Raw genomic sequence first — 228,075 nt, 5'->3', positions numbered from 1 at the left:
GGCGCTGATACGCATGCCGCTCGACCTCTCGCACGTCGCCGGCTTCATCGCCGTCGTCGGAACGGGGGTGGACGACCTGGTCATCATCGCCGACGAGGTGATGAACCAGGGTGACGTCAGCTCCCAGCGGGTCTTCGAATCGCGGTTCCGCAAGGCCTTCTGGGTCATCGGCGCCGCGGCCGCGACGACGATCATCGCGATGTCGCCGCTGGCGGTGTTGAGCCTCGGCGACCTCCGCGGGTTCGCCATCATCACGATCCTCGGCGTGCTCGTGGGCGTGCTCATCACCCGGCCGGCGTACGGCGAGATCCTCCAGCGCCTGCTGACCGATCGCTAACGCCGCGTCGCTCTTTTCATACGGACTGCCGTCCCGATGGACCGACACAGCCGCCGTCCGGGTCGCGGTTGCGGCGGAAACGAGTTACAGTAACCCGTATCAGGTCCGGACGACGTCGGTCACGCCGACGCTCTCGAGAACCAGCCAGGCGACGAACAGTCCGTACGTCGCCAGCAACAGCCAGGCCTCCCGCTCGGAGAGCACCATCCCGGTTCTGGCGATCGCGAAGAAAACGATCGTCGCGAAGATCAGAAACGCCATCATCGGCACGACGTGCGGGAAGGTAATCGCCAGGCTGCCCGCGACGAGCACGCCCAGCGGTACGGCCACGAGCAGGTCGAAAACGTTGCTCCCCAACACGTTGGCGAGGCTGACCGACGGCCGCCCCGAGCGTGCGGCGGCGACGCTGACGAACGCGTCCGGGATGCTCGAGCCGGCCGCGACGACGGTCATCCCCCACAGGAACGCGGGCGTCCCGAACGCGTCGCCGAGGCCGATCGCGGCCCGGACGAGCCCCTCGACGCCGACGATGATCAACACGAGCCCGAGGCCGAACCACAGCCACGTCCGGGGCTGGACCGTCCCGTCCTCCTCGGCCTCGTGGTCGGCAGTGTCGAGGTACTGGCTGAACACGTAGAGACCGTAGATCCCGAGCGGAAAGACCGCGAGGGGCCGGGTGAACGATCCCTGCAGCGTCGCCCCATCGCTCGGGTTGTAGATGACCGCCATCGAGAAGGTAAGCAGCAGCGTCGCGACCGCGACCATGTAGAACAGCGCCTCCTTGTAGACCAGGTCGCGCCCGGTTTCCATCCCGCCGTCGGACTCGGTCACCAGGGCCGACCCTGCCGGGATGACGAGCAGGTTGAACACCGCGGAGCCGACGATCGCGCCGATCCCGAGCTCGAACTCCCCGTGGAGCAGCGTCGCGACGAGGACGCTGACAAGTTCCGGCATACTCGAGCCGGCGGCGGCGATGATCGCCCCCTGGACGACCGCGGGCACGCCGTAGCCGACGGCCAACTGGTTCGCCGAACTCTCGAGCCACGTGCTCCCTTTCCAGACGACGGCCGTGGCGGCCGCGGCGAGCGCGAGCAGTCCGAGAATCGTAACGACGGACACGCCTGACTTTGTGTCGAGCGCGGATATAAATCGGTCGACAGAAATCGCCGGCCCGGACGGCCTCCCCGCGGAATCGAGGATCAGAACTGCCCGAGATCGGTCTGTCGCGCCTCGGCCAGCAACTCCTCGCAGGTCGACCAGGAACTGCGGGCGAACGGCGGCAACTCGCCGTGTTCCGCGACGTAGTCGGAGAGGAACTCACGGGTGGTCGAATCCCCGGGGTACCCGCTGCCGACGTCGCCGTACTCGTCGGCGATGGCCGCGACGTGGGCGTCGCGTTCGACCTTGGCGACGATGCTCGCCGCGCCGACCAGCGGCGAGTCGTCGTCGGCCCCGTGGCGGGCGTCGACCTCGAGTGTTCCCTCGCCCTCGAACGGGCCACAGGCGTCGGCGACCCGGCGGGCGAACCGATCCGCGTCGGTGTCGCAGGCGTCACAGAGGCCCGCGATCCGGTCGTCCGCCGCGACGTCGGCGAGCGCGTCCTCGATCGCCGCGGCGTGGGCCCGGACCGTCAGCGAGTTCATGTCGGTCTCCGGATCGTCGATCCGCTCGGGGGGCACTTCGGCGACGCCGACCGAGATCCGATCGTCCTCGCGGATCGTTTCGGCGAGTGCGTCCCGTCTGGACGGAGAGAGCCGCTTCGAGTCCGCGATCCCGTCGGGCAGGACGGCCGGCTCCTCGAGGTGGACGGCCGCGGCGAACATCGATCCCAGTGCCGGTCCCTTGCCGGCCTCGTCGACGCCGAAGGGCATACGCGAAGGGGTCGCGGACTCGGGAAATAACGGTTGTGACTCCCGGCCGTCGGTTCGCCCCCGGCCACCCCAACGCATTTGGAACCTCGCTGAAAGGAATGCGCTATGACTGTATCCGACGCGATTCCGCTCGAGGCGTTCTACGATCTCACGCAGATCACCGACCTCGCGATCTCGCCGGAGGGCGACCGGGTTGCGTTCGTCGCGACGGAGTACGAACAGGAAGCCGACGAGGCCGTCAGTTCCCTGTTCGTCGTGCCCGCGGACGGCTCCCGCGAGCCCCACCGGTTGACCGCCGTCGACGGTGCCTCGAGTCCGACCTGGAGCCCGTCGGGGGACAGACTCGCCTTCCTCGCCGACAGGGAGACGGACGTGGAGCGGCGGATCGGCCGGCGGGAGCGAGAGGGTTCGGAGGACGACGTAGACGATTCGACGGAAGGCGACGAAAACGGCGACGACGGGCCGGACCAGCAGGTCTGGTCGTTCGACCTGGCCCGCGGCGGCGACGCCCGACAGGTGACCGACCGCGAGGAGGGCGTCTCGGCGTTCGACTGGGGGCCCGAGGGGGACCGGCTGGTGATCGCCGCCCGGGACCCGACCGAGGACGAGCGGGCCTACCTCGAGGAGGTCCGCGACGGCGGGCCGATCGAGACGACGCGGCTCCAGCACAAGGTCGACGGAACCGGTTGGACGGACGACGTGACGACCTACCTGTTCGTCGTCGATTACGACTCGGGCGAGACCGCACGCCTCGACGACGCCTTCGGCGGCGGTGCGTTCCAGGACATCGCCGGCATGGAACCGCGCTGGGGGCCGACCGGCCGGATCGCGTTCACCTCCTGTCGGCTCGAGCGGCCCGACGATACGCTGGTTCGGGACCTCTATACGATCGCCCCGGACGGCTCCGACCTGCGGCGGCTGACCGACGGCGACCGGCAGTGCTCGCGACCGTCGTGGCGCGAGGACGGGACCCTCGGCTTCGTCGTTCGCGACTCGGAGAACTGGTGTCGACCCGCGGAGGTCCACTACCACGACGGCGAGGAATCGCGGTCGCTGACGGCGAACCTCGATCGGACGGTCGCCTACTGGGGGACCGTCGAGTGGGTCGGCGACGCCGCCTACACCCTCGTCGGCGACGAGGGCCGGACCAGGCTCGTCCGCGCGGAACTGGACGGAACGGTCGAACGCGTCTTCGACGCGCAGGGCGAGGACCGTGCGATCCAGGGCTTCGACGTCGCCGCCGACGGTGAGACGGCGTCGGTCCTGTTCTCGCATCCGAGCGACGGGCTCGACGTCCACGCGGTCGCGGTCGACGACCTGGACCTGACCGCCGACGAGTCTCCAGCGTCGTTGCGGCGGCTCTCCGCAGTCAACGCCGACCTGATCGATTCCCACTCGATGCCCGCGGTGCGCCGCGTCGAGTGGGAGTCCGACGGCTGGACGCTCGAGGGCATCGTCTACTCCGATCCCGACCTCGACCTCGACCTCGAGGACGGCCCCCACCCGCTCGTGGTGGCGATCCACGGCGGCCCGATCTCCTACGACGAATCGGAGTTCAGCTTCGACCATGCGGCGCTGACGAGCCGCGGCTACGTCGTCTTCCGCCCGAACTACCGCGGGGGGATCTCCCGCGGCCGGGAGTTCGCCGAGGTACTGAAGGGGCGGTGGGGAACCGCCGAAGTCGACGACATCGTCGCCGGCGTGGAGTCGCTCGTCGATCGGGGCTGGGTCGACCCCGACCGCGTCTTCGGGTACGGCTTCTCCTACGGTGGAATCGCACAGGGGTATCTCGTCACGCAGACGGACCTGTTCGCCGCCGCCGCGCCCGAACACGGGATCTACGACCTCCGGGCGGAGTTCGGCACGAGCGACTCGCACAACTGGATGGAGGCGGACTTCGGCCTCCCCTGGGAGGACCCAGAGACGTTCGACGAGGGATCGGCGATCCTCGAGGCCGACGGGATCGATACGCCGCTGCTGGTGATGGCCGGCGACGAGGACTGGCGCTGTCCACCCACCCAGTCGGAGCAGTTGTACGTCGCCGCGCGGAAACAGGGCGTCGACGCGAAGCTCGTCGTCTACCCGGACGAACACCACGATATCGGCGATCCGGACCGGGCGATCCACCGGCTCGAGCAGCTCCTCGAGTGGTACGAGACGCACGATCCGGGTCGGGAGGAGGCGGCGGACGCGTAAGCGAGGTCAGTTCCGGTCGCTGCCGTCGTCGTCGCTGTCGTCGTCGCCGTCGCGTGGCTCGTCCAGGAAGTACTCCTCGCGTTCGAACGGCTCGTCCTCGCCCTCGACGCCCGTGACGTCAAGCGCGGTCACCTCGGCGTCGACCCCGAGCGTGCCAGCCAGGCTCGGCTCGGTGCGGCCGTCGTCGCCGCTCACGAACTCCTTGACGTAGAGCCCGCCCTCGCCGTGGAGCCGCACCTCGGCCTCGGTCGACGACCGAAGTTCGCCCTCGAGGTCGTAGACCGTCCGCTCGCGGGTCAGCGCCGCGCGCCGGTGGTCGACCCGCTGGGGCGTCTCCTGTGCGAGGGTCGTCCCGTCGAGTTCCGCGATCGCCTCGTCGAACCGCTTCTCGTCGACCGGCTCGGAGAACTCGACGTCGGCGCGGTAGTGCTTGCTCGCGTCGTGTTCCTTGACGCGTTCGACCATCTCGTAGGTCGCCAGGCGGAGCCCCTCGACCTCGACGCTGCCGTCGGCGGCCTCGTTGATCTTCGCCTCGAGTTCGGCCGGGTCGGGGTCGCGCTCGTGGGGGCGTTTCACCTCGAGGACGAACGGCCGCCCCTCCTCGAGCATGCGGGCGTCGACGTCCTCTCGGCCAGCGCCGTGGAAGGTACCCTCGTCGCCGTCCATGGCCGCGACGACGTGCGGGCGGACCGTCTGTTCGACGCTCGTGTCGTACATGTAGCCCGACCCTCCGCAGTAGTCGCAGGGTTCCTCGCCGTCGTCGCCGAGCTGGATCCCGCTGCCGCCACACTCCCGGCAGGGCCACTCCGTCTGCGGGATATCGCGCTCGAGTTTGCGGTAGCGGCCGTAGACGAACGCGGGGTTGATCTGGACGTCCACCGCGTGGCCGGTCACCGAGCCCGTTTCGAGGGCCTCGCGGGGGTCGAACCCCTCGAGGTCGACCACCGCGAGCACGTCGGGGCGGTCGAAGTCGACCTCGGCGCCCGTCCTGGCGCCGACGCGGCGGCCGACCTCGCGGTTTACCTCCCGCTTGAGCGATTCGCCGACGTCGGGCTCGAGGCCGGCGTCCTCCCGGAGCAGTCGGTCGTTCTCCTCGACCAGCGGCGGGACCTGCGTGCCGACCTGGTAGGTGGCGAAGTCGACGCCCTCGAGCGCCTCGACGACTGCATCGGCGATCGGGTCGAAGGTGCCACAGTACCCCTCACAGACCCAGCAGTCCGTGGGCGGGGTCGGGTCGAAGTCCTCGTCGTCGGCCAGCGCGACCGTCGTTCGCAGTGCGCGACCGCGTTCGGCGTTCGTCAGTCCGAAACTCCTGTCGGCGAACGGGCGGCCGAGACAGGAGTCGCAGACGCCTCCCGTCGCGAGCAGCGCGCGGGCGTCTTCCGTGATCATGTACCGGAATCGGGGGGCCGCGGGTAACACGTTTTCCCTTCCGTTCGTCGCGTCCTCCCTTCTCGCCGCTCGGCTGAGTGCTGTCGCCAGCGTCGGAATCCCGTCGACGCGGTCGACTCCGCTCGAGACCCCCTCGTTTCCTGATCGAAAATCGGCCGAGGGGTCGTCGAACGGCGTTCACTGTTTCCGGAACTTGAAATACGTGGAGTCCTAGCCGTCGGCTATGAACGATTCGCGAGTCGATCGGCGGCGGTTCCTCGCGGCGGCCGGCGCCGGCCTCCTCGGCGCGGTCGCCGGGTGTGCGGAACCGCGAGGGGACGACCCGATCGAAGGCGGTTCCGTCCACGAAATCGACCGAGAGAACGTCGCCGACGGCTCCGCTTACACCGACGTCTACGAGACGATCATCGACTCGGTCACGATGGTCCGAGTGCTCGGGGTCTCCGACCCCATCACCGGCGACGTCGGTCGGGGCCAGGGGTCCGGGTTCCTCTTCGACGAGAACCACGTCGTCACGAACGACCACGTCGTCGCCGGCGGGGAAGACGCCGACCTCCAGTACATCAACGGCGACTGGACGAGCACCCGCCTCGTCGGCACCGACCCCCACAGCGATCTGGCCGTCCTCGAGGTCGATCACGTCCCGGAGTCGGCCTCGCCACTCTCTCTGGCCGAGGAACGTCCCGTCGTCGGCCAGCAGGTACTCGCCGTCGGCAACCCATACGGCCTCGAAGGGACCCTCACCGAGGGGATCGTCAGCGGCGTCAATCGAACCGTAAACCCACCGGGCCGACAGTTCTCCCTGCCGAACGTCGTCCAGACGGACGCCGCCGTCAACCCTGGTAACAGCGGGGGCCCGCTCGTCGATCTCGACGGCGACGTCGTCGGCGTCGTCAACGCGACCGGCGGTGACAACATCGGCTTCGCGATCTCCGCGGCGCTGACCGCACGGGTGGTCCCGTCGCTCATCGAGGACGGCGAGTACCGCCACTCGTTCATGGGGATCGGCCTCACGTCCGTCGACCGAATCATCGCCCAGGAGAACGACCTCGAGAGGGCCACCGGCGTGATGGTGACCGAGGTATTCTCCGGCGAGGCGGCCGAGGGAGTTCTGGAAGGGGCCGACAGCACGGTTCGCCGCAGCGGGGAGCCGATCCCCGTCGGCGGCGACGTGATCCTCGAGATGGACGGCGAACCGATCCCCGACCGACACGCCCTCTCGACGTTCCTGGCGCTCGAGACCAGCCCGGGCGAGACGATCGACCTCCGGCTGTGGCGGGACGGAACCGAGACGACCGAGGAACTGACCCTCGGGTCGCGGTAAGCGGGAACCGGTGGTTCGTCAGTCGAGTACACGTGACTCGTTCGAGGACGAATTCGAGCCTGTGACTGTCTCTCTTTCCAATCACTCACTAACCACTTGCAGGTGGGTCGAAAAGAGTGATTACGCGAGGCGTTCGCCGGTCGCACGAGGTCGCCCGTTCGAGTTATCGGAAACGTACACGTCGGGTCCCGAAGAGTTCTTTTTCGAGGGGGTGAACGGTCGGCGCTGGCTTCGATTCGGCCGCAGTCGTTCCGTTTCGACGGGGTAGCCCGTCGATAACAATAGGTGACTGTCGGGTAGATTCGGCCGGCGCGACCGACCGCCTGTCAACCAATGTCACACGAAAACGACACGAACGCCGATTCCGGCTACGATGCCAGCCCGACCGCCGACGCGAGCGGTGACGACGCACTGCCACGCGGCTCGGGACGGGCGTCGCCCCCTGACACGTCCTCCGCAGGGACCGAGCGCGACGCGGCGCTCGAGGCCGGGTTCGAACTGGACCACGTCACCGTCGAGAACGACAACGCCCCCGACGAGTGCGCCGTCTTCCCCCGGGCGGCGTCGGAAGAGGAACTGATGACAAACTGGATCGCCGCCCACGAGGGCGCGTTCGTCGACCTCGAATCCATGCGATAACGACAGATGCATCTCGGGAGTACCGTCACCACCCTGGGCTTCTGGATCGGCACGCTCCTGCCGATCGCGTACCTGCCGGTCTTTCTGACCGGCATCGATTCCGTCGCTCGACTCTCCCTGTTCCTCGGTCTCCTCACCATCAACGTCGTCGCACTCGTCGTCGGCCACGACTACCCCGCATCCCGGTCGCGGTCAGTGTAGCCGACGCCGGTCCCCTCTTTCGCTTTCTTCGCTCGAGTTCAGTCGTCGCCGGACGGAGACCACACCTGTACCCGCGGCGTCTCGCACCCGTCACAGACGACGGCCGCGTTCCCCTTGTACTCACCGCGCTCGAGGGTGCCGTCCCCCTCGCAATGCGGGCAGGACCGCCCCTCGAGGGTCGCCATGAGTTTTCGTTCGTCGCTATCGACGGCAGCGGTATCGTGCCCGTGATCGACGGGTTCCGTACCCGTCTCGACGGACCCTGAAGACCCAGATTTCGCCATATATCCATTGCATACGCCTCGAGGGGGAAACGTTCTCCCTGGGTATGCAACCCGTCGCCGTCCGTCGGTAGCCATCCCTGCCCCTCCGCGAGTCGAAGCACCTATTCGCTCGAGCGGTAAACATTCGAGGGAACAGGAATGTGGCCCTGGGGACACCTCGCCGTCGCCTACCTGCTCTATGCGGGATACGCACGTCGACGGTTGGATAGCCCGCCGCTTGCGGTCCCCGCTCTCGCGGTCGCCCTCGGCTCACAGTTCCCCGACCTGATCGACAAACCTCTCGCCTGGAGTATCGGCGTGCTTCCCGGCGGTCGGACGCTGACTCACTCGTTGCTGGTCGCCGCGGTCCTGTTGCCGCCCGTCGTCCGACTCGCCGCGCGCCTGCAGCGCCGTGGGGTCGGCGTCGCGTTCGCCGTCGGCTACCTCTCGCATCTCGCCGCCGACGTTCCGCCCGCGGTCCTGACCGGCGAGTTCGCCGGCGCGCGATTCCTCCTCTGGCCGCTGCTCGAGGCCCCGCCGGAGGACCCGGTCGGCGGCCTCCTCGACGCCGTGTTGCACTACTACGAGATGGGGATCTACGAAACGGTCCAGTTCGTCCTGTTGGCCGCGGCTATCTTCGTCTGGTATCGCGACGGGACGCCCGGCCTCGAGTACCCGCGTCGGCTGCTCGCGGGTGCCAGCGAGCGGTGGCGGGCCGAGCGACCCCGGTGAGCGACGGTCGAAGGCCCTGCTCCGGCCGGCCGAGCGGTCGGCCGGAACCGTGGCGGCTATCCCTCGCCTCCGCGTTCCCCCCGTATGCGACAGTTCGTACTCATCGGCCACGAGGTGCCGACCGAGCCCGACTTCTCGCTCGACGACCTCGCCAGCGGCGCGGGTCGACTCGACGCGCTGTGTCGCTCGATCACCGCCGCCTTCGTCACCTCTCACGGGATCCGCGAGGACGTCCGCGTCCACCTGATCGCCCAGGACGAACTCACGATCACCTTCGACGGGAGCGACCTCCGGCGGCTCAACCCCGACGAACGAAGCACCGCCGCGCTCGTCCGCAAGGCCCTCGAGCACCGCGACGAGGCCATCGGCGCGCTCCCCGCGGAGCCGAGCCCCGGGATCGAGGTCTACCGCCGCGGGTTCGCGGAGACGCTCGAGGAGGTCGCCGACGGCGCGGTCGTCCAGTTGCACGAGGACGGGACGCCGATCGTCGACGCGGACGGTGGCGAAGAGGACGGGGCGCCTTCGCTGCTCGAGACCGATCCGGTTTTCGTCCTCTCGGATCACCGGGATTTCACCGCCGAGGAGCGGTCGCTGCTCGAGGAGGCGGTGGATCTGCGGATCCGACTGGGTCCCGAAGTCCTGCACGCCGATCAGGCCGTTACCGTCGTCCACCATTATCTGGATACGGCGGGTTACGAGCGATTCTGATCGCGGCGGAAGGGGTGACGGTATGTGGCAAACTACAATCCGGCGCGGCGACGATAGCTTTCGGAAGCGTTAAACTACCGGGGCCACACCATTCGAACGCGGGCCGGTGGGGTAGCTTGGTATCCTTCGGCCTTCGGGTGGCCGTAACCGCAGTTCGAATCTGCGCCGGCCCATACTACTCCCGCACTTCAAACCGCCGAGCGACGCATAGCGGCGCGAGGCAACTGTAGTGCGGGAGTCGATGACGGCGCGCAGATTCGAGCAGGGAAGTCGCAGCGTCCGAGCGAAGCGAGGACGATCGTCTTCCCATGTTCGACATCTGCGCCGGCCCACTTCTCCCGCATTCCACCCCTCGAGCCACGACCTCGAGGTCGGTCTCTATCCTCGAGCGAGAGTCGTGGTCCCGTCTTGAACACCGCCGACCCGCAGCCTCGAGCGGATCGTGTCGTCGCCGACTAGTTCCACGGGAACCAACAGTTTAGCCAGTTGATCCGTTACACGCACGCATGAAACGGCGGGCGCTTCTGGCGGGGGTCTCGAGCGGGGTGGCCGCCCCCGTCGCCGGGTGCCTCGTAAACGACCAGGGCTGTCTCGGCGAAACCTGGACGGGAGTGGGGTACGACGTCCGTCTCGAGGAAATCGCGTACGACGGTTCGACCGACGAATGGACCGGTAGGTGTTCCCTGAGGGTCGACATCAATTTCGTACGGGGTTCCCGAGACGGCATCACGAACGCCGGCGTCGCGCTGTATTCGGAGGCCGGTCACCGACTCGAACTCGTGTCCCTCGGCGATATGACGTGGGGAAACTTTCCCGCGGAGAACCGGTCGGAGATGGACTGTGGTGGGTACGGGAAGGGGTACTGGACGCGAAGCGGGGAGTTCACGGTCGCGGAACTGCCGTACTACTTCGGTCTCTGGTACAGCGACGTGCGTGCAGGCGTCCCGGAAGGGACGTCGTCGCTGCGGTACACACAGGAACCGTCCTCGAGCCCCGACGCCGTCTCGCCCGACGACTGGGAGCGCGTCGACGCCGACTTCCGCGGGAGCTTCCCGCCGCTGCCCGAGCAACCGCCGACGCTCGGGGACGGGATCGCTACCGCGGAGCGGTCCGACGACGCCCGCCGATGCCGTGACCGCGAGACCGAACTTCGGCTCGAGGAGACGTCCTGTTGCGATCTCACTCTCGTCGGAGGGTACCGGGCGAGCGATCCGGCCGCCGTCCCCGGACTCCGGGCGGCGACCCTCGAGGACCGGGAGACGATGACCCTCGAGATCGGGGTCGGCGACTACCGTCGTCCGCCGGAGCCGACCTGCGACCCGACCTACGTCGAGTATACGGTCGACGTCTCCGTCGAGGAGGAGTTGCCGGACACCGTCGAGGTCGTTCACCTCGACTCGGACGGGGAGGAACTGGACCGGGAAACGGTCTCCACCGACGCGTAGCCGGGGATCGTCGGCGACCGACCTTCGTCGGTGGCTTCGGCAGGGGTTCGGAGGAACGCGAGGCAGAACGCGGCGCCACTTCGTACCGACCTGCGTCTCTCGGTTCGTAGCGGTTCTCGGAGACGGAGGACGAAGCGACGCAGCCAAAAGCCGACCGTGCTCGAGGTCGGCGTTCGCGGCCATCAGATTCCGCTCGAGAGCGGCCACCCTGTCGGAACGGGGGTCACGACATCCCGGCAGACCGACCGCCGATCCTGACTCGACTGGCGTCCAGCATCGTAAGCGAGACCCCCTGACGGACTCCTCACGGGCACCCGACCGTCGTCTCCGGTAGAACCACGTGTCACGAGGCCGTACCGAACCCCATGGCGGAGGGAATTCCGGTGCGGGTCATCACCGGAAGCGAGGGCGGGGAAACCACCATCCGGGTCGAACCCGGTGCCAATCTCCGGGAGTCGTTACTCGAGCACGGTTTGCCGGTCTACGGCACGGTGTCACAGTACGCGAACTGCGGCGGGCGGGGATTGTGTTCGACCTGTACCGTCGAAGTCGATCCCGCGCCGGAGCCGACACACTGGCACGACGCGGCAGCGGTTCGGTTCGGCTATCCCCGGCTCTCGTGTTGTATCACGGTCGAGGGGCCGATGACGGTCAGACTCCTGGACAAGCACGTCTGGGGCCAAGTCCTTCCGCGCCAGGTGGCTCCGGACGAATCCTGATTGGTTCCGCACCGGCGACGCGCCGCTGGGGGTCCGAAATACGCGCTCTACCCTCAGTAACGGACTCGTCCTCGGATGCCGACGGACCGGGGGAATCGCTGCCGAGCCGCTGCTCCGAGGCCCTCCCGAACCGGCTGCCGGAGTCACAGCCCCCAACCGCGCCGAACGGAGCGCGAGCCGAGCAGTATGGGGTGGGGCGTTGTTCGGTGGCCGTCGCGACGAGCGCATCGGTTTCGCCGCCACGAGAACAGAACCGCCAATGCCCCTATCTCCGGGCTCCGGAATTAGTGACGACAACGATACATTGACGGTTCCAACCTTCGAAGGATCGAACCGATGCTAGACATCGCGCTACACACCGGCGGCGAGCATCCCGACCTCTGGTGGGTACTCGTCCCGAGCCTCGTCTCGTTCCTCGCAGGAATCGGTATCGGAACGTTCTCCGAACGGGTCCGCGGCTGGCTCCGTCCGGGCCACGAGCCGTCGAACGACTGAGCGGCCCGGTCCGTCGCTCACCGGTTTCGGGTCGGACGGCGCTTTCGGACCACCCGTCCCACGACGACTGGCCTCGAGTCACCGTTCCGTAACTTCGACTGCAGGGTCCGTCCCCGTTACGCGAACCCGGTAGGAGTCGTACGTAAACTCGAGCGCAAGGTGGTCGCTCGAGCGGCCGTTCTCCTGGGACAGACAGTCGAGGGGCTTGAGTCGACGACTTCGTGCAGCGGCGGGTCCAGTTCGACGGGATCGACGCCCTCTCGGATTGCGATCGCTCGAACGACGGTGATGCTCGGTGACTCCCCGTTCCGCATACCACTCCTCCGACGAAAGCGCATATAACTAGCAGTGGTGAGGCTCTCACGCCGTCGGAGCGTAAAATGAGCGTCGGTGTGGTTCGTAACCTGTTGTCGTCCAAATCATTATCCCCTCTACGGTGGTACGATCGGACGATGTCGGAGGACAACGGGGGACCGACGGACGGAGACGAAGACGTGGGCGAGGAGGACGGGGCCGGGGCGGAATCGGAAACGAACGCAAACGCAAACGCGAACACGGATGCAGACGCCGAACCTTCTCTCGGCCCTTCGTCCGGATCCGAGAGGGCCGACGGCTCCGACGACGCTGCCGATGCCGGCCAAGAGGAAGAGAAGGAAGAGCTGTCGCTTACTCCTGGAGTCGTGTTCGGGTTGCTCGCCAATCGACGCGATCGCTTTCTGTTGTATCTACTGTACGAGCGCGGTGGAACCGTCGCCCTCTCGGAACTCACCACCTATCTCGCCGTCTGGGAGCACGAGACGACCGCCGACCTCCTCACCGCCGAGATGAAACGCCACACGAGAACGTCACTTACGCATGCCAGTCTGCCGAAGCTAGCGGATTACGATCTCATCACGTTCGACCGGGACTCGGGCGCGATCACCCTCACCGAACGCGGCGAACGACTCGAGCCGTACCTCGAGTTCGCCAAAGAACAGGAGGACGAAGACGTCGAGTCGTTTCTGGAGCGGACCACCCGTGGCGGGTGACCGCCACTCGATTGCCGGTCGTCGCCGGGCGTTTCGCGTTCGTCCCCGCCCTCGGTCCTCTTCCGTCTCCCCGTCCGCGCCGCCGTCTCGAGTCAGCTGACACGTCAACCCTAGATATAACTGTTCATGCTTGTGTATTACTACCATGGCTCCCGCGCTCGACGGCCACGACGACCGCGACGACTCCCAGGATCGAGGCTCGAACGGCGCGGATGGGTCGACGCTTCCGGTAGACGCGGTGTTCGACGTGCTTGCGTCCTCGAGGCGGCGTGCGGTGATCGGGCACTTCCTCGAGCGATCGAGCGCGGACGAGGTACCGATCGACGACCTCGTCGATGCCGTCGCTCGGGCGGACGAGTCGAACCGCGACGCCGTCGAAATAGATCTTCGACACCACCATCTGCCCGCGCTGGCCGATTACGGGATCGTCGCGCTCGAGTGGACGAACGACCGGGTTCGCTACCGGGAGTCACCGGCCGTCGAACGGTGTCTCGAGGTGGCCGCGGATTCGCGGTTGGAGTCGACGTAACCGGGGCGCGCGATGGAAGTGGTGGCCGTCGCTCGCCTCTGTGAGCGTTAGTTGTGGTTGCTATCGGGAGACGTCGAAGAGCCAGGGCGGTCGTCGCCGTCTAAAATCTCGACGGCGCCGGGGTCCTCGACGCGGATTCGATGGTTCCGGTAACTGAACTCGACCACAGGAGTGGACCCGACGGCGCGTCCGTTCGCGGCGTCGCAGTCGCAGGGTTCGGTACGAAAGAACGCGTCGAGTGCGTCGGTATCGATCGCAGCGTGCAGCGGCGGCGACAGCTCTACCGGGTCGACGCCTTCGTGGGAGGCAACCGTCCGAACGACGGCCATGCTCGGCGATAGGCCCTGTTCCATATTCCGGCTCCACCGTACTGGTAGAAAAGTGAGGGGGATCATTTTCTGACGTGCGTCAGACGAACGTCAGCCAGACGTCCGACGGAATCGGCGAGGGACGTCGTTCCTGCGCGCCGATACGAATCGGAATGTTAACCCGTCGGCTCTCCTATCTTGGGGTACGAAGATGACATGGCTTCGCGCGCTCGCCGCCGGCGGGCTCTCGGTTGTCTTTCCCGGGGCGGGCCACGCCCTCATCCGGGACTGGACCCGGGCGCTCGTGTTCGCCGGCCTGTATCTCTCGGCGGTCGTGATCTTTCTTCCGACGGAGCAGATCGCCGCGGCGGGATCGATGACCGAGAGTATGGACCTGGTAACCCAGGAGACCGATACGATCGGACAGTTCGCCCTCTCGTTTATCGTCCTGTTCGCGGCGATCGACGCCACGTTCCGGTCGCTCGGATTCCCGCCGGACTCGCCCAGCGCGACCGACGGCCCGACCTGTCCCGAGTGCGGGAAGGAACTCGACGAGGACCTCGAGTTCTGTCACTGGTGTACGACTCGCCTCGAGGCCCCGGAGGACGACGAAGACGAAGCGGTAGGGACCCGGTCGGACTGACCGGGTTACTGGACCGTCAGGCCGTTTTATTTCTCGATTATGCTTTCCTCGACGGCCTCGCCGAAGTGACGGGCCGTATCCTCGTAGTACAACAGGAGTTCGTCGCCGGCCTCGAGGTCGGTGACCGCGGTCCGGCCTTCGCGGGTCGGGACCTTGATCGTCTCGGCGTTCTGGAGTAGCGTCTCGACCCGGTCGCCGTCCCCGGTCTCGAGTGCGATCCGGAACATCGGGCGTTGCTCGATTTTGACGCGGCCGACGATCGCTTCGCGTGTGTGGCCGTCCGTGTCGACGACCTGTACCTCGTCGCCGCTTTGCAGTTCCGAGAGGTATTTCGTGCCGCCGTCGGGGGTGCGAACGTAGGCGTGGACCGCGCCGGCGTTGACCCGGAACGGTCGGGAGGCGACGTACGGCGAGTCTGCGGTCTCGGCGTGGACGAACACCAGCCCGCGGGCCATCGAGCCGACGAGCATCCCTTCGTCGTGCTCGAGGAGGTTGCCCGTGTCGACACAGACGCGGTCGGCGCTGCCGACCCGCTCGACGTCGAGCACCTCGGCGTACTCCAGTTCGAGGGTCTCGCGCTCGGCCTCGTCGCGGACCTCGACGGTCTTGCGGATCTCGTCGGGGTCGTCCGAGTCCAGCAGCACGGAGTCGGCACCGATCTCGAGGGTCTCGAAGGCGGTCTTTGCCTCTTCCGCGCTCGTAACCCCCGCGACGAGGTCGGTCTCCTCGCCGATGCGGGCGATCAGGTTCTCGAGGGGGATGATCGTCCAGTCCTCGCCGACGACGATGGTGTGATCCGCCTCGTCGGCGGCCGTCTCGGCGAACCGCTCGTACTCCTTGCCGAGAATGCGGACGTACGCGCCCCGCTCCTGGTCGCCGTCGCGCCGCAGCGTCGAGAGGTCGGCCGACCCGGAGAAGTCCTCGGGGAGGTCGATGGTGGCGTCACCCTCGCCGTCCTTCCCGACGACGACGGCGTCGGGTTCGGCGTCCGCGTGGGATCCCGCGTCGTCCGTCTCGCTTTCGTCCTCGGCGTCGTCGACGAGCGTCAGGTCACCGTCCGTCCGGAACGCGGCCACGTTGATGTCGCCGAGTTCGCGCACCCGCTCGACGTCGCGTTCGTCGACCAGTACCCAGTCCGCGCCCGCCTCGAGCCCGGCAGTAATCCGCGCCCGGCGGTCGTCCCAGTCGCCGACGTCGTCGTCGGCTTTGATCCAGACAGATCGCGTCATGACTCGAGGGTCGAAGGGAATCGGCTTGAACGTGGCGGATCGGGCAGGACTGCTCGGCGGAGCCGTTCAATTCTGCGACTCGAGGCTCCGTCCCGTCGTTGCTCGTGACTACGATAGTGTCAGTAGTAAGGATAGTAACGATAGTACTGATACTTTCGTAGAAGTACATAATATCCGACGAAGCCTCCGTTCGAGTATGGCTCGCTGCGACTCCGAGAGCGACTCCGGGAGCGATTCCGAGACGAGTCAGAGCAACGCCGCACCGCCGATCGACGACGTCGCCCGTCGCCTCGAGGTCGAGTCCGCGACGGCGGTCGCCCGGGCCGTCCTCGAGGCTGCGGGGGACCGGCCGTTCCGCCGGTTCGGTCGTCCCGCGACGGTCGCGGCTGCCGTCCGGATCGCGAGCCGTCGCACCGAGGGACCGACGGTCGGCCTGGAGCGAATCGTGGCAGTCCTGGCCGTCGATCCCGAACGGGTCGAGCGTGCCGAAGCGCGGCTGACAGCCGCCCTCTCCGAGCCGGCCGATCCGGACGAGATCCGCACGCTCCGTCGCCGGCTCGTCGTCGCTCACGAACTGCTCGCCGCGTGCGAGGCCGGGCGTCGCCGCCCGGAGCTTCCCGGTTCCCGCCTCGCGGACGCCGCGCCCGACCTGCTCGCACGCGTCGACGGGCCCGCAGGCCACTGCGCGGACCTCGAGGGTCTCGAGGGATCGCCGGCCGCCGAACCGCGGCTTCGGGCACACGTCGAGCGCCTCGAGGCCGACCTCGAACTCGCACGGCTGGGAACGACGCTGTACGTACGACTCGAGGGCGACTGTCGCCGCTAACCCCCGTTGACGTCCGGCCCGAACCTGAAGTCGGAACCGCTTTGGCCCTCCTCACTCCACGACGGGGTCGGTCCCCATCCTGCCGTCGTCCTCGAGCTTGTGTTTGAACGCCCGGTAGGCGTTCTCGCCTTGCTCGGTCAGTTCGACGACGCGGCGGCGGCCGACCGACTCCACCGTGACGTACCCGTCGGCGACGAGCGGCTCGAGGACGTGAGTGTCGAGCACGCGGAACGCGCCCTTGTCCTCGCCGTCCCGGTCGTCGGGCGGCTGCCGGTCGGCCATGAACGAGAGTTCGCGGTCTCTGGCGTACTCGATGAGGTCTTTCTTCTTCGGCGGCGCGGTCCGTGCGTCGCTGTAGCCGTCCCAGGCCGACGGCTCTCGGAGGAATTCCATGATCGCTACCTGGTCGGGCGTCGGCGACTCGATCGGGTACGACGGGATTGGTTCGGTGGCCTCGATGCCGAACGAGGCCGGTTCACTCGTCCCGTCGTGGGCGTACGTCGAGGGCTCGACGTAGTAGGCCTGGGCATCGGTCGAGACGTCCATACACGCGATCGTCGCGCCGATCGCCGCGATCGTTCCTGCGCTCGAGACGTTGACGTAGACGCTATCCTCGGCGTGGTTCGACGCGATGGTCGTCACCGCCCCGAGGACGGCGTAGACGTCCGCCAGGTCACACCGACGGGTCCGGACCTCGGGGACGATCCCCTCGAGTTCGGCCCGGAGTTCGTCGTGATAGTCGGCCGAGGGGCTCGAGAGCTGGGTGTCGGCGGTGGGAACGTCGGATCCGTCGCTTTCGTCCGCGCCGTTACCGTCGTGGTCGCCCTCGGTTTTGCCCTCTCCCCCACCCCCACTCCCATCCCCACCCCCTCCCTCGAGGAGATAGACGAGGTCCGCCCGCTGCTCGCGAATCGGCTCGAGGATGCGATCGTACTCGTAGCCGACGGGAACCACGTGGACTCGCTTCAGGACGTCCATACGCCGACAACCGACTCCCATGCAATAACTCCTGACGGTGTCGTACCGATGTCATCCGCGAATTCGTCACGGCTGCACACAACGGCGAAACGTTGAGGGAGCCGACGACCGTACGAGTACGGGAATGGCCGTCTACGACGCGATCTGTTTCGACCTCGATGATACCCTCTGTGAATCCACGCAGGACGACGCGGTGTTGCTCGAGTCGGCGTTCGATCGGACGGGGGTCCCGAAGTTCTGTACGCCCGCGGACCTGCGGGCCGCGATCCCGTCGCTGCCGACGGCCGACACCGATCGGGAGTTCTTCGAGCACCTGTTCGCCGAGGTCGTGAGCCGGAGCGACGTCCACTTCGGCGCTCGCAGTACGGTCGCGTCCCGACTCACGGACGCGTATCTCGAGCTTCGGGATCCCACCGCCGTCCGCTTCCGACCGGGAGCCGAAGCCGCGCTCGAGTACGCCCGGAACCGGGCCAGCGTCGCACTCATCACCAACGGCGGTCGAACGACACAGACGCGAAAGCTGCGAACGCTCGGGATCGAAGACGCCTTCGACGTTCGGGTGTTCACGGAGCCGAGCGCGGGGATCCATCCGAAGCCGAACGCCGAACCGTTCGAGCGCGCCCTCGCCGGAGTCGGGGCGACGCCCGAGGGAGCGATCCACGTGGGCGATTCGCCCCACGCGGACGTCGCAGGCGCGAACGCGATGGGGATCGACTCTGCGTTGCTCGACGTCGGCCGCGATCGGCCGTCCGACCATCGGCCGACGTACGAACTGCCGTCGCTCGAGGCGTTAGAGCGGATCGTCTGATCGGGTCTCGCGGTTTGAACGTCCGGGCCGAACGAGCAGTGAACGAGCCTGACTCAGGGAATCCTCCGCTGTCGCGGCGCGAACTCGCTCGAGCGCCACGCGGCCGCGTCGGGGAGTTCGCCGACGCAGTTGCGACAGTACGCGTAGCCGCGTTCGTTTTCCGTCCCGCAGTCGGGACAGTGGACGACGCCAGCCTCGCGGTCGACGCCGTCTCCGGGGTCATCCGTGTCCGCGCTCGAGTCACCCCCGGCGAGCCGCGTCCCGGTGCGGGCGTACCGATAAAAGGCGTAGACGAGCACGATCTGGAGCGCAAGTGCCGTCGGGTACCAGTAGAGGGACTCTACTGGGGACATACCTACTAGCTGTTCCGATCGAGTAACGTTTAACTGTTCTCCCGGCGGCGGGCGGTAAAATCGGCTTACGGAGCCGGGCCGCGACGGGACGGGGAAGCGAAGATAGGACCTAGTTCCCGGTACCGGCTTCGCCCCCGCTCCCTTCCGGCAGTAGATCCGTGTGGACGACGGCGCGGTACTGTGCGTCGGTTGCGTCGTCGACGCGCTTGAGCAGGGCCGCCGCATCCGGGAACCCCTCGGGGAGGTCGAACGGATCGTCGTCGTCCTCGTCGCGCTGCTTGCAGAGCTTGACGAATGCGCGCAGGTCGTCGTCGATGGCCGAGGTCGCGTACACGACGCCGACGTCGCCCTCGATCTGGTCGTCCCAGCGCTCGAGGACGGGTTCGACGGCCCGGCGGAGCTCGCGCTTGCGCTCGACCAGTTCGGTTGCGTCGAGTTCGCCGTCTAACACCTCGTCGAACACGTCCTGGAGTTCGTCGGTCCGATCCTCGAGGTAGGGGGCGTCGGCCTCGGCCTCGACGAGCCTGTCGAACGCCTCGAGTTCGGCCCGGCGGACGGCGACGGGGTAGACGAACCCGTGGGTGTCCTTCGGGAGCGTGTAGGATTTGGCCTCGACGCCCTGTTCACCGGTCCCCGTCCGTCCCAGCATCAGGTCGAGTATTCCCATACGCGAAACAGGTAGAGTGACGCGAATAAGTGTTCCGCGCCGCGGTCGGCTCGCAGACGCGTACGCCCGCCCTACGGCGTGTAATCCGTCTCGAGTCGATGTGCCCGCGCTCGTGACGGCTCGGTCACCAGTCGTCCCCGAGCGCGGCCCTCGCGCCGCCGTACCCGCCAGCGGTCGTCCACGTACGGCCGCTCTCGACGTGTTCGACCTCGTAACTCCCGCCGCAGGCGCCACAGCGGTACCGGTCCGGTGCTTTCACCGGTTGCGAGGCCCGGTGGCGCTCGGCCCGCCAGTCGCAGTCCCCCTCGAGACACCGGAGGACGTACCGCGGGTCGGCGAACGCCCGACAGTGTCGAGGCGCGTCGACCGTCTCCGCCCGCTCGCGAAACCGCGGTCCGTGGCCGGAGTCGCCGAACCGCTGGAACTCCCAGGCGTGGACGAGTTCGTGGCGGACGACCTCGGCGAACTCCGGCCAGTCGTACCGCTCGTAGGCCCGCCGGGAGAGGACGATGTCGCCACCTCGCGGTCCGGATCCCACCGACACGCGCCAGCCCGCCGCCGCGCCCGGGCCGAGGTCGTCCACTCGAGAGCGGAGCGATCGACCGGAAGGTCGTACGCTTCGCCCTCGACGACCGTCCGGGCGTGGATGCGGGCGCGGGCGACGATCTCGTCCTCGAGGGTGAGGTCGTCGTCGTTGTCGTAGCTGTGGCCGCAGGTCCGGTCGCTCACGCCCACTGGGTCGAAGCGGGCGTCCGAATCCTTTGCGGTTCCCGACGGGGAGCGGTGGCTTCGACCACCGTAGCTCTTTACCGGCGCGGAACGATCCCCCGCTAATGACCGACGAACTCGAGTTGCCCGAACCGGAACCCCTCGAGTCCGCCACGGACCGGCCGCTGTCCCCGTCAGTGCTGGTCCTGCCGGCCGTCGCCGAGCCGCCGATCGACGAGCGTCGGCCGTGGCTCGAGCGCCGGGCTGACCGACTCGAGCGGGCGATATCGGTTCCGGGGTCCGCGACGCCGGTGTACCTCACGACCGACGGGGTCGCGATCACGACGACCGGGATCGGCAAGAGCGACGCGGCGACGACGGTCGCCGCCCTCTTCGCGACGCCGCTACTCGATCTCTCCTCGGCGTACGTCGTCTCGGCCGGGATCGCCGGCGGCGCGCCGGACCGCATCGCACTCGGTTCCGTCGTCCTCGCCGACGCGGTCGTCGACTGGGACCGGAAACACCGGTGGGATCGGGGCGAGGAAACGGAAGGCGAGACGCCACCCATCGAACGCCTGGCGTATCGACCCCGCGACTACGTCCACCGTCTCGAGCCGACACTCGTCGAGACGGCACTGGACGCGGCCCGCGAGGTCGACCTGGGCGACGATCCGGACGTGCTCGCCTACCAGCGGCGGTACCCCGACGCACCGGACGGCGGGCCGACCGTCGACCGCGGGACGACCCTCTGTGGCGACGAGTTCTGGCACGGCCCCCGGTACGCCCGCGAGGCCGCATGGCTCTGCGAGCGCTACGGCGTTGACCCCTACGTAACGACCCAGATGGAAGACGCCGCGACGGCGACTGCCCTCGAGCGGTTCGACGCCGGCAAGCGGTACCTGTCGGTTCGTGCGGTGTCGAACTACGATCGGCCGGCCCCCGGCGAGTCGGTCGCGGAGAGCTTCGACGGGACGGAGGCGACGCTCGCGCTCGCGATCGAAAACGCCGAACGCGTCGGCTCTGCGGTGGTGTCGGAACTGCTCGAGGTCGATCCGCTCGGGATCCGATGAAAAGGGTCGCGGCTCGAGTTCAGGGCCAGTCGTCCCGGACCGGTTCGTCATCCGCCTCGCTCTCGTCGATACGGGTTGCCATGATCCAGTCGGCAGCCTCGGCGGCCTCCTCGACGTCTAGATACTCCCAGTCGACCTCGTCGGCGAGGCGTTCGTCCTCGTCGTCGACGCCGATGTAGACGTAGCGTTCGGTCTCGAACTGGTCTTTGACGCCCTCGAGGCTCTCGGCTTTGCCGCGGGGGCCGGAGAAGAAGTCCTGGCGGATGCGGTTCTTCCGCGTGAAGTTCGTCACGACGTAGGTCGGTTTCTCGGAGACGACGCCGATGTACTCGGTCCACCCTCTGGCGTCTTCGAAGACGTTCTCGGGCGAGGCGAGCTCCTTCAGCGCCTCGAGTTCGAACGCCAGAGTCATGTCCGTGTCGCCGTTCATACTGGACCGAAGGCTCGCACCGGGGAAAACGGCTTCGATACGTCCGGCCCCGCAGGAATTCCCGGGGCTGGCCGTCGGCTTCAGACCCCGTCGACCACGAAGTAGTCGGTGAAGACGATTACCTCCCCTACCTCGAGTTCGGCGTCGGTGACCGGAATCGAGCCGCCGTCCTCGCACAACTCGTAGAACTCCTCGAGAGCGGCGGGCTCGAGCTGGTCGACGTGCCGGACGGTCGCGGTCGGATCGACGGAGTCGACGCGCCGGACCGTCAGCTGCTGGTCGAGGAGGTCGCTGGTCGACAGTTCGCTTGAAGCCATGTACATTGTTACCAAATGGCTGTATTTAGCTTAAAGCTTTCGTCGCCCGGGGCGTCCGGAGCGGGACCGTCCGACGACGAGACGAGACGTCAAGTTGATAGCGCGAGAGTCCGTCGGATAACCTGAACATGCCGTCCGCTCTCGCCGCGACCGCGCTCGAGTCGAGTTCGGTCGTCGGTCCCGACGTGGTCGCGCTCGCACCCGCGACGCTTGCCGGCGTTGGCGTAGGTCTGACGGACGCGCTCGCCTGGATCTCGATCGGCGCGTTCATGATCGCGCTGCTGTGCCAGTGGCGGGGAGCGACCGACCCCGCGCGTCGGATCGGCGCCGTCGCCTGGCTGCTGTTCGGGATCTTCTGGCTGACGATGGTCCCGTACTACTACTACGAGATGCAAAGCCCCCTCCAGACGGTACTGTCGCTGGCCGCCCTCCCACTGTGTGCGTACACGGGCTACCTCCTCGTCGGCGGGCGGGAATCGCTGCTGATACTGACGAAGGCAGTCGCGTTCATGGGGCTGATCTACCTGCCCGCCGAGACGATCCCCGTCTTTCGCACGTGGCTGATCGAGACGACCGCGGCCCAGACCCACTACGGGATGGAACTGCTCGGCTACAGTCCGGGGCTCTCCGAGGGCGCGTACGGCTACGAGAGTCGCTTCGACTTCGATCCGGACGAAACGGTCACCGGGCGAACGACCTACATCATCCTCGCCTGTACCGGCATCGGGAGCATGGCGATCTTCGGCGGACTGGTCGCCGCGGTCTCCGCGCCGCTCAAGCGGAAGGCGACCGCCTTCGCGGCGGCGATCGGGATCATCTGGTTCCTCAACCTCGCGCGCAACGTCTTCATCGGGCTGGCGTCGCCGTGGGGCTGGTTCCAGCAGGACTGGCTCGTCTCGTTCATGACGACCTACATGGGTGCGGAGGCGAGTCGGGTCTCGTTCCTCGTCGCTCACAACTACATCGCCCAGTCGCTGTCCGTGATCGCGCTGGTCGGGATCACCTACCTCGTCGTCAGGATCGTTCCCGAAGTGCTCGCGCCGCTCGAGGAGGTCCTCTATATCCTCTCGGGCAGCGAGTACGACCTCTTCGAGGCCCTCGGGAAAGAGGAGTACCGGCCCGAAGGCGAAGGGGTCGACACCGGACCGACCGCCGACTGACCGGCGACCGAAACCGTGCCCGTGACCGACGACGCACCCGACGTCGACGTTCCGTTCGTCCCGCTCGAGCGGGCCGCCTACGTCCCCGACGCGGACGCGCTGGTTCTGGCCGACCTCCACCTCGGGCGTGCCGCCGCCTCGAACGTCGACGCCCCCATCGACGACGGGACCGACGTTCGGGAGCGGCTCGCGGCTCTCCTCGAGCGTACCGAGCCAGCGACGGTCGTCGTCGCCGGCGACCTGTTGCACTCGTTCGATCGGCTCCCCCGCGGCGTCGAACGGGACGTCGCGGCCCTCGAGTCGGCCGTCGACGACGCCGGCGCAGATCTGGTCGTGACGGCGGGGAACCACGACACGATGCTCGCGGAGGCGTTCGACGGCGAGACGACCCCGACCTACCGGCTGGCGGACGGCGAGACGGCCGTCTGTCACGGTCACGAACCACCCGACGGGGACGCCGCCCGCTACGTCGTCGGCCACGACCACCCGGCGCTGTCGGTCGACGGGCGGAAGCTCCCCTGTTTCCTCTACGGGCCGGACGTCTACGAGGGTGCGGACGTACTCGTGTTGCCGGCATTTACCCGACTCGCCGGCGGCGCAACGGTCAACGGTATGCGCAGTCGGGATTTCCAGTCGCCGCTGGTGACCGACGCCGACGCCTTCCACCCGGCGGTGCGGGACGAGGAACTCGAGGAGACGCTGTGGTTCCCCTCGCTGGGGGAATGTCGGCACCTGCTGTGATACGGTTTACTGCACGTCAGTTCCGGCGCAACCGCGACCCGGGCGGCGGTTGCACCGGCAAATCGTTACAGTAATTGAGTTTCGAGGGATCGGGGAGTCAGGATGCGACGAGCACGACCGCGATCACTGCCAGCACCAGCCCGACGACGTTCGTCGGCGCGAGCGAGGCGTCGAAGTAGAGGACGCCGACGATCGCCGGGACGACGAAGTAGAGGGCTGCGATCGCCGAGACGATCGCTATGTTCCCGCGGGTGAGACCGGCGTAGAAGCTGATCGTTCCGGCCGCGAGGAAGACCCCCGACAGCAGCGCGAACGCGACATCGGTGCGTGCGCCGACGATCGGTCGCCGCGCGGCGAACACGTACCCGCCCGCGACGGCGATACTCGCCACGTACGAGAGAAACACGGCGTTGACCGGGGTGAGCGATCTGGTCGCGACGCCTGCAGCTACCGCCCAGCCACCGAACAGGACCAGCGCGCCCAGCGCGAGGACGATCGAGACGTCGACCATGCCACACTGCTGCCCGTTCGGCCGGAAAAAACCCGCGTTTCGCCGCCTCGAGCCTCCGTCGTCGGTGTCGATCGAGAGCGTTCGAATCCGCCGTCGAGACGGTTGACGGCCGATCTCGAGAGTCGGAACGACCGGGTAGGGAGACCGAACGACCGGGACAGATGCGGCGACCACGACGTCGGCGACCCAACGCCGAAACCGGTGATTGGCGGAGTCGGAAAGAGCGAGGGGGATGAGAGGGGAAGGGAGGGGAGGGGCACACGGTACACTCTCGCCACGTACCGGGACCGTTATCCGGACAGGTCCTCGAGGACGGCCCCGGCCGCCCGCCGGCCGCTCTCCATCGCTCCCTGGATCGACGACCAGCGGGTGTAGTCGCCAGCCAGGTATACCGATCCCTCCGGATCACGGGGCCCCGGCAGTCCCTCGCGGAACCCCGGCGGCTGGTCGAACTGTGCGAACGGCACCCGCGCCGTGTGTACGACCTCGAGGTCGTCGAACGCGCGTTCGGGGTACCACGACCGAAGCGCCTCCAGGGTGCGATCGGCGAGTTCGTCGTCGCGCTCCTCGCGCTCGCCGAGGTAGGTCGCGCTGACGAGCGTCCGGTCGTCGGGCGCGTACTCCGGCGCGACCTCGCTGTGGGGGACGACGTGGTTCGGCCCGTCGTCGTCGACCGCGTTCAACAGGAGGCGCTTTCCCGTCTCGAGTTCCGTCCGGCCGGGAAGCGAGTAGTACTGGGTGACGCAGGCCCGGCCCGCGGTCGGGATCGCCGCGACGCCGGTCAGGTCGCGTGCGCTCGGCGGGTCGGCCGCGACGACGACCGCGTCGGCCCGGTAGTCGCCGTCGTCGGTCGCGACCGTCACGCCGGAATCGTCGGTGCCCACCGAACCCACCTCGACGCCGGTATGGATCGTCGCTCCCTCGCCCACCGCACGGTCTGCCAACTGGGACGGGATCGCCTCCATCCCGGCCGCAGGGACGACCGTCTCGCCCGACGCGAGCGTCCGGAAGGTGTACTCGAAGACCCGACTCGAGGTCGACAGCGACCGGTCGAGGGTGATCCCGCCGTAGAAGGGCCCGACGAAGTTCTCGAGGAACCGCTCGGAGAAGCCGCGGCGCCGCAGGTACTCCGCGATCGACTCGTCGCTCTCGTCGCCGTCCTCGCGCTCGAAGAGGTCGTCGGGGTCGGTCCCCCGCAGCGACAGGGTGAGTCTGGCGACCCGAAGCTTGTCGCCCAGCGAGACGTCCCGGTTGAACAGCGTCGCCGGTAACGCGCCCGGGCTACGAAGCGGGTCGGCCAGCGTCGACCGGTGGTTCGGCCGGGCGATCGTGGCCCCCGGCGCGAACCGGCGCAGGTCCAGCGCCTCGAGGTCGAGTTCCCGCTTCGCGGCGGGATAGCCGGTGAACAGTACCTGGAAGCCGCGATCGAACCGGTAGCCGTCGCGCTCGATCGTGCGGACGCGACCGCCGACCGTCTCCTCGCGCTCGAGTAGCGTTACGTCGGTTCCGCCGCCAGCGAGGTGCCGCGCCGCGACGAGTCCGGCCAGTCCGCCACCGACGACGACGACGCTCGGGGTCGACTCCATGCCCGGTGATTGGAACCGGAGCTACAAAATCGTGGACCAAACGATGCAACCGAACGTCGACCGTTGGGCCCGCCGTCCGGCTTACGCCGATTCGACGTCGATCGACAGGCCAGTCTCGTTGACGACGTTGTCGGTGACCGGACACCGCCGTTCGACGGCGGCGAGCCACTCCTCGAGCCGATCCTCGTCCGCGTCCGATTCGATCGCGACCGAGACCGTAAGCCCCTGGAGGCCGGGACGGGCGTCCGTCTCCTCGCCTCGGTAACTGTCGTAATCGACGTCGCCTTCGATCGTCGCCGTCAGGTCGTCGATCTCGATGCCCATGTCGCGGGCAACCATCGTCCCGGTCGAGTTCAGACAGCCGAGGATCGCTCCCAGGAAGTACTCGACGGGATTGACGTCCTTGCCGACGACGAACTCGGCGTCGCCGGTGTCGATCCGCGTACGTTTCGGGCTGTGTCGCTCGCCGATCAGTTCGTAGGTGGTGAGGTCGTCGTCCGCCATCGTGCTCGACGGGTGGTACCCTCCGCGCTTAAGTCTTGTCCGGTTTCCACTATTCCGGGAAACACAGGAGTTCGTTTCGATCGCTCGAAGGGACGGTGGTCAGTCCGCAGCTTCCGCTTCCGCCGGCGGCAGGACGCTGTCGAGATCGACGTCCCCGGCTCCGGCCCGCAGGCGGTACTCGCCGTCCTCGAGCGCGACGACGTCCTCGTGGCGGAGATGATCGAGGTGCGCGTAGGCTTCGCCGGGGCCGTGGACGATGTGGATCCCCTCGAGGTCGCCGAAGAGGTGGGCGCTGACGGTCCAGGCGTCGGCCGGTCCGTGCTCCTCGAGCACGCCGAGGATCTTCTCGGTGCGCTCGCGATGGTGGTCGAGGATCGTCAGCGCGCGGTCGGTCGGGTCGTCGATCGGGTCGCGGTGGCCGGGCCAGACGCGGTCGTAGTCCCGGTCAGCGATCGTCCGCAGCGTCTCGAGGTACTTCGCGAGCGGGCGGTCGACGCGGACGTCCGCGCCGCCGACGTTGGGGGTGTAGACGGGGAGAACGGCGTCGCCGACGAACGCTTCCGATCCGTCGTCGATCTCGAAACAGCACAGTCCGGCCGCGTGACCCGGCGCGTGGACCGTCTCGAGGCGGCGGCCGCCGACCTCGAGGACGTCGCCGTCCTCGATCGACGTGGCATTGACGGGGTCGCCCCCGATTCCGTCCGCCGCCTCGAGGAAGGCGAGTAGTTCCTCCTTAGGGCCTTCGGGAACGCCCCAGTCCTTGAGGTACTCCCGGCGGCGTCGGTCGAGGGCCTCGAGGGTCTCGGAATCTCCCTCGACGATCGGGGCGTCGGCCTCGTGGACGTACACTGTAGCGTCGCTTTCGGCCTGGATCTCGCCGGCTAACCCGGCGTGATCGGGGTGGAAATGAGTGAGAACGACGTCGTCGACGTCGGCGAACTCGTAGCCGCGTTCGGCCAGTCCGTCACGGAGGTCGGCGCGGACGTCCGGCGTGGCGATTCCGGTGTCGACGAGCGCGAGCGTGTCCTCGCCCGCGAGCACGTAGGCGTTGTTGTGCCCCTCGAACTCGTCGTTGCCCAGCGAAATGCGGTCCATGTCCCAGCCAATCGGCCTGACGATATTAATTCGCCGGGTATCGGAACGGTACGCTGTTAACCGGTGGGCGTGAGAGATCGAACGAAACCGAGTGACGACGGCCCGACCATCGGTCACTGTGCGGGCTCGGCGGTCGACCGGCTTGCGGAATCAGTCGTCGAGTTCCGCCCGCAGTAACTGGTTGACGTCGCCGGGATCGGCGCTGCCGCCGGTCTTTTGCATCACCTGGCCGACCAGGAAGTTGATCGCGCCGTCGTCGCCCGACTCGTAGTCCTCGACCGCGCCGGGGTTCTCGTCGATCGCTTCGACGACCGCCTGCTGGACCTCGTCCTCGTCGGTCTTGCCAAGGCCCTCCTCCTCGACGATCTCGTCCGGCGATTTGCCGTCGTCGAGCATCGACCGCAGGACCGTCTCGCGGGCGTTCTTCGCCGTAATCTCGTCTTCCGCGACGAGTTCGACGAGACGGGTGACTTCCTCGAGTCGGCCCTCCATCTCCGTGATTTCCATGTCGCGGTAGTTGAGTTCGCCCAGCAGGTTGTCCGCGACCCACGTCGCGGCGAGGTCGGGGTCGAACTCGCCCGCGACGTCCTCGTAGAAGTCAGCGACCTGCTTCGTGGACGTGAGTTTGGAGGCGGCCTCCTCGCTCAGGCCGTACTCCGCCTGGAACCGCTCGCGGCGGGCGCGGGGCAGTTCCGGGATCGCGATCTCTTCTTTCCAGCCCGAGACCTGCAGCGGCGGGAGGTCGGCCTCCTCGAAGTAGCGGTAGTCCTTCTCCTCTTCCTTCGAGCGCATCGAGACCGTGATCCCGCGGGACTCGTCCCAGTGGCGGGTCTCCTGCTCGACCGCGCGGCCGCGCTGGATGGCGTTTTTCTGCCGGGTCTCCTCGTAGGCCAGGGCCTTCTGTGCGCCCTTGTGACTCGAGATGTTCTTGACCTCGGTCCGGTTGGCGGCCTCGAGCGCGTCCTCGCCGATCTCCTCGGCGTCGCCCTCGATGTCCTCCGCGGGAATGATCGAGAGGTTAGCGTCGATCCGGAGGCTGCCGTCCCGTTCGGCGTCGAAGACGCCCAGATACTCGAGCACTTCCTCGAGTTCGGCGAGGAAGGCCCGCACCTCGTCGGGGCTGCGGAAGTCCGGCGCGGTGACGACCTCCATCAGCGGCGTGCCGGCGCGGTTGTAGTCGACGAGGGTGTACTCGGCGGTGTCGATGCCGCCCCCGCCGCCGACGTGCTGGAGGCTCCCGGGGTCCTCCTCGAGGTGGGCCCGCTCGATCGTCACGGTGCGGCGGTCGCCCTCGACGGAGATCTCGAGTTCGCCGTCGGCACAGATCGGCTCGTCGTACTGGGTGATCTGGAAGTTCTTCGGGAGGTCGGGGTAGTAGTAGTTCTTCCGGTGGAACCGGGTCTCCTCGGGAATGTCGGCGTCGATCGCCTTGCCGATCTTCACCGCGGCTTCGACCGCGCCCTCGTTGAGCACCGGGAGGGCGCCGGGCAGGCCGAGACAGACGGGACAGACGTTCTCGTTGGGCTCGTCGGTCGGCTCGGTCGAGCAACCACAGAAGATCTTCGTGTCGGTCTCCAGCTGGACGTGGACCTCGAGGCCGATGACGGTCACGAGGTCGCCCTGCTGGACGGTTTGGGCAGTCATTGCAGGGCGATTCGGTCCGGCGGGGGTAAAGCGTAACGGGACGGAGCCGCCAGTCGCGATCGACTCCTCGCTACCGCCAACCCCGTTCCGCCGCTCCGGCCATTGACGCCCGGACGACCGATGCCGCGCCACGATGGTGTCCGAGAGTCGACGGGGACGTCCCGTTCTGTGGGAACTTTGAACTATGTTTATATTTAACGAGTAATGGGTCTGGAGTATGGAGGGGGAAATTCGTCTACTGGTGGTCGGGGCAACCGTGCCGCTGCCGACGAGGGAGGCGCTGTCGGCCCGGGGAATCCGTCCGGTCGACGACGCGATCGTCGAGGGGAACCTCGAGACGGCCGGAAACGAGGAGACCGACTGTGTGCTGGTCGATCCGACTGACGACGACGCGCCGGGGCCGGCGCGACTCGCGGACGCGTTCGACGATCCGGCGATCGTCGCCGTGAGCGACGGCTCGCCCTCGGCGGCGGACCTCGAGACGCCGGTGACGGCGGTCGTTCGCGAGAGCGATCTCCGGAACCGCGGCGCGGTCGTCGCCAACCGGATCCACACTGCGACCGCTGCCACGGACCGGACAACTGGGGGGAGCGACGAGCGGGGCGAGGACTGCGGGCCACTGAAACGCGCGGCGGACGCCCTGAGCGCCGTCCAGACGATCGAAACCGATCCGGACTGCGACGTCACCGGGACGATCGAGCGGATCCTCGAGACCGCCGCCGATCACCTCGAGTACCCGATCGGCTACGTGACGCGGATCGAGAACGGCGTTCAGGAGATCGTCGCCGCAGTCGGGAATCACAGGCACATTCAGGCGGGAGCGACCGATCCGCTCGGCAGGACCTACTGCCGGCGCACGATCGAGGCCGACGAACCGATCGTCCTCGAGAACGCGCCCGAACAGGGGTGGGACGGGGATCCCGCGGTTGAGCGATTCGGCCTCCGGTGTTACGTCGGCGCCCGCGTCGCCGTCGACGACGAGGTCTACGGAACACTCTGTTTCGCTGATGACCGTGCACGGGAGGAACTCGCCGTCGAGATCCAGGGCTCGGTCGTCGAGGCCCTGGCCAGCCGGGTCGGCTACGAACTCGAGCGCGAGCAGTACGAGGCCGAACTCGCCGAACAGCGGGACAACCTCGAGATCCTCAACGAGGTGGTCCGTCACGACATCCGGAACGACCTCCAGCTCGTCCAGGCGTACGCGAAGATGCTCGAGGAGCACGTCGACGCCGAGGGCGCGGAACACCTCGAGATCGTCCGCGAGAGCGCCGAGAACGCGATCGATCTCACGACCACTGCCCGGGACCTCGCGGAGGTCATGCTCCGGACGGACGACGAGAACGAGCGGATACCGCTCGCTACGACGCTCGAGCAACAGCTCTCGGAGATCCGCTCGACGTATCCCGACGCTGCGGTCACGCTCGAACGGTCGCCGCCGTCGGTCGAGGTCATCGGCAACGATATGCTGGGTGCGGTTTTCCGGAACCTCCTGAAAAATGCCGTCCAGCACAACGACAAGGAGGTGCCGACCGTGACCGTCCGGGCGGCGGTCCGTGACGGAGACGCCGAGGTCCGGATCGCCGACAACGGGCCCGGCGTTCCGGATTCCCAGAAGGAGGAGATCTTCGGGAAAGGCGAAAAGGGACTCGAGAGCGAGGGCAGCGGCATCGGGCTCTACCTGGTTCAACAACTCGTCGAGGAGTGTGGCGGCGAGGTTTGGGTCGAGGACAACGATCCCGAAGGAGCCGTCTTCGTCGTTCGGTTGCCGGTCGCGGCGTGAACCGACACGGAGCGGCCGCGACCGGCGGGAAATCGCCGCGTTACTCTCGGGTATCGACCGCGATTGCGACCGCAAGGCGGCAGCAGATCGCCGCGACGACCGCGACGACCGCCCGGCCGCCCAGACCAAATGACGCGCCGGCCAGCGATGCGAGCGTGTTCGTCAGCGAGAACAGGACGACGACGGGCAACACCCAACTGACGGTCAGCAGCCACGATTCGGCCAGCGGGTCGAACCGGCCGCTGCCGGCGCGAAACTCCGCGAGCGCTTCCGGACCCAGCAGCCAGCCAACGATCACGACGAACGCGAACAGGCCGACGGTCAACAGCAGGTCCGCGAGCGTCCCCGAGACGAACTGGAAAATCGGCCCGGCAAGCGCCAGCCCGCTCCCGGTCGCCGCGAGCAGGACCGAGACCAGCAGGGTCGCCCGGCGTCGCGGGACGTCGAAGACGTCGACGAGCGTCGCGACCGGCGTCTCGAGCAGGTTGATCCCGCTGGTCACCGCGGCCAGCAGGACGGTCCCGAAGAAGGCCGTCGCGACGACGGTGCCGCCCGGGAGCGACGCGAACGCAGGGGGGAGCGCGACGAACAACGCGCCCGGGCCGCCCTGCCCCGGGTCGATGCCCTGGGAGAACAACAGCGGAATGACGACAAGCCCGGCGAGAACGCCGATGAAGGTGTTCGAAACCGCGATCACGAGCGTATCCCGCGGGAGCGAGGCGGTCTCATCGAGATAGGAGGCGTAGGTCAGCATCGCCCCGGAGCCGACCGAGAGTGTAAACAGCGCCTGCCCCGCGGCCGGCCCGAGTACGCTCGGAAAGTTGGCGGCGAGGTATTCGGCGTCGAACCTGAGATAGAACGCGTAGCCTGCAGCGGTGTTCGGCTGGGTCGCGGTCCACCCCGCGAGCGCGACCAGCAACACCACGACGGCAGGGAGCATCACTTTCGAGGCGCGTTCGATGCCGCTGCTCACGCCGAAGAAGACGATCGTGGCGACGATGCCGAGAAACAACAGGTGAAAGCCGACCGCCTGGAGGCCGTAACTGGCAGTCCCGAAGTACTGCTGGGGCTGGCCGAAGTACGCCCCGGTCGGCGAGACCAGCGCGTAGTGGAGGATCCAGCCACCGACGACCGAATAAAACGAGAGGATCACGAGCGTCGTGAGGACGTTGAACGTTCCAAGCGCCGACCCCCAGCGGGAGGAGACGAGCGCGCGAAGCGCTCCGATCGGCGTCTGTCGGCCGCGTCGACCGAGGACGAACTCGGCGAGCAGTCCCGGGACGCCGACGCCGACGACGATGAGCAGGTAGACGACGAGAAACGCGCTGCCGCCGTTGCCGGCGGTCAGCCAGGGGAATCGCCAGATATTCCCGAGACCGGCCGCGCTGCCGATCGAGGCGAGAACGAAGCCGACGTTCGAGACCCACGATTCACGAGAGGACATTTATGTACAAGTTCGTACGCAATTGGGGGAACAAGTCGGTGTTGATTCGTTCGCTCGTTCACCCTCGAGAACCGGTCACGTGCCTGACGCGCCTGGGTACGGTCTTTCGCCGGCACGCTCTCGCCGGCCCGCGCGTTCGCGGCTCGTGACGGCGTATCTAATCGTCCGAACGTTCATTAGCGTCCCATCTGAACGGATCGAGCATGGAGCGGTGGCAACGGCGGGCAGTGAGAACGGTCGCCGGAGTCGTGGTGCTTGCCTTTCTCGCGTCGCTGGCGTATCACTACCTCATGGTGGTCGTCGAGGGGCGGTCGCCACGGTATTTGCAGTCGACCCAGGTCGTCGTCGAGACGCTCACTGGAACCGGATACGGCTCCGACTCGCCCTGGGAGTCGACCGTCGGCAACCTCTTCGTCATCGCGATGGATCTGAGCACGTTCCTGATCCTGTTTATCGTCGTACCCTACGTCTTCCAGCCGGTCCTCGAGGAAGCGCTGTCGCCGACGGTGCCCCGCGAAGCGGAAGTCACCGATCACGTCGTCGTCTGTGGCTACACCTCCCGCGGGGAACGGCTCGTCGAGGAGTTCGAGACCCGCGGCGTCGACTACGTCGTCGTCGTGGCGAACCGCGACGAAGTGCTGGAGCTTCAGGAGGCAGGCATCTCCGTAATCCAGGGCGACCCCACATCGGCAGCGGCTCTCGAGCGGGCCCGGGTCGGGGAGGCCGCTTCCGTCGTCGTCGACACCGACGACGAACACGCCGCGAGCGCGGTGCTCGCAGTCAGGGAACACGACGAGTGGATCCGGGTCGTCGTGCTCTGTACCGACCTCTCGCTCGAGCGGCCGATCCGCTACGCCGGGGCCGACGCCGTCATGACGCCGCGGCACCTGCTGGCCCAGCGGATCGCCGAGCGCGTCCAGACGGAGATCAACCCACGGGTGAGCGACGTGACCAGCCTGGGCGAGGACCTGGCGCTCGTCGAGGTAACGATCGCGGAGGACAGCCCGTTCCACGGACAGACCATCGGGGAAACGGGACTGATCGAGAACGGGAGCGTCACCGTCGTCGGCCTGTGGACGGACGGCGAGTTCGTCGCGTCGCCGGCACCGGATACGCCCATCGACGATCAACTGACGATCCTCGTCGCCGGGCCCGAATCGGAACTGAAGGACCTCGAGCGCCGGACGCGAACCGAGGACGGGCGTGACGGTTCGGTGATCGTCGCCGGCTACGGGGAAGTCGGTGGGACGGTCAGCGAACGGTTGCGGGGGTCGGCCGTCGACTGTACGGTCGTCGATCTCGAGGACGACGAGGGCGTCGACGTCGTCGGAAACGCGACCGACGAGGACGTTCTCCGGCGGGCGGGCATCGAAGAGGCGTCGTCGTTCGTGGTCGCGATCGGGGACGACGCCGAGGCGATCCTCTCGGTGCTCGTCGCCCGCGAACTGGCACCGGAACTGGACATCGTCGTGCGGATGAACGATTCGGCGAACGAGGCCAAGGCCCGTCGGGCGGGGGCCGACTACGTGCTCAACCTGCCGGACATCAGCGGCCGCCTGCTCGCCCTCGACGTCCTCCGGGAGGAGATCATCTCCTACGACCGCCAGTTGAAGATCGTCCGCTTCGAGAGTAACCACCTCGTGGGACGCGAACTCCGGGACACGCAGTTGCCGGAGTTGAACTGCACTCTCATCGCGGTCGAACGGTCCGACGGGATCGTCACCGACGTTTCGCCGTCGTTTACGTTCGAGCGCGGGGACAGCCTGCTGCTGGCCGGCGACGACGAAGCCATCGACGAACTCGAGTCCACACTCGCGTGAAGAGACCCCAGTCGTACGGTCCGGCCCCAACATGGTACGCCCACGTTACGACCCAGAAGCACGGTGTTACGCGCCGAAGTGCACTGTTACGCATCGGAGCGCCCGCGAGAACCCGTCAACGGTCTCCCGGCTTTTTGACCTGCGAGGTGGAACTCATAGATGGTGTGTCAAATGGCAACAAGAGACACAAAATCGTACTGGCAACGGTATCGGTCGATTCCGATCGTCTACCGTATCGGTGCGGCGTTCGTCCTCGGCTCCGTCGTCGGGTTGATCGTCGGCGAACCGGTTACCGTACTCGAGCCGCTGGGCGACATCTTCGTCCGGCTGCTCTCCATGATCGTCGTTCCGATCGTCATCTTCACCCTGCTGATGGGGATCAGGCGGATTTCGCCGTCGACGCTCGGGCGCGTCGGCGGGCAGGTGATCGGCCTGTATGCGGTCATGTCGGCGATCGCGGTCGTCATCGGGCTCGCGGCGGCGAACCTGGTGAATCCGGGGACCGGGCTGACCCTTACCGAGGACGTCGAGTTCGAACCGGCGGACACGCCGGACTTTCTCGAGGTCATCGTCGGCATCGTCCCGGAGAACCCGATCGGCGCGATGGCCGAGGGTGACGTCCTCGCGACGATCTTCTTCGTGATCGTCTTCGGACTGGCACTGTTGTTGCTCGAGGAGGAAACCGAGGACGAGACGATCCGGTCGGGCGTCGAGTCGATCTTCGACATCGTCGAGGCTGGGACCGAGGCGCTGTTCAAGATCGTCTGGGGGATCATGGAGTACGGTGTCATCGGCGTCTTCGCCCTGATGGCCGCCGTCTTCGGCCAGGCCGGTATCGACGCGCTCGTCCCCTTCGCGCTGTTGATCGGGACCCTGCTCGGCGCGATCCTGGTCCACATCGGGGTCGTCTACCTCGGCGGGCTCATCATCGGGCTGACCCGCCAGTCCCCGGTAGCCTTCCTCGTCGGCTCGAAGGACGCGATCGTGACGGCCCTCTCGATCCGCTCCTCGAGCGGGACCCTGCCCGTGACGATGGCAAACGCCGACGACAACCTGCGGATCAACGAGGGGGTCTACGGCTTCTCGCTGCCGCTGGGGGCGACGATCAACATGGACGGGACGGCGATGTACCAGGGAGTCGTGGCGGTCTTCGCCGCAAACCTCGTCGGCGTCCAGTTGACGCTCGTCGAGCAGGTGACGGTCGTCCTCATCGCCGTGCTCGCGAGCATCGGGGCCGGCGGCGTCCCGGGGACGGGCCTGATCATGCTGACGCTCGTGCTGACACAACTCGGGCTCCCGCTCGAGGTGGTCGGCTTCGTGGCCGGTGTCGACCCGATCCTCGACCGCCTGCGGACGATGACGAACGTGACCGGCGACCTCGCCGTGACGACGGTCGTCGCGCACTGGAACGACGCGATCGACTTCGATAGCGGATCGTGGGTGGACCCGACCCGCGGCCTCGAGATCGGCGAATCCGTTCCCGGCGGGGACTGATACTGACGACTGGAAGCCATCGCCGGCCCGGTCGCGAACTGGCCTGCGGTCGGGCCGGGAAATCGGTACAGCAGACCGTCTCACCGTTGCCGATCGCGGATCCGGTCGTCCCGTCGTCGCCCCGGCGCTCGCGGGGGCCCCCGACCGGCCGTGATCACGAACGGAACCTACGGTACTTCCCCGGATTCGACGGGTTATTTTCCCATAACTGTAGTATATCACACATACCTCGATCGGTGGTGATCCAATTCGTGTCATTGATTCTTCGAGAACAGATGTCGTAATTCATGATAATACTGACTAATAGTAACGCTTATCAAACGACCGTTGATTGCTCGAGGTATGCCGTTAGGTATCATGGCGACCTACTGGTCGCGCTATCGCTCCGTACCGATCGTCTATCGGATCGGTGTCGCCTTCGTGCTCGGTTCGCTCTTCGGGTTGCTCGTCGGCGAACCCGCGACGGCGCTCGAGCCACTCGGCGACCTCTTCGTCGATCTGTTGAGTATGCTCATTATCCCGATCATCGTGTTCACGCTGTTGATGGGCGCGAGACGGCTCTCACCGAGTAACCTCGGGAAGATCGGTGGACAGGTGGTCGGCCTGTACGCGATCACCTCGGCGCTGGCCGTCTTTATCGGCCTCGCCGTGTCGAACCTGATCAACCCCGGCGAGGGACTCGAGGGCTGGCAGGAGGCCGAGGCAAACTCCGCCGAGGCGCCGTCCGTCCAGGAGGTCCTGCTCGGGATCGTCCCCGAGAACCCGTTCGGCGCGATGGCCGAGGGCGACGTCCTCCCGACGATCTTCTTCGTGATCGTCTTCGGACTCGCGCTCGCGCTCGTTCAGGAAACCGTGGACAGCGAGGACGTCAAAAACGGCGTCGAAACGATCTTCGATATCGTCGAAGCCGGTTCCGAGGCGATGTTCAAGGTCGTCTGGGGCGTCATGGAGTACGGGGTTATCGGCGTCTTCGCGCTGATGGCGACGGTCTTCGGGCAGGCCGGGACCGACGCGATCATCCCCTTCGCGCTGTTGATCCTGACGCTGCTCGTCGCCTCGCTTGCTCACATCGCCCTCGTCCACCTCGTGGGGATCGTCGGACTGTTCGTCGGGCAATCCCCGCGCGGGCTGCTCGTCGGCGGAAAGGACGCGCTCATCACCGCCCTCTCGATTCGCTCCTCGAGCGGAACCTTGCCGGTGACGATGGCAAACGCCGACGACAACCTCCATATCGACGAGAGCGTCTACAGCTTCTCGCTCCCGCTGGGCGCGACGATCAACATGGACGGAACGGCGCTCTACCAGGGTGTCGTGGCTATCTTCGCTGCGAACCTGGTCGGCGTCTCGCTCACTATCGGGGAACAGGTGACGGTGGTCGCGGTCGCCGTACTCGCGTCCATCGGCGCGGCCGGCGTCCCCGGCACGGGGCTGATCATGCTGACGCTCGTGCTGACACAGCTCGGGCTTCCGCTCGAGATCGTCGGCTTCGTCGCCGGCGTCGATCCGATCCTCGACCGCCTGCGGACGATGACGAACATCAGCGGCGACCTCGCGGTGACGACGCTGGTCGCGAAGTGGAACGACGCGGTCGACTTCGACAGCGGGACCTGGGTCCCCTCGAACCGGAACTGAGAACGGGAGACGAACGAAAGCGGTTTCCGGTGTTTTCGGATCGCTACCGTGACTCAGCCAGCGCCTCGGCGACGACCTCGATCGGGGTCGGCGGCTCCTCGATCGCGCCCGGTCGATCCTCGAGTTGGGTGCGACAGGACGCGCCGGGGGCGACCACGCGGTCGCCCTCGCTGTCGTCGACCTGGTCGTACAGCACCTCGCCGATCGCCTTGCTCATCGAGTAGTGTTCGGCCTCGTAGCCGAAGGAGCCGGCCATGCCACAGCACGTCGAATCGAGCGGATCGACGGCGTAGCCGGCCCGGCGGAGGACGCCGACCGCGTGGTGATCCTTCGCGTGAGCTTTCTGGTGGCAGTGGCCGTGGTAGGCGAGGTGGTCCGCCGGCGCGTCGAACGCGAGACGCTCGTCCAGGCGGAACGTGTCGAGGTACTCGCAGACGCCGTAGGTGTGTTCGGCGACCGTCCGGACCTCGTCGTGGTCGAACAGGTCGAGGTAGTCCGACTGGACCATGACCGCGTCGGAGGGCTCGAGCAGGACGACGTCGTAGCCGTCCTCGACGTACGGCAGCAGGTCGTGGACCGTGTCCTCCGCGTTCTCGGCGGCCTTGTCGAGCATCCCCTTCGAGTACGCGGGCCGACCCACGTCGCGGGGGTCGGCGATCTGAACGTGGATCCCTGCGGCCTCGAGCACCTCGAGGGCCGCCTCACCGGCCTCGGGGTACTCGTGGTTGGTGTAGACGTCGGGGACGAGGACGACCCGGCGCTCGGCCTCCCCGGCGGGCACGGCCGGGCTGTGGTCCGCGACGCGCTTCGCGAAGGTGTCGCGCCGGAACGTCGGCAGGTCCCGTTCCCGCGAGATGCCGAGCAGTTTCTCGGCGACGAGGCCGCTTCCGGGGATCGATGTGGCCCAGTTCGAGAGCGGCGCGGTCGCGGACCCGAGTTTCGCCAGCGTCTCGAAGTTGGCGAACATGCGGTCCCGCAGCGAGGTCCCGTTTCGCTTGTGGTGTTCGTAGGTGAGTTCGGCCTTCATCTTGGCCATGTCGACCCCGCTCGGGCAGTCGTGTTTACAGCCCTTGCAGCCGATACAGAGGTCGAGCACTTCCTCGACGAACTCGTCGCTGAACTGTTCCTCGGGATCCAAGTCGCCGCTCATGGCCTGGCGCAGGGCGTTGGCCCGCCCTCGCGTCGAGAGGATCTCCTCGTCCTCCGCGCGGAAGGTCGGACACATCACGCCGCCCGTCGTCGACTGCTCGCCCCGGCAGCCGCCACAGCCGTGACAGAGTTCGGCCATCCCCTGGAACCCGTTGTCGTTGTGCCACTCGAGGTTCGACTCGAAGCCGGCGTCGAACTCGTAGTCGGGACCGAACCGGTGGTTCTCCGTCATGTCGGTCGGGTTCTCCTCGCGGAAGACGACCTGGCCGGGGTTGAGGATCCAGTCGGGGTCGAACGCCGACTTGAACTCCTGGAACGTCTCCCACATCTCGTCGCCGTACAGCTTCCGGTTCCACTGGGTGCGGGCGCGGCCGTCGCCGTGCTCGCCGGAGACGGAGCCGTCGTATTGGACGACGAGGTCGGTCACGTCGTCGGCGATCGACTCCATCGCCTCGAGGCCCGCCTCCGTCTTCGTGTTCACGAGCGGGCGGATGTGGAGCACGCCCGGCCCCGCGTGGGCGTAGAAGCTGGCGTAGGTCTCGTGGTCCTCGAGCACTTCCTGGAAGTCCGCGACGAACTCCCGGAGGTTCGCCGGCGGGATGCCCGTGTCCTCGAGGAACGCGATGTGTTTCTCGTCGGTCGTCCGCGAAAGCAGGATCGGGAGGCCGGACTTGCGCAGCTTCCAGATCTTCGCGCGGCTGTCGGGATCGTAGGCCTCGAGGGCGTCGAACGCCAGGACGTCGGCGTCGGTGATCGTCCGGGCGTCGTCGTCCTCGTCGTCGGCCTCCCCCTCCGGCTCGACGTCCGGACAGCGGTCGGCCAGCAGGTTCGCGACCTTCCGCTTGCCGTCGGCGACGTCGTCGGCGTAGAACTCGACGACGAGGACGGCGGCGGTGCCGTCGGGAAGCATCTCGGTGACCGGCTCGAACTCCGGCGTCTCGCGGGCGAGGTCGATCAACACGTCGTCGATCACCTCGAGGGCTGCAGGGTCGTGTTCGACGATGGGCTCGACGTCGTCCATCGCGTCGAGCACGCTGTCGTAGGCCAGCAGGGCCATGCTCTTCTCCTCGGGGACGGGCTCGAGCGAGACCGTCGCCTCGGTGACGATCGCCAGCGTGCCCTCGCTGCCACAGAGCAGTTTCGCGAGGTTGACCGTGCCGCCCTCGGCGTCGGGTTCGCCGACGCCGCGTTCGGCCCCGCGGGCGTCCTCGACGAGCCAGTCTAAGTTGTAGCCGGAGACGTTGCGCTTGAGGTCGGGGTAGACGTCCTCGACCAGGTCACCTCTCTCCTCGAGGATCCGCGCGACCTCGGCGTAGATCGCCGATTCGAGGTCGTCGCCTTCGGCCAGGTCGGGCAGGTCGTCGACGTCGACCTCGCCGAAGGTAGTGACGGTACCGTCCGCGAGGACGACCTCGACCTCCTCGACGTAGGCGTCGGTCTTCCCGTACTGCAGGGAGTGTGCACCCGTCGAGTTGTTGCCGATCGCGCCGCCCAGCGCGCTCTTGTCACCCCAGGCGGGGTCGGGCGCGAACTTCAGGTCGTGGGGCGCGAGTTCCTCGTTGAGCGACTCGAGGTAGACCCCCGTCTGGGCGGTCGCCAGGCGCTCGTCCGGATCGATCTCGACGACGTCGTCCATGTACGTCGTGAAATCGAGGACGACGGCCTCGTTGACCGTCTGGCCCGCGAGGCTCGTCCCGCCGCCCCGCGGGAGGACGGGAATCTCCCGGTCGGCGCAGTACTCGACGACGCGGGCGACGTCCGCGGTCGACTGCGGGAAGACGACGCCGATCGGCGTCACCTCGTAGATGCTCGCATCGGTCGCGTACAGCTGTCGCGAGTAGGAATCGAAGCGGACGTCGCCGGTGACGCGCCGCTCGAGGTCCGCGAGCAGGTCCGGTCGCTCGACGTTGTCGCTTTGGTAGTCGTAGTTCGCGTTCGGGTCCTCTGCCGGATCTCGGGTCGGTGGTGTGATCGTCATATCAGTCGGATACTGTGTGGTTGGTCGAAGCAGGGGTGAACGTATCGGTGGCGGCCAGTGTTCGTCAGACCACCGCCGGGAACAGGACGTAGACGAAAAGCGTCGTCAGGAGCCCGCCCACGATCAGGTAGTACGCGACCGGGATCAGGTTGAGCCGGACGACGCGGCCGGTCTTCCCGACGAGGCCGACGGTCGCCAGCGCGGCGATCACGTTGTGGATCGCGATGACGTTCCCGATCGCACCGCCGATCGACTGGGCGCCGACCAGCAACTGGGTCGGCAGCCCCAGGTTCTGGGCGACCTCGAACTGGAACGCGCTGAACGTGATGTTGCTGACCGTGATCGAGCCCGCGATGAACGCGCCGAGTGCGCCGACCGCAGGTGCGATCATCGGGTACGCCGAGCCGAGCACCCCCGCAGTCGCGTCCGCGAGGACAAAGATCATGTTGCCATCGGGCGCGGCCGCCGCTGTGACGCCTGCGGCCTCGAGGTGGGCGTCGGTGAGCATGATCTCGACCATCGCGATGACGAACACGAGCGCGATCAGCGGCGAGACGATCTTGCCGCCGGCTTCGCGCCACGCGCCAGCCACCTGCTCGCGGTCCATCCCGAACAGGGGGATCGCCAGCAGCGCGCTCACGACGAGCCAGGTGCCGGGAACGTACGCCCAGCCGATCGAGCCGCCGAGTTCGGTTCCGAAGATCGCCGCCCACTCGAGGCTCGGGCCGATTCCCAGCGTCCCGACGCCGGTCTCGACCGACGCGACGGCGTCGCCCTGCAGGGCCGCCGCGACGGGCTCGATCACGCGGGTACCGATGAGCAGGACGACGAGGAGCAGGTACGGCGACCAGGCGCGAAGCAGCGACATCGAGTTCGACTGTCCCGCGTCGCTCGAGGCGTCCGTCTCGTTCTGCCCCGGTTCGATGCTGCCGACCCAGTGGTCGGGCCACTCCTCGCGGGGCGGGAACTCCCAGGTGTCGTCGGGCTCGAGGTAGCCGGCCCTGAGCGCGGTGACGACGACCGCTCCGCCGACCATCGCGGCGATCAGCGAGGGGAGTTCGGGGCCGATGAACCACGCGGTCAGCGCGTACGGAACGGCGAACGCGACGCCGGAGAACAGACACAGCGGGACGACGCCCTGGATCGGGGCGAGCGATCGCTCGGTTCGATCGCCGAAGAAGTAGACGACCATGCCGACGGCGAAAAGCGGCATCAGGACACCGAGGACGCCGTTGAACACCGCGGCCCAGGCGCCTGCGGACGCGGAGTACGTCCCGACCGACAGGCCTTCGGCCGCGATCGTCGGCTCGACGCTCTCGAGTGGCTGTTCGTAGCCGACGATGATCGGCGTGCCGACCGCGCCGAAGACGGTCGCAACGGCGTGGCCGATCAGCGCCGCGACAACGGCCGCGAGCGCCGGGAATCCGAGCGCGAGCAACAGCGGTGCGACGACCGCCGCGGGGGTCCCGAAACCGGCGACCCCCTCGATGAACGTCGCGAGGAAGAACCCGAGCAGGACGACCTGGACGCGTCGGTCCTCGCTGATCGAGGCGAACCCCTCGTTGATCCGGTCGACCGCGCCGGACCGCATCAGGGTATAGAGCAACACGAGCGCCCCGAAAACGATCCAGAGGATCTCGAGCGCCGCGAGTCCGCCCCTGACAGTCGCCGCGGCAACCCACGACGCCGGCATCTCCCAGACGGCGACGCCGACGATCGCGGCGACGAGCCACGCCACCGGCATCGACCGCTCGGCCGGCCAGAGAAAGGCGACGAGCAGGACGGCGACGACGACGAGCGGGGCGAACGCGGCCCCGACTGCGATAAGGTCGGTCATCGTCGCACGACCCTCGCCACAGCAGCCCGCTCCCTCACCCGTTCGTCACGTAACTGCGTGTGAGTAATCCTCATCGTTCGAGACTCCCGACGACCACCATGTATATTTACCGGAATTCTCGAGGACTGGACGATTATCCATTATATAATGGACGTTCGGGATATATCTGGGCATTCGTGGGGTCCCGTCACCCTACGTGGTGAGCAGGTCGGGAGAGGCGTTGCCGAACGCGAACGCTCCGCCGGCGGCCCCTTCAGAAGACGTCGGGGAAGAGGACGTAGACGAACACCACGGTCCAGAAGCCGACGAAAACGGTGTAGTACACCAGGGGAATCAGGTTCAGGCGGATCACGCGCCCCTCTTCACCGCCGAGGCCGACGGTCGCCAGCGCGGCGACGACGTTGTGGATCGCCACGAGGTTGCCGATCGCACCGCCGACGGCCTGGGCGCCGACGGTGAGTTCCCGCGAGATCGCGAGGTTCTCGGCGGCGACGAACTGGAGCGGACCGAACGTGATGTTCGAGACGGTGTTCGAGCCGACGAGCGCGGCCCCGAACGCACCGATCAGCGCCGCGACGAACGGGTACGCGGGCCCGAAGACGTTCGCGGTTGCCACCGCGAGGACGACGATCATGCTCTGGTCGGGCGCGCCGGGGTGGGCCGCCGACTGGAGCATCACGTGCGCCATCGCGAGGACGAACACGAGCGCGATCAGCGGCGTCACGAGCTTCCGGGCTGCCTCGAGGACGGCGGTCGCCGCCTCCGAACGGTCGATGTCGAACAGCACGCCGGCCGCGACCGCACTGACCAGCAGCCACATCCCGGGGACGTAGCCGAGGTCGATGTCGTTCTCGAGGGTCGTCCCGAAGATGTCGACCCACTGGAGCGAGAGCAGGCCGACCGTGAACCTGCCGATCCCGGTGCTGATCGTCGCGAGCGTCAGCGACAGTTCCCGCCCGAACGCCATCACCGTCTCCCCCTGCAACAGCGCGGACAGCGGCTCTATCAGCCGGGTGGCGACGAGCAGGACGAGCAATAGCAGGTACGGCGTCCACGCGCGATAGAGGGTGGTCCGCGGCTCGCTCGGGAGTACCGACCCCCGGTCGCCGGGCTGGATCTCGCCCAGCCAGTGGTCGGGCCACTCCGACTGGTCGGGGAACGTCCACTCCTCGTCCGGCAGGAGGTAGCCCGCCCGGAGCGTCCCGACGACGACCGTCGCACCGACCATCGAGCCGATCAGGCTGGGAAACTCCGGCGTGACGTACCACGCCGCGAACCAGTAGGGGAGGCCGAACGCCACGCCCGCGAACAAACACAGCGGTGCCACCTCGAGCGCGGGTCTGATCGAGCGGCGCTCGCCGAAGAAGTAGACGACCATCGCGACCGCGATGAACGGCATCAACACGCCGACCAGCAGGTGGTAGGTCGCCGCCCACGCCGCGACGTTGACCGCGAACTCGGCCGGGGTTACGCCCTCGGCCTCGAGCGTCGTGCGGATGAGGAAGACGCTGTCTATCGGCTCACGGATCCCGACGATGATCGGCGTCCCGACCGCGCCGTAGGTGACGGCGATGATGTGCCCGATCAGGGCCGCGACGACGGCCGCGAGCGCGGGGAAGCCGAGTCCAAGCAGCAGCGGCGCGACGACCGCCGCCGGCGTCCCGAAGCCGGCGACCCCCTCGAGGAACGTCGCGAGGAAGAACGCCACCAGCACGATCTGGACGCGGCGGTCCTCGCTGACGGTCGCGAAGCTCCGGTTGAGCGCGTCGAACGCCCCCGCGATCATCATCGTGTACAGCAGGACGAGCGCGCCGAAGACGATCCAGAGGATCTGGATCGCGGTGATGATCCCTTCGACGGTCGCCGCGGCGAGCCACGACGGCGGCATTCCCCAGACCGCGGCCGCGACGACAACCGCCGAGAGCCAGGCGATGGGCATCGCCCGCGTCGCCGGCCAGAGCAACCCGACGAGGAGTACCCCGACCACGATCAGCGGCACCGCGGCGAACAGCACCTCTGTTCCCGAGACCATACTCGTCAGCCCGTCGTGACGAATCCTCGGCCGGTTCCCCGAGAGTCCTCCCGTCGTCGCGCCCGCGAAATCATGTTGTAAGGTACCTGTGTACATGTACTAATTATAGTTGTCGGAAGATTCACCGCGTTGCTAACGTGGAGGGTTCGGAGTCCCGGCTCCGCGTTACGATTCCAGCTCCGTGCCGGCGATCGACCGGCCGGGGAATCCGGGGCCGTCACGGGGTAAGCGGCCAAAGACATTTACACTCGACTGTACTGGTAGCGCACATGAGCGCCGACCGAGAGCGAAACGAACACGGCCAGTACGCCGACCGAATCCCGCCGGAGGCCGCCCTCGAGGCGTTCGAGGAACGGGACGACTACGGTCGGCCGCTGACCGCAGCCGACGTCATGGACGCGCTCGGGTGTTCCCGTCGGACGGCGCACAACAAGCTGAACGACCTCGTCGAGCGCGGGGAACTCGAGACGCGCAAGGTCGGCGCCCGCGGCCGGGTCTGGTGGGTGCCGATCGAGACGCCGCCGGAACGGGCCGGCGACGCGGCGACTCCACGGGCGGACTCCGGGGACGAATCGCCTGCCGCGATCGAGGAGGCGATCCGGGGCGCGGACCTGCCGGGATCGGGGGAAACGCTCGAGGCGCGCCGTGAGGCGCTCCGGGCGGCCTACGAGTACATCGTCGACCATCCGAGCGCGACGAAGTCGGACTTCGTCGAGCACGTCTACCCGGAGCACCCCGCCGACTTCGAGACGCCCGAGGGCTGGTGGAACGCGATCCAGCCCGCCCTGAAGGAGCTACCGGCGGTCGACTCACCGGAGGAGCGGGGCCACATCTGGAGCTTCCTCGGGGACGACCGGTTTACCCCGACACTGGGCTGAGCCGGCCGACTCGAAAACGAGGGACGCCGGTTCAGAACAGTCCCGGGAAGAGGACGTAGCTGAACAGTGCCGTGAGGATCCCGACCCCGAGCGCGTAGTAGACGAGCGGGATCAGGTTGAGGCGCATCACGCGGCCCTCCTCGCCGACGAGGCCGACGGTCGCCAGCGCGGCGACGACGTTGTGGATCGCCACGAGGTTGCCGATCGCGCCGCCGACGGCCTGTGCGCCGACGATGAGCTGGGTCGGCAGGCCGAGTTCGCTCGCGGCCTCGAACTGGAAGCCGCCGAACGTGATGTTCGACACGGTGTTCGAGCCGGCCATCGCCGCCCCGAGCGCGCCGATGAGCGCGGAGATGAACGGGTAGGCAGGGCCGACGGCGTCGGCGGTCGCCTGCGCGAGGACGAAGATCATGCTCTCGGCGCTCTCGGCGTGGGCGCCCGACTGCAGCATGATCTGGACCATTGCGATAACGAACACCAGCGCGATCAGCGGCGAGACGAGCTTCTGTCCCGTCTCGGCCCAGGCAGCCTTCACCTGCGCTCCACGCATGCCGTACAGCGGGATCGCGATCAGCGCACAGAGGACGAGCCAGAACCCGGGCACGTACACCCAGGAAATGCTTTCGCTGATTCCCGTCCCGAGGATCTCCGGCCACTGCGTGTTGAACAGGATCGGGTAGCCGGCGACCTCGAGTACGTTCTCCTGGAGGAGTTCGGGCAGCGGGTCGATGACGCGCGTGATCACGAGCAGCGCGACCAGCAGGATGTACGGCGTCCACGCACGGAGCAGCGACATCCGCTGGTTGCCGCCGTCGGCGACCGTAGCACCGTCGTCGATGCCGTCGGGGACGGCGGAGCCGCTGGACTGGCCGGGTTCGATCGTGCCGACCCAGTGATCGGGCCACGTCTCGCGCTCCGGGAAATCCCACTCCTCGTCGGGGACGAAGTAGCCCGCCTTGAGCGCGCCGACGACGACCGCGCCGCCGACCATCGCGCCGAGAAGCGACGGGAACTCCGCGCTGATCTGTGCCGACGCCCAGTAGGGGACGACGAACGCGATCCCCGAGAACAGACACAGCGGCGCGACCTCCCAGGCCGGCTCGAGGCTCCGCTCCTCGGTGTCACCGAAGAAGTAGACGACCATCGCGACGGCGAACAGGGGCATGACGAAGCCCACGAGCGCGTGATAGGTCGCCGCCCAGACCGCGACTTCGACCGAGTACGCCTGGATGGTGAAGCCGGCGTCCGTGATCGCGCTCTCGGTCGCCGCCGTCGACGCGAGCGGGTTCTCGATGCCGACGATGATCGGCGTTCCCACCGCACCGTAGGTGACGGCGAGGACGTGACCGATCAGGGCCGCGATCACCGCCGCGAGCGCGGGGAAGCCAAGCGCCAGCAGCAACGGCGCGACGACCGCTGCCGGCGTCCCGAAGCCAGCAGCGCCCTCGATGAACGCCGCAAGGAAGAAGCCGAGCAGGACGATCTGCACGCGGCGATCCCCGCTGATCGTCGCGAACCCTTCGTTGATCCGATCGAACGCCCCCGCCTGCATCAGCGTGTACAGGAGGAGCAACGCGCCGAAGACGATCCAGAGGATCTGGATCGCCGTCATCGCGCCGGCGATCGAGGCCGCCATCACGTACTCGAGCGGCATCCCCCACACGAACAACCCGATCAGGACGGCGGCGATCCAGGCGAGGGGCATCGCCCGCGTCGCGGGCCACAGGAAGCCGACGAGCAATACGCCGGCGAGCACCAGCGGGACCGCGGCCAGCAGGATCTCTCCCGTGCTGACCATTACGACCCACCCCCGTGCTCGAGCGCGAGGTTGCTCTCCGGAGCCGGTCTCCCGTCCGTACTGTTTATGCCACGGTGGATTCCGTCTGGCATGGTTGGGACACCACCGATCCCCTATATATAAATTTCGACGGTTCAGCGGACTGTCGAAGGAAATCCCCGTCGTATGTCGTCTATCGGGCGACTTTCGATCGGTGAATCGCCGATATTCGTCCTCTCGGGTCTCGTGGCGTGTGAATAACTGACGTATAACCCTGGGTTCGGAATCGTCCTCGACCTGTTCAGTCGTCTGTCACGGTCAAGTGCTGCGGTTTCATAATCAGTGTCCGGTGGTAGATGGTAGCATGGTATGGGAGGGAGTTCCAGAACACTCGTGATCGACCGTTACGTTTTGCCAGTACACACGACTGCACAGTGGATACAGTCGTGTGGAGAGGCCACTTCATTCGAGTGAACGGGCGTTCGGGCGGGTCGTCGACCTCGCGCGCGCCTAGATTCCGACGAACGCCAAGTGGAAACTCGATGACGCAATCGCTGGTGGATGTCCGCGCCTCCGGGAAGGGTGAACTAACAGAACAGTGAAATGGGCGCGCGCGTAGCATCAACGTATGACCACTACCGTCGAGCGGTTCGAGACCGCTCTCGAGGACCTCGAGGTGCCGGTGAGCCGCACGACGCCGGCCACGTTCGACGAGACTCTCAAAGGCGTCGCCCGCGACCCCGTCGTGGGGACGCCGCTCCCGTTCGAGGGGGTGTCGCTCCCGGCGTGGGTCGACGACGAACCGACGCCCGGGGCCCTCGAAGCCGCGCAGACGGGCGTCACCGCGGCCTCGCTGGGGGTCGCCGACTACGGGAGCGTGGTGCTCCCGTCGACGCCCGGGGGGAGTGAACCGGTGAGCCTCTTTCCGGAACGGCACGTGGCGGTCCTCCGGGAACGGGACCTCGTCGCCGATATGCCGACGGCGATCGAACGGCTCGGGCCCGAACTACGCGACGGCGGCAGCGCCGTGATCGCGACGGGGCCGAGCGCGACCGCCGACATGGGGGCGCTCGTGAAGGGTGCACACGGGCCGAAGGAGGTTCGGGTGGTGTTGATTACGGACGCGGAGGACGCCGACGGGGGTGAACCATGAGCACCGACACCCGCGAACGGAAGGCCGAACGGATCCGACACCTCCTCGAGACCGAGGGTGAGGCCGTCGAGGAGAACACCCTCGGCTTCAACGAGGGCCGATACGAGTCGGTCGCCGACCTCGAGGAGTACGAAGGGCTGAAGGAGCGGGCCCGCGAGATCAAGGAGGACGCGATCGAGCGTCTGCCGGAACTGATCGAACAGTTGCGCGAGGCTGTCGAGGAAAACGGCGGCACGCTCTACCTCGCCGACGACGCCGCCGACGCCAACCGGTACATCCGCGAGGTCGCCGGCGAGAACGACGCCGACCGCGTCGTCAAGTCGAAGTCGATGACCAGCGAGGAACTGGAGGTCAACGAGGCCCTCGAGGCCGACGGCGTCGACGTGGTCGAGACCGACCTCGGCGAGTGGGTACTGCAGGTGGCCGACGAGGCTCCCTCCCACATCGTCGCGCCGGCGATCCACAAGTCCGAAGCCGAGATCGCCGAGCTGTTCAACGAGCAGTTCGACCCCGACGAGCCCCTCGAGACGGCCGAGGAGCTGACGATGTTCGCCCGCGAGCGGCTGGGCGAACTGATCGCCGACGCGGACGTCGGGATGACGGGTGCGAATTTCATCACGGCAGACTCGGGCTCGATCATGCTGGTCACGAGCGAGGGCAACGCCCGGAAGACGGCCGTCGTCCCCGACACCCACGTCGCCGTCGCGGGCGTCGAGAAGGTCGTTCCGTCGGTCGAGGACCTCGCGCCCTTCATCGAACTGATCGGCCGCTCCGGGACGGGCCAGGACATCACCTCCTACGTCTCCCTGCTGACGCCGCCGGTGGACTCGCCCGTCGTCGACTTCGACGACCCCGACCTCGAGTTCGCCGAACGCGACGACGACCGCGAGTTCCACCTCGTGTTGATCGACAACGGCCGCATGGCGATGCGCGAGGACGACCACCTCCGCGAGACGCTGTACTGCATCCGGTGTTCGGCCTGTGCCAACACCTGCGCGAACTTCCAGTCCGTGGGCGGCCACGCGTTCGGCGGCGAGACCTATTCGGGCGGGATCGCAACCGGCTGGGAGGCCGGGGTCCACGGCCAGGACGCCGCGGCGGAGTTCAACGACCTCTGTACCGGCTGCTCGCGCTGCGTCGAGGCCTGTCCGGTAAAGATCGACATCCCGTGGATCAACACCGTCGTCCGCGACCGGATCAACCGCGAGGAACCGGGCCAGTTCGACTTCCTCGTCGAGGGGCTTACGCCCGACGAGGAACCCGGCGGCGTCGACCTCCAGAAGCGGCTGTTCGGCAACTACGAGACGCTGGCGAAACTCGGGTCCGCGACGGCTCCCGTCTCGAACTGGACGACGAAACTCGGCCCCGTGCGCACGCTAATGGAGAAGACGGTCGGGGTCGATTCTCGTCGGCCGCTCCCCGAGTTCGAACGGACGACGCTCGTCGACTGGTTCGCGGACCGCGGCCCCCGCGTCTCCGCCGCCGACGCCGACCGCGAGGTCGTCCTCTACCCCGACGTCTACACCAACTACATCGACGTCGACCGCGGGAAGGCCGCCGTCCGCGTCCTCGAGGCGCTCGACGTTCACGTCCGGATCCCGTCGGCGCCCGGCAGCGGTCGCGCGCCGCTCTCCCAGGGGATGATCGGCACGGCCGACGAGAAGGCCAGCCGCGTCTACGCCACCCTCGCCGAACATCTCGACGCCGACCGCGACGTCGTCGTGATCGAGCCCAGCGACCTCGCGATGTTCCGCAGCGAGTACGAGAAGTTCCTCCCCGAGGCGTCCTACGAGCGCCTGCGGGACGGCAGCTACGAGGTCCTCGAGTACGTCTACGGCCTGCTCGAGAACGGTGCCGACGCCGACCGACTGCGGGACGGCGGCGGCGAGCGGGCCCCGGAGATCGCCTACCACTCCCACTGCCAGCAGCGGACGCTGGGACTGGATCGGTACACCCGGGCCGTCCTCGAAGACCTCGAGTACGACGTCCTCGAGAGCGACGTGGAGTGTTGCGGGATGGCGGGTTCGTTCGGCTACAAGGAGCAGTACTACGAACTGAGCATGGACGTCGGCGACCGACTGGCTGACCAGTTCACGACGCCCGAGACGAACGATCGGCTCGTCGTGGCGAGCGGGACCTCCTGCGAGGACCAACTCGAGGACCTCCTCGCGCGCGAGGCGGTCCACCCGGTCGAGGTGCTGGATCCGCGCTCGGAGTATCACTGAGGTTCAAAATCAAACCGACGCGTCCGCCCTGTCAGTCCGAATCCTTCGTGAACACGAGACAGTACGAGTGGTCGTAGCCGTACCCAAAGCGCCCTTCCCTTTCGTCGGGACTCCCGTCGCCCTCCCACGTGACGACGGTCTCGCCGTCGAAGCGGAAGACGTTCGAGAGCCGTTCCGCGACGTCCCAGGCCAGCGGCGTCACTCGTCCCTCGTATTTCATGTTCGCGACGTCGACGACGACGTGTCCGCCGGGTGCCAGCACCGAATCGAGGCGCGCGAACGCGGTTTCGACGTCGTCGAGGTAGTCCTCGTAGGTGCTCTCGCCCGAGTAGTTCCGGAACGGGTTCCGATCGTCCGTCCGCTCCATGAACGGTGGAGACGTGAAACAACAGTCACAGGCCGGGAACCACGACGGGTCCAACTCGAGTACGTCCCCCTGCCGGACGTGGTCCGGGGTCGAGATCTCCTCACGAACGTGGGCGGCACGGTCGAATTCGAACTCGAGGCCGTACGGGACGCGATCGAGTCGGTCGGCCACTTTGAGCGTCGTCCCGTACCCCGCGAAGACGTCGATTACCTTGTCCCCGGGTTCCGTGTACGCTTTCAGGAAGCGTTCGACCAGCGCGTTCGGCGTTCGAACCTCGTCGGTGTGTCCCGACGGTAACTCGTCGTCGTGTGCGTACTCGAGGGAGATACGTCTCCATGTGCGGACCAGGTTATCAGAAGAACATAACAGTTGTTGAGGGAGTTTTCGGTATTCATAGAACTGGCTGAACGGCTGTTCACTCGAGTTTGGATTTTGATAGCTAGTGACTCTACCAGGTCCCAGAGATGTTCTCCGCGGCGTGCTGAGTACAGGGCGCGAATGTCGCACGCGATTTGTCTCGATTTGTGAGGGTAGTTACTGGTCAGGACAGGCCACGTAGGCAAAGTATGCCACCAACAGTTGATAGACTAATAATCAGAAGTTACCTCTCGTGCCTTGTACTATTCCTCGGTACCCGTATGGCACCGTGGCGAGTCGATAGTACACTCGGGAGAGTTCTGAACGAATAGTAAAGGTCGATGTCCCTCGACTTGAAATAATACACGCACACAACCGTCTTCATCTGACGAGGTGAAACTATTCTGTCCGTTGCCACTACTGTGATCTACGACCAGCGTAATTGGTTCATCTGGCCAGACACAATCGGGACGCCAGTCCGTCTCTGGGGGGATTTCATGCTCCCCTATATGCAATATGTCTCCAGTGTTTTCGCTCTCGATACTGAATTCCACCGTTACAGGACTGGTAAGGGTGTTAAGAATAACCACGCCCTGTACCGTCGCATACTCTTCGGCGTCAGTAAACAAACACCCTGCCGTTGAACTGATCCCAGCACTTGCAGCACAACCGATGAACTCGCGCCGATCCATATCAACAGCTAGTTCTATGTAATCAAATATTCTTTGTTCGTTCTTGTGAAGATTATTGGCGAGTCATAGCGCAGTTTTGAGGCTGTTTTCAGTGCCCCTCTCCCTGGTTTTGATAAACTTGACGGCGGAGTTGGAACGCTCTAAGGTATGACGTAAGCTTGTCCTTGGAGACGCCACGGTGGGGCAAGAGCCAGAATCGTGCCAGCGATCCATGGCTCTCGCAGGTGTTAACGTGAGCGTCTCTATCAACGTACTCACCATCATCGTGCACGATATATTCGCGGCTGAATGCGTCGTTTTCATCTATAGTAGTCGTTAGAACTTTCTGTTCAGATTAATAGACGTAGTGGATCATTTCGACGAAATCTCTATCGAAAAATTGCAAAACGTTTTCGACAACGTGGAAGGAAAGAAACCGATACAACCGCTTTGTTGAAGCGCAGCCGTTGAGGGCGACTTCCGTAAAAACGAACTGAGGATCAACGGAAGGTGGTCATGACCAGTCTACTTGAAATGGAGGCTAGACTTGAGCGCCGCTATTCAACAGAGCAATCGATCCCGCTCTTGATCAACTTTCGCTTCCAAGGGCGAATAATCATTTCTGATGACCCTTCTAGTTTATATAATTTTCTCGTCGTACGGTTTCTCAGTATGCTGTTTTGCTTGTAAGAACCTACGAACCCCTACGCTGATACCCATTAAATCTCTTGACAGCACTGCATCTCATTCTCAGGTCGGTCGCTACTCACCATTGTAGTCCCACTCCCGAGACTGCTCGCTGACCTCGTCAACGTGCTCAAGACCGATTAAGAGCACGGTCTCACCAAAGACAGGCTTACTGAGTGATCTATTGGGTGTGACAATGGGTGCTGGATCAGATTTCTTTTACCAAGGGATCACTGTCTATTTTGTATAGTGGTCCTTCATCTAGTAATTCTTCTGGCAAGTTTTTCTCTCTAACTTCCGCTTCGGACAACTTTGTTTTTGAGTAGGACTGTGGCCTCACATCTCCGTCTTTATTAAAACCATGTATTTCATACTCTTTGTCTAACTCCGCCGCTGAACGGGGGTAAAAATCGGAACAATCTTCTAATCCCTCTGAGCATCTATTAGTAATTCCTATCTGATTTAGCTCAAGTGTGAACTCATACGGGATCTCAGTATCACTATGAGATATCACGACTGCACGAGCATAGTGTGAAATAGCACTGAAGTCTGATGGTGAGGGATTATCATCATTCCATAAGTATTCGACATAATTATCTCCATCTTCCTCTTCCTCTCCAATGACATCTAACCCGGTAGATACGGCTTCTGCAGCAGTCACTGCTGCACTTGCCTTGGTATTTGCGAGTCCTATTGCACCAGATAATATCGTAAAACCAAGATCGGAGACATCAGATTCAGAATCACCAGCGGCTGCATCGGGTGCAACAAGTATTTGGTCAGAGTGTCCAGTAGAGAACAGGGACGCTTCGCTAATATTTAAACTGAGCCCATGCGTTTTAATAGCTTGCCTATCACAGTCTGGTGAAGGTTTGTCTGGATTAGGGGCTGACTCAATATATCCACCAACTCCAATGTCAAAGAAAAAATCGCCGCTACCAATAAAAACGTTATTAATATGGATTTCTGAATTAATTCGAACGGTCTCATTACGACTTACCACTACTTTCGATGCCGAGTCCTCAGTATCTTCGTCACTAAATTCATCTTCATCACCATCGTCAGCCCAGTCTGGTTCACAAAACCTGTCGTCTGAGGCAGTAGCGATACCTGCTATACCAGTAGTAGCAACCGATCCAGGCACCATCGTCAATAGCTTCCTTCGATTAATTTTGTCTCGCATCCAAAAGACATTACCATAAGTCACCATTTCAATCTTTACTTTCATGAGGATTCTTCCCCATATAAAATTATTCACATTTGGATATTTATACTATTATTGGCTTAGTTTGGATTAAAATTCTGAACTAATCGTCGGTGTTGGGAGTTAAGCTGGAGAAGTTCAGATAATATTGTAAGAGGTTCGTCGGAACGCTCCATGGTGTCTGAATCCTGATGAGTGACAGAATTTTCTGGAGACAACCAATCATCTGGCTCCATCACCATTCGGGCCGGTGTCAAGGGCTCTGGCAATTCACCAGTATCAACCGGAGACGTCGCGCGGAGCGACGGGCCGGCGCGATTACTCCGCGTCGCCGGTCTCGATCGGCGCGCGGATGAGGTTGCCCCACTCGGTCCAGGAGCCGTCGTAGTTCTCGACGTCGTCGAACCCGAGCAGTTCGTGGAGCACGTACCACTCGATCGAGGAGCGTTCACCGACGCGGCAGTACGTGACGACCGACTGGTCCTCGTCGATCCCGACGTCCTCGTACAGTTCCTCGAGTTCTTCGGGGTCCTTGAACGTCCCGTCGTCGTCGTTCAGCACCGACGTCGTCGGCACGTTCTGTGCCCCGGGGATGTGGCCGCCACGTTGGGCGGTTTCCTGCAGTCCTTCGGGCGCGATGACCTCACCGGTGAACTCCTCCGGCGAGCGGACGTCGACGAGCGGGACGCCCGACTCGATCGCCTGCTCGACGTCGCTTTTGTACGCACGGATGCTCTCGAACGGCCCGCGGGCGTCGTACTCCCCGGCCGTGAACTCCGGTTCGTCGGTCGTCAGCGGGTAGTCGTTTTCGACCCAGTAGGGCTTCCCGCCGTCGATGACGCGGACGTCCTCGTGGCCGTAATACTTGTACTGCCAGTAGGCAAAGAGCGCGAACCAGTTGGGAACCCGACCGCCACCGTAGAGGACGACCGTCGAGTCCTCGGTGATTCCCGCCTCGGCGTTCAGTTTCTCGAACGCCTCCTTGTCGAGGATGTCGCGTGTGACCGGGTCGCTCAGGTCCTCCTCCCAGTGAAAGAAGATCGCGCCCGGAACGTGGCCGTCCTCGTACGGCGTGTACTCCGAGTCGTCGGTCACCGTCGGGTTGTTTACCTCGAGCAGTCGGTAGTCGGGGTCGTCGGACTGGAACTCGTCCAGGTGGTCCTCGACCCAGTCCGCCGTGACGAGCGCGTCGGTGTCGTGTGCCGTCATACAGGACCATCATACGACCCCCTCACGTATAACTATGTCAATAGTAGTACCCTTCTCCGTCGTCGATGACGCGGGCTCGAGGGTGTATCGGCCACCAGCGCGGCAGGGAGCGGCAACTGGTGGGGTTTGGCAGGGTCAGGTCCCGTCTCGAGCGTGGGTGAAAATTGCCGGTCACCTCGTCTGGGGCATGCGGTACAAAAGGGATCGGCCGTCCTCCAGTCGGCCGTCGACGCCGCTTACTGCGGGTTCTCGAGTTTTTCCAGCGCCTCGGGGTTCTCGATGCTGCTCATGTCCCCCAGGTTCTCGCCGACGTAGGTGGCCTCGATGGCGCGGCGGATGATCTTGCCGGACTGGGTCTTCGGGAACTCGTCGACGAACAGCACCTCGCGCGGGCGGAACGGCTTGCCCAGTTCCTCGCCGACCTGGGCGCGAAGTTCCTCGCGCAGGTCGTCCGTCGGTTCGTAGTCCTCACCGAGGATGACGTAGGTGACGACGGCGGTGCCGGTCGTGTCGTCCGGCGCGCCGATGGCTGCGGCCTGGTTGACGGCGTCGTGATCGATCAGCGCCCCTTCGACTTCGGCGGGACCGACCTTGCGGCCGGCGACGTTCAGGGCGTCGTCGGCCCGGCCGTGGAGGAACCAGAACCCGTCCTCGTCCTCCTGTGCCCAGTCGCCGTGGTCCCAGACGTCCTCCCAGGTGGACCAGTACTCGTTGAGATACCGCTGATCGCCCGACCACAGCGACTTGGTCATCGACGGACAGGAGTCACGCGCGACCAGGTAGCCTCGCTCGTTACCCTCTTTGATCGACTCGCCGTCGCGGTCGACGATGTCGATGTCCATGCCGAGCCCCGGCCCGCCGAGCGTACAGGGTTTCAGCGGCTCCGTCGGCATCGGCATCAGGAAACAGCCACAGATTTCGGTTCCCCCGGAGATGTTGATGATCGGCGCTTCCCCGTTGCCGACGTTCTCGTAGAACCACTTCCAGGACTCGGGGTCCCAGGGTTCCCCCGTCGACCCGAGCAGGCGCAGCGAGGAGAGGTCGTGGCCCTCGAGCCACTCGTCCCCGTGCTTTCGCAGCGCGCGGATCGCCGTGGGGGAGATGCCGAACTGGGTCAGCTTGTGCCGGTCGATCATCTCCCAGAACCGGTCCGGCTGGGGATGGTCCGGCGCGCCCTCGTACATGAAGACCGTGCCGCCGAAGGTGTGGGTCCCGATCAGCGTCCACGGGCCCATCATCCAGCCGATGTCCGAGACCCAGAAGAACCGATCGGCGGGCTTCAGGTCGAACCCGAAGTACAGTTCCTTGGCACACTGGACCTGGACGCCCGCGTGGGTGTGAACGATCCCCTTCGGCTTGCCCGTGGTCCCCGAGGAGTACAGCAGCATCGACTCCTGACTCGAGTCCACGGCCTTCGTCTCGTAGTCGTCGTCGGCTGACTCGACGGCCTCGCCCCACCACTCGTCGCGGTCGTCGGTCCAGGGAATCTCGTGTTCGTTCCGTTTGTCGCTCGAGCCGAGCCGGTCGAAGACGATCGTGTGCTCGACGTGGCCGGCCTGTTCGATCGCCTCGTCGGCGGAACTCTTCAAAAAGACCGGATCGCCCCGCCGGAGGAAGCCGTCGCCGGTAAACAGCACCGAACACTCCGAGTCCTCGATCCGGGTCGCGGCCGCGTCGACGCCGAACCCGGAGAAGATGGGGACGGCGATCGCGCCGACCTTGAAACAGCCGTAGAGGATCGAGACGACCTCCGGCACCATCGGCATGTAGAGGCCGACGGTGTCGCCCGTCCCGATGCCGCGCTCCTCGAGGGCGTTCGCGACTTTGTTCGACTGTCGGTGGAGTTCGTGGTACGTCACCTCCCGGACGTCCCCGTCCTCGCTCTCCCAGATCGTCGCGACCTTGTTGCGCCGTTCCTCGTCGACCGCGGCGTGACGATCGAGGACGTTGTGCGCGAGGTTGAGTTCGCCGCCGGGGTACCAGTCGGTGAACTGCGGTCCGTCGCTGTCGTCTCGAACCTCGTCGTACTCCTCGTAGAACTCGATGTCGAGGTAGTCGACGATCTCGTCCCAGAACCAGTCGACGCCCGACTCCTCGACGCCCTCGAGGTCCGTCGTCGTCCGCTCGATAAGTTCGTCGTAGCCGTCGATCCCGTACTCCTGCATGAACTCGTAGACGTTCGTCGACTCGACGAACTCGTCGCTCGGCTCGTGGACGATCTCGTCGACGTCCTCGAGTGCGGTGTCGCCTGTCATGGTTCACTCGTACGTTAACGTCATACCCCCATCAAACAACAGGTCACCGCCGTTGAGGTGTCGCCCGAGGTCGGAGAACCCGATCAGGAAGAGGTTGCCGACGTCGATCGGTTCCATCATCTCCGTCGTGCGGGCCTGGCCGAGCATGACGTCCTCGATCACCTCCTGGACCGAGATGCCGCGCTGTTCGGCCGTCTCCTCGAGTTGGGCCGTCACGAGGGGCGTCTTCACGTAGCCGGTGCTGATCGAGAACGAGCGGATCGCGCCCTCCCCCTCCGCGGCGATCGACTGGGTCAGCCCCCGGAGGCCGAACTTCGAGACGTTGTAGCCGACTTTGTCGCTCGTCACGTAGTGGCCGTGGACGGAGGCCATGTTCCCGACGCAGCCCTCGCCGTCCTCGGTCTCCCGGAAGTGCGGGAGACAGAGCTTCGAGAGGTACAGCGGTGCCCGGAGCATCACCCCGTGCATTCGGTTGTAGGTGTCCATCGGGAAGTCCTCGATCGCGTCGATGTGTTGCACCCCCGCGACGTTCGCGAGGTACTTGATGTCGCCCAGTTCGGCGGCCCGATCGACGATCCGCTCGATATCGTCGTCGACGGTGAGGTCGCCCGCGATGGGTTCGACGTCGCCCTCGAGCCCCAGTTCTTCGGCCCGGTCGACGGTCCCCTCGAGGCCCGCCTCGTCGACGTCGGTGGCGGCGACGGTCAGGCCGTTCCCCGCGGCCGCGAGCGCGGTCGCGCGCCCGATTCCCGACCCCGCGCCGGTAACGAGACAGACGTTCCGGCCGGTAAACGAGTCGTCGGGGATCGTGTGGATGTCGTCGCGCGAAACGGACGGCGGCGTCACCTGTTGTTGAGGCATGCTCGTATGTCGTATCGACGACGAACAGAGGGTAAAAGCGTGTGTTAACATAGCAACTGGCGCTCCCAGAAACTCGAGATCCGACTGATCGCCAAGGGAGAGTCGGCGGGTCGCTCGAGCGGCGACTCGCGGTCCGGTTCGGACGTTTCCCATCGCCCTGCTGCTGACCGGCGGCGAGGAACCCGACCGATGGGGGTTCCTCCAGCCGCGCCTCCAGCGGTCGTACGGCGCGCTGACGGCGGGGATAGCGGTCGGCGCGGTCGGGGCGGTCTAATACGGAGACCGCTTCCTCCCAGGTCGACCCGACGCCGAAGCCGCCGCGGTTCCGTTCGTGGGGCCCTGTCGGCGCGGTGTCCGGCGATGTCAAGTACCAGAACGTCTAGCTGTGTCTGACGTACGTTTATGTAAGAGGGAACGGGCCTAGTGGATATGTCGAACAACCGCGTCGAGCAACTCGAATCGACGGTCGCGGAACTCGAGTCGACCGTAGAGGGACTGACGGACGAACTCATCGAAGCGAAAGAGCGAATCCGCGTCCTCGAGGCCGAGCTCGACACCGAGACGCCGACGCGCGTCCCGGAGCGCCGGGCCGAGGAGGGGGGAGAGCCCGGCGAGGACGCGCTAACTGCGGAGGCGAAACCGGACGACGTCGCCGAGGCGGCCGCCAACGCGGAGGCGGACGTCGACGGCGACGACGGTGACAGTGACGAAGCGGAAGACTCAGGTAGCGACGACATTATCGTCGCATAACTGCACGGCGACCGCGGGACCGCGTACGATCGAGGATTCCGGTGCCGGCGTTCGACGCGTTCGACCGCCGGCCGTTCGCCGCCCACAAACGGCACCCCGCGATCCCGCCGGTCTGCGCCCGCGTCACGGAGAGAAGAGCATGTACATCAAGGCAGTCGTTCTGGACAATTTCAAGAGCTTCGGTCGGAAGACGAAGATTCCGTTCTACGAGGACTTCACGGTGATCACCGGGCCCAACGGCTCCGGCAAGTCGAACATCATCGACGCCGTCCTCTTCGCGCTCGGGTTGGCCCGCACCCGCGGGATCCGCGCGGAGAAACTGACCGACCTCATTTACAACCCCGGTCACGATGACGGCTCGAGTTCCAGCGGCCCTCGCGAGGCCGTCGTCGAGGTCATCCTCGACAACAGCGACGACACCCTCACCCGCTCGCAGGTGGTCAACGCCGCCGGCAGCGAGGACGTCGGCGACGTCGACGAGATCCGCATCCGCCGGCGGGTCAAGGAGACCGAGGATAACTACTACTCCTACTACTACCTCAACGACCGCTCGGTCAACCTCTCGGACATTCAGGAACTGCTGGCCCAGGCGGGGGTTACGCCGGAGGGGTACAACGTCGTCATGCAGGGCGACGTCACCGAAATCATCAACATGACGCCGGGCGCCCGCCGGGAGATCATCGACGAGATCGCGGGCGTCGCCGAGTTCGACGCCAAGAAGGAAGACGCCTTCGAGGAACTCGAGACCGTCGAGGAACGGATCGACGAAGCACAACTGCGCATCGAGGAGAAACGCGGGCGCCTCGAGCAACTCGAGGACGAGCGCCGAACGGCGATGCGGTACCGCCGGCTGCGCCGCGAGAAAGAGGAGTACGAGGGGTACAAGAAAGCGAGCGAACTCGAGGAGAAACGCGAGGAACTCGAGGCGACCGAGGCGAAGATCGACGACCTCGAGGACGAACTCGCGGACCGAAAGCGAGAACTCGACGAGCGAGAAGGTCGCGTCGTCCGCCTGCAGGAGGACCTCGAGGACCTAAACGCGGAGATCGAGCGGAAAGGCGAGGAGGAACAGCTCCGGATCAAAAGCGAAATCGAGGAGATCAAAGGCGACATCTCCCGACTCGAGGACAAGATCGAGGCCAGCGAGGAGGCGATCGAGGAGGCCGAGTCGGATCGCCGCGAGGCCTTCGTCCAGATCGACCGCAAGCAGGAGGAGATCGGGGAACTCGAGGACGAAACCCGCGAACACAAACTCGAGAAGGCCTCGATCAAGACCGAGATCCAGGAGCGCGAGCAGGAAAAGGAGCGACTCGAGGCCGAGATCGAGGCCGTCGACACCGAGTTCGACGAACTCAAGGCCGAACTCGCCGAGCGCAAGGACGACCTCGAGGCGGCCAAGACCGAGAAGAACGACCTCCAGCGCGAGCAGGACCGCCTGCTGGACGAGGCCCGCCGGCGCTCGAACGCGATCGACGAGAAGGAGGCGGCCATCGAGGAGAAACGCGAGCGGATCCCCGAACTCGAGGACCGGCGAAGCGACCTCGAGCGCGAACTCGAGAAGGCCGAGACGAACCGCGCGAACATCGCGAGCGTCGTCGACGACCTCAAGGCCGAGAAGCGACGTCTCCAGTCCGACGTCGACGAGGTCGACGACGAGATCCAGGCCAAACAGCAGGAGTACGCCGAACTCGAGGCGAAAGCCGGCGAGAGCGGCGACTCGTCGTTCGGCCGCGCGGTGACGACGATCCTCAACTCGGGGATCGACGGCGTCCACGGCGCGGTGGCCCAACTGGGGAACGTCGCGGGCGAGTACGCAGTGGCCTGCGAGACCGCGGCCGGCGGCCGGCTCGCGAACGTGGTCGTCGACGACGACGTAGTCGGCCAGCAGTGTATCGAACACCTCAAATCCCGGAACGCCGGCCGGGCCACCTTCCTCCCGCTGACGGACATGAGCCAGCGTCGGCTCCCCAACGCGCCCAGCGACCCGGGGGTCGTCGACTTCGCGTACAATCTCGTGGACTTCGACGACCAGTACGCGGGCGTCTTCTCGTACGTGCTCGGGGACACGCTCGTCGTCGAGGACATCGAGACCGCCCGCTCGTACATGGGCGACTATCGGATGGTCACCCTGGACGGCGACCTGGTCGAGAAAAGCGGCGCGATGACCGGCGGTTCCGGCGGCGGCTCGCGGTACTCCTTCACCGGCGGCGGCGAGGGGCAACTCGAGCGCGTCGCCAAGCGGATCACCGAACTCCAGGAGAAACGCGATTCGCTGCGCGAGGAGCTACGGGACGTCGAGGAACGGCTCGACGACGCCCGCGACCGCAAGACCGACGCCGCCGACGAGGTCCGCTCGATCGAAGGGAAGATCGAGGACCTCGAGGACGAACGCGAAGCGATCGAAGGGGAGATCGAGAACCTCGAGACGGATCTCGAGGATCTGCGCGAGGAGCGTGACTCAGTCGACGAGCGGATGAACGAGATCTCGGCGGAGATCGACGAGCGAACGGCCGAGATCGAGGAGATCGAGGCCGACATCGAGGAACTCGAGGCCGAACTCGAGGACTCGAAGATCCCCGAACTCACGGAGCAGATCGAGGAGCTCGAGGCCGAGATCGACGAGCGTGAGGACCGGATCGACGACCTCGACGGGAAGATCAACGAACTGAGCCTCGAGAAGGAGTACGCCGAGGACGCGATCGAGGACCTCCACGACGACATCGAGTCGGCCCAGAACCGCAAGGCCGAACACGAGGAGCGCATCGAGGAGTGTGAGGCGACGATCGAGGAGAAACGCGACGAACTCGAGGCCAAACGCGCGGCCGTCGAGGAACTCGAGGAGGAACTCGCGGAACTCAAAGAAGAGCGCACCGACCTCAAGGAGGAACTCACCGAGGCTCGCAAGAAGCGCGACGAGCAGCAGAACCGCGTGGATACGGTCGAGAGCAAACTCGAGGGCGAACGCGAGCGGGCCGGCGACCTCGAGTGGGAAATCGAGTCGCTGGAAGCGGAAGTCGGCGATTACGACCCCGAGGACGTCCCCGACCACGATACGGTCCTCGAGATGATCGACCTGCTCGAGTCGGACATGGAAGCGATGGAGCCGGTGAACATGCTCGCGATCGACGAGTACGACGAGGTCCGCGAGGACCTCGAGGAACTCGAGGAGGGGAAGGCGACGCTGGTCGAGGAGGCCGAGGGCATCCGCGACCGGATCGAACAGTACGAGACCCAGAAGAAGGCGACGTTCATGGAGGCCTACGAGGCCATCTCGGAGCACTTTACGGAGATCTTCGAACGACTCTCGGAGGGGACCGGTTCGTTGCACCTCGAGGACGAGGCGGACCCCTTCGACGGCGGGCTGACGATGAAGGCCCAGCCGGGTGACAAGCCGGTCCAGCGCCTCGATGCGATGTCCGGCGGGGAGAAATCCCTGACCGCGCTGGCCTTCATTTTCGCGATCCAGCGGCACAACCCGGCCCCGTTCTACGCCCTGGACGAGATCGACGCCTTCCTCGACGCCGTCAACGCAGAGCGCGTCGGACAGATGGTCGAGGAACTCGCCGCGGAGGCGCAGTTCGTCGTCGTCTCCCATCGCTCGGCGATGCTCGATCGCTCCGAGCGCGCGATCGGGGTCACGATGCAACAGGACAACGTAAGCGCCGTGACGGGGATCGACCTGAGCGGCGACAGCGATCCCGAGGAGGTGCCTGTCAGTGACTGAGCGCGACTCCGACACCGACGGTCGAGCCGATCGCGACGAGTTCTACACGGACGGCGGTGACGAGATCCCGCTGAACATCGCCGGGCACGAGGACCGCGAGCGACCGGGGGAGTCGGCCGACGACGATGGGGACTCCGTCCTCGAGTTCTCGGAGGACGAGGCGCTCGAGGCGTCCGGTTCGGCCGATTACGACGGGGGTGTGGACGGGGACGGCGGTGAAGACGGAGACGGAAATGGAGACGGAGACGACGAAACGGTCGAACCCGTCGAACTCCTCGTGCAGCTCGCCGAAAACGGGGAAATCGACCCCTGGGACATCGACATCGTCCACGTCACCGACCGGTTTCTCGACGCCCTGGACGAGGTCGATCTCCGGACGTCCGGCCGCGCGCTGTTCTACGCCAGCGTCCTCTTGCGGATGAAAAGCGACGAACTGTTCGCCGCCGAGGAACCCGACGAGGAGGAGGAACTCCCTCCCTGGGAGGCCCCCTTCGCCGACGACGGGGCGATGGCCGGCGACGCCGACGAGGATCGTCCGCCCGGGTTTGACCCCGTCGAGAACCTCGAGGCCGAGATGGAACGCCGCCTCGAGCGCAAACACGCCCGCGGCAAGCCCGAGACGCTGGACGAACTCGTCCGGGAACTCCGCAGCGCCGAACGTGACAGCCGGTGGAAGGAGTCCCGAAGCTACGACACGAGCGATTCGCCAAGCGGGTACGACCGTGGCGTGCAGGAACTGAGCTACCGCGGGGCCGACGACATGCGCGCCGGCGACGAGCCGACCAGCGACGACGTAACCCATACGACTCACGAGGAGGACATCGAGGACGTCATCGACGACGTCGAGGACGAACTCGCCGTCCACTACGACCAGGGTCGCGACGAGGTGCTGTACGCCGAGATCGACGATGCGGGCGGTTCGCGCGTAATGACGTACCTGGCCCTGCTCTTTCTCGCCCACCGGGGCCGGGTGACGCTCGAGCAGGACGACCTGTTCGGCGACCTCTGGATCCAGCGGGTGTCGGTCGAGGCCGAACCGGAAGAAGCGATCGCGGATTGAGTTACTCGAGGTACTTGCCGGCCAGCAGGTCGACACGCTCGCGCGTCTCCTCGGGGATCGCGTCGGCGGGCGTGTTGATCGTCCCCTCGAGCGCCGACCAGGCGTCGCTCTCGAAGTCCTCCGGCATGGTCCGGATCGCGTGTTCGACGACCCGGTTGATCGCCTCCTGGTTCGCTTCGGCGTTCTCGAGGACCTCCTCCAGGGTGACCTCGTTGTCCGCCTTCCAGACGTCGTAGTCGGTGACGCCGGCCACGGTCGCGTAGCTCAGTTCGGCCTCACGGGCGAGTTTGGCCTCCGGGATCGCCGTCATACCGACGATGTCCCAGCCCTGATCGCGGTAGAACTCGCTTTCGGCGCGGGTGGAGTACTGTGGGCCCTCGATGCAGACGTAAGTGCCGCCCGCTTCGGTCTTCGTGTCCTCGGTGGCCTCCTCCGCCGCGGTCGCGAGGTGATCGACCATCTCGGGGCAGTAGGGGTCGGCAAAGCCCATGTGGACGACCATCCCGTCGCCGAAGAACGAGGGCTGGCGGTGTTTCGTGCGGTCGAAGATCTGATCCGGCACGACCAGCGTCCGCGGCGGCAGATCCTCGCGGAGGCTGCCGACCGCGTTGGTCGCGATCACGCGGTCGACGCCGACCGACTTGAGCGCGTAGATGTTCGCCCGGTACTGGGCGTCGGTCGGCGTGTGCTGGTGGTCCTCGCCGTGCCGGGGAAGAAAGGCGACGTCCTTACCGGCGAGTTCGCCCAGCGTGACGGCCTCACTGGGTTCGCCGTAGGGCGTCGAAACCTCCTCTTTGCGGGTGTTCTCGAGTGGCAGTGCCTCGTAGATACCGCTACCGCCGATGACGCCGATGGTCATACCCTCCCGTCGGACCGGGAGTACCGTAAACAGTCGGGTTCCCGTCACGCCCCGACCCCCGGTCCGTCGACGAACGCGGAACGGCGGCAGGTTTTCTCTCGTCTCCCGTCAGCGTCGCCGATCGGTTTCGATGGGATCCGGCCATCGCATTATCTATCATTAACTTTTATGTATAAGTGGTTCGTAGCCCATGGTACATGCACCACGCGTCGGTCGTACCCGTAGCAGTATCTCGTTTCTAACCCCTCGAGTCGAACCACGACGCACCGCGCGACGACCTCACCGAACCCGACCGACATGAGTACACGCAACTACCGAACCGAGACCGCAGCACCGACGAATCAACGAACCGCCTCGTCAACGACGTCTGGGACGAGGAACGAAACCCCGAAGACGGGCTCCGATCACCAGTCGGCACCTCGGACGTCCGCGTCCGAACTGGCTCCCCAAACCTTCTCGAAGGGAAGAACGCGTCGACTCGAGAACCTCATCGACGAGTGGAACTCGGCATTCCTGGAATCGGACGCGGACACCAAGGGCACGGATCCGGACGGAGCAGACGACGACTGATCGAGCACTTCGATTGCTTTCGTATCCGTCCTTCTCTCTACCTCGACGCGGAGATCGGGTAAACGAGATCCATCGTTCGTACGGTCGATCCGCGGTCCGGTACTCGTCGGTTACCATCCGAGATACCGGCTTCAGGCCACAACTGCATCACGCAGTGATGAACAGAGTTACGATGGCCTACCGTGCGATTCGATCTCGAGATGGTGGCGACTTCTCCTCGAAAGGACTGCCTTCACGGCCAAATTCAGTCCCTGAAAGCAGTATTTCAGTCGTTGTGGATAGTAGGGCCGTTCTTCAGCTATTTTCACCCATCGAATAGATCCGGCACGTACTCCCGTACCGTGTTAGTAAGCTGAATTTTCCGGCCGCGAGAAATTTGATTGAGGAGACAATCTTTCTCTCGTTACGCTCGTTCTCCCGGGGAGGGTTCGACGGTTAGGACTGTCGTTCAAAGCGGTAGTTCACTGATTACAAAACGTCCGTTTGGTGGAGATGTCGGTAGCGCCGGCCCGATGGTTTCCCCGTCGGTGGCCGGAAAAGCACCTATGACAGACGAACATCGCATTTCCAGGCGGCGGAGTCTCAAAGGTATCGCAGCAACGGGCGCCCTCGTCGGCGGCGTCGGTTTCGGAACCATCTGTTCTAGTTTAGCGACGGGGTGAAGCAGGATCTCAGCAGAGACTATACCAAATTGGAGTGGACTGGCTCAGGAGAGTGGGTCGCTGGAACAGGCAGTCACGGATTCGTCGTGTGATACCTTTGAGGCGGCGCACTCACGGCTGTGAGTGCGTCGCCGTTCCAGAGCTGCCGCTATTGAGACAGGGGGTTCCCCGGTCGTCAGGCGAGTTCGTTACCAGAACTCGCCTGACTTAACCTGATCACGTAATCTCGGACGATGCGGATTTGGATCACGTGACGCCCATAACAACAACTCATCTAAATCCGGGAGTTCGTACCCTAAATCGAGCATCACATACAACTGGATCAGGTGTGCGTGGCGTTCGACAGCGTGAGAACATCGCCGACGAGGGAGTTGCGGCGACGACGCTGCGGCGTCGTCGGCGCTTTCCTGTTGTTTTCTGTCTAGTTTCTGGAGTTCATCGACGATAACACGGCTCATCAGCAGTGAGATCGCGGCCATGATGACCAGCGCCTCGATGATGTACGGATCGGTCGTGTTGATCTCGTCAAGTCCGAAGCGCGATTTCAGTTCCTTGAATAGCAATTCGATCTCCCAGCGCGCCCGATAGAGCTGTGCGATATCGGGCGCGCTATAGTCGTCTTTCGAGAGATTCGTCAGATAGAGGTGGTACTCCTCAGTGTCCTCGTTCCAAACACCAACCAACCGGAACGTTCGGGGCGGGCTGGTGGACGACCCTCGCTTTCGCTCGAACGAGAGGGTAATGCGAACATCGATTTCCTGTCGCTGCAGGTCGTCAAGGACGTCCTGCAGCGACTCTCCTTCGAGCGGGATACTGTTGCCCCGCCACGTCCGGAGCTCTTCGACGATCTCGAAGTTTGCGTCGTCCTTCACACGGGAGACGAACCAGCCGTTATTCTGGTCAATGCGGTCGAACAACCAGAAGTCGTAGAAGCCGAGATCAAGCAGGATAAGTGCGCCAGCTACCCACTCGCCGGTGGGTAGCTGGCTCCGTTCTTGGGTTTTAGCGTCAGTTGTCTGGTACCGTGCCGGAAGGCCAGTTGAGAGTGATTCTGTTAGGTGAAGTTTCAGACCAGCCTGATCGTCACCGGTTGCAGCGTACACATCTGCAGCATCTTGATAGAGAGACACAATGCTCCCATCGACGATGAGGACGTCTCGAAACCGTTCGAGACGTCCGCTAAGGTCGGCACTTCTGGTATCGAGATTCTCGATGGCGTCATCGAGAATCTCTCGAAGGAGTGCAACGAACGGTGGAGAGAACCACCCGTGGAAGGTTGCATAGGAGAGTTCGTCACAGTCAGCCATCTCGACGAATCGTTCGAGAAAGGCCTGAATAGATCGGTCTGATCCAGCAGCGAAGCCGAGTGAAAGCGTGTAGAACAGCGCAACAGCGTCGAATTTCCGTTCACGCTCTACGAGATTCGTTGCGCGAGCGCGCTCGCGCAACTCATCGGAGGGAAACGCTCTTTGAATCCGATCAACAATCACTGAATCCGGTGGGGAGTAGGTCACACTATCCACCGGATTTCTCTGACTGGTAGTCACAACGATATCTAGTCAGACGGCGCTACACTCTGCTAAACTAGAACGAATGGTTTCGGAACAAACACAGTGAGCGCTGGTGAAAAGAAAGACGGACACGAAACCGGCGACGAAGACGGCATCACGAAGGTCGAATTTAACGAGTGTTACTCGACTACGGTTTACTTCGACGAGGAGTTCGTCACACCAGCCGCTGACGGATACGTGGAAGTCCCGATCACGGCGAAGGACGGCTCCCTCACGATCTCGTTAGCCGGCACGACGGACAACGCTATCCTGTTACCCACCGAGGGCGGGAACACCTACCTGGCGATTCCGACCCTCCGTCTGGACGAGGACTACCTCGAACTCGTCGTTCAAAACGACGACGACAGTACGCGATCTATCAAGATTCCCGTCGAAGGCAAGACGGAGGATGCGATCACGGTCCCGTACAAGCTGAAAGACGGTTCGTACTACAAGATCCCGCTCGAGGACGGTGGATACATGAAACTCCCCGCAGTGGGGAAGAAGGCGAAGTCGATCAAGATCCCCGTCGACGACGGGATGGCGACGTTTCCCGTGCACGATGACGAAGGCGGTTTCGTTCCGGCACAACTCGTCCGCAGAACCGACGACTATCTGAAGCGCATCCGGGTGCGAACCTACAACGCCACACGGGGCCGAATCGAGACCGTACAGAAAACGGTCACCGCGGACGACTTGCGGGTCTATCAAAAATCCGAGGGGAGTATCGCATACGCGTGGACGTTCAACGTCTTCCAGTTCTACGATTCGCCACTCGGAGCTGGAGATAAAATCCTCTCGGTGACCGCTAACGGGAAGACGTTCGACAACCCGAACGACTGCGGATCGAAACCATCGAAGGGGCACGATTACGACAAGGATGGAGAAGTCGACCTCGGGAAGGTTTCCCTAATTCCCGTCTGCGTCGATGCGGAAACGGATATGGCTCGGTTCCGGGTCGAAAACGGCAACGAGAAGCCGATTACCGTGATTTACGGGGTCGACGATACCAGTATTACGGGTCAGGTCACCGTCAAACCGACGAGCACGACTTACTTCGAAGTTCCCGCACCGGACGGTGAAGCACTCGTCGGAATCTTCTACGACGGCGAACAGGTCGACGCCGCCCGGAGTGCGACCGAAACGGGGTGTATTCCCAGGAACCGTCTCGGATTCGACGCTCGTTGCTACGATCCCGATGCGAAGAAAGCGCGGTTCTACGTGCGAAGCGGTGCCCACGCCGAGAAGACGTTCGTCTACCGGGTCGCCGAAACCGGCGAGACTGGTACGGTTACGATTCCCGACGACCTCACCAACGCCGAGGTCTTCTGGGTCGCGGCACCGGACGGCGAAGCGACGGTGACGCTGTATTACGAAGGCCACCCAGTCGCGACGGCGACTGTCGATCCGAAGGAGCATTGTTAGCGGCCGACTGAGTGGGTAGTCTCGGCGGAAGCGCCGTTCCGTTTCCGACACTGCCCGCGAACAATCCATTTCAGTCCCCGCGGCTCGTTGTATCGGTTTTTATACCGTCCGACGTATCGATATCCTCGAGTCGATCGGAACGGTCTTTGATCCGGCTCCCGTAGCGCCACCTGGCCGATGACGATGCACCCGCTCCGAGCCGGACTCGGCACCCGGTGACGACGAGCCCTATGAGTGCCGAGGCCATCGATTTACGCGTACTGGTCTTCGCGGTCTTCTATTACGCACCCATCAAAACGGCCAGAAACCGGTCTGATACCCGAACACAGGCGACTCCGACGCCTCACCGATCTCGTTCGGAATACTGGACGACGACGTCCGCCCGCTTGGAGTCGATGAGTGGACCGGTCGGCAGGTGGAGTGCCGACCCTGCGCGAACGCTCTCTCGCTGCTGAAGCGCGTCGGCAATCGCCGGCGGATCGGTCCCGACCGGATGGCTGACGGTGACCACGACGCGATCGGGTTGCCGGAAGGGTACCGGATCGGTGTACTCGACCCTCACGTCGACGAGTTCGAGTCCATCGTACTCGTCCAACTCGAGAACCGACGCGACGTCCTCGTTGACCCGTTCTTCGTACGCTCCAGTTCGGTAGGTGTCGTACGAGACGGCGCCGAGAAAGCTCGAGAGCAGGAGTATCGCGACGAGGAGCGCGACGGTTCGTCTCCTGGTGGCGACGCGGGCCTCGTCCTCGCCGAACCAGTTCTCCGGGCGATACCCCTTGTACCAGAGGACGGCGAGGCTGGTGACGTTGATCGCGAGGATGTTGACGAGGACGAGGACGCCTGCTGCGAGGGCCATCTCCGGGTTGGCCCAGGCGATTCCGATACCGACGACGCCCAGCGGCGGAACGAGGGCCGCTGCGATCATCACGCCGACGAGCGCGGCGGAGGTGCCCGCGGTGAGGGTCCACGCCCCCGCGACGCCGGCACCGATCGCGATGACGAGCGAGAGGAGATCGGGACGGATGCGGCCTTCGATCTCCGAGATCTCGAGGAGGTCGATCATCGGTGGAACGAGGCCGGTCGTTCGAACGACGAGCGCGAAGACGGCAGCGGTGATAGCACCGACACCGAGGCCGATCGCCTGGAGTTTGATCCCCCGACGGAACAGCGGGCGATCGTTGATGACCGTCCCGACGCTCGCGCCGAGGGCGGGGCCGATCAGCGGGGCGATCACCATCGAGCCGACGACGACCGCCGGGGAATCGAGTAGGAGGCCGGCGGTCGCGACGACGACGCTCATGATCGTCATGACGAGGTACGTGCTGAATCGGGGCGTGAGGTCCTTCGCTCGGGCCTGCATCTCCTCGCGGGAGATGCGCGGCGTGTTCTGTGCGTATCGCTGCTCGAGGTCGTCGAACCGCTCGGAGATGACGGTCTCCGCGTCGACGATCACGGTGTACGAGTCCTCGTCGATCCCCGTGTCTCGAATCGCGTCGAGAACGGACTCGACCGCAGGCGCCGGGAGGGGAAAGGTAATAATCACCGACGGCTCTTCGCGGCCTTCCTCCTCGATGAGCGTGTAGTCGATGTCCTCGTCCTCGAGCACCGCCTCCACGGCGTCGCGCTTTTCCTTCGGAATCAGAATTTCCACGAGCCGCATAGCGCCGTATCCACGATCTTGCAGAAAAACGTTCGTTCTGTATTGCCCGCCACCGGCGAGGAACAGCCCACCCGAGAGGCTCCGTCCCCGAAATCGGCTCCGAATCGGGAGGATCCGGAGATAGCCCGTCTACGACTCGAGACCCTTCGACGGAACCGAGAAACCACGCGGCCGTCCGTTGGAACTGGAGGTGAGGGACACGGCGGAGGTCGCTCCGCCGACGGCGTGACGGCGGAGCGCTACGCACCTATTCGCGGTTCTGCCACTCGCGTTTCCGTCGCTGGTACGTCTCGTCTTCTTTCACTCGATCGAGGTACTCGCGGTACACCTGTGCTATCTCGAACTTTTCTTCGTCGTACCACTGCTGGGGGTCGCGCTCGACGCGATTTCCGTCCTCGTCCTCCTCGTATTTTTGCCCTCCCGGGTACTTGGCGTACCTGAGCGAACGGGTCCATCCCATCTGCAAGTACTTCCGCGCGAGATCCATCCCGGGAAACTCGTTCGCCCGCTTGTACTCCTCGAACTTTCGGTAAATGCCCGCAGCGGCCTCCTCGGCCCCCTCGAGGCTCTTGATCGACCAGAGCGGCAACAGTTCGTCCTTGTACGGTTGCATCTTGAAGACGCCCTGCTCGCCGCGCCCGATCTCGTACTCCTCGGGGGACTCTCGGAAGTCGACGTCGTATTCGAGGTCGTCGCTCACCGGTGATCACTCGGATCCGCTCCTACGGCATCGGACCACATCGGTCTTACTCGGATCCCCGTCCCGCAGCACCGGGTGGGCCGTTCCGTCTCGTACTGAAGCGGGTAATCACCGCGCGGCCACCGGAGTACGGTACAGTTCGCGAGTACGGCACAGCGGCGGCCAGTAGGACAGGCTGCCCCGTCCGACACCGGACGCCTGGACGGGGGTGGAAGCGGGGAACGGCGGGACGGCACGGCCCCTTACCCCCATGATTTTTTGTAAAAATAGCGCATAGGTAGTGGCTATGCCTACCGACGTTTCAAACGACGAACACCATGGCCGGTCCAGACGGACCGTCCTGCTCGCGACCGGTGCGATAGGGACGGCGGCGCTTGCCGGCTGTGCCGGCGGTGGGGGTGACGACGACGAGCGGCCGGTCACTCACGAGCGGGTGGGGACCGGCGACGTCGCGTTCGACCACTGGACGAGCGCCTTCTACAGCCCAGACGAGGACGAGAGCCTCCAGCCCGAAGCCGCGTCAGCGATGCGGGCCCGCTTCGATGAGTGGGCCGAAGAGAACCCGGAGTACCGGGCGAACCTGGTCTATCAGGCCGACCTCGACCAGTGGGAGTCCCAGCTCGTCACCCGGGCTAGCAACGGGGAGGCACCGGCCTCGTCGACGCTCGACTCCGTCTGGGTGCCCGACAACAGGGAGTACCTGCAGCCGCTGAACGACTACGTCGACGACGTCGACGACTTCTTTCCGTTCGTACAGGAGACCGCGATGGAAGGGGGCGACCTCCTCGCCGCCTGGTTCTACACGGGGCTCCGATGTCTCTACTACCGGACCGATCTTGTCGAGGAGTACGGCGACGGCGACCCGCCGCGGACCTGGGACGACCTGCTCGAGGTCGGCGGAGCGATCGCCGACTGGGAGGGGATAGACGGGTTCACGGTTCAGATGAGCGCGCTGGATACGTTGCCCTTCTTCTGGGGACAGGGCGGCGAATTGGTCGACGACGACGGCATGCCGGTGCTCGGGGACGAGGACAACTACGACGCGCTCCTGTCGACGTTCGAGTTCTTTGCGGACCTCGTCGAAGCGGGCGTGACCCCACAGCGTGTCGGAACGCTCGACGATCCCGCACAGCTCGGCGAGGAGGCTGCGAACGGCCAGTCAGCGATGTTCATCGGCAGCAACTCGCGCTACCAGATCAGCATCGAGCCGAACGACGACGACCCCGAGCGCTGGGACGTCGCGGAGATTCCGATGCGCGAGGCCGACCAGTTCGCGACCGGCGTCGGCGGCTGGACGGAGGGGGTGTACGCCGAGGACGGCGACGTCGCCGAAGCAGCCAAGTCGTTTGCGGCCAAGGCCGTCGAGCCGGCGACGATGGGCCGATACTGCGAGGAAGGCTCACAGCTCCCGACCCGGGAGTCGGTGTTCGACGACGACGAGATTTTCAGCAGCGACACGTTCAGGTTCCAGGACCAGTTCCGGGAGTTCCTGCGGAACGGCGTCGCACGTCCCAGCGCCCCCATATACTCCGAAGCCATCGCGGAGGAGTGGGTGACGGCGAAAGAGCGGGTGTTCACCCAGCAGTCGTCGCCCGAGGAAGCGGTCGGGACGATGCTCGACAACGTCGCCGACTCGTACGACGGCGACGTCGAATATGACGACTGAGCCCCCGGCAGACGAACGCTCGCTCCGGGCGCGTCTCCGTCGGACCGTCGGTGACGGGACGGTCGCCGACCTCGTCGACAGAGCCGTCTCGCATCCGCTGTTCTGGCTGCTACCGGCCCTCCTGTTCATCGGCGTCTTCCAGCTGTATCCGATGGTCGAGGTCTTCCGGATGAGCCTCACCGACACGAGCCTCATCAGCTCCCAGGAATCGTACGTGTGGTTGGAGAACTACCGCCGGTTGCTCGGCAGCGAGCGGTTCTACTCGACGCTCAGGGTGACCGCGATCTATTCGGTCGGGAGCATCGTCCTCCAACTCGGCCTGGGGCTCGGCCTGGCACTCGCCATCGATTACGGCGTCAGGCGCGGGCTTCGTGGCCCGCTTCTGACCCGTGTCGTGGTGCTCAGCGCCTGGGTCGTCCCGGGTATCATCATCGGGCTCGTCTGGCGGATCATGCTGCTCGAGACCAACGTCGGGGTCGTCAACAATGCGCTCGGCCGGCTGGGATTCGAGGTCGTGCCGTTCCTCTCCGACGCGGGGATGGCGGTGATCTCGGTCATCGCCGCCGGGGCCTGGCGCGGGACCGCGTTCTCGATGATCATGTTCTACGCCGGCCTGAAGCGGGTGCCGGACGAACTGTACCGGGCCGCGAAGGTCGACGGGGCGGGTCCGGTCGCGCGATTCCGGTACGTCACGCTGCCGCAACTCAAGCCGGTCGTGTTCGTCGTCACGATTCTCGTGACGATCTACTCGCTGAACTCCTTCGACCTCATTTTCGCGCTGACCAACGGCGGCCCCGGGCGGGCGACGGAGGTCATCGCGCTGTCGATGTACAAATCGGCGTTCGACAGCTACCAGATGGGGATGGCCGCGGCGACGGCGGTGGTCCTGCTCGCGGTGACGCTGGCCGTCACGGCGGTCTACTTCCACGTGTTCGACATCAGCGAGGAGATCTAGATGGCGGGAAACACCGACACCACGTTCGGGAGTCTTCGGTCGAGGGTTTCCTGGCCGCGTCTCCGCCGGTACTGCTACGACGGGATCACCTACCTGGTGTACGCCCTGGCGATCGGCTTCTTCCTGTTTCCGGTCCTGTGGGTGCTCTCGCTCAGCCTCCGGACCGAGGGCGCTGTGTACACCTCGCTGGAACTGATCCCGAGCGACCCGTCGCTCGGGTCGTATCGGGAAGTGCTCGACAGCGGCATCCTCCGCTGGCTGTGGAACACGCTGTTCGTGACCGCGCTCACGGTCGCCGGCATCATCGTCGTGACGACGCCGGCGGCGTACGCGTTCTCGCGGTTCGAGTTCCGCGGTCGACGGTCGCTACTGCTGGCCGTGCTCGGCTTTCAGATGATCTCGCCGATCGTGATCGTGCTCCCGCTGTACGACATCATGCGGACGCTCGGGCTGACCGAGAGCCACGCGGGGCTCGTGTTGCTGTACATCGGGCTCCAGATCCCGTTCTCGCTGTGGCTGCTGAAAGGCTACTTCGATACCATCCCGACGGAACTGGACAAGGCGGCCCGGATCGACGGCTGCAACCGGCTCCAGACGCTCCGGTACGTGCTGTTGCGGCCGGTCATGCCCGGCATCGCCGTAGTTGCGATCTTCAACTTCGTACTGACCTGGTCGGAGTTCGTGATGGCGTACACGATGCTCAGTCCCGGCGGGGAGGACCTCTATACCCTCTCGATGGGGATCTACGTGTTCGACAACCAGCTGGCCACCCAGTGGACCAACGTCGCAGCCGCGGCCGTCGTCGGCATCGTCCCGATCATCGCGTTCTTCGTCGCGCTGCAGCGGTACTTCGTTCGTGGACTCACCGAGGGGGCGGTCAAAGGATAACCCATGGCACGACTCGAGATCGACGGACTGCGGAAGACGTTCGGGCGCGGCGAGGACCGGATCGAGGCCGTCTCGGATCTCTCGCTGTCGGCCGCCGACGGGGAGTTTCTCGTGCTCGTCGGCCCCTCCGGGTGCGGGAAATCGACGACGCTGAACTGCGTCGCCGGCCTCGAATCGGTCACGGACGGCGAGATCCGCATCGACGGGGAGGTGGTCAACGACCGACGGCCGGAGGAACGCGACATCGCGATGGTGTTCCAGAACTACGCGCTGTACCCGCACATGACCGCCGCCGAGAACATGGCCTTCGGCCTCAAGATGACGACCGACCTCTCGGCCGCCGAGCGCCGCGAGAGGGTGAAATCCACCGCCGAGTTGCTGGACATCGGCGAGTTGCTCGAGAAAAAACCCAGGTCGCTCTCCGGTGGACAGAAACAGCGGGTGGCGCTCGGCAGAGCGATCGTTCGGGACCCCGCAGTGTTCCTGATGGACGAACCGCTCAGCAACCTCGACGCCTCGCTTCGCTCGACGATGCGGACCGAGATCCAGCAACTCCAGGACGACCTCGAGGTCACGACGGTCTATGTCACCCACGACCAGACGGAGGCGATGACGATGGCCGACCGGATCGCGATCCTGCGGGAGGGGAAACTCCAGCAGGTCGGGGAACCGCTGGACTGCTACTACCGGCCGAAAAACGAGTTCGTCGCCCAGTTCATCGGCGAGCCGGCGATGAACACGGTACGGGTCACCCGCAGAGGGGACAGCCTCGTCGGCGACGGGTTCGAGTATCCCGTCCCCCAGAGGGCCGACGGACTGCCGTCCGGCGAACCGTTCACGCTTGGCATCAGGCCGGAGGCGATCGAGATCGTCGAGGCTGGGACGGGCGCCGCCACGGGAACCGTCGAGGTGGTCGAGCCGCTGGGCGAGACGTCACACGCGTATCTGACCGTCGCCGACGCCACGGTGACCGTGACGACCGACGGCCCCGATGCGGTCGAGGAGGGCGAACGGGTCGGCATCGACTTCCCACCACAGCGGGTTCACCTCTTCGACCTCGATTCGGGTGCCGCAGTCGCCCGTCGGGAGGGTTTACCGGGCGAGGTGACCGAAGAGTATCCGGCCAGCCGCCACGACTGACTGTCTCCATAGCTGGCCGGCCCGGCCTGCTTCGTGGGCAGGCTATCTCCCACCGGTGATGAACACGAAGTGCGACGGGTGGTCCCGTTCGTGATCACGTGCGGCGGCGTACCCCTCGCGGTCCTCCTCGAACGTCCGCTCGAAGCCGCAACTGTCACACTTGAGTTCGAGCGTCATCCTGTACCGTTTCTGTCCCAACGGTTGTAATTCGTGAGGCCGAAGTGTGACGACTCACTCCTCGGAGTCTCCGGAGCCCCGAGTTCCGAGGCCCTCGAGGGGCTCCGCGAACGTGCAACGACGCACCGTCCGCTCGAGCACCCTCTCGACCTGCTCGAGACAGGAGCCGTCGACGCGGCGCTGCCAGCTCGCGTAGGGGCCGAGCCGTTCGACTCGAGGGACCATCCGGCACAGTTGCAGGATCTTGTGCGCCCGTATCCGCCGGACGGCCGACGAGGGAACCCCGTAGGCCGCTCTCAGCTCCGAGAGGATCGTCTCCTCCGGGACGGAAAGTAACGAACTGAAGAGCTGGAACGTCCGCAGTTCCGCAATCGCGACGTCGAAGTAGGCGTCGGCGACGGTGGCCGTCTCCCAGTCGACGAGGGTACACTCCCTCGCGTCCGACGAGAACCGGACGTTGTCGATCGTCACGTCGCCGTGAACGACGCCCCGTTCGGCAGTCGTCTCCTGCAGGACGGCCGCGACGTCTGGCAGCAACTCCGCCAGCCGCCGCCGGTCCGACGTACGTAGTTCACACAGCGTCTCGAACGTCGCTGCCGGCGGCTGGCTCTCGGGGAGCGGGTGGGCGTCCCCCGACGTCCTCCACTCGGCACGCGGCTCGATGTCGGTATGTACTCGGGCGAGCGTCTCACCGAGCGTCCTCGCCGCCGTGGTCTCCCACCGGGCAGTCCCCCACTGCTCGGTGGCTTCGACGCGGTCGAACAGGAGGAACGGATACGAGTCCACGACGCCGGATCCACACAGGTCGGGGACGAAATCGAACTCCTGGAGCGAGCCGACGACGACGGCCTCGTGTTTTACCCGTGCTCGCTCCTCCTCGGTATCTCCGGCGACCTTCAGTACGTACTGGTCCCCCGCCTCGTCGACGACCTCGAACTCTCGGTGGATGTCGCCCTCGAGGACGTGCCCCGTGATCTCGTAGGAGCTGAGTTCCGTTTCCACGATCGCGGAGACGACAGTCGGAACTTCCACGCCCCCCGCTACCACGGGGGGCTACTATAATGGTTTCTCCGTGCTCATTTGGGGGGTCGGCCTCGAGCGCGTAGCCGCATATGCTCGCGATTACGGTCCGTAGTAGGCCGTTAGTAAATGGCGTGTCGGCCGATCGATCGGTATGCGACTCGTTCGCGTTTTTGTTCCCGCCGACGATCACGACGCGGTGCGAGAGACCCTCTCGGAGATGGAGGTCGAATACGTCTTCAGCGATGCGGACGATCATCGGGACGGGAGTCTGGCGGAGGTTCCCGTCCCGTCCGGCGCCGTGGATACGGTCCTCGAGCGACTGTACGACGCGGGACTCGACGAGGACACGTACACCGTCGTCACCGAGGTGGACCGGGCTACCGTCCCGAACGTCGACGAGTTAACCGACCGGTACGTCGAGGGGCCGAAAGGCGAGCGGGGCGCCTCCCACGCCGAGATCCGCGAGCGCGCTGAGGACCTGACGCCCGATACCGCCACGTACCTCGCGTTCGCGATCGCGAGCGCGATCGTCGCGGTCGGCGGTCTCCTGCTCGACTCCGCCATCGTCATCGTCGGCGCCATGGTGATCGCCCCCTTTGCGGGATCGACGCTCTCCGCGAGCGCCGGCGCCGTCATCAGCGACCGCGGGATGGTCGTCGACAGCGCCACGTCGCAGGTGACGGGGCTCGTCGTCGCGTACGTCGGCGCGGTCGTGATGAGCATCTTCTTACAGCAGACCGGGTTCGTTCAACCGACGCTGGACGTCGGTCGCGTCGGACAGGTGGGTGCGTTCGCCACGCCGAACCTCCTGACGCTCGTCATCGCCATCGCAGCCGGGTTCGCCGGCGCGCTCGCGCTCGCGACCGACCTCCCCGTCTCCCTCGCCGGCGTCGCCGTCGCGGCGGCCATCGTCCCTGCCGCCGCCGCGGCCGGCATCGGGACGGCCTGGGGTGACCCGCTCCTCGTCGCCGGTGGCATCGTCCTGCTCCTGATGAACATCGTGTTCATCAATCTCACCGCGTACCTCACGCTCATCGCGCTCGGCTACCGCTCGTCGGTCATCCGTGACGTCCGCGAGAACGCCGCCGTCTCGCTCCGTACGGGCGCGTACGCTCTCATCGTCCTCCTGTTTCTGGTCGTCGTCGCGCTGACCGTTCTCGGGACGTACCAGCACCTCGTCTTCGAACAGCAGGTGAACAACGAAGTGCAGGACGTGCTCGAGGAACCCGAGTACAGTACGCTGGAACTCGTCGGCGTCGAGACCGAGTACAACGACGGGAGCGCGTTCAGCGACGAGGTCGCGGTGACGGTGACCGTGGGGCGCACGAGCGGTCTCGAGCACGAGGAACTGGCGGCGGATCTGCGAACCGAGATCGATACCCGGACGAACCGGGCCGTCCACGTGGACGTTCGGTTCGTGGACTACCAGCGCGCGGCGCCAATCGACACCGACGACGGGCAAAGCGCGTGGTGGCCGCTCGACGAGTGGCTGCCCCGCTCGGCGAGGAGTTCAGTCGCGCAGTCGGCACCACAGGCTGTGGCACTTCCCACGGACCTTGTTGAGGAACGAGCCGACCCGTCGTGAGCCGGTCAGCAGCCGGAGCGCGCGGATCGACCGACCGATCCGGAGCAGCCGGAACGGCCGGAACCACGGAACGACGGTCAGAATGAGAAACCAGTTTGCACGGACGAACGCCCGCGGCCCCTTCTCCGACCACCGATAGAGGAGCGCGACGTCGAGGAGGAAGACGACGAGGAGCCACTGCAGGACGGTACGGACCGTCGAGGCGACCGTCTCGGAGACGACGAGCACCTCGAACGTGACCGCGACGTCGACGACGAACAGCGCGATCCAGACGATGGCCACGACCTCGACGAACGGTGGCCACCAGCGTTCGGCGTCCATCTACGGGCTCGTACGCTCCCGAGATTCAAAACGGTACGTCCAGTCGAATTTGGGCGACGAGGTCCAATACAGCCGCACCCGAGAACGCTATTCTCCGGCCGCTACTTACCCGATGGCGTCGCGGTTCCCGGCAGCGACCGGCCCCAGTTTCGATCGAATTACGCCGTGGGCCGGGTACTGCAAGCGACCTCGTAGACCGGGAGTGCCGCAGCTACCGGGCATCGGACGTCTCGAGATCGGTTCCGACGCGACGGAACCTGATGGGTCCTACTGCTCCTCTTCTCGCCCTCGTTTCCAGACGTCCGTCGGTGCTTTTCCGTGTGGCGGTGTGTGCGAGACCTCTTTCATCGTTTGAGCCATGCTATCGCTTGTCATTTGGTCCCATATATATCTTTGCGAGGAATGACTATAATCTCATAATACCATATAAGGTGGCCAGTTCCCGGACCGGTGCCACGAGCGTACGCATTCCTTGGCGGTGAATACCGGCAGGTTCACTGCCGTGGGCCGCTGCCAACGAGTCGCTGTACACCGCGGCGCGCAACGGGATCGACGCGGAACTGGCCTGGATCGATCGCGACGGAACTCGGGTTTCCGATTCCGCCGTGATCTACGCCGGTATGCCGCCGGCGCCGAGGCGGCCCTCGCGGTCTAACGCGATCATCACCCGAACGAACTCGTCGAACCGCAGCGCCGGCCGATGATCGGTCGTGAACCGCACTTCGCGTTCGCCACCGTGGTGATTCCAAAAGGTGTGGGGCGCCCCGGCGGGCAGAGTCGCTTCCTCGCCCGCCTCGAGCAGCCGTTTCCCGTCGCCTCCACGCCCGCCTCGAGCATCCCCTCGCGGACGACGAACCGTTCGTCCTGTTTCGGATGGCTGTGAAGCGGGCGTCGCACGCCCGGGTCGAGGCAGGTGTCGATCCTGACCAGTTCGCCCTCGGTCTCGGCTCCGGTCTCCCGGATCTCGAAGCGCTCGCCGAAACTGGTCTCGAGTACGCGGTCGGTTCCGCCGCTTTCGTGCGTCGCCATCGGACCACTGATTTGTTGGGTGTTACCGATCCCCTAATTCCTTGGCGAGCAGGGTACCTCGATCAGGGGAACGACCGCCGAAGCCCGCCGTCGGCGAATCCGAACCCCCAGCCGACACCCAGGGTTTCAAACGGGTGGGGTTCGCCAACCCGTGCATGACGCGCGACCTCCGATCCTATCTGAGCGCGAGGGGAACGACGACGCCGACGATCGGACCCGACGGTCGACTCGGCTTCCTCGCCGACACGACCGGAACAATGCAGGTCTGGACCCTCGAGGAGCCCCGCGGCTGGCCGACCCAGCGGACGTTCTACGACGAGCGGGTGTCGTTCGTCTCGTGGTCGCCCGACGGCCAGCGGATCGCCTTCGGGAAGGATGCGGGGGCGAACGAGCGCGACCAGCTATTCGTCTGCGACCCCGACGACGGCGCGATCGAACGGCTGACCGACCGACCGGACGCGATCCACACGTGGGGCGGCTGGAGCCCCGACGGCGAACGGATCGCGTTCACGGCCAACCGACGTTGCGCCGCGGCCTTCGACGTCTACGTGATCAGGGGCGACGACTGGTCCGCCGACTCGTCCAGGGATCCGGCCCCCGTCTTCGAGGGTGACGGCCGCCTGCAGGTCGCCGACTGGGGCCCCGAGGGCGAGCGACTGCTGCTCTTCGAGGCCCACGCCAGTTCCGACGCCGACCTCTCCGTCCTCGACCTCGAGACGGGCGAGCGCCGCCACGTCACGCCACACGAGGGGGACGTCCGATACGAGGACCCGACGTTCGGCCCGGACGGCGACGCGATCTACTGCGCGAGCGACGCCAGCAGCGACACGCTCGAACTGGTCCGGATCGACCTCGAGTCGCTCGCGGTCGAGACAGTTCGCTCGGGCGGCGATCGGAGCATCGACGGGTTCGCGCTCGACGCCGACACCGGACGGCTCGCGTACACCCGGAACGTCGACGGCTACTCGGAACTGTACGCCGGCCGACTCCAGGGTGCGACCGACGCCGCGGCATCGGAAGTCGGGGTCCCCGACGGCGTCGCGTCCGAACTGACGATCGGGCCGGCGGGCGAGCGCCTGGCGGCGACCGTCTCTTCGACGAACCTGAACTACTCGATCTACGTCGTCGATCTGACGGGACTCGAGGAACCAGATGGCGCTCTCGAGGCCGAACGCTGGACGGTCCCCTCCGCGGGCGGCGTCCCGCTCGAGGAGTACCACGAACCCGACCTGATCCGGTACGAGACGTTCGACGGGCGGGAGATTCCGGCGTTTTTCACGCTGCCCGAGGGGGCGGAACCGGGGACCGGACCGAGACCGGGACCGGGACCGGGACCGGGGGAGGAGGTCCCCGTGATCGTCGACATCCACGGCGGCCCCCACTCCCAGCGCCGTCCGTCCTGGCGGAACCGGCCCGTTCGCCAGTACTTCCTCGATCGGGGGTACGCGTTCTTCGAACCGAACGTCCGCGGTTCCTCCGGCTACGGTCGCGAGTACGCCGCCCTCGACGACGTCGAGAAGCGCATGGATTCGGTCCGGGACATCGCGGCAGGCGTCGAGTGGCTCCGCGAACAGCCAGCGATCGACGACGACCGGGTCGTCTGTTACGGTCGGTCCTACGGCGGATTCATGGTGCTCGCCAGCATCACCGAGTACCCGGATCTCTGGGCGGCCGCCGTCGACTTCGTCGGCATCGCCGACTGGACCACCTTCCTCGAGAACACGGGCGACTACCGCCAGTCTCACCGCGAGGCCGAGTACGGCTCGCTCGAAGCGGACCGCGAGTTCCTCGAGTCGATCAGCCCGATCAACGAGGTCGACCGGATCGAGTGTCCGCTGTTCGTCCAGCACGGGGCCAACGATCCGCGCGTCCCGGTCGGCGAGGCCCGCCAGATCGCCGATGCGGTCGACGAACAGGGCGTCCCCGTCGAGACGTGTATCTTCGAGGACGAGGGCCACCACACCACGAAACTCGAGAACCGGATCGAGCAGTTCGAGCGGATCGCCGACTTCCTCGCGGACCACGTCTGAGTCCTGGTACTGGACGGCGTCCCGGGCCGGCCGTTCTCCCTCGATCCCATCCCGGCCCGCCGGACACGTAAAGCGTGAATTAATACACGCACAGAACAACGTCGGCCCAGCTGATCAGTTTCCCACGTTATGGGTGGCCGGCGAGACGCGGACGACGGTCGCTGGCGGCGCCACCCCAGGCGAACCCTCCTCCGTGCCGTCGGCACGGTCGGTGCCGTCTCGGCCCTCGGCGGCGTCGGAAGCGCCGTTCGAAGCCGGACCGTCGCCAGCGACGCCGACGCCGACGGCATCCCCGATCACCGGAAACGATCCGCGGAGTTCCACGCGCGACTCGAGTCGATCTTCGGGAGCCACCAGTTCGAGGGCCTCGAGCCGGGGCGTCGGGACCTCCTGATCGACGTTCGGTACGTCGGGGACGCGACGATTTCGACGGCGACCGAGCGGACGATCGTCGACCTGTTTCGCGACAACGGCATCCACGCACAGTGGCTCGAGTACCCACGGCGGTACGACCTCGAGACGGTCGCCGACCGCTACGGGCTGTCCGTCGGCGGCCTCCTCTGGGGCGTACACAGTTTCTACCGGGAGGAGATCGAACCGTCGCTGGAGGACGTCGCGCTCCAGTTGATCGTAGTCCCGGGAACCGACGAGGGGCCGTACGAAGGGCGGATCTACAGCCGCTGGATGGACCTGATCGGGGGCGGCCTCGACCGTGACGGCTACGTCAACGGGTTCAGCCTCGGCAATCGTGCGGTCGTCACCGACCGGGACGACCGGGAGGCGGAGGCACGACTCGTCCTCCACGAACTTGCACACCTCGCGCTCTGTCACGCCGACGATCCCGCCAACGACGGCGTGATGGGGACCGGGGATCGGCTCGACCTGACCGACGGTGAGTGGGCGAAACTGCGGGAGGGACTCTCGAACGTCCGGGACGGTACCGGGTACGACTTCCTCTTTCGTCCGTGCCTGTGGGACGAGAATCTCGCGGCGATACTCGACTGAGTGGGTCTCGGGTCTCGGGTCTCGGGTCTCGGGTCTCGGGTCACGGCCCTCCAGCGATAGCAGGCCCCGGTCTTTCCTCGCCGGACGCGCTAAGGGCGTCTCCATCCGTCGGCACCTCGAGCGGGCGACCCGACGGTCTCCCCGAAATGTCCCGAACACCGACCCGCGCGTTCCACGGCGAGCGCTCGAACGCATACCTCTCGTGGGCGGCGATCGCCGTCGTTGCGATCGTCGGCACGGGTGCAGCGCTCGAGGGACGCGTTCACGAACTCCTGTTCGCCGTGACGGTCGTCACCGTCGCGCTCGTGCCCGCGATCGAACTCGGCACGACGCGCGCCGCCCTCCCCTGGGAAGTGACGACCGTCGCCGTCGTTCCGCTGGTCGCGGCCGTCATCGCGCCGGACCTCCCGACCCGACAGCTCCTCCTCTATGCGGGTGCGGCGACGATCGCGCTCGCGTTGACCCTCGAGCTTCACGGTCTCACCGAGGTTCGACTCGAGCGGTGGGTCGCCGTCGCGGCCGTAACGATGCTCTCCGCGTCGATCGCGGCCACGTGGGCGATGGTCACCTGGGCGCAGGACCTCGTCGCTGGAACCGACGTGCTCGAGAGCAATGCGGAACTGATGAGGCTCCTGATCGCTGCCTCGGTCGCGGGACTGGTCGCCGGCGTCTGTTTCGACCGCTACTACCGGAAGTTTCCTGGCGAGGAACTGGTTTCGGCCCCCGTCGACGGCATCGAGGAACAGGTGTTTGCCGTCGAGGCGGACCTCGATGACCACCCGTCGCTCGAGGAACGCCTGCCCGTGTCCGGACGAGTAACGCGCCTGGCGATCCTGACGCTCCGGCTGGGTATCGCTGCCATGCTCGCGTACGGTCTCGTCGCATTCGACACCGGGGCCATCACGAACGCGGCAGCGATGCTTGCGGTCTCGTTTCTCCCGACGCTGCTCCGGCGTCGCTACGGCCTCCCGTTCGACGGCGGCCTCGTCCTCTGGATCACTGTGGTCGTGTTCCTGCACGCGGTCGGCTCGGTGTACGTCTACGAGCGGTCGTTCTGGTGGCACAACCTGACCCATCCCCTCTCGGCGACGCTCGTCGCCGGAACCGGCTACGTCGTGATTCGAACCCTCGACGAGCACCGCGACGAGGTCCACCTCCCGCTGGAACTCGTCCCGGGGGTCGTCGCGGTTTTCGTGCTCTCGTTCGGCGTCTTCTGGGACATCGGCGAGTTCGCCCTCGACGCCGTCGCGGCGGGGACCGGCCTCGAGATGCCCCTGTCCCAGTACGGCCTCCACGACACGATAACGGACCTCCTGTTCAACACGCTCGGCGGCGTCGTCGTCGCGCTCTGGGGACTCCCCTACCTCACGGATCTCACCGACGCCGTGACCGATCGCGTCGAGGATTGGCGGGTGTTCGACGGGTAGTCCCGGCTCGCGAGCTCGGCGACGTTTTCGGAACCGATACCACCCCGGATCGCGTATCGTCTCCCAGATCGATCGATCTCCGTTCTGCCCGCGATCAGTACGTCCGGTAGTTCGCAGTCCCGATCTCGATCCGGACCAGCACGTTCTCCTCGTAGGCGTCGGGATCCGCGTCGTAGCGCTCGTGGATCCGTCGACGCGCCGCGGCTGATCGCTCCTCGTCGTCGACGACGGTCGCTGTCCCGAGTAGCGTGAGCGCCCACCGGGGTTCGCCCCCCTCGTCGGCCTGGATCGAGAGCGCGACGCGGGGATTGTCCCGGACGTTCTCCAGTTTTCGGCCGGTGGTCACGATCTCGAGGCGGTCGTCCGTGGAGTTTCGTTTCTCACTATCGCCGTCGTGTCCCTCGATTTCGTCGCCATCGACCTCCTTTTCCTCTTCGTGACCGGCGTATCGGAACCAGACGGGCGCGACGTGTGGTCGACCGTCCGCGCAGGTACCGAAGTGCGCCACTCGGGGTTCCTCCTCGAGTCGTCGTTTCGCTTCGGGGGGGATCGCCATGGCCGGGATGCCACCGGTAGGTGCAAAAGTGCCGTCCCTGACGATGTCGTGAGCGCGTCTCCGGGTGTCGGACGGGGAGAGAATCCGGCACGCCGAGAATTCTCGCTAACCGTAACGAATAACCAGAATTATCCGATCCTTTATTACTCTCTCGCCCTTCCGTAGGGTAATTAGCACGTCTTCATGACTAGTTCGACCGTTATTCCGACGGAAACTGGCTTCGACCCCGACGAAATTCGGGTGGGGTACGTCGATGCCGAACCTGCGGCCACCGCCGACTCGCTCCGGGAACGGAGCGACCGCCTCGCGGTCGAACCGATCGAGAAAGGCCACGACGCCGTCGAACTCGTCGTGGAGGGGGAAGTCGACTGCGTCGTGATCGGCCCCGAGTTCGGCCGGGATGACGGTCTCGACCTCGTCGAACGATTGCGTGAGCGTCGGCCGTCCCTACCGATCTTCTCGCTCACCGCCGGCCACGACGAATCCGCCGCGGCCGCGGCGCTCGAGGCGGGCGCGACCGGCTGTCTCCCCCGCTCGAGCGTCACCGAGAGCGGCAGGCTCGCGATACGGATCGAACGGGCGGTCGAGCGCGCGTCGGAACGACATGCGCTCGAACTCGCGAACACCCGGTTCCGCGCGTTCACCGAGAACTCCTCGTTCGTGATCCTCACCGTCACCGAGGACGGCCGGATCCAGTACGCCAACGACGCCCTCGAGACGGTGTTCGGCTACTCGCCCGACGAGGTGATCGGCGGCCCGTTGACGGCGTTGATCCCGCCGGAGTACCGGGAGCGCCACCGCGAGAGTTTCGAACGCTACCGCCACACCGGGGAACGCAGCCTCGACTGGTCCTGGGTCGAACTTCCGGGCAAGCACGCCGATGGTCACGAGGTTCCGCTCGCGATCTCGTTCGGGGAGACGACGGTGGACGGAACCCGGCGGTTCACCGCCGTCATCCGCGACATCTCGGCACGGATGCAGATCGAACGCGAGCGCGATCGGATCCTCGAGCGGATCGGCGACGCGTTCGTCTCGATCGACGACGAGTGGTGCTACACCTATCTCAACGACCGGGCTGTCGAACTACTGGATCGGTCCCGCGAGGAACTGCTCGGAGAGCCCCTGTTGTCGACGCTACCCGGCCTCGAGGAGTCGGACGCGATCGAGCGTCTCGAGGCGGCGTTCGCCGACGGGACCGCGGCGACCGTGACCGAGTTCGTCCCGTCGCTCGCGAAGTGGTTCGAGATCCGGGCGTACCCCGCCGACGACGGGCTGTCGATCTTCCTGACCGACGTGACGGAGAAGATCCGCGCCGAAGAGAGCCTCGAGGCCAGCGTCACGGTCCTCCAGACGCTGTACGATCTGTCGACCAGGACGGACGCCTCGCGGGAGGAGAAACTCTCGGACGTGCTCGAACTGGGACGGGAGTACCTCGATCTCCCCTATGCCTTCCTCAGCCGGATCGATACGGAAGACGAGACACAGACGATCGTCCAGTCACAGGGCACTCACCCCCTGCTCCAGGAGGACGACTCCTGTCCGCTCTCCCAGGCGTACTGTCGGAAGACGGTCGAAGACGACGGGCTGTTGGCGATCGCCGACGCGGAGAGGAAAGGCTGGTCCGACGATCCAGCCTACGATCGGTTCGACCTCGGCAGCTACGTCGGTGCGAAGGTAACGATCGACGGGACGCTGTGGGGGACGCTCTGTTTCGCCTCGAGCGAGCCCCGCGAGGCAGGCGGGTTCACGGAGACCGAGTGTACGCTGGTCAAGCTGATGGCCAAATGGGTCAGCTACGAGACCGAACGCGAGCGGTCCCGTGCCGCCCTCGAGCGACAGAACGAGCGACTCCAGGAGTTCGCGAGCGTCGTCAGCCACGACCTGCGGAACCCGCTGAACGTCGCCCGGGGTGCGCTCGAGGTGGCGCTGGAGGGCGGAAACGAGGTCGACGGGACCGCCCGGCTACAGGACTGCGAACACGCCCTCGATCGAATGGGGCGGCTCATCGAGGACCTGCTCGCACTCGCGGAACAGGGATCGACGGTGACAGATCTCGAGCCGGTCCCGCTCTCCGAGGTGGCGACGACCGCCTGGACGATGGTCGAGACCGGCGAGGCGGGGCTCGAGGTCCCCGACGAGTGCTGGATCCACGCGGACCGCGAGCGGGTCCAGCAGTTGCTCGAGAACCTGTTTCGGAACGCCATCGACCACGCCACGACGGACGACGGCGCAGGGCTGACGGTGACGGTCGACACGCTCGAACTGGACGACGGATCAGACGAAGCCGGCGGCTTCTACGTCGCCGACACGGGCCCGGGGATTCCGGCCGACGAGCGCGATCGGATCTTCGAAACCGGGTTCACGACCGCGGAGGACGGGACCGGCTTCGGGCTGAGCATCGTCGAGCGCATCGCGGCGGCCCACGACTGGGAGCTGTCGGCCGCGGAGAGCCGGTCGGGCGGTGCCCGGTTCGAGATCACGGGTATTTCGCTTTCGCAACCGTAGCGGAATCGCCGCTTTTCGGTTCCCCCTCGAGTCTCACAGGCCGGACCGGCACTCACCCGCGGGTTGCCCGCACCCGCTCGAGGTCGAGTTGGAGGTATTTTAGCCACTGAAAGTCAATGCACACCCGATCGCACGACAGCTGTGCGATCGGTGTGTAAATCGTTTCAGTTGTTACTATCGTAGACGAGCGTCCCGGTCAGGCCGAGCCGGTCGATCCGACGGCCCGAGTTCTCGACGAGGCGTCGTCGACAGTAGCCCGTCGGGTACTCGAGCGCGAGCCGGCGGCTGAACGCGGTGTCCTCGTTCGGGACGTCCGGGAAGCCGCCGATCTCATCGACGGCCTCCGCGCGGACGAGGACGTTGAACCCGGGGAGGATCGGGCGCTCGAGCCGCGGGACGAGGTAGTTGATGGTCGCCTCGACGATCTTGGCCCGCCGGGGGCCAGTCATCCGGCAGTACGAACTCGCGGCTGCGAGCCCGTTGGCCTCGGCGTATCCGAGCAGTTCGGTCAGGTACGTCGAGCGGACCTGCGTGTCGGCGTCGACGAAGGCGAGCCACTCGCCGCGAGCCCGTTTCGCACCCTGGTTCCGGGCGCGAGCGATGCTCGAGGCGCTGCCGTCGACAACGATCGCGCCGTGCTCGCGGGCGACGGCGGGCGTCCCGTCGGTCGAGTCACCGTCGACGACGATCACCTCGTACTCGTAGGCCGTGTCGAGTGCCGAGATGCTCGCGAGCGCCCCCTGTAATCGGTCGGCCTCGTTTCGTGCCGGAACGACGAAGCTCACGTCCGGTTCGACCCCGTCGGTCGCCATCTCGGCCATCGCTCGAGTGGTCACAATGGCGCTCATTAACGCTTGGCGCTGCGGGAGCCGGCCGTTTCCGGTTCCGTTACCGATCCTCGGCGACGGTCGACCCCCGAACTACGGACTACGGGTATCGTTAATGTGGTTGGCGGTGGAGGGATGCCTAGTGACTGACCGCCGCTCCGACCAACGAGGATGTGCTCTCTGTGGGGCGCCGCTGCCCGGCTCCGGCTCCGGTTCCGACCCCGGGGACTCGTCGGTCCCGACGAGTAGCGTTTACGGATCCGCGGCCGGACCCACGGGCCAGGGAGAGGGCGACCCGGACGAGCGCTACTGCTCGACCGGCTGTCGCGACGTCGATCGGACGCTCGAGTCGCCGTCCTCGAAGCGTGGTGCAGACGGGCCGGGAGAAGGGGGAGCGGAGTCGCTCGAGGGTCGTACGGCAGGGGGAGACAACGGAACCGACGCTGGTACTGGGGAAGGCACGCCCATCGAGAACGACGGCGACGAGCCCCAGGTCCGCACGTTCTTCCGGGTCGATGGCATGCACTCGGCGACCTGCGAGGCGTTCCTCGACTCGGTCGCCCAGCGCCGCGACGGCGTCGCCGACGCCGCTGCGAGCTACGTCACGGAGACGGTCCGCGTCGACCACGACCCCGCCCGCATCTCGACGTCGGATCTTCGGGACGCCCTGAGTACGGTGGGGTATACCGCGTACCTCCGGTCGGCGGCCACGGCGGACTCGGTGCCCGACGGAGCGACCGACGGCGAGCGTGGGACAGGAACCGAGGACGCGAAGGAGGACGGCGAGTACGGTCCCGCCGACGACACCGGTTCCACGCACCGTTCCAGGGAGATGACCGGCCTCCGGAAGCGCCGTTCGGACACCATGCTCGAGGTCCGGTACATCGTCGGCATCGTGTTCGGCTCGTTTCTGCTCGTGCCGTACTTCGCGGTTCTCTACCCGGTCTACCTCTCGTCGTTCGTCGACGGACCGATGCTCGCCCGATACGAGGACGCCTTCGCCGGCTTCGACGGCCTGCTGGTCCTACCGCTGTTTCTCGTGGTGTCCGGCGTGGTCCTCTATCTCACCGGCGGGCCGCTGTTACGCGGGGCCTACGTCAGCCTGAAACTGCGACGGCCGAACACCCACCTGCTGGCCGCGCTGACGATCCTGGCCGGCTTCGCCTACGGCACGCTGTCGATCTTCCGCGGCCGGATCGAGGTCTACTACGACCTGACGATCGTCGTCGCCGCACTCGTGATGGGCGCGGTGTTCTACGAGGCGACGGTCAAGCGCCGAGCGAGGGATCGGCTAACCGATCTGACGATTTCACAGGTCGATACGGCGCGGGTGTACGGATCCGGGCAGGACTCCGACGGGAAAACAGCGTCGGGGAAGGACGGACGCGAGGAGGGGAACGGAAACGGTGACGGGACGGCTACCGGACCCACCCGAACCGTCCCCATCGGCGACCTCGAGGGCGGCGAACGCCTGCTCGTCCGCGAGGGCGAACGGATCCCGGTCGACGGCGTCCTCGAGACGGCCTGTACGGTCGACGAGGCGGTCGTCACCGGTGAGTCGCTCCCGATATCAAAGGCCGAAGGCGATCCCGTCGTCGGCGGGTCGGTCGTTCGGTCGGGAGCGGCCGTCGTCGACGTCGGCGCGGAGACGACGAGCAGTATCGACCGGTTGACGGAAGCGGTCTGGAATCTCCAGAGCGCGACCCACGGCGTCCAGCGCCGGGCCGACTCCGTCGCCGCGGTGCTCGCACCGCTGGTCGTCGCCGCCGCCGTCGCCGTCGGCGTCACGACCCTTTTCCGCGGTGGAACGGCTATCGACGCCGCCGAGGCCATCATGCTGTCGATCATCGTCGCGAGCCCGTGGGCGCTCGGGTTCGCGACGCCCGCCTCGGTCGGCGCGGGGCTCCGGGAGGCCCTGGATCACGGCATCGTCGTCTTCGACGAGACCGTCCTCGAGCGGCTTCGGGATGTCGACGTCGTCGTCTTCGACAAGACGGGGACGCTGACCACCGGCGAGATGAGCGTTCTCGAGGCCGAGGGGCCGCCGGACCTGCTCGCGGCCGCCGGTGAACTCGAGCGGCGGGCGTCCCACCCGGTCGCTGTTGCGCTCGCGGATGCGTTCGCGGCCGACGAACCAGGGGACGGCGAGTTCGTCCCCGACGGCGGCGACGCCGCCGTCTCCCCCCGTGTCGAGGCGTTCGACGGCCTCGAGACCGGCGTGGCGGGACGGGTCGACGGTAGCCGGATCCTGGTCGGCCACCCCGACCTCTTCCGGGACCGCGGGTGGACGCTCGAGAGTGACCTGGAGGAACGGGTCCGCGAGGAACGCGGGTTCGGCCGGCTTCCCGTCGTCGTCGGCCGGGACGGGCGCGCGCAAGGGTTCGTCGTCGTCGGCGACGAGCCGCGAGCGGACTGGGACGACGCCCTCTCGAGTCTGGGGGAGCGAGAGCTCGAGGTCGTGGTGTTGACCGGGGACGACGAGGCCGCGACGGCGTTCTTCGCGGCCCACCCGGCGGTCGATCACGCCTTCGCGGGGGTGCCGCCGGACGGGAAGACGGCGACGATCCACCGGCTGAAAGATCGGGGGCAGGTCGCGATGGTCGGCGACGGGACGAACGATGCGCCGGCGCTCGCGGCGGCGGACCTGGGGATCTCGCTCGGCGGCGCGACCGCACTCGCGGCCGATGCGGCGGACCTCGCGATCGTCGAGGACACGCTTCCGACGGTCGAACGGGCGTTCGAACTGGCCGTCGCGGCGCGTCGGCGGGTCCGCGGGACGCTCGCACTGGCACTTTGCTACAACGCGGTCGTCCTCCCCGCTGCCGTGCTCGGTGTGCTGAACCCGCTCGTGACGACGGCCGCGGTCGCCGTCACCGCCGTGCTCGTCGCGGGGAACGCGGCGCGGCCGCTGCTCGAGTGAAACCGGGTGCCGTCGCTCGAGGGCGTGAAAACGACGCGTTTCGGTCGGTTTTCGGGGGTCGACCGGGACGACGGTTACTCCTCGAGCAGGGTCCACTCGCCGGGTCCGGCCGATTCGATGACCTCCCGACGCTCCATCTCCGAGAGGACCTCCGGGATGCGGTCCGGCTGGGCGATCTCCATCTCGATGCGGTCGATGCCGTGGAACTCGGCGAGGTAGCGGCGGATCTCCTCCTGGGTGAACGCCTCCGCGTCGGCCTGCTCCATCACGCCGGAGATGAGATCGACCATGTCCTCGATGAAGTTCCACGGGTAGACGATCCAGGTCCAGTCCTCGAGCCGTTCGCCGACGTAATCCGGTTCGTACTCGCTGGTGCCGAGCAACTGGAGCGTAGCGGTCCGGACCTCGCCGGCGTCGCGGTCGTCGACGTACTCGTAGGCGCGCTCGATCGAGCCGCCGGTGTCGGCGATGTCGTCGATGATGAGGACGTCTTTCCCCTCGACGCTGCCCTCCGGCATCGGGTAGCGAACGGTCGGCTCGCCGGACTTCTCGGCGGTGCCGACGTAGTGTTCCATCTTCAGGCTGGTCAGGTCGTCCATTCCGAGGAAATCACAGAGACATCGCCCCGCGAACCAGCCGCCACGCGCCAGCGCGACGATGACGTCCGGCTCGAACTCGTCGCGTCGCACGTCGTCGCTGACGTCCCGACAGAGGCTATATATGTACTCCCAGTTCGTGATCGTACAGTCGAAGTCGTCCGGTAGGTCGGACATCTGGTGGCCACCTGTTCGGGAGACTGGATTGCTATCCTCATAAGTGGGCTGAAACGGAGCCGACGTATGCTCTCGAGGTTATCATCGGCGCTCTCGACGGCTATCTACGGTGTTCTCCACGGAACCCACGTTATCGCCTAGATTTATAACTCATTACTATAACCTAGTTATCGATGGCAGAAACCCAGATCGCAGCCGCCCGCGAGGGGACGATTACCGACGAAATGAAGCGAGTCGCCGAACGCGAGAACCGGGAGCCGGAGTTCGTCCGGCAGCAGGTCGCCGACGGACAGGCCGTGATTCCGGCGAACCGGAACCACGACGCACTCGACCCGATGATCATCGGTCGCGAGTTCGCCACGAAGGTCAACGCCAACATCGGCAACAGCGAGGAGACGGACGACCTCGAGACCGAACTCCAGAAACTCCACACCGCGGTCCACTACGGCGCGGACACCGTGATGGACCTCGGTACTGGGAGCCGACTCGACGAAATCCGGGAGACGCACCTCGAGCACTCGCCTGTTCCGATCGGGACCGTCCCGCTGTACGAGGCCGTCAAGCGGGCGGGGAGTCCCGAGGAGATCACGACGGACCTGCTGCTCGAGGTCATCGAAAAGCAGGCGAAGCAGGGCGTCGACTACATGACGATCCACGCGGGGATCCTCGCCGAACACCTGCCGCTGACCGACGGCCGGAAGACCGGCATCGTCTCGCGGGGCGGTTCGATCATGGCGAAATGGATGGAGGAACACGGCGAACAGAACCCGCTGTTCCAGGTCTACGACGAGATCTGTGAGGTCTTCGCCGAGCACGACGTCACGTTCAGCCTGGGCGACAGCCTCCGTCCGGGCTCGATCGCCGACGCCTGCGACGAGGCCCAGTACGCCGAACTCGACACCCTGGGGGAGTTGACCCGCCGCGCCTGGGCCAACGACGTGCAGGTGATGGTCGAGGGTCCGGGCCACGTGCCGCTGCACAGGGTCGCCGAGAACGTCGAGCGCCAGCAGGAGGTCTGTGACGGCGCACCGTTCTACGTGCTCGGGCCGCTCGTGACCGACGTCGCGCCCGGGTACGACCACATCACGAGCGCCATCGGGGCCGCGACGGCCGCACGAGCCGGCGCGGCGATGCTGTGTTACGTCACGCCGAAGGAACACCTCGGCCTCCCCGACGAGGAGGACGTCCGCGACGGGCTCGCGGCCTACCGGATCGCCGCCCACGCGGGCGACGTGGCGAACGAACGGCCCGGCGCTCGAGACTGGGACGACGCGGTCTCCGAAGCGAGGTACGAGTTCGACTGGCGCGAACAGTTCCGTCTGGCACTGGATCCCGACCGTGCCCGCGAGTACCACGACGCGACGCTGCCCGAGGACAACTACAAGGAGGCGCGCTTCTGCTCGATGTGTGGCGTCGAGTTCTGTTCGATGCGGATCGATCAAGACGCGCGGGCTGACGACGGCGGGATGGAGGAACTCGAGACCGGGGCCGACGACGCCGGAACCGACCTCGAGTCCTCGCCCGCCGCCGAGGTAAATCGGCCGCCAGTCGGGGTCCACGACTCCGCCGATCTGCTGCCGATCGAGGACTGTGAGGCGTTCGGAGACGAGAGCGACGCGGAACCCGGTACCGCGAGCGACGACTGATACGGATCGTTGTAGCGTTTTACCGGTGATCGCTCCGACGGGACGGCGATCATCGGTAAAGAACTACGACGGACCGTGTGACCGCCGACCGGATCAGGGCGTCAGTACGGCCTTGATGCAGCCGTCCTCTTTCTCGTTGAACGTCTCGTACAGCTCCGGCCCGTCCTCGAGCGACGCCTCGTGGGTGATGACGAACGACGGGTCGATCTCGCCGTCCTCGATCTTCTCGAGCAGGGGGTCGAGATAGCGCTGGACGTGGGTCTGGCCGGTCTTGACCGTCAGCGCCTTGTTCATCAGCGGGCCGGTCGGGACGTTGTCCGAGCGGCCGAGGTACACCCCGGGGATCGAGAGCGTGCCGCCCTTCCGACAGCACCTGATCGCCTGCCGGAGGACGACCGGGCGGTCGTCCTGCAACATCACGTCCTGTTTGACCTCGTCGGTCGCCCCGACGACGCCGGTTCCGTGGGCCTCGGTTCCGACGGCGTCGATGCAGCGGTCGGGGCCGCGGGAGCCGGTCATCTCCATCAGCCGGTCGTAGACGTCCTCCTCCTCGAAGTCGATCGTCTCCGCGTCGGCGTGTTCGCGGGCCATCTCGAGGCGCTCGGGAATCCGATCGATCGCGATGATCCGGTCCGCGCCGAGCATCCGGGCGCTCTGGATGGCGAACTGGCCGACCGGGCCACAGCCCCAGACCGCGACGGTGTCGTTCTCCTCTATTTCCGCGTTCTCGGCGGCCATGTAGCCCGTCGGGAAGATATCCGAGAGGAACAACACCTGCTCGTCCGAGAGGTCGGAGTCGATTTTGACCGGGCCGACGTCGGCGTAGGGAACCCGTAGGTACTCCGCCTGCCCGCCCGCGTAGCCGCCGAGCATGTGCGAGAAGCCGAACAGCCCCGCCGGGGACTGGCCCATGATCTTGCTGGCGAGTTCGGCGTTCGGGTTCGAGTTGTCACACAGCGAGTACAGGTCCTCCTCGCAGAACCAGCAGCCGCCGCAACTGATCGTAAACGGGACCACCACGCGGTCGCCCACCTCGAGGCGGTCGACCTCCTCGCCGACCTCGACCACCTCGCCCATCGGCTCGTGGCCGAGCACGTCGCCCTCCCGCATCGAGGGCATGTAGCCGTTGTAGAGGTGCAGGTCGGAGCCACAGATCGCGGTGGCGGTGATCTCGACGATCGCGTCCGTCGGGTTGACGATCTCGGGTTTGGGAACCTCCTCGACGCGGACGTCCTGCTCGCCGTGCCAGGTGAGAGCCGTCATCGTGCCGTCCATCGTGGAGTCACTCAGTCACAACCCTCACCCACCCGGGAGGTAAATCGGGGGCCTGTTTGTGCGCCCGAGTGGGGCCGTACCGGGTCCGGACCGACGGTTCCGCCACGTGGCCGGCGAGCGGACCGCGCCACACCCGCTCGACAACTGCAGGCATCGTCGTTTTCCCCGCTCCAGGGCGACGGTAACGTGAGTTCTCATGAGCGATACACCGACCGACACCGACGCCGGAACGACCCGTGGTACCGAAACCGGACACGACACGCTCAACACGGACGTGATGCAGTGGGTGAGCGCCATCGTCGCGCTGGCGGGGCTGGGACTCGTGGCCTACCCGTTCATGTTCGAGGCCACTGAGGCGGCGATCTGGAACGACACCCTCGTGGGAACGGCGATCTTCCTGCTCGGCGGGTACAACTTCTACCGGTTGAGCAGGGACCGGCTGGCCAGCGTCGGGGTCGCCTCGCTGGCCGCCATCCTCGGGCTGTGGGCGCTCGCCTCCCCGACGGTCATCGAGATGGGGAGCAGCGAACTCGCGACCGCCACCGCCGCCGGCGGCCTGCTCACGGCTGCCCTCTCGGCGTACAGCGCCTACGCGAACAACAAGGCCGACGTCCCCGAGCGCACGCACGCTCGAGTCTAACACTGTCTCCGTCTCCGTCTCCGTCTCGCCGTCTTCCGTCTCCGTCCCGGGCTCGAGGCCGACGACGGCTCCAGTGCCCGAGGATTCATACGCCGGTCGCCCGATCGACGTCGTATGGAGACGACTCGGATCGTCCAGGTCGACGCGTTCACCGACGAACCGCTCGCCGGCAACCCCGCCGGCGTCGTCCCGGACGCGGACGACCTCTCGACGGAGCAGATGCAAGCGATCGCCGACGAGATGGCCGTTAGCGAGACCGCGTTCCTGCGCTCGAGCGCGGCGGCCGACCGCCGGATCCGCTACTTTACCCCGACCCAGGAGGTCGACCTCTGTGGCCACGCGACGATCGGCTCGTTCGCCTACCTCCACGAGCGCGAGGGCCTCGAGCCCGGTACGACGACGCTCGAAACGAACGTCGGTGTCCTCGAGATCGAGGTCGCCGAGGACGGGACGGTCTGGATGACCCAGGACGCCCCACAAATTCGCGAGGTCGACGTCGGTTACGACCGTGTCGCCGACGCGCTCGGCGTCGACCGGGCCGCACTCGAGGGGGCCAGCGACGACATTCCGCTGGCCGTCTCCTCCACGGGGCTTCCCTTTCTGATCGTCCCGATCACGTACCTCTCGGATCTGGGAAGCGCCGACCCCGACATGAACGCGGTCGAGGACCTCGCGGACGCGGTCGACGCGGCCGGCGTCTATCTCTTCACCTTCGACGCGCTCGAGCGGGAGTCGACGCTGCACGGACGGATGTTCGCGCCGGGCGCGGGCGTGCCCGAGGACCCAGTCACCGGCACCGCGAGTGGGGCCGTCGGCGCGTACCTCGATCGCTTCGGCGCGTTCGACGACGAGTTCCCCGAGGAACTCCGCCTCGAGCAGGGTCACTACGTCGACCGGCCGGGGATCGTCCGGGTTCGGGTCGGCAACAAGGACGGGGAAGGCGTTCGAGTCGGCGGCCGCGGCGTCGTCGCGCTCGAAGGGTCACTGGTCGTCCCGGACGACGAGGAAGACGAGATCCTCGAGGCCTGAGCCCGGACGAATTCGGCGATCGGGCCGTTCACGGCGGCGGAAATTGGGACTCGGCGGTCTCCTCGCGAGAACCCGACGGATCGGACAGGATTCCCCGCATCGTCGACCGCTGGTTGACGAATGCCCGCTCAAACCGAATACAAATAACATTCGTAGCCCTGTTTCGAGAAATAGAAAACGAATGCGGAACACTTAACCGTGTATCGGGGTTTTGGATAGTTGCAATGGCAAACGGTACGGTTGACTTCTTCAACGACACTGGCGGTTACGGTTTCATCGAGACTGAGGACTCCGACGACGACGTGTTCTTCCACATGGAGGACGTTGGCGGCGAGGATCTGACCGAAGGAACCGAGATCGAATTCGACATCGAACAGGCCCCCAAGGGCCCCCGCGCGACGAACGTCGTTCGGCAGTAATCAGGCTCACCGCTGTCGCCGCCAGGCGATACTGTGTGCTTCGATTTTTCGCGACGCATACCGACCCAGAGTTCCGACGCCGTCGGTTCAGTAGTGGCGTCGATCACCCCGTGGAGTAATGGTCTCGAGCGGCGAATATCGCTGGACCGCACAGAAACTCATTCGAAGCCGAGTTTCGAATCATGGCGACCGTTCGCAACCTTCTTTATTCGGTCTGCTGACCACCCAAATAGCATGGCTGTACTCTGGCTGGACGAGATCAGCGCCGGCGACCTCGAGAAGGTCGGCGGCAAAGGTGCCTCCCTCGGGGAGCTTACCGGTGCGGGACTGCCCGTTCCGCCCGGATTCGTGGTCACGGCCGGGACCTACCGATCGTTCATCGAGGAAGCGGGAATCGACGAGGAGCTGTTCGCGGCCGTCGACGTCGACGTCGAGGACTCGAGCGCCCTCGCCGACGCCGCCGACCGCGCGCAGGAACTGATCCTCGAGACGCCGTTCCCCGAGGAGCTTCGCGAGGAGATCCTCGAGTCCTACCACGAGGTGGGTGACGGGGAGGCGTTCGTCGCGGTCCGCTCGTCCGCGACCGCGGAGGACCTTCCGGACGCCTCCTTCGCCGGCCAGCAGGAGACGTTCCTCAACGTCACCGAGGAGGCCCTGCTCGATCGCGTCCGGGAGTGTTGGGCCTCGCTCTTTACGCAGCGGGCGATCTACTACCGCCAGGAGCAGGGGTTCGACCACTCCGCGGTGAACATCGCCGTCGTCGTCCAGCAGATGGTCGACGCCGACAAATCCGGCGTGATGTTCACCAGCCACCCCTCGACGGGCGACCCGACGATGATCATCGAGGCCGCCTGGGGGCTGGGCGAAGCGGTCGTCTCCGGGGCCGTCTCGCCGGACAACTACGTCGTTCCCCGCGACGGCGGCGACCTCGAAGTGACCGTCGCCGAGAAGAAGGTGATGCACGTCAAAGACGAGGAGACCGGCGAGACCGTCGAGCGCGATGTGCCGGAGGGGAAGCGAAACGCGCGTGTCATCGCCGACGACGAGATCGACGCCCTCGTCGAACTCGGCGAGCGCGTCGAGGACCACTACGACAACCCACAGGACGTCGAGTGGGCGATCGCCGACGGTGAGGTCTACATGCTGCAGTCGCGCCCGATCACGACGATCAGCGAGGGCGAGACCGGGGCCGGAGACGTCGCGGATCCGACCGAGGCGGGCATCGACCCGACGAAGGGCGTCACCGACGGCAGCGGCGCGAAAGCCGCCCAGAGCCGGGCCGACTCCGGAGCCGCGAGCAACGACGAGACCGGGGACGTCATCGTCGACGGCCTGGGCTCGAGCCCGGGTACCGTCAGCGGTGCCGCCCGGATCGTCGAGAAGTTGGACGACCTCGACAGGGTCGGCGAGGGCGACGTCATCGTCACCGAAATGACGATGCCCGACATGGTGCCGGCGATGAAACGCGCCTCGGGGATCGTCACCGACGAGGGCGGCATGACCAGCCATGCCGCGATCGTCTCCCGCGAACTCGGCGTGCCCGCGATCGTCGGCACGACCAACGCCACGACCGTCCTCGAGGACGGCCAGGTCGTCACGCTCGACGGCGACAAAGGACAGGTCCTCGAGGGCGAGGTCGTCGAACCCGAGGAGGAGACCGAACCCGTCGAGGAGGTCCGGCCGCAGTCGCCGGTCAAGCCGATGACCGCGACGGAGGTGAAGGTCAACGTCTCCATCCCCGAGGCGGCCGAACGCGCCGCCGCGACGGGGGCTGACGGCGTCGGCCTGCTCCGGATGGAACATATGATCCTCTCGCTGAACCGCACGCCCGCGAAGTTCATCGAGGAGGAGGGCGAGGACGCCTACATCACGCAACTCGTCGAGGGGATCCGGGGCGTCGCCGACGAGTTCTACCCGCGGCCAGTCCGCACGCGCACCCTCGATGCGCCGACCGACGAGTTCCGCCAGCTCGAGGGCGGCGAGGACGAACCCGACGAGCACAACCCGATGCTTGGCTATCGGGGGATCCGCCGATCGCTCGACCGGCCGGACGTCTTCGCCCACGAACTCGAGGCGTTCCGCCGGCTCTACGAGATGGGCTACGACAACGTCGAGATCATGTTCCCGCTGGTCAACGACGCGGAGGACGTCTACCGCGCGAAGTCGCTCATGCGGGAGGCGGGTATCGACCCCGAGAAGCGCAAGTGGGGCGTGATGATCGAGACGCCGGCCTCGGCGCTGGCCGTCGAGGAGATGGCCGACGCCGGCATCGACTTCGCCTCCTTCGGGACGAACGATCTGACCCAGTACACCCTGGCGGTCGACCGCAACAACGAGAACGTCGCCGACCGGTTCGACGAGTTGCACCCCTCCGTGCTGCGGCTGATCGGCGACGTCATCGAGACCTGCCGCGAGCACGGCGTCGACACGAGCATCTGCGGCCAGGCCGGGTCCAAACCGGAGATGGTCCAGTACCTCGTCAACGAGGGGATCAGCTCTATTTCGGCGAACATCGACGCGGTGCGGGACGTCCAGCACGAGGTCAAGCGCGTCGAGCAGAAACTGCTGCTCGATTCGGTTCGCTGAAATCTCGAGCAGCGGACCCGATCCCGAATCCGAACCCGAATCCGAACCCGGACCCGAACACGACCGCACTCCGCTCCCACGGACTGGGACCACTCCCTCCCCGTTTCCGGACGTTTCGTAGGGTCTCGAAACGCAACGAATATCCGACCGATTCCCGTCTACGATAATATGCGCGCCGAGCCACAGTCGTTCGACCGGGTGCTCTCCTCGATGTGTACCGAACCGCACCCGGCAGCCCGCGAGGCCGCAGAACGGTTCCTCGCGACGAATCCCGGCGACCCCGGCACGTATCAAACCGCCGCCGCCCTCGAGGACCGGGCCGTCGCCATGCTCGGAGAGATCGTCGGCCTCGAGATCGATACGGCCGACGCCATCGGAGCCGCTGACGAGGACGGGTCCGGGGGGCCGACCGGCTACGTCACCAGCGGCGGGACCGAGGCGAACGTCCAGGCCGTGCGAATCGCCCGCGAGCGTGCCGCCCGTGGCACTGATCGCCCGTCCGTCGTCGTCCCCGAATCGGCGCACTTCAGCTTCCGGAAGGCCGCGGACCTCCTGCAGGTCGACCTCGAGGTCGTTCCCACGGCCTCGGATCACCGCGTGGACCTCGACGCCGTCCGCGCCGCGGTCGACGAGGATACCGCGGCCGTGGTCGGCGTCGCGGGGTCGACCGAGTACGGCCGGGTCGATCCGATCCCCGAACTCGGCGAAATCGCCACGTCGGTCGACGCCCTGTTGCACGTCGACGCCGCCTGGGGCGGGTTCGCCCTGCCCTTTACCGACCGCGAGTGGCACTTCGGCCACGCCGCGGTCGACACGATGGCGATCGACCCGCACAAGATGGGCCAGGCCGCCGTCCCGGCCGGTGGGTTGCTCGTGCGCTCGGCCGACCTGCTCGACGAACTCGCCGTCGACACGCCCTACCTCGAGTCGACCTCGCAGGCGACGCTCACCGGAACGAGATCGGGCGCGGGCGTCGCCAGCGCGGTCGCGGCGATGGAGGAACTGTGGCCCGACGGCTACCGCGACCAGTACGTCCGCTCACAGCACAACGCCGAGTGGCTCGCCGATCAACTCGAGTCCCGGGGGTACGACGTCGTCGAGCCTGTCCTGCCGCTGGTCGCGGCGTCGATCCCGACTTGGCTGTTCGAGTCGCTCCGGGCGGAAGGGTGGCGTCTCTCCCGGACCGGCGACGACGAGCGGGTTCGGTTCGTCTGCATGCCCCACGTCACCCGCGAGATGCTCGAGTCGTTCCTCGCGGACCTGGATCGACTCGAGTCCCGGGCCGCGCGGGCGGTTCCGAGTCCCGGCGAGTGACGGCGCGGATCGGTTCGCGCCGGGCGGTAGCGTTCGTGTTCAGCGTTCGACGTACAGTATTCGACGATCGTACCACACCTATTATCGACCGTCGCGCCGAACCGTGTGGTATGGAAACGAACGTCTGTTCGATCGATCGGACCGTTCGGCTCTCGCTGGGTGCCGTCCTCGCAGCCGTCGGAATCGCCGCTCTCGGCGGTGTTCTGGCGACCGCGCCCGTCGTCGGCGCCGTCGCGCTCGTCGTCGGCGTCGTGTTGCTGGGGACGGGGGCGACGCAGCTCTGTCCGGTGTACCGACTGCTGGGAATCAATACCTGCGGCGACTGATCCGTCGCCGTTCGAACTCCCGAGTTCGCTCGAGTCGCGGCCGGGATCGACGGCCGGAACCGATACACGTTTTGTCGCTGCGCCGGGAGTAGCGCCCGATGGATCGACTGGACGCGGTCGCCGTCATCGGCTCCCTCGTGCTCGTTGCCACCGCGGCGGCGCTCTCGCTCGAGCCCGTCCTGGTTGCGGCCGCGTTCGGCGGCTTTCTGCTGTCGCTGTCGCTGTGGCGGCTGTACGGCGGCCGCCCCTGGGAGGCGCTGGGCTGGTTCGTCTGGGTCTGGACCGCCGCGGTCGTCGTCCTCGAGTTGCCGACGGCGACGTTCGCGGTGGCGTTCGTCGGTACGGGCGTCCTCGGCGCGATGTTGTTGCTCGGCGGCCGGTACGACGTGCTGGCGGACGTCTGGACGATTGACCGCTGAGTTGCCGTCGCATGGCAACCGTTATACACGTTCGGCCGTAACCTGGACTCGAGAATGACGGATCTCCCGCCCGTCGACTCGTTCTACTCGATGCCGATGTAGCCGTCGCTGTCCTCGGGGGGAGCGTCGCCATGGATCGATACCGAGCCCGATCATACGGGTGCGGGCAACGCGAAACCCGACGCGTGCGGTCCGACCGATAGCGGCATCGCTTGCGAAATCGACCGAAAACCGGCGGGTTTTACGCCCGCCACCGAGAGAGTACGTACATGAGCACCGGACCCGACGAGTTTCCGACGGACCGTCCCGCGGTGGTGACCTGCGGCCTCCCGTACGCGAACGGGGACCTGCATATCGGTCACCTCCGGGGGTACATCGGCGCAGACGCTTACAACCGCGCGCTGGGGACCCTGGGCCAGCAATCCGTCTACGTTTGCGGCTCGGACATGCACGGCACGCCCGTCGCCGTCAACGCCGAGCAGCAGGGCGTCGACCCCGAAGACTTCGCGCTGGAATGGCACGAACAGTACGAGGAGACGTTCCCGAAGTTCAACGTCGAGTTCGACAACTACGGACACACCCACGACGAGACCAACACCGAACTCACCCAGGACATCGTCCGCACCCTCGACGAGGAAGGGTACGTCTACGAGAAGGAGATCCAGGTCGCCTACGACCCCGACGCCGACCAGTACCTCCCCGACCGCTACGTCGAGGGGACCTGCCCCTACTGTGGCGCGAAAGCCCGCGGCGACGAGTGCGACGAGGGCTGTCAGCGCCACCTGGAGCCCGGTGAGGTCGAGGACCCGACCAGTACGATCACGGGCAACCCCGCGGAGTACCGCGACCGAACCCACAAGTTCTTCGAGGTCTCGGAGTTCGCTGAGTTCCTGACGGACTTCCTCGACGACCTCGAGGGCACCTCGAACGCGCGCAACCAGCCGCGACAGTGGATCGAAGACGGCCTGCAGGACTGGTGTATCACGCGGGACATGGACTGGGGGATCGACTACCCCGGGACCGATGGCGAAGACGGTGAGGACCTCGTCCTCTACGTCTGGGTCGACGCCCCGATCGAGTACATCTCCTCGACCAAGCAGTACTCCGAGCGCGTCGGCAGCGACGAGTACGACTGGGAACAGGTCTGGCGGGAGGAAGGCGACATCGTCCACTTCATCGGCCGCGACATCATCCAGCACCACACCATCTTCTGGCCCGCGATGCTCGAGGGTGCCGGTTACAACAAACCGCGGGGCGTCGCCGCGACCGGTTTCATCACTATCAACGGCAAGGGCCTCTCGACCAGCCGGAATCGTGCGGTCTGGGCCAGGGAGTACCTCGAGGAAGGGTTCCACCCCGACCTGCTGCGGTACTACCTCACCACGACCGGCGGCCTCCAGCAGGACGTCGACTTCTCCTGGGACGCCTTCCAGGAGAAGGTCAACGGCGAGCTCGTGGGGACCGTCGGCAACTTCTGGTACCGCTCGCTGCTCTTTGCCTACCGCAACTACGAGGGGACGCCCAAAGCGGACGTCTCCGAGGACGTCGAGAACCGGATCAACGGCGCGATCGAGGACGTCCGCGAGGCGGTCAACGACTACTCGCTGCGCGGCGTCGGCGCGGCGGCCAGGGAACTGGCCCAGTTCGGCAACGAGTACATCCAGCGCAACGAGCCCTGGAAGCTCACCGACGACGATCCCGAGCAGGCCGCACAGGTCATCCGCGACTGCGTCCAGATCGCCAAGGCCGTCGCCGTCCTCCTCGAGCCCATTGCCCCCGACAAGGCCCAGAGACTGTGGGAGCAACTGGGCGAGGACGGCGAAATCGCCGACGCCCACCTCGAGCACGCCCTCGAGGCCCCGCCGCGGACCTTCGAGGAGCCCGGCGAACTCTTCGAGAAGATCGAGGACGACCGGGTCGCGGAACTCAACGAGAAACTCGAGGAGCGGGTGGCTGCCGCGGCGGACGACGGGGAAGAGGAAGACGAAGGCGACGAGGAAACCGAAAACGACGACACCACCGGGGACGAAGCCGACGACATGGCAGACGTAGACGACCTCGAGCCGCTGGCCGAGGATCGTATCGGCTTCGAGGAGTTCCAGGACGTCGACATGCGCGTCGGCCGCATCGAGACCGCCGAAGGCATCGAGGGAGCGGACGACCTCGCGCGCCTCGAGGTCGACATCGGCTTCGAGACCCGCCAGGTCGTCGCGGGTATCAAGCAACTCCACGACCTCGACGAACTCCCTGGCGAGAAGTGCATCCTGCTTGCGAACATGGAGCCCGCCGAACTGTTCGGCGTCGAGTCCAACGGGATGATCCTCGCCGCGGGCGACGAGGCGGACCTGTTGACGACTCACGGGGACGCTGAAGTCGGCGAGAAGGTGCAGTAATCGGTACAGCGTCCCGCCCACAGTGAGGCGGGTGCCCCACTGTTTTCCGTCTAGAACAGCCCCGTCACCGTCCCGTCCGCTTCGAGGTCCATCTCGAGCGCGGCCGGATCGGACGGCAGCCCCGGCATCGTGAGCACGTCGCCGGTGAGCGCGACGACGAAGCCTGCGCCCGCCGACGGGCGCAGTTCGCGTACCGTCAGTTCCCACCCCTCCGGCGCGCCGTTTTTCGACGGATCGTCGCTGAAGGAGTAGGGCGTCTTCGAGAGACAGACCGGCGCTCGCTCGAGGTCGACCCGCTCGAGGCGCTCGAGGTCGTCGCGGGCGTCCGACGTGAAGGTGACGCCGTCGGCGCCGTACACCTCGGTCGCGACGGTTCGGATCTTCTCCTCGACTGGGGCGTCCCGGTCGTATAGCGGCGCGAACTCGCCGTCGTGGTCCGCGACGGCAGCGTCGACGGCCTTCGCGAGGCCGACCCCGCCCTCGCCGCCGTCCCGGTAGACGGTCGATTCGGCCGCCCGGACGCCGAGGTCCTCCCGGCAGTGCTCAAGGATCGCGTCGACCTCCTCGTCGGTATCGCCGGGGAACCGGTTGACCACGACGACGACGGGGACGCCGTACTTCTGCAGAACCGAGACGTGCCGGTCGAGGTTCTCGAAGCCAGCACGGACCGCGTCGACGTCGGGTTCCTCGAGGTCGTCGAACTCGACCGGCCACATGTCCTTCCCGTGGTACTTCAGCGCGCGGACGGAGACGACGAGCGTCGCGGCCGCGGGTTCGATGTCGGCGGCGGGCGCGACGATGTCGAAGAACTTCTCGGCGCCGAGGTCGGCGCCGAAGCCGGCCTCGGTGACGACGTAGTCGGCCAGCGCGCCGCCGACCGCGTCGGCGACGATCGAGTTCGTTCCGTGGGCGATGTTCGCGAACGGACCGCCGTGGACGAACGCCGGGGTGCCCTCGATGGTGCCGACGACGTTAGGCTGGAACGCGTCCTTGAGCAGGACGGCGACCGCGCCGGTGACGCCGAGGTCGTCGACCGTCACGGGCTCGTCGTCGGCGTCGTAGGCGACGACGATGCGGCCGATCCGCGCTTTGAGGTCGGCGACGCCGTCCGCGAGACAGAGGACGGCCATCAGTTCCGAGGCCGCGGTCAGGACGAACCCGCCCTCGCGGGGCGGGCCGTTCGTCGAGCCGCCGAGGCCGACGACGGTCTCGCGTAGCGCCCGGTCGTTGGCGTCGATCGCCCGCGGCCAGACGACCTCGGTGACGTCGATCCCCGCGTCGTTGCCCTGGTGGACGTGGTTGTCCAGCGTCGCCGAGATGAGGTTGTGCGCCGACGTGATCGCGTGCAGATCGCCCGTGAAGTGGAGGTTGATGTCCTCCATCGGGAGCACCTGCGAGTAGCCGCCGCCCGCTGCGCCGCCCTTGATGCCGAAGACGGGGCCCAGTGACGGCTCCCGGACCGCCGCGACCGCCGTCTTCCCGAGGCGATCGAACGCCTGGGCGAGCCCGACGTTCGTCACCGTCTTCCCCTCGCCGCGGGGTGTCGGTGTCATCCCGGTAACGAGTACGTACCGCGCGTCGCGCTCCCGGTCGGCGAGCCTGGCCGTCGTCTCCGGGGAGAGTTTGGCGACGTGGTCGCCGTACGTCTCGAGGTCCGCGGGCTCGAGGCCGAGCGGTGCGACGACCTCCTCGATCGGCCGTTTCGTCGCGTTTCGGGCGATCTCCGCGTCCGATGGGATCGTCTGCTCCGGCGGTGGCGTTGACATACGAGTCGCTTCGCCGCGCTCGGAGTCAAATACTCCACCTGATTACCACGGCATGGGAACACGTGTGTCGTCTTGTGGGCCGTTCAGCGAACGTGTACATCGCCGAACGGTCCTGGTCGTTCCTCGTGGGTCGGCCCGCGCCGGTCCCACCGACCCCGCCCTTGTCCGCGTTGTCGCCCGCTCGGAATCGGAGGTACACTTAACCGCGATTCCGCCCGAACGACCGCGTATGGGAACCGCCGACGATCCGCCGAGTCCGTTCCTGGGGTCGGACCCGGACCCCCCGGAGTTCGAGTCCAGCAAGAGCGTCTGCCCGTTCTGCGGGGTCGGCTGCGGGATCGAACACGCGAACGGCGACAAGGCGACCGGCTGGAAGGGGTCGGTCAACCAGCGCGGCGAGGTCTGTCCGAAAGGCGTCGCCGCCTTCGAACCCGTCCGCCACGAGAAGCGCCTCGTCCGACCGCTCGTCCGCGAGTCCGGCACCCACGTCGTCGCGCCGTGGGAGGAAGCACTCGAGCGAATCGAAGCCGGCGTCCGCGAGGTCGTCGACGAACACGGCCCGGAGTCGGTCGCGTTCTTCGCATCCTCGAGTTGCACCAACGAGGAGAACTACCTGGTCCAGAAGATCGCTCGCGCGCTGGGCACGAACAACGTCGACAACTGCGCGCGGCTCTGTCACTCTTCGACGGTGGCGGCGATGGTCGAACGATTCGGAGCCGGCGCGATGACCAACACGCTCGAGGACGTCGGCGAGGCCGACGCCTTCCTCGTCTGTGGCGCGAACCCGGCCGAACAGCACCCGATCGCGTTCCAGTCGTACCTCTCCCCGGCGGTCGACGACGGCACGACGCTGATCCACGTCGATCCCCGCGAGAACGCGACGACCGCGGAGGCCGACGTCCACCTGCCGGTCACGCCCGGCTACGACATCCCGCTGTTGAACGCGATGGCGAAGGTCGTCGTCGAGGAGGAACTGGTCGACGAGGCGTTCCTCGACGAGCGCGCCGAGGGCCGGGCGGCGTTCGAGGCCCACCTCGAGGACGTCGACGTCGAGGCCAACGCACGCGAGGCGGGCGTCGATCCGGACGACCTGCGGGCGGCGGCACGAGCATACGGCGAGGCCGACCGCGCGGCCGCGTTCACGGGGATGGGAATGAGCCAGCACCACTGCGGGACGGACAACGTCCACGCGCTGATCAACCTCGCCGTCCTCACCGGCAACGTCGGGAAGCCGGGGACCGGGATCAACCCGTTGCGGGGCCAGAACAACGTCCAGGGGGCCAACGACGTCGGCGCACGACCGGGCGACCTTCCGGGATATGACCCCGTCACCGACGCCGATGCCCGGGATCGCTGCGCCGAGGTCTGGGGGTTCGAACCGCCAGCCGAACCCGGTCGAACCCAGGTCGAGTGGGCCCGCTCGGTCGGCGACGACGGGGTCCGTGCGGCCGTCGTCTTCGGCGAGAACCCCGCCGTCACCGAACCGAACGCGAACGAGGTCGCCGACGCGCTCGCCGACCTCGACTTCCTCGCCGTCATCGACCTCTTCGAGACCGAGACCGCAGAGCTCGCGGACGTCGTCCTCCCGGGTAGCTCGTGGGCTGAAAAGGCGGGCACGGTCACGAACACCGATCGCCGGGTCCAGCGGATGCGGCCGAGCGCCGACCCGCCCGGCGAGGCGCGTCGCGACCTCGAGATCCTGCAGGAGGTCGGCCGGCGGCTCACCGGCCCCGACCTCGCGTTCGACTACGACGGTCCCGCGGACGTCTTCGCGGAACTGACCGAGGTGACGCCGATCTACGGCGGTATGTCCTACGGGGAGATCGGCGAGGGCTACCAGCGATGGCCGTTCCCGGCCGGGGCCGAGTCGGGAACCGACGTGCTCCACGAAGGGGAGTTCGCGAGCGGCGACCGGCGGACGGAGCTGGCCCCCGTCGACCACGTCCCGCCGGCCGACGACCTCGCGGACGACCAGCTGGTGCTCACGACGGGCCGGGTGCTCCAGCACTTCAACAGCGGCGCGCTCACCCGCCGCTCGGGGACCCTGATGCGACTGCGCGGCGAGGACGTCGTCCAGCTCCACCCCGACGACGCCGACGCGCGGGGGATCGAGGACGGCGACGAGGTACGCCTCTCGAACGAACGCGGAGCCGTGACGGTCGCGGCGGAGGTGACGCCGTCGATCACGCGGGGGACAGTCTTCACCACGTTCCACTACGCGGAGCCGTTGATCAACGTCCTCACCGGCGACGCGCTCGATCCGGTGGCGAAGATCCCGGAATACAAACACAGCGCGGTGACGGTCGAGCGGGTCTGAGTTCGTCGTCGCCCGCCCGAGAGTTCGAGGCGGACACCCGATCACCCTCGAGCCGCCGTCGGTCCGGCTCCGGTCGCGAGAGCTAGATCTCGTCGACCAGGTGCGAGAAGTCGTCAGTGTCGACGATCTCCATCGTCTCGCCGGCGAGCCCGTGCCGGCGAAGCGTCAGCGCCGACTTGAACGCCGACTCGTGGTCGTCCGCGTCGAAGATCACCAGGAAGTCGTGTTGCCCGAGGATGGCGTAGGAGTCCACGAGTTCGGCCTCGTGTTGCTCGAACTCCGTCCGAATCTCGCCCCAGATCGAGGCGAGTTCCTGCGTGTTCTGGACCTCGCGATCGGTGACGTCGATGAGGGACACGTACGTGGGCACGTTCGTTCGCAACACCGGTCGACGGAAAACGGTTCACGTGGCACAGGACGGCAGAAATCCGAACTCGAGACCGAGTAAAGAAGAGGCTTTTTGGGGGTGCTCGCGCTATTTCGGCCCATGAGAAACGCGAAGATCGTCTGTACCCTGGGGCCGGCCTCGAGCGACCGGCGCACGATCCGGGACCTCGCCGAAGCCGGCATGTCGGTCGCCCGGCTGAACGCGAGCCACGGCAGCCGCGAGGATCGGGCCGACCTCATCGACCGCGTCCGCAGCGTCGACGAGAAGCGCGACGAACCGGTCGCCGTCATGCTCGACATGCAGGGCCCCGAGATCCGCACCGCACCCCTCACGGAGGGCGAGACCGTCACCCTCGAGACCGACTCCGAGATCCGCTTCGTCGAGGGCGACGAGGTGGCTCCGGATACGGTCGGGCTCTCGCTTCCGATCGACGCCGTCGAGCCCGGGGACCGCATCCTGCTCGACGACGGGCTGATCGAGACAACCGTCGTCGACACGGACCTGGAGAGCGAGGAGCGACACGCTTCGAACTCCTCGAGCGAACGGGACTCGCGAGAGCGCGAGGACGCCGTCCTCGCCCGCGTCGACACCGGCGGCGAACTGGGCGGCCGGAAGGGGGTCAACGTCCCCGGCGTCGACCTCGACCTCGACGTCGTCACCGAGAGCGACCGGAAGGATCTCGAACTCGCCGCCGAGAAGGAGGTCGACTTCGTGGCCGCGAGTTTCGTCCGGGACGCCGAGGACGTCTACGCGGTCAACGAGGTCCTCGATGAGTTAGGCGCCGACATCCCGATCGTCGCCAAGATCGAGCGGGCGGGCGCGGTCGAGAACCTGGACGAGATCATCGAGGCCGCCTACGGCGTGATGGTCGCCCGCGGCGACCTGGGCGTCGAGTGTCCGATGGAGGACGTCCCCATGATCCAGAAGCGGATCATCCGCAAGTGTCGGGAGGCCGGATCGCCCGTCATCACCGCCACGGAGATGCTCGACTCGATGGTCACGGCTCGCCGCCCGACGCGGGCCGAGGCGTCGGACGTGGCGAATGCCGTCCTCGACGGCACCGACGCCGTGATGCTCTCGGGCGAGACCGCGATCGGCGACCACCCCGTCGCCGTCGTCGATGCGATGGACAGCATCGTCCGCCAGGTCGAGAACTCCGAGGAGTACGAGGAACTGCTCGAGCAGCGCGTCCCGACCGCAGGGGAGGCCCGGACGGACGCGCTCGCGCGCTCGGCCCGCTTTCTCGCCCGCGACGTCGGCGCGGAGGCCGTCGTCGCGGCCACCGAGTCCGGCTACACGGCCCTGAAGACGGCCAAGTATCGGCCCGGCGTCCCCGTCGTCGCCTCCACACAGAACCACGAGGTGCGCCGTCGGCTCGCGCTCTCGTGGGGCGTCACCCCGCTGTACGCCCGGGTTTCCGACCAGGGGGCCGACGCCGTCGTCGAGAAGGCAGTCCAGGCCGCGCTCGACGCCGGCGTCGCCGACAGCGGCGATACGGTCGTCGTCCTCTGTGGCATGATGACCGACCTCGAGGGTGCGAGCACGACGAACATGATGAAGGTCCACGTCGCCGCGGAGGCGCTGACGACCGGTCGGGTCGTCGTCGACGGCCGGGCAACGGGGCCGATCGCACGCACGACGGACGGCGACCTCTCCGAGGTCCCCGAGGGCGCTATCCTCGCACTCCCGGCGGACTTCGACGAGGAGTTCGACGGCGACGTGAGCAAGATCGGCGGTATCCTCAACGCCCAGCGCGGGATGACCGGCTACCCCGCGCTGGTCGCTCGCGAGATGGATATCCCGATGATCAGCGACGCGGAGGTCTCCGAGACCGACGTCGGGACGACGGTGACGCTCGACGCCGAGCGCGGGGTCGTCTACCGCGGCGAAATCGGCGACCGAACGGAACGCACCTGAAGCGATCCCGACCTGCGTCCCACGGGTTTTTGACTGCAGGTCTATTACGAACGTGCATGGCAGACGACGGGACCGGAACGGATGGCCGCGGGGGAGACGGCGAGAACCGACCCGACCGGCCGCCCTCTCATCCGTCGGACGCGGGTGTGGATCCGAATTCGGGTTCGAACGTAACCGAGAACGGGAACGTAACCGAGAACGGGAACGGGAACACGAGCACGAATCGGAACTCGGACGCGAACGTACCACGCTCGAGCCCCGATGGGATCGACGGCGATCATGATCATGATCCTGATCCTGATCGTGAGCGCGCCCACGACCGGATCCGCATGGACCTCTCGAGTGACGAGGAATCGGCTCGCGACCCCGCCGAGGACGAACCCGACGACCAGTACACGCCCGAACCGGGCTCGACCCCGATCGAAGCCGGCGATCCCGACCTCGAGAACGCGGTGTTCGTCGTCCTCGGTGCGCTCGCGATGATGCTCGTGATCGCTCGGCTGGTCGCGTTACCGCTCTGACTCGTACCGCTTTGATCCGGTCCGTCCGATTCGTGCCTAACGGCTCGAACGGCTATCGAATCGACACAACAGCTATAGGTACACCGTGTGATGTGTCGAAACGAACCGATGTCCGTCCAGTCGGCCCTCGACCGGTACGCCGCGGACGTTCCCTACGAGAGCCTCTCGCGGGCGTTCCTCGAGCACGATCGCTGGACCGGCGACGACCCCCGTCTGCTGCTTGCGGAGGCGGCCGCCTCGACGACCGGACAGGGGTTCCGCGCCGGGATCTACCCGACCGTCGAACGGTTCCGCGAGGCGTTCGTCGAAACCGGCCGGGTCCGCTCGTTCGCCGACCTCGCGGCCATCGACCTCGAGAACGAGGAACTCGTGGCGGCGTTCGGCGCACAGCGGAAACGCCGGGTATTGCTCGAGGCCGCGGCCACACTCGCCGACCGCCCCGAGGACGACGACCTCGCCGCACTCGAGGCGTGGGCGGCCGAGGCCGACCACTACCGGTACGCCGAGGATCCGATCGGATCGATCTCCGGCGTCGGCCCCGCGACCTTCCAGTACCTCAGACAGTTCGCGGGCGTCGACGCGGTGCGGCCGGATCCGACCGTCGTCGCCTTCCTCGAGGACCTCGACGCCGACCTCGAGTCCTCGCCGATCGATACGAGCGAGCCACGCCGGACGATCGCCTCCTGCGAGTGGCTATCCGTCGTCTCGACGTACCGGCCGATCGACCTCGATCGCATCGCGTGGTGGCACGGGACCGACGAGGACGAGCGCCGTGCGGTCCTCGCGATCCGGGAACCCGGCGGCCTCGAGTCGGAGTGAGCGGCAGCCGCTGGCGTGAACCCCGAGGCCGGGTCGACTTACAGGGATAGATCCTGGAGTCGCTCGAGCCCGTTTTCGGCTTCCGTCTTCGTCGTCTCGAGCGGTTCGACGACCTCGCTAGGGAGGTCGGTTCGCTGCGCGAGTGTCAACAGCGTCTCGAGTTTGCTGATCTCGAGGCGTTCGATCGAACGTCCCAGTTCCGCCTCGACGAGGTCGCCCAAGTTGGGGTCTTGCAGATCGTCGACGAGGTCCTCGCGCTCTCCGGAGTCCGTCGAGGGATGGGCTCTCGACAGGACCTGGTTCGACCTCCACCTCGATGGCGTCGAATCTCGGCTCGAGCCGGCCGACCTGCTCCGTCGTCCGCTCGCCGTGAGCCATGTAGAACTCCTCCAGTTCCTCGTCGGTCGCGGCCTCCGCGAGTGCCGGCTGGAACTCCTCGAGTTCCCGTTCCAGGTGGTACAGTTCCTCGAGCGTCCGGACGAAGAGGTCGCGTTCGTTGTCGAGCATCCGGTGGACGTCTCCACTCGGAAGCGCAAGGGGGTTGGCCCGTCGCCTGAAACGCCTCGGGTTCCGCGCGTGGCTGCCGGTCAGGCGTCCTCGAGTCGTGCGTCCGTAATCCGCAGTCGGCCGCGAGTCCCCTCCCACTCCGTCTCGTACTCGAGGTCGATCCGCCGATCCATGTGTGGGGCGTCCACGACCAGCGTCTCGAACTCGCCGCCTTCCCCTAGCACGTGGACGCCGTACTCCTCGTTGAGGCGCTCGAGGTCCGCAAGCGCCGCCCGATCGAGGGTGCGGCCGAGCCAGGACTCGTCCAGGCCGTGGGCCGCGACCTGGATGATCTCGATCTCGAAACCGGCCTCGAGCATCGCGTTGGCCAACTTGCGGGGATCTTCCTGCCAGAGCGGGGCGAACAGCTCACAGCCCAGCCGGTCGCACATTCCCTCGATCCGACTCGTCTGGTACTCGCTCTCGACTGCGCCCGCCGTGACGCCGGCGATACCCCCCTCGAGGTCGTCGTCGAGATCCTGCAGTGCGGCCTCGAGCGGTTCGAGTTCGTCGTCGCCCTGCACGCTCGAGTCGGTCGCCGCGTCGGCCTCGAAGTCGTCGGGCTCGACCTCGAGGAGTTCGATGCCGATGCTCTCGGCCGCCAGGGCGGCAAGATCAGTCGCCGGGACGTGGTACATGTAGGAGTCGCCGTCGGGGTGGACGGTGACGAGCCGTCGCACGTCGAGTCCCTCCTCCAGCGCCCGGTACAGCGCCCACGAGGAGTCCTTGCCGCCCGAGAAGAGGCTCACCCACGCGCCGTTGTCGCTCATGCTCGAGGGTTGGGGGCCGAGGGTAAAGGGATGACGAGTCGTCGGTTATCGGGAGTCGTCGCCTTCGCTTTCCCTCTCGCCCTCCGGATCGGTCTCGTCGCCCTGCACGCTCGAGTCAGGTTCGACGTCGGCGTTGGAGTCGGACCTCGATGGCTCCGTCTCCGTCTCCGTCTCCGTCTCCGTCTCCGTTTCTGTTTCCGGACGGGGCTCGGGGCGTCCGTCGGCTTCTGTCCCAGTTCCGGTATCGACACCGGAACCGGAACCGGAACCGGAACTGCCTCCACGAACCGTCTCGACGCCTCCGTCGGCGTTCGGACCCACCGGCTCCGGACCGCCGTCCGTCAGCCCCGACTCCACATCGGCCTCCGCTTCCGCGTTCGACCCGCTCTCCTCGCTCACCTCGAGGTCGTCCGTGCCGCTCAGCGACGAGGCGACTCGGGCCCCGACGAGGCTCACCGCGATCGCAGTCGCGACGTACAGCACCAGCCGTTCCTCCACTGCCAGCGCAAACCCTTCGATGGCCAGCGGGCCGTAGACGGCCGACGGTACCTCGAGCGATCCGATCACCCCCTGTTGCTCGAGGAAGTACGCCGAGAACCCGCGAAGCACCAGCGCGACCGCAAGCAAGATAAACGGGAGGTTGAGGTAGGACTGCCGGACCGGTTCCTCACTGATCACCTCGTCCAGCAGGCGGCCGGCGCTGGCCGTGATCCCGGCCATCGCGAGCCACGGCACGCTGTCGAAGAGGAACTGCATCGTCAGCACGACTACGCTCTGGGGATCCCCGAGGTTCGAGACCCCGAGTGCGCCGGCGAACAGCCCGACCAGCGTCAGCCCGGCGGCGACGACGTAGGTGACGACCGACACCTGGCCGGAGTACAGCGCCTCCCGGGCCTGGTGGGCGACGCCGGTCACGATCTCGTCGACGTTGAACCCCTTGTACAGCAGGAAAAGGCCGATGACGGTCGTGATCGCGGCTGCGCCCTCGGCCGGACCGACGACGGTCGCGAGCATCGGGAACACGAGCAGGGTCAGCCCGAGCGGGACGAGGATCGTCTGGCGTAGCTCCTCGTCGGCGAGAAACTGCTTCAGCAGGTAGTAGGTGGACTCGATGTCCCGGGCCTGGCGAACGACCACTCGATCGACGGAGTCGACCTGAACGCGGCTCTCGACGATCGGGACCAGCCGTTCGTCTTCCGCGCTGTCGATGACGACCACCGCCGAGTCGGGATCGTGCTCGGCGATGAGTTCGTCGAGTTGGCGAGCGACTGCTCTGTCGGCCGACACCATCGACTCCCGATCCCCCGAGACAACCGCGACGACGGTGTCCTCGTTCTCGTCGCGCAGGTCCTGGGCGACCCGTAGCGTCTCGAGCAGGGAGTTGACTCCCGAATCCTCCGGATCCGCGAGCCCGATATCCGTCACGAGCGCGCGAACTGCCTCCCAGCCGACGATAGGGGACCGGAGTCCGGTCTTGCGGCCCACGTCGTCGGTCCGGTCGAGACAGACGACCAGCGTTGACACGGTAGTCGTTCCTTGCTGTGTGACGATAAAACCCACTTACTCGTTCGACCCGAGCGCCGTGCCGGACCGAGGCCTGAACCGGGTTCGACCCCCTCGAGACGCCAGAGAAGAAACGTGTACCAGCGGTTCGGCCAACCTTCGCACGTCTAGCAGTCGTCGGGACGCGGCCGCCTGAAAACGATACGACGCGATCGGCGCCGCCCGCGTCACCGTGGGTTCGATGACGACCCGGTCACGTTCGCAGTCTGAACTCCCGCTCCGCCGCGATTCCCGCGAGACCGGCACCGAACGCGTAAGCGACCGTCCGGGCACCCGCACCGACGCGTGCCATCAGCGGCCGCTCGGGTTCGAACTCCTCGATCGCCACCTCGTCGGTCTCGAGGCGGTCCGCCAGTTCCTCCTCGATCTCGCGGCGCGTTCCCAGTTCGTCGACCAGACCCAGTTCGTGGGCGGATTCGCCGAGGTAGATCCGCGCTTCCGTGTCCCGGACGAACTCCGGTTCGAGGTCACGCCCCTCGCTGACCCGCTCGACGAACGTGTCGTAGTAGTCGTCGATAAGCCCCTGGAGGTACTCGCGTTCGTCCTCCTCGAGGTCCTTCAGCGGAGTGCCGGCGTCTTTGTACTCGCCGGCGGCGAACCGTTCGTAGGAGAGGCCGACCTTGTCGGCGAGTTCGCTCGCGTTCACTCTCGAGCCGATGACGCCGATCGAGCCGACGATCGACCCGTCGCGGGCCCACAGTTCGTCACAGCCGCTGGCGATCCAGTAGCCGCCGCTCGCACAGACGTCGGTCGCGTAGGCGATCGTTGGCCCGTCGAACCGCTCGGCCGCGAGCCGGATGTCGTCGCTGGGGACGACCTCGCCGCCCGGCGTGTTCAGTTTCAACAAGAGCGCGTCCACGTTCTCGTCCTCGTCAGCCCGGTCGATCTGTTCGACGATGTCGTCGGCCGGTGTCCCCCGCGGACTCTGCGGGAGCGGGCCGCTACCCCCGTCGCGGGTGATCGGTCCCTCGACGGCGACCTCGGCCACGTCGTAGTCGGGAAACAGCGACGCGGCGACGTTGCCCGCGATCCGGAGCCCGGCGAGGACGACGACGATCGCGAACGCGATCCCGAACAGGTCCGTGAGCGTCTCGGGGTAGACGACGAACAGGCCGACGCCGGCGGCGGCGAACAGCACTGCCCCCAGCGTGACGACGGCAAGCCGTCCGACGTCTGCCGTACTAACCACGGTAGTCACCTCTGTTCATAGCGTCAGGTCCGTGTGCTGACCTGTTAACCGTTGTCGTCGCGGCTCGTCCGCTCACGAGCGTCGGCCGCGTCGCTACTGGACTCTCGACTCTCGATCTCACGTTCTCCGTCCCCGGAACGACCGGAAATCACGGCCACGAACGGACCCGGACCACGACCTCCCGCACTCGAGACGGGACGCAGGTGCCAGCGTACGCTGCTGGTCGTCCTCGGTCGGCCGAAAATCGCGACGACCCCTATCACTACCACTACCACTATCACTACGACCGTGACCGCGAACACGAACCCAAATCAGATGCGAACGCCGGACCCGCGACCCGAACGCGGGGACGAATCGAACCTGGGGACGACCTTAGAGCAGCCCCGTCTTCTGGAGCTTCATCAGGTCCTCGGTGTCGAGGGTTTCGCCTTCTTTGAACTTCTGATAGATTTCTTCGGCCTCTTCCTTGGCCTCCTCTTTCTTCTTGTCGCGCTCGGACTTGCGCTCCTCTTCTTCCTGCTTGTCGAGTTCGCGCAGACGCTTCTGAACGCGGACGAAGTCCTCGTGGTGACGGTCGGCCGCCTCCTGGGCCTCGACGAACTTCTCGTGCATCTCGTCGGCCTCGTCACGGATGTCGTCGGCCTCGCGGTAGGCCTCGATCATCTGGTTGTGATGTTCCTGGGCCTTGTCCGCGAGTTCCGTGACCTTCTGGTGGTGCTGGGAGGCTTCCGATCGTACTTCCTCTGCCTCCTCGACGAGTTCCTCTAAGTCCTCGTTCTGATCGAGTTTCTGCTTGCGCTCCTCGTACTCCTCGCGCTTGGACTCGATCTTCTCGATGAGCTCCTGCTCTTCCTCGCTCGAGAGGACCTCGGTCTGCTGTTTGAACTCGAGTTCTTCGATCTCTTCCTCGAGTTCCTCGAGGTCCTTCCCCTCGTCGAGCTCCATGTCCGACTTGAGCTCCTCGACTTTGTCGAAGAGTTCGTTAGCCTCCGCGTTGAGCTCGTTGCGCTTTTCCTTGTGCTCCTGGACCTGCTCGTTGAGCTCGTCGCGCTTCTCGCGGTGCTCCTGGGCCTCGTCGACCTTCTCCCGAGTCTTCGCGTTCAGGTCGTCGCGTTTGGAGGCCCGTTCGGAGGCCATCTGGTTGAGCTCGTTTCGCCGGTCTCGGAGCTGTCCGGCCTTCTTGATAAGCTCGCCTTTCGATTTGTTTTCTAGGTCGTCCTCTGTCAGTTCGATGTTTTTCGATCCGTCTACCATAATTATTCAAGCCTCTGTGCCATACCCGCGCCGGGAACGCGGCCGGACGGGAGCGGAGGTCGGCAACCCCGGCGACCGTCGTTCGCCGGAAACCGGCGATTCGGCGGTGCCGCGGTCGCGTTTCTCGTCCCGTTCGGCCGCACGGAGCGTACGCTGACGATCTGCGAAACCTCGGTGAATAAGATTCCCTGTCATCGATCGTCGAGCTATACGCGCCCCGGCGGCGTTCTGGTACCGATAGCTACTGTCGCCTCCAATTTAAAAGTACCGGTCACGAAAGGTGCGAAAACCGTTAGCAGGGGCCGCATAACGCCGGGTCACACCCTGTCACAGAATCCCATGACCCTATAAACTGTAGCGGTTCGTCGCCGATCGACTGCCGGCCTCGACGGCAAGTTCGACTGCGCTGGCGTCGGTCGGAACGGTCAGCGATCCCACGGGGGTCGTCTCGAGCGCACCGACCGGTACCGTCGTCTCGCCCGTTTCGTCGCCGGCCCGCCAGCCGACCGCCGCCTCGAGCGATCGGTCGGTGTCGTTACAGAGGGTGATGCCGACCGAGTCGCCGGGCGTCGGCGGGTCGTCCAGTACCGCCTGAACGGGCTCGAGCGAGTCCGAGACGGCCTCGTAGGCGGGCTTCGGCTCGCCCTCGGCAGTCGTCACACCCATGCCGCCGCCCGCCGCGGCGTCGCAGATCGGCGGCCCGGCGAAGATTCCACACTCCCGGCGGCGAAGCGTCTCGACGAGCGTCTTCAGCGTTCGGGCCTGATACTCCCGGGAAGCCGCCGGCTCCCCGGCCCGGCGGGCGTAGGCGTCCGCGTCGAGCCCGGGCACCGACGCCGGATCGACCCCGTCCGCGAGCGTGCCCGCACCGAACCCGCCGACGACCTCGCCGAGCGAGGGATAGGTCTCGAGCAGCCACGACAGGTCCGTCGCCTCGAGGTACTGCCAGCCCGGAAAGAGGTGGGCCGCGTCGGGATCGGTACCGGGCTGGCCGGCGACCGGCAGGACGGGGACCTCGTCGGGGAAGGCCTCGGCGATCGCCTCGGCGGGAGCACGGTCGATCGCGGTCCGCCACGCGCGGTATCGGACCGCGAGTTTCCCGGTGAACCCGCTCCCCACGGGGTCGTCGAAGGGGGTCGCCGGCTCGTCCTGGACTCCGTAGCAGGCGATGGAGGGGTGGTGGCCGTACTCGTCGGCGAGGGCGGTCGCCAGGCGACGGCCGCGTTCGACCATCCGGTCGCTACTGTCGCCGTCCGAAAGCCGCGCGGCGAACTCTGGACCGCTGGCCGGGAGATCCTGCCAGACCAGCAATCCGGCCTCGTCACACGCCTCGTGCAGTGCCTGGGAGGGAACGTGTCCACGCGCGCGTACGAGCGTCGCGTTCGCCTCGAGCGCCCGCCGAACGTCGGCCTCGGGGTCGCCGCCCGGCAGCCTGGTGAACCCCCGCGCCCGGACCCGCGTTCCGTTGACGAGAAAGCCGTCGGCGTCGCGTTCGACTCGCCGGAAGCCGATGGTCCGCTCGGCGGCGTCGGCCCCGAGTTTTGCCCGGACGGCGTACCGGTGTTGCGGGCCGTACCCACGGGGCCACCACAGCGAGGGGTCTCGAACCTCGACCGTCCGCGAGACGGTCGTCCGCTCGCCCGCCTCGGCGGTCACCGGAATCCGTTCCATGGTCGCCCCGCCGCCGCGTTCCTCGGGCCGCACGGAGAGGGTAATCGCGTCGTCCACCGCGGTTCCCGCGTCGATTTCGATCTCGACATCGATCTCCCCCCGCGGGTCGTCGGTTCCCTCGCCGCGCTCGCCGCGCTCGAGGCGCGGGTGGGCTTTCACTCGCCGCAGGAACGTCGCGGGACGGGGCTCGAGGTCGACGTCCCACCGGACGCCGGGCGTCGCGAACGAGGCCGGCATCTCGTCCGTCGCGCGGATACCGGCGAACGCGTCCGGCCGCTCGCAGGCGACGACCAGTTCGTTCGTCGGCTCCGGGTCGACGGTGTATCGTGCGGGAACGAAGTGTGGGTCCGACTCGCCGAGTTTCGTCCCGTTGAACCAGACCGCCATCCGGCCGTAGCCGCCACGGATCTCGAGCAGCGCCCGTTCGTCGGCGCGGTCGCTCGAGCGCGGGTCCGCCAGGGTGGTCCGGTACGCGACGGCCTCGAGGTCGGGTCCCGGCTCCTCGTCCCCATCGCGGCCGAACTCCGGTCGCTGAGCCGGGACCGCGACCGGCCGCCACTCCGCGACGGTCGGCGGCCCCTCGGTGTCTGCCTCCCCCCAGTCGACGATGCGCCCGCCGGTCCACTCGTCGGTCATTACCCTGGCCACGTGGCCAGAAATTAAAAGTAGTTCCGACGGTTCACGACCGTTGGCCCGATCGGAGAAACGGTTGAGTCAACGACTCAAAAGAGGTTCTCGAGCCGGTCGTCGGTGAGTTCTTCGGCGGGATCGGTTCGCTCGCCCTCCGCGGCCCGTTTGGCCTCCCGGGCGCGTTCCATGAACTCCTCGATGCGGCTGGATCGCTCCGCGCCGCCCAGCAGGACCAGCGCACCGAGGCGGTCGCTGTCCAGCGGGAAGTCGCCGCCCCGGACCTGCATGCTCTCGGTCTCGTCCTCGAGCCAGCGACGGGCCTTCTCGACGCCCTTTCGCGGGATGGTGTCGGGTTCCCCGGCGATCACGAGCAAGGCGGAGTCGGCCGTCGTCGCGTCCGGGAGGCTCGTCCCGGTCAGCAGGGCCTGCCTGGCGACGGTCATCACGGTGCGGACGTTCTGGGCGCTGTCGTCGCTTGCCACCTCGCTTGCGTACCCCAGCGTAGCGATGCCGCCCGACCGGAGCGTGTTGATGACCTCGCTCGAGTCGACGACGCTCTCGCCGACGCCCTCGACGGCCTCGCCGGACGCGAACAGCAGGCCGACCCGCTGGGCGATCTTGCCGTTGATCGTCTCGAAGGCACCCTCGACGCTCTCGCCCTGTTCGTGCCAGGCGTCGTTGTCGATCAGCAGGGTCGCGTCGGCCTCGCGGGCGAGCGTCTTCAGCGAGCGGCCGGCGTTGGCCTGGTAGAGCGCGCCCTCGTTGCGCCCGGGGAGGACGCCGAGCGCGTAGACGGGGACGTCGTAGACTCGCTGGAGTTCGTGGACGAGCACCGGCGCGCCGCCGCTGCCGGTCCCGCCGCCGAGGCCGGCGACGACGAAGATCGCCTCGGACTTCGAGGTGATTCGCCCGTCGAGGCCGCTCAGGACCTGCTGGGCGTCGGACTGCATGATCTCGGCACCGAGTTCGTTGTCGCCGCCGACGCCGTGGCCGTTGACGCGGTCGGCACCGATCAACTGGGTGTCGACGAACTCGAGGGACTGGAGGTCGGGTTCTGCGGAGTTGACGGCCAGGGCACCTTGAACGGCGTCGAAGCCCATGTCCGCGTCGAACCGGGCGAGCCGTTCGGTTACCTTCCCACCGGCCTGACCGACTCCGATCAGGGCAACTTTCATGCGGCTATCATATGAGGGTAACTTGTTTAACGTTCCGATGAATTTCCCGGTCGGAGTACGCGTATTTTCGACCGTCCGGCGTCGACGGGACGACTCCGGCGATAGCAACGCACTTGAGGCAGTCCGCTGTGGATTCCCGTATGTTCCACGAACAGCGGACGACCGTTCCCGAGACCCCCGCCGAACTCCGCGCCGAGTACCGCGACGAACTCGCCGCCGTCGTCGACGACCGCGGCCTCGAGACCGCCGCCGAGGAGACGACCCTCCCACGCGAAGCGCTCGAGGCGCTCGCCGACCGCGACGGCGACGGCGACCTGCCCGACATTTCACTCGAGGAGGCGGCCGAGGTCCTCGCGCTCGAGGACGGCGTCCGGGACCCCGAGACCGTCGTGACGATGGCCACTGAGCACCTGCTGATGGGCATGTCCACGGCCGTCATGGACGTCGAAGCCGTCGAGAGCGAACTCGAGATCGAGATGGACGCCAAGGAGGTGCAACAGAAGATCGAACGGCGTGCGCCGATGTCGTTCGAGGAGTACGTCCACCTCCAGCACGTTATCGTGGACAACATTCCCTGATACGGTTTACTGGAAGCCAGCTTTGCACGTTGAAATAGGTACATGACATAGGAGGTGGCAAGGACGAATGATGTCGACTACAATGTCGTGTACGCGTGTGTTCGACGAGTTCGAGTCGCTGTCTCCAGATCAATGGTATCACGCTAAAACCTACGCTACAGTCTTGTTACGGCCAGCAACAAGACTGTGGCGGGAATCGTACGCGAAGTCCTTCCAGCCAATAGCAAACGCGCTCTCAACAAGTCCTTCACCTAATACAATTGGGCTAAGCAGCAATTCAATCACGAACGTCTTGAAGGACTTTAGAAGTACGATCTCGCCCGCGAGATCGGCACCGAACTCGTAGAAGAGGAAGGTGTACCTGCGGAGATCTACCTTTTCGACTCGGGGTTTTCCCACGGTTCTGACCTTCCCGAACTCATCGAACCCTACGGCAAGGACTTGAGCGGTCCGCTCTGGAACAATCGGCAGGTAACTTACGATGGAGAAAATATCCCCATCGATGCGCTCGAAAGCGAATCGAAACAGCTGAGCGTAATATCGAAGACGAGATCTACCATACCTAGAGGAGAGGCTTCCTGTCTCCCAACTGGGGCACGTAAAGCTGGTTATCGCCGAGAAAGGAACCGACGAAGACGAAGAGAATCCGTTCAAGTGTCTTGCCACAAACAAGATCGACGCACCGACCGAGCACATTATTTGTTCCTACGGAATGCGCTGGCGCATCGAAACGTTCTTCGAGGACTCGAAGCAGGATCTCTGCGTAGGAGACTACGAGATACAGGCCGATGAAGGTGCCAGTCGGTACTGGCACCTTCTGATAGCTGCCTACAGCCTCGTTCGTCTTAACCCTGATTCGACCGCTTTGGGCACAGTCTGATTGAAGGTATCATCACTTCGAGTGAATCTTGAACATTCTCTGAAAGAAGCCGACTACAACATTCTCTCTTAGGTCCGGGACAACGAAGATCGCGGCGTTAATGACTTGATGGCCGAGATCGATTACCTCCTCATCACTCAGCCGCTGACGCTAACGTACAAAGCTGAGTGGTTACTCAGATAGGTGTTGCTACGATCTCGTCGTCATTATACGACGAAGAAGTAACCGAGAAGAGCCGTAACTACAGTACGGAAATCATTCTATAACACTTACTTTTTCTGAATATAATTTCCTGTTTTCACACATTCTTATCTATAATTATTTAATACATAAATGAATGGTCATTGTGTACATATATCTTTCTTTTATATTCTCAGTTAGAATTTAGAGTCAACTAATACACCTACTCTGCAATTACTGTTAGATGCAGATGAAAGAAATTGCTGATGGTGACGACTCAAGGCGAACAGTTTTGAAAGCGATTACCAGCGGTTCGGTTGCTTTGGTTAGCGTCACTGGTAATGCTACTGCTGCCGGTTTTAGATTCGCTGGGTTGGCATATGACACTCTAACTCATCAGACCGCAGGCGCAGTCTCGGGGAATGTGAATTCTAGTAATAACGAACTCAGTGGATCAATTAGAATTGCAGGTTACACGCTACCACTTAGTGAAGTTGACAAAAATGTTAACTCAATTAGAGATGAATATATTGGAATATTTGATGATGAAGAATACTTGCGAGAATATGCGGATAGAGAGTATCCTCTTAAATTGAACCTGATTAGACTAACTGAACCCGAACGGTTTGCCGGAACTCTAAGTCGGCCATCTTCAAAATGGGGCGAGATTGGATTCTACTTGATACCACAAGAAGATTTCAAATATGACAAGACAGTTAGAATGCATAGCCGTCGACAAGATTGGGAAGAAAGTGAATTGAATTTCACAATTCCAGATGAAGGCCTCCCAACAGATACTGGATCAAAACGGTTCGTAGATGACCTCGAGCCCGTCCGGCCTGGCGTCAATAAATATCCCAATAGCCAAAAAGTTGAATTAGAAGAATCAAAGAGCGAAAAGATAACCTCTCAGGCTGAATATGTTGATACTGGGATTTTAGATGAAAAGCCATGGGACGGTGAAGTAGATAACAGAGAGTGCAGTTATCAAGAACCATCTTGGAAATTGGCTGCTGGAGTAACGGGTAGAGGGACTGAAGAAGAAGACTACTATCAAATTGAGGACGGTAATTCAGCAATCTGGGAGTTCCACATGCATTTCACTCAACGTCCAGATGGACATCTTATTGCAGACAATTGTAGCGCTGATCCAGAGCCCCCATATGGAAAGCCTAAAACATATCAATTCCATATTGAAATTGGAGACAATGAGGTTAGAGATAACCTGTACTTCGAAGATCCTGTACCAAACGATAACGATGGTGAAAGCGGCAATGATCTGTTGGGTCTTGGGTTTGAATTCACAGATGCTGTATACGGTAACATCTACACAAGTCTTGGATCAGCCCTATATGATTTAAACCAGAGTGGCGGAGCAGATGTCGATAAGAGGAATCAGGGAGAAGAAATGTACTTCGATATACCGTTAGATCAGGATCCCGATAACCTACCTACTGGAGACACTGATGAAGAGGTTGCTAGCGTTCAACTGAGAGTCAACAATGAGTACGACTCGGGTACACACTCTGTGGTAGTGCATCCGAGTTTTGGGTTCACCCTTCCGGGAACGCCCAACGGGGGTGGACTTTGCTACTGTGAGTATAATTCTCCAATTGGATTTAATACAGCACCGAAGGAGCCACTTGAAGTAGAATACGAAGTTAAATCCTAATAAAGTTTTGTAATTCAATTAATAATAAATTACAAAATAAGAATATAATATATCCGAATATGGACGGAGATCACCATCGAAGAAGAGTTATTTACTTTTTTCCTATATTAATCGGAGTATTGTCCGGATGTGGAGGTGTATTCGGAAGTGACCGGTCTGTTGCGTTCGGTGTTATAAATCACACAGACAGGTATCTCGAAGTGGAACTAATAGCCTACAAATCTAATAATAAGATTCTAGAACAGAGCTTAGACGTACCCAGTGAACACCCAGATCCAGATCGTATTAATACATCGTCTCTTGCACAATTGCATTCGACTGATTTGAATAAAGGGGATGAAATTGAAGTTGAAATCACGATCAATGACAGACCAACCATAAGAACTAGCTTCTCACTTGACTGTAGTATTGATGAGCCAGTCATTGGTGATATACTAACTTTTAGAGTTCGTGAAGATTATGTCGAAGAAGGCACCTCGTGTCTAACTGAATCCATATAAATAATCTATTTCTAATATTAAGAGATGAATATAAAAGTCACTCTCTAACTACAACAAACTACGTCTAATTCGAGAAGTACGACGTCATTTCGTGGCGAATCGTAAAGTCCCACGACACTGCCTCGGTCGATTCGAATAAGTGTTCGTACGAATCGTCGGTTTCGCGTTTGGCGACCGGGACTCCGTGGTCGGTCAGCAGCATCCCGAGCGCGGCCGTCGGCGTCGCGTTATCGGGAAACATCGCTGTCGGGGCTTGGAAGACAAGGGTTACCGGCTCGCCAGGATCGTTATCGAAGCCAACTGAGAACTGACAGTCGGTCAACGACCGCATGAGCGTATCTTCGAAATACACGCCATCGCTTCGAGTGAACTTGGAACCTTCTCTGAACGAAGCCGTTTACAACCTTCTCTCGTAGACAACGATGATCGCGGTGTCGATGACTTGATGACCGTGATCGACTACCTTTTGGTTCACTCAGCCGCTGACGCTAACGTGCAAAGCTGAGCTGTAAGTCAGTTCTGGCGCAACCGCGTCCCGGGCAGCGGTTGCGCTGGGACATCGGTACAGCATTCCGGATATGTCTCCGGGACTCTGACTCTCAGAGTCGGTTTCCGGACGCCCTCGGGGATCGGAGGTCGCAGATATCGCTCTTCCTATCCGACGCTCGGCTCCGTCGGTCGCGCCGCGGTCGACGGAGTCGCGCCCGTCACACCACCGCGTCGACCCAGTCCGCGGTGACGAACTTGTACCGACACCCCTCACAGAGCGGCAACTCGAGTACCTCCGCCGACGAGAGGTGGACGTGGTACCGCCGGGCCGGCACCCTGCTCCCGCAGTTGGCACACGTTTCGGACATGCTCGTTCGTAATAGTACGTTAACACGAACCATATCGCTTTGCCCCGGTTCGCGATGTGACGGGACGGCATCGGGCGATCCCCTCGCGACCGGGAGGGCCGATACGGCGGCGGCGAGCGGTGCACCTATGTGACGTCCGCCGCGAATTCGGGTATGCACGTCGCTATTCTGGGCTGTGGGTACGTCGGCCTCGAGCTCGGGAACCAGCTCGTCGAGCGGGGCCACGACGCGGTCGGCGTCCGCCGCTCCGACGCGGGGATCGACGCGATCGAATCGGCCGGCTTCGAGGCCGTTCGGGCGGACATCACCGATCCCGAGGGGCTCGAGTCGGTTCCGGACGTCGACGCCGTCGTCTTCGCCGCGAGCAGCGGCGGCCGCGGCCCCGACGCCGCCCGCGAGATCTACGTCGAGGGGTTGCGGACCGCGATCGAGGTATTCGGGGAGCGCGAGAACGCGCCAGAGCGGCTCGTCTACACCTCCTCGACGGGCGTCCTCGGGGATCACGAGGGCGACTGGGTCGACGAGGGGACGGCGATCGAGCCGACCACCGAGAAGACCGAGGTGCTCGCCGAGGCCGAGCGGATCGCCCGCGAACTGCCGCCCGAACACGGCTTCGAGGGGACCGTCGCCCGCTACGCCGGCCTCTACGGTCCCGACCGGTACCGCCTCGAGCGCTACCTCGAGGGCCCCGTCACGGAGGGATACCTGAACATGGTCCACCGCGACGACGCCGCGGGCGCGGTCCGCTACCTGCTCGAGGAGGATCGGGCCCGCGGCGAGGTCGTCCAGGTCGTCGACGACGAACCCGTCGAGAAGTGGACGTTCGCGGACTGGCTGGCCGAGCAGTGCGGTCGGTCGGAGCCGCCCAAACGGACGAAAGACGAGCGGCTGGCGGAGAACGACCTCTCGGCGGCCGCGCGACGGCGCATCCTGACGAGCAAGCGCTGTGACAACGCGAAACTGCGCGCGCTGGGTTACGAGTTCGCGTACCCGACCTTCAGGGAGGGATATCGGGCGGCGATCGAGGACTATCGGAGCGAGTGAGTCCCGAGGGACCTCGAGCCCCCCAGTCGAACCGGTAAATCGGCGGAAAATTCTTTGTGGTTCGATTTGAGTGTCCGGTATGAGCTACCGCGACGCCTCGAGGCCCTCGTTCGTCGGCGTCGATGCCGACTTGAGCGTGGACGGCGGGCTCGAGGCGGACGTGCTGGTCGTCGACGCAGTCGTCGACTCGCTGCGAGCGCTCGATCCGCTCGTCCTCTCGCTGCTGGTGTTGCTCGTCGCGGGGGTCGTCCTCGGTGGGTGGTGGGCCGTCCGCTGGTTCCGTCGCCCACCCGGCTCCCACCTCCAGCGTGTACTCGAGGAGTACGACGACGTGGCCGTACTAATGCATCCGAACCCGGATCCCGATGCGATGGCGTGTGCGATGGGCGTCGAGGCCATCGCCGACTCCGTCGACACGGAGACGACGCTGCAGTTCTCCGGCGAGATCCGCCATCAGGAAAACCGTGCGTTCCGCACCGTGCTCGGCCTCGACCTCGAGAGTATCGAATCCAGTTCGGAGCTGGCCGCCGACACGGTCGTCCTGGTCGATCACAACACGCCTCGCGGGTTCACCGGCGCACAGAACGTCGAACCCGTCGCGGTGATCGACCACCATCCCGGCAACGGTACCGGAACGCGGTTCACCGACGTCCGCACGGAGTACGGGGCGGCGTCGACGATCTTCGTCGAATACCTCGAGGAACTCGGCGCGGCGACGGGCGAGGACGATGGAACGGCCCTCGAACTCACGCCCGAACTCGCGACGGGCCTGCTCTACGGGATCCAGTCCGACACCAATCACCTGACGAACGGCTGTTCGAAGGCCGAGTTCGACGCCGCCGCGTACCTCTTCGACGAGATCGACGAGGACCTGCTCGAGCGTATCGCCAATCCGCAGGTCAGCGACGACGTGTTACAGGTCAAGGCGACCGCGATCACCGAGAAGCGGGTCGAGGGCCCCTTCGCGGTCTGTGACGTGGGGACCATCTCGAACGTCGACGCGATCCCGCAGGCGGCGGACGAACTCATGCACCTCGAGGGAGTGACCGCGGTCGTGGTCTACGGCGAGAACGACGGGACGATCCACCTGTCGGGCCGGTCCCGGGACGACCGCGTGCACATGGGGGAGACGCTCCGCCACGCCGTCAGCGACATTCCGATGGCAAATGCGGGCGGCCACGCCCGGATGGGTGGCGGACAGGTGTCGGTCGATCACATGCAGGGACTCGGTCCCTCGGACGGGATCGGCCGGGAGGAGTTCGAGGAACGGCTCTTTTCGGCGATGGCGGGCGAGCGGTCGTAAGCCCGTCGCGATGGCCCGACGGACCCGAGACGCCATTCTCGAGGCGGATACGCACCCGAAAAACGTCCGTGTCCTGCGGTGTCCGGTGGGCCGATGCCCCGCTGGGCCCCCGCCCGCCCGTCGACTCCGTCTTCGACTATCTGATCTCCTTCCACTCCTGGTCGCAGTCCGGACAGATCCGCACCGTCTTGATCTGGTCCGGGTCGTTCTCGGTCTTCAGCGGCTTTTCGCACTCGCCACAGACGAGTCGATCGTAGGTGTCCTTGTCGAGTTCCCCGTCACGGAGTGCCTTCCGGACTGATTTCATGTGCATTCGTTACGAAGGTAGGGAAGAAAAAGACCGGGGCTTCGGCGGCCGCCGTCGACGTTCGCCCGATACCGCCGGAGTAGATCGGTAGTCGCCGTCTCGATCCGGATTTCCCTCGCAGATCGAGACAGTCCCGGATACCAACTTGTGCTCGCGACGCTCCGAACGGGGCCGGGCGCGCTTCCGAACTATGGCCTCCGTCGCGTTAGTCGGCCGAACCGCGTCGATCCAGCGCCGAACGGACGGTCTCGAGGATCGGTGCGAGCGGCTCGCGGTCGCGGTCGTCGACACCGCCGTCGGCGTCCGCGTCGGCGACGGCGTCGCGTAGTTCGCCCGTGGTGCCGACGAGAAGAGCGTCAGCGCCCGGATCGATCGCCAGGGCGAGGCTGTGGCGGTCAGCCCACGTTCGGAGGGCGGCTTCGGTCGCCTCGTCGAGGCCGTCGACCTGGAAGCACAGCGTCGAGGACGGCTCCCGCCCGGTCGCGTTTTCGCGCAGGGAGAGGGTCCGCCCGAGTTCGCGCTCCGAGACGTTGCGGAGTTCGACGACCCGCGGTTCGTCGTCGCGGATCGAGCGCTCGTCGCCCAGCGCGTGGGCCACCTGGACCACGTCTTTGGTCGCGGCGACGTCGTGGGTGCGGATGATGTGAGCGCCGCGCTCGACCTCCATCGTGGCAGCGGCCAGGCTGACGGGTAACTGGTCTTCGGTCTCGGGGCGGCCGGCCAGGTCGCCGAGGAAGTCCTCGCGGTTGGTCGCGGTGAGGATCGGGCGGCCGAATGCGCGGAACTCCCGCAGGCGGCGGAACATCTCCCAGTTGTCCTCGTAGGTGCGCTCGTCGTACCAGCCGCCGAACGCGGGGTCGATGATCGTCTTGTCGGTGAACCCGCCCCGCTCCAGGGCCTCGAAGATATCGTCGATGCTCTTCAGGTGACCCGGCTTTTTGATGTCCGGGGGGCTGGCCATCTTGACGACGGGGACGTCGTACTCCTCGCAGACCTTGGGCATCTCGGGGTCGGCGAAGCCACAGACGTCGTTGACGAGATCGAAGCCGCCCTGGATCGCCTCCTCGGCGACCCCCGCGTACCGCGTCTCGATCGAGAAGGCGACGTCGGCGTCGACCTCGTCGACGACGGCAAGCGCCTTCGCGAGGCGGTCGCGTTCGACCTCCTCGGGGAGCCAGTCGTTTTTCGGGTTCGCCGACTGCAACCCGATGTCGATGATGTCGGCTCCCTCGGGGACCATCTCCTCCTCGACGTGGCGGACGGCCTCGGAGACGCCGCCGTGGACGCTGGGGTCGTAGTTCGACTCGACGCTCATGTTCAACACACCCATCACTCGCGGCGGATGGCCGTCTCCGACTGGCATATCGCCGATCTCGACGGTACGCATACCGCGGGGTTAGGAAGTAGCTCGAAAAACGTTGCCGGTTCAGTACGACGCTGCCGGCTTCCCGTCGGGGACGAAAGGATGATTACTCGCGACTCCTCAGCCGTAGCCAGTGCCCGAGTCTCCATCGTCCCGCCCGGCCTGGACGCTGTCGGCGTCGTCGCCGCTGCGGAAGCGCGATCTCGTCGTCGTCTCGAACCGCGAGCCGTACGTCCACTCGAGAACCGACGACGGGATCGCGGTCGAACGCTCGGCGGGCGGGCTCACGACGGCTCTCGATCCCGTCCTGCGACGGCTCGGCGGCACCTGGGTCGCGTGGGGGAGCGGCGACGCCGACGCGGCCGTCGCCGACGACGGGACCGTGCGGGTGCCGCCGGAGGAACCAGCCTACGACCTCGAGCGCGTCTTCCTCGCGGAGTCGACGGTCGAGGACTACTACTACGGCTACAGCAACTCGACGCTCTGGCCGCTCTGTCACGGCGACCTGGGACGGATCCGCTCGGAACCGTCCCACTGGCCGGCCTACGAACGGGCGAACGAGCGGTTCGCGGACGCGGTCGTCGAGGGTGTCGAGGGGGGCGACCCCGACCCGATCGTCTGGATCCAGGACTACCACTTCGCCCTGCTTTCCGACCGGCTTCGATCCCGCTCGGGGCTGCCCGACGCGGCGACGATCGCTCAGTTCTGGCACGTCCCCTGGCCCTCGCCCGACGCCGTCCGCGTCTCGCCCCACGCCCGCGAGCTACTCGAGGGCCTGCTCGGGAACGACCTGCTGGGCTTTCACCTCCCGGCGTACCGACGGAACTTCCTCGAGACGGTCGATCGGTTGCTGCCGGGTGCGTCGGTCGACCGGGAGGCGGGGATCGTCCGTTCCGAGGGTACCGGTTCGTCCGAACCGGAGCGAACCCGCGTCTACGCCCGGCCGATCGGGATCGACGTCTCGAGCGCGCGGCGAGCGGAGTCGACCGAGGAGCCGTCGTCCGTCTTCGAGGACTACGAGCTCGATCCCGGCCGTTCGCTCCTGCTGGGCGTCGAGCGACTGGACTACGCGAAGGGGATCCGCGAGCGGTTGCGGGCGTTCGAACACCTCCTCGAGACCGAACCCCGGTGGCGGGAGTCGGTCACGCACCTGATGGTAGCGGGCCCGACGCGGGAGCAGGTTCCCGAGTACCGGCGGTATCAACGGCGCGTCCGCGAGCAGGTCGCGGCGATCAACGCCCGGTTCGGGACCGACGACTGGACGCCGGTCCGCCACGTCGAGGCTGCCGTCGACTGGGAGCGCCTGCTGGCGCTCTACCGGGCGGCCGACGCGCTCGTCGTCTCCTCGCGGCGGGACGGCCTGAACCTGGTCGCGATGGAGTACGTCGCCGCGAACGCGGGCGGGACCGGGACGCTGGTCCTGAGCGAACTCGCCGGCGCGAGCGAGATCCTCGAGGGGGCGATCGAGATCAACCCCTACGACGTGGCCGGGACGGCGGCGGCGATCGACCGCGCGCTCTCGCTCGAGATCGACGAGGCCGACGAGGCCCAAGAACGCCTCGAGTCCCTGTCGGAGTCCGTCCGCCGACACGACGTCGGCGAGTGGGTTCGAAGCTTCGACCGGGAGGTCAGGGCCCTCGCGACCGACGCTGCGGCCCGCGGGGACGCCGGCGCCGGGTGCGATTCCGGTTGATTAATCTTTCAGGCGAGCGTTGACGGCGCTATGGACGCGACCGCCGACGAACTGGCCGGTATCGTCGACCTGTTCGGCGGATTGACCCGCGCCGAACTCGAGCGGGCGCTCTCGGAGGCGGCCTTCCGCGCCGACGGACAGTCGATCGAGGAGGCGGCGGTCGAGACGGCGATCGAGGAGGCAATCGAGGGGTTCGCGCTCGTCCGGTACCGGGATGACGGCGCCGACGGCCCCCTGCTGGTCGCCGGCCCAACCGCGTTCCCGTCGGTACCGACGTACGCGGAGGACGTCCCTCACATCCTCGATATCGAGCGTCGCCGTCCGGACCGCGAGGCGCTCGGCGAGGCGGTTCGCGAACGGTTCCGGTCGGAGCTCGAGGCGGCGATCGACGACGGGGACGAGGATCGGCTCCACGAACTGCTCGACGTGAGCTACGACGTCGAATCCTGGGCTCCGGTCGAGTTGGCCGACGAACGGCGACGACTCGAGGAGGCGCTCGAGTAACGCATGGCTCGGCGGACGCTCACCCTCGAGCCGGTCGCGGCACACGAACCCGAAGCGATCGACGACCAGAAGTACGACGCCGCGGTCCTCGCACCGATCGTCGAACGCGACGGCGAGGACTACCTGCTGTTTACCCGCCGCGCGGACCACCTCGGGGAACACCCGGGCCAGATGAGCTTCCCCGGCGGCGGCGCCGAACCCGAGGACGATTCGATCCTCGAGACGGCGCTGCGGGAGGCAAACGAGGAGATCGGCCTGGAACCCGACGAGGCCGAGGTCGTCGGCCGCCTGGACGACATCCGGACCGTGACCGAGTACGCCGTCACGCCGTTCGTCGCCCGTGTGCCCGACCGGGAGTACGAGCGCGACGACGACGAGGTCGCCGAGATCGTCCCCCTCCCGCTATCGGGGCTGCTCGATCCCGAGAACTACGAGTACGAGCGCAGGGACCACCCCTACTACGGCGACATCGTCATCCACTACTTCCACGTCGACGGCTACACCGTCTGGGGCGCGACCGGCCGCATTCTGGTCCAGTTGCTCGAACTGGCGACGGAGTTCGAAGCGCCCGAGCGGATCGACCGGCCGGGCGGCACCGAGGGGGACGCCGACGCCCTCGAGTAGCGCGAATTGGGCGGGTGCAAAAACTCGATGGAGCGTCAGGCTTTTGGACTCGCGCCGCCCAGCACGCCTATGGTCGCACAGACGATGGATCGAGTTCCGCACCGACTGTAACCGTCTCTCCTTTGTCCTGCGAGGTGATCGTAGATGCTAACGACGAGTACCGTAGCCCGTACTGGCCTCGACGCGATCGCGCTGAAACCGACCGAGTGTGACGTCACTGCCGCGACGTCGATCCCGGCCGACGCCTTCGCCATCGACTACGAGGGCCGCGAGCACGTTCCCGACCCGGGAACGCTCGAGGCGCTGGCCGACGACGCCGAGGTCCGTGTCACGACCCCCGTCCGCGCCGACGGCTACGACCCCCTCGGCGACGACTCGCTGCTTGCGGACCTGCCCGAATCGGTCGGCCGCGTCGTCGTCGCGGGTCACCCCGCCTACCTCTCCGACGAGGAACGAGGGCGGGCCGTCGCGCCCCGTCTCGGCGCGGCGCTCGAGACTGCACCCGAGGCCTGGGTGGGCACCGAGAGCGTCGAACGGATCGCGATGGCGACGGGCGCGACCCAGTACGACCTGCTCTCGCGCTCGACGGAGCGCGAACTCCGGGCGCTGCGAGCCGCGGGGTTCGAGGGTGAGATCGCCGTCTACGCGCCGACGGTCCTCTCCGACGACGAGGACGCGGTCCTCGAGGGGGTCGGCGACTACGTCGCGCGCCGACGGCCCGTCGCCTCGGCCCTGCCCGACGACGACCCCGACGCGGACGCCAGCGCGACCGGCCGCACCCGCGAGGTCCTGCTTGCAGCGGCCGAGGACTACGCGCTCGTCGGCACCGAAGACGACGTTCGCGCACAGACGGAGGCGCTCCGCGAGGCTGGCGCGACGACCGTCGTCGGCTACCCCGCGCGGGGACTCGAGCGCTTCCGGGAGTAACGCGTCGTCACCCCCGGTTTCTTCAACCGTCCCTTCCCGGGATTATAAGCCACTCCGGGAACCACGGGCAGGTATAGGTATGACGCTGCTCGCCGAACGAACGACGACCGCGGCCGCCGACGCCCTCGAGGCGGCCGACGTCGCTGTACTCCCGACGGGAAGCACCGAACAGCACGGGCCGGCGCTCCCGCTCGGGATGGACCACATGGCCGCCCGGGCGTTCGCCCGGAGGGCCGTCGAGCGAACGAACGAGTCCCACGACGGCGCGACCGCCGTCGTCCTCCCGACCGTGCCGGTCGGGGTCAGCGTCCACCACCGCCAGTTCGACGGCACGCTGTACGTCTCCGAGGAGACGTTCGAGCGGTACGTCGCGGAGACGCTCTCGAGTCTCGCCGAACACGGCCTCGGGAAGGCCGTCGTCGTCAACGGCCACGGGGGCAACGGCGCTGCCCTGCGGCGGGCGGCCCGCCGACTCCGGGACGACCGCACCGCGTTCGCCCCGCCGTGGAACTGGTGGGACGCCGTCGACGACCTCGCCGACGACCTGTTCGACGAGGAGGGCGGCCACGCCGACGCGATGGAGTCGAGCCTGCTGTGGCACCTCCGCGAGGACCTCGTCGTCCCCGACGAACTCGAGGCCGCCGAGGAGGGGGCCAGCGAGGGCTGGGGCGAGACGGTCCAGGGCGCGCCCACCGGGTTCGACACGATCGACTTCTCCGAGAGCGGCGCGGTCGGACGGCCGACCCAGGCCGACCCCGAGAAAGGCCGCGAACTGTTCGAGACCGGCTGCGATCGGCTGGTGACGCTGTTTGACTGGCTCGCCGAGCGACCGCTCGAGGACTGCTGGCCGCGAGCCCACAAATGAGCGAGGGGATCGACCCCGACGGCGACTCGGACCTCGAACTCGCCGTCGGCGCGGACGCCTTCGTCGACGAGGGCGCTGGCATGGAGGTCGCCGTCGTCGGTGCGGGAGCCGTCGGCGCGACCGCGGCCTACGACATGGCTCGGGCCGGCGCGGACGTCACCCTCTACGACCGCGAGGGGATCGCAAGCGGCGCGAGCGGCCGCGCCGCGGGGATCTGCTACGACGCCTACGCGGACCCGCTGGACGCCGAAATCGCGGGCGACGCCATCGAACGCTTCCGGCGGCTCTCCGGCGACGACACCTTCCAGTTCGTCGAGTGTCCCTACGTCTGGCTCGCCCGCGAGGGCGACGAGCAACGGGCCGAGGCGATCCGCCGACAGGTGAGCCTGATGCAGGACCACGGAGTCGTCGCCCTCGAGATGGACGGCGACGCGCTGGCCGACCGGTTCCCGGCACTGTGGACGGACGACGTCGCGGTCGCCGGAATCGCGGGCGCGGCCGGCTACACCGATCCCGCCCGCTACACGGCCTGTCTCGCAGCCGCGGCGGACGGCGCGGGCGCGACGCTCGCGCCGGAGACGGCGGTCGAGGTCCGAACCGACCCCGCACGGGTCGTCGAACCCGATGGCACGGAACGCGAGGTCGACGCCGTCCTCGTTGCGGCGGGCGCGCGAACGAAGACAGTGCTCGCCGACGCCGGCGTGCCGATCGCGATGAAACCCTATCGCGTCCAGGCGCTGGTCGCCGACTGCGACCTCGAGGAGCCGACCTGGTACGACGCAAGCGAGGGATTCTACGTCCGTCCGCACCCCGACGGGCTCCTTGCCGGCGACGGCACCGAGGAGCGCGAGGCCGACCCGGACGACTACGACCGGGACGCAAACGACGGGTTCGCCGCGGACCTCCTCGAGCGCGTTTCCGGCCGGCTGGACGTCGAACTCGGACCGGACGACCTCGAGCGAGCCTGGGCCGGGCTCTGTACGGCGACGCCTGACCGCGATCCGCTGATCGGCGAACTCCGGGACGGGATCTACGTCGCGACAGGGTTCCAGGGCCACGGCTTCATGCGCGCGCCGGCGATCGGCGAGCGGATCGCGACCGAGATCGTCGGCGGCGAGGGAATCGACGCCTTCGATCCGACGCGGTTCGACGGGGACGAGGAGTTCGCAGTGGAAGAAGGGATGCGTATCGACGGGGAGTGACGGAGACGGGTCAGTCGTCGGCGTCGGGGTTGGGATTCGGGTTCGGATTCGGATTTGCGTTCGCTTTCGTCTCGGCACTCGAGTCGTCCGTTTCCTCGATCGTCTCGTCGTCGGTAGCCGAGGGCGAACCCGACGTATCCTTCGGAATTTCGACGCTCAGTGTGCCCGTCTCCGTAAGCGTCGCGGTGCCCGCGTCGGGGTCGACGATCGCGTCGGGCGGCAACTCGGCTTCACCGCCCAGTTCCATCCCTCGGCCGGGGAACCGCATCTCGAAGCGCTCGCGATACCGGCGGAACCGTTCGATCCTGATCCTGACGTTGCCGCCGAGGTATCGCACCTGAACGTCGTCCGGTTCGGCCCCGGGCGCGTCGAAGACCACGAGATAGGACGTATCGTCCTCGAGCACGTCGACGGGGAGCGATCGATAACTCTGAGCGCGCCCGTTCGCGCGCCCGACCTGTCGGTAGAGGAAGCGGCCGACGGATTCGACGAGGTCGCGGGGGCTCACTCCCGGTCACCTCCGGCGGCGCAGGGCGCGCTCGCCGGGGTTCGGGACGATCCGAGGGAGGGTGAGAACGGGGACGAAGCCGCGGATACGGACGCGGTCGGGACGGGACGCCCGTCCGAACCTGCGACCGGCCCGACTCGACGGCCGGAAGCGGACGCCTGGGTCTGGCAGTACGGGTAAGACATGGCCGGACCGGAACCTATGACGACCACGCTATTATTGATTTTGATACACGAGGTCGCCCGGCGCGTCGGCCGGCGGCCGTCCCCTCCTCGGTAACGGTCACCTCGGAGCGCTCGGTCGCTCAAAGCTCGACCGGCTCGAGACAGTCCGTGCCGCCACAGACCGGACACGAGAGCTCTGAGACGTCGAACTCCTCGGGGACGTCGTACGTGTAGTGGTTCTCGAACAGGTCGAGAAAACAGTCCTCCGCGGTACAGACGATTTCTTCCGTCGGTGGCATTTCGGTCGGTACTCCGGGTGCCGAACTAATCAACATTCGGCTCCCGGACCATCGTCGAGGAACCGGTCCCGTTTGGACGCGTTTGTCCATACCGCTTTCAACCCGATCGTCGACGAGCAGATACATGACCGACGATAGCGTGTTCGAGCCGACCATCCGCCGGAACGCCGAGACCGGGACCATCCACGTTCAGTGTGACTGGTCGGATCCACGGCCGATATCGACCTGTATCGTCGCCGTCGTTCGAACGGTCCCCGAACTCGAGTTCGCCGACGACCAGCGCCTGTTCGACGCCGTCGATTCGGAGGCACTCGACGCCCCGTTCGAACCGACGTCCGGCGACTGCCGGCGATCCGGCGGCGTCCGGATCGGATTCCGCCGGTTCTCGCTGACCGTCTACGGTGACGGCGAACTCGTCTTCGATCCGCAGGCAGCGAACGGATCGGCGGAGCCGTTCCGGTTCGGCTCAAGCGACGAAAACGGGAGCAGCGGGGAGGGGAACGACCGTAATCCGACTGTGAATCGAGCCACGTACTGGCACTGGCCAACCCGGCGAGCCTGCTGCCGGTCAGTCGGCCGGCTCTGCCCGCTCGAGTGCGGGTTCGACCTCGGGCGCGACCCGGTTAACGATCGCCGGCCCGTCGCGCTCCCGGACGACGAGCCCGTCCTCCTCCAGCGACGAGAGGTGGTGCGAGACCGTGCTCGGGTCCAGCTCGCCCGTGGACCAGCCCGGAGTCGGCACTCGCCGCTGCTGTCCCCGCAACGGGCGTGCTCGAAAGCACGAGGAGGGCAACCGCACAGACGAGCCGTCGTCGACCGGTACGTCCGCTCATGATCTCGAGTGGGATCGATCGCGGCCCAAACGGGACACCATCGGCGGCGTCCGCGCGATCGGTACGCCCGTTTACGTTGAACTATCGGATCCTTAAATCTACTCGAGCGTAGCCGAGTTTTTCGGGTTGTTCTCAGTCGTTCGAGACGGCCCGTGTAGTCACCGTTTTATCACTCGAGGCGCTATCGGCCCCTATGACCGACCCCGAACGGCTCTCCGTGACCATCGTCGACGGCTACGTCGACGAGCCCGCACACTTCGGGGTGCCGCCGTACGTTTCGACGTATCCGCGCTACACCGCGGGCGCGCTCGTCGACGCGGGCGTCCCGCGAGACCGAATTACGTACCACACGATCGACGGCCTCCGGGACGAACCCGACCGCTGGCGCGACGTCGACGAGGCCGATCTCATGATCTATCTGGGCGGAATGACGGTCCCCGGGAAGTACGTCGGCGGCACGCCCGCCGAACCCGACGAGGTCCGCAAACTCGCCTGGACCGCCAACGGGACGAGCCTGATGGGCGGCCCCGTCAAGTTCGGCGTCGGCGACGAGAACGCCGGCGCCACGGAAACGGAGCGCCAGGACCTGGACTTTGATTTCGTCGCGAAAGGCGACGTCGAAGCAGCCGTCCACGACCTCGTCGAGAGCGGCCTCGAGGGGTTCAACAACCGGATGCGCGACGTCGACGAGGTCTCGCGGTGGGCACGCGAGGGCGCGTTCATCGTCGAGCAACACCCCAACCACCCCGAGTACCTCATCGCCGAACTCGAGACCTCCCGGGGCTGTGCGTACCGGTGTTCGTTCTGTACCGAACCCCTCTACGGCAATCCCGAGTTTCGACCGGCACCGACCGTCGTCGGCGAGGTCGACGCGCTCTCTGACCACGGCGTTCGTCACTTCCGGCTGGGTCGACAGGCCGACATCCTCGCCTATGGCGGCGACGGCGAAGCGCCCAACCCCGACGCGCTGCGGCAACTGTACAGCGGCATCCGCGAGGTCGCGCCCGACCTCGAGACGCTCCACCTGGACAACATGAACCCCATCACGATCGTCGAGTGGCCCGAGAAGAGCCGCGAGGGGATCCGGATCATCGCCAAGCACAACACGCCCGGCGACACGGCCGCGTTCGGACTCGAGTCCGCCGATCCCGTCGTCCAGGAGGAGAACAACCTGAACGTCACCGCCGAGGAGTGTTTCGAGGCGGTCAAGATCGTCAACGAGGAGGCTGGGTGGAGACCCGGCGAGGATCCCGGGGACGGCCCCACCTTCGGCGACGACGCCCCTCGCCGGCTTCCGAAACTGCTGCCCGGCATCAACCTCCTGCACGGACTCAAAGGCGAGCGCGAGGAGACCTACGAGCGCAACATGGACTTTCTGCAGCGAGTCTACGACGAGGGGTACATGCTGCGGCGGGTCAACATCCGGCAGGTGATGTCCTTCGACGGCACCGACATGTCCGATACGGGTGCCGAGATCGCGAAGGAGCACAAGAAGCTGTTCAAAAGCTACAAACAACGGGTCCGCGAGGAGATCGACAACCCGATGCTCGAGCGGGTCGCCCCGCCCGGGACTGTCCTGCCGGACGTTCACCTCGAGTACCACCAGGACGGGAAGACGTTCGGCCGCCAGCTCGGAACCTATCCGCTGCTCGTCGGGGTTCCGGGCGAACGCGAACTCGGGCGAACGATCGACGTCGCGGTCGTCGATCACGGGTATCGCTCGGTAACCGGTGTCCCGTACCCGCTCGACATCAACGCCGCCTCGATGGACGAACTCACGGCGATTCCGGGGGTCGGCGACCGGACGGCGGGCGACATCGTCGTCAATCGGCCGTACGACCTCGAGGACGGGGACACGGACACGGACGCGGACGCGGCGTCCGCGCTCGGGATCGAAACCGAGACGGAGGCGGGCGTCGATCTCTCGCGGTTCGTGACGGCTCGAGCGGGCGAGTGGGCCGACTAGCCCGCCGTGACACTGTCTCTCGAGCGAGCTCGATACGGGGAGCGAGAGACGCGACACGGGGCGTCCGCGGTGGTCGGCGAAGCCGTTCGGTCGGTAGTTCTATTATGCAGGGGGAGTAGAGAAAGTGATGAGGGTCTACCTGTGGAAATATCTGAAAAACTCCTGTGTCTGTTCAGTACGGAGGTTTCGGCAGAGGAGGACCGATACGTCATCGAAGTGCCACGGCAAGAGGTGGAGACCGGCGACATCGATCCGGACGAAGTGTACCGCGTCGCGCTCATTTCTCGAGACGAGGCGGATACCGACGGGGAAGGGTCGTCTTCGACGCAGCCGGAGACTGCGCCCTCGGAACCCCAGCCGCCAGTCGACGTCGGCGAAACGCGCTACGTCGAAATCGAGGACATCGGCAAGCAGGGCGACGGGATCGCCCGCGTGGAACGGGGATACGTCATCATCGTTCCCGGTGCCGACGTCGGCGAACGCGTCAAGATCGAAGTCACCGAAGTGAAATCGAACTTCGCGGTCGGCGAGATCATCGAAGACACGTTCTGAAACCGATCGCCCGCACCCGGCATCTCGCGCGGCAGCGGGCCGCGTTCGAGGCCGGGTACACTCGAGCGTCGAACGAACCGCCGAGCGCGCCATGTTGCGCTCGGAGAGCGAAACGGGAAGCGCGTCGTATCCGACTCCCGACCGTTTTCGTCGACGACCGTCGATCGCGGGCTACCGACTATCGGGCCGGCCGCGGCGGCCACACCGCCTGACGACACTGCCCTACTCCGGGATCGTCTCCCGGAACGTCTCCGGATCGTCGTGGAAACAGTCGCCGACGACGATCGCGTCCGCGCCGGCCTCGAGTATCTCGGTCGCCTTCTCCCGGCTGTCGATCCCGCCGCCGTACAGCAGGGTCGTCTCCTCGAGGTACGGTGCTGCGGCCGCGACGTCCGCCGGCCCGCCGTAGGTTCCCGAGTACTCGACGTAGAAGACCGGGAACCCGTAGAACGACTCGGTCGCGAGCGCCGCGCCCGCGACCTGGTCCGGGGTGTAGGTCGTCTCGACGCGGGCGCGTTCGGCCGCGGCCGACTCGAGGTGCTGAACGACGTACCCCTCGCCGATCAGGTCCGCGGCGAGTTCGGCGACTGCTTCGCGGCCCTTCGACGCGATGAGGTCGCCGACCAGCGGGACGTTCGTGCCGAGCACCTCCTCGGGCTTGCGTCCGACCTCGGTGAACAGGTCGACGTGCTTGCCGACGAAGTGCTCGCGGTCGCCGTTGTAGACGGCCGGCACCGACAGGTGATCCGCCGCCTCGAGGGTCTCGCTCGAGACGTGCTCGGCGTTGTAGGGCTCCTGCCAGACCGGGAGATCGGGGAAGGCGTCCGCGACCGTCCGGATCGTCTCCAGAGTGTTCCCGGCAGTGACGCCGTCGGACCCACCGACGATCACCAGGTCGGTCCCCTCGAGGACGTCGAGGTCGTCCGGTAACGGTTCGGCCGGATCGACCTTCGTGACGTGCGTGACGCCGTCCCAGTCGGGTATCATGCGGACCCGTTCGAAGGGAGACGGTAATTTCCTACCGGTTTCGTGGTCAGACACGAGATGTGCGACGGGTGATCGGCCCGACTGGCCCCGTCCTCGTTACTCGCCCCGGTCCTCGAGCGGGCGGCCGTCGATCCCCTTCGCCCCCTCGGAGTCGTGGACGACGACCTCTCCGGGTGCCGGATCGGCGGGCGCGTAGTTGTCCCGGACGGCGATCGCCTCCTCGAGTTCCCTGACTGCCCGTTCTTTCAGCGCCGCCGCGAGTTCCTCGGCGTCGTCGCGCGAGATGTCCCGGCCGAGCCCCTCGCACTCGTGGGCGCGGACGACCCCTTCTTCATCGACCGCGTCGCCCATGGGCTGGCTGGTCCCGGCAAGCGCCACGCTGAACGGATAGGTTCGGCAGATCAGCGGCCGATCATCGTGGGCGGTACAGGCTCCAGTTCCGTCGGTTTCCTCGTAGAAGACGCAGTCGCCGCAGCCGTCGGTCTGGAGCGCCCACTCGAAGGTCTCGCCCTCGAGGCCCGCGTCGCCCTCCTCGAGGCCGTACGGCATCGGGCGGGCGACGTCGCGCCACTCGGGGTCGCTGTCGCCGTCGCCGTCGTCGTTGGCGTCGTCGCCGTTGGCGTCGGGTTCAGCGTCGGCTTCGGCGTCCTGCAGTTCCCGCACCTCGTCCGGGAACACCGTCGCCGTGTGTTCGTCCTCGCCGTGGCCCGTGCAACACGCGCCACAGCGGGTGCACTCGAAGCCGATCGACTCGATGGCGTCGGCCAGTTCGTCGACCGCGAGGTCGCGGGCGCGTTCGAGTTCCTCCTCGAGCGATTGCACGGCCGTACCTACGCCCCGACGGGGAAAAGTCAGTCGTTTGCGCGACCGGCCGGGCGCGCCCGCTCGCCGTCCCAGTCGACTCGCCCCTCGACGGCGAGTTTCTCCAGGTGGGCCTGGACGGTCGCCCTCGCGAGGTCGCGGACGCCGGTCAGGTCCTTCTCGTAGGCGCCCTCGAGGACCTCCTCGAGCGTCTTGGCCCCGTCCGCAACAGCGTCCCGAACCCGCCGCTCTCGCCGAAGCCGGTGCTCGAGCAGGCGCTCGAGGGTCTCCCGTGGCGCATCGATCGTCGGCCCGTGGCCTGGGTACAGCGTCGGCGGGTCGATCGCCCACAGTCGACGGAGGGTGGTCACGTACGCGCGCATGTCGCCCTCGGGCGCGCCGACGACGACGCTGCCCTCGCGGACGGCGCAGTCGCCACAGAGTATCGGCCCCTCGTGGCCGGCCTCGAACGCGACGTGGTCGGGGGCGTGGCCGGGGGCGTCGAGTACCCGCACGCGGTCGTCGCCAACCGGGAGCGTCGTTCCGGGCCGGAACGTTCGGTCGGGCTCACGGCCGGTCGCTTCCCGAAAGCGGTCGATCCGACCGGCCCGCGCCCAGACGGTCGCGCCGGTCTCCGCCCCGCAGCGTTCGACGCCGCCGACGTGGTCCGGGTGCGTGTGGGTGACCAGAACGTGATCGATCGTCCGGTCCTCGAGGAGGCCCGCGACCGCGTCGCCGTCGGGGGGATCGACGAGGGCAGTCTCGGAGCCGTGCGACAGCAGGTAGGCGTTCGTCTCGCCGGTCGGCGCGCGGGTCGCGGCCGGGAGACTGCGACGACGGACGTCCATACGTCGAGATACGGGCGCGGCACAAAGGGGATATGGGTACCGGCGCGTCGAGCCGGGCCCGGCCGTGGTCGGGCCTCTCGGGAGAGCACACCGGCGCAGGCCGTCGGGGCTCAGTGCTTCAGGAAGTAGACCTGCTTGCGCGCGTCGCGGAAACTGTATCGGGAGCCGACGAGGCCGACATCCTCGAGGCGATTCAGCGCGTAGCGGACGGTGCGGTCCGGCAGCAGCGATTCCTCGGCGAGCTGGCCCTGTGAGAGCGGGGAGTCGGTCTCGAGGACCTTGGCGACGAGTTTGGCGCTCGGGGGGAGATCGCGAAGGCGCTCGCGGTACTCCTCCTCGGAGAGGGTTGCTTCGGCCGCACCGCCGCCGTCCTCAGTGGTACTCATGCTCATGTCTCACGGAGCGGAGTCGTCGTTGGTAAACCTTCCCTATATGTAGATACGAATAATCCAGTTTGTATAAGGGGTAGGAATGATGTATTAACACAGTCCGAATACCGGGGTCCGAACCGCTGAACCGGGCCCGAACGGCGGCGCGGACTCGCGTCGCCGACTCCCGTTGGTCGATCGTCGGTCGACTAACTCCAGTATCGTTTTATTCCACGGCTACAGTAGTTGCGCCCAGTGTGAAAGGACAGGAGTGGTACCAGGCCGACGACGTCGCCCAGGAGTACGACGACAAGCGCTTCTCCAAGGGCGGTCAGCTGATCGACCGCCGGGAGAAGGAGGCGGTCCTCGAGGCCATCATGCCCGTCGAGGACCGGAGCGTCCTCGAGATCGCCTGTGGTACCGGGCGATTCACAGTGATGCTCGCCGAGCAAGGTGCGGACGTCGTCGGACTCGACATTTCGGCGGCGATGCTACAGCAGGGACGATCGAAAGCACGGCAGGCGGATCCGGACGGGACCCTCGAGTTCCTGCGGGGAGACGCCGGGCGACTGCCGTTCCCGGACGATCACTTCGACACCGTCATCGCGATGCGGTTCTTCCACCTCGCGGACGATCCGGAGGCGTTCCTGCGGGAGATGCGTCGCGTCTCCCGGGACCAGATCGTCTTCGACACGTTCAACCGCTTCAGCGCCCGCAGCGTCTACAACTGGGCGCTGCCGATGGGATCGCGACTCTACTCGAAAAGCGAGGTCAGCGAACTCCTTGCGAAGACGAACCTGACGCTCGTCGACGTCGAGGACGACTTCCTCGCGCCGTACGGGCTCTACCGGTCGATCCCCAACGCGCTCGCCTCACCGATCCGGGCACTCGACGAGGCGGTCGGCGGTCACCCGATCACCGATCACTTCGCCTCGGTTTCGTACTGGAATACGGAACTCCGGTGAGCTCAGGCGTCGCGACGGACGACGGAACCCGGACGGGTCGTTCGAGCCAGTCGACGCCGATCCGACGCGATCGCTCGCGTCGTTCGACCCCCTCGAGGCCCGAATCGTCGGTCGTCTTCCCGTCCCATTTTTAGTATCGGGGTGTGTACCCTGGCGTATGGAGCTCTCGGTAGTCGTCTCGACGCTCAACGACCGAGAGCAGTTGCTGTCGTGTCTCGACGCCCTCCACGACGCGACGCCGTCCTCGACCGAAATCGTCGTCGTCAACGGCCCGTCCTCGGACGGAACCACGGGAATGGTTCGCGACCGGGAGGACGTCGACGTTCTCGTCGAAATCTCCGAACGGAACCCGAACGTCTCCCGGAACGCCGGCCTGAGCGTCGCGACGGGTGACGTCGTCGCCTTCCTCGGCGGCGAGTACGCCGTCGAGCCGGGCTGGTACACCGCCGTCGAGCGTGCGATCCACGACGGCGCGGACGTCGTCACCGGCCCGATCACCGGCGAAGACCGGTTCGACGCCGGCGATCCAAGCGCGCCACGGACCGTCGCCGGGCGGGAGGTGACCCTGTTCGACGGCGACAACGTCGCGTTCGACCGGACCGTCCTCGAGGCGCTGGACGGGTTCGACGAGTACCTCGAGGGCGACGGGGCGCGGGACTGTGCCCACAGGGTCGCACGGCTCGGCTTCGACGTCGACTGGGCGATGGAGATGGCTGCCAGGCGTGAGGTCGGCACCGACGGCGGGAAGACCGAACCCGACTGGGGAGTTACCTACCGGGCGCTGGGGTACCGGCTGGCGAAGAACTACGGCCCGCGTCCGACGGTGTTCGCGCGGACGGTCGGCAGCGCGATCCGTGACGGCGCGGTTTCGGTACGTGGGATCGTTTCGGGCGATGCGACGCCGACGGACTGGCTGTCGAACGGAACGGACGTCGTCACCAACGCCGCGGTCGGGCTGCGCGACGGGGTTCGGGCCCGCTACTCGGACCGGTCGGCCCGCCGGAACCCGAACGGATTGTCGGTGCGCCACGATCGGGCGGTTCGAGTGTACGATCGACGGTAACTCGTCCCGGACCTCGTTTTTGAGCCGTCGACGAGCCGTTATTCCGGATCGAACCCGCCCGCGAGCCGATCCAGTCCGAACAGGACGACGACGCCGACGACGGCCCACGCGACCGTGAGCGCGACGACATCGCCCGTCCAGGCGTGGGTCTTGCCGATGTTGTGCAGCGGTGCCGGCACCGAGCCCGCGATGAGCCCGACCAGGAACAGCAGCGTCACCTCGCGGCGTCGATCCAGCGCCCGGCGGACGACCCTGGCGATCGTCACGAGTCCGACGAACCCGCCGAGGAGGAAAAGCACTACCGTCGTCCCGGGCTCGAGGACGGCCTCGAGGCTTCCGGCGCCAGAGACGAGCGAGCCGATCGACGACAGGAACGCCGTCAACTCGCCGGAGAGGAACACGTACTGTCCCAGCAGGATGAGGATCAGTGAGCCGGAGATGCCCGGTAGTATCATTGCGCTGACCGAAAGCGCACCGGAGAGGAGGATCAGGACCGCACCGCTGCCCGGCAGTTCGATCACGCCGCTCGCGACGAGGGCGGCGACGGCGGTCCCCGTAGCGGCGGCGACCGCGTGTTGCGCCGACGAGAACGGCAGACTCCGGAAGAGGACGACCGCCGACGCAGCGATCAGCCCCGTGAAGAACCCGAAGAGCGCGACCGGATGTGACTCCGCGAGCGCGGAGACGCTGCCGGCGATCAACGCGACCGCGGTCGCCATGCCGACGCCCAGCGGCAGGAGGAACTGCAGGTCCATCTCGAGCAGCGCCTCGCGCGCCCGGTCGCGGCGTGCGGGGCGGTAGCCTCGAAGCACGTCGAGGGCGCGACCGGGTGTCAGCGCCGTGATGGCCGCGATGAGCCGGCCGTAGAAGCCCAACAGGAGGGCGACGGTGCCGCCGGAGACCCCGGGGAGGGCGTCCGCGGTCCCCATACAGAGCCCGTAGGCGTAGGTACGGAGCAGTTCGAGCCGATCCACGGCCCAGCTCTCGAGGTTATACCCCATCGTTCGTGGCGGGGGCGTGGCGTCCGTCGGTCGACGAACTCGAGCGGTTCGGCGCCGGGGCGAGAGTGAGGGTGAGGGTGAGGGCGGGGGCAGGGGGAGATTCTGAGTCCGCGTCCATACCTACCGGATATCGGGGGAGTACCATAAATGAACAGACTCGCTGCAGCGGGCGAACCGGATGCCGCGAGTTAGCTTCGGCCGTGACGGTGGCCGTGGCCGCGACCGTTGAGGCGGGCGTCGGGCGCGAGCGCGTCGATGACGCGACAGGCGTTCTTCGAAAACACGCGTCGGAACATATCCTCGGAGACGTCGAGGGTCAGTGCCTCCATGACCGCGACGTTCGGGTGGCAGGTCGGCGCGCCGCTGCCGAACAGCACGCGGTCGGGGTGTTCCAGGATCGCCCGCTCCAGGGTGTCCCGGAACCGGACGAAGCTCGTCTCGAGATAGCAGTCGTCGTACTCCTCGAGGAGGTCGATCATCTCGTGCATGAGCGAGCGATCCAGGGGGTGGCCGCCGAAGTGAGCGACCACGACGGGGAACGAGCGGCCGAGCACGGCGTCCGCGAGCGCCTCCGGCGGCGCGTCGGTACCGCCGCGGACGATTACAGGGAGCCCGACGTCCTCGAGGGTCGCGAGGACGTCTTCGTCGGGGTAGTCGTCGACGGTGGGGTCGAGGACGAAGCCATGGAACCGGTCGTCGTAGGCGTACTTCTCGACGTCGTCGGGGGTCGTGTGGTGGTCCTCGCGGCGACTGACTGCGTTGCGCAGCCGGCCGCGGGCGGTGTGTTCCGGGTGTCGCGTGCCGTTGATCCGGGCGAAGGCGACGAAGGGGCGATCGACGCTGCGGCGCGCGACGCCGTTGTTCGCGGCCACGTAGCTCGTATCGGGCCTCGCCGGGGGAAAGACGACCGACCGGGTAATTCCCGCCTGATGCATCTCCCGCTCGAGTCTATCGCTCGTGATCGTGCGACCCCACGGTCCCGCCATTCCGTCCCCCTCGTCCGGCGTGAGTCGGGTGTAGACGTCGACGACGCGAAACCCGTGTTCCAGCTCCAGCATCCCATGACACCCTTTCGCGTCGATCCATATTTTGGTACCGACTTCGTTCACGCCCTGTGACCGGCCCGATGGAGGCGGTCGACGATCGGCCCGGTGTGGCGACGGTTGGCACGATAATCGCAAGACGCCGTGGCCCTGGTAGGGAAACGCTTATATAGAAGTGCTGACGACATAGTTACTGAGGATTCAACTATGGCACAACAGGGACGCATGGGCGGTCAGCCTATGTTCATCATGAGCGAGGACAGCCAGCGAACCCAGGGCCGGGACGCCCAGTCGTCCAACATTATGGCCGGCAAGGCGGTCGCCGAGTCGGTACGGACGACGCTCGGACCCCGCGGCATGGACAAGATGCTCGTCGACTCCGGCGGGGAGGTCGTCATCACGAACGACGGGGCGACCATCCTCGAGGAGATGGACATCGAGCACCCCGCGGCTCAGATGATCGTCGAGGTCGCCGACTCCCAGGAGGAGGAAGTCGGTGACGGCACGACGACCGCGGCCGTGATCGCTGGCAACCTGCTCGGCGAGGCCGAGGACCTCATCGAACAGGACGTCCATGCGACCACGATCGTCGAGGGCTACCACGAGGCCGCCGAGATCGCCCTCGAGGCGATCGCGGAGCAGGTTCAGGAAGCCGAGGTCGACGACGACGTCCTCAAGCAGGTCGCCGAGTCCAGCATGACCGGCAAGGGCACCGGCGGCCTGACCGCCGAGTCGCTGGCCGAGACGGTCGTCGAGGCCGTCCGCCACGTCGAGACCGACGACGGCGTCGCCCGCGACAACGTCACCGTCCACACCCAGATCGGCGCGTCCTCGAACGCAACCGAACTCGTCCCCGGCATCGTCGTCGACGAGGACCCCGCCCACGACGGCATGCCCGACGAGGTCGAGGACGCCTCGATCGCCATCCTCGACGTCGAACTCGACGTCCGTACCGGCGAGGTCGACGCCGAGTACGCCATCGACTCCATCGACCAGCTCAACGCCGCCATCGACGCCGAGGAAAGCGAACTCCGCGGCTACGCCGAGACCATCGCCGAGAGCGGCGCTGACGTCGTCTTCACCACCGACGACGTCGCCGACCGCGTCGCCTCCGCGCTCGCCAAGGAAGGCGTCCTCCTGTTCGACGACATCGGCAGCAGCGACGCCGCCGACATCGCCTCCGCGACCGGCGCCCGCCGCGTCGGCGACCTCGACGACCTCGAGACGGCAGACTTCGGCGAGGCCGACCGCGTCCGCTCCGAGAACTTCGGCGACGACGACCTCGCGTTCGTCGAGGGCGGCGCGGCCGCCGAGGCCGTCACCGTCTTCGTCCGCGGCGGTACCGAACACGTCGTCGACGAACTCGAGCGCGCCATCGGCGACGCGCTCGACGTCGCCGCGACGGCACTCGAGTCCGGCGAGGTCGTCCCCGGCGCCGGCGCGACCGAGATCGCCATCGCGGACAAGGTCCGACAGGAAGCCGCAGGCATCGAGGGCCGCAAGCAGCTGGCCGTCGACGCCTTCGCGGACGCCATCGACGTCGTCCCGCGCACGCTGGCGGCCAACACCGGCCGCGACCCCATCGACTCGCTCGTGGATCTCCGTGCCGCCCACGAGTCCGAGGGCCGTGCCGGCCTGGTCACCGACGGCGAAGAGGTCACGATCGCCGATCCGTTCGAACACGGCGTCGTCGACCCCGCCGACGTCAAGCGCGAAGCCGTCGAGAGCGCGACCGAGGCGGCGACGATGATCGCCCGCATCGACGACGTCATCGCGGCCGAATAACGCGACCACGGCCGCTCAAGACGGTCGTCCCGTTCGATTCTCGTATTTTTCGGCGACGGTGTCTCCTCCCCGACGAGCGGATCGGCCAGTAGTGTTAAGTGTTGACACACTTTCCCTTCGATTATATGTCCGGAACTCCCCCAACAGAGCGGCTGACTCCGTTCGACGACAGTACCGGACGGACAGTGTACTACGACTCCGCTAGCGGTACGTATCGGATCTGGTGCGTGGAGGGGGATTACGAGCCGGTGAGTACAGCCGTTCTCGTTGCCGTGGCATCGATCCGCGGCGTCGAACCGGACGAACTCGAGCCGCTGCCGTCGGCGGTCGATCCGGACGCCCTCAACTCGCTGGTCGAGCACTGGCACACCCACGACGGCGACGCGATGGGGTCGATCTCGTTTACCTTCGCCGACTGCGAGGTGACGGTCAGCGCCGACGGCGAGATCGAGATCGACGCGGCCGCGATGCCGGTTCGACCACGGACCTGACGAGTGCGGACTGGTCGTCTTTTCTCTCAGGGATTACCGGACGGACCGATTCTTCATTTCGACGAGCGTGAGCGTTTTGCCGTGATACTCGTGAACGTGGTCCGTCACGCGGGCGTATCCCTGTGCCTGGTAGAACGGGACGGCGTTGAGTGATGCCCACAACCCGAGCGACGTAATGCCCGCTCGAACGGCCCGTGCTTCTAACTCGTCGTAAATGCGTGTCCCGATGCCGTTACGAGCTACTGTCGGATGGACGTAGATCGCCGTAATCTCCCCATCGATATCCGCCCGGAAGTAGTCGTCTGCGTTGGGCTTCATCCAGCCGAAGCCGACGATTTCTTCGTCGTGTTCGGCGACGAGAAACACGGTTTTCTCGGAGTCGATCGGGTACTGTTCCGGGTCACGGTCGTGTGCCCACGCTCGAATCTGCTCATCAGTGTACGCCTGTCCAGCTAGCCCTTCGATCGACGTCAGATGAACGTCGCGAACGTCGTGGGCATCGCCAGCGACCGCCTCACGCACGGCCAGTTCCATGTCGACTGTCCAATACGTCCGACTGACAAATAACTGTTAGGACTCGAGCCCTTCGAGAACGACCCGGTCGCCGACCGCGAGGCCGAACGCCTCGTCGCCGCGACCCTGGTTGACGTCCAGTTCGACGTAGCCGTGGCTGCCGACCGTCGCCAGCCGCTCGCCGACGCCCACCGCGGCGAACGTGTCGCCGACGGGCACGATCTCGTCGTCCGCCGCGATCCGGTCCCGACCCTCGAGGAAGCTGCCGGGCACGTTCGTGATCACGTTGCCGAAGTCGTCGACGACCAGCACCTCGCCGGTCGCGCGGTCCACCGAGACGGTCGGCTCCGGGAACTCGAGGTCGACCCACTCGTCGGTGGGGGAAAGGAACTCGACCGTCTCCAGGGCGTCCGGCTCGAGGCCGTGGACGTCGGCCGCCGCGGGGGCGAAGACGTCGCGGCCGTGAAAGGTGTTGCTCGCGGGGCCGACGGGGCCCGCGTCGGCAGTCGGCACCGTCGCCGCACCGCTGGCCGGGTCGGGCGACTCGAGGACGGTTTCGTCGACGACGTAGGCCTCGATTTCGCCCTCCGGGCCCAGCCGGCGCGCCGGCGGTCGGAGCACGCCGTTGTCCGGCCCGACGAGGACGTGGTCGCCGGCCCGCACGACGAGCGCGTTCCGGTCGGTACCGACACCGGGATCGACGACGACCAGATGGGTCGCCGGCGGATAGTACGGGAGCACTTCGCGGAGCCAGAACGCGGCCGCCCGCACGTCCTGCCGGGGGAAGTCGTGCCCGATGTCGACGAGCCGCGGTTCTGATGCGGTTCGCTGCAGGACGACGCCTTTCATCGCCGCGGGATACGGCGTCCCGAAGTCCGACGTGAGCGTAATCATACACGACTCATCGGGTGCGGCGATCAAAGTCGATGCGGTACGCGGCGGTCGAACTGCGCGTGCGCTGCCGGCGTCAGTGGCCGTTCGAATCCGAATCGCTGACCATCTGGATGCGCTCGATCCCCCCGATCTCGTCGACGACCTCGACGACCGGGGCCGGGACCAGCGACTCCCAGTCCCCGTCGTTTATCATCCGCTCGCGCACCTCCGAGCCCTCGAGGACTTCGCGGTTGAACATCGGCGACTGGCGGATCTCGATACCCGCCTCCCGGAACAGCTGGATGACCAGCGGATTGTTCGAGTACGCGACGTCGAAGTCCGGACTCATGCTCTGGACGTGGCTCACCCACACGGAGTTACGCTCGAGGTCCTCGATGGGGACGGCGTAGGTGACCAGATCCATGTCGACCAGCGACTTGGTGATCATCATGATCCGTTCGCCCGCCGTAAACGGGTTACGAACGGTATGAGAGTTGTCGGCACTCCCGATGCCGAGTACGAGTTCGTCGACGTCCTCAGCGATCCGTTCGACCATATTGCGGTGGCCGTTGTGAAACGGCTGAAATCGGCCGATGTAGAACCCCCGGGTCATGACGGACAGTGCAAGAGCGCGGCGCTTAAGCGTGGCGAGTTCCGGCTCGCCGCCGGCGTGGCGTCCCACCGACTGATCGTCCGCGCCAGCCGAAGGTTAGGTCTCTGGACGGTCCGATCCGCTGTCACAGATCAGCGTTTTCGAGGCCTGAGGGCGTCGTTTTAGGCAATCGACACCATGCTCCGCATGGAGAAAGTATATCAGTCGCAATCCCTTCGAAACAGGTACCGAACAGAGTTCTATGAGCAACGATACGAACGTTGACGATCCTCCCGAAGACGCCTCCGAGCCCGCGGCCGACTCCGACGAGGAACGGCCCCAACAGGGAGACCGTTCCGAGGCGGACGGCAGGGAGCAAGACCGCGGCGCTGACAGCGACCGCGAGTCGGAGCGTCAGGGAGCACGGTCGCCGCTCGAAGAGGACGGTGACCGGGCCGACGAGGACTCGACCGACATCGTCGAGTCAGGAACGAGGTCGACGCTCGAGTCGGAGTCTCCGACCGACGACGGCGGCGACGACGATATCGAGACCGTCGAGGACCTCGGTAGCGAGGTCGACGTCGATCCGGGCGTCGAGATCGACGAGGAGAACGCCGAAGACGATCTTCTCGGCGGGCTCCAGATCGATACGACGGACGACATCGAGGTTCCCGACCGGCTCGTCGACCAGGTCATCGGTCAGGACGAAGCACGAGATATCATCATCAAGGCAGCGAAGCAGCGTCGCCACGTCATGATGATCGGCTCGCCCGGGACGGGCAAGTCGATGCTGGCGAAGGCGATGAGCCAACTGCTGCCTCAGGAGGACCTGCAGGACGTCCTCGTCTACCACAACCCCGACGACGGGAACGCGCCGAAGGTGCGGACCGTCCCCGCGGGGAAGGGCGAACAGATCATCGACGCCCACAAGGAGGAAGCCCGCAAGCGTAACCAGATGCGATCGATCCTGATGTGGATCATCATCGCGATCGTCATCGGGTACGCGCTCCTGACGGCGAACATCCTGCTTGGCATCCTCGCGGCCGGTATCATCTGGCTGATCTTCCGGTACACCTCCCGCGGTACGGACGCGATGGTGCCCAACATGATCGTCGACAACGGCGACAAGCGCCAGGCCCCCTTCGAGGACGCGACCGGCGCTCACGCCGGTGCCTTGCTGGGCGACGTCCGGCACGACCCCTTCCAGTCCGGCGGCATGGAAACGCCGAGCCACGACCGCGTGGAACCGGGTTCCATCCACAAGGCCAACAAGGGCGTGCTGTTCGTCGACGAGATCAACACCCTCGATATCCGCACCCAGCAGAAGCTGATGACGGCCATCCAGGAGGGCGAGTTCTCCATTACGGGCCAGTCCGAGCGCTCCTCGGGCGCGATGGTCCAGACCGAGCCCGTCCCCTGTGACTTCGTCATGATCGCGGCGGGGAACCTCGACGCGATGGAGAACATGCACCCGGCGCTCCGGAACCGTATCAAGGGGTACGGGTACGAGGTCTACATGGACGATACCATCGAGGACACCCCCGAGATGCGCCGGAAGTACGCCCGGTTCGTCGCCCAGGAAGTCGAGCGCGACGGCCGCCTTCCCCACTTCACGGACGACGCCGTCGAGGAGCTCATCCTCGAGGCCAAGCGCCGCTCGGGCCGGAAGAACCACCTCACGCTGCACTTCCGCAGCCTCGGTGGCCTGGTCCGCGTCGCCGGCGACATCGCCCGCGCCGAGGATCGGGAGTACACTACCCGCGACGACGTGTTGCAGGCCAAGGAGCGTTCGCGCTCGATCGAACAGCAACTCGCCGACGACTACATCGAGCGTCGCAAGGACTACGAGTTGCAGGTCACCGACGACGGCGTCGAGGGCCGCGTCAACGGGCTCGCCGTCATGGGTGAGGATTCGGGCATCATGCTCCCCGTCATGGCCGAGATCGCGCCCGCACAGGGCGGCGGTCAGGTGATCGCCACCGGCAAACTGCAGGAGATGGCCGAGGAGTCCGTCCAGAACGTCTCGGCGATCATCAAGAAGTTCTCCGACGTCGACCTCTCGGAGAAGGACATCCACATCCAGTTCGTCCAGGCCGGCCAGCAGGGCGTCGACGGCGACTCCGCCTCCATCACGGTGGCGACGGCCGTCATCTCCGCCCTCGAGGACATCCCGGTCGACCAGTCGGTCGCGATGACCGGCTCGCTGTCGGTCCGGGGCGACGTGCTCCCGGTCGGCGGAGTCACCCACAAGATCGAAGCGGCCGCCAAGGCCGGCTGTGAAACGGTCATCATCCCGAAGGCCAACGAGCAGGACGTGATGATCGAAGACGAGTACGAGGAGATGGTCGACATCGTCCCGTGTGCGAACATCAGCGAAGTGCTCGAGGTCGCCCTCCAGGGCGAACCGAAGAAGGACTCGCTGGTCGATCGGCTCAAGCAGATCACCGGAACGGCGCTGGACAAGCAACAGCCCGTCGGCGGATCGAACCCGAGCCCGCAGTAATCGATGGCAGACTGGACGACGTTCGCCGGGATAACGGGCGTCGTCCTCGTGTTGCTGCTCGTTTTATCGCATCTGACGCAGTCGACGTTTTCCGAGAGCGACGGCGACGACCCCTCCGAGGAACCGACCGACTCCCCCACTAGCGTCGACCTCGAGTCGGAGTCGATCGGCGTCCCGCGGGATTCGGGCTCGAGTCGGAACGGCCGTCGTGACGACGAGCGACGGGGCCGGAGACCTGACTCCGGTTCCGTCCCCGGTCCCGATCCCGGTTTCGACTCTGACTCCGAATCCAGCGTCGAACCCACTGACTCGAGTCCGGAACCCGAAGACCCGGACCTGCGTCCCGGCCGCGAGTCCCCCGCAAGCGACGCGTCCGACCCGCGCGACCGCCACGCTCGAGGCGAGTCCGGAGAGTCCGGTCGGCCGACCACGGACACCCCGGGATCGGAACCGCGAACGCGGACGCGCCCACCGGAGCGGCGCGGACGCCCCCGAATGCGGGAAGGAAGTGAACAGGGCGAGATCGATCCCGAATCGCTGTCGACCGGCGCGTTGCTCGCCAACGTCGCGCTCTCACAGGGGCTGTTCCTGTTCGTCCTGATCGGCGCGGTCGTCTACACGGGGATTCCGCTCGAGGCGCTGGGAATCGACCTCTCCGTCGCCTACCTCGAGACCGGATTGGTCGTGGGCCTCCTCGCGGGGCTCCCGCTGTACGTCGGCAACGAGATCGCCGCCGCCGCGGCCACGCGCTTTGGCTTCGACCACGACGAACGGCTCCGGGAACTGCTGGCGCCGGAGACGCTCCAGGGGTGGTTCGTTCTCCTGGTCGGCGTCCTGCCGGTCATCGCGGTCTTCGAGGAACTGCTCTTTCGAGCGGCACTGATCGGGGCGCTCTCGACCGGGTTCGGAATCGACCCCTGGCTGTTGGCCGTCCTCTCTTCGATCGCCTTCGGCGTCGGCCACGGGATGCAGGGCTCGGTCGGCGTCGTCGTCACCGGCCTGCTGGGATTCGTCCTCGCCGCGATATTCGTGGTTACCGGGAGCTTCCTGGTCGTCGTGATCGCTCACTATCTGATCAACGCCCTCGAGTTCTTCGTCCACGAGGGGCTTGGCCTCGAGTGGGCGGGTGCCGTCGTGGAGTAGTTGCCGTCGGCCCGGGCATTCGGTTCGGATACGCGACCCCATATAAAAGTGTGAACTGTTTGCCGCCGGGGGTTCCGGCCGAGGACCGCTATCCACGAACGGTGAGCCGACGATGGGAACATCAGACGACGAGCAACCGATCGAAGAGGACGCCGTCGGCGTCGATCCCGCGGTCTGGGAGGAGACTGCCGACGACCTCCTCGAGGAGAGTCCGTACGATACGGACCTCGGCAAGGAGATGAGCAGGGACGCCGTGCGGGTCAGCGCGGGTCGCATGTCGGAAGCGGAGTTCCACGAGAAATATCACGACGCCGTCCTCGAGGAGTTCGGCGTCGACGACCGGCCGCTCGAGGGGGGTGACGACGATGAGTAAGCAGGAAGAGCGGACTGAATCAGGAGTGAGCAGACGGTCCGTATTGCTTTCGGCTGGAGCAGCCGCCGGGGTGCTGGGGATCGGTGGCAACCGGTACCTGCAGTCGCTCCAGCAGGGAGACAGCTCACACGCCGTAGAGCAGTTTCTCGACGAGAACAGGGTCATCAGCAGTTACTGTTCGCCGAACTGTCGGGGCCACTGTCCGCTCGACGTCCACGTTCGGGACGGGCAGATCAGGAAAGTCGAACCGCAGGTCCCAGATAGAGAGGAGTTCAGGCGGGCCTGTACGCTGGGTCAGTCCCATCTCGAGCGGACGTACAATCCGAACCGGTTGAAGTATCCGATGGTGCGAAGCGACTGGTCGCCGGAGGAGCCGAACCCCGAAGGGCGCGGCCCGGACGCCGACTTCGAACAGGTGTCCTGGGACGAGGCGCTCGATTACGTCGCCGACGGAATGGAACGGATCCGCGAGGAGTACGCTCCGGAGAGCGTCTACTTCGAACTCGGATCCGGCGGGAGCGGGATCAACGGGACCGTGTTTTCCCGTCTCGCCAATCTGTTCGGCGGCACGATGATGTCGTGGTCGATCGACATCAACCTCGGCTTGGGCTTCCGTCGTATCACCGGGGCCGGCTACTTCAATACGCCGACGAACATGCGGACCGACCTCAAGAACGCAAACACGGTCGTCATCTGGGGCGGAAACGTCTTCAGGAGCCGGCTGAACCCGGACGCCCGCTTCCTCCTCGATGCGATCGAAAACGGCGCGAAGGTCGTCGTGATCGATCCGGTTTACAATCAGACGGCGGCCAAGGCCGATCTGTGGCTGCCAGTGAAACCGGGGAAAGACGTCTACCTCGCGCTGGCAATGATCCACACCGTTCTCGAGGAGGAACTCGCCGACGAAGCGTTCCTGCGGGAACGGACGCTTGCGCCGGCGCTGGTTCGAGAGGATACTGGAGAACTCCTCAAAACGAGTGACGTGTTCGATGACGGCGACGACGAAACACCCGTCGCCCTCGACGAGGAGACCGGCGAGCCGGTTCCGCTCGAGCCCGAAACCCACGGAGAATACGCGCTCTTCGGAGAGTACGAGGTCGACGGATACGACGTGGCGACCGGACTGTCGGAGATCGAGGCCGTCGCGGCCGAGTACGCACCCGGGGCGATCGAAGACACGGCAGGAGTCAAGGCCGAGAACGTCCGGCGGACGGCTCGCTGGCTCGCCACTCGCGGACCTGGGGGAATAATGACCGGCCTCGGCATCGACCGGTATAAATACGGCCACATCTTCGGCCAGGCGTACGCAATCCTGCTGGCGCTGACCGGAGACTACGGCCGTAGCGGCTCGATCACCGGCGGCCGGTTCGCTGGCTCCGGCTACAACAGCGATTACGGCACAGTCGAAGGTAGCTCAGGGGTTCGCAGTCTCCAGCAGAAGGGGATCCTCTCGGCGATGGAGGGCGACGACGAGCATCCGATCAAGATGATGTACGCACAGTCGTCGAACTTCGTCGCCAACCAGATGCCGGACCGAACGCGGTGGCTCGAGGCGCTCGAGAACCTCGATCTGGTTGCAGTCGCCGACATCCACCATACGCCGACGGTTCAGCACGCCGACATCGTCTTGCCGGCATCCCACTGGACGGAGCGGGAGGACATCACCAGCGCCGGCGAACACCCCCACGTCATGTACCGCGAACCGGCCCACGAACCGCTGTGGGATTCGAAGAGCGACCACTGGATGCTCACGCGAATCGCGGAACGGTTGGGATACGGCGAGCACTTCGAGCGGGATCGGACGGAACTGCTGCGGACGATACTCGAGGCGGAGGATCGCTTCACCTTCGAGGAACTCCGCGAGAAAGGGACGGTCCACGTCGAGACGGACGAAGTCGTCTTCACCGACGAGTTCAACACGTCGACCGGCCGTCTCGAGATTTACGACGAGGACGCCCCCTCGGAAAAGGGCGTCTCGCTCGAGGTCCCGAAACCGGTCGAAGGCCTGTCCGCAGATGATCACGAACAGGCCGATGAGTATCCGCTGATGTTCATGCAGGGCCATAGCCGCTGGCGGATCCACTCGCAGTGGGCCGGCAATCCGACCCTGCGGGAACTCAACCCCGAACCCGAACTCGACATCAACCCGAAGGATGCCAGGGAACGTGGCATCTCTGACGGGGACTACGTCCGGGTCTACAACGACCGCGGGGAGATGGTCGTGAAAGCGAAGTACAACGACGCCTACCGGCCGGGAATGGTCAATACCGACCAGGGATGGTGGGCCGACGACTACGTCGCGGGCCACCACAACAACCTCACTCACACGGAGGTCAGCGAGACGATCGAGAACTTCGCCTTCTACGACACGCGCGTCGAGGTCGAACCCGTCTCGGCGGACGTGGATACGAGCCAGTACGACGATCCGGAATCGCCGGACTGGCTCGAGGAACTCCCGACTGGGGGTGATGCACAATGACGAACTACGGAATGGTAATCGATCAGGAGCGGTGTATCGGCTGTCACGCCTGTGCCGTGGCCTGCAAGAACGAGAACAACGTCTCGCTCGGCAACGCCTGGAACCGGATCCTCACCGTCGGCGGCGAGGGGATGGACACGCCGGAAGGCGAATACCCCGAAGAGGGCGGCGACGGCACGCTCTCGATGGAGTACCAGCCGACGGCCTGTCAGCACTGCCAGAACGCACCCTGCGTGAAGGTGTGCCCGGTCAACGCGACCTACAAGCGCGACGACGGCATCGTGGCGATCGACTACGACAAGTGCATGGGCTGTCGGTACTGTATGAGCGCTTGCCCGTACAACGCACGGGTATTCAACTACGACGAGCCGCAGTCGCCGGCTCCGGACGGGACGGGCAACGTCGAGCAGCGCGAACGGGGCGTCGTCGAGAAGTGTACGTTCTGTAGTCACCGGCTCGACGAGGGGCTCGATCCGGCCTGTACGATCGCGTGTCCCTCGAGCGCCCGGATCTTCGGCGACCTCGACGACCCCGACAGCACGGTCTCGCGGTACGTCCGGAAGTACGAATCGAAACAACTCCTCGAGGATCTCGAGACGGATCCGAACACCTACTACATCAGCGGGGAGATGACACCCGGCCGAAACCACCTGGGGAACGAGATGGAGAGCGAACTCGAGGATCCACCGGACCGGCGTGGGGAGATTACCTACGAGCCGCCGGGCGGAACCGAACAGAGGGAAGTCGGCAATCCTGACGGTGTCGCAACCGACGGAGGTGAGAGCGAATGAGCACCCAACGGGATTCCGGTGTCGTCGTCCCGCAGTTCGGTACCCGTGGCAAGGCGTGGCTCGCCGTTCTCGGCGTCCTCATCGTCGCCGGCCTCGCCGCCTGGGGCTACCAGCTTAGCCGTGGCCTCGCCGTCACCGGCATGGACAACGTCTTCTCTTGGGGGCTGTACATCATGCTGTTCGTCTTCTTCATCGGCCTCTCGGCCGGCGGCCTGATCATCTCGAGTGCGCCGAAGTTCTTCCACTCGAAGCGCTACGACAGCCTGGCCGCACTGGGCGTGTTGGTGAGCCTGGGCTGTATCGTCGTCGCCGGGCTGTTGATCCTGCCGGACCTGGGGAAGCCGAGTCGCGTCACCGGGTTCCTGACGTCGCCGGACTTCCGGTCGCCGATGGTCTGGGACTTCGGGATCGTGCTCCTCTATGGGCTGTTCAACGTGGGCTACCTCTGGCTGTTGACCCGGCGCGACCTCGCGAAGATGGGGTCGCAACTGGCGTTCGGCGTCGAGGATACTCCCGCAGGCCGCGAGCGCGACCGAAAGCTCGCCTTCTGGGCGGCCGCCGTCGCGATGCCGCTGGCGATCGCGTTGCACTCGGTGACGGGCTGGATCTTCGCGACCCAGATCGGCCGCGGCGACTGGTTCAACCCGCTGGTCGCGCCGATGTTCATCATGAAGGCGCTGGTGTCTGGACTGGCGCTGTTGCTGGTGACGGCGATCGTCGTCGACCGAGTCACGCGGTTCCGGATGCCTCGCGAACTGGTGCCGGAACTCGGGAAGGTGCTCGGCATCTTCGTCGCAGTCCACGTCGTCTACCTGGTGGCTGCCGAGCGGCTGCCCCACGCGTGGGCCGCGAACTTCGAGTTCTGGTCGATCACGAGCGCCTTTTTGGTCGGCGACACGGTCCACTTCTGGCTGTGGACGGTCGTCGGCGGCGCGGTGCCGATCGCCCTGCTTGCGGTGCCGTCCTGGCGGCGGAAGGTGGGCGTCGTCTTCGCGGCCAGCGTCGCGGCGATCGTGGGCATCCTCTTCGAGGGGGTGTACCTGATCTTCACGGGCTACCGTGACCTGAACATCGACGCCTCCCCCGGTGTTACGACCGGTACTGACTACACGGGCATCGGCTCCGACGTCTGGGCGACGGTCGGCAGCTACACGCCGACGCTGATCGAGTTGCTGGTGACGCTCGGCATCGTCGCTGTCGGTGCGCTGATCGTCACGCTCGGCCTGCGGTTCCTGCCCGTCCAGCCCGGCGGCCGCAAGCCCATGCCCGCCGCGCGAGACGAGGCGAGCGACCCCGACGCGGAAACACCGCCAGACGCGGCCGTCGCGGACGGCGGCTACGTCGCCGACGGAACGGACGGTGATCGCCGATGAGTGGCGTGCGTTCCGAACGGGCGGAAACGGAACCCGCGGCCGCGGAACTGGCCACCGGCTACGCGATGCTGGCCCGCTGCTGGCGGCAACCGACCGCTGACGTGGTCGACGCGGTGACGACCGAACTGCTCGAGGAGGTCGATCCAGCGGTCACGGAAGCCAACATCGAACGCCTCCGGACGGAACACGCACGACTGTTCGTCGGGCCCGGCGACCCGCCGTGTCCGCCCTACGAGAGCGTCTACCGCGACGACGGCGACGTGCTCGGGCCGACGACCCGCGCGGCCGTCGAGTGGTACCGGGCCTACGACCTCGGTCTCGACCCCGACTGGCCCGACCTGCCCGATCACATCGCGACCGAACTCGAGTTCGCCGCGCACCTGCTCGAGCGCGGGGAGGTCGACGCCTGTGAGCAGTTCCTCGACGAACACCTCCGGCAGTGGACCGGGGAGTTCCTCGAGGCTGTCAGAGCGGAGACGCGTGAGCCCTACTACGAGGCACTGGCGACGGCGACCGAGGCCGCGATCAGCGCGGAGCAGCGCTGATCCCACCCGTCGTCGGACGGGACCGCCCCTCGTCGATGGGGAGTCAAGGTCGGGCGGAGGCGAACTGCCGACAAAAATTACCATATGGAATATTTTGTCGGCACTTCCCAAATGATTGATCGCTAACATCGGGATTACAGTTACAGATTAACGGTCATTCCTGCTGCATAGGAGAGAGACGCGAAGCCTTATGGCGGGACTGCCGACTGTGCGATATGACGAGTAACGTGCGCGAAACGCAGCCTGCCGTCTCCGACGAAAGACAACGAGACCTTCGTGCGGAACTTCAGTTCGATCTCAGCGAGACCGGGTGTCCGATCGCCCACCACGACGAGGAAGCCCTCCTGGATCACCACGTGCACGGGGACACCTGCTACGTCGTCTCGTGTTGCGAGGACGACGACGGTGTCACCCAACTCGAGACCGACCTCTCGTCCCGCGAGCGGTGTGTTTGTTCGACGTTTCACCGGCACAGGTGCGTCCCCCACTTCAGTTCGGTCGACGACGGACGCGTCGTCGTGACGACGTTCCCCGCAGATCGGGAGACCCTCCGGGAACTGATCGCCGACCTCCGCGAGGTGGTCGGTCGCGTATCGCTGCGACGGCTGACGCGGTCGAACTCCCCGGAGTTTACCGACGTACGGACCGCCGACCTCTCGCTGCTGACCGCCCGCGAGGAGGAAGTACTCAGCGTCGCGATCGCTGCCGGCTACTACGACGAACCACGAACCATCGAGTTCGAGGCGCTCGCCGATCGCCTCGAGATGTCGAAGTCCGCGCTCTCACAGCGCCTGCGGTCCGCGGAGTCGAAGCTACTGATCGATCTGCTCGAGGAGTGAGCGCGCTGGGGAACCGAACGCGGTCACAGCCCCTCGAGCGAGCGGAGTTTCTGTTCGATGGCCGGCGGTGCGGCACTGGGACCGTCGCGTACCCGGTGATCGGGGATCAGGATCGGAGCGGGGTTCGCATCCAGTGCCGTCCGGACCTGGATTCGGTCGTCCTCGTCGTCCGAGTCGAGCCCCGGGGTCATCCGCGTCAGCGCCTCGACGCCGACCTGTTCGCCGTAGGGAATCTCGCGAACCTGCTCTAGGACGGCCCGCTGGTCGGTCGGCACGGTCAGTGCCACCTGTACGTCGTCGAACGTCACTTCCTCGAGGCCCTCGAGGTACTCGAAGATCCGATCGAGAACGGGCTGGTCCCCCTCCGCGGGTTCGGTGGCCTGCTCGTCGGGTTTCTCGGGGAACGAGACGCTCAGGACGCGCCCGCTGGCGGCGCCGAGTTGGACGTAACGGTCGAGATACGACGATTCCCGCGCGTAGATGCCGGCGTCGGTAACGTCCTCCATGCGCCGGGATACGGGGGACGGGCATGAATATTCGCCGGTCCCGCCGGCCGTTGGAACCGAGGATGCGCAAGGCTTTTGTACATATGAGTACGTCGATGTACAATAATGACCTCTAATACGGCGCTCGCTCCCGCGGTGGAGTCGATCCTCGAGGGTGCCCGGGAGCGGCCGGGCGGCGACGAGCGCATCGACGTCGATCCGCGCTCGCTGCCCGCAGCGCTCGAGCGCGCGGAGGCCGACGGGCGCGTCCCCGTCATCGCCGAAGTGAAGCCGACGAGCCCGACCGCCGAGGGGACTCGTGAGGCCGACCCCGTCGACCTCGCCGAGGCGATGGTCGACGGCGGCGCGGCGGCGATCTCGGTGCTCACTGAACCGTCCCACTTCGGCGGCACCCCCGACGCGCTCCGGCGTGTTCGCGAGGCGGTGGACGTCCCCGTTTTGCGCAAGGACTTCCTCCTTCGGGAAGCACACCTAGACGTCGTCGAGGCCGACCTCGTGTTGGTCATCGCACGGTTCGTCGACGACCTCGAGGGGCTCGTCTCGGCGGCCCGCGAGCGCGGGTTCCAGCCGCTCGTCGAGGTCCACGACCGCGGGGAACTCGAGGCCGCCCTCGAGGCCGGGGCCGAGATCATCGGGGTCAACAACCGGGACCTGGCACGACTGGAGGTCGATCTGGCGACCTTCGAGTCCGTCGCGCCACACGTGCCCGAGGACGTGACGTTGATCGCCGAGAGCGGCATCTCGAGTCCGGCGGACGTTCGCCGGATGCGGGCGGCCGGGGCCGACGCGTTGCTGGTCGGGAGCGCGATCATGGACCACGGCGCGGACGACGAGGTCGACGTCGCCGCGAACACGCGGCGGCTGACGACCGTGGAGCGGCGACCGGAAACGGAGACGGAGACGCAGACGACACACGACGAGAGTGAGAACGCATGAGCACGGGAGATCACGAACGGACGCACGAATCGAGCCGGGAGCGAGAGCGGGAACGGGAACGTAACGCCGACGCCACCTTCGGCGACGACTACGGCGGTCAGTACGTCCCCGAGGCGCTGATGCCCGCCCTACAGGAACTCGAGGACGCCTACGAACGCTACGTGCTCGAGAACGAGAACGGGTTCATGGACGAGTTCCGCGAGCGGATGCGGGACTTCGGTGGGCGACCGACGCCGCTGCAGCGCGCGGATCGATTGAGCGAACGATACGACCGCGAGATCTACCTCAAACGCGAGGATCTGCTTCACGGCGGCGCGCACAAACTGAACAACGCGCTCGGACAGGTCCTGCTGGCGAAGTACATGGGCAAAGAGCGCATCATCGCCGAGACCGGGGCCGGCCAGCACGGCACGGCGACGGCGATGGCCGCGGCCCACCTCGACATGCCCTGTGAGATCTACATGGGGCGAACGGACATCAACCGTCAGCGCCCGAACGTCTACCGGATGCGGATGAACGGTGCGGAGGTCAACCCCGTAACTGCGGGGTCGGGAACCCTGAAGGAGGCGATCAACGAGACGATGCGTGACTGGGCGACCACCGTCGAGCACACCCACTACGTCATCGGCTCGATCGTCGGCCCACACCCGTTCCCGAAACTCGTGCGGGACTTTCAGTCAGTCATCGGCGAGGAGGCACGACGGCAGGTACGGGAGCAAGCGGGACGGCTCCCCGACAGCGTCGTCGCCTGTGCGGGCGGTGGCTCGAACACGATGGGGACGTTCCACGCGTTCGTGCCCGATGAAGACGTGGATCTGGTCGCCGTCGAGGCCGGCGGCTCGAGCCTCGAGATCGACGCCGAGAAGGGACTCGCACCCAACTCCGCGACGCTCTCGACGGGGACCGACGGCGTCCTCCACGGCGCGATGACGAAACTCCTCCAGAGCGAGGACGGCCAGATCGTCGAATCCCACAGCGTCAGTGCGGGCCTGGACTACGCCGGCGTCGGCCCCGAACTCGCGCACCTCGTCGAGACCGGGCGGGTAACGCCGGTCAACGTCGACGACGACGCCGCGCTGAACGGCTTCCACCGGCTGTCGAACCTCGAGGGGATCATCCCGGCACTGGAGTCGAGTCACGCGCTGGGCTATCTCGAGCGCGCGGCGGGGGTCGCCGCGGATACGTCGAGCGGGCGGAGCCCGCGAGACGAGCGCACTGACGAACTCGGCGACCTCGTCGTCGTCAACGTCTCCGGCCGGGGCGACAAGGACCTCGAGACGGTGCTCGAGGAGACCGAGAAGCGCGATCTCGAGGCCGCGCCGGACGTGGAGGTGTTCGATGCATGAGTGACGCAGTACCCGAGAACGAGTACGACAGCGACGTGGAGGCCGCCATCCGGGAGAACCACCCCGCGCTCATCACCTACATCACCGCGGGCGATCCCTCGCTCGAGGACACCAGGGAGTACGTCGAGGCCCTGGATCGCGGCGGCTCGGACCTGATCGAACTCGGGCTTCCGTTCTCGGAGCCGATCGCCGAGGGGCCGACGATCCAGGCGGCGATCAACCGCGCGCTCGCGGCCGGCACGACACCCGAGGGCTTCTTCGAACTGGTCGACGACCTCGAGACGGAGGCGCCGCTGCTGGTGATGACGTACTACAATATGATCCTCCAGTATGGAGGAAGCGAGGCGCCACGCGCCTCGGACGGTCGAGCAGCGAAGCCGCGAGACAAGCCCGACGTTCGTCCCTTCGTCGAGCGTGCGGCCGATGCCGGCCTTTCGGGAATCATCGTCCCCGACCTCCCCGCGGAGGAGGCCGGCCCGTTACGGGACGCCTGCGACGACCACGGCCTCGATCTCGTCTTCATCATCGCGCCGACCACCGAGGGGCAGCGTCTCGACGACATCATGTCGCAGGTCTCGGGCTTCGCCTACGTTCAGGCCCGCCTCGGGACCACCGGCGCGCGGGCGAACGTCTCGTCGGCGACCCACGAGAGCCTCGCGCGCCTCGAGGAGTACGACGTCCCGAAGGCGGTCGGCTTCGGCGTCAGCGAGGGCGACCACGCGGCCGAGATCGTCGAAGCCGGGGCCGACGGCGTCATCGTCGGTAGCGCGCTGGTCGACATCATCGCGGAGCACGGCTCGGATACCGACGCGGCCGCCGAACGGCTCGAGGCCAAGGCCGCCGAGCTCGAGCGCGGCGCGCGTCGGGGCGCGGACTCCCTCACGGTCGATGGGGAAGATGCACCGGAACCAGAACAGCCATAACTACGAGCTTGCTACACTCTCGCAATGACTACCACAGGAACACAGGCACGACTCGAGCGGATCGGTACAGACGGTAACTACGTCATCGTCCCGATGGACCACGGCATCACGATGGGTGCGGTCCAGGGGCTGAAGGACATCGAATCGACGATCGACGGGGTCACCCGCGGCGGGGCCGACGCCGTTCTCACGCAGAAGGGGATCGCCCCCCGCGTCCACGAGAACAAGAACGGACAGGGGTACATCGTCCACCTGAACGGCTCGACGACGATCGGCCCGGACGAGCAGGACAAACGCATGACCGGGACCGTCGAGGAGGCGATCCGGGCCGGTGCCGACGCCGTCTCCTTCCACATCAACGTCGGCTCCGACCACGAGCCCGACCAGATCACCCAGCTCGCGGAGGTCACCGAGGCCGCCGACCGGTTCGGGATCCCCGTGCTGGCGATGGCCTACGCCCGCGGGCCCGGCGTCGATTCGGAGGACGCCGAGGCGCTGGGTCACGCCGTCCGACTCGCCGAGGAACTCGGCGCTGACCTCGTCAAGACCGGCTACAGCGGCGACGCCGAGAGCTTCCAGCACGTCGTCGAGTCGACCCGGTTGCCCGTGGTCATCGCCGGGGGCGCGAAGGGCACGGACCGCGAGACGATCGAGATGGTCCGGGGCGTGATGGACGCCGGCGGTTCCGGCGTCTCGATGGGCCGGTCGATCTTCCAGCACGAGAACCCCGAAGCCATCGCGACGGCCGTCTCCGGCGTCGTCCACGACGACCTCTCGGTCGACGAGGCGCTTCGGGAGGCCGGGCTGGCGCTCGAGGCCTGAGATCGGTTCCGTTTCCGGTTCCGTTCTCGTTTTTCCCGTTTCTCTTTTCCGTCCTGTCGTCCACCCGCCGGAGGTTCGTCACGAACCCGAACGGTCGTTCCGGGACTATTCATCTGCCGGTCCAAACTTCAACCGTCCGGCGGCTGTAGGGAGCGTAGCGTACAACGAGGGTTTCCATGACTGAGGATCACGATCACGATCACGACCACGACTACGACGCGATACCCGACGTCTCGAGCGACGCACCGAGCCCGATCGGGGATATCGACGCTGAGGAACCGATCGACGCAGTGACGTCGGCGGCACTCGGGGACCGGATCCCTCGAGGGGCGAACGCGGCGGCCGCAGCCGGGGGTGGGCTCCTGTTGCTCTCGGCGTTGCGGTCGCTGGGCCGCGGACAGCTCCGGGCCATCCCGAAAGCCGCCGGTGGCGCGGGACTGCTCGCCTACGGACTCGGACGAGCCGGGGAAAGAGAGGAGTCGGAATCGGGGTCGGGAACGTTCGAACCCGACCTCGGCGACGTCGACGACGGCACCGACGGCAAAGAGGTCTCGGATCAGGCTCACGCGGCGGGGACGCGTCCCGACCACGGACGCGGCCCCCGTTCCGAGAGCGACTCCCTGGCGAACGAGGATCCTGACACCGGGACCGACATCGAATTTACCGACGACGAGGGGGCAGAGCCACGTTCGAGGCCGGGCGGCGACGAAGGTCTGGATCCGCGCCGGACCGGGGACGACGAGAGCGTCGAGATCGACGTCTCGGATTCAGCCATGGCCGACGAAGCTTCCGAGGCGACCGGCCCGGACCCGGAGCAGGCACAGCCGGCCCAGACCGACGCGATCGAACCCGAGGAGACGCCCGACGAGGACGCTTCCCACATGAAGGTCGAGCCGGACGACGAGACCGAATCGAACGGAAACGACCGCGAGGAGGCCAGCGAAGACTGGACGGACGGGGACGACGCCGAGGACGAGGACGATGCGGAGGACGCCTGATCGACGCCTCCGCCGGCCGGCCGGGCCGCCGACCCTGCCCGTCTCGAACGGGAAGGGGTCGTGACCGACGACCGACACACTCGTTTTGCCGGTCTCCGGCGGTCGACACTCCGTCCGGGAACTTTACACGCGGTATTCTTTCCCGTCGCCGAACGACGCGAGTAGTTTCGAAATCCCGCCGCGGATGCCGTGAGCCGCGGTTATCCCGGCCGCTGAGGGGGTCCGAGACACTTATTCGCGTCGGTGACACTCTCCTCGAGCGCGGAAAACTCTCATTTCCGTGATAGCCGTACGGTGGCACGAACCGCGTCAACTGCTGGCACTGGCGCGTCGGCGAAAGACATGAGCGAGACACCACAGCGCGACCGGGAACGACCGAGCATCGACCCCGAGTACGACCATCGCCGCGAGGAGGGTGTCGACGAGCGCCGCCTCGAGGAGTTGCTGTCGGAGTACGCGCTCGGCCGGGACGACCACGAGAACGCGCCTGCGTTCGTGATCCGGCCCGACGACGTCCAGGAGGTGTTGACGCTGTTGCGCGAGGAGGCCGGCTTCGACCATCTGTCGTGTATCACGCCCCAGGAGTACGACGACCGCTACGAGTCGCTGTTGCACCTGACGAAGTACGACCGGCGCAGCCACGAGGTGACGCTGGTCGTCCAGTTGCCCACGGACGATCCGGTCTGTGGGAGCGCCGAACCGGTCTTCCGGACCGCGGACTGGCACGAGCGCGAGGCCTACGACCTCGTCGGCATCGAGTACGAGGGCCACCCGGATCTGCGGCGCATCCTGCTCCCGGAGTCCTGGCAGGGCCACCCGCTCTCGCTGGGATACGACCAACAGAAGCCCCAGATCATCCGGTACGCCGAACACCGGAACCCGCTGGAGGAGGATCACCGGGAATCGGGCGGAGAGTCGGACACGATGTTACTCAACATCGGTCCTCACCATCCCGCGACCCACGGCGTGCTCCACCTCAAGACGATCCTCGACGGCGAAACCGTCGCGGACGTCGATCCCGACATCGGATATCTGCATCGGTGTGAAGAGCAGATGTGCCAGCAGGGGACCTACCGGCACCAGATCATCCCCTACTCCAACCGCTGGGACTACACCGCGAACCTGCCCAACGAGTGGGCCGTCGCCCGCGCGATCGAGGACATCGCCGACATCGAGGTCCCCGAGTACGCACAGGTCCTGCGGACGATGGCCACCGAGTTCGGCCGGATGCTCGGGCACTTCCTCGCGCTCGGCACCTTCGCGCTGGACGTCTACGGCGAGTTCACCGCCATCTTCCAGTACGCCTTCCGCGACCGCGAGGTCGTCCAGGACATCCTCGAGGACCTGACGGGCCAGCGGATGATGTTCTACTACTTCCGGCTGGGCGGCGTCTGCTGGGACCTGCCCGAACCCCGCGAAGAGTTCGTCGAGAAGTGCCGGGACTTCCTCGACGAGTTGCCCGCGAAGATCAACGAGTACCACGACCTCATCGTCACGAACGAAATCTTCCGCGTCAGGACGGTTAACACCGGCATCTTGGAGCCCGAGGTGGCCAAGGACTACGGCTGTACGGGCCCCGTCGCCCGCGGCTCCGGCGTCGACTACGACGTTCGGCGGGACGATCCCTACGGCTACTACGAGCACCTCGACTGGGACGTCGTCACCCGGGACGGCTGTGACAATCACGCGCGAGTACTCTGTCGGATGGAGGAGGTCGAGGAATCGGCCAAGATCATCCAGCAGTGTCTCGACCTGCTCGAGGACTGGCCCGAGGACGAGCGAACCGTCCAGAGCAACGTGCCACGAACCCTCAAACCGGACGCGGACCTCGAGACCTACCGCGCGGTCGAGTCGGCGAAGGGCGAACTCGGGATCTACGTCCGGTCGGACGGCACGAACTCCCCGGCCCGGTTCAAGATCCGCAGTCCCTGCTTCCACAACCTCTCGGCGCTGCCGGAGATGGCCGAAGGCGAGTACGTACCGGACCTGATCGCCTCGCTGGGAAGCCTGGACATCGTGCTCGGGAGCGTCGACCGCTGATCCCCAGTTGCCTACGCGTCACTCTCCTCGAGGTACTCGAGACAGCGATCGCGCGCGACCAGGATGTGCTCGGCCGTCTCGCCCGACGCCTCCGTGGCCAGCCCGTCGAGTTTCTCCGCGATCTCGGCGATCCGGTCGTCCTTCGGTCCGGGCTCGGACTGGGTGAGGTGGCCGTCCTGCTCCTCGAACACGCCCGCTGTCAGCGACTCGAGTTGCGACTTCACCGTTCGGTCGGCGCCGTCGGTCGCCCGCTGGAGGCGTTCCCGGACGCGTTTGAGGTGTTCCTGGGGGTCGCGTTCGTACGCGGTGGCGTTTCCGTTTCACACTCGCGATCGTCGCCGTCGTCGGCCATACCGGCCGTACGCCGTCGACAGTGGTAGGCGTCCGGCCTGCCGGTGATGGTCCGCCGTCCCGCGTGACGGGGCGGATCGACAACCGTAAATACGCCACACCGGAGGCTCCGTACGAATGCCGATCGATCGATTGCGACTGTCCCTCGCGGCGGTACGCTCCCGGTGGCGGTCATTAGAGCGGGACTGGCGAAGCGTCGCCGTCGGCGCCGCGATCGTCACCGCGACCGTCGCGCTCGACCTTCAGATTCCCTGGTGAGCGTGAGACGCATGTCGCTTCGTCGCCTCCTCCCTGGATTCGCCGTCCTCGGACTCCTCGCGCTCGTCGCCCGGGCCGTCGGGATACTCACCGGCGTCAATCACCTCTTAATCGCCATCGGCGCGGGATTCCTGCTGACGAACGCGGTCGGCGTCCCCGAACAGCTCGCGCCCGGCATCGCGACCCACAAGCTCTGGCTCGGCGCCGGGATCGTCCTGATGGGCGCGTCGCTGACCCTCGAGCAGATCCTCGAGGTCGGCGGGGTCGTCCTCCTGGTAGTGGTCGGGGTGACGGCCACGACGCTGGTCGCGGTCGAACTCCTCTCGCGGACCGTCGCCGGAGCCGACCTCTCCGAACGGCTGGGCTCGCTGCTCGCTGCCGGCAGCAGCATCTGCGGCGTCTCGGCGATCGTCGCGGTCGCCGGCGCGATCCGCGCCAGGGAGAGCGAGATCGCGTACGCTGCGGCGACGATCCTGCTGTTCGATGCGATCACCGTGGTCGCCTACCCGATCGTCGGCGACCTGCTCGGGCTCTCCGACGTCGTCTTCGGCGTCTGGGCCGGCGTCAGCATGTTCTCGACGGGACCCGTGGTCGCGGTCGGATTTGCCCACTCCGAGGCGGCCGGCCAGTGGGCGACGATGACCAAACTCGCCCGCAACGCCCTCATCGGGCTCGTGGTCGTCGGCTACGCGAGCTACTACGCTCGAGCGGACGCCGACGGAGCCACGGCCGGCTTCTCCCCGCGGCTCCTCTGGGACGAGTTCCCGAAGTTCGTCCTCGGGTTCCTCGCGCTCGTCGCCCTCTCGAGTGCGGGCGTCTTCTCGCCCGCCCAGCAGGCCTCGATCGAGAACGCCTACAACTGGCTGTTCGTCCTCGCGTTCGTCGGCCTCGGGACGGAGATCGAACTCACCGAACTCCGGAGCACCGGCCTGACTCCCGTCCTCGTCGTCCTCGCGGCGCTCGTGCTCGCGAGCGCGCTCTCGCTCGCGGTGTTGGCCGCGCTGTTCTGAGGACCCGTCCTGTCACCGTCGCGTGCAAATTTTGTAACCGCCCTCGAGCCGTTGTCATCGTGACCCTCGGCGCCTCCGCTCGCGTCCCCCATCCCGTCGCACCCTCGTTCGTCGCGTACCGGCGTGTGCTCGCCGAGTGCGGTAGGCGCAGTGGGATCGAGACGGCGCCCGTTCCCGAGGGCATGGTCGGTCCCGGTTTCCACCCTCGGAGAGTCTTGCCCCTTTCGGGTTGAACGCCAAATAATTGCAGCGGGAGGAGATGATACAAGGATATCGCCAGTAGTGTGGGACAGTTCATGGACAGGAACTGTTCGCGTCGTTCCGTGCTTCGTCTCGCAGGCGTCGGTTCTCTTGCTTCGCTGGCGGGCTGTACCGGTTCGCTGGGCGGCGGCGGTACCACCGTCCGCATCTCCGGCGGCGTCGGGCCGCTGCCGATGGTCGAGGTCTGGGCGGACCTGTACGAGGACCGCTCGGACGCCTCGTTCGACATCTCCGGCGGCGGCACCGGCGTCGGCGTCTCCGACGTCCTCAACGGCCAGGTCGACATCGCGATGATGGGTCGGGAACCCGAACCCGAGGAGATCGACCAGGGCCTGTTCGCCGTCCCTATGCTCATCGACACCGTCGTCGCTACGGTCAACGTCGACAACCCCGTCCTCGAGGAGCTACAGGAAGACGGCCTGACCCGCGAGCAACTCGAGGCGGTCTTCACCAAGGAGATCACCAACTGGGGCGACCTGGTCGACGCGGACGTCGACGAGGAAATCACCGTCTACGGCCGTTCTGATGCCTCGGCCGCGTACAAGCAGTGGGGCGACTTCCTCGCCGGCGAGGACGGCGCGTACACCGAGTCGGAACTCGAGGAGCTGGCCGACGCCAACCACAACGGCGACCAGCCGGTCGCCGAGGCCGTCGGCAGCAACGAGAACGCCATCTCGCTGAACAACATCAACTACGTCTACGACCTCTCGAGCGGCGAACTCGAGGGGAACATCCGGCCCGTCCCGCTGGACCGGGACGGCGAGGGGCTCTCCGAGGACGAGGACTTCTACGAGACTCGCGACGAGTTCCTCGCCGCCGTCGAGGCGGGCGAGTACCCGGCCCCGCCGGCCCGCGAGATGTTCCTCGCCTCGAACGGCCCGTTCGAGGACGAGGCCTACGACTTCGTCGAGTGGGTCCTCACCGACGGTCAGGCATACGTCAGGGAGAACGGCTACGTGCCGCTCGAGGACGCGCGGCTCGAGGAGGCACAGGAGAACCTGGCCGAGGGGCCGTGAGCCCAGCGATGACGGGTTCGACCGAAACGGAATCGACGGCCGACGGCTCGAGCCGCCTGGGTCGACGGCTGCTCGCCGAGCGACTGAGCGGCTACTGGTTCGGCGGCGCCGGCTACTTCGCGGTCGCGCTGTTCGCCCTGATCGTCCTGACGCTGCTGTACCAGTCGCTGCCGTTGCTCGCCGAGTACTCGGTCGTCCAGGCGCTGACCTCGTCGAACTGGGATCCCGCGCAGAACGAGTTCGGGTTCCTGCCGGCGATCGTCGGCACGCTCTACGTCACGCTGCTTTCGATGGCGATGGGAACGCCGATCGCGATCCTCGCGGCGATCTACATCGCCGAGTACGCTGAAGGGCGAACCAAGACGCTCGTCTCGTCGTTCATCGACGTGCTCGCGGCGATCCCGAGCGTCATCTTCGGACTCGTCGCCCTGATCGTCGTCGTCCCGCTGGTGGGCGACTACATCGCGCCCGCGGTCGGCTCGGACGCGACCGGGCTCGGCATCTTCACGGTCAGTCTCGTGATGGCCATCGTCGTCACCCCCTTCATGATCTCGCTGGCCGTCGAGTCCCTCGAGGCGCTGCCGGACGAACTCCGGGAGTCGTCGCTGGGCGTCGGCGCGACGAAGTGGGAGACGATCCGTTCGGTCCTGTTGCGTGCCGCGGGGCCGGGGATCTTCTCGGCGGTTCTGCTCGGCTTCGGACGCGTCTTCGGTGCGACGATCGTGCCGGCGATGTTGATCGGCGGCCAGACCCAGCTTCCCGAGTCGCCGTTCGCGACGGGTCAGACGCTCCCGACGCTGATCGTCAACGACTTCGGCGAACTGATGAGCCTGCCGCTGACCCAGTCGGCGCTGATCTTCGTCGGACTGCTGCTCGTGGTCGTCGTCTGGCTGTTCAACTTCGGCGCGATGCTCGTCCGTCGCCGGCTCCGACGGAGGTGGCAGTACTGATGGACCTGGATCGATACGCCAGACAGCGCCTGTTCGGCTGGCTCGTCCGCGGCGCGGCCGCGCTCGTCGTCGCCGTGATGGTCATGGTCGTCGCCGTGACGATCTACCGGGGCGGTCGGGTGTTCATCACCGACCCCGCGATCGCGGTCACGCCGCCGGGGTCGCGGTACATGCTCGAGGCCGAGGGCGGCTTCTTCCACGCCGTGTTGGGAAGCGTCTTCATCGTCGGTCCGGCGACGGTCGTCTCGGCGATCCTGGCCGTTTCGACGGCGATCTACCTCCAGAGCGACTACTCGAGCGAGCAGTTCTCCGAGACGGTGAACATGTTCCTCAACGTGCTCTGGGGGACGCCGCCGATCGTCTACGGCGTGTTCGTGCTGACGGTGATCATCGCCGTCGGCGCCCAGACGAGCCTGTTCTTCGGGATCGTCGCCATCGCAATCTTCCAGTATCCGATCATGACGCGGTACACCGACGAGGCGCTGCGCGCTGCGCCCGACACCGTCCGCGAGGCGACCTACGGGCTCGGAGCGACGCGGTTCGAGACCTCGCTGATCACCGTTCGTGCCGCACTGCCGGGCATCGTCGCGGGGATCGTCATGGGCTTCGCCCGCGGCATCGGCGACGCAGCCACCGTGTTGTTCACCGCCGGCCGGAGCACGAACATGCCCGCCGGCCCGTTCGAACCGGCGACGACGCTGCCCGTGTTGATCTTCGACCAGGCGATGTCGTTCAACGCCGAGGTCCGGTCCCACGCCTACGCGGCGGCGTTCGTCCTCATCGTCGCCGTGCTGGGCCTGATCCTGGCGTCGAAACTGCTGGCCGGCCGCTACGCTCGATTCGCACCGGGAGGGAGACACTCGTAACGATACCGATGACGATGACATCACCCACGACGAACGCGACGCTCACTACCGACAACCTCGCCGTAACGTACACTGGAAACCGCGAAGTCGAGGCCGTCAAAGGCGTCAGCCTCGAGTTTTCCCCGAACAGGCTGACGGCCATCATCGGCCCGTCGGGCTGTGGGAAGTCGACGCTGTTGAAGTCGCTCAACCGTCTCCACGAGATCCAGCCGAACGTCGAGATAGACGGCGACGTCCGACTGAACGGGGAATCGATCTACGATGCCGACGAACCGGTCCCGGAGATCCGCAAGCGGATCGGCTACGTGCCCCAGGAGCCGACGCCGCTGCCGCTGTCGATCTACGAGAACGTCGCCTACGGCCTGCGGATCCACGGCGACTACGAGTCGAAGGCGGATCTCGACGAGCGCGTCGAGCGATACCTGCGGAAGGTCAACCTCTGGGAGGAAGTCGAGGACCGACTCGATGCACCGGGGGCGGAGCTCTCGACGGGCCAGATCCAGCGGCTCTGTCTCGCGCGCTCGCTGGCCGTCGATCCCGAAGTCCTGCTGTGTGACGAAGTCACCTCGGCGCTGGACCCCGTCTCCGCGGAGACCGTCGAGGAGACGCTGGCAGACCTGAAAGAAGAGTATACGATCGTCATGGTCACCCACAGTATGGACCAGGCACGGCGACTCGCCGACGACGTGGTCTTCCTCTACCTCGGCGAGGTCGTCGAAGCTAACGACGTGGACACGTTCTTCGAGAACCCGCACCACGAACGGACCCGGGCGTTCGTCGACGGTTCCGGCCTCCCGACGACGGGATCGGTCGACGGGGACGCGAACGGCGACGTCGACGGAAACGAACGAACCGCGACCACGGAAACCGAACCCGGCGAACCGGCCGTCGCGGAGCGGTAACCCAACTGGGTTCGTGACTCTCGGCGCTTCACCCGAACTCGAGGTGCCGAGTCAGGGTGCCGCCCACTCGAGACCGGACCCGGGGACCGGCGACGCGGTCGCGTCGGGCAGTGGGCTCACCAGCGGCAGTCGAGCGGATCCCGTACCGGCCAGCACTGGACGGACGCGATCGGCTTTCACTCTCTCGGACCGCGACCCGCGGAACTTACTTTACGGTGAACCGCCACACCCCAGGTATGTCCGACGGTGCACACGAGAAGGGGACGTTCGACGAATACGGGGGCCGACACGTTCCGGAACCGCTCGAGGAACCCCTCGAGCGACTGGCGACCGCCTACGACGACGTGGCGACCACCGAGGCGTTTCAGGCCGAGTTCCGGGACCACCTCGAGGAGTTCGCCGGCCGGCCGACGCCGCTGTACTACGCGGCCAACCTGAGCGACCGCTACGGGGCCGACATCTACCTCAAGCGTGAGGACCTCCTCCACGGCGGCGCACACAAGATCAACAACGTCCTCGGTCAGGCGCTGCTCGCCGAGCGGACGGGCCGGGACCGGCTGATCGCCGAGACCGGGGCCGGACAGCACGGCGTCGCGACCGCGATGGCCGGCGCGCTATTCGACCTCGAGACGGAGATCTACATGGGGAAGAAGGACGTGCAGCGCCAGGAGATGAACGTCTTCCGGATGCGCCTGATGGGCGCGGAGGTCAACGAGGTCACGCGCGGCGACGAGGGGCTGGCCGACGCCGTCGACGCCGCACTCGAGGACTTCGCGGAGAACGTCGAGAACACTCACTATCTGGTGGGCAGCGTCGTCGGCCCGGACCCGTTCCCGCGGATGGTCCGTGATTTCCAGTCGGTCATCGGCGAGGAAGCCCGCGAGCAGTTCCTCGAGCGGACCGGCGGCCTCCCGGACGCCGCGGTCGCCTGCGTCGGCGGCGGCTCGAACGCCATCGGCCTGTTCCACGCGTTCCGGGACGATCCCGTCGAGTTCTACGGCGCAGAGGGCGGCGGCGAAGGCTCGGACTCGAGCAAGCACGCCGCGCCCCTGGCCAGCGGCACGGACGACGTCATCCACGGGATGAAAACGCGCGTGATCGACGACGAGGTCGACGTCCACTCCGTCTCGGCCGGGCTGGACTACCCCGGCGTCGGCCCCGAACACGCCATGTTCCGCGCGGTCGGCCGCTGTGAGTACACCGGGATCACCGACGAGGCGGCGCTGGCCGCGTTCCGGGAACTCAGCGAGACCGAGGGGATCATCCCGGCCCTCGAGTCCAGCCACGCCGTCGCGCGGGCGATCCAGCTCGCGGAGGAGGGCGACCACGAGACGATTCTCGTCAACCTCTCGGGGCGTGGCGACAAGGACATGGAGACCGCGGCCGCGAAGTTCGACCTCTAACGCTTACGACGTCGGCGGCCGACGGCTATGGGCGGCCGTCATCGGTGTCGATCGCCGTCCGAACCACGGCGGCGAGCCGATCCGCCTCGTCCTCGCGGAGTTGATCCCGCGCGAGCGCCAGCGAGACGCCGTCGTCCTCGAACCGCGGCAGCAGGTGGACGTGTGCGTGGTCGACGCTCCCGACGAGCGGCCCGCTCGTGTGGAAGACGCTGAACCCCTCGGGCTCGAGGGCCTCCTCGAGTCCGGCGGCGACGATCCGGACCGTCCGGAAGACGCCGGACGCGTCGCCCGTCGTCAGCACTTCACCCTCGTGGGCGCGGGGAACGATCAGGCTGTGGCCGGTTACGGCGGGGTGGTCGTCGAGGAACGCGATCGTCGTCTCGTCTTCGTAGAGGACGTTCGCCGCCCGATCGCCGGCGACGATCTCGCAGAACTCGCAGTCGCGGTCGATGCTGTCGTCACCCATACTCAAGACATCTCACGGATCGACATATAAGTACCTCTACGTGTACGGCCCCGGAACGATTCGGATTCGACGTTCGGTTCCTGCCCGGTGATCAGAGCAGGCCGTTCGACTCCTGCAGCGACCGATAGATCGCCAGGTACCGGTCCCGAACGACGTCCCGGTCGTAGTCGGCGAACCGTTCGTCGAACTCGCGGCGCTCGAGATCGCCGGCCTCGAGGATGGCGTCGGCCAGTTCCTCCTCGCTGGTGGTCCGGAACCCACGGTCCCACCCCTCCACGAGTTCGTGGGCGCTCGAGTCGACGTGGTACTCGATGATCCCGACGCAGCCGGCCGCGAGCGCCCGCAGCATCTCCGTCGGGAAGACGCAGTGTTCGGCCGTCTGGGCGAAGACGTGGGCACCGCGATAGGCGGCGATCCGCTCCTCGAGCGAACACTCCCCGGCGAACGTGATCCGGTCGTCGATCCGGAGGTCGCTCGCCAGTTGCTCGTACTCCTCGCGTCGGGGGCCGTCGCCGACGACCGTCGCCGTCCACTCCCGGTCCCGGAGTTCGGCCAGACCGAGCAGGAGGCTCTCGAGGTTCGCCCCCTCGTCGAGTCGCCGTGCGTAGATCACGTCGACCGCGTCGCCCGCCGGGGTGTCCCGGATGCGGTCGACGTCGATCGGGTTCGGGACGATCTCGATGTCGTCGCCGTCGACACCCCGTTCCCGGGCCCAGGTCGCGACGAGTTCCGATGGGACGACGAGCCGATCGGCCCGCCGCGTCACCCAGTCGGTCCACCCGTCGCTCGCGGGCGCGTCGTCGCCGTACCACTCGAGGAGGACGGGCGCGCGGGCCAGGGTCGCGCCCCAACTCGCGGCGAGCACCTGGCTCGGCGGCCGCTCGCTCGCGTGGACGACGTCGGGGCCAAGGGAGGCGAGGGCGACCGGGAGCCGCGCGACGAACGAGTGCCGGGCGTCGACGTCCGCCGCGAGCCCGTGATAGGTTACGTCGTCGCGCTCGAACGTCCGGCCGTCGCCGTCCCAGAACCGTGCGCAGAAGACGTGGACGTCGTGGCCGGCGTCCCGAAGCAACTCGAGGACCGTCTGCAGTCGCCAGTTCGTCTCGGTATCGCGGTGGTGAACCGTTTCCAGCGAGACGACGGCGACGCGCATATGCCGCGGCACGTAGCGACGGGATAAAAAGTCACTTCTTTCGTGCAATGAGTCATTACGGCTCGTCGCCGCTTCGCCCCGTTTTCGTCTTCGGCCGTGACGGCTACAGCGGCGCTGTCCGCCGTATTGGCGGGGTCTCGGAACAGATCCGAGTCGACTTCGGGCGCTACGAAGCTCCCTACGCGGTCTACCGCTTTGCGAAAAACCGGGATCGACCGCGAGTTATCCGGTCGACGTCGATTCCTCGATTTCCTCCATCACGTCCTCGACGGTCTCCTGTGCTCTCTCGAGTTCCTCGTCGACGATCTCGTCGGCTTCGGGGACGGTCTCGAGTTCGTTGTCGTCGCCGTCCTCCGGGGACTTTTCGGCGTATTTACCTTCTTTTCCGTCCTTCTTATCGCCCTCGCCGTCTTTTTTCTCGCGGTTCTTGTCCTCGTCCGTCTTGTTGGCCTTCTCGGTCTTCTCCTCGGCAGACTCTTTCTCCTCGACTTTCGCCCTCGCCGTCTTTTTTCTCGCGGTTCTTGTCCTCGTCCGTCTTGTTGGCCTTCTCGGTCTTCTCCTCGGCAGGCTCTTTCTCCTCGACTTTCTCCTCGGCAGGCTCTTTCTCCTCGACTTTCTCCTCGGCAGACTCTTTCTTCTCGACTTTCTCCTCGGCAGACTTCTTGACGGGTTCTTTCTCGGTTTTCTTCTCAACCGGTTCTTTCTCGGTTTTCTTCTCAACCGGTTCTTTCTCGGTTTTCTTCTCGACGGGCCCCTTCTTCTCAGCAGCCTCCTTCTCAGCTTTCTCCTCGACAGGTTTCTCGTCGACCGGCCGATCTTCGGCAGTACTTTTCTCTTGATCTTTCCGCTCGCCGACGATCCCTTCGTCTTTCTTCCCCGTCTTACCCTCCTTTCCGTCCTCGACGACTTTCTCGAGCCCCGCGACAGCGTCATCGACGTCCAGTTTCTCGAGCGTGATGACGTACTTCGTGACGTGCTTCAGGTCCGAATCGGCCGACAGCACGAGGAACGAACCGTCGGACTCGACCGCTGCTATCTCGTCTTCGTACGCGTCGATTCCCTCGCTCACTGCGGGCGGTATCTCGACGTCGACGTCGATGTCGACGTTGACGTCGTCGGCTGCACGTTCCGTCTCGCTCCCGTCGTCGTCGACCGCCGTCTCGCACTCGAGTTCGACCTCGGTTCGCTCGAGCGTCGCGTCCTCGCTCTCCGTCGAGAACTCGTACGCCCCGTCCGGCAGGTCGACGAACAGCAGGTAGCCGTCGGCCGGAACGGTAAGCGTCAGCGTGTACGTCGTGCCCGTATCGTCGGTGTCGACGTCGGTCCGAAGCTGGGTCCGTGCCGCTTGCGCATCGGCTTCAGCACCCGCCTCCGAGAACCGTTCGCTCTCGACCTGGATCGAGGTCGCGTCGTCAGCGTTCCCCGTCCAGGCCGTGCTCACGTCTACGGCTTCGGTCGTCGGGTTCTCGAGGAGGAGATAGTTCGTCCCGTCGTCACACCACTCCGTCACCGGGAGGTCGTTTCCGACCTCTTGCTCGGTGGCCTGCGCGGCTCCCCCTGCCGCCACCCCAGCGGTCGCGGCGGTCATGCCCACGATCAGCATCGTCGTCACCAGCAGTAGCGACGGTTTCGGTAGCGCGGGTGTTGGTCCTCCCCGTTTCCTGTGCGATGGCTCTGTGTCTCTCATGATACCGAACGCCGGTACAATTCACAGTCGAGTTTCACTTTGTTATGGTCGGCAGACAGCACACTACCGACAACGATTTTATACAGATAGATCCGGCAGGAATAAAGTTCCAAGAAAGCGCACTCCCAAGTTCGGATTAGACGCGATGAAACGATACGGACCGTCGTTTAGCACCGTTACATGTCGGCGAACGGCCTGGAAATCCGTGATAGAGTCCTCGGCTCGAGGACGCGACCTCGCTTACAGTCACTCGAAGGTCTTGCAGCGAGCGCGAACGATGATCGATGCGATATTACTTCGAGGACAGCACGGACGGAATTTCGACTGGACCGGGAGGTGGGAAAGTTAGTCGTCCTGTTCGGCCTCCTCGAGGACGTCGTCGACGATGGAATCGAGGTCGTCGAAGACGGACTCTATGCCGTCGTCCTCGTCGCCGTCGTCTCCCCCGGTTGATTCGGGCGTCGAATCGGTTTCGTCGACGGTGTTGGCGTCGTTTTCGTTTTCATCTTCGTCTTCGTCCTCGTCCTCTCGCTCGTCTTCGTCCTCAGTATCACTTTCTTCCTGTTCGTCCTCGTCATCGGCTTCGTCCTCGTCCTCTTGCTCGTCTTCGGCTTCGTCTTCGTCCTCGTCCTCGTCATCGGCTTCGTCCCCTCTCTCGTCTTCCTCATCACCGTCCCGTTCGTCGTCGTCCGACGGTGTCTCGGTGTCCTCGCCGTCAGCGTCGGCATCGTCGACGTCATCGTCCGAACTCGAGTCCTCGCCACCTCCGTCGGCGTCCTCGTCGCTCTCTTCGTCGTCACTCTCGGAATCGGGGTCGTCGAAGTCGCTCTCATTCGTCGCGGACGACCCGGCGTCACTGGCCGGGTCGTCTGCGCCGATTTGCTCGACGTCTCCGTCCGTCGACGCGGTCGGATCGGTACTCGCGAACTCGGGTCCGACCACCGCAACCGTCGCGCCGAACGCGACCAGAACGACGACCACCGTCACCAGCACCGTCGCGACGTCGCGCGTTTCCAGGGCTGCGTTGGCGTTTCCCATCGGTCCGGAGTGTGCCCCGGGAGGGCTTTGTTAAGCACAGCAATGGCTCGGCGACCGCCGGAGCCCGTTCGCCACCGACGCGAGTAGCGTCGCCCCACAGCGGAGACCGATCGCCGTCGACGGACGTAGGTCCGGGTTACACTGCCGTATCGGTCGCTATCGGCGAGCGGACGGCGAACGGTCCGAACCGCCGGAACCCAAACGACTACCTCCTCGAGTCGATAGGGACCGGGTATGAGTTCGCGTTCCGACGCCGACGATTCCGAGTCGAAGGGCGACGCCGCCGGACCGTACGCCATCGAGCGCTACCTCAACGTTCGCAGCGCCTACGGCGCGTCGTTCGGGCCGGACGGCGATCGGCTCTCGTTCCTGATGAACACGACCGGGACGGCCCAGGTCTGGACGCTCGAGGGGCCCCGCGAGTGGCCCGAGCAGCGGACGTTCTACGAGGACGCCGTATCGTTCGCCTCGTGGTCGCCCGAGCGGCCGGAACTGATCTTCGGGATGGACGAGGGCGGCAACGAGCGCGCCCAGCTCTACCGGCTCGACGCCGAGACGGGCGAGATCGAGAACCTGACGGCGAAGCCCGAGGCTAAACACCGCTGGGGCGGCTGGAGCCACGACGGCGACCGGTTCGCGTTCGCCTCCAATCGTCGTGACGAGTCCGTCTTCGACATCTACGTACAGGGTCGCGACGAGACGTCTCCCGCTGACGCGCGACTCGTTTACGAGGGCGACGGCTGGCTCTCGCTTGCAGGCTGGAGCCCCGACGACTCCCGGCTGCTGGTCTCGCAGGCGTACTCCAACTTCGACCAGGACCTGTACGTGCTCGACCTCGAGACGGAGGAACTCGAGCACCTCACGCCCCACGACGGCGACGTCCGGTATCAGAGCGCCAGTTGGGCGCCCGACGGTGAGGGGATCTACCTCGTTACGGACCACGGCGACGCGGACACGCTCTATCTCGCCTACCTCGACCTCGAGACGAAGACCCTCGAGACGGTCGTCGAGGGCGAGGGGTGGAACGTCGACGGCATCGCGCTGGACGACGAGACGGGGCGGTTCGTCTACTCGCGGAACGTCGAGGGGTACACCGAGTTGACCGTCGGCGAGTTCGATGCCGACGACCCGACCGCGTTCGAGACGTTCCCCGAACCGGACCTGCCGGGCGGCGTCTCCGGCGGCGTGAGTTTCGACCCCGACGCCGAACGGTTCGCGGTGTCGACGACGGGCGATGCGGTCAACACGAACGTCTTCGTCGTCGATATCGAGACCGGCGAGACCGAACGCTGGACCGACGCGCCGACCGCCGGCATTCCGCGGGAGACCTTCGACGAGTCGGAACTGGTCCACGTCGAGAGCTTCGACGGGTTGGAGGTGCCCGGCTTCCTCACGCTTCCGGACGACCCCGCTGGGAACGGGGGCGACGGCGCGCCCGTCATCGTCGACATCCACGGCGGCCCCGAGAGCCAGCGCCGGCCCTCGTTCTCGAGCGTCAAGCAGTACTTCCTCGACCGTGGCTACGCCTACTTCGAACCGAACGTTCGCGGCTCCTCGGGCTACGGCGCCGACTACGCCGCCCTCGACGACGTCGAGAAGCGGATGGACTCGGTCGCCGACATCGAGGCCTGCGTCGAGTGGCTGGGGGACCACCCCGCGATCGATCCCGACCGGATCGCCGCCAAAGGGGGGTCCTACGGCGGCTTCATGGTGCTCGCCGCGCTGACCGAGTATCCGGACCTCTGGGCGGCCGGCGTCGACGTCGTCGGCATCGCCAACTTCGTCACCTTCCTCGAGAACACCGGCGACTGGCGCCGGGAACTCCGCGAGGCCGAGTACGGCAGCCTCGAGGACGACCGCGAGTTCCTGGAGGAGATTTCGCCGACGAACAACGTCGAGAACATCGAGGCCCCGCTGTTCGTTCTCCACGGCGAGAACGACCCCCGGGTGCCGGTCGGCGAGGCCGAGCAGATCGCCGAGCAGGCAGTGGAGCAGGGCGTTCCCGTCCGCAAATTGATCTTCGAGGACGAGGGCCACGGCTTCTCGAAACTCGAGAACCGCATCAAGGCCTACTCCGAGATCGCGGACTTCCTCGACGAACACCTCTGATCGCGTTCGCGGCGTCGGTCCGTTCCGGTCTGCCGGGGCATCGAGGGGGACGGCAGCGATCCGTCCGGACCGTCGGGGACCGATAGGGTGCTCCTTCCGGGCGAACCCTTATCAGCGGTTTTCTGGTAGCGGATCACATGCGAATGGAGCTTCGGGTCTGCAAGCACTGCTACGAGGGGGATCACGGCAACCCGCGGAAGACGGCGGTGACCAAGGACATGGTCGAGTGTGCGCGGACGATCCGGGAATACAAGGACCTGATCGAGATCGATTCCCTGTACGTGACGATGGTCGAGGAGGGCGACAGCGGCGGCGCGGAGGCGCTGTCGGTCTACGTCGCGGGCATCGGTGAGAACCAGGTCCAGATCAACGACACGCAACTCGTCATGGAGGACGACGACGACAACGTGCTCGTCTATCCCGAACCCGAGGACATCCTCGAGGTACTGACGCGGAACCTCGATCAGATCGCCGATCAGACGCGTCAGGACGTCTCGGTCGAACTCTCCCCGGAGACCGCGGAGATCCTCACCTGATACGTACCGGGTCGCCGGTCGCCCTCGAGACGGTCGGGGTTGCAACGGTAACGCCGACCGTTTTCAGGGCGGTCGGAGAAGGGTGCCCATGGGATTTCGAACCGCAGTCGAGCACAACCCCCTGGTCGCGTTCGGCCTCCTGTTCGCGGCGGTGTGGACCGGCGTCGTCGGGGCTCAGATCGTCAGCCAGATGCGTGGGGTCACGCCCGGTAGCTGGGTCGGCCAGCACGGCTTCGGCGGGCTGATGGGCCTGATCGTGATGGGCGCGTTCCTGGCGCTCGTCCTCGTCGCGTTCGCCGAACTCGGCGAGCCGGATCCCGCGCCGGGGGAGTGGCCGCCGGAGGAGTGATTCTCGATGTCCCCCGATCCACGCTCCGAACCGGCGACTCGCCGTTCCTGTTCGCTACGGGACGAACCACGCCGCTCGAGTGCGACGGACGGAGGTGCCGCGTCCGGATGACGTCTCCGATCGCCATCTCCGTCAGCGACCGGTTCCGTGATGCCGCGGCCGAGTGGGGCGACGACCGCCTCATGGACGTCGAGGACGCCCTCGAGGTCAAGGCCGAACAGGCCCTGCTCGAGATCGAACACCTCGTGGCCGGCGAGACCGACGTCACCTTCGAGGTCGACATCGACGGCGGGACGATCCGCCACGAGCCGAGCGACGACCTCGCCGCGTTCCTCGAGCGGCAGGCCGACGCACACGGCGTCGACCCCGCGGACGTCCTCGAGATGCACGTCGACCTGTTCGCGCGGGCGTTCCTCGAGGACGGGGGGACCGGTTCGGAATCGACGCCGGACGACCCCCGTCCCGGTCGATAGCACCACTCGAGCGGCGTCGAACCAGTCGCCGGCGATGAAATACGGGCGAACCGTCGATCAACTATTTCCGTGCGAGCGGCTCACACGTACACCATGGGTCACACGAACTGGGAGACGACCGCCGGCATCGACGAGAAGCGCAACAAGAAGGTCTGGACGCACACGGCACCCCACTACGTCAACGACGGCGAGTGCGACGGCGAGGTCTCGTTCTCCGAGGAGGTACTCGCCGGGTTCGTCGACGACGAGGAATCCGACGACGAGGCCGAAGAGACGGCGGCCGAGCGATAGTCCGGGTGCGACTCCCAACTCAGGCCATCCCGATCGCGATCTCCTCCTCGAACGCGACGTAGCCCTCGAGTAGGTCGGCGACCGCCTCGTAGAACGGTTCCTCGGTTCGTTCGCGGACGTCGTCGGCAAGGTCGTCGATCCACTCCGAGAGGTGTTCCTCGTGGAAGACCCGCTGGTAACCGAACGTTTCCTCGTAGCCCTCGCGTTGTCGCCGCACGAGATTCCGGAGGAAGGCCAGCTCTACGGCGACGTAATCGTTCTCCTCGGGGTAGTCCTCCGGCGGGGACCAGCCGGCGGCGCCGTAGCTTGCCTCGACCTCGGCCAGCCCCGCTCCGCGGAAGTCGGTGTCCTCGCGGTAGTAGGTCTCGTGGGGGAGGATCGGCGGCCGCGGCCCGACGAACAGCCGCGTGAACTCCCGCTCGAGGTCGTCCCGGACCGCCTCGACGTCGCGGTCCTCGTTGTTCTCCACGAACGCCTCGAGTCGCTCGAACCCACGATCGAGCGGCTCGCCGACGCTCCCGTCCGGAACGGTGATCTCGTCGTCCAGCAGCGTCTCGACGAACTCCCGGCTCGGCACGTCGGCGAACGCGTCGATCAGGAAGTTCACCAGTTCGAGCCGCGCCTCGTAGAGGGCCTCCTGGTCGACGCTCATCGGCCCTCACCTCCACCTCCGGCTTCGCCGCGATCGTACAGCAGCTGTGCGCGGCAGTCGTCGCAGTAGTCGAAGACGCTGCCCGATGCGGTCGGTGCGAGCCCGGCGACGACGTCCCCGACCTCGCCCTCGATCTTCTGCGCGGTCCCCTCGCTCGCGAACGGCTCGCCGCAGTGGATACACTCCCGCATCGAACCCTCGTAGACCGTCGTCCAGGGCTCGTCGTCGCGGCGTTCCGGAAGCAGGGAGAGGTGGAGCCCGTCGTGCATCGTGATGGCGTCCTCGACGCAGCCCTCCTCGCAGAGCCCGCAGTTGACGCAGCGTTCGTGGTTGAACTCGAGGGCTGCCTCGTCCTCGTTTCGACGGATCGCGTCGGTCGGGCAGATGGTCGAACACGTCGGCGTGAACGTACAGGCGTCGTCGACGGCCATCCGGCCGAAGTCCTTCAGTCCCCGGATCACGTCGCGCTCGGGGTCGACGTGCTCGAGGATCGCCCGCACGCTCTCTAACGTCCAGCCGTGGCTGTCGAAGGGAGGGTTCTCCCTGCCGGGATCAGTGTCGATCTCCCCGCTGGCCTCGTGCTCGCCCTCGGGAATCGGCGAGGGCTCGAGTTCGACGGCAAACGTCGAGATCGCTTCCACGAACGCGCCCGGGTCGGCCGCGTCGGGCGCGAAGAACGCGACCCGCTCGCCGATCCCGAGGTCCCGGGTCGCCCGGTTGAGTCCGTCGACGAGGTCGGCCTTCGGCTCCGGCCCGGAGTGTCGGCAGTCGCCGCCACAGCCGACGATCGCGACGCCGTCGGCCCCGCAGGCGAGCGCGTGCATCGCGTGGGCCTCGCCGACGGTGTCGGTACAGTTCACGCGCACCGGGAGGATCGGCGGGTACTCGACGTCGACCTTCCCCGCGGCCGAGAGGCGGCCGTACTCGGCGAGGGCGTCGTCGGCCTCCTCGGAGCAGACGAAGGCGACGATCGGGGCCTCGACGTCCGACTCGGACCGGCCCAGCAGCCAGCCGCCCTCCTCGTCGGTCGGCCGGCACAGCGCCTCGACCTCGCGGGCGATGCGCTCGTTCGATGGCTCGCGAAGCCGGGTCGCCCCGGTCGGACAGGAACTGGTACAGGCCCCGCAGTTCTGACACACGTCCTCGTGGAACTCGACCTCGTCGATCCGGGACCGCTCGACGGCGTCGTGGGGGCAGGCCTCGACGCACTCGTTGCAGCCCATCTGGCTCGAGTCGCCCGCGGCACAGACGTCCATCTCGAGGTCGAGGTGGGCGGGTGTCTCGATCCCGCCGAGGTGCTTTCGCACGGCCGAGATCGTCGCCGGATCGATGGGCGCGGTGTAGAACCCGATGCGGCCGCCCCGCGTGCGGCGGTCGGCGGCCGGGTAGACGATTTGGTCGAACTCGAGGTCCCGTTCGACGCCGTCCATCTCGATGGCGTCGGTGGGGCAGACGTCGGTCCACGCCCCGCCCGGCGCGTCGGGATCGATGTCGACGGGGTAGCGGGTGACCGCGCCGTCGGGCCCCTCGCGGACGCACTTCATACAGGAGATGCAGTCCTCGGTGACGCGGGACTCGAGGCGAACGGTGAACTCGCCGAAGCGGCCGTCCACGCCGACGACGCGGCCCCGTTCGATCGTCACGTCCCCGAGGTCGGCCCCGCTGTCGACGTACTCGCGGCCGTCGGCGATCAGCGTCACGTCGGCGTCGTCGGCCAGCGCGGCGGCCGTCTCGGGGTCGCCGACGACCGCGACGCTGTCGCCGGCGTCGCTCGTGATCGTCCGGGGAATCGACTCGGCCTCGAGGCCGGCCGTGCGGGCGTTGATCATGCGCGCAGTCTTTGCCGTCGCGCCCGCCTCGTCGTGGACCCAGCCCGCGCCCTCGCGCTGGTCGACGAACGAGACTGCGTCCGGGTGGACGCCCTGCTGCTCCGCGACGCGCTCGAGTTTCCGCTGGACGCCTTCCTCGGGGCAGGTGACGATCACCTCGTCCAGGTCGTACTCGTCGATCACCTCCTCCATCGCGGGCAACCCGTCGGTACACAGCAGGCTCGAACTCGCCGCGACGTCGACGTCCTCGATTCCCTCGCGTGCGGCCTCGAGATCGACCTCGCACGTGTCGGCACAGGAACAGACGAAACTCCCTACGTTCATCTCGTTGCGCTATACCATGGCACTGTAATAGCGTTGTGTCACTCGAGCGTGAAAATAACTCGTAGTTGAACTTATATTCCGTATTACTTTGCGTATTCCAGAGGACGTTCCAAATAATCCGCTACTACTGCGACCCTTGCACGCATTTCCCGTGTGAATATTCATAACCCTCGGTCCGGACGTTGGCGCTAGGTATGGGTCTCTATAACACGCCGGAACGAACGACGCGGGACGTAGCGATCGGGGGCGCGTTATGAGCGTGCAGGACGATCCGGTCACCATCGACCTCGACCGGCGCTCGTTCATGAAAGCCAGCGCCCTCGCGGGGGGGCTGTTCCTCGGCGGCGGCGCGTCCGGGCACGCGCTGGGCGGAACCCAGGAGTCGGACGCGAACGACGGCGTTTCGGGCGGCACCGAGACCGAGAAGGTTATCTGTAACTACTGTGCCGTCGGCTGTGGGTTCAAAGCGGTCAAGGACGGCAACTCCTTCGTCGGCCAGGAGCCGTGGTTCGAGAACCCGATCAACAACGGCTCGCTCTGTTCGAAGGGGGCGGGCATCCTCGAGACCGAACACTCGCCCAAGCGACTGAAACACCCGATGCGCAAGGTCGACGGCGAGTGGCGACGGGTCTCCTGGGGGGACGCATACGAGGAGATCGCGGACACGTGGGAGGAGACGATCGACGAGTACAGCCGCGAGAGCGTCATGCTGATGGGAAGCGCCCACCACTCGAACGAGGCGGCCTACGCCAGCCGCAAGTTCGCGGCGTTCATGGGGACGAACAACGTCGACCACCAGGCGCGGATCTGCCACTCGCCGACCGTCACCGGCCTCGCCAATACGTGGGGCTTCGGCGCGATGACGAACACGATCAACGACTACCGCAACTTCGATCTGCTCATCATCCTCGGACAGAACCCCGCCGAGTCCCACCCGATCGCGATGCAGCACATCCTCGAGGGGCAAGCCCGCGGCGGGACCATCGTCTCGATCGACCCCCGGTACACGAAGACCTCGGCCCACGCCGACTACTTCTACCGCCTCCGGCCGGGGACGGACGTCGCCTTGGTCTTCGGCCTGCTCAACTACGTCCGCGAGCAGGGCGAACTCGACGACGCGTTCCTCGAGGGCCGCGTGATGGGGTGGCCGGACGTCGAGTCGGAACTCGACCAGTACGACCTCGAGACGGTCTCCGATATCACCTGGATCGACGAGGGCGACTTGGCGGAGATCGGCGACCTGATCGTCGAGAACAGCCCCCACATCCAGGTCGAGTGGGCGATGGGCGGCACCCAGCACAACAACGGGACCCAGAACATCCGCGCGTACGCCATCTTCAGCCTCGCGACCGGGAGCGCGGCCCGATCCGGCGGCGGCCTGCAGGTGATGCGCGGCCACGCGAACGTGCAGGGTGCGACCGACATGGGCGTCGACGCGAGCATCCTGCCGGGCTACTACGGCGTCGACGCGCCGGGGTCGTGGGAGCACTGGGCCGACGTCTGGGACCGCAGCCCCTGGACCAGCGGGAGCACCTCCTTCGGGGAACTGTACGACCGGTTCGAGCGGATGCCCGACGAGATGTGGCAGGGTCTCGAGGTGCCGGCTCAGGTCGAGGAGGAGGAGTCCGACCCGGAAGACGAGGACGGTGAACCCGAAACCGAAGCCGAGGAGGAAGGCGAGGACAGCGGTCTCGACCAGGAGACGGCACTCGAGGAACCGGACCCGCGGTCGATGATGTTCCAGAAGGGGCTGACCGTCGCCCGCTGGTACGAGGCCGCACTCGGACAGGAAGATCGGCTACTCGAGTCGGAGCTCTATCAGCCCGATCCGCTGAAGATGGCGTTCTTCTGGGGGCACTCGGCGAACTCCATCTCCGAGATGGACCGAATGAAACAGGCGATGGAGGAACTCGACCTGCTGGTCGTCGTCGACGTCTTCCCCGCGGTCGCCGGTACCCTCCCCGACGACGCGGACGTCCTCCTGTTGCCGGCCTCGAGCCAGTACGAGCACGTGCGGTCGGTGACCAACTCCCACCGGTCGGTCCAGTGGAGCGAGGCGGTCGCGACGCCGGCACACAACTCGAAGCCGGACCTCCAGATCTTCCAGGAACTGGCCCAGTACATGGGCTTTGGCGAACACTTCGACTGGGGGACCGGGCAGGCGGTCCACAACGGCCGCAGTTCCTACGAGGACGCGCTCCGGGAGATCAACCTCGGCGTCCGATCGATCGGCTACCAGCAGTCACCCGAGAAGCTCCAGCAGCACCACGAGTACGACTGGGCGTTCAGTACCGAGGACCTGCGCGCCCAGAACACGGGGACCCCCGTGGACGGCGACTACTGGTCGCTGCCCTGGCCCTACTGGGGCGACGACCATCCCGGCTCGCCGATCATCTGGACGAAGGAGGCCGACCCCCGAGACGGCGGCCACGACTTCCGGGAGAACTGGGGGACACAGGCCCCGACGCCCGACGAGTGGGAGGAGATGAACGTCGACCAGGAGTACCCGATGCAGGAGACCTACGATCAGCGGGGGGAGGAGGGCCTCGACCTGATCGCCGACTCGTTCGAGGCGCCGTGGTGGGACGACCAGGAGATCGAGGGCGTCCCGTCGTATCCCGGCTACGCAACCTTGCTGCCGGACGACCTGACGGATCCGTCGACCCAGACGCTGCCGGTCGAGATGGCCCTCGACGAGGAGGAGTCGGTGTACGACGCGGCACAGGCGGTCGACGAGGAGTACGGCGACGAACTCGAGGTCGATCCCTCGGAGTACGAGGAGTACGACAACCCGCAACCGGATCCGCCGACCGGACGCGGCAAGGCGCGGGCCGTCGTCTGGAACTTCCTCGATACGGTGCCGGTCCACCGCGAACCCGTCGAGAGCCCCCGGCCGGACCTCGTCGAGGAGTGGCCGGCCAACGGCGAGCAGAACAACTTCTGGCGGCTCGACCAGAACAACGCCACCGTCCAGCAGCGGGCGACCGAAGCCGTCCACACGGAACTCGGTAGCGACGCCGAGAGCGGCCGGACGGTGATCCTCACCTCCGGCCGGCAGGTCGAACATCAGGGCGGCGGCGCCGAGACGCGAAACAACAAGTACACCGCCGACCGGCAGCCCCACATGTACGCGGAGATCAGCCCGAACCTGGCCGAGGAGTTAGACGTCGTCGGGGGCGAAGACCACGTCGTCGTCGAGTCCGCGGACAAGGGGACGATCCTCGTCAAGGCGAAGGTGACCAACCGCGTCAACGACGAGGAGATCTTCCTGCCGTACCACTGGGGCGGCGTCTTCCACGGCGAGGACCAGAGCGCGAACTGGCCCGAGGGAACCGAACCGCTCGCGATCGGCGAGAGCGCGAACATCATCACGCCGAGCGGGTTCGACGCCGAGACCCAGATGCAGGAGACGAAATCCGGCGTCGTCCACGTCCAGAAGGCGACCCAGGAGGTCGTCGAGGCCCACGACATGGCGTTCATCGACTATCCGCAGGACCAGAACGGGCTCGGCACACAGAAGCAGTACGACGTCCGCGAGTGGGACCTGTACGAAGGAGGCGAACGACTATGACCCAAGAACGGAGCGACCGGACCGGACAGGTGATGAGCGAGGGCGTGATGAGCACGGGCGAGGGGATGCGGATCTTCCCCGACGTCGAAGCCTGTATCGACTGCGGTGGCTGTGTCGTCGCCTGCAAACGCACCTGGGACCGCGAGATCGACAACCAGCGTATCGACATCATGACCATGGCCGAGGGGACCGCCGGCCCGCAGGGCGAAAACGCCGACAAAACGGGTCGCCTCGAGGCCGGCGAGAACCCCGGCGAGACGAGCCTGCCGATGCAGTGTTACCACTGCCACAACGCGCCCTGCGTCTCGGTCTGCCCGACGAACGCCCTCCAGAAAGAGGACGACGAGTTCGTGACCGTCCACGAGGACCTCTGTGTCGGCTGTCAGTACTGCCTGTCGGGGTGTCCGTTCGGCGCGCCGCAGTTCCCCGACAGCGACGACGGCTCGGCCCGGATCTTCGGCACCGGCGGCATCATGGACAAGTGTACCGGCTGTCGCCAGCGCCAGGACGTCGGGAAGGGGCCGGCCTGCGCCGAGGAGTGTGCGACCGACGCGATCCTTGTCGGCGGCGCGGGCGAGATCGCCGACGAACTCGAGTCCCGGGACAGCCAGCCGTTTTTCAACCGGGAGGCGATGGAGATCATCTTCGGCGAGGAGGGGGCGCAGTTCTTCGAGTCGGGTGATGCGGGATGAGCGACGATCGACCGCCCGAGGACCGCGACCGAACGGCGGACGCCACGGGCGACGCGCCGGCGGACGCCTCGAGTCCCGCCGACCGGGCCGACGGGCAGCGGCCCGACGGCGGCCGCGGCGAGGAACGACCACCGGAACAGGAGGAGACAGCGCCCGAGACGGACGAACGACCGGAACCGGAGCGCGAACCCGACCGCGCCAACGCCGCGTCCGGCGGCCGCTCCGATCGCATCGCGTTCTGGGTCAGCGCGCTGATCGGCCTGGCGCTTGCGGCCGGCTCCATCGCGTTCGTCTCCGGGTGGGCCCCCTTCTTCGAGGAGATCCTGCGGATCCGGCCGACCGTCGAGGGCGGTGGAATCGGGGCCGACTGGGTCGCCGGCAACACCGAAACCGTCCTCGAGTGGCTGATCGTGCTCGTCCACTTCGCGGACGTCGTAATGGGGATCTTCATCCTCCTGATGGTGTTCATCCACTGGGCGGCGTTCCGGCGGCTCGGAGCGCGGATGCAACCGCCGGGCGGGACCCGTACGCAGGAGGCCGCGGCGGCGACGGACGGCGGCGACCGGACCAAAAGCGACGACCGCGGCGACGGTCGAGAGTTCGGGGGTGATCGCTCGTGACAAACCTCGATCACGGCAAGTTCTCGCGGGTCACCACGACGTTCCACTCGCTGCTGGCGCTGACCGTGTTCGTCCTGTTCTTTACGGGGTACGCCATCGCGTTCAACACCGAACTGTGGTGGCTGGTGGAACTGATGGGCGGCAACGAGGGCGTGCTCTCGATCCACCGCGCGGCCGGCTTCGCGCTGATCGCCCTCACCGGGTTCTGGGTTCCGTTCATGCTGCTCCGGTCCTCGAGTAGGGGGAACTTCAGTGCGATCCTCCCCAGCCCGGACGACCTCTGGGCGTTCCTCCAGGACGTCAAGTTCGCCCTCGGAATGGCCGACGAGCGCCACCCCGCGGCACGCCAGTTCGCGGGGTTCAAGGCCGAAGAGACGCCGCTGATATCCTACATCGGGAAAGGCGTCATCTGGATCTTCACCGTGGAGCTGGTCCTGTTGATGGTCACCGGGTTGCTCATCTGGCGCAAGACCTGGCTGATCGACGTCTACAACTCCCAGTCGGCCGCGATGGCCTTCGTGGCGTTCCACGGCCTGCTCGGGATCATCATGCTGATGGGCGTGATGTTCCACACGTTCGAGCACGGGCTCCACCCCGCGTTCTACCCGGTCGAGATGAAGGCGTTCCTTCCGAAAGACCAGACACCGAACTTCCACGACGACCCCGACGAGTACGAGTCGACCGGCATCGAGCGGCTTCGCCGCCGCCCCTCCTGGCGGTGGGCGATGAACGTGACGGCCGTGTTGGTCGTCGTCGGCGTCGTCAGCGTGATGATGGCGAGCCTCGAGTACGGCGGCTATCCGGTCCCCGACAGGCTGGTGTTCGGTGAGGGCAGCGTCCTCCGGACGATCGGGATCAACGCCGGCATCTTCGTGTTGCTGCTCGGACTCGTGCTCTCGATGTACGGGAACGTGTTGCGGGCGCGGTACCTGCGCCAGCGACGGGAACGGGAACGGGAACGGGAACGACAGCCCTCGGGGACGGCCGCCGACGGCGGCGACCCTGGCGGAACGGCGCGATCCGACGGCGGCGAACCATCGGAACGGGACGAACGCGGCGACCCCGGTGACGGGGAGGACGGCACCAGCGACGGCTAACCCCCAACCCCGTTTTCGCCCGTCCGGCCTCGAGTGCCAGCGTCGGACCCTCACCTTGCCGGGCTGGGGTTTACGTGATCGGATACGGAAGGGTCCCCATGGCCAGCCTCCTGTACTCGATCTACGCCGTCGCGGTACTGATCGTGGCCGTCGTCGGACTCCTCGGCGTGGTCTTCGGAACCCCGACCGCAACCGAGGGGTCGGACTACCCGTCCAAGATAGTCGGCGTCCTCGGCGCGCTCTTCGTCGTCGCCCTCGTCGGGAGTTTTCTGCTGTAGGGCTCGAGGCAGGCGACCAACTCGCGCCGGAGGACGAATCGCTCTCGAGATGATGGGCCGCTGGGAAGACGGCCGACTCTCGCCTACTCTATAGTAACAACTGAAACGATTTACACACCGATCGCACAGCTGTCGTGCGATCGGGTGTGCATTGACTTTCAGTGGCTACTCTAGCTCCCAGTCCGCTTTCTCCGCGGCCGTCTCGAGCGGGACGAACTCCCAGTCGGCGGCGTCGGCGATCGCCTCGCCGCTGGAGTCGGGCCGATCGTCGTCGGCGTCCTCGAGGCCGACGACGACCATCCGCTCGGCGTAGAACATCGACGTCCGGTCGATCCCCCGGAGTCGCTCGGCCGGATCGGTGCCGCTGCCGGTGAAGAAGTCGGCGTCGACGCCGTGGGTTCGCTGGAACTTCGTGATACGGTGAGTCTCGACGTCGCCGACGATCCCGATCCAGTCGGCCCACCCCGATGCCGCCGCGAAGACCGCCGCAGGGTCGGCGAACCGCTCGAGCGCGTCGTACGTGAACGCCATCGTCATGTCGTCGACCCCGCCGCCGTGCGGGCCTTCCGCGGCCGAGCCGGCGGGGCGCGGTTCGCCGTTCGTTTCGTTTCCGGTGCCGACGTCGGTCTCGGTCCCGGTCCCGGTTCCAGCCACCGCACCCGCACCGGCTCCGCCATGCTCGGTCGGGATGCCGGCCGGTTTGCTCGCGTCGTCCCGTGGAACCCGGGGCGCTGGCTGGGAGTCCGACTCGGTCGCGTCCCCGTCGTCCCCGGAATCGGCCGTCTCCGGTTCCGTCGTGGCTCCTGCCGCGCGGGTCGGTTCCGGTTCCTCCTCCGGCGTTCCCTCGCCGCGCCAGATCCAGTCCCCCGGGTTCGCGTCGGTCTCCTCCTCGTCGGCGTCGGTCTCGAGGTCGTCGAGGTCGATCCGGTCGGTCACGAGCGGTCACCTCCTGGCTCTCCAGGGCCGATCGACTCCGGCACCGCGAGGTCCGCCAGCCCCAGTCGCTCGAGCGACGCCCGCGTTGGGCGCCCCTGCTCGTCCCAGCCGCGTCGCTCGTAGTAGCGATCGAGCATCGTCTCGAACGCGTCGGGATCGATCGCGGTCCCGTCGTTGGGGCCGCCCTCGAGCGGTTCGGTCAGCCGCTCGGGAAGGGCGTCGTCCGCGCGGGAGAACCCCTCGCGGACGTTGAACAGGCGGACGAGCGTCCAGACCCGCTCGCCGATACGCTCGAGGGCGGCGGGTTCACGCTCGCGGCCGACGGCCTCGAGCCACTCGGCGATGTGCTCGGGCGGGAGCGCCTCGGCGACGAAGTCGTCGGCGACGAGGCTCCAGCACAGCGCCCGTCGATCCTGCTCCTCGACGACCGCGGCGACGCGGTCGGCCGTCGTCCAGTCCGCGCCGGCGAGCGCTTCGGCTTCGACCGGGCGCGCCCGCCGGTGGCAGGCCCCGCGATCGCTCGTCGCGTACGCGAGCGCCATCGCCGACGCGCCGCGGGGATCGTAGGAGGAGAGGGCCATCCCCTTGACCGACGGGATCAGGTCCTCGCCGCCGTACTCCGCGGCCGCCGCCTCGACGCCGTCTGCGAGGGCGTCGCCGAGCGGGGTCGACCGTTCGGCGATCTCCTCGATGAGGTCGCGGGCCGCCGCCTCGTCGCCGAATTCGAGGTCGCGCTCGAGGTGTCCCTCCTGGCTCGCGCGGATCGCCCACGCGACCGCGTTGCCGCTCGAGATCACGTCCTGGGCCAGTCGGTCGCAGATCGAGCCGAGCGCCGCGACCGCGTCGAAGTCGTCGATTCCCAGCCCCGAGCCGAGGGAGATCGGAGTCGCGCCGCGGGGGACGGTCTCCTCGTCGGGTTCCCTGTCGATCCCGCTCGCGCTCTGGACGCGGAACCCGCCGGGCACCGGGTCGTCGCCCCGCTCCCGTCCGGACGCGGCGGCGCGGGCGGCCTCGATGCCCACGTCCTCCGCGCCGTCGAACGCGCCCTCCTGCCAGCCCCGCGTCGGGAGCACGCCGACCTCGTCCGCGAAGTCGACGGTCTCGAGCGTTTCGCGGGCGCCCTGCCAGCGTCCCGCGTCGTCGGCGGCGAACGCCGCCTCGTCCCGTCGCCGGAGCGCGCGGAGCTCCTCGGTCGGCGTCGGGGGTTCGTCGCGGGCCACAACGGCCTTCAGGCGCTTCGCGCCCATTACAGCGCCCGCACCGCCGCGGCCGGCGTGGTGGTCGCCGCCCTCGGACGCGATCGTCGCGTACGAGACGCGCCGCTCGCCGGCGGGGCCGATACACGCGACCGCCGCGTCCGGAAACCGCTCGTCGGTCTCGCGCGCGTCGAGCCCCCACAGGTCGGCGGCCGGTTCGACCGTCACCTCGCCGCCGGCGACCGAGAGGGCGACCGGCCGCTCCGCCCGCCCGGTCACGAGCACGCCGACGTGGTCCTCGAGCGAGCCCGCGAGCCGGCTCGCCATCTCCCCGCCCGCGTAGGAGTCGAGGAACGTGCCGGTCAGCGGTGACCGGGTGACGACGACGTACCGCTGTTCGCCCGGCAGGTAGCCCGTCAGCGGGCCGACGAGGAAAAGGAGGACGGCGTCGTCGCCGAACGGGTCGGTCCCCGGCTCGAGTTCCTCGTAGAGGTAGCGAGCGCCGAGCCCTTTCCCCCCGAGATACGACCGGAGCCACGTCTCGGGCACCGGCTCGCTCGTCGCGGACTCGTCGCCCAGGTCGACGCGGACGATCGCATCTCGCCGTGCCATGTGGTTCCAGGGGTCTAAACGGCGGCCGGCAATGAAGTATTCCCTGGCGGCGGCAAGCGCCCCGGGTCCCCGGCCAGTCGACTCAGTCGATGACGCCCGTCTTCCTCGCCACCTCGCGGGCGGCGCGCTCGTTCATGCCGTCGCCCAGGATGGTGTACCGGTCCCGGATCTCGTGGCAGGTCGTCAGCGCCTCGAGGAGCGTCTCCTCGTCGATCCCCAGTTCCGCGGCGGTCGTCGGCGCGTCGATGCTCTCCAGCGCCGACCGGATGTCCCGCCAGAAGCCACGTTCGCCGCCGTGAAGGTAGGCGGTCATGATCGAGCCGACGCCGACCTGGTGGCCGTGCAGCGCCGCGTTCGGGGCCAGCCGGTCGAGTTGATGGGAGAAGAGGTGTTCGGCCCCGCTCGCCGGTCGCGAGGAGCCGGCGATGCTCATCGCCACGCCGGAGGACATCAGCGCCTTCGTGACGATCCAGGCCGACTCCTCGAGGCCGGGCCGGATGAGGTCGGCGTTGTCGACCAGGATCTCCGCGGTCATCTCCGAGAGCGCGGCGGCGTACTCGGAGTGTTCGACGTCCTTGAGCCGCTTTGCCAGCCGCCAGTCCATCACGGCGGTGTAGTTCGAGATGATGTCGGCACAGCCGGCGGTCGTCAGTTCCCAGGGGGCGTCCGCGAGGATCTCGGTGTCGGCGACGACGGCCAGCGGCGGTTCGGCCGCGACGCTGTGGCGGGTGTCGCCGTCCGGGACCGAGCCGCGGTTGCTGACGATGCCGTCATGGCTCGCCGCGGTCGGGACCGAGAGAAAGCCCATCTCGAGGTGGTGACTCGCCATCTTCGCGATGTCGATGGCCTTGCCGCCGCCGATCCCGACGAGGTAGGAGACCTCCTCGGCCTCGGCGGTCTCGATGACCCGCTCGACGGCGTCGAAGGTCGCGGTCTCGACCGTGACGACCGCGGGGTCGACCCCGGCGGCCTCGAAGTCGGCGGCGATCGGGTCCGCGGCGACCTCCTTCGGGGTCGGACTCGTCACGAACAGCGGGCGTCCCTGCAGGTGGACGTCGTCGACGACGTCGACGACCTGGTCGACGACGCCGTGACCGACGACGACGTTTCGCGGGAGCCGAATCCACGTCGACTTGTCGAACATACCTTGACCGACTCACGCGGCGACCATACGTGTTTTTCCTCGTCGTGGCTCCGGACGGGACCCCGTTTCGAACCGTAATTTCCATGGCGACCCCCTCGAGAGTGATGGGCGTGCCGGATTCGAACGACGGAACGGCGGCGGGCGACTCGAGGCGATCCGCGAGGTCGGGGGAGTCGGCTGCGGGCACCGGGGACGGAACCCGACGACAGCTCTACGCGCTGTACCTGACCCGGTTCGCCGCGGGGTTCGGCCTGATGACGCTCGTGACGCTGTTGCCGACCTACGTCAACCGGTTCGACCCCTCCGGACTCGTCCTCGGGCTGTTCGTCAGCGCGGTGACGATCGCCAAGACGGGCGCGATCGTCCCGATCGCGTGGGCGGGCGACCGCTACGACAAGCGGCAGGTCCTGCTCGGCGGGATCGGTCTCGGCGTCGGCGTCTACGCCGCCTTCGCCTTCGTCGCCTCGAGCCTGGGGTTCATCGGGGTCCGTGCGCTCCAGGGTGTCACGCTCGTCGCGACGGGGCTGTTGAGTACGGCGCTGGTCGGCCAACTCGCCCCGGCTGACGAACGGGCCGGCGCCATCGGGAAGGCGAACGCCTGGCGGCTCGCCGCCGGGATCGTCGGGGCGCTCGCGGCGGGCCAACTGTACGAGTACGCCGGGTTCTCGGCCGTCTACGCGGTCGTCGTGACGCTCATGTTCGCCGCCGTCTGTGCCGTCACCCTGTTCGTGGACCGCGACCCGACCCGCGTCGGTGGGTTCCCGTTCTCGGATCTCGCCTTCAACCGGCGGATCCTGACGCTCACCGCGTTCCGCGCGCCCTACGCGTTCTCGGTCGAGGTCGTCCGCGCCTGGGTCCCCATCTACGCCGGCGCGGCGGCCGCGACCGGCGGGCTGGCCTACGGCGCGGTCGCCGTCAGCGCCGTCGTCACGGCCGAGCGGGCGACGAACATGCTCGTCCAGCCGTTCGCCGGCCGGCTGTCGGACCGGGTCGGGCGCGCGGCGTTCGTCTTCGCCGGCGGCGGCGCGTACGGCCTGATCGCGTTTCTCGTGCCGCTGTCCCCGCGGATCGGGGAGGCGGTTTCCGTTCCCGCGACGCTGGGTACGCTCGAGGCGGCCGGGGTCCCCGCTGGCGCGGCGGTCGCCGCGCTCGGACCGGGCTTTCTCCCGCTGGTCGCGTTGAGCGGGCTCCTCGGTGTCGCCGACGCGTTCCGCGAACCGGCCAGCATGGCGCTGTTCGCCGACGAAGGGACCAGCGACGGGGGCGTCGCCTCGAGTTTCGGCATTCGCGAACTGGTCTGGCGTCCCGGCAGCGTCGCCGGACCGATGATCGCGGGCGTGCTGACCGACTACAGCATGGCCTACGCCTTCTATTTCGGCGGCGCGTTCGCCGTCGCGGGAGCGGTGCTCTTTCTGGCGGCGCTGTGGCGGGTCCACGGCCGGTCGGCGCTGTCGTCGTGGTAGCCTGCGGTCGTGTGCAACCGACCGCGATCGAAGCTCAGAGCGTATCCAGCACGCCCAGCACCCGCTCCTCGTCCTCGCGGTCCGGTCCCTGCTCGCGCCCGTCGCGGTCGCTCTCGAGGTGGTCCTCGACGGCGCGGGCCATCGCCTCCTCGAGCGGCGTCGACTCCCAGCCCAGGTCCGCGAGCTTGTTCGTCGCCATGACGTGGGGGTACTCCCGGTAGAGGGGGTAGTCCTCGAGTTCGATCCCGCCGGCGGCGAGTTCGCGGGGGCCGGCGTGGACGACCTCGACGTCGGCCGTGCTATCCACCTGGTCGGCGATCAACTCGACCATCTCTTCTATGGTGACGAGCCGTCGGTCGCCGGTGTTGTACGCCTCGCCGGGTTCGCCGCGCTCGGCGACGATCCGCAGGGCGCTTGCCACGTCCTCGACGTAGACGCGGTGCCAGAGGTTCGTCCCGTCGCCCGGGATGACTACCCGGTCGAAGCGGTTCACGCGGTCGATCCAGAAGTCGAGCCGCTCGGTGTAGTCGTGGGGTCCGTAGACGATCGGCGGGCGAAGCGACATCGCGTTCACCCCGTTTTCGGCGGCCTCGAAAACGGCACGGTCACCTTCGGCCTTCCGGTTGCCGTAGGTCGCGTGGGAGTCGTCGGTCGCCTGCTCGGCCGTACATTCCGCGAGGGGCGTCTCGTCTTCCCGCTTGGGGATGTCCTCGCGCCCGTAGGCCGCGCCGCTCGAGACGTAGACGTACGCCTCGCAGTCGGCGAAGATCCGGGTCGCGGTCCGGACGTCGTCGGGATAGTAGGCGACACAGTCGAAGACGGCGTCGGGGTCGACCTCGCGTCCGGCCGCCTCGAGGGCGTCGTCGTCCGTCCGGTCGCCCTCGACGTGATCGACGCGGTCGTCGTCGGCGAACGGGTTCTCGTGGTTACCGCGGTTGAACAGCGTGACCTCGTAGTCGTGTGCGAGCAGTTCGTCGACGAGGTGGCGGCCGATGAATCGCGTGCCGCCGATGACGAGTGCGTCGTCCATGTCGGAGGGTCGTCGCTTCGGGAGAAAAAGACGACGGACCGCGCCGCCCGACTCGAGACGGGGCGGCGTCCTCACGCGATGCAAGCGAACGCACGCTCCGGATTTAACCGCTCGCTCGGGGTAGCCGATACCGCCGAAGCGCCATCAGCGGCGCGTCGACCATTCCACTACAACCATGAGCGACCGAAACGACGACCGGCGGCGGGACGAGCGCGAACGCGAGCATCGAACGGACGAACGCGACCGGCGGGGCCGACGATCCGAACGGGACCGCGGTCGGGAAGGCGGTCGACGATCCGAACGGGACCGCGGCCCGATGCGGTCCGAGCGCGGGAACGTCGGCGAAGGCGACCGGCACCGGGATCGCGGCCGTGACCGCGGCGAGGACCGTCGTGGACGAATGCACCACTCGCCGCGCGGGAGCGGCCGCGAAGGCGGCGGACGGACCCACGAAAGCGGACGGGGACGCGAAGGCGGACACGGGTCCGGCCGCGGCCGCGGCGACATGCAGGGCCGCGGCGGCGACCGCGATCGGCGTCGTTCCGGATCCGGCGACCGCGGCGGCGATCGAAGTGGATTCGAGACGAACGCACGCAGGGAGGGAACGCTCGAGTACGGCGGCGAAGCACGTCACGACGACCGGCGCGATGATCGCGCGGAGGTTCGAGGCGGCTGGGAGTCCGAGCGATCGGAGTCGCGGCCTCGAGACCGGACTCGAGGTCGGGGGCAGGAAGCCGACATGGGTCGCGACCGCGGCCGAATGCAAGGCGGGGGCGGCGGACGTGACCGCGGCCAGTCGCGTCACCGTCCGCGCCAGCAGGAACGCGGCCGCAGGGACCAGGGCGGGCAGGAACACGGACACAGTGACCGGGACAGACGGGGACACGGATCGGGCCGCGAGGGACACGCCCAGGCGCCCGGACGGCCCAGCGAAGGGCGGTACGAACGCGGCGGTCGTCAGGACCAGGACCGCGACCGCGACGACGATCGACGGCAGGGCCAGACACGCCGGCGCGGGCACGAGACCCGCTCGCACGACGAGATGCGTCCGCCTCGAGGCCGATCCGATCGCGGCCGAGACGAGCACCGCGGTCGCGAGGGCGATCAGCGACGCGGCATGCAACAGCGCTGGCCCCGTGGCGAGGTCGAACAGCGCGGCGGTCACGAGCGAGGCGGCGGGCGCGAGGAACGCCCGCGACAGGGACAGCCCCGGGGCGGCCGCCACCGGCGTAGCCAGGGGATGCCCGACCGCGACGACGTCCCGACCGAGTACGGCGGCGAATCGGCTGGCAGACCGACGGAACGGGGCGGGGCCCGCGGACGCGACCGCGACGACGATCGATCCATGCGACGCGGCGAGCGGGGTACCCGCCACGAACGCGGCGACCGCGGCGGCCAGGACCGCGAACGAGGGGACCAGCCCCGCTCTCGCGATCGGGGCGGAGACCGCCGCGGCAACGACCGCGGGCAGGGAGACCAGCACCGCTCTCGAGGCCGCGGCGCGGGCCGCACCGAGTACGACCGCGGCAGAGGCGACACCGAAACGGACGAGTTCGAATCCAGGAGACCGGAAGGACGCCACGGGGACACGCCCCAGTCCGGCGGCGGCCTCCGGTATCGCCAGCGTGGCCACCGCGACGAGAGCGGCCACTGGACCGACTCGGAACCCAGTTCCGACGACCGCGACCACGAAGGGGGCACGCGCGGCGACCGTCAGGAGGGAACCGACGACGACATGAGCAACCGCCGGCACGTTCACGATCGGCCGCCGACCGACGACGTCGAGGATCGAACCGACGAGGACTACGACCGGAACGCCGAGGACTGATCGCCGGACCGACGTACCGCCCCGGACGGCTGGCCGCGTGTTGCGCAGTTGCGGGCCCGAGAAGCGCGGGCTCCGCGCGGAGATCGCCGTCGTTTTTGCACCGCTCCGCCGACTCCCGGTATGGGCGGCACGTACGTTCTCCTCCTCGAGGTGAGTCGGCAGACGACGGTCGAGGTCGGCGCGCTCGGCGACCTGACGTTTCCGGCGGGCGCGTACGCCTACGTCGGTAGCGCCTTCGGCCCGGGCGGGTTCGCCCGCGTCGACCGTCACCGCGAACTCGCCGCCGGCGAGCGCGACGCGCGCCACTGGCACGTCGACTACCTGCTCGGCAACCCCGCGACGAGCCTCGAGGCCGTCGTTCGCTTCCCCGATGAGGACCGCGAGTGCGAACTGGCCGACCGACTCCCCGGCGAGCCGGTCGACGCGTTCGGCGCGTCCGACTGCGACTGTCCGGCGCACCTGCTTTCGGCCCCCGACGGCGAGGCGACCCCGGTTCTCGAGGCCGCACGGGAGGCAGGTGGGGTGCTCGAGTCCTCGTAACGTATCCCGACGGTCGCAACGCCGATATCGCGGTCGACTCGAGCCCGTTCCACCGCCAATTAGTACCGCCAGCGAAAAACGGGGCGTATGGGTACCGCCGACGACCCCGACGCGGACGAACCGGCCGTCGAACCCCACCTCGCGGACGACGCGATGACCCGCTTTCCGGTCCCCGACTCCGAGGACTTGCCCGATGACCTCCGGGAGCGACTCGCCGAGGAGACCGAAGACGCCGGGTTCACGCCCAACGTGTTCTCGGCGTTCGCGTACAAACCCTCGCACTTCCGGGCTTTCTTCCAGTACCACGACGCGCTGGTCGAGGACTCGGCGCTGGAGCGCGAGGAAATCGAGATGATCATCGTCGCGGTCTCGGGCGTCAACCACTGCTACTACTGTAACGTGGCCCACGGCGCGCTCGTCCGGATCTACGCCGACGACCCACAGCTCGCGGACCAGTTGGTCGCGAACTACCGGACCGCCGATATCAACGAGGCCCACCGGACGATGCTCGACGTCGCCGTGAAGCTCACCGAGCGTCCGACCGAGGTCGAGGAGGACGACCTCGAGGCGCTGCGCGAGGCCGGGTTCAGCGAGGAGGCGATCTGGGATATCGGCGCGGTGACGGCGTTTTTCAACCTGAGCAACCGGATGGCGATGTTCGCGGACATGCGGCCGAACGACGAGTTCCACACGCTGGGCCGGTAGCGGTCCGGGGCCCCTAGTCGTCGCTTGCCGCGAACTCCGTCGCGTCCGCTTCGACGGCCTTCTCCGGCGACTCGGGCAGTTCGTTCCGGACGTCGTCCGACCCCTGTTCCGCGATCGCATCGCGGTAGGCGTCGGGCATCACCTTCACGAACCGCTCGAGGGTACGCTCCCAGTTCTCGAGCAGGCGTTCGCCGCGGTCCGAGCCCGTGTAGGCGACGTGGTTCTCGACGAGGCGGCGCAGCATCTGCTCGTCCTCGTCCTCCAAGTCCTCGTACAGCGAGACCATCCCGGTGTTAGCACGGTCGGCGAAGGAGCCGTCGGGATCGTAGACGTAGGCCACGCCGCCGGACATGCCCGCGGCGAAGTTCTTGCCCGTGTCGCCCAGAACCGCGACCACCCCGCCGGTCATGTACTCGCAGCCGTGATCGCCGACGCCTTCGACGACGGCCTTCGCGCCGGAGTTTCGGACGGCGAAGCGTTCGCCGGCGACCCCGTTGACGTACAGTTGACCGTCGGTCGCACCGTAGAGCGCGACGTTCCCGATGGCGACGTTCTCGGTCGGTTCGTAGCCGGCGTCGTCGGGCGTCCGCACTGCGATCTTGCCGCCCGAAAGGCCCTTACCGACGTGGTCGTTGGCGGTTCCCTCGAGATGCAGGGAGACGCCGTTCGCCAGGAACGCGCCGAAGCTCTGGCCGGCGGTCCCCTCGAGGTCGACCGTGAGCGTGTCCTCCGGGAGGCCGGGTTCGCCGTACCGGCTCGTGATGCGGTTCGAGAGCAAGGCGCCGACCGCGCGGTCGACGTTCTCGACGCGCGTCTCGAGCGCGACCGGTTCCCGGTTCTCCACTGCGTCGGCGGCGGCTTCGAGGAGGTCCCGATCGAGGTGGTCCTCGAGGCCGTGGTCCTGCTCGCGGACCTTTCGGCGGACGTCGCCGCCGGGGTCGGCGAGTACCGCCGAGAGGTCGACGGTGCGGGCCTTCGGGTGGTCGACGTCGTCGCGCTGTTCTAAAGCATCGACGCGGCCGATCATCTCGTCGACCGTCTCGAACCCTAACTCGGCCATGATCTCGCGCAGTTCCTGCGCGATGAAGGTCATATAGTTGATGACGTGTTCGGGCTCGCCGGGGAACCGCTTGCGGAGGTCCTCGCGCTGGGTTGCGACGCCGACGGGACAGGTGTTCTTGTGGCACTGGCGGGCCATCACGCAGCCGCTAGTGACGAGCGAGGCGGTGCCGAAGACGTACTCCTCGGCGCCGAGCAAGGCGGCGACCGCGACGTCGCGGCCGGTCTTCAGCCCGCCGTCGGTCGAGACGCGGATGCGGTCGCGCAGTCCCGTCTCGCGCAGCATCTGGTTCGCCTCGGCGAGGCCGAGTTCCCACGGGAGACCGGCGTTCTTGATCGAGGTGCGGGGCGACGCGCCCGTCCCGCCCGAGTGCCCGGAGATGTGGACCACGTCGGCGTTGGCCTTCGCGACGCCGGCCGCGACCGTGCCGATCCCCGCCTCGGAGACGAGCTTGACGTTGATGTCGGCGTCCTCGTTTGCGGCCTTCAGATCGAAGATCAGCTGTTTGAGGTCCTCGATGGAGTAGATGTCGTGCAGCGGCGGCGGCGAGATCAGCCCGACGCCGGGCGTGGACTTGCGGACGTGGGCGATCATCTCGTTGACCTTCTCGCCGGGCAGGTGGCCGCCCTCGCCGGGTTTCGAGCCCTGGGCCATCTTGATCTGGAGTTCGTCGGCCGAGGAGAGGTACGTCGAGGTGACGCCGAACCGGCCCGAGGCGACCTGCTTGACGTTGCACTCCTTCTCGGTGCCGAACCGTTCGGGCGGCTCGCCGCCCTCGCCCGAGTTGCTCTTGCCGCCGATCCGGTTCATCGCGATCGAATTGTTCTCGTGGGCCTCCGGCGACAGGCTCCCGAGCGACATCGCCGCGGTGGAGAACCGCTCGACGATGTCCTTGACGGGTTCGACCTCCTCGATGGGGATCGGCTCGCGGTCCGAGTCGAACTCGAGCAGGCCCCGCAGCGTCTGGAGGTTCTGTTGCTGGTCGTTGATCAGTTCCGCGAACTCCCGGTACCGTTCGTAGTCGTTCGAGCGGACGGCCTGCTGGAGCGTGCCGACCGTCTCCGGGTTCCACTGGTGGTGGACGCCGTCGGAGCGGTGTTCGAACTCGCCGTGGCGCTCGAGGTCCGAGTCCTCGCCCCCGAAGGCCGCGGTATGGCGCTCGCGGAGGTCGGCCTCGATCTCGGCGAGACCGATCCCTTCGGTGCGGTTCTCGGTGCCCTCGAAGTACTCCGCGACGACGTCGGAGTCGAGGCCGACGGCCTCGAAGATCTGGGCACCCTGGTAGCTCTCGACGGTCGAGATGCCCATCTTGGCCATCGTCTTCAGGAGCCCGTCCTCGACCGCGCCGACGTAGGCGTCGATCGCGTCCGCGGCGTCGGCACCGTCGGGGCCGGCCGTGATGTCCTCGATCGTCCGGAAGGCGAGGTAGGGGTTGACCGCGCCCGCGCCGTAGCCGATCAGCGTCGCGAAGTGGTGGACGGTCCGGGGCTCGGCGGACTCGACGACGAGTCCGACGTGGTTGCGCAGGCCGTTGCGGACGAGCCGGTGATGGACCGCACCGGTCGCCAGCAGACTCGGGATCGCGATCCGGTCGGCGGAGACGTTCCGATCCGAGAGGACCAGGACGTCGTGGCCGGCCTCGATCGCCTCGACGGCGTCCGCGCGGACGCGTTCGATCGCCGCCTCGAGTGCCGCGCCGGGCTCTTCCCCGCTATCGCGTTCGTAGGTGACGTCGATCGTCGCCGCCGTGAGGCCGTTTGCCTCGCAGTCCCGGACCGCCTCGAGGTCGGCGTCGGTCAATACGGGCGAGTCGAGGACGAGTTGCCGGGCGTGCTCGGGGGACTCGTCGAGCAGGTTGCGCTGGAACCCCAGCCGCGATTCGAGGGAGGTCACCAGTTCCTCCCGGATGTAGTCCAGCGGCGGGTTCGTGACCTGGGCGAACAGCTGCTTGAAGTACGAGAACAGCGGCCGATTGAACTCCGTCAGCACCGACAGCGGCGTGTCGTCGCCCATCGAGCCGACGGGGTCCTTTCCTTTCTTGGTCATCGGCTCGATCAGGTTCTCGAGTTCGTCGTGCGTGTAGCCGAAGGCGGTCTGGTAGTCACGCAGGGCGGGAACCTCCGTCCGCGGGCTGCTGTCTGCGGTCTCGCGAATGTCGTCGACGTGGATCTGCTCTCGGTCGACCCACTCGCCGTATCGGTCGTCGGTCAGGTCCTCGAAGACCTCTTCGTCTGGAATGACGCGGCCTTCCTCGGGGTCGGCGAGGAAGAGCTGGCCGGGCTGGAGCCGCCCGCGCTCCTCGACGTCGGCGGGGTCGGTCTCGAGCGCGCCGCTCTCGCTCGCGACGATCAGGCGGTCCTCGCTCGTCACCTCGTACCGGCAGGGCCGGAGCCCGTTGCGGTCGAGGACCGCCCCGACGCGCTCGCCGTCGGTCGCCGCCACCAGCGCGGGGCCGTCCCACGGTTCGACCAGCGAGGCGTGGAAGTCGTACCAGTCTTTTCGATCGTCGTCCATCGCATCGTCGCCCCGCCAGGCCTCGGGGACGAGCATCCGCAGGGCGTGCTCGAGGTCGCGGCCGTCCTGCATCAGGAGTTCCAGCGCGTTGTCGACGCTCGCGGTGTCTGACTGGTCCGGATCGTCGATGATCGGCTTGACGGCCTCGAGATCCGGAATCGTCTCGCTCGCGATGTCCGTCTCGCGGGCGCGCATCCAGTTGACGTTGCCCTGGATGGTGTTGAACTCGCCGTTGTGGATGATCCGCCGATGAGGGTGAGCGAGGTGCCAGGCCCCGAGCGTGTTCGTCGAGAACCGCTCGTGGACCATGACGAACGTCGACTCGAGGCGGTCGTCGGTCAGGTCGGGGTAGTAGGTCGGGAGCTGTTCGCCCTTGAGCAGCCCCTTGTAGACGAGCGTGTCGGCGTTGAGCGAGCAGACGTAGAACCGCTCCGCGCCGTCGATGTCGCGGTCGTCGACCTCGTTCTCGAGGGCGCGTCGTGCGACGTAGAGCCGGCGGTCGAACTCGTCGTCCGCCAGCGGCTCCTCGGGGGCGACGGCGACCTGCCACACGTCGGGTTCGGAGTCGACTGCCGTCGCGCCGAGGTCCGCGTTATCGGTCGGCACCGAGCGCCACTCGAGGGTCTCGAGGCCGTAGGTCGCGAAGGTGTCTTCGGCGAGCGCCCGGATCGTCTCGCGGGCCGCCTCGGACTGGGGGAAGAAGATCGAGCCGACCGCGTAGGTGTCGGGGAGATCGGTCTCGAGAACGTCAGCGAAGAACGCGTCCGGCGTCTGGAGCATGATACCCGCGCCGTCGCCGGTGTCCGCTTCGGCGCCGGTGGTGCCGCGGTGTTCGAGATTGACGAGCAGTTCGAGACCGTCGGCGACGACGTCGCGGCCGCCCTCGCCCGCGAGGTCCATCACGACGCCGACGCCGCAGTTCGACCGGGAGTCCTCGGGATCGGCGAGACCCCGGGAGCGGTCGGTGGATACCGCTCTGTGTGGCTGTGACATACCACTTCGTAGCGGCAATCGATATAAGAGGTTGACCCATAATGACTAAGTGTATTCTAGACACATCCATATGAATATAAGGTGTAAATAGTCGCGGCGCGAGAACTATCAGGTCGATCCAGAAGGAAGGGAAATGTCAGAGGCACGTAGTGTTCACCCACCGGAGTGAACACCACATCGAACTTTCGACGGCCGTTACCAAGCAACCTTGGGTTAAACGATTAGGTTCCGTGTGAACGGCTTACGCATTCACCGTCGACAGCGGCACCGCTCGAGTTACAGGGAGAGAAGGTGGGAAAAAGCGGTGACAATCAGTAAGACTTCGCGAAGTACGCGACCTCGTCGGCGGGTTCGCCACAGACCCCACACTCGTCGTGGTCGGGTTCGGGTACGTCGCCCGCCGTCTCGCCGCCCTCGTCCTCGAGAGGCTGCATGACGATCTCCGCGGCGACCTTCTCTTTGATGGCCTCCTCGCAGGCCTCGTCGCCACACCACGGCGTCTTCACGTAGCCGCCGTGTTTGCCGATCGTCCCCATGATGTCCTCGGGGCTGTGGGCCTCGCGGACGTTCTCCTCGAGGTTCTCCTCGGCGGCCTCGTAGAGTTTGTCGTAGATCTCCTCGAGGTGGGCATCGACCGTGTCGACGATCCCGGCACGGTCGGCGACGGACTGTTCGTTGTCCGGGCGGTGGACCAGGGTGATCTCCTCGTCCTCGACCTCGTTGGGACCGATCTCGAGCCGCAGCGGGACGCCGTTGAGCTCGTGTTCGTTGAACTTGAAGCCGGGATTGCGCTCGTCGCGGTCGTCGAGTTCGACGCGGAAGCCGGCCTCCTCGAGGTCGTCGGCGATGGACTCGGAGTACTCGAGGACGTCGTCCTTGGTGTCATCCTGCCAGATCGGAACGATGACGACCTGCGTGGGCGCGACCGTCGGCGGGAGTACGAGCCCCTGGTCGTCGGAGTGAGTCATGACCAGTGCCCCGAGCGCGCGCCAGGACAGCCCCCACGAGGTGGTGTAGGCCGTCTTCTCTTCTTCGTCCTCGTCGACGAAGGTGATGTCGAACGCCTCGGCGAAGCTCTGGCCGAGGTGGTGGCTGGTGCCGCCCTGGACGGACTTGCCGTCGGGCATCAGGGCCTCCACCGTCGTCGTCGTGTCCGCCCCGGGGAACTTGTCGTGTTCGGGCTTTTTGCCCCGCAGCACCGGGATGGCGAGGACGTCCTCGTAGACGCGCTCGTACTGTTCGAGGCGGGTCCAGACCTCCTCCCAGGCGCTCTCGTCGGTGGCGTGGGCGGTGTGGCCTTCCTGCCACATGAACTCCTTCGTGCGGAAGAACGGCTTCGTCTCCGTAGCCTCCCACCGGACGACGGAACACCACTGGTTCAGCCGCAGGGGCAGGTCGCGGTGGCTGCGGGTCCAGTCGGCCATGAAGGGCGCGATGATCGATTCACTCGTCGGACGGACGGCCAGTCGTTCCTCGAGTTCTTCGTGGCCGCCCTGAGTCACCCACGCGACCTCCGGATCGAACCCTTCGACGATGTCCTTCTCCCGCTCGAGGAAACTCTCGGGGATGAACATCGGGAAGTAGACGTTGTCGACGCCGGTCTCCTTGAACCAGCCGTCGAGTGCGTCCTGGATACGCTCCCACAGGGCGTAGCCGCGGGGCTTCGTGACGATGAACCCGCCCATCGGCGCGTAGTCCGCGAGGCCGGCCTTCTGGACGACTTCGGCGTACCACTCGCCGGGCTTGTGTGATTTCGACTCGGTGATGCCGAGTTCCTGACTCTCGTCGCTCATTGGTTCGACAGTCAGTCACCGCAGTATTAAACCATGCGAAGGCCACCGCGAGGGAATCGGCCTCCCCCGCCACGGCCTCGAACAAACGCCGCGCCGATCGTTTCCCGTTGTCACAGATTTATACGCGTCGCTACCAACGTAATCCCATGCGCGCAATCCAGGTAACGGAATACGGCGACAGCGACCGACTCGAGGCCGTCGAGGCGGACCGCCCGGAACCCGACGCAGGTGAGGTTCGCATCGAGGTCGAAGCCGCGGGGATCAACTTCGCCGATGTGATGCAACGTCGCGGCCACTACCCCGGCGGTCCCGAGACGCCCTACGTCCCCGGGATGGAGGCCGCGGGACGGATCGACGCCACCGGTGAGGGCGTCGACCTGGAGGAAGGCGACCGCGTCGTCGCGATGCTGAACACCGGCGGCTACGCCGAGTACGCGACCGCCGACGCCCAGCGGCTCTTTCCCATCCCCGAGGGGATGAGTTTCGAGGAAGCCGCCGGCTTCCCCGTGCAGTTCCTGACCGCCCACGCCTGTCTGTTCGAGTGGGGCGGCCTCGAGGAGGGCGAAACGGTGCTGATCCAGGCCGCCGCGGGCGGGGTCGGTACCGCCGCGGTCCAGTTAGCCTCGAACGCCGGCGCCGAGGTGTTCGGCACCGCGAGCAGCCAGGAGAAACTCGATCTGGCCGCCGACCTGGGCTGTGATCACCCGATCAACTACACCGAGACGGACTTTCGCGAGGTCGTCGAGGCCGAGACCGACGGCGAGGGCGTCGACCTCGTCCTGGAGAGCGTCGGCGACGACGTCTTCGACCGGAGCCTCGACGCGATGGCCCACTTCGGGCGGATGGTCACCTACGGCGTCGCCAGTGGCGTCCCCGCCTCGGCCGAGAACCAGCGACTGCTGTTCGAGAACAAGACCGTCAAGGGGTTCCACCTCGGCCAGGCCGCCTACCACGACCCGAACAGGGTCATGAAGGCCGTCCCCGACCTCACGCAAGGGCTGACGAACGGCGACCTCCAGGTGATCCTCGGCCAGGAGTTCGCCCTCGAGGACGCCGCCGAGGCCCACCAGTACATCGAGGACCGCAAGAGTTCGGGTAAGGTCGTGCTGAAGCCCTAGACTGAACCCGTTGATGAAAGGGTATTTATAGGACTGCGAAAATACAGGTCGGTTGATAAACGTCCCATCAGTTCCTGTTCGCCGAGAATTCTCGGTTGGGTTGATTGTCCCCTCGACGAGTTCGTGTGAGACGAATGCCGTCGCTTCGCGTGCTGTACGTCGACGGGGAGTCGGCCCTCGAGCCAGTCGGCCACTACCTCGAATCCGAGACCGACGCGGCCGAGTTCGAGGTGCGGACCGAAGCGAGCGTCGACGACGCGCTCGCGGCCCTCGAACGGGTCGACGTCGACTGTATCGTCTGTGGGACGGGCCTCGACGTCGACCCGTTGTCCGTTCTCCGGGCCGTTCGATCGTACGACCGGACGGTACCGTTCGTACTGTTCGCCGACGAAGACGGGGCGTCGGCCGAGACGATCAGCGACGCCTTCGCAGCCGGGGTGACCGACTACGTCCGGAAGGGAAACCAGGCGGCCGAAGAATACGAGGTGCTCGCCCGCCGGATCGAGGCCGCATCTCGCGAGGAGAGCGAACTCTCGCTGGGTCCCGAGCGCGTCGAGGAGGCGATCGACCACGCCGCCGACGCCGTCTTCGTCACCGACACCGACGGACGAATCGAGTACGCGAACGATGCGTTCGAGGGGGTTACCGGTTTCTCCACCTCGGAGGCGATCGGCCGGAACCCGCGGATCCTCAAATCGGGGGAGCAGGGGCAGTCCTACTACGAGCGGATGTGGAACGCGATTCTGGACGGTGAGGTCTGGGAGGAAGAGGTCGTCAACGAGCGAAAGTCCGGCGACCGGTACTTCGCCCACCAGACGATCGCCCCTATCGTCGGCGAGGACGGGACAGTGGAGAAGTTCGTCGCGATCCAGCGGGACGTGACTGACCGCCGACGCCTCGAGCAGGAGATCGAACGCTCCGCGACCACGCTCTCACGGCTCCACGACGTGGCGTTCGAACCGAACCGCCCGGTCGACGAGAAACTCGAGCGCCTCCTCGAGATCGGAACGGAGTCGCTCGCGTTCCCGATCGGCTACGTCACCCGGATCGAGGACGGCACCCAGCGAATCGTCGCGGCCATCGGCGATCACGGACTGCTCCAGGAGGGGGCCACGGACCCGCTCGAGCAAACCTACTGTCGGCACACCCTCGAGGCCGACGACCCGGTCGTGGTGACCGACGCCGCGAACGAGCCAGAGTGGGAGAGCGATCCGGCCTTCGAGCGGTTCGGGCTGCGCTGTTACGTCGGCGCGAAGATCGTCGTCGAGGGTGACGTCTACGGGACCGTCTGTTTCGCGAGCGAGGAGCCGCGGACGTCCCACGTCGGGCAGGTCCAGCAATCGACCGTAAAGGCCCTCGCACAGTGGGTCGGCCACGAACTCGAGCGCCGGCGTTACGAGCGCGACCTCGAGCGCTACGAGGAGATCATCGAGAACGTTCCAGTCGGCGTCTTCCGGTCGACACCCGGCGAGGAGGGGACCTTCCTCGAGGTCAACGACGCGATGGTCGAGATGTTCGATGCTCCGTCGAAGGCGGCGCTGCTCGAGCGACCCCCCACCGAGTGTTACCGGAACCCCGGCCGACGGGCGGAGTTCAGCGAGGCCCTCACCGAGCACGGAGAGCTCCGCAACGAGGTGATCGAACTGGAGACGTTCGAGGGCGACCCGTTCTACGGCTCCCTCTCGGCGATCGAGCGACGCGACGGCGAGGACATCTACTTCGACGGCATCCTCCAGGACGTCACCGAGCGCGAGCGGACGAAGGCGGAACTCGCACGCAGCAGGGAACGGTTACAGGTCCTGTTCGATCAGTCGCCAGACGCGATCATCGTCCACGATTCGGACGGCTGTATCCTCGACGTCAACGAGAAGCAGATCGAACAGACGGGGTACGACCGCGACGAGTTGCTCTCGATGAACGTCGGGGACGTCGAGACGGGGATTTCGCTGCCGGAACTTCGGAGGATCTGGGAGGACCTCGAGCCCGGATCGGTCCTGGAGGTCGAAGGCAAACACCGACGGCGCGACGGCTCGACGTACCCCGTCGAGATCTGGGTAAGCTGTATCGAACTGGACGACGAGCGGCGGTTCCTCGCGCTCAGTCGCGAGATCACCGAACGAAAGGAACGCGAGCGGAACCTCGAGCTCGCACACACCCAGCTCCGGCAGGTCATCGACCTCGTGCCCGACCTGATCTTCGCCAAGAACCGGGACGGCGAGTACATCCTGGCAAACGAGACCGTCGCCGACGTCTACGGGCGCTCGCTCGAGGAGATCGAGGGGAAAACCGACGCGGAACTGCTCGAGTCGGCGGCACAGGCGGACGCCTTCCGGGTGGACGACCGCGAGGTCATCGAGTCGATGGAGCCCAAACACGTCCCGGAGGAGGAACTGACGGCCGCGGACGGTCGGACGCTGTTCATCGAGACGACGAAGATCCCGTTCGAGGTCGCCGGCACGGGCGAGCCGGCGGTCCTGGGCTATGCCCGGGACGTCACCGAACTCAAGGAGCAACGCGACAGGCTCGACCTGCTCAATCAGGTCGTTCGTCACGACGTCCGCAACGACATGCAGGTCGTCAAGGGACGGGCGCAGTTGCTCGCCGATCGACTCTCGGGCGCAGACACGAACACGGACGCGGACGCGAACGCCGGCGTTGACCTGTCCGACGCCGAGGAACACCTCTCGGAGGTCCTCGAGTCGGCCGAGGAGGCCATCGAGTTGACCAAGACCGCACGCGATCTGACCGAGACGATGCTCGAGCGGGACGACGAACGACGGCCAGTGGCGTTGCCGCAGGTCCTGACCTCGCGGATCGACGCGATACGCGCCCGCTACTCCGACGCGCGGATCTCCCTCGAGGGACCGGTACCCGACGTGTCGGTGGTCGCCGACGACATGTTGACGTCGGTCGTCGACAACCTGCTCGTCAACGCGATCGTCCACAACGACGCCGCCGAGCCGCGGGTGACGGCGTCGGCGGACGTCGAGGACGACCGGGTCGTCCTCCGGGTCGCCGACAACGGCCCCGGCATTCCCGACAGCCGGAAGGCGGAGGTGTTCGGGAAGGGGGAGACGGACATCGACAGCCCGGGGACGGGGCTGGGCCTGTACCTCGTCAGGACGCTCGTCGAGCAGTACGGCGGGGACGTCTGGGTCGAGGACAACGACCCCGAGGGGAGCGTCTTCACCGTCTCGCTCCGTCTTGCGGGTGATCGGGAATGAGCGGGCGACAGACAGGGTCGACGCCGGGAGAATCGTCGAGGAACCGAACTCGAAGAGGGCGCCGCGCCGCGCGGCACCGATTGACTGGTTGGAATCCATGACAGACAGCACCGAAAACGCGAGCAGGGAACCCGAACGGATACGCAGCGGTATCGACGGACTGGACGACGTCCTGCGGGGCGGACTGGTGACCGGACGGCTCTACCTCGTCTGTGGCCGCCCGGGGACCGGGAAGACGCTCCTGGGGATGCACTTCCTCGAGGCCGGACTCGAGCGCGGCGAGACGGTGCTTTTCGTCCACGGCGAGGAGTCACGCGAGGAGATCCTCACGAACGGCTCGCGGCTCGGGATCGACATCTCCGACGCCGCGTTTCTCGACCTCGGGCCCGAGTCGGAGTTTTTCACGGAGGACCGGTCGTACGACCTCGTCGATCCGGCCGAGGTCGATCACGACCGGTACACCCAGGACATCCACGAGGCGATCAGGGAGATCGATCCGGCGCGGGTCGTCATCGATCCTATCACCCAACTTCGATACATCGAACCCAACGAGCACCAGTTCCGCAAGCGGATCCTCTCGCTCATGCGGTTTCTCAAGGAACGGGACACGACCGTCGTCACGACGGCTACGGTCTCCGGCGACGGCGAGTACGACGTCGAGGTCCAGTCGTTGAGCGACAGCGTCATCGAACTCGAGCGTGGCGACGGTGGCCGACGGCTCCGGGTGACCAAACACCGCGGTTACGGGCAGAAGCGCGGCAGCCACGGGATGGAGATCAGGGACGGCGGGGTCGACGTGTTCCCGGCGCTGGTTCCCGAGCGCCACGATCGGTCGTTCGAGCCCTACCCGCTCGGATCGGGGACCGAGGCGCTCGACGAGCTCGTCGGCGGCGGACTCGAGTCGGGCACCGTCACCTTCGTGAGCGGACCGACGGGGGCCGGGAAGACGACCACGGCGGCGCAGTTCCTCGCACAGGCCGCGGCGGAGGGAACGAACGCCGTCCTCTACCTCTTCGAGGAAGGGGTCGACACGTTCACGCACCGGTCGGAGTCGGTCGGGCTGCCGATCACGGACCTACGCGAGAAGGGGTCGCTCTCGGTCGAACCGATCGAACCGCTCTCGCTGTCCGCCGAGGAGTTCGCCCACGAGGTTCGAGAGCGGGTCGAACGGGGGGACGCCGAGGTGGTGATGATCGACGGCATCGACGGCTACACGATGTCGCTGCAGGGCCGGACGGAGCGACTCGTACGGAAGTTACACGCGCTGACCCGCTACCTGAAAAACCGGGGCGTCACCGTGCTGGTCACGGACGAGATCCCGCAACTCGCCGGCGTGTCGAACGCCACGAGCGCCAATCTCAGCTACATCGCCGACAACATCGTCTTCATCAGCTACCTCGAGGCCGACGGGGAACTCGAGAAGGTGATCGGCGTGTTGAAGAAACGAGCGGGACCGTTCGACCGGACGCTGCGCACGTTCGAGATCACCGCGGAGGGAGTCCGGATCGGCGAGCCGGTGACGAGCCACACCGGCATCCTGCAGGGACGACCGCGAGAACGGCAGATCGACGGCGGAGTAGGTGAGCGATGAGCGGCGACGCGGACCGACCCAGCGGGACTCCGACGACCGGAGACGACCGCGAGGAAGAGGGCGAGGGCGAGGGCGAGGAGGAAGGCGAGGACGGTGCGGCCGACGGATACCGACAGGTCCCGCCGACCGGCCTCGAGGACGAGTCCGAGGACACGATCCAGTTGCTCGTCACCAACGACGGCGACCGGAGCGCCCTCCGCGAGTTGCTCGCCGACCAGTACCGGGTCGTCACCGACCGACTCGAGGACGCGGACCTGTACCTCGTCGAGGACCGGACGTTCCCGGAGTACCGCGAGGCGCTGCGCGAGCGGACCGAAACGGCCGACCCCACGTTCGTCCCCGTCGTCGTCGTTCGCGGACCCGACTCGAGCGGTCGCTCGTGGCCCGCGCTCGAGCAGCGGTCCGACCCGCCGGTCGTCGACGACGTCGTGGACGCGCCGATCGATCCGCCGCTTCTGTATCGTCGCCTCGAGAGCCTGCTCGTCCGGCGTCGCCAGTCGATCGCGCTGGCGGACCAGGTCGCGACGCTCGAGGAGCGCGAACGCGAGCTTCGAGGGTTCAAGCGGGTCGTCGAACAGACCGGCCACTCGATCACGATCACCGACACGGACGGGGAGATTCAGTACGTCAATCCCAGCTTCGAGGAGATAACGGGGTACACTGCGTCGGAGGCGATCGGGCGCAACCCCCGCATTCTCCAGTCCGGAGAGCACGACGACGAGTTCTACACGGAGCTCTGGGGGACGATCAGGTCTGGAGACGTGTGGAAAGGCGAGGTCGTCAACGAGCGCAAGGACGGGACGCGGTACGTCGTCGACCAGACGATCGCACCGATCACCGCCAACGGTGACATCGAGGGCTACATCTCGGTCAACTCCGACATCACCGACCGGATCCAGCGCGAGCGCGAACTCCGGCAACGCGAGCGCGAACTCGAGGTGCTGCGGCAGATCCTCACGCGCGTCCTCCGGCACAACATCCGGAACGCGCTCACCGTCGTCTCGGGGTACGCCGAGCGGATCGCGACCGATCTCGAGGAGCCCTACGCCGGGATGGGGGAGGCCATCCTCGAGACGACCGACAAGATCGAACGGACCAGCGAGAACGCCCGGGCGATCAGTGCGATCCTCGAGGAGAGCGGCGGCGTGACCGAGCACGATCTGGCGACCGTCGTCGAGAACGCCGTCGCGACGGTCCGGGAGCGGTATCCGGCCGTCACCATCGACGTGGACGTCCCGTCGGAGTATCGGGTCCTCGCCGGGGCGCACCTGCAACACGCGGTCGACAACCTCGTCGAGAACGCGGCCCAGCACAACGACGCCGACGAGCCGCGGATCGACATCGTCGCGGAGACGGCCGAGGACGTCCGGCTCGTCGTCGAGGACAACGGTCCCGGAATCCCGGAGCACGAACTCGAGCCACTCGACAGCGCGGAGGAGACGCCCCTCGAGCACGCAAGCAGCACCGGACTGTGGTTGATCAACTGGGTCGTCGAACTCTCCGACGGGAGCCTCGAGTTCGACGTCAGCGAGGACGGCACCCGCGTCGAGATCGAACTGCCGGCGGCAGGAGCCGTCGACCCGGCGTGACGCCGACCGGTCTCCGCCGCGGATCGTCGCAGCGGCGAGCGGTCCGCGGCCGTCAGGAACTGGACTCGACCTCGGCGTCGGCGTCGGCGTCGAAGGACACGTCCCACTCGAGGTCGTGACGGACGAACTCGGCCTCGTCCAGCGGCTCGCCGCCCCGGAACGCGAACTCGCCGGCGATCGTCCGCCCCTCGAGGACGCCGGGCAGCCAGAGCCGGTCGTCCTCCCACATCCGATCGTAGGGGACGTCCTCGATATCGACCCACTCCGGGCGAGCCTCGTCCGAAGCGGTCGGTTGTCCCCGGAACGCAGTCGTCCGGAAGACGTGACAGAAGGTGTGGACTTCGCCGTCCAGCAGGAACGTCAACTCGCCGGCCTTCTCGAGGTCGACGGGGTCGATCTCGAGGCCGACCTCCTCGCGCGTTTCGCGGACGGCACACTCCCGGGGCGTCTCGTCGCCCTCGAGTTTGCCGCCGGGGCCGTTGTACCAGCCCTCGCCGAGCCCGCGGCGTTTCTCGATCAGGAGGACGTCGTCGGCGTCGGTCACGCCTGTCGCGTCGGTCGCGCTCGAGCCGGCTTCCGGCCCGTTCTCGGTCGGTCGCGCCCGCAGCGGGAAACACAGCGTCGCCTCGATCATATCGGATCGTTCGGTCGAACCGACATAAGCGCACGTATCCCCGGCGTCGGCCGATTATCACTCTGAACGGGGGGTGTCGTCCGTCGTCGGCCGGCGGTGCGGGGCTACGGGGCGTCGTCCCTTCGGTACTCGTCGGGTGCACAGCCGAGCGACCGGTGGGGACAGCGCCCGCAGTGCGGTCCTGGTGACGTCTCCCGGTAGGCGGGGTCGTCGACCGACTCGAGGGTCTCCAGGACCGTCGACCACGACGGCAGGGCCTCGTCGTCGGGATCGAAGAGTTCCACGCACGGGGCGGCTCCGGCGGACCCCTCGCCATCGGTCCCCTCGCCGACGTAGACGTACCCGACGGCCGCGAGCGGCTCGTCGAATCGGTCCTCGCAGGCGCGGGCGTAGAGCACGAGCTGGACGGCCTCCTCCGGCGGGATCCGCTCGGCGGTCGTCTTGTAGTCGAGCACGGCGAGTTCCCCGTCGGGCGTCCGCCGAACGGAGTCGACGTAACCGACCACGTCGCCCGCGACGCCGTCGACCTCCTCGAGCGAGAACGGGAGTTCGGCGGCCAGGGGCTCCCAGTCGGCGACGGGCCGGTCGTACTCGTCGGCTGCGGCCGCGAAGAAGCGATCGACGCAGGAAAGCACCTCCTCGCGGTCCTCCTCGAGGCCGCGGGCGGTGAGCTGTCGACGGGCGGCCGTCTCCCACTCGGCTTTCGTCCCGTAGTCGCGGTGGAACGCCTCCTCGGCGACGTCGTGGAAGACGGTGCCGACGATCCGGGAGCTTCCATCGCCGTCGCCGTCTCCGTTTCCGTCTCCGTCGTCGCCCCCGCTCGAGGCCGTCCCGTCTCCCACCGCAGGGTCGTCGACCGCCCGGACCACGTGGTCCAGGTAGTGTTTCCGCGGACAGGTCTCGTGGGTCCGCATCGCCGTGTAGCTGTGGGTGATCGCGACCGGAAGCTCGGTCGCGTTCGCGAGCGTCTCGACCGGGAACCGGACGGCGTCGGTCGTCAGCGTCGACAGGCTCCGCTCCGCGGGGACCCGGAGGGGGTCGTCCTCGAGGGCCCCGTAGCTCGCCGCGTCGGCCGCGGGCAGGAGCGTTCCCGTCCGCAGCAGTCGGCCCAGACGGTGGACCCGTTCGATCGCTTCTCGCGTCCGCAGGGGCTCGACGTGTCGGTCCTCGTAGTCGGCGTAGTAGGTGATCGACCCCGGCGTGACGCCGCTCGAGCGGGAAAGCGCGTCGGTGCGGTCGGCGACGCTCTCGGGGTAGGTCTCGCGGACCCGCTCGAAGCTCTCGGTCAGCGACGACCAGAGGTCCATCCGGCGGCCGGCCGTCGACCACTGAACGGCATCCGGGAGACAGCCGTCGGCGGTCGAGACGCCGAGTTCGCCGGCCCCGTCGTCGCCCTCGTAGTCGTACTCGGTACCGAACACGAAGAGGTGGTTCGCCGCCCGCGTGAGCGCGACGTGGAGCACTCGCCACTCCTCGCCGACGCTCTCGGCGGCGACGTCGGCGAGCAGCGGGGAGTCGTCGTTCTCGAGCGCCGCGGCAAGCAGCCGTTCCCTGGCGCGCTCGGCGTAGTCCGACTCGACGCACCACTCCTCGTCCGAGAGGTAGGGGACGAGCACGGTGTCGAACTCCAGGCCCTTCGCCTGGTGGACCGTCATCACGTCCACGCAGTCGCTCGAGCGCGTGCCCCGGGTGCGGTCGCTCCCGCCCCCCTCGAGGGTCGCCTCGAGCGCGTCGAGGAACTCGGGCGAGAGCGTCCGCAACACGGAGTCGGCGTCGTAGGCCTCGACGAACCGCTCGATCCGGTCGAACTCGGCGCGCTCGTCGCCGGTCAGGTACCACTCGAGGTTCGTGACCTCCCGGAACCGACGGAGGAAGCCCGACAGGGGATAGACGCGACGATATCGGTCGAGCGTCGCGAGGTGGTCGCGGGCCCGCTCGAGCCGTTCGGGGTGGTTCAGGCGGTCGTGCTCGAGGCCGTCGCTCCCGTCCCCGTCGCCCCCGTCGCCGACCGCGAAGACCGCATCACGGAGCGATCGGTCCTCGCCGCGAGCGTACCGCTGCAGGGTTTTCAGGTCGTCCTCCGGGACCCGATACCGGTAGAGCAACGCCCGCCGGAGGTGGGCGTCCGCCCCCGGATCCACGAGCGCCCGGAGGTACGACAGGACCGTCCGGATCCCGGGCGACACCTCGCCGCCCGGCGACCCCGACACCTCGTAGGGGATCCGTCGATCCTCGAGCGCGTCGGCGACGGCCTGGGCGTGGCGGTTCGTCCGGACGACGACGGCCAGGTGCTCGAGCCGTCGCCGCGGGACGTTCTCCGCTTCGCCGTTGAGCAGCCGCGAAACGGTCGTCGCGACCTGCTCGGCCGTCGGGCGTTCGATCTCGTCGCTCTCGACCTTGACGACGTGGTCGAAGGGGGGTTCAGTTTCGGGTTCGCCGTCCCCGTCTCCGTCGTCCGCGTACTCGTACCCCTCGTAGTCCGCGTACTCACCCCTGGTCCGCCCGTCCTCGCGCAGCGTCTTCGAGGACTGGTGGCCGTACTCACAGCGGTTCGCGAGGTCGAGGATCTCCTGTCGCGAGCGGAAGTTGAGCCCGAGTTCGACCGCCTCGTGGTCGTCGTAGACCGCCTCGAGCCGGTCGAGCCCCTTCCGGTCGGTGCCCCGCCAGCCGTAGATCGCCTGATCCTTGTCGCCGATCGCGAACAGCGACGGGCGGTCCGGTCCGCGGGTCAGTTCGGTGAGCAGGGAAAACTGGGTACCGTCGGTGTCCTGAAACTCGTCGCAGTAGACCTGGGCCCAGCGGCCGGCGATCCCGTCGGCGACGGCCTCGTCCGCGAGCAGGTCCGTCGCCGTCCGGACGAGTTCGTCGAAATCGAGCGCGCCGCGATCCGCGAGCGCCTCGTGGTAGTCCGCGTAGACGTCGGCGTAGTGGCGCGCGAGCCGGAGGAACTCGACGTAGTGTTTCAGCCGCCCGAACGGGCTCTGCTCGAGCCGTTCGGTGGCGTCCCGTCGGATGGCGTTGCAGAACAGCGCCCGCGGGAGCTGTTTCGTCTCGGGCTCCTCGAGCGAGAGTGCCTCGATCGTCCTGGTCACGCAGTCCTGGAGGACCTCGAGGTAGCGGTCGACGTCGCGGACGACCGCGTCCTCGGTGAACGCCGGCGACTCCTCGATCTTCTCGCGGCAGTACTGGATCAGTTTCCCGTAGTCGACCAGCGACTTCGTCGCTTCCTCGAGGTGGTCGGGTTCGTTGAAGTACCGGAGCGCCTCGGCGTCGAACGAGAGGTCCGCGTTCGCCCGGCGCTCGAGCCAGAGGACGAACTCGGTGCACAACTCGAGGGTGCGGACGTCGGGCAGTCGCTCGCGGAGTTCGTCGGGGTCGACGTCCTCCTGGCTCATCTCCTGGATGAACCCGTCGACCTCGCGGGTGAGTTCCGCGGGCGAGCCGTCGCCGGTGGCGGCCGCGAAGCCGTAGTCGTTCTCCGCGAGCAGGCGGCCGACGATCCGCCGGCGCTTGCGGTCGGTGACGACGTCGAACTCCGGATCGTAGCCGAGGTAGTAGGCGTACTCCCGGACCAGCCGGTGACAGAACGAGTGGTAGGTGTAGACGTCGATCGCCGCGGCCGCGTCGGGGTCGAGTCGCTCGGTCACCGCGTCCCGGATGTTGCCCGCGGCCTCGTTCGCGAAGGTCAACACCAGCACGTCGTCGGGGTCGACCTCGCCGCCCTCGATGGCGCGCTCGATCCGCATGAGCATCGTGGTCGTCTTCCCGGTTCCGGCCCCCGCGTCGACGGAGGTACAGGCGGCCGTACTCTCGATGACCGCCGTCTGGTTGCCCCGGGGCTCGAGGTCGCCGTCGCCCGCGAGCAGGTCGGCGACGTCGTCGGTCGTCTTCGGGCTCGAGCGGTCCGTCCCATCCGCTCGCTCAGGCATCGAACCCCACCTCCGTCTCGAGGTAGTCGCCACAGCAGACCCGGTACTCGCAGTCGGGGCACTCCTCGTCGCGGACGTCCGCCCACCGCTCGCCCGGGTCGAACGCGCCCGCCCGGACCCGGTCGACGACCGACTCGAGCCGTCCGTCGACGGTCTCGTTGCGGTGTTCGTGGGTCATCCCGAACGTGTGGTGGTCGACGTAGACGTCGGTAAGGTCGACGACCTCGATGTCGGTCTCGACGGTCTCTCTCACCCAGTTGATCGAGGCGTTCGACCGGTCGGCAAGCGGAATCTGGACGTACCGACAGGTCCGCTCTGTCAGCCCGAGCCGGTCCCGGTAGTTCCGGAGGCCGTCGAGGATCACGGCCGTCTCGAGCAAGGCGGCAGCCGGCCCGGGGTCGAACGCGTCGGCTTCGGGATCGAAGTGGTCGACGAACCGATCCTCGACGCGCTCCCAGTCCGAACGGTACCGCAGGTAGCTGAGCGGCCACAGCGTCGGGACGAACCGCACGGCGACCAGCGACGAGCCGTCGGCGTAGACGTAGTCGACGGGGGCCTCGAGGGTGACGGGGGCGAGGTCGGCGTCGGCCTCGCTTTCACCCGCACCCGACCCGCCCTCGGGGCCCCCGCTCGAGGATTGCACCGTCGTCGAGAGTTCGAGATCCGGGCCGACGAGCGGCCGGTCCGCTTCCCGCTCGTCCTCGAGCCGAGCGATGCCGGCCGCGTGGTCGGCTCCGACGCGGTCGACGTACGCCTCGAGCGTCGCCTCGAGGACGCGGCGCTCGTGACGTCGCTGGGCCCGGGAGTGGAAGTGCTCGTCGTGGTCGTCCCACAGCGTCGCCAGCCGTCGCGTGGCGCGTTCGGCCAGCGTTTCGGGGTCGACGTCGCCGGCCGCCTCCGCGAGCGCGTCACAGAGCGCCCGCCGCAGGAGCGCGACGCGGTCGACCGTGGACTCGTCCTCCCTGTCGGTCTCCTCGCCCTCGAGGCCGTCGACGTGGGCGAACTCGTACCGTCGCGGACACTGGAGGTAGGTCCGAAGGCCCTCGACGGAGATCGAGTCGGGGGTCGTTTCGGCGTCCCGGTCGGAACCGGGTGCCCGGTCAGTCACGCCGCACCACCTCCCCGGCCGCGAACTCGAACTGCGAGCGGACCGCCTCGGCGAGTTCTTCGTCGACGTCACCCTCCTCGAGGACGAGCGCGATCTCCTCGAACAGCTCCTCGGTCGCCGCGAGGTCCGCCTCGCCGCCGGTGCTGGCCTCCCGGAGCACCCGCTCGAGTTCCCCGCGGGGCTGGTCGAGCAGGGCCTCGACGGCGTTGCTCTCGCCGTAGATGGCCGCGTTCGATTCGGTTGCGACGTCCTCGAGCGCCAGCCCGGGGGTCGACTCGATCAGTTTCAGGTATCGGGATTCGTCGTAGCTGCGGCGCAGGCCGCCGGAGCCGCGCTCGTAGGAGCAACAGTACAGGCGACGCGTCGCGGCCCGGGCGCCGAGTGCGAGCCGTCTACGGGCCCGCTGGGCGTGGTAGGCGTCGAAGGGGTCGCCGACCGCGTCCGGCCCGTCGACCGGGGCGAACGTCTCGGCGACGGTCCCGGCCGATGGCCCGGTGACGGCTGGGTACGACGACGACTCGCGGAGCCAGGTCGAGGGAAACAGTTGCGTGAGGAACTGCTCGCCGGGGTATGTGTCGTCGACGAGGTCGAGCAGGAAGACGACCGCCCGCGGGTCGTACTTGAGGTCGTCGACGGCACAGACCGTGACGCCGCCGGTCGGCGGCTGCGTTTCGACCGAATGGACGTAGGGCGCGTCGTACTGGATCGTCCGCCGGAGCATCCGGCGCAGCCCGTCCCAGTCCGGCGCGACGAGGTCCGTGTCCTCGACGAAGTCGGCGATCTCGAGGACGCGGCGGATCCCCTCGTACTGCTCGCGGGCGTCGACCCACTCCTCTCCGGCCGCGATCCGGCCCTTGAGGTCCGTCCGGCGGATCCACCGCCGGAGCGAGCGGGCGACGCTCGCGTCCGCACAGGCCTCGAGCAGGTCCGGTGAGAAGCCGTCGACCCGGGCTCGCAGGCGCTCGAGGGCGGCCTCCCGGTCGTACTCGGTTCGGGGGCGGGGGCCATCGTCCTCGGCTTCGGCCCCGCTCGCGGCCCCGGACGCGAGACCGCCCTCCCGCGACCGCTCGCACTGGAGCGTGACGAACGCGTAGAGTTCGTTGACCGCCGGATCCTCCGCGAGGGAGGGCGTGCCGATCGTCGCGGTCGGGATCCCGGCCTCCCGAAGCCGTCGCCTGGTCTCCGGCACGCGCTCGATCGACGGGACGGCGACGGCGAAGGCGTCGTAGCTCCAGTCGTGGCGGTCCTCGAGCGCCCCGATCTCCGTGGCGACGGCACGGACCTGTTCGCGGGGCGTGCGGGCCCGAATCCGCCGAGCGCGACCGATCGGCTCGTCCTCGTCCCCGGCCTCGAGGTCCGGCGGCTCGCCGGTCGCGAGAAAGCGAACGAGTTCGGCGTGGGGCGGTCGGTCGGCAGCACCGTCGGGGCGAGAATCGATCCGCTCGAGGGCGAGCCCTGGTTCGGCGTCGACGACGTCCGTGACCCGACCCGGTTCGACGCGGGTGCGCTCGACGCTGGCGTGGCCTTCCCCGAGACAGACCAGGTCGGCGTCGGCCGTCAGCGCCCCGAGGTAGCGCCGGTCGAGTCGACGGAACTCCTCGAACTCGACGGCGAGCACGGCGTCGAACGAGTCGGTCACGCGTGACCGAAGGCCGTCGGCGTCGTCCTCGAGCAGCGAGAGCGCCCGCGGGATCACGTCCGCCCGCTCGACGTAGCCGCGGTCCTCGAGTTCGTCGTGGAACCGGTCGTTCATCGCGTAGAGGAAGGCGAGGCAGTCGTCGATTCGGCTCCGTTGGGCGTTCCCGGCGCTGTCCGCACTCTCCGCTTCGGGCACGTCCTCGAGTCGAACCCGCTGTCGGGTCGCCGCGAGCAGCAACTGCCCGACGTCGCGGGCGAAACTCTCCCGTCGCGCGGCCCGCCGGAGGTAATCCGGTACGTCCCGGCTCGCGCCCTCGATCACGAGCGAGACGAGTTCGATACGCTCCTCGTACTCGAGTCGGTCGAGGGTCGGGTCGTACTCTTCCAGGACCTTCGAGGCGTGTTCCGGCACCGACTCGACGCGGGGCGAACTGGGACCGTCAGCGGCGTAGACCCCGGCGAGGCGGCGGCGAACCGACTCCAGCCCCGAGGGGTGACGTTTCAGGACCAGGACGTTTCGGGGGCCGTGCTCCTCGGCGAGGGCGGCGTACTCGCGGGCGACGTCCTCGAGTGGCGTGCTCCCGGTGCCGGGGACCGGCCGAAGCCTGCAGACGCCCTCGAGGGGAAACTCGGTCGGCATCGATACGTCACCCTGTAGGGTGGAATAGGTATTTAAACGTACGGCGACGGAACCTCACCGGTAGGCGAGTTTGAGTTCGATTTCGTTGACCGCCCCCAACAGCAGGTCCGGGATCTCCTCCCGGAAGTAGGAGCCGGTGAGCCGCTTCGCCGGTCCCGCGACGGAGACGGCCCCGTAGACGTCGCCCTCGAGGACGATCGGCGCCCCGACGGCGCGGATCCGCTCGTGGGACTCCCGGTCGTTGAACGCGACGCCCTCCTCGCGGACCGCGGCGAGTTCGTCCTCGAGGTCGTCCCGCGACGTGGTCGTCCGATCGGAGACGGCAGCGAGGCCGCCCTCGAGAAGTTCCGCGCGCCGTTCCCCGGGAAGTTCCGCAAGGATGGCCTTGCCAGCCGAAATCGTGTGTAACGGCTTCCCTCTGCCGACCCAGGAGTCCGTCGGGACGCCGCGTTCGCCCACGCGTCGGTCCACGTAGACTCCGCGGCCGTTCTCCTCGGCCACGAGGTTGACCGTCTCGCCCGTCTCCGCGACGAGTTGCTCGAGGACGGGATCCGCGGCCTCGAGCAGGTCGCGGTAGTGCCGTTTCGCCCGCTCGCCCGTGTCCATGAATTTGAGGCTGAGCCGGTAGCCGTCCTCCTCGGCGACGACGTAGCCGTGGTCGCGCAGTGTCCGGAGATGGTCCGAAGCCGTGCTGTTGGCGACGTCGACGGCGTCGGCGATCTCGGTCAGGCGCGCCCGCCCGCGGTCGGCGAGGGCGTCGACGATGGCGAAGGTGGTCTCGGTGGCCTTGATGCCCGATCCGGCGTTCGAGTCGGACCCTGGTCCCTCGTCCGACCCGCTGTTCGGTCCCATACCGGTGGAGACACCGGGTTCGGGATATCCCTTTTGGAAGCCGGCCCGCTCGAACGAAAGGGGGCGAAACGGTCGGCGGCCGGATCAGGGTCGTTCGCCGTACCGGTACAGCACGACCGCCAGCACGGCGCCGACTGCCGGGAACGCCGCAAGTCCGGCAAACGTTCCCGCGATCGACGTGATCTCGAGGAGGTAACCGGTGATCGCCGCGCCGGCGGCGCCGATGCCGAAGGTCCCGAGGTAGGTGTAGCCGTAGGAGAGCCCCCGGTCACCCGGCGGGCTGTACTCGGCGATCGTCGCCTGGTACATCGGCTGCAGGGCAAAGAGGAAGAACCCGAGCAGCACGCTGACGACGAGCAGCGAGGCCAGCCCGGCTTCGGCCGCGGGGACGAAGAGGAGGGCCACGACGGCCAGCGATCCGAAGATCGCCACGAGGCCGGTCTCCGTCGGGATCCGGTCGGTCAGCTTCCCGCCGACGAACTGGCCGGCCATCCCGACCATCAGCAGGCCGGCGTAGAGGTACGACGCGGGATCGAACTCCTCGGCCATCGGACTGTCGGGGTCGAATAGCTGGAGCTGATCGGCGACGTCCGGCATGAAGCCGCTCAGTACGTCCGGCAGGAAAGTCAGCGTGCCCCGGTAGAACAGCCCGTTCATCATCACGATGAAGATCGCGATCGTGAAGCCGAAGGTAAACAGCGTGCGGGTGTCCTCGATGAAGCCGGCCAGCGAGGTCGGGCCCCCGTCCCCGTCCCCGGCGTCGGCGTCCGCACCCCCGTCGGCACGGACGGCCGCGGTCTCGTCGAAACTCGCGGTGACCGCGTACGCAATCGCGATCACCGCCGGCAGGACGAGCAGGCCCGTGACGAGCCGCCAGTCGAAGAAAAGCAGGAGGACGGCGGTGATCAGCGGCCCGAACGCGATGCCGAAGTTGCCGGCCATCCCGTGATAGGCGAAGCCGGTGCCGCGCTGCTCGACGCCGGTCGAGATCAGCGAGAGGCCCGCGGGGTGGTAGATGCTGGCGGCGACGCCCCAGAGACAGAGCGCGATCGTGATCGTCACGATTCCCTGTGCGGCACCCAACAGGAGGAAGGAGCCGCCCATACCGGCGAGACAGGCCAGGACGAGTTCTCGAGAGCCGAACTTGTCGGCGAGGACACCTGCAGGCAAGGCCCCGAGGCCGAACAGCCCGTATCCGATCGCGACCGCAGTGCCGAGCACCGCTGTCGTCACGTCGAACTCGGTCAGCCAGATCACCATCAGGATCGGAATAGAGAGCTCGTAGGTGTGGACGACGGCGTGAGAGATCATCACGAATCCCGTGATGGATCTGTCGTTGTCGTTCATCCCGCCCGACTGCTCCGTGCTCATGCGTGTCGGACAGACGGAGACCCTCCCGCATAACGATTGCTAACTCCAGACGGCCGAAACCGGCAGAATTGGGCGGTATCGTCGGGATCGTTCGATCGACGAGGGGTCGTGTCAGCGCCGCCGAGCCGTCACTCGTCCGCGTTCATCCAGACGCTCGCCTGGGGCTCGAGGGGATCCGTCGGCACCTCCACCAGCGTCGGCCCGTCGCGCTCGAGGGCTTCGCCGACCGTCGTGGCGATCCCGTCGGGGGTCTCCGCGCGCATCGTCTCGAGACCCATCCCGTCGGCGACGGCGACGAAGTCGATCGGCACGTCCGTCCAGCCGTACTCGCCGGGGTCCATCCGGTAGCTGCGCTCGGCCTCCTCGCTGATGATCGCGTAGTCGCTGTTGTTGAGGACGACTACGGTGACGTCTACGTCTTCCTCGGCGATCGTATGCAGTTCGTGAACACACATCATTAGCCCGCCGTCGCCGGTGAGCGCGACGACGTCCTGGTCGGGGTTCGCGACGGCCGCCCCGATCGCCGACGGGACGCCGGTCCCCATCGTCGCCCACGAGCCGGGATTGACGTAGTCCCGGGGGTCGTACGCCTCGAACGCGACCAGCGTCCACAGGCGAAAGCCGCCCGCGTCAGCCGTCACGACGGCGTCCCGCGGGATCGTCTCCCGGAGCGCCTCGAGCGCGCTGACGGTGGTAAGCGGCGGTTCGTCGCCCTCGCGCAGGGCCGCGATCCGGTCTCGGGTTCCCGTTCGTGCCTGCCGGGCGCGCTCGAGCCCTGCCTCGTTCGCGATCTCGCGGTCGGGGTCGGCGAGTTCGTCCTCGAGCGCCGCCAGCGTCTTCGCGGCGTCGGCGACGATCCCGACCGTCGGCTCGTAGCCGGTGCCGACGTCGGACGCCTCGAGCGTGACGTGAACGAGGTCCTCGGGGATCTCGATCGACCAGTTCTTGGTCGTCACCGCGTCGAAGTCGGTGCCGACGCCCAGTGCCGCGTCCGCCTCGGCGATGCACTCCTTGACGGCCGTGCCCGTGCCGCCACAGAGCGTGCCCGCGGCCAGTTCGTGGTCGTCGGGGAAGACACCCTTCCCCTTGTAGGTCGTGATAACGGGCGCCTCGAGACGTTCCGCGACGGCCCGGAGTTCGTCCGCGGCCTCGGCCGACCGCACTCCGCCGCCGGCGACGATAATCGGTGTGGCCGCGTCGGCGAGGAGGTCGGCCGCCGCAGCGAGGTCGTCCGCGGGGACGTCCCCGGGCGCGTTCGCGGGTCCCTCGCTCTCGCCGGAGGCGGCCAGCGGCACGTCCATCGGGAGGAAGTTCTTCGGAATGCCGACCCGGACCGGCCCCTTCGGCGGCGTGCGAGCGACCTCGATCGCTCGCTCGAGTTCCGCGACCGTGCTGTGGGGCGTCTCGACCGTGACGTTCTCCTTGACGACGTTGTCGTAGGTGTCGGGCGGCGTCTCGTGGATGCCGTCGCCGCCCCGGATCTCGGGTTCGGTCTCGACGGCGAGATGGAGCATCGGCGTGCAGTCGTTTTTCGCGTTCTTCAGGCCGTTCATCGCGTTCATGTCTCCGGGGCCGGGGATGACGACCGTCGCAGCCATCTCGCCGCTCGTCTCGGCGTAGCCCCACGCCTGGTGAGAGACCGCGGTCTCGTGGCGGGCCATCACGAACTCGATGTCGTCCCGTTCGCCGATGGACTCGTTCAACGGGAGGGTCTGCTTTCCGGGGATGCCGAACAGCGTGTCGATGCCGTTGTCCACCAGGCAGTCGATGACGGCCTCGTTTACCTGCATACCGGCCAATATTGCGGAGACAGCGTAAAGCTTGAGGATACCGTTCCGCTCACGGGGAAAGGAGAAGCGACGGAGCGACGACTGCCGACTGCCGACTGCCGACCACCGATCGCCGACTACCAGACTCCCGGCAACACCCGAATTCGGTCTTTCCCTTCCGCTTCGGCAACCCTTAATAGTCGTTCCTGACAACTCCC

At 66.6% G+C, this 228,075-nt stretch carries 193 protein-coding genes, 1 tRNA gene and 5 pseudogenes (1 of these 199 only partly in view); 111 read left to right on the top strand and 88 right to left on the bottom strand.

Going from position 1 to position 228,075, the window contains the following annotated elements; all coding sequences use genetic code 11:
* A protein-coding gene (locus tag CHINAEXTREME_RS00960; RefSeq protein ID WP_007142388.1) for a preprotein translocase subunit SecD crosses the window boundary here: on the top strand, positions 1–337 show its final stretch. The gene continues 1,298 nt to the left of window position 1, outside the view; the window shows 337 of its 1,635 coding nt (coding positions 1,299–1,635); its start codon lies beyond the left edge, outside the window; it ends in the stop codon at positions 335–337.
* Positions 338–436: 99 nt separating this feature from the next.
* Here the strand turns inward: CHINAEXTREME_RS00960 and CHINAEXTREME_RS00955 are convergent, their stop codons facing one another.
* Together CHINAEXTREME_RS00955 and rnhB are read right to left on the bottom strand one after the other, a co-directional pair.
* The gene (locus tag CHINAEXTREME_RS00955; RefSeq protein WP_007142389.1) at positions 437–1,456 is read right to left on the bottom strand and encodes a sodium:calcium antiporter; all 1,020 of its coding nucleotides are present in this window, start codon (positions 1,454–1,456) and stop codon (positions 437–439) included.
* A gap of 80 nt (positions 1,457–1,536) precedes the next feature.
* Positions 1,537–2,208 (bottom strand): ribonuclease HII, encoded by a 672-nt coding sequence (gene rnhB / locus CHINAEXTREME_RS00950; RefSeq protein WP_007142390.1) that lies wholly within the window; start codon positions 2,206–2,208, stop codon positions 1,537–1,539.
* Between the two features lie 105 nt (positions 2,209–2,313).
* On the opposite strand from rnhB, the gene CHINAEXTREME_RS00945 reads away from it, so the two are divergent.
* On the top strand, positions 2,314–4,404 hold the full coding sequence (locus CHINAEXTREME_RS00945) for a S9 family peptidase (RefSeq protein ID WP_007142391.1): 2,091 nt from the start codon (positions 2,314–2,316) through the stop codon (positions 4,402–4,404).
* A gap of 6 nt (positions 4,405–4,410) precedes the next feature.
* Here the strand turns inward: CHINAEXTREME_RS00945 and CHINAEXTREME_RS00940 are convergent, their stop codons facing one another.
* The gene (locus CHINAEXTREME_RS00940) at positions 4,411–5,796 is read right to left on the bottom strand and encodes a tRNA pseudouridine(54/55) synthase Pus10 (protein WP_007142392.1); all 1,386 of its coding nucleotides are present in this window, start codon (positions 5,794–5,796) and stop codon (positions 4,411–4,413) included.
* A 223-nt stretch (positions 5,797–6,019) separates the two neighbouring features.
* On the opposite strand from CHINAEXTREME_RS00940, the gene CHINAEXTREME_RS00930 reads away from it, so the two are divergent.
* The 3 genes from CHINAEXTREME_RS00930 to CHINAEXTREME_RS00920 all read left to right on the top strand — a co-directional run bounded on the left by CHINAEXTREME_RS00930 (position 6,020) and on the right by CHINAEXTREME_RS00920 (position 7,960).
* The gene (locus CHINAEXTREME_RS00930; RefSeq protein ID WP_007142394.1) at positions 6,020–7,120 is read left to right on the top strand and encodes a S1C family serine protease; all 1,101 of its coding nucleotides are present in this window, start codon (positions 6,020–6,022) and stop codon (positions 7,118–7,120) included.
* Between the two features lie 333 nt (positions 7,121–7,453).
* On the top strand, positions 7,454–7,759 hold the full coding sequence (locus CHINAEXTREME_RS00925) for a DUF7511 domain-containing protein (RefSeq protein ID WP_007142395.1): 306 nt from the start codon (positions 7,454–7,456) through the stop codon (positions 7,757–7,759).
* A gap of 6 nt (positions 7,760–7,765) precedes the next feature.
* Positions 7,766–7,960 carry a hypothetical protein gene (locus CHINAEXTREME_RS00920; protein ID WP_007142396.1) on the top strand — a complete coding sequence of 65 codons (195 nt, stop codon included), beginning with the start codon at positions 7,766–7,768 and terminating at the stop codon, positions 7,958–7,960.
* Positions 7,961–7,998: 38 nt separating this feature from the next.
* Here the strand turns inward: CHINAEXTREME_RS00920 and CHINAEXTREME_RS00915 are convergent, their stop codons facing one another.
* Positions 7,999–8,244, bottom strand: coding sequence for an HVO_A0556 family zinc finger protein (locus CHINAEXTREME_RS00915; RefSeq protein WP_007142397.1), 246 nt, complete (start codon positions 8,242–8,244; stop codon positions 7,999–8,001).
* A gap of 138 nt (positions 8,245–8,382) precedes the next feature.
* Between CHINAEXTREME_RS00915 and CHINAEXTREME_RS00910 the strand changes: the two genes are divergently transcribed.
* The 6 genes from CHINAEXTREME_RS00910 to CHINAEXTREME_RS21725 all read left to right on the top strand — a co-directional run bounded on the left by CHINAEXTREME_RS00910 (position 8,383) and on the right by CHINAEXTREME_RS21725 (position 12,322).
* Positions 8,383–8,955, top strand: coding sequence for a metal-dependent hydrolase (locus tag CHINAEXTREME_RS00910; RefSeq protein ID WP_007142398.1), 573 nt, complete (start codon positions 8,383–8,385; stop codon positions 8,953–8,955).
* Positions 8,956–9,039: 84 nt separating this feature from the next.
* On the top strand, positions 9,040–9,663 hold the full coding sequence (gene trmY, locus CHINAEXTREME_RS00905; protein ID WP_007142399.1) for a tRNA (pseudouridine(54)-N(1))-methyltransferase TrmY: 624 nt from the start codon (positions 9,040–9,042) through the stop codon (positions 9,661–9,663).
* Positions 9,664–9,763: 100 nt separating this feature from the next.
* Positions 9,764–9,836 (top strand) — tRNA-Pro (locus CHINAEXTREME_RS00900).
* Positions 9,837–10,169: 333 nt separating this feature from the next.
* Positions 10,170–11,108, top strand: a complete 939-nt coding sequence (locus CHINAEXTREME_RS00895; protein WP_007142400.1) for a hypothetical protein — start codon at positions 10,170–10,172, stop codon at positions 11,106–11,108.
* A gap of 365 nt (positions 11,109–11,473) precedes the next feature.
* The gene (locus tag CHINAEXTREME_RS00890) at positions 11,474–11,827 is read left to right on the top strand and encodes a 2Fe-2S iron-sulfur cluster-binding protein (RefSeq protein ID WP_007142401.1); all 354 of its coding nucleotides are present in this window, start codon (positions 11,474–11,476) and stop codon (positions 11,825–11,827) included.
* A 336-nt stretch (positions 11,828–12,163) separates the two neighbouring features.
* Positions 12,164–12,322: a hypothetical protein gene (locus CHINAEXTREME_RS21725; RefSeq protein WP_007142402.1), complete on the top strand. Its 159-nt coding sequence runs from the start codon at positions 12,164–12,166 to the stop codon at positions 12,320–12,322.
* 116 nt (positions 12,323–12,438) lie between these two features.
* On the opposite strand, the gene CHINAEXTREME_RS21680 is transcribed toward CHINAEXTREME_RS21725, so the two are convergent.
* Complete coding sequence (locus tag CHINAEXTREME_RS21680) at positions 12,439–12,636, bottom strand: HalOD1 output domain-containing protein (protein WP_160165593.1); 198 nt, start codon at positions 12,634–12,636, stop codon at positions 12,439–12,441.
* Positions 12,637–12,774: 138 nt separating this feature from the next.
* Here CHINAEXTREME_RS21680 and CHINAEXTREME_RS00885 point away from each other — a divergent pair, with 138 nt between their 5' ends.
* Complete coding sequence (locus CHINAEXTREME_RS00885) at positions 12,775–13,350, top strand: DUF7344 domain-containing protein (RefSeq protein WP_007142403.1); 576 nt, start codon at positions 12,775–12,777, stop codon at positions 13,348–13,350.
* A gap of 145 nt (positions 13,351–13,495) precedes the next feature.
* Positions 13,496–13,879 (top strand): DUF7344 domain-containing protein, encoded by a 384-nt coding sequence (locus CHINAEXTREME_RS00880; protein ID WP_007142404.1) that lies wholly within the window; start codon positions 13,496–13,498, stop codon positions 13,877–13,879.
* A 47-nt stretch (positions 13,880–13,926) separates the two neighbouring features.
* On the opposite strand, the gene CHINAEXTREME_RS00875 is transcribed toward CHINAEXTREME_RS00880, so the two are convergent.
* Positions 13,927–14,232 carry a HalOD1 output domain-containing protein gene (locus CHINAEXTREME_RS00875; RefSeq protein WP_010546499.1) on the bottom strand — a complete coding sequence of 102 codons (306 nt, stop codon included), beginning with the start codon at positions 14,230–14,232 and terminating at the stop codon, positions 13,927–13,929.
* 166 nt (positions 14,233–14,398) lie between these two features.
* Here CHINAEXTREME_RS00875 and CHINAEXTREME_RS00870 point away from each other — a divergent pair, with 166 nt between their 5' ends.
* Positions 14,399–14,830: a zinc ribbon domain-containing protein gene (locus CHINAEXTREME_RS00870; RefSeq protein WP_007142406.1), complete on the top strand. Its 432-nt coding sequence runs from the start codon at positions 14,399–14,401 to the stop codon at positions 14,828–14,830.
* A gap of 26 nt (positions 14,831–14,856) precedes the next feature.
* Here CHINAEXTREME_RS00870 and CHINAEXTREME_RS00865 read toward each other — a convergent pair whose 3' ends face one another.
* A complete protein-coding gene (locus CHINAEXTREME_RS00865; RefSeq protein ID WP_007142407.1) occupies positions 14,857–16,059 on the bottom strand; it encodes a 3-dehydroquinate synthase II in 1,203 nt (400 codons plus the stop codon).
* Positions 16,060–16,255: 196 nt separating this feature from the next.
* On the opposite strand from CHINAEXTREME_RS00865, the gene CHINAEXTREME_RS00860 reads away from it, so the two are divergent.
* The gene (locus CHINAEXTREME_RS00860; RefSeq protein ID WP_007142408.1) at positions 16,256–16,885 is read left to right on the top strand and encodes a hypothetical protein; all 630 of its coding nucleotides are present in this window, start codon (positions 16,256–16,258) and stop codon (positions 16,883–16,885) included.
* A 51-nt stretch (positions 16,886–16,936) separates the two neighbouring features.
* On the opposite strand, the gene CHINAEXTREME_RS00855 is transcribed toward CHINAEXTREME_RS00860, so the two are convergent.
* Complete coding sequence (locus CHINAEXTREME_RS00855; protein ID WP_007142409.1) at positions 16,937–17,863, bottom strand: HFX_2341 family transcriptional regulator domain-containing protein; 927 nt, start codon at positions 17,861–17,863, stop codon at positions 16,937–16,939.
* Positions 17,864–17,987: 124 nt separating this feature from the next.
* Between CHINAEXTREME_RS00855 and CHINAEXTREME_RS00850 the strand changes: the two genes are divergently transcribed.
* Positions 17,988–18,671 (top strand): HAD family hydrolase, encoded by a 684-nt coding sequence (locus tag CHINAEXTREME_RS00850; protein ID WP_007142410.1) that lies wholly within the window; start codon positions 17,988–17,990, stop codon positions 18,669–18,671.
* A 53-nt stretch (positions 18,672–18,724) separates the two neighbouring features.
* On the opposite strand, the gene CHINAEXTREME_RS00845 is transcribed toward CHINAEXTREME_RS00850, so the two are convergent.
* From CHINAEXTREME_RS00845 to CHINAEXTREME_RS00835, 3 genes and pseudogenes are all read right to left on the bottom strand, one after another.
* The gene (locus CHINAEXTREME_RS00845; RefSeq protein WP_007142411.1) at positions 18,725–19,024 is read right to left on the bottom strand and encodes a DUF7577 domain-containing protein; all 300 of its coding nucleotides are present in this window, start codon (positions 19,022–19,024) and stop codon (positions 18,725–18,727) included.
* Positions 19,025–19,133: 109 nt separating this feature from the next.
* Positions 19,134–19,691, bottom strand: coding sequence for a hypothetical protein (locus CHINAEXTREME_RS00840; RefSeq protein WP_007142412.1), 558 nt, complete (start codon positions 19,689–19,691; stop codon positions 19,134–19,136).
* 124 nt (positions 19,692–19,815) lie between these two features.
* Positions 19,816–20,420 (bottom strand): annotated as a pseudogene (locus tag CHINAEXTREME_RS00835) (SprT family zinc-dependent metalloprotease).
* A 104-nt stretch (positions 20,421–20,524) separates the two neighbouring features.
* On the opposite strand from CHINAEXTREME_RS00835, the gene CHINAEXTREME_RS00830 reads away from it, so the two are divergent.
* On the top strand, positions 20,525–21,469 hold the full coding sequence (locus CHINAEXTREME_RS00830) for a phosphorylase family protein (protein WP_007142414.1): 945 nt from the start codon (positions 20,525–20,527) through the stop codon (positions 21,467–21,469).
* Between the two features lie 19 nt (positions 21,470–21,488).
* Here the strand turns inward: CHINAEXTREME_RS00830 and CHINAEXTREME_RS00825 are convergent, their stop codons facing one another.
* Positions 21,489–21,899: a DUF7124 domain-containing protein gene (locus CHINAEXTREME_RS00825; RefSeq protein WP_007142415.1), complete on the bottom strand. Its 411-nt coding sequence runs from the start codon at positions 21,897–21,899 to the stop codon at positions 21,489–21,491.
* Between the two features lie 80 nt (positions 21,900–21,979).
* A complete protein-coding gene (locus CHINAEXTREME_RS00820; RefSeq protein ID WP_007142416.1) occupies positions 21,980–22,222 on the bottom strand; it encodes a hypothetical protein in 243 nt (80 codons plus the stop codon).
* A gap of 122 nt (positions 22,223–22,344) precedes the next feature.
* Here CHINAEXTREME_RS00820 and artA point away from each other — a divergent pair, with 122 nt between their 5' ends.
* Both artA and CHINAEXTREME_RS00810 read left to right on the top strand, forming a co-directional pair.
* On the top strand, positions 22,345–23,376 hold the full coding sequence (gene artA, locus CHINAEXTREME_RS00815; RefSeq protein WP_007142417.1) for an archaeosortase A: 1,032 nt from the start codon (positions 22,345–22,347) through the stop codon (positions 23,374–23,376).
* 21 nt (positions 23,377–23,397) lie between these two features.
* On the top strand, positions 23,398–24,117 hold the full coding sequence (locus CHINAEXTREME_RS00810; protein WP_007142418.1) for a metallophosphoesterase: 720 nt from the start codon (positions 23,398–23,400) through the stop codon (positions 24,115–24,117).
* A gap of 97 nt (positions 24,118–24,214) precedes the next feature.
* On the opposite strand, the gene CHINAEXTREME_RS00805 is transcribed toward CHINAEXTREME_RS00810, so the two are convergent.
* The 5 genes from CHINAEXTREME_RS00805 to gatB form a co-directional block, all read right to left on the bottom strand.
* On the bottom strand, positions 24,215–24,628 hold the full coding sequence (locus CHINAEXTREME_RS00805; RefSeq protein WP_029601478.1) for an EamA family transporter: 414 nt from the start codon (positions 24,626–24,628) through the stop codon (positions 24,215–24,217).
* Between the two features lie 290 nt (positions 24,629–24,918).
* Entirely contained in the window at positions 24,919–26,214 is a 1,296-nt protein-coding gene (locus tag CHINAEXTREME_RS00800; protein WP_007142420.1) for an NAD(P)/FAD-dependent oxidoreductase, read from the bottom strand.
* Positions 26,215–26,295: 81 nt separating this feature from the next.
* Positions 26,296–26,718 carry an OsmC family protein gene (locus CHINAEXTREME_RS00795; protein WP_007142421.1) on the bottom strand — a complete coding sequence of 141 codons (423 nt, stop codon included), beginning with the start codon at positions 26,716–26,718 and terminating at the stop codon, positions 26,296–26,298.
* Between the two features lie 99 nt (positions 26,719–26,817).
* Positions 26,818–27,813, bottom strand: a complete 996-nt coding sequence (locus tag CHINAEXTREME_RS00790) for an MBL fold metallo-hydrolase (protein WP_007142422.1) — start codon at positions 27,811–27,813, stop codon at positions 26,818–26,820.
* 150 nt (positions 27,814–27,963) lie between these two features.
* On the bottom strand, positions 27,964–29,457 hold the full coding sequence (gatB, locus tag CHINAEXTREME_RS00785) for an Asp-tRNA(Asn)/Glu-tRNA(Gln) amidotransferase subunit GatB (RefSeq protein ID WP_007142423.1): 1,494 nt from the start codon (positions 29,455–29,457) through the stop codon (positions 27,964–27,966).
* A gap of 217 nt (positions 29,458–29,674) precedes the next feature.
* Here gatB and CHINAEXTREME_RS00780 point away from each other — a divergent pair, with 217 nt between their 5' ends.
* Positions 29,675–31,237 (top strand): sensor histidine kinase, encoded by a 1,563-nt coding sequence (locus CHINAEXTREME_RS00780; protein WP_007142424.1) that lies wholly within the window; start codon positions 29,675–29,677, stop codon positions 31,235–31,237.
* Positions 31,238–31,277: 40 nt separating this feature from the next.
* Here CHINAEXTREME_RS00780 and CHINAEXTREME_RS00775 read toward each other — a convergent pair whose 3' ends face one another.
* Positions 31,278–32,681: a sodium-dependent transporter gene (locus CHINAEXTREME_RS00775; protein WP_007142425.1), complete on the bottom strand. Its 1,404-nt coding sequence runs from the start codon at positions 32,679–32,681 to the stop codon at positions 31,278–31,280.
* 203 nt (positions 32,682–32,884) lie between these two features.
* Here CHINAEXTREME_RS00775 and CHINAEXTREME_RS00770 point away from each other — a divergent pair, with 203 nt between their 5' ends.
* From CHINAEXTREME_RS00770 to CHINAEXTREME_RS00760, 3 genes are all read left to right on the top strand, one after another.
* On the top strand, positions 32,885–34,501 hold the full coding sequence (locus tag CHINAEXTREME_RS00770) for a potassium channel family protein (RefSeq protein ID WP_044961527.1): 1,617 nt from the start codon (positions 32,885–32,887) through the stop codon (positions 34,499–34,501).
* A gap of 171 nt (positions 34,502–34,672) precedes the next feature.
* Positions 34,673–35,995 (top strand): dicarboxylate/amino acid:cation symporter, encoded by a 1,323-nt coding sequence (locus tag CHINAEXTREME_RS00765; RefSeq protein ID WP_007142427.1) that lies wholly within the window; start codon positions 34,673–34,675, stop codon positions 35,993–35,995.
* Positions 35,996–36,352: 357 nt separating this feature from the next.
* Positions 36,353–37,627 carry a dicarboxylate/amino acid:cation symporter gene (locus tag CHINAEXTREME_RS00760; RefSeq protein WP_007142428.1) on the top strand — a complete coding sequence of 425 codons (1,275 nt, stop codon included), beginning with the start codon at positions 36,353–36,355 and terminating at the stop codon, positions 37,625–37,627.
* A gap of 43 nt (positions 37,628–37,670) precedes the next feature.
* Here CHINAEXTREME_RS00760 and CHINAEXTREME_RS00755 read toward each other — a convergent pair whose 3' ends face one another.
* The 3 genes from CHINAEXTREME_RS00755 to CHINAEXTREME_RS00745 all read right to left on the bottom strand — a co-directional run bounded on the left by CHINAEXTREME_RS00755 (position 37,671) and on the right by CHINAEXTREME_RS00745 (position 44,623).
* Positions 37,671–40,754 (bottom strand): FAD-binding and (Fe-S)-binding domain-containing protein, encoded by a 3,084-nt coding sequence (locus CHINAEXTREME_RS00755; protein ID WP_007142429.1) that lies wholly within the window; start codon positions 40,752–40,754, stop codon positions 37,671–37,673.
* A gap of 64 nt (positions 40,755–40,818) precedes the next feature.
* Positions 40,819–42,591, bottom strand: coding sequence for an L-lactate permease (locus CHINAEXTREME_RS00750; RefSeq protein ID WP_007142430.1), 1,773 nt, complete (start codon positions 42,589–42,591; stop codon positions 40,819–40,821).
* 253 nt (positions 42,592–42,844) lie between these two features.
* Positions 42,845–44,623: an L-lactate permease gene (locus tag CHINAEXTREME_RS00745; protein ID WP_076738685.1), complete on the bottom strand. Its 1,779-nt coding sequence runs from the start codon at positions 44,621–44,623 to the stop codon at positions 42,845–42,847.
* Positions 44,624–44,892: 269 nt separating this feature from the next.
* On the opposite strand from CHINAEXTREME_RS00745, the gene CHINAEXTREME_RS00740 reads away from it, so the two are divergent.
* Positions 44,893–45,501 (top strand): MarR family transcriptional regulator, encoded by a 609-nt coding sequence (locus CHINAEXTREME_RS00740; RefSeq protein ID WP_007142432.1) that lies wholly within the window; start codon positions 44,893–44,895, stop codon positions 45,499–45,501.
* A gap of 31 nt (positions 45,502–45,532) precedes the next feature.
* On the opposite strand, the gene CHINAEXTREME_RS00735 is transcribed toward CHINAEXTREME_RS00740, so the two are convergent.
* Complete coding sequence (locus CHINAEXTREME_RS00735) at positions 45,533–47,299, bottom strand: L-lactate permease (RefSeq protein ID WP_007142433.1); 1,767 nt, start codon at positions 47,297–47,299, stop codon at positions 45,533–45,535.
* 607 nt (positions 47,300–47,906) lie between these two features.
* On the opposite strand from CHINAEXTREME_RS00735, the gene CHINAEXTREME_RS00730 reads away from it, so the two are divergent.
* Positions 47,907–48,431: a LutC/YkgG family protein gene (locus CHINAEXTREME_RS00730; RefSeq protein ID WP_007142434.1), complete on the top strand. Its 525-nt coding sequence runs from the start codon at positions 47,907–47,909 to the stop codon at positions 48,429–48,431.
* Positions 48,428–50,656 (top strand): LUD domain-containing protein, encoded by a 2,229-nt coding sequence (locus tag CHINAEXTREME_RS00725; RefSeq protein ID WP_007142435.1) that lies wholly within the window; start codon positions 48,428–48,430, stop codon positions 50,654–50,656. Before CHINAEXTREME_RS00730 ends, CHINAEXTREME_RS00725 begins: the two co-directional genes overlap by 4 nt.
* A 31-nt stretch (positions 50,657–50,687) precedes the next feature.
* On the opposite strand, the gene CHINAEXTREME_RS22390 is transcribed toward CHINAEXTREME_RS00725, so the two are convergent.
* From CHINAEXTREME_RS22390 to CHINAEXTREME_RS00700, 6 genes and pseudogenes are all read right to left on the bottom strand, one after another.
* On the bottom strand, positions 50,688–51,530 hold the full coding sequence (locus tag CHINAEXTREME_RS22390; RefSeq protein WP_274520326.1) for a DNA methyltransferase: 843 nt from the start codon (positions 51,528–51,530) through the stop codon (positions 50,688–50,690).
* Between the two features lie 556 nt (positions 51,531–52,086).
* Positions 52,087–52,379 (bottom strand): annotated as a pseudogene (locus tag CHINAEXTREME_RS00715) (hypothetical protein); the annotation flags it as partial.
* 567 nt (positions 52,380–52,946) lie between these two features.
* The gene (locus CHINAEXTREME_RS21335; protein ID WP_152423897.1) at positions 52,947–53,966 is read right to left on the bottom strand and encodes a hypothetical protein; all 1,020 of its coding nucleotides are present in this window, start codon (positions 53,964–53,966) and stop codon (positions 52,947–52,949) included.
* 294 nt (positions 53,967–54,260) lie between these two features.
* On the bottom strand, positions 54,261–55,151 hold the full coding sequence (locus CHINAEXTREME_RS00710; RefSeq protein ID WP_007142437.1) for a sulfurtransferase: 891 nt from the start codon (positions 55,149–55,151) through the stop codon (positions 54,261–54,263).
* A gap of 236 nt (positions 55,152–55,387) precedes the next feature.
* Complete coding sequence (locus CHINAEXTREME_RS00705; protein ID WP_007142438.1) at positions 55,388–57,406, bottom strand: AMP-binding protein; 2,019 nt, start codon at positions 57,404–57,406, stop codon at positions 55,388–55,390.
* Between the two features lie 3 nt (positions 57,407–57,409).
* Positions 57,410–58,267, bottom strand: coding sequence for an SDR family oxidoreductase (locus CHINAEXTREME_RS00700; protein WP_007142439.1), 858 nt, complete (start codon positions 58,265–58,267; stop codon positions 57,410–57,412).
* A gap of 429 nt (positions 58,268–58,696) precedes the next feature.
* On the opposite strand from CHINAEXTREME_RS00700, the gene CHINAEXTREME_RS00695 reads away from it, so the two are divergent.
* The 3 genes from CHINAEXTREME_RS00695 to CHINAEXTREME_RS00685 all read left to right on the top strand — a co-directional run bounded on the left by CHINAEXTREME_RS00695 (position 58,697) and on the right by CHINAEXTREME_RS00685 (position 63,801).
* Positions 58,697–59,017: a DUF7518 family protein gene (locus tag CHINAEXTREME_RS00695; RefSeq protein ID WP_007142440.1), complete on the top strand. Its 321-nt coding sequence runs from the start codon at positions 58,697–58,699 to the stop codon at positions 59,015–59,017.
* A 139-nt stretch (positions 59,018–59,156) separates the two neighbouring features.
* Complete coding sequence (gene smc, locus CHINAEXTREME_RS00690; RefSeq protein ID WP_007142441.1) at positions 59,157–62,741, top strand: chromosome segregation protein SMC; 3,585 nt, start codon at positions 59,157–59,159, stop codon at positions 62,739–62,741.
* A complete protein-coding gene (locus CHINAEXTREME_RS00685) occupies positions 62,734–63,801 on the top strand; it encodes a segregation and condensation protein A (RefSeq protein ID WP_007142442.1) in 1,068 nt (355 codons plus the stop codon). Before smc ends, CHINAEXTREME_RS00685 begins: the two co-directional genes overlap by 8 nt.
* A gap of 1 nt (position 63,802) precedes the next feature.
* Here the strand turns inward: CHINAEXTREME_RS00685 and mtnP are convergent, their stop codons facing one another.
* A complete protein-coding gene (mtnP, locus tag CHINAEXTREME_RS00680; protein WP_007142443.1) occupies positions 63,803–64,660 on the bottom strand; it encodes an S-methyl-5'-thioadenosine phosphorylase in 858 nt (285 codons plus the stop codon).
* A 1,420-nt stretch (positions 64,661–66,080) separates the two neighbouring features.
* Positions 66,081–67,415 (bottom strand): IS4 family transposase, encoded by a 1,335-nt coding sequence (locus CHINAEXTREME_RS00670; protein ID WP_076738684.1) that lies wholly within the window; start codon positions 67,413–67,415, stop codon positions 66,081–66,083.
* Between the two features lie 90 nt (positions 67,416–67,505).
* Here CHINAEXTREME_RS00670 and CHINAEXTREME_RS00665 point away from each other — a divergent pair, with 90 nt between their 5' ends.
* A complete protein-coding gene (locus tag CHINAEXTREME_RS00665; RefSeq protein WP_007143738.1) occupies positions 67,506–68,867 on the top strand; it encodes a hypothetical protein in 1,362 nt (453 codons plus the stop codon).
* A 343-nt stretch (positions 68,868–69,210) separates the two neighbouring features.
* Here the strand turns inward: CHINAEXTREME_RS00665 and CHINAEXTREME_RS00660 are convergent, their stop codons facing one another.
* Both CHINAEXTREME_RS00660 and CHINAEXTREME_RS00655 read right to left on the bottom strand, forming a co-directional pair.
* Positions 69,211–70,530, bottom strand: coding sequence for a TIGR00341 family protein (locus tag CHINAEXTREME_RS00660; RefSeq protein ID WP_007143739.1), 1,320 nt, complete (start codon positions 70,528–70,530; stop codon positions 69,211–69,213).
* Between the two features lie 247 nt (positions 70,531–70,777).
* The gene (locus CHINAEXTREME_RS00655) at positions 70,778–71,230 is read right to left on the bottom strand and encodes a DUF4385 family protein (RefSeq protein WP_007143740.1); all 453 of its coding nucleotides are present in this window, start codon (positions 71,228–71,230) and stop codon (positions 70,778–70,780) included.
* A gap of 286 nt (positions 71,231–71,516) precedes the next feature.
* On the opposite strand from CHINAEXTREME_RS00655, the gene CHINAEXTREME_RS00650 reads away from it, so the two are divergent.
* From CHINAEXTREME_RS00650 to CHINAEXTREME_RS00635, 4 genes are read left to right on the top strand one after another with little or no spacing between them, the layout of a single operon-like run.
* The gene (locus CHINAEXTREME_RS00650; RefSeq protein ID WP_007143741.1) at positions 71,517–72,896 is read left to right on the top strand and encodes an extracellular solute-binding protein; all 1,380 of its coding nucleotides are present in this window, start codon (positions 71,517–71,519) and stop codon (positions 72,894–72,896) included.
* A complete protein-coding gene (locus CHINAEXTREME_RS00645; RefSeq protein ID WP_007143742.1) occupies positions 72,886–73,851 on the top strand; it encodes a carbohydrate ABC transporter permease in 966 nt (321 codons plus the stop codon). The genes CHINAEXTREME_RS00650 and CHINAEXTREME_RS00645 overlap by 11 nt, the downstream gene beginning before the upstream one ends.
* On the top strand, positions 73,852–74,739 hold the full coding sequence (locus CHINAEXTREME_RS00640; protein WP_007143743.1) for a carbohydrate ABC transporter permease: 888 nt from the start codon (positions 73,852–73,854) through the stop codon (positions 74,737–74,739).
* A 3-nt stretch (positions 74,740–74,742) separates the two neighbouring features.
* Positions 74,743–75,879, top strand: coding sequence for an ABC transporter ATP-binding protein (locus CHINAEXTREME_RS00635; protein ID WP_007143744.1), 1,137 nt, complete (start codon positions 74,743–74,745; stop codon positions 75,877–75,879).
* Between the two features lie 42 nt (positions 75,880–75,921).
* On the opposite strand, the gene CHINAEXTREME_RS22385 is transcribed toward CHINAEXTREME_RS00635, so the two are convergent.
* Together CHINAEXTREME_RS22385 and CHINAEXTREME_RS00630 are read right to left on the bottom strand one after the other, a co-directional pair.
* Positions 75,922–76,056, bottom strand: a complete 135-nt coding sequence (locus CHINAEXTREME_RS22385) for a hypothetical protein (RefSeq protein WP_274520325.1) — start codon at positions 76,054–76,056, stop codon at positions 75,922–75,924.
* Between the two features lie 54 nt (positions 76,057–76,110).
* A complete protein-coding gene (locus tag CHINAEXTREME_RS00630; RefSeq protein ID WP_007143745.1) occupies positions 76,111–77,088 on the bottom strand; it encodes a phosphotransferase family protein in 978 nt (325 codons plus the stop codon).
* Between the two features lie 142 nt (positions 77,089–77,230).
* Between CHINAEXTREME_RS00630 and CHINAEXTREME_RS00625 the strand changes: the two genes are divergently transcribed.
* Positions 77,231–78,664, top strand: coding sequence for a DUF389 domain-containing protein (locus tag CHINAEXTREME_RS00625; RefSeq protein WP_007143746.1), 1,434 nt, complete (start codon positions 77,231–77,233; stop codon positions 78,662–78,664).
* Here CHINAEXTREME_RS00625 and CHINAEXTREME_RS00620 read toward each other — a convergent pair.
* On the bottom strand, positions 78,590–78,985 hold the full coding sequence (locus CHINAEXTREME_RS00620; protein ID WP_007143747.1) for a hypothetical protein: 396 nt from the start codon (positions 78,983–78,985) through the stop codon (positions 78,590–78,592). The genes CHINAEXTREME_RS00625 and CHINAEXTREME_RS00620 overlap by 75 nt on opposite strands.
* Before the next feature lie 663 nt (positions 78,986–79,648).
* Complete coding sequence (locus CHINAEXTREME_RS00615) at positions 79,649–80,014, bottom strand: hypothetical protein (RefSeq protein WP_010546505.1); 366 nt, start codon at positions 80,012–80,014, stop codon at positions 79,649–79,651.
* A 155-nt stretch (positions 80,015–80,169) separates the two neighbouring features.
* On the opposite strand from CHINAEXTREME_RS00615, the gene CHINAEXTREME_RS00610 reads away from it, so the two are divergent.
* The 3 genes from CHINAEXTREME_RS00610 to CHINAEXTREME_RS00600 all read left to right on the top strand — a co-directional run bounded on the left by CHINAEXTREME_RS00610 (position 80,170) and on the right by CHINAEXTREME_RS00600 (position 84,476).
* Positions 80,170–82,044, top strand: coding sequence for a S9 family peptidase (locus CHINAEXTREME_RS00610; protein ID WP_007143748.1), 1,875 nt, complete (start codon positions 80,170–80,172; stop codon positions 82,042–82,044).
* 129 nt (positions 82,045–82,173) lie between these two features.
* The gene (locus CHINAEXTREME_RS00605) at positions 82,174–83,049 is read left to right on the top strand and encodes a hypothetical protein (protein ID WP_007143749.1); all 876 of its coding nucleotides are present in this window, start codon (positions 82,174–82,176) and stop codon (positions 83,047–83,049) included.
* Positions 83,050–83,195: 146 nt separating this feature from the next.
* A complete protein-coding gene (locus CHINAEXTREME_RS00600) occupies positions 83,196–84,476 on the top strand; it encodes a hypothetical protein (protein WP_007143750.1) in 1,281 nt (426 codons plus the stop codon).
* Between the two features lie 94 nt (positions 84,477–84,570).
* On the opposite strand, the gene CHINAEXTREME_RS00595 is transcribed toward CHINAEXTREME_RS00600, so the two are convergent.
* Positions 84,571–85,032, bottom strand: a complete 462-nt coding sequence (locus tag CHINAEXTREME_RS00595; RefSeq protein WP_007143751.1) for a pyridoxamine 5'-phosphate oxidase family protein — start codon at positions 85,030–85,032, stop codon at positions 84,571–84,573.
* 183 nt (positions 85,033–85,215) lie between these two features.
* On the opposite strand from CHINAEXTREME_RS00595, the gene CHINAEXTREME_RS00590 reads away from it, so the two are divergent.
* The gene (locus tag CHINAEXTREME_RS00590) at positions 85,216–87,537 is read left to right on the top strand and encodes a PAS domain S-box protein (RefSeq protein WP_007143752.1); all 2,322 of its coding nucleotides are present in this window, start codon (positions 85,216–85,218) and stop codon (positions 87,535–87,537) included.
* A 164-nt stretch (positions 87,538–87,701) separates the two neighbouring features.
* Here CHINAEXTREME_RS00590 and CHINAEXTREME_RS00585 read toward each other — a convergent pair whose 3' ends face one another.
* Positions 87,702–88,358 carry a glycosyltransferase gene (locus tag CHINAEXTREME_RS00585; RefSeq protein ID WP_007143753.1) on the bottom strand — a complete coding sequence of 219 codons (657 nt, stop codon included), beginning with the start codon at positions 88,356–88,358 and terminating at the stop codon, positions 87,702–87,704.
* 148 nt (positions 88,359–88,506) lie between these two features.
* Here CHINAEXTREME_RS00585 and CHINAEXTREME_RS00580 point away from each other — a divergent pair, with 148 nt between their 5' ends.
* Positions 88,507–91,284, top strand: coding sequence for a heavy metal translocating P-type ATPase (locus CHINAEXTREME_RS00580; RefSeq protein WP_007143754.1), 2,778 nt, complete (start codon positions 88,507–88,509; stop codon positions 91,282–91,284).
* 74 nt (positions 91,285–91,358) lie between these two features.
* On the opposite strand, the gene CHINAEXTREME_RS00575 is transcribed toward CHINAEXTREME_RS00580, so the two are convergent.
* Complete coding sequence (locus CHINAEXTREME_RS00575) at positions 91,359–92,057, bottom strand: phosphoribosyltransferase (RefSeq protein ID WP_007143755.1); 699 nt, start codon at positions 92,055–92,057, stop codon at positions 91,359–91,361.
* A gap of 173 nt (positions 92,058–92,230) precedes the next feature.
* Between CHINAEXTREME_RS00575 and thiC the strand changes: the two genes are divergently transcribed.
* Positions 92,231–93,703, top strand: a complete 1,473-nt coding sequence (gene thiC, locus CHINAEXTREME_RS00570) for a phosphomethylpyrimidine synthase ThiC (protein WP_007143756.1) — start codon at positions 92,231–92,233, stop codon at positions 93,701–93,703.
* 93 nt (positions 93,704–93,796) lie between these two features.
* Here the strand turns inward: thiC and CHINAEXTREME_RS00565 are convergent, their stop codons facing one another.
* Positions 93,797–94,966, bottom strand: coding sequence for a zinc-dependent alcohol dehydrogenase (locus tag CHINAEXTREME_RS00565; RefSeq protein ID WP_007143757.1), 1,170 nt, complete (start codon positions 94,964–94,966; stop codon positions 93,797–93,799).
* 208 nt (positions 94,967–95,174) lie between these two features.
* Between CHINAEXTREME_RS00565 and CHINAEXTREME_RS00560 the strand changes: the two genes are divergently transcribed.
* The 8 genes from CHINAEXTREME_RS00560 to metG all read left to right on the top strand — a co-directional run bounded on the left by CHINAEXTREME_RS00560 (position 95,175) and on the right by metG (position 104,104).
* The gene (locus CHINAEXTREME_RS00560) at positions 95,175–95,618 is read left to right on the top strand and encodes an SPW repeat domain-containing protein (protein ID WP_007143758.1); all 444 of its coding nucleotides are present in this window, start codon (positions 95,175–95,177) and stop codon (positions 95,616–95,618) included.
* A 114-nt stretch (positions 95,619–95,732) separates the two neighbouring features.
* Entirely contained in the window at positions 95,733–96,647 is a 915-nt protein-coding gene (locus CHINAEXTREME_RS00555) for a PhzF family phenazine biosynthesis protein (protein ID WP_007143759.1), read from the top strand.
* Positions 96,648–96,871: 224 nt separating this feature from the next.
* Positions 96,872–97,066, top strand: a complete 195-nt coding sequence (locus tag CHINAEXTREME_RS00550) for a cold-shock protein (RefSeq protein WP_006672078.1) — start codon at positions 96,872–96,874, stop codon at positions 97,064–97,066.
* 234 nt (positions 97,067–97,300) lie between these two features.
* A complete protein-coding gene (ppsA, locus tag CHINAEXTREME_RS00545; RefSeq protein ID WP_007143760.1) occupies positions 97,301–99,652 on the top strand; it encodes a phosphoenolpyruvate synthase in 2,352 nt (783 codons plus the stop codon).
* Positions 99,653–99,820: 168 nt separating this feature from the next.
* On the top strand, positions 99,821–100,966 hold the full coding sequence (gene mfnA, locus CHINAEXTREME_RS00540) for a tyrosine decarboxylase MfnA (protein WP_007143761.1): 1,146 nt from the start codon (positions 99,821–99,823) through the stop codon (positions 100,964–100,966).
* A gap of 110 nt (positions 100,967–101,076) precedes the next feature.
* Entirely contained in the window at positions 101,077–101,292 is a 216-nt protein-coding gene (locus CHINAEXTREME_RS00535) for a YgaP family membrane protein (protein ID WP_007143762.1), read from the top strand.
* Between the two features lie 98 nt (positions 101,293–101,390).
* Positions 101,391–101,711 (top strand): hypothetical protein, encoded by a 321-nt coding sequence (locus CHINAEXTREME_RS00530; protein WP_007143763.1) that lies wholly within the window; start codon positions 101,391–101,393, stop codon positions 101,709–101,711.
* Positions 101,712–101,980: 269 nt separating this feature from the next.
* Positions 101,981–104,104, top strand: a complete 2,124-nt coding sequence (gene metG, locus CHINAEXTREME_RS00525; protein ID WP_007143764.1) for a methionine--tRNA ligase — start codon at positions 101,981–101,983, stop codon at positions 104,102–104,104.
* Positions 104,105–104,154: 50 nt separating this feature from the next.
* Here metG and CHINAEXTREME_RS00520 read toward each other — a convergent pair whose 3' ends face one another.
* Positions 104,155–105,870, bottom strand: coding sequence for a formate--tetrahydrofolate ligase (locus tag CHINAEXTREME_RS00520; protein ID WP_007143765.1), 1,716 nt, complete (start codon positions 105,868–105,870; stop codon positions 104,155–104,157).
* Positions 105,871–106,099: 229 nt separating this feature from the next.
* On the opposite strand from CHINAEXTREME_RS00520, the gene fdhF reads away from it, so the two are divergent.
* On the top strand, positions 106,100–108,187 hold the full coding sequence (fdhF, locus tag CHINAEXTREME_RS00515; RefSeq protein ID WP_007143766.1) for a formate dehydrogenase subunit alpha: 2,088 nt from the start codon (positions 106,100–106,102) through the stop codon (positions 108,185–108,187).
* Positions 108,188–108,269: 82 nt separating this feature from the next.
* Here the strand turns inward: fdhF and CHINAEXTREME_RS00510 are convergent, their stop codons facing one another.
* Positions 108,270–108,557 (bottom strand): GYD domain-containing protein, encoded by a 288-nt coding sequence (locus CHINAEXTREME_RS00510; protein WP_029601482.1) that lies wholly within the window; start codon positions 108,555–108,557, stop codon positions 108,270–108,272.
* Positions 108,558–108,674: 117 nt separating this feature from the next.
* On the opposite strand from CHINAEXTREME_RS00510, the gene pyk reads away from it, so the two are divergent.
* The 3 genes from pyk to CHINAEXTREME_RS00495 all read left to right on the top strand — a co-directional run bounded on the left by pyk (position 108,675) and on the right by CHINAEXTREME_RS00495 (position 111,832).
* On the top strand, positions 108,675–110,492 hold the full coding sequence (gene pyk / locus CHINAEXTREME_RS00505) for a pyruvate kinase (RefSeq protein WP_007143768.1): 1,818 nt from the start codon (positions 108,675–108,677) through the stop codon (positions 110,490–110,492).
* Positions 110,493–110,548: 56 nt separating this feature from the next.
* Complete coding sequence (locus CHINAEXTREME_RS00500) at positions 110,549–111,013, top strand: DUF7312 domain-containing protein (protein ID WP_007143769.1); 465 nt, start codon at positions 110,549–110,551, stop codon at positions 111,011–111,013.
* 108 nt (positions 111,014–111,121) lie between these two features.
* Positions 111,122–111,832, top strand: coding sequence for a hypothetical protein (locus CHINAEXTREME_RS00495; RefSeq protein ID WP_044961532.1), 711 nt, complete (start codon positions 111,122–111,124; stop codon positions 111,830–111,832).
* Between the two features lie 38 nt (positions 111,833–111,870).
* Here CHINAEXTREME_RS00495 and CHINAEXTREME_RS22485 read toward each other — a convergent pair whose 3' ends face one another.
* The 8 genes from CHINAEXTREME_RS22485 to CHINAEXTREME_RS00460 form a co-directional block, all read right to left on the bottom strand.
* Positions 111,871–112,017 carry a DUF892 family protein gene (locus CHINAEXTREME_RS22485; RefSeq protein ID WP_338013395.1) on the bottom strand — a complete coding sequence of 49 codons (147 nt, stop codon included), beginning with the start codon at positions 112,015–112,017 and terminating at the stop codon, positions 111,871–111,873.
* On the bottom strand, positions 111,950–112,339 hold the full coding sequence (locus tag CHINAEXTREME_RS00490; RefSeq protein WP_238593328.1) for a DUF892 family protein: 390 nt from the start codon (positions 112,337–112,339) through the stop codon (positions 111,950–111,952). Before CHINAEXTREME_RS00490 ends, CHINAEXTREME_RS22485 begins: the two co-directional genes overlap by 68 nt.
* Before the next feature lie 80 nt (positions 112,340–112,419).
* Positions 112,420–113,148, bottom strand: coding sequence for a diphthine--ammonia ligase (locus CHINAEXTREME_RS00485; protein ID WP_007143772.1), 729 nt, complete (start codon positions 113,146–113,148; stop codon positions 112,420–112,422).
* A gap of 45 nt (positions 113,149–113,193) precedes the next feature.
* Positions 113,194–114,672: a DUF373 family protein gene (locus tag CHINAEXTREME_RS00480; RefSeq protein ID WP_007143773.1), complete on the bottom strand. Its 1,479-nt coding sequence runs from the start codon at positions 114,670–114,672 to the stop codon at positions 113,194–113,196.
* A gap of 232 nt (positions 114,673–114,904) precedes the next feature.
* Complete coding sequence (gene sppA / locus CHINAEXTREME_RS00475) at positions 114,905–115,900, bottom strand: signal peptide peptidase SppA (protein ID WP_029601483.1); 996 nt, start codon at positions 115,898–115,900, stop codon at positions 114,905–114,907.
* Positions 115,901–116,272: 372 nt separating this feature from the next.
* A complete protein-coding gene (locus CHINAEXTREME_RS00470; RefSeq protein ID WP_007143775.1) occupies positions 116,273–117,154 on the bottom strand; it encodes a coiled-coil protein in 882 nt (293 codons plus the stop codon).
* Between the two features lie 345 nt (positions 117,155–117,499).
* Positions 117,500–119,461, bottom strand: coding sequence for a glycoside hydrolase family 2 protein (locus CHINAEXTREME_RS00465; protein ID WP_007143776.1), 1,962 nt, complete (start codon positions 119,459–119,461; stop codon positions 117,500–117,502).
* A gap of 86 nt (positions 119,462–119,547) precedes the next feature.
* Positions 119,548–120,630 (bottom strand): tubulin/FtsZ family protein, encoded by a 1,083-nt coding sequence (locus CHINAEXTREME_RS00460; RefSeq protein WP_007143777.1) that lies wholly within the window; start codon positions 120,628–120,630, stop codon positions 119,548–119,550.
* A 140-nt stretch (positions 120,631–120,770) separates the two neighbouring features.
* Here CHINAEXTREME_RS00460 and CHINAEXTREME_RS00455 point away from each other — a divergent pair, with 140 nt between their 5' ends.
* The 3 genes and pseudogenes from CHINAEXTREME_RS00455 to CHINAEXTREME_RS21985 all read left to right on the top strand — a co-directional run bounded on the left by CHINAEXTREME_RS00455 (position 120,771) and on the right by CHINAEXTREME_RS21985 (position 123,940).
* Positions 120,771–121,208, top strand: a complete 438-nt coding sequence (locus tag CHINAEXTREME_RS00455) for a DUF5791 family protein (RefSeq protein WP_007143778.1) — start codon at positions 120,771–120,773, stop codon at positions 121,206–121,208.
* Positions 121,209–121,275: 67 nt separating this feature from the next.
* Positions 121,276–122,255, top strand: a pseudogene (locus CHINAEXTREME_RS21235) (IS701 family transposase).
* Between the two features lie 257 nt (positions 122,256–122,512).
* Positions 122,513–123,940, top strand: coding sequence for a hypothetical protein (locus CHINAEXTREME_RS21985; RefSeq protein ID WP_193790393.1), 1,428 nt, complete (start codon positions 122,513–122,515; stop codon positions 123,938–123,940).
* Positions 123,941–124,504: 564 nt separating this feature from the next.
* On the opposite strand, the gene CHINAEXTREME_RS00440 is transcribed toward CHINAEXTREME_RS21985, so the two are convergent.
* Entirely contained in the window at positions 124,505–124,792 is a 288-nt protein-coding gene (locus CHINAEXTREME_RS00440) for a hypothetical protein (RefSeq protein WP_162276101.1), read from the bottom strand.
* Between the two features lie 4 nt (positions 124,793–124,796).
* On the opposite strand from CHINAEXTREME_RS00440, the pseudogene CHINAEXTREME_RS21330 reads away from it, so the two are divergent.
* Positions 124,797–124,945: pseudogene (locus CHINAEXTREME_RS21330) on the top strand (IS701 family transposase); the annotation flags it as partial.
* A 202-nt stretch (positions 124,946–125,147) separates the two neighbouring features.
* Here CHINAEXTREME_RS21330 and CHINAEXTREME_RS21720 read toward each other — a convergent pair.
* Positions 125,148–125,297 carry a hypothetical protein gene (locus CHINAEXTREME_RS21720; RefSeq protein ID WP_007143782.1) on the bottom strand — a complete coding sequence of 50 codons (150 nt, stop codon included), beginning with the start codon at positions 125,295–125,297 and terminating at the stop codon, positions 125,148–125,150.
* Between the two features lie 153 nt (positions 125,298–125,450).
* Between CHINAEXTREME_RS21720 and CHINAEXTREME_RS00435 the strand changes: the two genes are divergently transcribed.
* Together CHINAEXTREME_RS00435 and CHINAEXTREME_RS00430 are read left to right on the top strand one after the other, a co-directional pair.
* Positions 125,451–126,341, top strand: a complete 891-nt coding sequence (locus CHINAEXTREME_RS00435) for an SDR family oxidoreductase (RefSeq protein ID WP_007143783.1) — start codon at positions 125,451–125,453, stop codon at positions 126,339–126,341.
* Positions 126,342–126,420: 79 nt separating this feature from the next.
* Positions 126,421–127,644: a DHH family phosphoesterase gene (locus CHINAEXTREME_RS00430; RefSeq protein ID WP_007143784.1), complete on the top strand. Its 1,224-nt coding sequence runs from the start codon at positions 126,421–126,423 to the stop codon at positions 127,642–127,644.
* A gap of 136 nt (positions 127,645–127,780) precedes the next feature.
* Here CHINAEXTREME_RS00430 and CHINAEXTREME_RS21715 read toward each other — a convergent pair whose 3' ends face one another.
* Positions 127,781–127,951, bottom strand: coding sequence for an HVO_0758 family zinc finger protein (locus tag CHINAEXTREME_RS21715; RefSeq protein WP_007143785.1), 171 nt, complete (start codon positions 127,949–127,951; stop codon positions 127,781–127,783).
* Between the two features lie 205 nt (positions 127,952–128,156).
* The gene (gene folP, locus CHINAEXTREME_RS00425; protein ID WP_007143786.1) at positions 128,157–129,338 is read right to left on the bottom strand and encodes a dihydropteroate synthase; all 1,182 of its coding nucleotides are present in this window, start codon (positions 129,336–129,338) and stop codon (positions 128,157–128,159) included.
* A gap of 109 nt (positions 129,339–129,447) precedes the next feature.
* On the opposite strand from folP, the gene CHINAEXTREME_RS00420 reads away from it, so the two are divergent.
* From CHINAEXTREME_RS00420 to CHINAEXTREME_RS00395, 6 genes are all read left to right on the top strand, one after another.
* Positions 129,448–131,007 carry an alpha,alpha-trehalose-phosphate synthase (UDP-forming) gene (locus CHINAEXTREME_RS00420; protein WP_007143787.1) on the top strand — a complete coding sequence of 520 codons (1,560 nt, stop codon included), beginning with the start codon at positions 129,448–129,450 and terminating at the stop codon, positions 131,005–131,007.
* Between the two features lie 30 nt (positions 131,008–131,037).
* Positions 131,038–131,511, top strand: coding sequence for a DUF7109 family protein (locus CHINAEXTREME_RS00415; RefSeq protein ID WP_007143788.1), 474 nt, complete (start codon positions 131,038–131,040; stop codon positions 131,509–131,511).
* 3 nt (positions 131,512–131,514) lie between these two features.
* Entirely contained in the window at positions 131,515–132,135 is a 621-nt protein-coding gene (locus tag CHINAEXTREME_RS00410) for an NUDIX hydrolase (protein ID WP_007143789.1), read from the top strand.
* A 144-nt stretch (positions 132,136–132,279) separates the two neighbouring features.
* Positions 132,280–133,062 carry a DUF7388 family protein gene (locus CHINAEXTREME_RS00405; RefSeq protein ID WP_007143790.1) on the top strand — a complete coding sequence of 261 codons (783 nt, stop codon included), beginning with the start codon at positions 132,280–132,282 and terminating at the stop codon, positions 133,060–133,062.
* A gap of 79 nt (positions 133,063–133,141) precedes the next feature.
* Positions 133,142–133,927: a creatininase family protein gene (locus CHINAEXTREME_RS00400; protein WP_007143791.1), complete on the top strand. Its 786-nt coding sequence runs from the start codon at positions 133,142–133,144 to the stop codon at positions 133,925–133,927.
* Positions 133,924–135,129 carry an NAD(P)/FAD-dependent oxidoreductase gene (locus CHINAEXTREME_RS00395; RefSeq protein WP_007143792.1) on the top strand — a complete coding sequence of 402 codons (1,206 nt, stop codon included), beginning with the start codon at positions 133,924–133,926 and terminating at the stop codon, positions 135,127–135,129. Before CHINAEXTREME_RS00400 ends, CHINAEXTREME_RS00395 begins: the two co-directional genes overlap by 4 nt.
* A 10-nt stretch (positions 135,130–135,139) precedes the next feature.
* Here the strand turns inward: CHINAEXTREME_RS00395 and CHINAEXTREME_RS00390 are convergent, their stop codons facing one another.
* Together CHINAEXTREME_RS00390 and CHINAEXTREME_RS21710 are read right to left on the bottom strand one after the other, a co-directional pair.
* On the bottom strand, positions 135,140–135,637 hold the full coding sequence (locus CHINAEXTREME_RS00390; RefSeq protein WP_007143793.1) for an Hsp20/alpha crystallin family protein: 498 nt from the start codon (positions 135,635–135,637) through the stop codon (positions 135,140–135,142).
* 304 nt (positions 135,638–135,941) lie between these two features.
* Complete coding sequence (locus tag CHINAEXTREME_RS21710; RefSeq protein WP_007143794.1) at positions 135,942–136,100, bottom strand: DUF7559 family protein; 159 nt, start codon at positions 136,098–136,100, stop codon at positions 135,942–135,944.
* A 124-nt stretch (positions 136,101–136,224) separates the two neighbouring features.
* On the opposite strand from CHINAEXTREME_RS21710, the gene CHINAEXTREME_RS22590 reads away from it, so the two are divergent.
* From CHINAEXTREME_RS22590 to CHINAEXTREME_RS00370, 3 genes are all read left to right on the top strand, one after another.
* Positions 136,225–136,935 carry a HalOD1 output domain-containing protein gene (locus tag CHINAEXTREME_RS22590; protein ID WP_044961537.1) on the top strand — a complete coding sequence of 237 codons (711 nt, stop codon included), beginning with the start codon at positions 136,225–136,227 and terminating at the stop codon, positions 136,933–136,935.
* Between the two features lie 191 nt (positions 136,936–137,126).
* Positions 137,127–138,899, top strand: a complete 1,773-nt coding sequence (locus CHINAEXTREME_RS00375; RefSeq protein WP_007143796.1) for a radical SAM protein — start codon at positions 137,127–137,129, stop codon at positions 138,897–138,899.
* A 141-nt stretch (positions 138,900–139,040) separates the two neighbouring features.
* Positions 139,041–139,451: a TRAM domain-containing protein gene (locus CHINAEXTREME_RS00370; RefSeq protein WP_007143797.1), complete on the top strand. Its 411-nt coding sequence runs from the start codon at positions 139,041–139,043 to the stop codon at positions 139,449–139,451.
* A gap of 222 nt (positions 139,452–139,673) precedes the next feature.
* Here the strand turns inward: CHINAEXTREME_RS00370 and CHINAEXTREME_RS00365 are convergent, their stop codons facing one another.
* The 4 genes from CHINAEXTREME_RS00365 to CHINAEXTREME_RS00350 all read right to left on the bottom strand — a co-directional run bounded on the left by CHINAEXTREME_RS00365 (position 139,674) and on the right by CHINAEXTREME_RS00350 (position 142,479).
* Positions 139,674–140,438, bottom strand: a complete 765-nt coding sequence (locus tag CHINAEXTREME_RS00365; protein WP_007143798.1) for a heptaprenylglyceryl phosphate synthase — start codon at positions 140,436–140,438, stop codon at positions 139,674–139,676.
* A 96-nt stretch (positions 140,439–140,534) separates the two neighbouring features.
* The gene (locus tag CHINAEXTREME_RS00360; protein ID WP_007143799.1) at positions 140,535–141,260 is read right to left on the bottom strand and encodes a YkgJ family cysteine cluster protein; all 726 of its coding nucleotides are present in this window, start codon (positions 141,258–141,260) and stop codon (positions 140,535–140,537) included.
* A gap of 29 nt (positions 141,261–141,289) precedes the next feature.
* Positions 141,290–142,087: an MBL fold metallo-hydrolase gene (locus CHINAEXTREME_RS00355; RefSeq protein ID WP_007143800.1), complete on the bottom strand. Its 798-nt coding sequence runs from the start codon at positions 142,085–142,087 to the stop codon at positions 141,290–141,292.
* Between the two features lie 110 nt (positions 142,088–142,197).
* On the bottom strand, positions 142,198–142,479 hold the full coding sequence (locus CHINAEXTREME_RS00350) for a MarR family transcriptional regulator (protein ID WP_006672122.1): 282 nt from the start codon (positions 142,477–142,479) through the stop codon (positions 142,198–142,200).
* 233 nt (positions 142,480–142,712) lie between these two features.
* On the opposite strand from CHINAEXTREME_RS00350, the gene CHINAEXTREME_RS00345 reads away from it, so the two are divergent.
* Both CHINAEXTREME_RS00345 and CHINAEXTREME_RS00340 read left to right on the top strand, forming a co-directional pair.
* The gene (locus CHINAEXTREME_RS00345; RefSeq protein ID WP_007143801.1) at positions 142,713–143,420 is read left to right on the top strand and encodes a class I SAM-dependent methyltransferase; all 708 of its coding nucleotides are present in this window, start codon (positions 142,713–142,715) and stop codon (positions 143,418–143,420) included.
* Positions 143,421–143,577: 157 nt separating this feature from the next.
* Entirely contained in the window at positions 143,578–144,483 is a 906-nt protein-coding gene (locus CHINAEXTREME_RS00340; protein ID WP_007143802.1) for a glycosyltransferase family 2 protein, read from the top strand.
* Positions 144,484–144,521: 38 nt separating this feature from the next.
* Here CHINAEXTREME_RS00340 and CHINAEXTREME_RS00335 read toward each other — a convergent pair whose 3' ends face one another.
* Positions 144,522–145,484: a DUF368 domain-containing protein gene (locus tag CHINAEXTREME_RS00335; protein WP_007143803.1), complete on the bottom strand. Its 963-nt coding sequence runs from the start codon at positions 145,482–145,484 to the stop codon at positions 144,522–144,524.
* A gap of 188 nt (positions 145,485–145,672) precedes the next feature.
* Positions 145,673–146,542 carry an amidohydrolase family protein gene (locus CHINAEXTREME_RS00330; protein WP_007143804.1) on the bottom strand — a complete coding sequence of 290 codons (870 nt, stop codon included), beginning with the start codon at positions 146,540–146,542 and terminating at the stop codon, positions 145,673–145,675.
* A gap of 225 nt (positions 146,543–146,767) precedes the next feature.
* Here CHINAEXTREME_RS00330 and thsA point away from each other — a divergent pair, with 225 nt between their 5' ends.
* Both thsA and CHINAEXTREME_RS00320 read left to right on the top strand, forming a co-directional pair.
* Positions 146,768–148,312, top strand: a complete 1,545-nt coding sequence (gene thsA, locus CHINAEXTREME_RS00325; protein WP_007143805.1) for a thermosome subunit alpha — start codon at positions 146,768–146,770, stop codon at positions 148,310–148,312.
* A gap of 248 nt (positions 148,313–148,560) precedes the next feature.
* The gene (locus CHINAEXTREME_RS00320; protein WP_338013390.1) at positions 148,561–148,803 is read left to right on the top strand and encodes a HalOD1 output domain-containing protein; all 243 of its coding nucleotides are present in this window, start codon (positions 148,561–148,563) and stop codon (positions 148,801–148,803) included.
* 33 nt (positions 148,804–148,836) lie between these two features.
* Here CHINAEXTREME_RS00320 and CHINAEXTREME_RS00315 read toward each other — a convergent pair whose 3' ends face one another.
* From CHINAEXTREME_RS00315 to CHINAEXTREME_RS00305, 3 genes are all read right to left on the bottom strand, one after another.
* Positions 148,837–149,337: a GNAT family N-acetyltransferase gene (locus CHINAEXTREME_RS00315; protein ID WP_007143807.1), complete on the bottom strand. Its 501-nt coding sequence runs from the start codon at positions 149,335–149,337 to the stop codon at positions 148,837–148,839.
* Between the two features lie 36 nt (positions 149,338–149,373).
* Positions 149,374–150,210: an SAM hydrolase/SAM-dependent halogenase family protein gene (locus CHINAEXTREME_RS00310; protein ID WP_076738681.1), complete on the bottom strand. Its 837-nt coding sequence runs from the start codon at positions 150,208–150,210 to the stop codon at positions 149,374–149,376.
* Between the two features lie 73 nt (positions 150,211–150,283).
* A complete protein-coding gene (locus tag CHINAEXTREME_RS00305; protein WP_007143809.1) occupies positions 150,284–150,802 on the bottom strand; it encodes a nicotinamide-nucleotide adenylyltransferase in 519 nt (172 codons plus the stop codon).
* A 241-nt stretch (positions 150,803–151,043) separates the two neighbouring features.
* On the opposite strand from CHINAEXTREME_RS00305, the gene lonB reads away from it, so the two are divergent.
* From lonB to CHINAEXTREME_RS00265, 8 genes are all read left to right on the top strand, one after another.
* On the top strand, positions 151,044–153,284 hold the full coding sequence (gene lonB / locus CHINAEXTREME_RS00300) for an ATP-dependent protease LonB (protein WP_007143810.1): 2,241 nt from the start codon (positions 151,044–151,046) through the stop codon (positions 153,282–153,284).
* Positions 153,285–153,287: 3 nt separating this feature from the next.
* The gene (locus CHINAEXTREME_RS00295) at positions 153,288–154,427 is read left to right on the top strand and encodes a CPBP family intramembrane glutamic endopeptidase (RefSeq protein WP_007143811.1); all 1,140 of its coding nucleotides are present in this window, start codon (positions 153,288–153,290) and stop codon (positions 154,425–154,427) included.
* Between the two features lie 112 nt (positions 154,428–154,539).
* Positions 154,540–154,800, top strand: a complete 261-nt coding sequence (locus tag CHINAEXTREME_RS00290) for a 4Fe-4S ferredoxin N-terminal domain-containing protein (protein ID WP_010546512.1) — start codon at positions 154,540–154,542, stop codon at positions 154,798–154,800.
* Positions 154,793–157,279 (top strand): molybdopterin-containing oxidoreductase family protein, encoded by a 2,487-nt coding sequence (locus CHINAEXTREME_RS00285; RefSeq protein WP_049918397.1) that lies wholly within the window; start codon positions 154,793–154,795, stop codon positions 157,277–157,279. Before CHINAEXTREME_RS00290 ends, CHINAEXTREME_RS00285 begins: the two co-directional genes overlap by 8 nt.
* Complete coding sequence (gene dsrO, locus CHINAEXTREME_RS00280) at positions 157,276–158,070, top strand: sulfate reduction electron transfer complex DsrMKJOP subunit DsrO (RefSeq protein WP_007140343.1); 795 nt, start codon at positions 157,276–157,278, stop codon at positions 158,068–158,070. Before CHINAEXTREME_RS00285 ends, dsrO begins: the two co-directional genes overlap by 4 nt.
* A complete protein-coding gene (nrfD, locus tag CHINAEXTREME_RS00275) occupies positions 158,067–159,443 on the top strand; it encodes an NrfD/PsrC family molybdoenzyme membrane anchor subunit (protein WP_076738680.1) in 1,377 nt (458 codons plus the stop codon). The genes dsrO and nrfD overlap by 4 nt, the downstream gene beginning before the upstream one ends.
* Positions 159,440–159,988 carry a TorD/DmsD family molecular chaperone gene (locus tag CHINAEXTREME_RS00270; protein ID WP_076738679.1) on the top strand — a complete coding sequence of 183 codons (549 nt, stop codon included), beginning with the start codon at positions 159,440–159,442 and terminating at the stop codon, positions 159,986–159,988. The genes nrfD and CHINAEXTREME_RS00270 overlap by 4 nt, the downstream gene beginning before the upstream one ends.
* Positions 159,989–160,203: 215 nt before the next feature.
* Positions 160,204–160,827 carry a helix-turn-helix domain-containing protein gene (locus tag CHINAEXTREME_RS00265; RefSeq protein ID WP_007140346.1) on the top strand — a complete coding sequence of 208 codons (624 nt, stop codon included), beginning with the start codon at positions 160,204–160,206 and terminating at the stop codon, positions 160,825–160,827.
* A gap of 23 nt (positions 160,828–160,850) precedes the next feature.
* Here the strand turns inward: CHINAEXTREME_RS00265 and CHINAEXTREME_RS00260 are convergent, their stop codons facing one another.
* Positions 160,851–161,333, bottom strand: a complete 483-nt coding sequence (locus CHINAEXTREME_RS00260; RefSeq protein ID WP_007140347.1) for an MGMT family protein — start codon at positions 161,331–161,333, stop codon at positions 160,851–160,853.
* A 105-nt stretch (positions 161,334–161,438) separates the two neighbouring features.
* On the opposite strand from CHINAEXTREME_RS00260, the gene trpC reads away from it, so the two are divergent.
* The 6 genes from trpC to CHINAEXTREME_RS00230 all read left to right on the top strand — a co-directional run bounded on the left by trpC (position 161,439) and on the right by CHINAEXTREME_RS00230 (position 168,398).
* Positions 161,439–162,269 (top strand): indole-3-glycerol phosphate synthase, encoded by an 831-nt coding sequence (gene trpC / locus CHINAEXTREME_RS00255; RefSeq protein WP_029601484.1) that lies wholly within the window; start codon positions 161,439–161,441, stop codon positions 162,267–162,269.
* On the top strand, positions 162,266–163,615 hold the full coding sequence (gene trpB / locus CHINAEXTREME_RS00250) for a tryptophan synthase subunit beta (RefSeq protein WP_007140349.1): 1,350 nt from the start codon (positions 162,266–162,268) through the stop codon (positions 163,613–163,615). Before trpC ends, trpB (CHINAEXTREME_RS00250) begins: the two co-directional genes overlap by 4 nt.
* The gene (gene trpA / locus CHINAEXTREME_RS00245; protein ID WP_007140350.1) at positions 163,612–164,538 is read left to right on the top strand and encodes a tryptophan synthase subunit alpha; all 927 of its coding nucleotides are present in this window, start codon (positions 163,612–163,614) and stop codon (positions 164,536–164,538) included. The genes trpB (CHINAEXTREME_RS00250) and trpA overlap by 4 nt, the downstream gene beginning before the upstream one ends.
* A gap of 24 nt (positions 164,539–164,562) precedes the next feature.
* Positions 164,563–165,360, top strand: coding sequence for a 2-amino-3,7-dideoxy-D-threo-hept-6-ulosonate synthase (locus CHINAEXTREME_RS00240; protein WP_007140351.1), 798 nt, complete (start codon positions 164,563–164,565; stop codon positions 165,358–165,360).
* Positions 165,361–165,536: 176 nt separating this feature from the next.
* Positions 165,537–166,358, top strand: a complete 822-nt coding sequence (locus tag CHINAEXTREME_RS00235) for an ICP22 family protein (protein WP_007140352.1) — start codon at positions 165,537–165,539, stop codon at positions 166,356–166,358.
* A 342-nt stretch (positions 166,359–166,700) separates the two neighbouring features.
* Entirely contained in the window at positions 166,701–168,398 is a 1,698-nt protein-coding gene (locus CHINAEXTREME_RS00230) for an NADH-quinone oxidoreductase subunit D (protein ID WP_007140353.1), read from the top strand.
* A gap of 11 nt (positions 168,399–168,409) precedes the next feature.
* Here CHINAEXTREME_RS00230 and CHINAEXTREME_RS00225 read toward each other — a convergent pair.
* Positions 168,410–168,625 (bottom strand): annotated as a pseudogene (locus CHINAEXTREME_RS00225) (DUF7553 family protein); the annotation flags it as partial.
* Between the two features lie 241 nt (positions 168,626–168,866).
* Between CHINAEXTREME_RS00225 and CHINAEXTREME_RS21705 the strand changes: the two are divergent.
* From CHINAEXTREME_RS21705 to trpB (CHINAEXTREME_RS00195), 7 genes are all read left to right on the top strand, one after another.
* Positions 168,867–169,007, top strand: coding sequence for a hypothetical protein (locus CHINAEXTREME_RS21705; RefSeq protein WP_007140355.1), 141 nt, complete (start codon positions 168,867–168,869; stop codon positions 169,005–169,007).
* An 11-nt stretch (positions 169,008–169,018) separates the two neighbouring features.
* The gene (locus CHINAEXTREME_RS00220; RefSeq protein ID WP_007140356.1) at positions 169,019–170,017 is read left to right on the top strand and encodes a YeiH family protein; all 999 of its coding nucleotides are present in this window, start codon (positions 169,019–169,021) and stop codon (positions 170,015–170,017) included.
* A gap of 296 nt (positions 170,018–170,313) precedes the next feature.
* The gene (locus CHINAEXTREME_RS00215; protein ID WP_007140357.1) at positions 170,314–171,294 is read left to right on the top strand and encodes a PstS family phosphate ABC transporter substrate-binding protein; all 981 of its coding nucleotides are present in this window, start codon (positions 170,314–170,316) and stop codon (positions 171,292–171,294) included.
* A gap of 8 nt (positions 171,295–171,302) precedes the next feature.
* Complete coding sequence (gene pstC, locus CHINAEXTREME_RS00210; RefSeq protein WP_007140358.1) at positions 171,303–172,244, top strand: phosphate ABC transporter permease subunit PstC; 942 nt, start codon at positions 171,303–171,305, stop codon at positions 172,242–172,244.
* A 5-nt stretch (positions 172,245–172,249) separates the two neighbouring features.
* Entirely contained in the window at positions 172,250–173,110 is an 861-nt protein-coding gene (locus tag CHINAEXTREME_RS00205; RefSeq protein WP_029601485.1) for a PstA family ABC transporter permease, read from the top strand.
* Between the two features lie 8 nt (positions 173,111–173,118).
* On the top strand, positions 173,119–174,012 hold the full coding sequence (locus tag CHINAEXTREME_RS00200) for a phosphate ABC transporter ATP-binding protein (protein WP_007140360.1): 894 nt from the start codon (positions 173,119–173,121) through the stop codon (positions 174,010–174,012).
* A gap of 236 nt (positions 174,013–174,248) precedes the next feature.
* Complete coding sequence (trpB, locus tag CHINAEXTREME_RS00195; RefSeq protein WP_010546517.1) at positions 174,249–175,415, top strand: tryptophan synthase subunit beta; 1,167 nt, start codon at positions 174,249–174,251, stop codon at positions 175,413–175,415.
* A gap of 25 nt (positions 175,416–175,440) precedes the next feature.
* Here trpB (CHINAEXTREME_RS00195) and CHINAEXTREME_RS00190 read toward each other — a convergent pair whose 3' ends face one another.
* The 4 genes from CHINAEXTREME_RS00190 to CHINAEXTREME_RS00175 all read right to left on the bottom strand — a co-directional run bounded on the left by CHINAEXTREME_RS00190 (position 175,441) and on the right by CHINAEXTREME_RS00175 (position 179,759).
* A complete protein-coding gene (locus tag CHINAEXTREME_RS00190; RefSeq protein WP_007140364.1) occupies positions 175,441–175,881 on the bottom strand; it encodes an HIT family protein in 441 nt (146 codons plus the stop codon).
* A 91-nt stretch (positions 175,882–175,972) separates the two neighbouring features.
* Positions 175,973–177,034: a glycosyltransferase family 4 protein gene (locus tag CHINAEXTREME_RS00185; protein WP_007140365.1), complete on the bottom strand. Its 1,062-nt coding sequence runs from the start codon at positions 177,032–177,034 to the stop codon at positions 175,973–175,975.
* Positions 177,035–177,428: 394 nt separating this feature from the next.
* On the bottom strand, positions 177,429–178,637 hold the full coding sequence (locus CHINAEXTREME_RS00180) for an AAA family ATPase (protein ID WP_156875532.1): 1,209 nt from the start codon (positions 178,635–178,637) through the stop codon (positions 177,429–177,431).
* Positions 178,638–179,066: 429 nt separating this feature from the next.
* Positions 179,067–179,759, bottom strand: coding sequence for a hypothetical protein (locus CHINAEXTREME_RS00175; protein ID WP_007140367.1), 693 nt, complete (start codon positions 179,757–179,759; stop codon positions 179,067–179,069).
* 234 nt (positions 179,760–179,993) lie between these two features.
* Here CHINAEXTREME_RS00175 and CHINAEXTREME_RS00170 point away from each other — a divergent pair, with 234 nt between their 5' ends.
* From CHINAEXTREME_RS00170 to CHINAEXTREME_RS00150, 5 genes are all read left to right on the top strand, one after another.
* Positions 179,994–181,868 (top strand): S9 family peptidase, encoded by a 1,875-nt coding sequence (locus tag CHINAEXTREME_RS00170; protein ID WP_007140368.1) that lies wholly within the window; start codon positions 179,994–179,996, stop codon positions 181,866–181,868.
* A 137-nt stretch (positions 181,869–182,005) separates the two neighbouring features.
* Positions 182,006–182,404, top strand: coding sequence for a hypothetical protein (locus CHINAEXTREME_RS00165; protein ID WP_007140369.1), 399 nt, complete (start codon positions 182,006–182,008; stop codon positions 182,402–182,404).
* Positions 182,405–182,492: 88 nt separating this feature from the next.
* Positions 182,493–182,753: a hypothetical protein gene (locus CHINAEXTREME_RS00160; protein ID WP_007140370.1), complete on the top strand. Its 261-nt coding sequence runs from the start codon at positions 182,493–182,495 to the stop codon at positions 182,751–182,753.
* A 107-nt stretch (positions 182,754–182,860) separates the two neighbouring features.
* Positions 182,861–183,226 carry a hypothetical protein gene (locus CHINAEXTREME_RS00155; protein ID WP_193790364.1) on the top strand — a complete coding sequence of 122 codons (366 nt, stop codon included), beginning with the start codon at positions 182,861–182,863 and terminating at the stop codon, positions 183,224–183,226.
* Positions 183,227–183,319: 93 nt separating this feature from the next.
* Positions 183,320–183,517, top strand: coding sequence for a hypothetical protein (locus CHINAEXTREME_RS00150; protein WP_007140372.1), 198 nt, complete (start codon positions 183,320–183,322; stop codon positions 183,515–183,517).
* A 19-nt stretch (positions 183,518–183,536) separates the two neighbouring features.
* Here CHINAEXTREME_RS00150 and CHINAEXTREME_RS00145 read toward each other — a convergent pair whose 3' ends face one another.
* Positions 183,537–184,169, bottom strand: a complete 633-nt coding sequence (locus tag CHINAEXTREME_RS00145; RefSeq protein ID WP_007140373.1) for a TorD/DmsD family molecular chaperone — start codon at positions 184,167–184,169, stop codon at positions 183,537–183,539.
* On the bottom strand, positions 184,166–186,322 hold the full coding sequence (locus tag CHINAEXTREME_RS00140; protein WP_007140374.1) for a hydrogenase iron-sulfur subunit: 2,157 nt from the start codon (positions 186,320–186,322) through the stop codon (positions 184,166–184,168). The genes CHINAEXTREME_RS00145 and CHINAEXTREME_RS00140 overlap by 4 nt, the downstream gene beginning before the upstream one ends.
* A gap of 253 nt (positions 186,323–186,575) precedes the next feature.
* On the opposite strand from CHINAEXTREME_RS00140, the gene CHINAEXTREME_RS00135 reads away from it, so the two are divergent.
* From CHINAEXTREME_RS00135 to CHINAEXTREME_RS00115, 5 genes are all read left to right on the top strand, one after another.
* Positions 186,576–189,893 (top strand): molybdopterin-dependent oxidoreductase, encoded by a 3,318-nt coding sequence (locus CHINAEXTREME_RS00135; RefSeq protein WP_007140375.1) that lies wholly within the window; start codon positions 186,576–186,578, stop codon positions 189,891–189,893.
* Positions 189,890–190,585, top strand: a complete 696-nt coding sequence (locus tag CHINAEXTREME_RS00130) for a 4Fe-4S dicluster domain-containing protein (protein WP_007140376.1) — start codon at positions 189,890–189,892, stop codon at positions 190,583–190,585. Before CHINAEXTREME_RS00135 ends, CHINAEXTREME_RS00130 begins: the two co-directional genes overlap by 4 nt.
* Positions 190,582–191,205: a hypothetical protein gene (locus tag CHINAEXTREME_RS00125; protein WP_007140377.1), complete on the top strand. Its 624-nt coding sequence runs from the start codon at positions 190,582–190,584 to the stop codon at positions 191,203–191,205. Before CHINAEXTREME_RS00130 ends, CHINAEXTREME_RS00125 begins: the two co-directional genes overlap by 4 nt.
* Positions 191,202–192,302 (top strand): cytochrome b/b6 domain-containing protein, encoded by a 1,101-nt coding sequence (locus CHINAEXTREME_RS00120; protein WP_007140378.1) that lies wholly within the window; start codon positions 191,202–191,204, stop codon positions 192,300–192,302. The genes CHINAEXTREME_RS00125 and CHINAEXTREME_RS00120 overlap by 4 nt, the downstream gene beginning before the upstream one ends.
* A gap of 98 nt (positions 192,303–192,400) precedes the next feature.
* On the top strand, positions 192,401–192,580 hold the full coding sequence (locus CHINAEXTREME_RS00115; RefSeq protein ID WP_007140379.1) for a hypothetical protein: 180 nt from the start codon (positions 192,401–192,403) through the stop codon (positions 192,578–192,580).
* 165 nt (positions 192,581–192,745) lie between these two features.
* Here the strand turns inward: CHINAEXTREME_RS00115 and CHINAEXTREME_RS00110 are convergent, their stop codons facing one another.
* The 3 genes from CHINAEXTREME_RS00110 to CHINAEXTREME_RS00100 form a co-directional block, all read right to left on the bottom strand.
* Complete coding sequence (locus CHINAEXTREME_RS00110; protein WP_007140380.1) at positions 192,746–193,516, bottom strand: DUF7124 domain-containing protein; 771 nt, start codon at positions 193,514–193,516, stop codon at positions 192,746–192,748.
* Entirely contained in the window at positions 193,513–195,324 is a 1,812-nt protein-coding gene (locus tag CHINAEXTREME_RS00105) for an aldehyde ferredoxin oxidoreductase family protein (protein ID WP_076738677.1), read from the bottom strand. The genes CHINAEXTREME_RS00110 and CHINAEXTREME_RS00105 overlap by 4 nt, the downstream gene beginning before the upstream one ends.
* A gap of 82 nt (positions 195,325–195,406) precedes the next feature.
* Entirely contained in the window at positions 195,407–196,468 is a 1,062-nt protein-coding gene (locus CHINAEXTREME_RS00100) for an NAD(P)-dependent glycerol-1-phosphate dehydrogenase (RefSeq protein WP_007140382.1), read from the bottom strand.
* Positions 196,469–196,572: 104 nt separating this feature from the next.
* Here CHINAEXTREME_RS00100 and CHINAEXTREME_RS00095 point away from each other — a divergent pair, with 104 nt between their 5' ends.
* Complete coding sequence (locus CHINAEXTREME_RS00095; protein WP_007140383.1) at positions 196,573–197,931, top strand: MFS transporter; 1,359 nt, start codon at positions 196,573–196,575, stop codon at positions 197,929–197,931.
* A gap of 34 nt (positions 197,932–197,965) precedes the next feature.
* Here the strand turns inward: CHINAEXTREME_RS00095 and CHINAEXTREME_RS00090 are convergent, their stop codons facing one another.
* Entirely contained in the window at positions 197,966–198,961 is a 996-nt protein-coding gene (locus CHINAEXTREME_RS00090) for an NAD-dependent epimerase/dehydratase family protein (RefSeq protein ID WP_007140384.1), read from the bottom strand.
* A 103-nt stretch (positions 198,962–199,064) separates the two neighbouring features.
* Positions 199,065–200,186 carry a hypothetical protein gene (locus CHINAEXTREME_RS00085; RefSeq protein ID WP_007140385.1) on the bottom strand — a complete coding sequence of 374 codons (1,122 nt, stop codon included), beginning with the start codon at positions 200,184–200,186 and terminating at the stop codon, positions 199,065–199,067.
* 15 nt (positions 200,187–200,201) lie between these two features.
* Between CHINAEXTREME_RS00085 and CHINAEXTREME_RS00080 the strand changes: the two genes are divergently transcribed.
* From CHINAEXTREME_RS00080 to CHINAEXTREME_RS00070, 3 genes are all read left to right on the top strand, one after another.
* Complete coding sequence (locus CHINAEXTREME_RS00080; RefSeq protein ID WP_007140386.1) at positions 200,202–200,789, top strand: hypothetical protein; 588 nt, start codon at positions 200,202–200,204, stop codon at positions 200,787–200,789.
* Positions 200,790–200,909: 120 nt separating this feature from the next.
* A complete protein-coding gene (locus CHINAEXTREME_RS00075) occupies positions 200,910–201,329 on the top strand; it encodes a GIY-YIG nuclease family protein (RefSeq protein WP_007140387.1) in 420 nt (139 codons plus the stop codon).
* 87 nt (positions 201,330–201,416) lie between these two features.
* Complete coding sequence (locus CHINAEXTREME_RS00070; RefSeq protein ID WP_007140388.1) at positions 201,417–202,034, top strand: peroxidase-related enzyme; 618 nt, start codon at positions 201,417–201,419, stop codon at positions 202,032–202,034.
* Positions 202,035–202,047: 13 nt separating this feature from the next.
* Here the strand turns inward: CHINAEXTREME_RS00070 and gltB are convergent, their stop codons facing one another.
* Both gltB and proS read right to left on the bottom strand, forming a co-directional pair.
* Complete coding sequence (gltB, locus tag CHINAEXTREME_RS00065; RefSeq protein ID WP_010546520.1) at positions 202,048–206,601, bottom strand: glutamate synthase large subunit; 4,554 nt, start codon at positions 206,599–206,601, stop codon at positions 202,048–202,050.
* Positions 206,602–206,912: 311 nt separating this feature from the next.
* Positions 206,913–208,394 carry a proline--tRNA ligase gene (gene proS, locus CHINAEXTREME_RS00060; RefSeq protein ID WP_007140390.1) on the bottom strand — a complete coding sequence of 494 codons (1,482 nt, stop codon included), beginning with the start codon at positions 208,392–208,394 and terminating at the stop codon, positions 206,913–206,915.
* Positions 208,395–208,540: 146 nt separating this feature from the next.
* Here proS and CHINAEXTREME_RS00055 point away from each other — a divergent pair, with 146 nt between their 5' ends.
* The 4 genes from CHINAEXTREME_RS00055 to CHINAEXTREME_RS00040 all read left to right on the top strand — a co-directional run bounded on the left by CHINAEXTREME_RS00055 (position 208,541) and on the right by CHINAEXTREME_RS00040 (position 215,916).
* Positions 208,541–209,512 (top strand): quinone oxidoreductase family protein, encoded by a 972-nt coding sequence (locus tag CHINAEXTREME_RS00055; protein ID WP_007140391.1) that lies wholly within the window; start codon positions 208,541–208,543, stop codon positions 209,510–209,512.
* 134 nt (positions 209,513–209,646) lie between these two features.
* Positions 209,647–212,736, top strand: a complete 3,090-nt coding sequence (locus tag CHINAEXTREME_RS00050; RefSeq protein WP_007140392.1) for a PAS domain S-box protein — start codon at positions 209,647–209,649, stop codon at positions 212,734–212,736.
* Between the two features lie 97 nt (positions 212,737–212,833).
* On the top strand, positions 212,834–214,327 hold the full coding sequence (locus tag CHINAEXTREME_RS00045; RefSeq protein WP_007140393.1) for an ATPase domain-containing protein: 1,494 nt from the start codon (positions 212,834–212,836) through the stop codon (positions 214,325–214,327).
* On the top strand, positions 214,324–215,916 hold the full coding sequence (locus CHINAEXTREME_RS00040) for a PAS domain S-box protein (RefSeq protein ID WP_007140394.1): 1,593 nt from the start codon (positions 214,324–214,326) through the stop codon (positions 215,914–215,916). Before CHINAEXTREME_RS00045 ends, CHINAEXTREME_RS00040 begins: the two co-directional genes overlap by 4 nt.
* Positions 215,917–215,968: 52 nt before the next feature.
* Here the strand turns inward: CHINAEXTREME_RS00040 and CHINAEXTREME_RS00035 are convergent, their stop codons facing one another.
* The 7 genes from CHINAEXTREME_RS00035 to CHINAEXTREME_RS00005 form a co-directional block, all read right to left on the bottom strand.
* On the bottom strand, positions 215,969–216,550 hold the full coding sequence (locus CHINAEXTREME_RS00035) for an 8-oxo-dGTP diphosphatase (RefSeq protein ID WP_007140395.1): 582 nt from the start codon (positions 216,548–216,550) through the stop codon (positions 215,969–215,971).
* A gap of 104 nt (positions 216,551–216,654) precedes the next feature.
* Entirely contained in the window at positions 216,655–220,479 is a 3,825-nt protein-coding gene (locus tag CHINAEXTREME_RS00030; protein ID WP_007140396.1) for a UvrD-helicase domain-containing protein, read from the bottom strand.
* The gene (locus tag CHINAEXTREME_RS00025) at positions 220,472–221,587 is read right to left on the bottom strand and encodes a PD-(D/E)XK nuclease family protein (protein ID WP_007140397.1); all 1,116 of its coding nucleotides are present in this window, start codon (positions 221,585–221,587) and stop codon (positions 220,472–220,474) included. The genes CHINAEXTREME_RS00030 and CHINAEXTREME_RS00025 overlap by 8 nt, the downstream gene beginning before the upstream one ends.
* Positions 221,580–223,865: a PD-(D/E)XK nuclease family protein gene (locus tag CHINAEXTREME_RS00020; protein ID WP_007140398.1), complete on the bottom strand. Its 2,286-nt coding sequence runs from the start codon at positions 223,863–223,865 to the stop codon at positions 221,580–221,582. Before CHINAEXTREME_RS00020 ends, CHINAEXTREME_RS00025 begins: the two co-directional genes overlap by 8 nt.
* A gap of 54 nt (positions 223,866–223,919) precedes the next feature.
* The gene (locus CHINAEXTREME_RS00015) at positions 223,920–224,717 is read right to left on the bottom strand and encodes an IclR family transcriptional regulator (protein ID WP_007140399.1); all 798 of its coding nucleotides are present in this window, start codon (positions 224,715–224,717) and stop codon (positions 223,920–223,922) included.
* 84 nt (positions 224,718–224,801) lie between these two features.
* Complete coding sequence (locus CHINAEXTREME_RS00010; protein ID WP_007140400.1) at positions 224,802–226,088, bottom strand: MFS transporter; 1,287 nt, start codon at positions 226,086–226,088, stop codon at positions 224,802–224,804.
* A 128-nt stretch (positions 226,089–226,216) separates the two neighbouring features.
* Entirely contained in the window at positions 226,217–227,878 is a 1,662-nt protein-coding gene (locus CHINAEXTREME_RS00005; RefSeq protein WP_007140401.1) for a thiamine pyrophosphate-binding protein, read from the bottom strand.
* Between the last annotated feature and the right edge of the window lie 197 nt (positions 227,879–228,075).

The sequence above is a fragment of the Halobiforma lacisalsi AJ5 genome (assembly GCF_000226975.2).
Taxonomy (GTDB): domain Archaea; phylum Halobacteriota; class Halobacteria; order Halobacteriales; family Natrialbaceae; genus Natronobacterium; species Natronobacterium lacisalsi.
This window is presented reverse-complemented; position numbering and strand designations above follow the sequence as displayed.

What these genes read in the sequence shown, in the direction of transcription:
- CHINAEXTREME_RS00045 (WP_007140393.1), top strand. Translation starts at nt 212,834, where the DNA reads ATGACAGACAGCACCGAAAACGCGAGCAGGGAACCCGAACGGATACGC.
- mtnP (WP_007142443.1), bottom strand. Translation starts at nt 64,660, where the DNA reads ATGACCATCGGCGTCATCGGCGGTAGCGGTATCTACGAGGCACTGCCA.
- CHINAEXTREME_RS00650 (WP_007143741.1), top strand. Translation starts at nt 71,517, where the DNA reads ATGCCTACCGACGTTTCAAACGACGAACACCATGGCCGGTCCAGACGG.
- trpB (WP_010546517.1), top strand. Translation starts at nt 174,249, where the DNA reads ATGTCCGACGGTGCACACGAGAAGGGGACGTTCGACGAATACGGGGGC.
- CHINAEXTREME_RS00585 (WP_007143753.1), bottom strand. Translation starts at nt 88,358, where the DNA reads ATGGCCGAGATGGCGACCGACGGGGTCGAACCGGACGTGAGCTTCGTC.
- CHINAEXTREME_RS00770 (WP_044961527.1), top strand. Translation starts at nt 32,885, where the DNA reads ATGGAGCGGTGGCAACGGCGGGCAGTGAGAACGGTCGCCGGAGTCGTG.
- CHINAEXTREME_RS00930 (WP_007142394.1), top strand. Translation starts at nt 6,020, where the DNA reads ATGAACGATTCGCGAGTCGATCGGCGGCGGTTCCTCGCGGCGGCCGGC.
- CHINAEXTREME_RS00185 (WP_007140365.1), bottom strand. Translation starts at nt 177,034, where the DNA reads ATGCGCGTCGCCGTCGTCTCGCTGGAAACGGTTCACCACCGCGATACC.
- CHINAEXTREME_RS00455 (WP_007143778.1), top strand. Translation starts at nt 120,771, where the DNA reads ATGTTCCACGAACAGCGGACGACCGTTCCCGAGACCCCCGCCGAACTC.
- CHINAEXTREME_RS00490 (WP_238593328.1), bottom strand. Translation starts at nt 112,339, where the DNA reads ATGCTCGACAACGAACGCGACCTCTTCGTCCGGACGCTCGAGGAACTG.
- thsA (WP_007143805.1), top strand. Translation starts at nt 146,768, where the DNA reads ATGTTCATCATGAGCGAGGACAGCCAGCGAACCCAGGGCCGGGACGCC.
- CHINAEXTREME_RS00860 (WP_007142408.1), top strand. Translation starts at nt 16,256, where the DNA reads ATGGCTCGCTGCGACTCCGAGAGCGACTCCGGGAGCGATTCCGAGACG.
- CHINAEXTREME_RS00170 (WP_007140368.1), top strand. Translation starts at nt 179,994, where the DNA reads ATGAGTTCGCGTTCCGACGCCGACGATTCCGAGTCGAAGGGCGACGCC.
- CHINAEXTREME_RS00305 (WP_007143809.1), bottom strand. Translation starts at nt 150,802, where the DNA reads ATGACCCGGGGGTTCTACATCGGCCGATTTCAGCCGTTTCACAACGGC.
- CHINAEXTREME_RS00035 (WP_007140395.1), bottom strand. Translation starts at nt 216,550, where the DNA reads ATGATCGAGGCGACGCTGTGTTTCCCGCTGCGGGCGCGACCGACCGAG.
- CHINAEXTREME_RS00760 (WP_007142428.1), top strand. Translation starts at nt 36,353, where the DNA reads ATGGCGACCTACTGGTCGCGCTATCGCTCCGTACCGATCGTCTATCGG.
- CHINAEXTREME_RS00400 (WP_007143791.1), top strand. Translation starts at nt 133,142, where the DNA reads ATGACGCTGCTCGCCGAACGAACGACGACCGCGGCCGCCGACGCCCTC.
- dsrO (WP_007140343.1), top strand. Translation starts at nt 157,276, where the DNA reads ATGACGAACTACGGAATGGTAATCGATCAGGAGCGGTGTATCGGCTGT.
- CHINAEXTREME_RS00560 (WP_007143758.1), top strand. Translation starts at nt 95,175, where the DNA reads ATGAGCGATACACCGACCGACACCGACGCCGGAACGACCCGTGGTACC.
- rnhB (WP_007142390.1), bottom strand. Translation starts at nt 2,208, where the DNA reads ATGCCCTTCGGCGTCGACGAGGCCGGCAAGGGACCGGCACTGGGATCG.
- CHINAEXTREME_RS00660 (WP_007143739.1), bottom strand. Translation starts at nt 70,530, where the DNA reads ATGCGGCTCGTGGAAATTCTGATTCCGAAGGAAAAGCGCGACGCCGTG.
- CHINAEXTREME_RS00865 (WP_007142407.1), bottom strand. Translation starts at nt 16,059, where the DNA reads ATGACGCGATCTGTCTGGATCAAAGCCGACGACGACGTCGGCGACTGG.
- CHINAEXTREME_RS00190 (WP_007140364.1), bottom strand. Translation starts at nt 175,881, where the DNA reads ATGGGTGACGACAGCATCGACCGCGACTGCGAGTTCTGCGAGATCGTC.
- CHINAEXTREME_RS00040 (WP_007140394.1), top strand. Translation starts at nt 214,324, where the DNA reads ATGAGCGGCGACGCGGACCGACCCAGCGGGACTCCGACGACCGGAGAC.
- CHINAEXTREME_RS00740 (WP_007142432.1), top strand. Translation starts at nt 44,893, where the DNA reads ATGAGCGCCGACCGAGAGCGAAACGAACACGGCCAGTACGCCGACCGA.
- ppsA (WP_007143760.1), top strand. Translation starts at nt 97,301, where the DNA reads ATGGCTGTACTCTGGCTGGACGAGATCAGCGCCGGCGACCTCGAGAAG.
- CHINAEXTREME_RS00105 (WP_076738677.1), bottom strand. Translation starts at nt 195,324, where the DNA reads ATGGCACGGCGAGATGCGATCGTCCGCGTCGACCTGGGCGACGAGTCC.
- CHINAEXTREME_RS00285 (WP_049918397.1), top strand. Translation starts at nt 154,793, where the DNA reads ATGAGTAAGCAGGAAGAGCGGACTGAATCAGGAGTGAGCAGACGGTCC.
- CHINAEXTREME_RS00055 (WP_007140391.1), top strand. Translation starts at nt 208,541, where the DNA reads ATGCGCGCAATCCAGGTAACGGAATACGGCGACAGCGACCGACTCGAG.
- CHINAEXTREME_RS00845 (WP_007142411.1), bottom strand. Translation starts at nt 19,024, where the DNA reads ATGTCCCCAGTAGAGTCCCTCTACTGGTACCCGACGGCACTTGCGCTC.
- CHINAEXTREME_RS00735 (WP_007142433.1), bottom strand. Translation starts at nt 47,299, where the DNA reads ATGGTCAGCACGGGAGAGATCCTGCTGGCCGCGGTCCCGCTGGTGCTC.
- CHINAEXTREME_RS00175 (WP_007140367.1), bottom strand. Translation starts at nt 179,759, where the DNA reads ATGGGAAACGCCAACGCAGCCCTGGAAACGCGCGACGTCGCGACGGTG.
- CHINAEXTREME_RS00555 (WP_007143759.1), top strand. Translation starts at nt 95,733, where the DNA reads ATGGAGACGACTCGGATCGTCCAGGTCGACGCGTTCACCGACGAACCG.
- CHINAEXTREME_RS00200 (WP_007140360.1), top strand. Translation starts at nt 173,119, where the DNA reads ATGACGATGACATCACCCACGACGAACGCGACGCTCACTACCGACAAC.
- CHINAEXTREME_RS00775 (WP_007142425.1), bottom strand. Translation starts at nt 32,681, where the DNA reads ATGTCCTCTCGTGAATCGTGGGTCTCGAACGTCGGCTTCGTTCTCGCC.
- CHINAEXTREME_RS00595 (WP_007143751.1), bottom strand. Translation starts at nt 85,032, where the DNA reads ATGGCGATCCCCCCCGAAGCGAAACGACGACTCGAGGAGGAACCCCGA.
- thiC (WP_007143756.1), top strand. Translation starts at nt 92,231, where the DNA reads ATGGCAGAAACCCAGATCGCAGCCGCCCGCGAGGGGACGATTACCGAC.
- pyk (WP_007143768.1), top strand. Translation starts at nt 108,675, where the DNA reads ATGAGAAACGCGAAGATCGTCTGTACCCTGGGGCCGGCCTCGAGCGAC.
- CHINAEXTREME_RS00795 (WP_007142421.1), bottom strand. Translation starts at nt 26,718, where the DNA reads ATGGCGGACGACGACCTCACCACCTACGAACTGATCGGCGAGCGACAC.
- fdhF (WP_007143766.1), top strand. Translation starts at nt 106,100, where the DNA reads ATGGGAACCGCCGACGATCCGCCGAGTCCGTTCCTGGGGTCGGACCCG.
- CHINAEXTREME_RS00830 (WP_007142414.1), top strand. Translation starts at nt 20,525, where the DNA reads ATGACCGACGAACTCGAGTTGCCCGAACCGGAACCCCTCGAGTCCGCC.
- CHINAEXTREME_RS00295 (WP_007143811.1), top strand. Translation starts at nt 153,288, where the DNA reads ATGGCAGACTGGACGACGTTCGCCGGGATAACGGGCGTCGTCCTCGTG.
- CHINAEXTREME_RS00925 (WP_007142395.1), top strand. Translation starts at nt 7,454, where the DNA reads ATGTCACACGAAAACGACACGAACGCCGATTCCGGCTACGATGCCAGC.
- CHINAEXTREME_RS00520 (WP_007143765.1), bottom strand. Translation starts at nt 105,870, where the DNA reads ATGTCAACGCCACCGCCGGAGCAGACGATCCCATCGGACGCGGAGATC.
- CHINAEXTREME_RS00920 (WP_007142396.1), top strand. Translation starts at nt 7,766, where the DNA reads ATGCATCTCGGGAGTACCGTCACCACCCTGGGCTTCTGGATCGGCACG.
- CHINAEXTREME_RS00530 (WP_007143763.1), top strand. Translation starts at nt 101,391, where the DNA reads ATGGATCGACTGGACGCGGTCGCCGTCATCGGCTCCCTCGTGCTCGTT.
- gltB (WP_010546520.1), bottom strand. Translation starts at nt 206,601, where the DNA reads ATGTCACAGCCACACAGAGCGGTATCCACCGACCGCTCCCGGGGTCTC.
- CHINAEXTREME_RS00095 (WP_007140383.1), top strand. Translation starts at nt 196,573, where the DNA reads ATGGGCGTGCCGGATTCGAACGACGGAACGGCGGCGGGCGACTCGAGG.
- CHINAEXTREME_RS00020 (WP_007140398.1), bottom strand. Translation starts at nt 223,865, where the DNA reads ATGCCGACCGAGTTTCCCCTCGAGGGCGTCTGCAGGCTTCGGCCGGTC.
- CHINAEXTREME_RS00590 (WP_007143752.1), top strand. Translation starts at nt 85,216, where the DNA reads ATGACTAGTTCGACCGTTATTCCGACGGAAACTGGCTTCGACCCCGAC.
- CHINAEXTREME_RS00310 (WP_076738681.1), bottom strand. Translation starts at nt 150,210, where the DNA reads ATGATTACGCTCACGTCGGACTTCGGGACGCCGTATCCCGCGGCGATG.
- CHINAEXTREME_RS21985 (WP_193790393.1), top strand. Translation starts at nt 122,513, where the DNA reads ATGCAGATGAAAGAAATTGCTGATGGTGACGACTCAAGGCGAACAGTT.
- metG (WP_007143764.1), top strand. Translation starts at nt 101,981, where the DNA reads ATGAGCACCGGACCCGACGAGTTTCCGACGGACCGTCCCGCGGTGGTG.
- CHINAEXTREME_RS00165 (WP_007140369.1), top strand. Translation starts at nt 182,006, where the DNA reads ATGCGAATGGAGCTTCGGGTCTGCAAGCACTGCTACGAGGGGGATCAC.
- CHINAEXTREME_RS21710 (WP_007143794.1), bottom strand. Translation starts at nt 136,100, where the DNA reads ATGCCACCGACGGAAGAAATCGTCTGTACCGCGGAGGACTGTTTTCTC.
- CHINAEXTREME_RS00895 (WP_007142400.1), top strand. Translation starts at nt 10,170, where the DNA reads ATGAAACGGCGGGCGCTTCTGGCGGGGGTCTCGAGCGGGGTGGCCGCC.
- pstC (WP_007140358.1), top strand. Translation starts at nt 171,303, where the DNA reads ATGACGGGTTCGACCGAAACGGAATCGACGGCCGACGGCTCGAGCCGC.
- CHINAEXTREME_RS00415 (WP_007143788.1), top strand. Translation starts at nt 131,038, where the DNA reads ATGGACGCGACCGCCGACGAACTGGCCGGTATCGTCGACCTGTTCGGC.
- CHINAEXTREME_RS00725 (WP_007142435.1), top strand. Translation starts at nt 48,428, where the DNA reads ATGAGCACCGACACCCGCGAACGGAAGGCCGAACGGATCCGACACCTC.
- CHINAEXTREME_RS00075 (WP_007140387.1), top strand. Translation starts at nt 200,910, where the DNA reads ATGGGCGGCACGTACGTTCTCCTCCTCGAGGTGAGTCGGCAGACGACG.
- CHINAEXTREME_RS00880 (WP_007142404.1), top strand. Translation starts at nt 13,496, where the DNA reads ATGGCTCCCGCGCTCGACGGCCACGACGACCGCGACGACTCCCAGGAT.
- CHINAEXTREME_RS00100 (WP_007140382.1), bottom strand. Translation starts at nt 196,468, where the DNA reads ATGTTCGACAAGTCGACGTGGATTCGGCTCCCGCGAAACGTCGTCGTC.
- CHINAEXTREME_RS00695 (WP_007142440.1), top strand. Translation starts at nt 58,697, where the DNA reads ATGTCGAACAACCGCGTCGAGCAACTCGAATCGACGGTCGCGGAACTC.
- CHINAEXTREME_RS00575 (WP_007143755.1), bottom strand. Translation starts at nt 92,057, where the DNA reads ATGTCCGACCTACCGGACGACTTCGACTGTACGATCACGAACTGGGAG.
- CHINAEXTREME_RS00375 (WP_007143796.1), top strand. Translation starts at nt 137,127, where the DNA reads ATGACCGACCCCGAACGGCTCTCCGTGACCATCGTCGACGGCTACGTC.
- CHINAEXTREME_RS00005 (WP_007140401.1), bottom strand. Translation starts at nt 227,878, where the DNA reads ATGCAGGTAAACGAGGCCGTCATCGACTGCCTGGTGGACAACGGCATC.
- CHINAEXTREME_RS00290 (WP_010546512.1), top strand. Translation starts at nt 154,540, where the DNA reads ATGGGAACATCAGACGACGAGCAACCGATCGAAGAGGACGCCGTCGGC.
- CHINAEXTREME_RS00335 (WP_007143803.1), bottom strand. Translation starts at nt 145,484, where the DNA reads ATGGGGTATAACCTCGAGAGCTGGGCCGTGGATCGGCTCGAACTGCTC.
- CHINAEXTREME_RS22590 (WP_044961537.1), top strand. Translation starts at nt 136,225, where the DNA reads ATGACCGACGATAGCGTGTTCGAGCCGACCATCCGCCGGAACGCCGAG.
- CHINAEXTREME_RS00330 (WP_007143804.1), bottom strand. Translation starts at nt 146,542, where the DNA reads ATGCTGGAGCTGGAACACGGGTTTCGCGTCGTCGACGTCTACACCCGA.
- CHINAEXTREME_RS00550 (WP_006672078.1), top strand. Translation starts at nt 96,872, where the DNA reads ATGGCAAACGGTACGGTTGACTTCTTCAACGACACTGGCGGTTACGGT.
- CHINAEXTREME_RS00270 (WP_076738679.1), top strand. Translation starts at nt 159,440, where the DNA reads ATGAGTGGCGTGCGTTCCGAACGGGCGGAAACGGAACCCGCGGCCGCG.
- CHINAEXTREME_RS00495 (WP_044961532.1), top strand. Translation starts at nt 111,122, where the DNA reads ATGTCCGTCCAGTCGGCCCTCGACCGGTACGCCGCGGACGTTCCCTAC.
- CHINAEXTREME_RS21720 (WP_007143782.1), bottom strand. Translation starts at nt 125,297, where the DNA reads ATGTCCGAAACGTGTGCCAACTGCGGGAGCAGGGTGCCGGCCCGGCGG.
- CHINAEXTREME_RS00265 (WP_007140346.1), top strand. Translation starts at nt 160,204, where the DNA reads ATGACGAGTAACGTGCGCGAAACGCAGCCTGCCGTCTCCGACGAAAGA.
- CHINAEXTREME_RS00080 (WP_007140386.1), top strand. Translation starts at nt 200,202, where the DNA reads ATGCCCGACCGCGACGACGTCCCGACCGAGTACGGCGGCGAATCGGCT.
- CHINAEXTREME_RS00015 (WP_007140399.1), bottom strand. Translation starts at nt 224,717, where the DNA reads ATGGGACCGAACAGCGGGTCGGACGAGGGACCAGGGTCCGACTCGAAC.
- CHINAEXTREME_RS00260 (WP_007140347.1), bottom strand. Translation starts at nt 161,333, where the DNA reads ATGGAGGACGTTACCGACGCCGGCATCTACGCGCGGGAATCGTCGTAT.
- CHINAEXTREME_RS00915 (WP_007142397.1), bottom strand. Translation starts at nt 8,244, where the DNA reads ATGGCGAAATCTGGGTCTTCAGGGTCCGTCGAGACGGGTACGGAACCC.
- CHINAEXTREME_RS22385 (WP_274520325.1), bottom strand. Translation starts at nt 76,056, where the DNA reads ATGACGCTCGAACTCAAGTGTGACAGTTGCGGCTTCGAGCGGACGTTC.
- CHINAEXTREME_RS00430 (WP_007143784.1), top strand. Translation starts at nt 126,421, where the DNA reads ATGAGCTACCGCGACGCCTCGAGGCCCTCGTTCGTCGGCGTCGATGCC.
- CHINAEXTREME_RS00850 (WP_007142410.1), top strand. Translation starts at nt 17,988, where the DNA reads ATGGCCGTCTACGACGCGATCTGTTTCGACCTCGATGATACCCTCTGT.
- nrfD (WP_076738680.1), top strand. Translation starts at nt 158,067, where the DNA reads ATGAGCACCCAACGGGATTCCGGTGTCGTCGTCCCGCAGTTCGGTACC.
- artA (WP_007142417.1), top strand. Translation starts at nt 22,345, where the DNA reads ATGCCGTCCGCTCTCGCCGCGACCGCGCTCGAGTCGAGTTCGGTCGTC.
- CHINAEXTREME_RS00340 (WP_007143802.1), top strand. Translation starts at nt 143,578, where the DNA reads ATGGAGCTCTCGGTAGTCGTCTCGACGCTCAACGACCGAGAGCAGTTG.
- CHINAEXTREME_RS00875 (WP_010546499.1), bottom strand. Translation starts at nt 14,232, where the DNA reads ATGGAACAGGGCCTATCGCCGAGCATGGCCGTCGTTCGGACGGTTGCC.
- CHINAEXTREME_RS00885 (WP_007142403.1), top strand. Translation starts at nt 12,775, where the DNA reads ATGTCGGAGGACAACGGGGGACCGACGGACGGAGACGAAGACGTGGGC.
- CHINAEXTREME_RS00130 (WP_007140376.1), top strand. Translation starts at nt 189,890, where the DNA reads ATGACCCAAGAACGGAGCGACCGGACCGGACAGGTGATGAGCGAGGGC.
- CHINAEXTREME_RS00600 (WP_007143750.1), top strand. Translation starts at nt 83,196, where the DNA reads ATGTCCCGAACACCGACCCGCGCGTTCCACGGCGAGCGCTCGAACGCA.
- CHINAEXTREME_RS00705 (WP_007142438.1), bottom strand. Translation starts at nt 57,406, where the DNA reads ATGACAGGCGACACCGCACTCGAGGACGTCGACGAGATCGTCCACGAG.
- CHINAEXTREME_RS00150 (WP_007140372.1), top strand. Translation starts at nt 183,320, where the DNA reads ATGGGTCACACGAACTGGGAGACGACCGCCGGCATCGACGAGAAGCGC.
- proS (WP_007140390.1), bottom strand. Translation starts at nt 208,394, where the DNA reads ATGAGCGACGAGAGTCAGGAACTCGGCATCACCGAGTCGAAATCACAC.
- CHINAEXTREME_RS00365 (WP_007143798.1), bottom strand. Translation starts at nt 140,438, where the DNA reads ATGATACCCGACTGGGACGGCGTCACGCACGTCACGAAGGTCGATCCG.
- CHINAEXTREME_RS00825 (WP_007142415.1), bottom strand. Translation starts at nt 21,899, where the DNA reads ATGAACGGCGACACGGACATGACTCTGGCGTTCGAACTCGAGGCGCTG.
- trpB (WP_007140349.1), top strand. Translation starts at nt 162,266, where the DNA reads ATGAGCACGGGAGATCACGAACGGACGCACGAATCGAGCCGGGAGCGA.
- CHINAEXTREME_RS00855 (WP_007142409.1), bottom strand. Translation starts at nt 17,863, where the DNA reads ATGGACGTCCTGAAGCGAGTCCACGTGGTTCCCGTCGGCTACGAGTAC.
- CHINAEXTREME_RS00940 (WP_007142392.1), bottom strand. Translation starts at nt 5,796, where the DNA reads ATGATCACGGAAGACGCCCGCGCGCTGCTCGCGACGGGAGGCGTCTGC.
- CHINAEXTREME_RS21335 (WP_152423897.1), bottom strand. Translation starts at nt 53,966, where the DNA reads ATGAAAGTAAAGATTGAAATGGTGACTTATGGTAATGTCTTTTGGATG.
- CHINAEXTREME_RS00395 (WP_007143792.1), top strand. Translation starts at nt 133,924, where the DNA reads ATGAGCGAGGGGATCGACCCCGACGGCGACTCGGACCTCGAACTCGCC.
- CHINAEXTREME_RS00145 (WP_007140373.1), bottom strand. Translation starts at nt 184,169, where the DNA reads ATGAGCGTCGACCAGGAGGCCCTCTACGAGGCGCGGCTCGAACTGGTG.
- CHINAEXTREME_RS00635 (WP_007143744.1), top strand. Translation starts at nt 74,743, where the DNA reads ATGGCACGACTCGAGATCGACGGACTGCGGAAGACGTTCGGGCGCGGC.
- CHINAEXTREME_RS00625 (WP_007143746.1), top strand. Translation starts at nt 77,231, where the DNA reads ATGCGACTCGTTCGCGTTTTTGTTCCCGCCGACGATCACGACGCGGTG.
- CHINAEXTREME_RS00840 (WP_007142412.1), bottom strand. Translation starts at nt 19,691, where the DNA reads ATGGGAATACTCGACCTGATGCTGGGACGGACGGGGACCGGTGAACAG.
- CHINAEXTREME_RS00135 (WP_007140375.1), top strand. Translation starts at nt 186,576, where the DNA reads ATGAGCGTGCAGGACGATCCGGTCACCATCGACCTCGACCGGCGCTCG.
- lonB (WP_007143810.1), top strand. Translation starts at nt 151,044, where the DNA reads ATGAGCAACGATACGAACGTTGACGATCCTCCCGAAGACGCCTCCGAG.
- trmY (WP_007142399.1), top strand. Translation starts at nt 9,040, where the DNA reads ATGCGACAGTTCGTACTCATCGGCCACGAGGTGCCGACCGAGCCCGAC.
- CHINAEXTREME_RS00220 (WP_007140356.1), top strand. Translation starts at nt 169,019, where the DNA reads ATGTCGCTTCGTCGCCTCCTCCCTGGATTCGCCGTCCTCGGACTCCTC.
- trpC (WP_029601484.1), top strand. Translation starts at nt 161,439, where the DNA reads ATGACCTCTAATACGGCGCTCGCTCCCGCGGTGGAGTCGATCCTCGAG.
- CHINAEXTREME_RS00215 (WP_007140357.1), top strand. Translation starts at nt 170,314, where the DNA reads ATGGACAGGAACTGTTCGCGTCGTTCCGTGCTTCGTCTCGCAGGCGTC.
- CHINAEXTREME_RS00750 (WP_007142430.1), bottom strand. Translation starts at nt 42,591, where the DNA reads ATGACCGACCTTATCGCAGTCGGGGCCGCGTTCGCCCCGCTCGTCGTC.
- CHINAEXTREME_RS00485 (WP_007143772.1), bottom strand. Translation starts at nt 113,148, where the DNA reads ATGAGCGACAACGGCGCGTGGGTGAGCCTCTTCTCGGGCGGCAAGGAC.
- CHINAEXTREME_RS00605 (WP_007143749.1), top strand. Translation starts at nt 82,174, where the DNA reads ATGGGTGGCCGGCGAGACGCGGACGACGGTCGCTGGCGGCGCCACCCC.
- CHINAEXTREME_RS00780 (WP_007142424.1), top strand. Translation starts at nt 29,675, where the DNA reads ATGGAGGGGGAAATTCGTCTACTGGTGGTCGGGGCAACCGTGCCGCTG.
- CHINAEXTREME_RS21680 (WP_160165593.1), bottom strand. Translation starts at nt 12,636, where the DNA reads ATGCGGAACGGGGAGTCACCGAGCATCACCGTCGTTCGAGCGATCGCA.
- CHINAEXTREME_RS00500 (WP_007143769.1), top strand. Translation starts at nt 110,549, where the DNA reads ATGGCAGACGACGGGACCGGAACGGATGGCCGCGGGGGAGACGGCGAG.
- CHINAEXTREME_RS00565 (WP_007143757.1), bottom strand. Translation starts at nt 94,966, where the DNA reads ATGACGGCTCTCACCTGGCACGGCGAGCAGGACGTCCGCGTCGAGGAG.
- smc (WP_007142441.1), top strand. Translation starts at nt 59,157, where the DNA reads ATGTACATCAAGGCAGTCGTTCTGGACAATTTCAAGAGCTTCGGTCGG.
- CHINAEXTREME_RS00465 (WP_007143776.1), bottom strand. Translation starts at nt 119,461, where the DNA reads ATGACCGACGAGTGGACCGGCGGGCGCATCGTCGACTGGGGGGAGGCA.
- CHINAEXTREME_RS00890 (WP_007142401.1), top strand. Translation starts at nt 11,474, where the DNA reads ATGGCGGAGGGAATTCCGGTGCGGGTCATCACCGGAAGCGAGGGCGGG.
- CHINAEXTREME_RS00315 (WP_007143807.1), bottom strand. Translation starts at nt 149,337, where the DNA reads ATGGAACTGGCCGTGCGTGAGGCGGTCGCTGGCGATGCCCACGACGTT.
- CHINAEXTREME_RS00910 (WP_007142398.1), top strand. Translation starts at nt 8,383, where the DNA reads ATGTGGCCCTGGGGACACCTCGCCGTCGCCTACCTGCTCTATGCGGGA.
- CHINAEXTREME_RS00155 (WP_193790364.1), top strand. Translation starts at nt 182,861, where the DNA reads ATGACGTCTCCGATCGCCATCTCCGTCAGCGACCGGTTCCGTGATGCC.
- CHINAEXTREME_RS00805 (WP_029601478.1), bottom strand. Translation starts at nt 24,628, where the DNA reads ATGGTCGACGTCTCGATCGTCCTCGCGCTGGGCGCGCTGGTCCTGTTC.
- CHINAEXTREME_RS00460 (WP_007143777.1), bottom strand. Translation starts at nt 120,630, where the DNA reads ATGAAAGTTGCCCTGATCGGAGTCGGTCAGGCCGGTGGGAAGGTAACC.
- CHINAEXTREME_RS00050 (WP_007140392.1), top strand. Translation starts at nt 209,647, where the DNA reads ATGCCGTCGCTTCGCGTGCTGTACGTCGACGGGGAGTCGGCCCTCGAG.
- CHINAEXTREME_RS00615 (WP_010546505.1), bottom strand. Translation starts at nt 80,014, where the DNA reads ATGGCGACGCACGAAAGCGGCGGAACCGACCGCGTACTCGAGACCAGT.
- CHINAEXTREME_RS00820 (WP_007142416.1), bottom strand. Translation starts at nt 22,222, where the DNA reads ATGTACATGGCTTCAAGCGAACTGTCGACCAGCGACCTCCTCGACCAG.
- CHINAEXTREME_RS00535 (WP_007143762.1), top strand. Translation starts at nt 101,077, where the DNA reads ATGGAAACGAACGTCTGTTCGATCGATCGGACCGTTCGGCTCTCGCTG.
- CHINAEXTREME_RS00410 (WP_007143789.1), top strand. Translation starts at nt 131,515, where the DNA reads ATGGCTCGGCGGACGCTCACCCTCGAGCCGGTCGCGGCACACGAACCC.
- CHINAEXTREME_RS00745 (WP_076738685.1), bottom strand. Translation starts at nt 44,623, where the DNA reads ATGGTCTCGGGAACAGAGGTGCTGTTCGCCGCGGTGCCGCTGATCGTG.
- CHINAEXTREME_RS00800 (WP_007142420.1), bottom strand. Translation starts at nt 26,214, where the DNA reads ATGGAGTCGACCCCGAGCGTCGTCGTCGTCGGTGGCGGACTGGCCGGA.
- CHINAEXTREME_RS00350 (WP_006672122.1), bottom strand. Translation starts at nt 142,479, where the DNA reads ATGAGCATGAGTACCACTGAGGACGGCGGCGGTGCGGCCGAAGCAACC.
- CHINAEXTREME_RS00140 (WP_007140374.1), bottom strand. Translation starts at nt 186,322, where the DNA reads ATGAACGTAGGGAGTTTCGTCTGTTCCTGTGCCGACACGTGCGAGGTC.
- CHINAEXTREME_RS00405 (WP_007143790.1), top strand. Translation starts at nt 132,280, where the DNA reads ATGCTAACGACGAGTACCGTAGCCCGTACTGGCCTCGACGCGATCGCG.
- CHINAEXTREME_RS00645 (WP_007143742.1), top strand. Translation starts at nt 72,886, where the DNA reads ATGACGACTGAGCCCCCGGCAGACGAACGCTCGCTCCGGGCGCGTCTC.
- CHINAEXTREME_RS00030 (WP_007140396.1), bottom strand. Translation starts at nt 220,479, where the DNA reads ATGCCTGAGCGAGCGGATGGGACGGACCGCTCGAGCCCGAAGACGACC.
- mfnA (WP_007143761.1), top strand. Translation starts at nt 99,821, where the DNA reads ATGCGCGCCGAGCCACAGTCGTTCGACCGGGTGCTCTCCTCGATGTGT.
- CHINAEXTREME_RS00010 (WP_007140400.1), bottom strand. Translation starts at nt 226,088, where the DNA reads ATGAGCACGGAGCAGTCGGGCGGGATGAACGACAACGACAGATCCATC.
- CHINAEXTREME_RS00790 (WP_007142422.1), bottom strand. Translation starts at nt 27,813, where the DNA reads ATGGACCGCATTTCGCTGGGCAACGACGAGTTCGAGGGGCACAACAAC.
- CHINAEXTREME_RS00090 (WP_007140384.1), bottom strand. Translation starts at nt 198,961, where the DNA reads ATGGACGACGCACTCGTCATCGGCGGCACGCGATTCATCGGCCGCCAC.
- CHINAEXTREME_RS00945 (WP_007142391.1), top strand. Translation starts at nt 2,314, where the DNA reads ATGACTGTATCCGACGCGATTCCGCTCGAGGCGTTCTACGATCTCACG.
- CHINAEXTREME_RS00240 (WP_007140351.1), top strand. Translation starts at nt 164,563, where the DNA reads ATGACTACCACAGGAACACAGGCACGACTCGAGCGGATCGGTACAGAC.
- CHINAEXTREME_RS00180 (WP_156875532.1), bottom strand. Translation starts at nt 178,637, where the DNA reads ATGCTGATCGTGGGCATGACCGCCGCGACCGCTGGGGTGGCGGCAGGG.
- CHINAEXTREME_RS00620 (WP_007143747.1), bottom strand. Translation starts at nt 78,985, where the DNA reads ATGGACGCCGAACGCTGGTGGCCACCGTTCGTCGAGGTCGTGGCCATC.
- CHINAEXTREME_RS00700 (WP_007142439.1), bottom strand. Translation starts at nt 58,267, where the DNA reads ATGCCTCAACAACAGGTGACGCCGCCGTCCGTTTCGCGCGACGACATC.
- trpA (WP_007140350.1), top strand. Translation starts at nt 163,612, where the DNA reads ATGAGTGACGCAGTACCCGAGAACGAGTACGACAGCGACGTGGAGGCC.
- CHINAEXTREME_RS00710 (WP_007142437.1), bottom strand. Translation starts at nt 55,151, where the DNA reads ATGACGGCACACGACACCGACGCGCTCGTCACGGCGGACTGGGTCGAG.
- CHINAEXTREME_RS21715 (WP_007143785.1), bottom strand. Translation starts at nt 127,951, where the DNA reads ATGAAATCAGTCCGGAAGGCACTCCGTGACGGGGAACTCGACAAGGAC.
- CHINAEXTREME_RS00115 (WP_007140379.1), top strand. Translation starts at nt 192,401, where the DNA reads ATGGCCAGCCTCCTGTACTCGATCTACGCCGTCGCGGTACTGATCGTG.
- CHINAEXTREME_RS00160 (WP_007140370.1), top strand. Translation starts at nt 182,493, where the DNA reads ATGGGATTTCGAACCGCAGTCGAGCACAACCCCCTGGTCGCGTTCGGC.
- CHINAEXTREME_RS00610 (WP_007143748.1), top strand. Translation starts at nt 80,170, where the DNA reads ATGACGCGCGACCTCCGATCCTATCTGAGCGCGAGGGGAACGACGACG.
- CHINAEXTREME_RS00730 (WP_007142434.1), top strand. Translation starts at nt 47,907, where the DNA reads ATGACCACTACCGTCGAGCGGTTCGAGACCGCTCTCGAGGACCTCGAG.
- CHINAEXTREME_RS00435 (WP_007143783.1), top strand. Translation starts at nt 125,451, where the DNA reads ATGCACGTCGCTATTCTGGGCTGTGGGTACGTCGGCCTCGAGCTCGGG.
- CHINAEXTREME_RS00765 (WP_007142427.1), top strand. Translation starts at nt 34,673, where the DNA reads ATGGCAACAAGAGACACAAAATCGTACTGGCAACGGTATCGGTCGATT.
- CHINAEXTREME_RS00125 (WP_007140377.1), top strand. Translation starts at nt 190,582, where the DNA reads ATGAGCGACGATCGACCGCCCGAGGACCGCGACCGAACGGCGGACGCC.
- folP (WP_007143786.1), bottom strand. Translation starts at nt 129,338, where the DNA reads ATGCGTACCGTCGAGATCGGCGATATGCCAGTCGGAGACGGCCATCCG.
- CHINAEXTREME_RS00235 (WP_007140352.1), top strand. Translation starts at nt 165,537, where the DNA reads ATGACTGAGGATCACGATCACGATCACGACCACGACTACGACGCGATA.
- CHINAEXTREME_RS00470 (WP_007143775.1), bottom strand. Translation starts at nt 117,154, where the DNA reads ATGGTAGACGGATCGAAAAACATCGAACTGACAGAGGACGACCTAGAA.
- CHINAEXTREME_RS00355 (WP_007143800.1), bottom strand. Translation starts at nt 142,087, where the DNA reads ATGGACGTCCGTCGTCGCAGTCTCCCGGCCGCGACCCGCGCGCCGACC.
- CHINAEXTREME_RS00755 (WP_007142429.1), bottom strand. Translation starts at nt 40,754, where the DNA reads ATGACGATCACACCACCGACCCGAGATCCGGCAGAGGACCCGAACGCG.
- CHINAEXTREME_RS00640 (WP_007143743.1), top strand. Translation starts at nt 73,852, where the DNA reads ATGGCGGGAAACACCGACACCACGTTCGGGAGTCTTCGGTCGAGGGTT.
- CHINAEXTREME_RS00870 (WP_007142406.1), top strand. Translation starts at nt 14,399, where the DNA reads ATGACATGGCTTCGCGCGCTCGCCGCCGGCGGGCTCTCGGTTGTCTTT.
- CHINAEXTREME_RS21725 (WP_007142402.1), top strand. Translation starts at nt 12,164, where the DNA reads ATGCTAGACATCGCGCTACACACCGGCGGCGAGCATCCCGACCTCTGG.
- gatB (WP_007142423.1), bottom strand. Translation starts at nt 29,457, where the DNA reads ATGACTGCCCAAACCGTCCAGCAGGGCGACCTCGTGACCGTCATCGGC.
- CHINAEXTREME_RS00070 (WP_007140388.1), top strand. Translation starts at nt 201,417, where the DNA reads ATGGGTACCGCCGACGACCCCGACGCGGACGAACCGGCCGTCGAACCC.
- CHINAEXTREME_RS00230 (WP_007140353.1), top strand. Translation starts at nt 166,701, where the DNA reads ATGAGCGAGACACCACAGCGCGACCGGGAACGACCGAGCATCGACCCC.
- CHINAEXTREME_RS21705 (WP_007140355.1), top strand. Translation starts at nt 168,867, where the DNA reads ATGCCGATCGATCGATTGCGACTGTCCCTCGCGGCGGTACGCTCCCGG.